This is a genomic window from Burkholderia sp. BCC1999 (assembly GCF_905339975.1).
Taxonomy (GTDB): Bacteria; Pseudomonadota; Gammaproteobacteria; order Burkholderiales; family Burkholderiaceae; genus Burkholderia.
In genome coordinates, this window is record NZ_CAJPHP010000001.1 from 346030 (window position 1) to 576715 (window position 230686).

The following is a 230686-nucleotide window of genomic DNA, read 5'->3' on the forward strand; positions in this document are numbered from 1 at the left end:
GGTTCGTCCTACGGGCCCGGCAACTTCGGCTGGGCGGCGCTCGACGGCTCGACGAACGAACCGACCCTCGCGAGCGAACTGTCGGGTAACACCTGCAATATCACGAGCCCGCCCGATCTCGGCACCACGGGCCTGAAGTCGGCTTCGCTGCGCGCTTGGAATACGCGCTTCGGCATCTATACGAACGGCGCCAACGGGTCCAGCGGTCAACCTGACTTCACCGGCTACGCGTATGTCGGCCCGAACTACGGGCCGCCCGGAACGGCGGGCATCAAGGGCGATGCGTATACGCAGTTCGTGATCGACCGCACAAGCTTCAAGTCCTACCAGGGCGACGGCGCGCCGCCGTCGGGCAGCGGGGTCGCCACCAACGGCACCGCGACGGCGAGCAACTACCAGACCTATGGCGGCGACCGCCGTGTTGCACTCGCCCCGGAAGGCGACTGCTCGTCGCTGAAGGGTAGCAGCGGCAAGGTGCATGTCACGCAATGGGATTGCGTGCTGATGCTCGATCCGTTGCCGTTCAGCCCCGGCAGCGGCAATGTCATAGCCCACCTCGAATACCTCGGCTCGTCCGTCTCCGGCAACAATCCGTGCGCGACGCACGGCTTGCCCGGCAGCGGCAGCGCGTCCGGGGTCCAAGTGCCGATGCTGGTTCAATAGGGAGAGGCGATCATGAAAAGGCCCCCGTTTCGCCGTTCGCGCACCCGTGGTGCCGTCGCCGTCGAGTTCGCGCTCGTGCTGATGCCGATGATCATGCTCGCGACCGGTGTGGCCGAGTTCGGCCGCGCGATCTACCAGTACGAGACGCTGACCAAGGCGACGCGCGACGCGGCGCGCTACCTGTCGGTCTGGCTGCCGACTGACAGCGCGTATCCGGTGTCGGCGGCGCAGTGTCTCGTCGTCTACGGCAGCACGACCTGCGGCAAGGACGGCACCGAGCTGGTGCCGGGGCTCAAGACCTCGATGGTGACCATCTGCGACGCGCAGCATACGACCGGTTGCAGCGACGCGTCCGACCCGGCGCAATTCTCGAACCTGCCGACCTACGACTCGAACAACAACGCTGCAAGCGGCACCGCGGCAGGCGCGATCAACGTCGTCGAAGTGAAGGTCACGGGCTACAAGTATCAGCCAATTCCTGCGTACCCGGCGTTACCGTCGATCACGTTCGACAACATCATTACCGTGATGAGGCAAGTGTCATGAACGCGCGCCCATTCCGCCGTCCGCACCGGCGCTCCGAGCGCGGCTCGGCGATCGTCGAGTTCGCGCTGATCTCGTGGGTGCTGATCATGCTGCTGATCGGCATCTTTGAATTCGGTCGCGTGCTGTTCTACTGGAACACAGCGAGCGAGGCTGTGCGCCTCGGCGCGCGCACGGCGGTGGTCTGCGACGTGAAGGCGGCAGGTGTCGTGAAGCGCGTGAAGTCCCTGCTGCCGCTGCTGTCGGACGCGAACGTGTCGGTCAGCTATACGCCGACGAGCTGCGACGTGAACTCGTGCGCGTTCGTGACCGTCAGCGTCACGAACGTCACCGTCAAGACGATGATCCCGTTCGTGAATGTCACGGTCACGATGCCGCCCTTCACGACGACGCTGCCGCGCGAAAGCCTGACTTCCGCGACCGGCGGCGCCAACTGCAACTGATCGAACAAACGAGGCACACGACATGATCAACATCCTCGTAGCTTCCGACGATACCGCGCGGCTCACGCAGATCGCGCGTCTCGTGGCCGACTGCGGACGCTATCGCGCGACGCGCGCGACCGGCCGCCCGTCGCAGATCGAGCATCGCACCGACGGACTCGACGCGTTCGATGTCCTGCTGGTCGACGGCACGTCGCTCGACCCGTCCGAACTGTCGGCAATCGAGCGCATCTGCCGTGCACACGTGAACCTGACCTGCATTCTCGTGACGGCGGACGCATCGCCGCACGTGCTGCTCGATGCGATGCGCGCAGGCGCGCGCGACGTGCTGCAGTGGCCGCTCGAGCCGCAGGCGCTCGCCAACGCGCTCGAACGGGCCGCCGCGCAAAGCACGCGGCGCGACACCGACGATACACGGATCGTGTCGTTCATGTCGTGCAAGGGTGGGGTCGGCACGAGCTTCGCGGCCAGCAACATCGCATTCGAGATCGCCGAGGGCTGCAAGCGCCGCGTGCTGCTGATCGACCTGAACCAGCAGTTCGCCGATGCGGCGTTCCTCGTCAGCGACGAAACCCCGCCGTCGACGCTGCCGCAGCTTTGTGCGCAGATCGAGCGGCTGGACAGCGCGTTTCTCGATGCGAGCGTCGCGCACGTGACGGAAAACTTCCATGTGCTCGCGGGCGCCGGCGACCCGGTCAAGGCCGCCGAGATGCGCGAGGACGCGCTCGAATGGATCCTGGGCGTCGCCGCGCCGCGCTACGACTTCGTGATCTTCGACGTCGGCGTTGGCATCAATCCGCTGACGATGGTCGCACTGGATCGCAGCGACCAGATCCAGATCGTGCTGCAACCCGCGATGCCGCACGTGCGCGCCGGCCGCCGGCTGCTGGAGATCCTCGTGTCGCTCGGCTACTCGACCGATCAGATGCGGCTGATCGTGAACCGCACGACGCGCACGAGCGAGCGCACCCGCACCGCGCTCGAGGAAGTGCTGGGCCTGCAGGCGGCCTGCGCGATTCCCGACGATGCCGACACCGTGCTAGAGGCGATTAACCAGGGCCATCCGGTGTCGCGGCTCGCGCGCGGCACGGCGGTCGTGCGTGCGTTGCAGGGGTATGCGAAAAAACTCGTCGACGGGGAGGTGCGCGCCGGACATAGCGCGGCGAACAGCGAACCGTTGATGTCCAGGCTCTTCGGCCGCAAGGCCACGCCGAAGCTCAAGTCCATGTAACTCTCTCGGGGAACCATCATGTCATTGCGCGAACAGATGTCGTTGCACCGGGCCCAGCCGCTGGCGACGGGCAGCGAGCCGGCCAGCCCGGCGCATTCGTCGGTACGCGACGCATACCAGAAACTGCGCCGCGAAATCCACCTGGCCGTACTCGAACGTGTCGAACTCGAACGCCTGTCGCGGCTGCCGCAGGATACGGTCCGCATGGAAATCGGCGCGCTGATCGCGCGCATCCTCGACGAGGGGCGGTTACCGGCGAACGACATCGAACGCCGGCAGCTCGCGGTCGACGTGTACGACGAGATGTTCGGCTTCGGCCCGCTCGAAGCGCTGCTGCGCGACCCCGGAATTTCCGACATCCTCGTGAATACGTACCGGCAGGTCTACGTCGAACGGTGCGGCCAGCTCGAACTGACCGACGTGACGTTCTACGACGACGCGCACCTGATGAAGGTGATCGAGAAGATCGTGTCGCGCGTCGGGCGCCGCATCGATGAATCGAGCCCGATGGTCGACGCGCGGCTGCCGGATGGCTCGCGTGTGAATGCGATCATCCCGCCATCCGCGATCGACGGGCCGCTGATGTCGATCCGGCGTTTCGCGGTCAACCCGCTCAAGATGGACGACCTCGTGCGCTACCACAGCCTGACGCCGCCGATGGCCGAGCTGCTCGACGCGCTGTCGCGCGCGAAGGTGAACGTGCTGGTGTCGGGCGGCACCGGCAGCGGCAAGACGACGCTGCTCAATATCCTGTCCGGTTACATTCCGCGCAACGAGCGGATCGTGACGATCGAGGACGCCGCCGAGCTGCAACTCCAGCAGCCGCACGTGCTGCGGCTCGAAACGCGCCCGCCGAACATCGAGGGCAAGGGCGAGATCACGCAGCGCACGCTGGTGCGCAACGCGCTGCGGATGCGGCCCGACCGGATCATCCTCGGCGAAGTGCGTGGCGCCGAAGCGCTCGACATGCTCAACGCGATGAACACCGGCCACGAAGGCTCGCTCGCGACGATTCACGCGAACACGCCGCGCGATGCGCTGACGCGGCTCGAGAACATGATCAGCGTCTCCGGGCTGTCGCTGCCGCCGAAGACGATGCGCCAGCAGATCGCGTCGGCGATCTCGGTGGTCGTTCAGGCGGCGAGGCTGACGGACGGCAAGCGCAAGATCGTCAGCATCCAGGAGCTGACCGGAATGGAAGGCGACATCATCAACATGCAGGAGATCTTCACGTTCAAGCGCACGGGCGTGGACCGCGACGGCTCGGTACGCGGCCACTTCTGCGCGACCGGCGTGCGGCCGAAGTTCGTCGAGCGGTTGCAGGCGTTCGGCATCAACCTGCCGGATTCGCTTTACGACCCGTCCCAGCGGTACGAGACGAACTGACGACAGGGCGCGTTTGCTGCCGGGGAGGCTTCATGAACACGATCTTTTACGGTTTTGTGATTCTCACCTTCGTCGCGGTCGTGCTGACGATCGAAGGGGGGTATCAGTGGTGGAACGCACGGCACGGCTTAGCCGCGCGCCGGATCGAATCGCGCATTCGCTCGATGTCGGCCGGCGGCAACGTGCAGCAGGAGCGGCTGTCGATCCTGAAGAAGCGGATGCTCGACGAATCGAAGCCGTTCGACCGGCTGCTGCTGCGCGTGCCGCGCGTGCACCGGCTCGATCTCGTGATCCAGCAATCGGGCCTCGACTGGACGCTGCCGAAGCTGATCGTACTCAGCGCGGTGTTCGCGGCGTTCGCCTGGATCGTGACGAGCTTCGCCACGCACATGCCGCTCGCCGCGCTGCCGGTCGCGCTGTTTGCCGGCTGCCTGCCGCTGATGTACGTGATGCGCTGCCGCGGGCGCCGGTTGCGCAAGCTCGAGCGGCAGTTGCCGGACATCTGCGACATGATCGCGCGCGCGCTGCGCTCCGGTCATTCGTTCACGAGCACGCTCGGGATGGTCGGCGACGAGTTTCCCGATCCGATGGGCGGCGAATTCCGCGTCACGTTCGACGAGGTCAACTACGGCGTGTCGCTGCATGACGCGCTGATGAACCTCACGACGCGCGTGCCGGTGCAGGACCTGCGCTATTTCGTGATCGCGGTGCTGATCCAGCGCGAGACGGGCGGCAACCTGGCCGAACTGCTCGACAGCATCGCCGCGCTGATCCGCGAGCGTTTCAAGCTGTTCGACAAGGTGCGCGTGCTGTCGGCGGAAGGGCGGTTGTCCGCGTGGATTCTCGGGCTGCTGCCGTTCGGTACCGCAGCGGTGATGGCGGTGCTGAACCGCGAGTTCCTGTCGGTGCTCTGGGAGGATCCGGCCGGGATCCGGATGGTCGGCACGATGCTCGTGTCGATGGCGTTCGGTCTGTTCTGGATCCGCCGCATTGTCCGCATTCGCGTCTGACGCGCGAGTCGAATAACGAACCGTAGCGAGGCTGTCATGCAAAACCTGAGCGTGGTCCAGGCCGTGATGCTGGGCGGCTTGTTCATCTTCGTAGCCGGCGGTGTGCTCGTCGGGATGCTGCTGTTCGCGCCGCGCAGCATCCAGCGCCGGATCCAGCAGGCCGGCGGTGCCGGTGCGGGCGCCGTCGCGGGCACCGGCGGCGACGACGATCTGACGTCGCGCTGGGTCGCGAAGCTGGTCGAGCTGTCCACCCCGATCTCGAAGCTGTCGGTGCCGAAGGACGGCTGGGAGAATTCACCGCTGCGCATCCGGCTCATGAATGCCGGCTGGCGCAACCAGAGTGCGGCCGCGCTGTATTTCACCGCGAAGACGATGCTGGCGCTCGCGTTGCCGTGCGCGGCGCTGCTGGTGCTGATCACGACCTCGCTCGGCGACGAGCGCGCGTTGCTGTCGCTCATCCTCGTGGTGCTCGCCTGTATCGGCTACTACATCCCGAACATCGTGCTGTCGCAGCGGGTCAAGGTGCGCCAGCAAAAGATCTTCGAGGATTTCCCGGATGCGCTCGACCTGCTGACGGTATGCGTCGAAGCGGGGCTCGGGCTCGATGCGGCACTGATGAAGGTGAGCGAGGAACTGCGCTTCAGCAGCGAGGTGGTCGCGAGCGAACTCGACCTGCTGCTGCTCGAGATGCGCTCCGGCTTCACGAAGGAAACCGCGCTTCGCAATCTCGCGCTGCGCACCGGCGTGGAAGACATCGAATCGTTCTGCGCGATGCTGATCCAGGCCGATCGCTTCGGCACGAGCATCAGCGAATCGCTGCGCGTGCTGTCGGACATGTTGCGCACGCGGCGCCGGATGCGCGCGGAGGAGCGCGCGGCGAAGATCGCGCTGAAGCTGCTGTTTCCGCTGATCTTCTGCATCTTTCCCGCGCTGATGATGGTGCTGCTCGGGCCGGCGATGATCCACGTCTATCGCGTGCTGTTGCCGACGTTCGTGGGCATCGCGCAGTGAGCGGCGAGCCGGCGTGACGCCGGGTTCGCCGTAAGGAATGAACGTGCCGGCCCCGACCCATCCGTCGGCCGGCACGGCAACAGGCTTCATGGAGGCTCCCTCCCCAGGCGGCGCCGCGAGACAGGTTGACCATAGCGGCGTCAATGCATCCTGGACCCATGGTCGGCCATGGAACAAGCCGTAGTCCACCGCCTTTCCGGCTGCCCCCTACTGCTAACCCGAAGGCCGATGCCGGCAGGATGCCGGCGCCGCCTGCAGCGATGGAAAGGGATCGAATGCCCGCAGCCGGATCAAACCGGCAGCCATCATGCGCGGGATGATTTATCGCGCTGCCGATTGCGATTGCTTCGCGTTCGTTTCACGCGCGATCCGACGTGCAGCTTGACGCCACAGGCGCAGTCAGGGAAACAAGCCGCCTTCACCGCCTCACGGCCGCCCCTCGCTCGGCACTTCAGCCGCCTTGCTGAGCTCGCCCATGACGATCTGCGCGATCACGTTGGCCGGTGCCTGGCCGTCGGGCGCGGCAGCGGTGGTCGCCCACGTGACGATCGTCGTTTTCGTCGCCGGGTCGTAGCCCATGAAGGTATTGAAGCCCGGTATTTCGCCCGTGTGGCCGTAGAACGTGCCGAACTTCGCCAAACCCATGCAGTAGCTAGCCGACATCGGGTCGGACGCATCGGTCGGCGTACAGCTGGCGAGCCGCTGCGCCTGCAGGTCGGCGCTCAGGTAGCCGCCGCCGACCATCCGCTGCACGTAGGCGGCCAGTTCGGTCACCGTCGAAATGCCGGAGCCGGCCGTCCACGCCCACGACGTGTTGACACCGGTCACGTCGGTCGGCTGCAACGTGCCGTTCTTCGCTTCCGCCTGGCGTTCGGGCGACAGCGCGTCGCTGTCGGTCGTCTCCGCATTGGTGCCCCATTGATAGCCGTGCGGCGCGGGCGCCGGCAGCGCCGTATTCGCCTGCGGCGGGAGAAACGTATTGCTCAGGCCGAGCGGCGCGAACAGGCGCGCGTTCATCGCATCGGCCGCGCTCATGCCGGTGAGTTGCTCGATGATGAGCCCGAGCAGCACCGTGTTGGTGTTCGAGTAGCGGAAATCGGCGCCCGGCGCGAAATAGACCGGCTGGCCTTCGGCGATGTTCAGCAGTTCCGTCGTGGTCCAGACCTTGTCCGGCTGCGCATCGAGCGTCTGGTTGAACGCGAGGCTGGTCGAGTAGTTGTAGAGACCGCTGCGCATCCGCAGCAACTGCTCGATCGTGATCGTATTGCCGTTGGGCACGTTGGCGACGAACTTGTCGACGGTGTCGCCCAGGCTCAGCCTGCCTTCCTGCACGAGTTGCAGGATCACCGTGCCGGTCCACGTCTTCGTGATGCTGCCGACGCGAAAGTGCGCGTCGGTCGGGATCGGCGTGTTCGTGCCGCGCACGGCCGTGCCGAACGATTCTAGCCAGTTGCCCTGCGGCGACTGCACGTAGACGACCGCGCCGGCCGTCATCGTGTCCGACAGCAGTGCATTGATCTGCGGGCGCGCCGCGTTCGCGAACGCGGGCGCACCCGATGTGGGCGAACTGTCGCCGTCGCACGCGGACACCGTGAGCCCGATGACGATGGCCGGTGCGACGGCAACCATGCGCCGCACCAGCCGTTTCGCCGCGCGCGGCACGCACCGGAAGGTTGCTGAAGTAGCCATGGCGCGGTCCCTCCGGGTTTGTGACGAACGTCTTTCCTGCCTTCTCCAGAAACTATAGGACAGCCGCGTCGCGGCCGGCAGCGTGCGTTGCCGCCGGCCCGATTCGTCTTCGGAAAGCGATCCGGCCGCGCGCGTCACTGGAAGTGATGCACGTAGCGCAGCACCATCCGTGTCCCCTGCGGCCGGTTGCGCGCATAGGTCTCGAAGTACGCGTTGAACAGCAGGTGGTCGTGCGGCGAGAAGCTGACCATCGCGCCCGGCCCGATCGCGAACACGGCCTCCCGCGTGCCGGGCACGTCCTGACCGTTTTCCTTCATGTCGGTGGTCTGGCGCAGCCAGTAGCCGTTGAGCCCCAGGCGCAGGCCCGGACGCACTTCGTACTCGGTCGCGAAGTTCACGTGGATCGCCTGGCCGGCCTGAGTCGACGTCACGTCGGGGCCGAGCGACGCGGCCGGCTGATGGTTGGTCGCGTTCCACAGATAGTGCAGCCGCCACGACACGGTCCATTTCGGCGTGAGCCACAGCGTCGCCGCCCAGTACGGGTCGAACGACCAGAAATGACTGCCCGGGTTGATCGCGCGCGACGGATCGTATGCGCCGGTCGGCGCGATGAACTGGAATTCCACCCGCTGCGCGAGCGCGGGCCCTGCGCGCCCAGCACCGGATCGAACTGGATGAACGGGCCGATCAGCAGGTCGCCGAACCCGGCGCGCGCATTCAACGCGACATTGCCGATGCCGTCGTCGGTCCGCGCGGACGCGATCCACGGCAGGATCACGTCCAGGCCCGGATGCATGCCCGCGAACGTCAGCGGCGACTGATAGACGAGCTGGCTCAGCCCCGCGAACAGGTCGATGTCCTGCTTCGGCAGCCCGACCTTGTTGCCCGCGTTGTCGTTGACGCGGCCGGCCGTGTAGCACTGCAAATACTGCGTGCCGTACCAGCCGGAGCCGGCTGGCCGGACTGTCCGGATACTCCGGGTGCTGTCCGGATCGTGCGGCGGATTCCCCGATATCGGGAACGCATGCACGGCGCGGGTGCGATCGAGCATGACGGGAGAACTTCGATGGCGCAATTTTCGGAAACCGGCTGGCTGGCCGACGCCGCCTGTTTCAATCACGACAACCTGATGCTGCAGTCGAACGACGTCGACGAGGTGCGCGCGCGCGTCGCCGACGTATTCAAGGCGCACCGGCTCACGCCGACCGGCGAATCGCGTGCGCTGCACAGCTGCATGCATCACGCGCGCTGGGGCAACCTGTCGCTGAACCTGCTCGATTATGGCGGCGGCGTCAGCATCGAGCCCGGGCCGCTCGAACACTTCTTCCTGTTGCAGATCCCGCTGCGCGGCGACGCCGAGATCGAATGCGGTTCGACGCACTTCGTGTCGTCGCCCGGCACCGCGTCGCTGATCTCGCCGACGCTGCCGCTGAAGATGCAGTGGGGCGATGCCTGCCCGCAAGTGATCCTGCGCATCGAGCGCGAAGTGATGGAGCGCCATGCGCAACGACATTTCGGCGACGACCGGCGTGCGCCGGTCGAATTCGAGCCGGAGTTCAGCCTGTCGTCGCCGCAAGGGACGTGTCTCGCGCAGTTGCTGCCGGTCCTCGCCGGCGCGATCTCGACGGACGCGCATCCGCTGCGTCATCCGCGCGCGTTCGAGCAGCTCGAATCGACGCTGCTCAACCTGCTGCTGCATGGCCACCCGAACAGCGCGCGCAACGGCACGCGGCACTTGCCGGCGGTGCTCGCGCCGTTCTACGTGAGGCGCGTCGAGGAATACATCCGTGCGCATCTCGACGAGCCGCTGACGATCGAGCGGCTCGCCGAACTCGCTGGCGTCAGCCCGAGCACGCTGTTCGCGGGATTCCGCAATCGCCACGGGATCACGCCGATGGGTTTCGTGCGGCAGTTGCGGCCGCAACATGTGCGCGAGGAACTGCTGGCCGACGAGACGCCGGGGCTCGCGTCGGTGACCGACATCGCGCTGAAATGGGGCTTCGCGCACCTCGGGCGGTTCGCGATCGAGTACAAGCGGGCGTTCGGGGAGTCGCCATCGGCGACGCTGAGGATGCGGCGCGGGCGGGGGTGACCGGGCTTACGGCAGCGGCGCACCCCACACCGCCGTCACATCGCCGCCCAGCCGCCATTCGCTGAACGGGCGGCGCGGCGCGATGATCGCCGGCAGGCGGCGATCGTGAAAGCGCGCATAGTACGGTTCGACCCAGCTCAATTCATCGCGAAACGTCCACGGGAACAGGTCCTGCCTGACCGGCGTGATGGCCGTGAAGCTCGCGGGATTCTCCACCGCCGCGATCACGAGATTCGCGAGGCGGCCGATCGCGCCGTCGTTTTCCCGGTAGAGATCGATATGGCGCCGCTGCACGAGCTCCGCCGCGAACACGAGCGGCAGCAGCGCGAACGTGTGATAGTGCAGCGCGCGGTTGCCGCGCTTGACTTCCCGCGCGAGCGAGCCGTCGGGCCCGATGTCGCGAATGCCCTCGCGAACGCGCAGCAGCCCCGAGTCGACGAGGCCAGCGTTGCCGGTCACGGTACCGATGGCGATCAGGTCGAGTCCGGCCCAGTAGACGAGGTTGTTGTGCAGGTGGTTGATCGCTTCCGCATCGCGGGTCGCGATCGCGATGCGCTCGAGCCACGGATCGATCGTGTCGAAGCGCGCACGATTCGCATCGCGCACGTCGCGCGGCATGTGCAGGATCACCATCGCGAAATCGGTGCCGGCCCATGAGCGCTCGTAATGGCCCTGGTAACCCGAGATCCGGCCCATCAGCGCATCGGCCCGCGCCCAGCTTTCCAGCAGGTTCAATGCGCACGACCAGTCGCCGTGATCTGCCGCCGTGTTGAGCCGGGCGATGAAATCGCGCATCGGCTTCACGGCGCGCGCATAGCCGGCGGCGTCGTCATAGTAGCCGGGCGGATCGATCGTCGTGACGGCCGCCGGCAGGTCGCAGGCGTGGGCCGGCGGCGCGGCGCAGAATAACGCGCCCAGGGAGAGCAATACGGCGAACAGCGGTCGAGTCGACAGGCGGCGCATACGGTCCCCGGTGGTGACGGTCGTGACGCCGGGCGCACGTGGTCGACGCATCGCAATGCATCGTGCGGGGCCGTGTGGTCCGCGGCCGTTTCCGGGTCGAACGCAGTCTAGCGTTCCCGTCTTTCATCCGCCTTTCCCGGTGGCAGCCGACTCGATCGATGGCGTGCCTGCGCCGTTTTCGTTGCGCGATCACCGGATTCGACCGCCCACGTACTTTTTTAGAAGACCGCGCCATATTCGCCCGGTATGATCGCTGCGCTCGCGAACGACGCCACTGGCTATCGGATTCCGGCTCGCGCGCAATCGACATCACCAGCATGACAAAACAGGGCGGACGCCGTTCGATGCGTCGCGCCGCGAGCGGGCCGAATCGGCCACCAGCACGACGGAGCAGGGAACGATGGTAACGGGGACGAGTGCGGCGCGACGCGCGAGGGCGATCGCGGCCGGCGGAGCATTGTGCGTGGCGGCGGCAGGCAGCGCGCCCGCGCAGGCTTCGGGTGCAGAGGACGCGCCGCAGGCCGGCGCGGCAGCGGCCGTGCTGCCTGCCATCGACGTGAACGGAGCGGCCGACGGCGCGTCCGCCGGGCTCGTCGGGCGGCGCACCACGGCCGGCACGAAAACCGACACGCCACTGGCGGAGATCCCGCAAACGATCAATATCGTGACCGCGCAACAGATCGAGATGACCGGCGCGGCCGACCTGAACCAGGCGCTGCGCTACGTGCCGGGCTTCTCGACGTTCGGCGCCGACAGCCGGACCGACTGGTATGCGGCGCTGCGCGGCTTCACGCCGACGCTGTACGTCGACGGCGTGGCGGCGCCGAATACGGCCGTGATCGCGAACTGGCGCGTCGATCCGTACACGATCGATTCGATCGCGGTACTGCGCGGGCCGACGTCGGTGCTGTACGGCGCGGGCGAGCCCGGCGCGATCGTCGACGCCCATACGAAGCTCGCCGACGGCGAACGCGTGCGCGAGGCCGGCGTGCAGATCGGCAACGATGCGCGCAAGCAGGTCATGCTCGATGTCGGTGACAAGCTCGACCCGGACGGCAGGGTTGCGTACCGCTTGGTCGGCGTCGCGCGCGACGGTAACGCGGTGACGGGCCCGAACGGCGACCGGCGCGTCGCGCTGGCGCCGTCGTTCCGCTGGCGGCCGAACGCCGACACGTCGCTGACGGTCTCCGCGACGCTCCTGCAGGACAGCGGCGACATTTCGTCGAACTTCCTGCCCGCGTCGGGCACCGTATTGCCGAACCCGAACGGTCGCCTGTCGCAGGACATCTACATGGGCGACCCGTCGTTCAACGACTACCGCAAGAAGCAATGGTCGCTCGGCTACACGCTGGAACATCGCGTGAATGCGATCTGGACGCTGCACCAGGACGTGCGCTGGTCGCACCTGTCGCTCGACGATGCGACGGTGTTCGGCAACGGCTTCGCGCCGCGCAGCACGACCGACATGATGCGATTCGCGGGGCTGTTCCACCTCAACTACAGCCGGCTCGACATCGACAATCACGCGCAGGCGCGCTTCGGCACGGGGCCGCTCGAGCACACGCTGCTGTTCGGCCTGCAATTCGACCGGCAGACGACGACCAACAGCGTGTGGCTGGCGCTGGCGCCGTCGCTCAACCTGTACCGCCCGGTTTACCGGCCGGTGACGGCCGCGATCTTCTCCGGTCCGACGTCGCTCGGCCATGTCGACCAGTACACGGCGCTGAACGCGTTCGGCGTGTATGCGCAGGACCAGATCCGCTGGCAGCGCTGGACGATGACGCTGGGTGGCCGCGAGGATCTCGTGAACGCGTGCTTCGACGACCGGACGGCCGGCACGCAGGCGCAGCAGGACGTCAGTGCGTTCTCCGGGCGCGTCGGGCTCACCTATCAGGGTGACGCCGGGTTGTCGCCGTACGTGAGCTATTCGACGTCGTTCGATCCGGTCATCGGCGTGCGGATGTTCGGCGGCGGCTTGCCGAAACCAACGCGCGGCGCGCAGACCGAGGCCGGGCTGCGCTGGCAGCCGCCCGGCAGGAACCTCATGCTGAGCGCGGCCGTCTACCGGATCGACCAGACCAACGTCGTGACACCGACGCCGGTGAACCTCGACCCGACCGGTACGACATCCGTGCAGACCGGCAAGGTGCGCTCGCGCGGCATCGAGCTGAGCGCGGTCGGCAAGGTGACGCGCGAGTTGTCGATCGTCGCGTCGTATGCGTACCAGGACGTCAAGAACGTCCAGGCGAACGATGCGTCGCTGAACAACTGGCCGGTGTCCGTGCCGCTGCCGCGGCAGATGGCGTCGATGTGGGCCGACTGGACCTGGCGTACGGGCGCGCTGTCGGGGCTCGGAATCGGCGGCGGCATGCGCTACCAGAGCGCGTCGGCCGGCGCGCCCGACAATTCGCTGACGGTGCCGAGCGCGACGTTGTATGACCTGGCGCTGCATTACGACATGCCGCACTGGCGTTTCGCGCTGAACGTCGCGAACCTGTTCGACCGGCGCTACGTCAGCGGCTGCCAGTCGTACGCCGTATGCGTGTTCGGCAACGAGCGGACCGTGCTGGCCAGCGCGAAATACAACTGGTGATCGCGAGTTCGGCCAATGTGCCGAGCGTGCCTATGCGCCGCGTTGCGGCCCGCGGGTTGCGGCGCGCGAGCGCGCCTGGCGCTGGCGCCGCCATTCGGTCGGTGTGGTGCCGAAGCGTTCGCGAAAGGCCGTCGCGAAATTGGCCGGCGTCGAAAAGCCGATTTCCTTCGCGATGCTCGCAATGCTGAGTGTCGTCGAATCCAGCAGATCCTGCGCGATCCGCAGCCGCTCGTGCCGCAGGTACTCGAACACCGTCTGCCCGAGATTGTCGCGAAACGCGCGCGACAGCCGCTTTTCATGCGTGCCGACCGCGCGTGCCAGTTGCTCGACCGTCGGCGGGTCGTTCAGCGTGCGCGACAGGTGGCGGATCGCCGCGCGCACGATGATGTCGTCGTCCTTGCCGGCCACGAACGGGCCGTCAGCCTGCTCCGTATCGGCGGGCCGTTCGCGTGTCGTCCGCGCGAGTTGCACGCGAATCCGCGCGACCACTTCCGCCGGCTCGAACGGCTTCACGACATAGTCGACGCCGCCGATTTCCAGCCCTTCGAGGCGCTCATGCAACTCGCCGGCCACGGTCAGGAAAATCACCGGGATCGCGCGCGTGGCCGGATCGGCCGCGAGCAGCCGGCACGCGGTGAAACCGTCCATCCGTGGCATGCGGACATCCATCAGGATCAGGTCGGGCAACAGCGCCTGCGCGCGCTGACATGCCTGCATGCCGTCCGACGCGATGCTGATCCGGCAGCCCGTGTCGCGCAGGATGTCGATCAGCAAACGCAGCTGGTCGGGTTGATCGTCGACGACCAGGATATGGGCGTCGCTCAATGCGGAGATCGATGAAGGCATCGTGCACCTGTTCTGGAATGGCGGTTGGCTGCGTTTCCGCGGGTGGCCTGCCCGGTTCTGGGGAAACGTCGTGAGCCGCTCTTTGACGACGCAGACACGCATCGCACGCTCGCATCGATTCCGGAGATTGCCGGCATTGCGCGGCAGGCAACCGTTCGTCGCAAGCCACGGTGTTCGTTTTTTGATCACTGAGCCGGCAAAGACTCGGACGATTGCCGTGCTCGCGTGGTGAAGTTCGCGACTGCGGGAATCAATGCGACCGGAATTGTAGGAGCTTATTTCGAATCCCGCCACACGAGGCCGCTCTATTCGCATCATTCAGCTTTAGTGATATTAAAAATGGCGGTTTACGACAGGAATGCCGTGCGTTGATATAGGCCGGTACTCATGGTTTACGAGAACATCCGGCGCACAACCGATGCTGTCGGCCAGCTTCGAGATTATCGTTTCGAGATCGATTTGAATTTAAATCCGCTTTGGCAAAGTATTTATCCGACTCGCAAAACATTTCTATTAATTTCTGCGGCGCGGAATCGTTTGCGAGGCGCTGATATTTAATGCAAGCCATTGAATTTATTGAATTTCACAATCTATAAAGAATGTCGGCTTTAATAATTTAAGATCGTGTCCCATAATTCGTCCGAACTTTGAATGCCGGGTGGTACAGCGCAACGGAAGGCGCCGCAAGCGGTGACGGACGTTGTGCGATTCGAGTCCGGCGCATCAATTGATGCGCGTCCGAGCGAGTGCTCGTGGCACGGAAGCGAAACACCGGTTGCCGAAGATGAAATAAAAGAAGCGGGGTTGGTCGCGGTCGGCGCGACATCACATCAGAGGTGTTTATAACGGCAGGTCGAATCTCCGGATTCAGCCGGGGAAAGGCTCGCCCATAAACAGTATTACGTATTCCTGATGCAGTTTCCAGATTAACGGAACGGGCCGTAGAAAACGGCGTGCCCGGAGGCTTCGATCGTCCTGTCGAAACGAACGGTCGATGCAAGTCACCACCGATGTGGTCGGGCCGGATGCCGGCATCGGGTTCCGCACTGAAGTCGCAATCGCAATCGAAGTCGAAGCTGTCAATAAATGTAAGTAGTCCAAATTTAAACAAGACGCTATAAAACGGAGCAGAAGGCCATGAAGAGGAAGCAGATTTCGGCGCTCGCCGCCGCGATGTTCACGGGCGCAGGCGTGCTGATCGCAGGCGTCGCGCACGCCGACAATTTCGTCGACCGCGGCAACCCGGACAACGCGCTGACCGGGCAGTGCATCGACGGAACCAACCCGCTGTGCGTTGCAACGAAAAGCGGGAGCTACGTGGCGGTGAGTACCGCGAACGTGACGCAGGGCACGAATGCGAAGGCCGGCACCAGCGGCATCGCGATCGGCGACCAGTCGAACGCGAGCAGCAACGGCGGCAGCAGCAGCGGCGGCGCGATTGCGATCGGTGTCGGCTCGCAGGCGCTGGCGAACTCGTCCACCGCGATCGGCACGGTAGCCGTCGCGCAAGGCAACACGGCGCTGGCGATCGGCCGTCAGTCAGCCGCGATCGGCGATTTCTCGATGGCGTTCGGCAACGTCGCGGATGCGCACGGCACGAGCTCGATCGCACTCGGCCACTCGGCGCTGGCCAGTGGCGATCGCTCGATTGCGATCGGCGGCGCCAACCCGACGTCGAGCGATGGCGTATCGGCCGGCGCGTCGTATGACGCGGCGACGCAGACGCGCGCCGGCGGCACGCAATCGGTGGCGATCGGTGCGGGCGCGCAGACGAACGGCAACAACCAGGTCGCGATCGGGTCGGGTAGCATCGGCGCGAACAACGGCGGCACGCCGGTGTTCGGCGGCACGGCCGCACCGGTCGGCGGCGCGGTATCGTTCGGCGCGATCGGTAGCGAACGCCAGCTCAAGAATGTCGCGGCAGGCGCGGCCGATACGGACGCCGTCAACGTCCAGCAGCTGAAGAACGTGAACAACACACTCAGCACGGGCATCGGTAACGTCGATGCGCGCGTGACGTCGGTCGGCAATTCGCTGTCGACCACGATCTCGAACGTCGATCAGCGTGTGACCAACGTCGGCAACAGCCTCAGTACCAGCATCGTCACGGCAACGCAGAACGTCGTGAAGTACACCGACAACACGCATGCGGCGATTGCGCTCGACGGCGCCGGCGGCACCACGATCGGCGGCGTCGCGGCCGGCGTGGCCGATACCGACGCGGTCAACGTCGGCCAGCTGAAGGGCAGCGTCGCGCCGCTGCAGACGTCCATTTCGACGGCGGCCTCGAACATCACGAACCTGCAGACCAGCGTGAACGGCATCAACACGTCGCTGAGCACGGCCGCCTCGAACATCGGCAACCTGCAGGCGGCCGATACGCGCAACGTGAAGTACGACGGCGCAAGCGGCTTCGACTCGGTAACGTTCGCGGGCACGAACGGCACGACGCTGCACAACGTCGCCGATGGCAAGGACGCGCACGACGCGGTCAACGTCGGGCAACTGGGCGGCGGTCTCGCGTCGCTCAGCACGAGCGTGACGAACAACCTCAGCACGACGCTCGGCAACCTGAGCACGTCGATTACCAGCCAGATCGACAACGCAACGAAGAACGCCGTGCAGTACGACAGCGACGCGCACACCGGCGTCACGCTCGGCGGGACGGGCGCAGCGGCGCCGGTCGGCCTGCACAATGTCGCGGACGGGGTTGCCGCGAACGACGCCGTGAACGTGGGCCAGCTCGGCAAGGCGACCGACACGCTCAACCAGTCGATCACGACGGTCGGCAACCAGGTGACGACGAATACGGGCAACATCGCGGCGCTCCAGCAGGATGCGCTCCAGTGGAACCCGGGCCTCGGCGCCTACGATGCCAGCCACGGCGGCCATGGCCCGCAACGGATCAGCAACGTCGCGGCCGGCACGAACGGTACGGATGCGGTCAACGTCGACCAGCTGAGCGCGGCGATTCATGACGGCACGAGCCAGCTCGATGCGCTGGCCGTGAAGTACGACGATGCGAGCAAGCGGCAGGTGTCGCTCGGCGCCGGCAACGGCGGAAGCCCGGTGCACTTGACCAACGTTGCGGAAGGCAATGTGGCGGCCGGCAGCACGGACGCGGTGAACGGCGCGCAGCTGCGCCGCGCGACCGACGGGGCTGCGGCCGCGCTCGGCGGCGGCGCAACCGCACACCCGGACGGCTCGATCAGCGCGCCGTCCTACAAGGTCGGCGGCGGCTCGTTCAACAACGTCGGCGATGCGCTGACGAACCTCGACGGCCGCGTCGGCAGCAACACGACGACGCTCGAGAATCACGAAACGCGCCTCGGCAATGCCGAAACGAACATCGCGGGCAATACGGCCGCGATCGCCGGGCTGCAGCAGGACGCGCTGCAGTTCGACCCGACGCTCGGCGCGTACAGCGCGGCGCGCGGCGGTGCGCCGACGAAGCTGACGAACGTGGCCGACGGCAACGTCGCCGCGGGCAGCACGGACGCGGTGAACGGCGGCCAGCTGTCGGGCGTAAAGACCGCGCTCGAACAGCAGATCACGAACGTATCGAATCAGGCCGGCGAGGCCGTGAAGAACGTCGTCAAGTACGACGTCGACACGAACGGCAACCGGCTGAATTCGGTGTCGCTCGTCGGGGGTGATGTCAATTCGGCTGTCGTGCTCAAGAACGTCGCCGCGGGCACCAGCGATACCGATGCGGTGAACGTGAAGCAACTGAAGGACGTGCAGTCGAACCTCAACCAGCTCGGCGCGCTCGCGGTGCAGTACGACGACAGCTCGAAGAGTACGATCACGCTCGGCGGCGCAGGCGGCACGCGCATCACCAACGTGCAGGCCGGCACGCTCAGCGCCACCAGCACGGATGCGGTGAACGGCTCGCAGCTGTACGCGACCAACCAGCAGGTGTCGAAGAACACGACCGACATCTCGAACCTGCAGGGGAGCGTGACCAACATCGCGAACGGCAAGGCCGGCCTCGTGCAGCAGCAGGATCCGAACGGCGCGATCACGGTCGGGAAGGACACGGGCGGCACCAGCGTGAACTTCTCCGGCACGGCCGGCGACCGCGTGCTGACCGGCGTCGCGGCGGGCGTGCACGACAACGACGCGGTGAACATGGGCCAGTTCAACACGGCACTGCAGAACGCCGCGGCCACCGACAAGATCCGTGCGGCGGCCACCGATGCGAACACGACCTGGATCGCGCGCGCCGATGCGGGTTCGATCGGGTCGACGGCAACGGCAACCGGCAAGAACGCCGTGGCGGTCGGCCAGGGCTCCGTCGCCGATCGCGACAACTCGTTCTCGGTCGGCGCGAAGGGCAGCGAGCGCCAGGTCACGAACGTCGCGGCCGGGACGGCGCCGACCGACGCGGTGAACGTGCAGCAGCTGAACGACAACCTGTCGGCAGCATCGACGCAGGCGAAGGGTTACACCGACCAGCGCATCGGGCAGGTGTACAACTCGTTCAACGACCTGAAGAAGGACATGTACGGCGGCGTGGCATCGGCGATGGCGGTGGCCGGCTTGCCGCAACCGACGGGCGCGGGGCGCTCGATGGTGTCGGCGGCAACGTCGAACTATCACGGCCAGCAGGGCTTCGCGGCCGGGTACTCGTACGTGACGGAGAGCAACCGCTGGGTCGTCAAGGCATCGGTGACCGGCAACACGCGGTCGGACTTCGGCGCGGTGGTCGGCGCGGGTTATCAGTTCTAACCGGCGCGTTTCAAGTGATGTAACGAACAGCCTGTCTCTCATGCGAGTGACAGGCTGTTTTTCTGTGTGGACCGGTCGGCGTGTCATGGACACTCACGACACCGATCCCGCCCAATATCGGCCCGCAGCTTTCCGGATGAATGCCGGACTTTCCCGCTATCGCCGGTCGCGCAGCGTTGAGCACGAGCCACCGGCAATGCAGGTGACGCCGGGCGCCGGCCGGAAATCGAAGGCCCGAGGTCCGTACGCGGATCTCGGGCCTTCGACGTTTGACGCGGGCGCAGATCAGGCACCCCGCATCAGGCGGGCCCGTCCCGAATGCGAGTAGCGCAATCCACCGCGATCGTCTCCATGCTCCAACCGGCGGCCCCGCACGGGTTTCACGTGCGGTCCGGGCTGCCCTCCAATGCGAGTTGTTGAATGTGAGTCTTCGCTCGTATTCTGAAGTCGTCGGGCGGGAAGGCATGGGGCCTCCGCCCATCACCGCATGTGAGAACACGACAATGACCGGAACGACACACACGATGAAGCTCAACCACCTGAGCTTCCCCTCGGCCGATACGCGGGCGACGGCCCGATTCTTCGAGCGCTACCTCGGCTTCACGATCGCGGGAAGCTGGGACCGATCCTGGATCCTGAAGCGCCCGGGCTTCGACGTCGTGATCGATCACGTCGGCGACGGCGTACCCGCATGGCCGAAGAATTTTCACATCGGGTTCGAACTGCCGAGCCTCGAAGCCGTTCGCGCACTGTTCGAGCGCTTCAGGGAAGAAGGCGTCGCGATGGAAACGGACATCTTCAACAACGGGCGCGGTTCGCGATTCTTTTGCCGGGAGCCCGGTGGTGTGATGTTCGAACTGAATACGCGCGCGGATGCCTCGCCGGAATATCAAGGTACGTTCGACGACTGACGCAGGCGTCCCGCACGTCTGGCTCAACTGCCGGCGCGGGCGTGCGTGTCGATGAACGCGCGAGTGTGCGAGGGCTCGGTGATTTCCGTCCATCGCAGGTGCGCGTATTTCGGATCCTCACGCAGCTTCGCGAACTTGACGCGGTTGCTGGTGAACGTGCTGTACGACCACAGCAGTACCGAGTCGCGCGAGCAGAACGCCATCCGCAGCGATTCCCGGTTGCCGTGGGAAAGCTCGGTACGCATCAGCCCGCGGCTGATCGTCCGCCAGAGCACACGGGAGAACACGGTCCAGCGTCCGAAGTTGAGCCAGACGACGTGCGTGGCGCGCGACCACAGCACGTCGCGCACGGCGCTGTAGTTCCCGTCGGCGACCCAGCGCTCGCCGGTCGTCGCAGCACGTACGGCCTGCTCGAACTGTTCGGGCGGCACGGCTTTCCAGTCGGGGCCCCAGTAGAGCCGGTCGAGTTCGATGTACGGGCAGCCTGCTGCAGTAGCCAGTGCGCTGGAGAAGGTGGATTTTCCCGCTCCGCTAGTTCCGACGACGATGAAGCGCATGGGTAGACCGTGGTCGAATGTTCAGGCCGCGTATTGTGCACTTATCCCGTGCCGTCCACACGATCGTGAAAGCGCTGGAACGCACCGAGCAGCCGCGCGCGCAGCGCGGCCAGCGACGGGTCGCGCCGATCGCGCGGCCGCGCGATATCGACGCGGATCTCGTCGTCGATACGGCCCGGGTTCGGCGCGAGCATCAGCACGCGATCGCCGAGATACAGCGCCTCGTCGAGATCGTGCGTGACGACGATCGCGGCCATCCGGTGCCGGTGGACGACGTCGAGCAGCAGCGTCTGCAAGCGCATCCGCGTGATCGCGTCGACCGCGCTGAACGGCTCGTCGAGCAGCAGCAGATCCGGCTCGCCGAACAGCCCGCGCGCGATCGCGGCGCGCTGGGCCATCCCGCCCGACAACGTGGCCGGCAGTTGCCGCGCGACGCCGGCCAGGCCGACTTCGTCGAGCAGGCGCGTGACACTCGGTTCGCGACCGCCGCGCGGGCCGGCCGCGAAACCGACGTTGTCCGCGATCGACAGCCACGGCAGCAGCCGCGGCTCCTGAAAAATCACGCCGACGCGCGCGGACGGCCCGTCGAGCGCGATGCCGTCGAGCTTCACGTTGCCGCGGAAGTGCGCGTCGAGACCGGCAACGATCCGCAGCAGCGTGCTTTTCCCGCAGCCGCTCGGACCGACTATGCTGACGATCTCGCCGCGCGCCACTTGCAACGCGATGCCGGCGAGGACCGTGCGATCCCCGTATTGCTTGCGGGCGATCCGCAGGTCGAGCAGCGGCGTATCGGTATCCGCCGTCGTGCGCGCAGAAGCCACCGTACTCATTTCGATACCTCGCGCGACGCGCCGTCGAATGCATCGCGCCAGCCGAGCCAGCGCGACTCGATGCGCCGCATCGCGCCGTCGGTCAGCTTGCCGAGCAACGCGAGCAGCAGGATCGCGCCGAACACGAGATCGGGGCGCCCGGTTTCCCGGCCGTCGCTCAACAGGAAGCCGAGGCCGCGCGTCGCCGCGATCAATTCCGCAGCCACCATGAACATCCACGCGAGACTGAGGCCGGTACGCAGGCCGGTGACGATCTGCGGCAGCGCGGCCGGCAGCAGGATGCGGCGGAACAGCGCGAGCGGGCCGAGCCGGTACACCGCGCCGAGCTCGACGAGCTTGCGGTCGACGTCGCGGATGCCGGCGACCACCGCGAGGTGAACCGGGAAGAATGCGCCGATCGCGATCAGCGTGATCTTCGGCGCTTCGTCGATGCCGAGCCACAGCAACAGCACCGGCACCCACGCGAGCGACGGAATCGCGCGCAGTGCCTGGAACGTCGGCTCGAGCAGTACGTCGATCCGGCGGCTCAGGCCCATCGCCGCGCCGACGACGAGTGCGAGCCCGGCGCCGGCCGCAAAGCCGGCCGCGACCCGCAGCGTACTCGCGCCGACATGGCGTGCGACACGCGTGACGCCCATTCGCGCGAGCGTATCGAGGATCTCGCTCGGCGCCGGGACGAGATGATCGGGCAGCCAGCCGCGCCGCACGACGCATTCCAGCAGCACGAGCGCGGCGAACGGCAGCGCGAGGCCCGCGATACGCCACGCGCGAAGCGGGTCGCGGCGGCTCGCACGGGGCGGCTCGGTGCGATTCGTTGCGAGCGCGTCGCCGCGTGCGGCGGTATCCGTCATGTCGGCAACCTCAGTGCGACGCCGCGACGATCGGGCGCGCGAACGACGGATCGATCAACGTATCGACGATCTTCGCGGGATCGACACCCGGTTTGGTCAGTTGCTCGGCCGTCAGCACCGGGGCGGCCGCCTTCAGCGCCGCGCGCTGGGTGTCGCCCGGCACCGGGTCGCTGAAGTCGTTGCGCTGCAACTGCAGTTTCGCGACCGGCAGCGACACCTTCGATTCATCGGCGACGATCTGCGCGGTTTCGGCCGGATGCGCCACGATCCACTGGCGCGCACGGTCGTAGACCTTCAGCACGCGCGTGACCGCCTGCGGATACTGGCCGGCGAATGCGTCGCGCACGTTCAGCAATCCATACGTATTGAACGCGACGTTGCGGTACAGGAGACGCGCACCGTCGTCGAGCTGCGCCGCGGCCATATGCGGATCGAGGCCGGCCCATGCATCCACCTGACCGTTTGCGAGGGCCGTGCGGCCGTCCGGATGCTGCAGGTTGACGATCTCGACGTCGTCACGCGTCAGGCCGGCCGTGTGCAGCGCACGCAGCGTGAACAGGAACGGATCGGTGCCGCGCGTCGCGGCGATTTTCTTGCCCTTCAGGTCGGCGAGCGTGCGGATCGGCGAATCCTTGCGGACGACGAGCGCCGTCCACTCGGGGCGGGAGAACACGTAGACCGCGTGGATCGGGTTGCCGTTCGCGCGTGCGAGCACCGACGCGAGCCCGGCCGCCGAGCCGAAATCGACCGCGCCGCTGTTCAGGTACTCGAGCGCGCGATTGCTGCCGAGGCTCAGCACCCAGCGAATCGACGTACGGTCGGCCTTGAACTCGTCGTCGAGCCAGCCGAAGTGGCGGATCACGAGGCTCTCGGGCGAGTAGTACGCATAGTCGACGCGGATTTCCGCGGGTGTCGCCGCGTGCGCCTGCATCGATACGAGGCCAGTAAGTGCGGCAACGACGAGGGCCGCGGATTGCCACGCGCGGGACCAGAACAGCTTCATCGGGGATTCTCCGGAAGAGCGGCAACGCGCCGCGAACAAGCAGGTGATCGATCAATGTAACGAAGTGCGCGCGATCCGTTAACGAAGAAATCCGCGATTGAACATGCATGCGGCTGCTAAGCGAGCCGGCCGGGCAACTTTATGACGCAGGCCGATTAATTTATCGCTTTATATCGCTTGGGATACCCGGATCGGGGGAACAGAATGCCCGCTGCCGGAACGCAATGACGGGCGCCTGCGGACGAGCCCGCGTTCCGTTGAAGCCCCGCCGATCGCGAATGCACGAGCCCGGTTCCAGGCTTCATGCCGACATCGCCGTGCATTCCGACAAACACTAAGGAATGCGATGAGTTCGATCGATCTAAGCCCCGCCACACCCGTTTCTTCCCCCATCCGCTCGGCAAGCGACGTCGCACGCCTGATCAATACGGTCGACAGTTCGGTCAGCCATGCGCGGATGATCGTGCTGCTGGCGCTCGGCGGCGTGTTTCTCGACGCGTACGACCTGACGACGCTGTCCTACGGCATCGACGACGTCGCGCGCGAGTTCGGCCTGACGCCCGCGCTGACCGGACTGGTCGGTTCGGCGATCATGATCGGCACGATCTTCGGCAGCCTGATCGGCGGCTGGCTGACCGACCGGATCGGCCGCTACCAGGTGTTCATGGCCGACATGCTGTTCTTCGTGGTCGCGGCGATCGCGGCCGGGCTGGCGCCGAACGTCTGGGTGCTGATCGGCGCACGCTTCGTGATGGGGCTCGGCGTCGGCATCGACCTGCCCGTCGCGATGGCGTTTCTCGCGGAATTCTCGAAGTTCAACGGGCGCGGCAACAAGGCGTCGCGGCTCGCTGCGTGGTGCCCGATGTGGTACGTCGCGTCGTCGGTCTGCTTCCTGCTGATCTTCGGCCTGTATTTCCTGCTGCCGGCCGAGCATGCGGGATGGCTGTGGCGCACGTCGCTGATCTTCGGCGCCGTGCCCGCGCTCGTCATCATCCTGTTCCGGAACCGGTTCATGAACGAATCGCCGCTGTGGGCCGCGAACCAGGGCGACCTGGCCAATGCCGCGCGCATCCTGCGCGAGTCGTACGGCATTCACGCCCACGAAGCCGAGGATGCGCGACCCGAGCCGAGCCCGCCACCCGTGCGGATTCGCGTGCTGTTCCAGCGCCCGTATCTCGGGCGCACGATCGTCGCCAGCGTAATGAACCTGTGCATCCCGTTCGAGTACACGGCGATTGCGTTCTTCCTGCCGTCGATCCTGTCGCAGTTTCTCGGCGCGGGCGTGTTCGAGACGATCGCGGCCTCGCTCGCGTTGAACGTACTGTTCGCGTTCACCGGCGGCTTGCTGGGCATGCGCCTCGCGTATCGCTATCCGTCGCGCCATGTCGCGATCGCCGGTTTCGCGCTGCAAACGGTCGCGCTGGTCGCGCTTGCGCTCGCGGGGCATCCGCACGGCGCGCTCGCGGTAGGCGTCGTGTTGCTGATGCTCGGCACCTGGCTGTTCGCAGAAGGCTTCGGGCCCGGTGCGCAGATGATGATCTATCCGACGCTGTCCTATCCCGCCGCGATCCGCGGTACCGGCGTGGGCTTCGGGCGTTCGCTGTGCGGCATCGGCCAGGCGCTTGCGCTGTTCGTGCTGCCAATCCTGCAGGCCGGTCTCGGCACGGACATGTTCTGGGTCGTCGCGATCAGTGCGGTCACGCCGATCGTGTTTCTGCTGATCGTGCGTTACGAGCCGACAGCGCGCGACATCGACGACGAAAGCGTCGCGTAAAAGCGAGCAGGCGGGTTAGCGCGCCCCCTGGAAAGCGCAAACGGCTTCGTCGAACCGCACGAAGCCGTTTGTGCTGAAGCCGGTCGCCGCCGAATGCGGGCAAACCGGCCTCGACGTCTCGCTACGCGCCGACAGCCTCCCGCTCGGCTTCGCGCTTGACCTGCTCGATATCGCGAAACTGCGCGGCAGGGTGCTCGTCCGGCAGCCGCGCCGTGCCGCCGAACAGCTTCTCGCGCAGCGTGCCCGGCGCATACGCGCTTGGGTACACGCCGCGGCGCTGCAACTCCGGAACGAGGTGCTGCACGACGTCCTCGAAGGTTTCATGTGCAACCGCGTACGCGAGATTGAAGCCGTCGACGTCGGTCGCCGCCACCCATTCCTGCAGGATGTCCGCGACAGTTTGGGCCGACCCGACGAACACCGGACCGAGTCCGCCGATGCCGCCCCAGGTGGCCAGCGCCTCGATCGTCCACGCGGTATCGCCGCCCGACAGGTGCTCGACGGCCGACACGATCGCATTCGTTTCGACGCGCCGGACAGGATCGGCCGGCGCATACTGGCCGAAGTCGATACCGGTCCAGCCGGACATGAACACCAGCGAGCCGTCGTACGACACGTAGCGGCGGTACTCGTCGAACTTGGCCTGCGCCTTCTCGTCGGTTTCGTCGACGATCACCGTGACGAGGTTGTAGATCAGCACCTTGGCCGGATCGCGTCCCGCGGCGGCGGCCTGCGCGCGCACGTCGGCCACGTAGCGCGCGAGCTGTTCGCGGGTCGGCGCGGCGACGAACACGCATTCGGCGTGCTGCGCGGCGAACGCCTTGCCGGGGCCGGACGCGCCGGCCTGGAACAGCACCGGCGTGCGCTGCGGCGACGGTTCGCACAGGTGGTAGCCGGGCACGTCGAAGAAGCGGCCCTTGTGGCCGATCTCGTGCACCTTTTCCGGATGCGTGAACACGCGGCCGTCGCGATCGCGCACCACGGCACCATCTTCCCAGCTGCCCTCGAACAGCTTGTACAGCACCTCGACGTATTCGGCCGCGACCGCATAACGGTCGTCGTGCGTGCGCAGGCCGTGATCGCCGACGTTCTTCGCGCCGCTCTCCAGGTACGACGTGACGATGTTCCACGCGAGCCGGCCCTTCGTGTGATGATCGGCTGTCGACAGCCGGCGCGCGAACGTGTACGGGTGCTCGAACGTCGTCGACGCGGTAATGCCGATGCCGAGATGCTCGGTCGCCATCGCGATCGGCGCGGCGAGCTGCAGCGGGTCGTTGACCGGGATCTGCGCGGCCTGATGCAGCGCGTGATAGTTGCTGCCCTTGTAGACGTCGTAATAGCCGATCACGTCCGCGATGAAGATCGCGTCGAAGATCCCGCGTTCGAGTACGCGAGCGAGGTCGGTCCAGTAGTCGAGATCCTTGTATTGCCACGAACGGTCACGCGGATGCGCCCACAGGCCGGGCGACTGGTGGCCGACGCAGTTCATCTCGAACGCATTGAAGCGGATCGTCTTGCTCATCGTGCGGCTCCCGTGTCCGCGCTGGCGCCCGTACCGTTGCCGACACGCCAGACGAACGGCGGCGTACGGCCATTGATGACCCAGTCGCCGACGATCCGCGCCTTGTAGACAAGCGGATTGTGCGACGACACCGTGCGCGCGTTGCGCCAGTGCCGGTCGAGTGCGGTCGTGGTGCGCGTCGCGGACGCGCCGAGCGCGTCGAACAGGCGCGTCGCCGCGCGCAGCACGAGTTCGGACACGACGAGCTGGCTCTGCGCGGATTCGATCTCCGCCGCGACGTTCGCCGCGTGCTCGGCCGCCTCGTCGCCGCCGAAGCGGGCTTCATAGGCCTGCTGAAGCGGCTGCGCGGCGCGCAGCGCGAGTGCGTCGGCCGCGTACGCCCATGAAGCGATCTCGCCGATCACCTGCTGCAGCTGCGCGTCGTCGCCCGCCCGCGACGCATTGCCGTGGCTGTACACGCGCGTGCGGTTACGCACGAGCTCGCCGGCGTCGCGCACGATCGCGTGACCGATGCCGGCCAGCGTCGCGACGTGGAACAGTTGATAGAACGCGGTCTGGTACTTGAAGCGGCGCGCGAAGTCGATCACGTTGTCGGCGTCGACGCTCGCATCCTCGAAGCGCGTCGTGCCGCTGCCGGTCGTCGTCTGGCCGAAGCCGTCCCAGTCGTCCTCGCGAATCACGCCGGGCTGTGCGGTCGCGACGGCGACGATCACGTCGCTGCCGTCGTGCGCGCGCTGCGCGAACACGTCGATCCAGTCGGCGAACAGGCTGCCCGTGCTGTAGAACTTCCGGCCGTTCAGCACGAGCCGGCCGTTCTGCTCCGATACCTTCGTGACGGTCTGGCCGAGCGGCACGTCACCTGCCTCCGACCACGCATTGCCGACGAGCTGGCCGCTCGCGAAGCGGTCGAACCAGGTCGTGCGCTGCGGGCCGGGCGGGGCGTTCAGCCAGTCCTCGACGAAGGCGAAATGTCCGCGTAACGCCTGCGGCAGATTGGAATCGGCGGCGGCCAGCTCGGTCAGCAGCCGGAACAACTGCGGCAGCGATGCACCGGCGCCGCCGGCGCCGGCCGGCAGCCGCACCGCGCCGAAGCCCGCCGACTTCAGCCAGCCGATTGCCTCGTGCGGCAGTTCGCGGCGGCGTTCGCGTTCGGCGGTGCCGGCGGCGATGCGCTCGAAGATCGGCCGGAACCGGCTCGCGAGCGTGTCGTAGTCGGTACCGGTGGAAAGGTCGGGGGCTGCGTGCGACGAAGTCATGCGGTGTTCCTCGAAGAGCGGGGTCGATTGCGCCGGGAGGCCAGTATAGGAAGCGCGCGGCGAGCGTTCCAATAACGGATTCGCAGATCGTTATCGTCGATGCGTATTACCGCGACAGTCGTGAACTGCGCCGACGTTGCGACGTCGATTGCGACGCGCAAGCACGGTGTCGCGCGCGAGAATCGCCAGGTCGTTTGTTATCCAAAGGAATATCGTTCCGAGAATCGCTCGTTTTTACAGCTTGCGCTGCGCTGCTAGATTGAACGCTTTCGTCATTCGACAGGAGGGTCCGATGTCAGACACGAGCGCCACGATTCAGGAGCGGCCGGTTGAAGCACAACCGCACGTAGCCCGCGTGATTGCCGACGACGCGCAGGCGATCGAGGCCGCGCACGCGCTTGCGCAGCGGCTCGCGGAAGGGGCAGCCGAGCGCGATCGCACCCGCCGCCTGCCGCGCGACGAAATCGAATGGTTCTCGCAGTCGGGGCTGTGGGCGATCACGGTGCCGAAGGCATACGGTGGCGCAGGCGTGTCGCATGTCACGCTGACCGAAGTCATCAAGATCGTCGCGGCGGCCGATCCGTCGCTCGGGCAATTGCCACAGAATCATTTCGGGCTGGTCGACGTGATTACGCTGACCGGCACCGACGCGCAGAAGCGTTATTTCTTCTCGGAAATTCTGAGTGGCAAGCGCTTCGGCAACGGGTTCTCGGAGAAAGGCACGAAGCACGTGCTCGACCTGAAGACGCGCGTGCGCAGCGACGGCGAAGACTACGTCGTCGACGGCACGAAGTTCTACTCGACCGGCGCGCTGTTCGCCCATTACGTCCCGGTGCTCGGCCTCGACGACGCGCACCAGGCGTGGCTCGCGTACGTGCCGCGATCGACGCCGGGGCTGGCCGTGATCGACGACTGGTCGGGATTCGGGCAACGCACGACCGCGAGCGGCACGGTCGTGCTGGACGCGGTGCGCGTCCCCGCGTCGCACGTGCTGCCCGCGCAGCGCGTGTCGGACGTGCCGACGCTCAACGGCCCGCTGTCGCAAATCATTCAGGCCGCGATCGACGCGGGCATCGCGAAGGCGGCCATCGACGATACGCTGGCGTTCGTGCGGACCCGCACGCGGCCGTGGGTCGACAGCGGCGTCGAGCGGGCTGTCGACGATCCGCTGACGATTCGCGAGATCGGCCACCTGCACATCCAGCTGCATGCGGCCGAGGCATTGCTCGAACGTGCGGCGCGCACGCTCGACGAAATCACGGCGCGCGGTGAAGTGACCGAAGACGACGTTGCGCGCGCATCGGTTGCGGTCGGCGAAGCGAAGGTATTGACGACCGAGGTCGCGCTGCTCGCGGGCGAGAAACTGTTCGAGCTGGCCGGCACGCAGTCGACGCTCGCCGAGCACAACCTCGACCGGCATTGGCGCAACGCGCGCACGCATACGCTGCACGATCCGGTGCGCTGGAAATATCACCTGGTCGGCAACTACTACCTGAACGGCGTGCGTCCGGCACGCCATGCGTGGAACTGAAGCGCCCCGCGGTTCGACCGGCCGCCGCGCATCGCGCTAGCGGTCGGCCGCCAGCACCGCGCGCGCCAATAGCCGCGCGATACCGTCGAGCGCAAAACCCAGTGCGCCGATGACGAGAATCACCGCCGTCAGCTCGGAATACGCGAGCCGGTCGCGCGTGTCGAGGATCAGGTAACCGAGCCCCGCGCTGACGCCCAGCATCTCGGCCGGCACCAGCACGATCCACAGGATGCCGATCGCGAGCCGGATCCCGTTGAGCAGCGGCCCCGCGATAGCGGGCAGCATGATGTGGAGCAGCAGCTCGCGGCGGGTGGCCGACAGGCTCTCGCCGAGTTGCAGCCAGCGCCGGTCGATCTGGGCGACCCCGGCCGCCGTGCTCATCAGCACGGGCCACAGCGCGGCAAAACCGAGCAGGAAGTAGATCGCGCGGTCGCCGATGCCGAACGACATCACGGCGAGCGGCATCCACGACAACGGCGACACCATTCGCAGGAACTGGAAGGTCGGCGACAGCACGCGCTCGACCCATTGCACGCGGCCGATCAGCAACCCGAGCGGGACGCCGGCCAGCAGCGCCGCGCCGAGCCCGACGCCGATGCGCCGCAGGCTGACGAGCGCATGCTCGACCAGATGATCGTCCGCACACAGCGCCCGCAGGCTGGCGAACGCGCTGTCCGGCGCGAACTGCCGGCCGAGCGAGCCGGGTTCGGTCAACGCATGGATTGCGGCCCACCAGACGACGACCGTCGCGACGAGGCCGGCCACGCCGAGCCATCCGGCGGTAGCGCGCACCAGGTAACGGGAGCCGGAAGGCCGGCGCGTTTCGCGCGCGGATGACGGGCGGGGGGCAAGCGCGTCAGACAACGATGATCTCCTCTCGCTTGAAGGCGCCGGGCTGACCGAACGCAGCCATCCCGCCGACCGCGTCGATACTCTTGCGCACGAACCGGTCGTCGACGAGATCGCGGGCCGCGAACGCCGGGTCGAGCGACGCCAGAAATGCACTGTCGCCGTCGACCACCGTACGTTTCAGGCGCTGAACCAGCGCCTCGGTATAGCTCGGGAACGGATACGGCTGGAAGTCGATCCGCTTTCCGTTCCAGTCGGCATGGCGGATCGCGCCGCTTGCACGATACGTATCGGCAAGCGACGCCGACGGAACCAGCACGCGATCCAGCGCCGCGAGCGTATGCGGCGAATAGCGGTGGGCGCCGTCCTTCGACATCAACTGCGCGGTTTCCTGCGGATGCGAGCGCGCCCACACCTGGGCCTTCACGATCGCGTTGACGACTTTCTGCGACCACGCGGGGCGCTGCGCCAGATCGTGCTCGTGCATGAACACGACGCAGCACGCATGGTTCTTCCAGACATCGCCGGTGAAGCGCAGGATCTTGCCGATCTTCATCAATTCCGCCGTCGCGTTGAACGGCTCGGCGACGATATACCCGGCGATCTGGCGTGCGGCGAGCGCGGGCAGCATGTCCGACGGCGCCATGACGACCAGGTTGACCTCGTTCGCCGCCGGCGTGCCGCGCCGCTTGAGCACGGGTACGAGCCCTTGCTGGCGCAGCATGTCCTGCAGCACGACGTTGTGGATCGAATACCAGAACGGAATCGCGACGGTCTTGCCGCCGAGGTCGCGCAGCGAATCGACGTCGGGCGCGACCGTCAGCCCGGAACCGTTCACGTGATTCCATGCGACCACCTTCGCCGGTGCGCGGCTGCCGTAGCGCGCCCAGAGCGTCATCGGCGACAGCAGGTGCACGACGTTGACCTGGCCGGACAGGAACGCTTCGACGAGTTGCGCCCAGCTGCGCAGCAGCTTCGGCTGCTCGACGTCCAGCCCTTCGGCCGCGAAATAGCCGTTGTTGTGGGCCACCAGCAGCGGCGCTGCATCGGTGATCGGCAGATAGCCGATGCGAACGGGCGCATCGGGTTCCGTCGCGGCATGCGCGTTCGCCGCGGACAGCAGCGGGGCGGCACCCGCCGCGGTGAACAGGGCCGCAAGCTTCAGCCATTCGCGGCGCGACATCGGAATCTGGCACATGGGTAGGCAGGTCAGGTCAGGGAGGGGAGTTCGGTGGCGTGCGGGCGCTTCATGCCGGCCTGCAACGCCTTCAGGATGTCGATGCGCATCGTGCCGAGTTCGCTGACGAACGCGTCGCGCGGATGCGGAAAATCGACATGCCATGCATCGATCAAGCGGCCTTGCGTGCCGAGCAGCACGATGCGGTCGGCCACGAGCAGCGCTTCGTCGATGTCATGGGTTACGAGCACCGTCGCGCAGCGTGTCGACGAGACGATGCTCACCAGCAGCCGTTGCATCGCGGCGCGCGTGATTTCGTCGAGCGCCGAGAACGGCTCGTCGAGCAGCAGGGCCTGCGGTTGACGCGCCAACGCGCGTGCGAGCGCCGCGCGCTGCGCCATGCCGCCGGAGAGTTGGGCAGGGCGCAGCGCCGCGGCGGCTTCGAGCCCGACCGCTCGCAGCGCGGACCGGACCCGCTCGCGTTGCCGGTCGCGCGTGAGGCGCTCCTGATGCTTGAATGCGAGCCCGAACGCGACGTTGCTTTCGGTCGACAGCCACGGTAGCAGGCAGGGATCCTGAAACGCGATCGCGATCCGCGGATGCGGGCCCTGCAGCGTCGCACCGTTGATCGACACGGTGCCCGATTGCGCTTGCTCCAGGCCGGCCAGTGCGCGCAGCAGGCTCGACTTGCCGGTGCCGCTCGGGCCGATCAACGCGACGATTTCGCCCGCGTCGACCGACAGCGAGACATCGGCAAGCACGATATTGCGCGGTGGCTCGCCGTAGCCGAGCGTCAGGTGGCGGGCATCCAGCAGCGCGGGCGTCATGCGGCGATACTCCGCGTCTGCGCCGCGAGTTGCGCCTTCAACTGCACCACGCTCGGCGTGACGATCGGAATGAACGCCGCTTCGCGCCAGCGCCGATCGAAGCCGAGCCCGGCATCGCGCAGATAGCCGCGGCCGCCGCTGGCCTCGAGCTCGAGGTTCACCGCGCTCGCCACCAGCGTCGCGAGCGTGATGCGCAGCTCGAACAGGCGGTTGGGGTGCATGCGCAGGCTGCCGTCGGCAATACCGGATGACAACAGTGCACACGCGGCGCTCAATTCGGCCGCGCAGGTATCGACTTCGGGGCCGAGAATGCCGCGCGTCGTCTCCGCCGCGTGGCGCGCTTCGGCCAACGCACGACGCGCGAGCCCGATGGACAGCCCGCACTGCAAGCCGAGGAACGCCGGCCGCACCGCGGGCAGGAACGCCTGCGCGTCCGCGTGGATCAGCCATGCGCTATCGGTCGGTACGTCTTCAAGCTGCAATGCGGCGGTGTTGCTGCCGCGCAGCGCGATCAGGTCGAGATCGGCGCTGCGTGTCAGGCCGGGCGCGTCATGCGGGATCGCGACGATCGCGGACGGACGGCCGTCGCGAAACGACACGGCCGCCGCGACGACGAACTGCTCCGCGCGCAGGTTCGTCACCCAGGCCATCCGGCCCGTCAATCGGCAGTCTTCGGCCGCGTCCGCGCGCCGCGCGGCCTCGATCTGAAGCGACTCGATCCCGCACAGATATTTCATCGCGTTCGACAGGCCGCTTGCGCCGGCACAGGTCCCGTCGAGCAGTGCCGGCAGCAGGCGCTCGCGCAGCGCGGTATTGGGGCTTTGCAGCAGATATTCGATGAAGCTGCGCTGGCCCCAGAGCACGAATGCTGCCGCGAGCGAATGCTCGGCCACCGCGGCGATGCTCGCGATCGCATCGGTTGTCGTGCCGCCCGCGCCGCCGAGGCTCGCCGGTACGCCGATCCGGAACAGCCCGGCGGCCGCCAGGCGCGGCACGACCTCGGCTTTCGAGTCGGCGCTCGTGTCGAGCTGCGTCGCGTTCGAGTCGAGCCAGTCGACGAGCGACGCGTCGAGGGCGGGCGCCGTCAGGCGGCCTGTGTCCGGGGTTCCCATCGGTATGCCGCCAGTTCGGGGTTGAGTTCGTTGCGCGCCAGGTTGTTCGCGAAGTTGCACAGCGTCGCGAGGCTCACGCCCAGCACCACCTCGAGCGCGTTCGCTTCGGTAAAACCGGCCGCGAGGAACGCGTCGAGCGCATCGTCGGGCACGGCGCCGCGTGTCGCGATCACGGCGCGCGTGAATTCAGCGACGGCGTTCAGTCGCGCATCGGCCACCGGCTCGCCGTCGCGTAACGCGTCGACGTCGGCGCGATCGACGTTCGCCTTTTTCAATGCGGCCGCGGTGTGTCCGGCCACGCAGAACGCACAGCCGTGAACGGCGGCCGCGGTGATCTGAACCGCTTCGCGTTCGGCGAACGTGAGGCCCGCGCGGCCGTTGATCTCGGCGACGGTCAGATAGGTTTCGAGGGCGACCGGTGCATTCGCGAGCGAGCGCACGAGGTTCGGCAGAAAGCCGTTCGCGCGTTGCGATTTTTCGAGGAATGGCTGGCTGGGCGCAGGGGCCGTTTCGACGGTGGGCAAGGGCAGACGGCTCACAGGATTCTCCGGAAGGGCAGTGAGATCATTGTCGAGCCCGCACCGCCCACGGACAATGCGCGAACATCCGCGATTCCTGTGCGTTCGTCCCGCGAAGCGGCGTCGCGCCGTCCGGCTAGTGCAGGCGAGCGGCCGATTGCGACGCGCCGTCGCGGTCGCGACGCCATGCGCCGGGTTGCATGCCCATCGTGCGCTTGAATGCGTGGGCAAATGCCGATTCCGACTGATAGCCGACGCGTTCGCCCGCACGCGAAATCGGCAAGCCCTGCTGCAACAGGTCCGCCGCGAGCCGCATGCGCACCAGCGTGACGAACTGCATCGGCGGATGGCCCGACGCTTCGCTGAAGTGCTTGCAGAACGCGGTGCGCGACATGTTGGCGAACGCGGCCATCGACTCGGTGGTCCACGCGTCGCCGGGCGCATCGATGATCGCGGCCACGAGCGTGCCGAAGCCGGTCCGCTGCATCAGCGACGCGAGCCCGCTGGCCACGGTATCGTGCCCCGCGGCGTCACGGACCGCGTAGAACAGCAGCAGTTCGACCAGTTTGTCGATCAGCGGCGAAGGCTCGTCGACGCCATGGCGGCCCTCGGCGCGAATGAGGTCGAACAGCCCGTGGATGCCGCGATGGGCGCCGTCGCCGCGCCGCACGATCAGGCACGCGGGAAACAGCGACACGATCGCGCGCGAGATGGCGGACCGGAATTCGATGAAGCCGCACGCGAGACCGACGCTGCCGTCGACCGACGGGTCGAGCGGTTGCATCGACCCGCGTCGCTCGACGGGCTGGCCGTCGGCGATCGCGCAGGCCTTCGGGTTGACCGCGCTCGGCGACAACCCGTGCGGCACGTCGCGCAGCAGGAACACCGCATCCCCTTCGGAGACGGGGATGCTGTCGCGCCCGTCGGCAAAGTGAAGCCACGCGGCACCGTGCAGGATGATGTGGAAGCTCGCCTTGGCCCGACCGGCGGTCGACGCCTGCCAGTCCCCGCAATACTGGCCGACGTGAAAGAGCTGGCTTCTGGGCTCCAGGCTGGAGAGCAGCCAATGGACGACCTTGTCTGTTTGCGCGGACATTCCGATGCTGGAAGGAGGGTGACGCGCCCATGCTACGGGCAGCGCCGCGCGGCTCAAACCAACGATTCGTAGAATGCATTTTCCTGTCGCGGCGAAGGCGGGCCCGCCGTCCGCCTAGGGCTCCCGTCGAACCCGTTCGAGCCCTTCCCGGTAAGTCGTCACCTCGAACTCGGGAAACCGGCGCTTGAACTTCGTGGAATCGAAGCGGTTGATTTATATAAAGTATCATTCGCAATACGAATTGAATGACTCGCCGAAAGGGGGGTCCGACTCGAACCCACATTGTTCACCGGGTCCCCGCCACGGTCGCCGTGCACTCCACTGACGCGGTCGCTTTTCCCAATCGCGGGAATATAATGTGTCGATCGTGGACAGCAGACTTGCACCTGCGCGCCATGCCGTCTCGACCATTGGCCAATCTGCCAAATCGGAGTCCCTTCACGTATATGGCGGCCTATCTCGAACTGAAAGCTCAAGCAGATGCGCTGGCGCAACAAGCGGAAGAAGCGTGGATTGCCGAGCTGGACAGCAGCATCACGACGATCGGTGAATAGCTCGCCGAGTATGGCATCACGGCTGAGCAACTTTTCGGGCGATGACGCGCGCCTGCGGCGGGCGCGCGCGCGCCGGTTGCGTCGAAGTATCGCGACCGGTTTATATCCGGTGATGAGTGGGGTTGTCGGTTGAGCGCGACGCCGTCAACGCTGCATGATGGAATTTATCAGGCGCTGTGCCGTGAACGGACGATCCTGGCTGCCAAGGCGATGGGACACGGCGAGGTATTTCCGTACGCCGAGATGACCGTCAAGGACGGATGGGCTACCTTCACCCGTGACGGCGTCGAAGTGTGGAACTGCAGTGCGCGGTATGCCGCCGCGCACTTTGATGTTCAGCCTGCCCAGGAAATCCGTAGATGAGCGAACTTGTGCAGATTGCGCCTGGCGTTGTGTTCTCGTCCGAGGTGCTTGGTGTCGAGTGGGCGCGTAAGTATCGACCGGACGACGGGAGCACTCCGTCCACGGCCCAGCAGAGCTCGGCGGTAAAGGAAAGCGATCACGCAGGTCGCACAAGCATACCGGCTCAGTTGTCGTTGCTTTAGGGAACCGCGGCTGACAGACACCTTGCAACTGTCGGCCTTCGCGTTACTGCCGACGTTCCCGCCGGCTTCCGATCCGAGCACCGGTTACGCGTCTTTCAGCCAGGGCATTTCCACAGGTGACACGACCAGTTGCCGGAATTCGCGTTTCAGATCGAAGATGAACCCGACCAGGATCATCGAGTCGGCGTAAGGAATCGGAAAGACCTGCGGATTCTCCGGCGTTCTCAGGGGGTGCTCGGGCGTGTCCGCCGTTGCCGCGGCGTTTTCGCGAACGCTTTCCAGGTCGTCGGCCATGGCCGGACCACCGGCTTTCAGCACGCGGCTACGCAGGTCGCTGAAAGGTTCGATGCGCGCAGCGTCTTCGTGGTATTCGGGCACTTCATACACGAACCAGGACATTGTCGTCTCCCATGCAAAGGGCGCTATTCTAACGCTGTGCGAGGATCCGCCGAAATCGGCCATGTTGCGTGATGGCCGAAGTTGCCGTGGCGCAGGCTGACAGGGCGATTTCCGACCCAGCGGGCCACCGCCGCGGCACCGGAAACGTTACCTCGCACACGATCGCGAGCCCGTTTTCGCGTCATCCAACCTGACCTTGTGGTGCCATGCCGCAACTACCGGGTTTGGCCTGCACGGCGTTCCATGCCGCTCATTCGGATGAGTGGCATGGTGCCTTCGACACATCCCGCTGACTTTGACGCAGTTTGCCAGTCCAGGCAGGCGCGGGGTTCGGCGTTTTCCGGGGACAACCGGATTCTGCGCCCCATCGACACCGATCAGGCAACGCTCGATGCTGCCCATCCGCATCGAAAATCCTGTCACGGCGGCGCGTGCCGTCGGCCGCAGCGCTCAATGATCTCGCCTGAACCCCACAAGTCACCCCACCTGCGTGCCACGCTCCTCCGCAAGCAGTCGACGATAGTGAGGCAGCGCGCCAAACAGCAACCATACGGCGAGCGCGGCCGCGATCGTGCAAACGATCCCGATCGAATCGCCGACCATCTTCGGATTGCCGAACACACGATCGGTGAAGAGCGCGATCAGCGTCGGCCCGAGCCCGAAACCGATCAGTTGCGCGAAGAACGAGTAGAGCGCGCCGACGGTACCGCGCATGCGGCTGGGCGCGACGAGTTGCAGCGCCGCGGCCATGCACCCGGTCGGCAGCGTGAAGAAGAACACCGTGCCGCCGGCCGCGATCAGCGTACCCGTCGCGCCGGGCGCAAACGGGATGCTCGCGCAGCACAACAACATCGGGATCATCGCGAACGCGGCCGTGCGCAACGGTGCGTCCTCGTAGCCGCGCTTTTCGAACCGGCGCACGGCCCAGGGGCCCACCAGTGCGCCTGCAATCCCGCAGCAGACCACCAGCGCGCCGAAACGAAACCCGACCAGCGCCGCGGGCATCCCGTGTGAACGGATCAGGTAGGTCGGCATCCACGCAGGCATCCCGAGCACGACGATGGCGAGCATGCCGACGCCGAGCAGGATGCGCGCGTAGAACCCGCGGCGCGCCCACAGAAATGCAGCGGATTCGCGGGTCGAAAACTGCCGATCGTCCGCGCTTCCGCTGACGACCTTGCTGCGCATCGGTTCGCGCACCGTCAGCCATACCAGCAACGCAAACAGCATGCCGGGCAGCCCGATCAGCACGAAAGCAAGTTGCCAGGTCTCGAATCCGGCGAGCATCGGAAACTGCTGATGAACGTCGCGGGCGAACGAGATGACCAGGCCGCCGGCGACGAGCGAGAGCCCGCCGCCGAGCATCGGGCCGAGAATGAACACGCTCATCGCACGCGGCATCTGCTTCGCCGAAAAGCAGTCGGCGATCATCGACAGCGCGATCGGAAACACGCAGGCTTCGCTGGCCCCGACGCCGAAGCGCGCGAGGAACAACCCCTGGAACGTCGTGGCCTTGCCGCACAGCGCCGTGAAGATGCACCACAGGCAAATGCCGACCAGCAGGATGTTGCGCCGGTTGGTGACGTCGACGAGCCGGCCGAACAGCGGTGATGCGATCAGGTACGCGGAAATGAACGCGATGCCCTGAACGAGACTGAGCTGCGTGTCGGAAATGGCGAGCGAATGCCGAATCGGATCGACGAGCAGGTTGAGAAGCTGGCGGTCGATGTACGCGAGCGAATACGCGAACGTGATGATGCCCAGGATGTACCACGACCGGAGGCTGTCATGGACGACCCTCGACGAGGTTCGTCCCGATAGCGCGTCGTCCAGGCCGCCGACGGGCGGCACTTCATTCATGGCATTCCTCATCTTGTCTCCGATACGATCGTCTGATGCTTGTGAAAGGGGATGTCGGGACGGCATGCCGCTTGTGCGTCAGGCCGGTCATGGACATCCGGTCAGCCTGGGTGGTCGTTCGACGCATCGACGATTTCGCCGGCACGCACTCGATTACCAAACTATCGTTAGGTAGTTTGGCGTGACTAGCCACTACAAACAAGAAAATTGATCATACGCATTATGTAAAATCATTGGTGCCATATTCAAAACCAACACGCCTTGAAACGCTTCGCTTCTCGCCGTCCGCGGCGTCGCCGTGCTGTTCCGGGTGCTCCGCGCGGCGCTCTTCGAGGAACGTCTCCATCCAGTATTCGTGCAGGCCGGCGGCAACATGCCCGTGCCACAATCCTTGAACAGTCCGAGCAATTCGTCATCCTGGATGCGAGCAAGAAATCACACGAAGTTTCGGATCGGCTCCATGTCGACGGACTCGAACATGGCCGGCGGCCTGCAAAAAGCGAGACGACGATTTTCACTGGAAGGACTGTGGGCCACCCTGTCTGGCTGAGGCCACCACGGGAAGATTGAACGCTCAATGCGGCGGCAGGCTGCAAGCGATATACGCGATGCACAACCTGCCAGCGCCCGGCTCACGGGTGCGGCGACGGGTCCGCGTCTTCCGCCAGCGTGCCGAGCGGCACGAAAATATAGCCCTTCCCGCGCACGGTGCGGATGTAGCGATACTCGCCGACCGCGTGCTCAACCAGGTTGCGCAACCGGAAGATCAGCACGTCGAGCCCGCGCTCGGAGCGCCCGGCCAGGGTCCGCCCCAGGAGTGTGAGCATCTCCGCGCGCGAAAGAACGCGCATCGGCTGCGAGATGAACAGTTCGAGCAGCGCGAATTCGCTGGCACGCAGCCCGAGGTCGTATCCCGCGCGGGTGGCGCGCCGCGTGACGAAATTCACCTCGATGTCGCCGAATGCGTAGGATTCGGGGTTCGCCGGCCCGCGCACCGCCCCGGGACGGTTCGACGCGTAGCGGCGCATCGCGCTGCGCACGCGTGCGACCAGTTCCATCGGGTCGAACGGCTCCACCACATAATCGTCCGCGCCCATCTCGAGCGCGACAACCTTGTCGACCACCTGCGCGTCGAGGCTGATCACGATCACCGGCATGTCGTGACCGGCGCGCCGTAGCGCACCGAGTGCCATGTAGAACGTCGTGGTCGGCCGTTCGACCCGCAGCACGATCAGGCTGGGCGGCATGGCCGTCACGTGCGCCAGCAACCGCGACGCGTCGTCGAGCGTCGAGGTGGCGATCTGGCAGCCGCGCAGGAGCGCATGGATCCTGTCGCGCATGCGCGGATTGGGCTCTACGACGAGAACTTGGGTGGCCATGAAAGATCGTCCAGCACGAAGGCCGGCACGGCATGTCGCAACGTCACGCCGACCCGCCGTCCGACCGGAACGGCCGGGCGCGGCCGGCACGAACCCGCGAGCGAGCGGCGCAGACGACTACACATGCATGCAGCAATCGAGACTCGTCAGGAAATAGCTCAGGCTCTTGCGGATCGACGCCTCGACGTCCCGCACGTCGCGGGCCGCGGGCGTCTGGCCGAGCAGCGTCGCAACGATGTCGAGCGCTTCCCATGGATGCCGGTCGTCGTAGTCGGCATGCAGCTTGAGCCAGCGCATCGCGCGATGCCGCACGGCCGGATCGAACTGCCGCTCATACGGCGATGCGCACAGCAACGCACTCCACTCACCGGTCACACCTTCGATCGCGTAGTTGGTCGCGGCGATGCTCGGCGCGAGCGCGTCGGTGCTAGCGCTTTTCCAGCACCAGTGGCTCAGCGCGAACCCGGCCAGCGGCGCATCGCCGTGCAGCAGCATGTCGATCGTCACGCCCGATTCCGCAGCCCAGTTGGCCCAGTGATCGACGTGGTTCTGCTCGATGCGGATATTGCGGATCAGGTAGCGCCGCGCTTTTTCGTCGCCGCGTGACCGATAAGCGGCGGTCTTCACCAGGTTCATCGCCATGTATTCCGGAAACTGGCTGACCACCGCCCAACCGGTCACGAAGAACGCGCGCAGTTGCGACACGTGCAGCGTCCCGCCGCTCATCGCCGCGAACACCGGATGCGCGCGGACACGGGCCTTCAGCTCGTCGGTCGAGCCGACCACGTCGCGCAACCAGGCCGGATAGCTCGCCAGGTCCATCAGGTCGCCGGTCATTTCAAATGGAGCACTCATGCGTTCGTACCTCGCTTGGTTCAATGGAATCCCCCTTCCTGCCAGGGCGTGGGGCGGCTGAAGTAATAGCCCTGGCAATAGTCGACGCCCAACGCGCGAAGCATCTCGGCCGTCGACGCGTCCTCGACATGCTCGGCGACGGTGCGGTACTGCATTACGTGCGCGATGTCGTTGATTGCGGACGCGATGCCGCGCTTGATGCTGTCGGACGTCATGGTCGCCACGAGTCCGCCGTCGATCTTCAGGTAGTCGATCGGCAACTGGCGCAGATACGAGAACGACGACATGCCGGCGCCGAAGTCGTCGAGCGCGAAGCGGCAGCCGAGGTCGCGCAGCTCGTGCATGAAACGCGACGCGACCTCCAGGTTGCGGACCGCGCTCGTCTCCGTGATTTCGAAGCACAGCAGTGCAGGGTCTAGCCCCGACGACACCAGCTCGGCGATCGTGAACTCCACGAAGCGCTCGTCGGTGATCGACATCGCCGACAGATTCACGTTGTATTCGACGTACTGTCGCTGTTCGAGCCGCGCGAGACGCCGGATCACGGTACGTACGACCCAGCGGTCGATCATCGTCATGTGGCCGTAGCGCTCGGCGGCCGGCAGAAAAACCGGTGAGACCAGCTTGCCGTCGGCGTCCGGGATGCGCAGCAGGATCTCCGCGCGCTCCTGCGCGCCGTGCGCCGGCTGAATCGGCACAATGCGTTGCGCATACAACTGGAACGAGTTCGTTTCGAGCGCCGTCTTCACGCGGCGACTCCACTGCATGTGATACGCCTGGCGTCCCGAGTTCATGTCGCGCGAATCCGCGACGTGCACGCGGTTGCGGCCGCGATCCTTCGCGACGTAGCACGCGATGTCGGCCATCTGCATCGCCTTCTCGACGCTCTCGGGCCGACATGCGAGATTCAGCACACCGATGCTCACGCTGATCTTGAACGGCTCGCCTTCCCACAGGAACGTGAAATCCTCGAGACACGCCCGGATGCGCTCCGCCTTGCCGTCCTCGGGCTCGCCGTCGCGGTCGGCCGGCAACAGGATGCCGAATTCGTCGCCGCCCAGCCGGCCGAACACGTCGTCGTCGTCGAGACAGCGCGCGAACACCGCGGTCACGTCGCGCAGCAGCGCATCGCCGGCCGCGTGCCCACATACGTCGTTGACTTCCTTGAAACCGTCCAGGTCGAGAACCAGCAACATCCCGCCACCGCGGTACGCCAGTGCGTCGCCCAAGTGCTGCTCGAACGCCGTGCGATTGATGAGACCGGTCAGCGCATCGTGCGACGCCTGCCAGGTCAGCTTCTCGATCAACTGGTATTCGCGCGTCATGTCGCGCAGGATCAGCACGTAACCGACGCAGCGGCCCGCGGCATTACCCATCCTCGACAGCGACGCGCGTACCGACACCGCCGAGCCGCATCCGCGGATCAGGTCGAGATCGCGGGTGAACGTGTGATCACCACTGTTGCTGAGCGACGCGAGCAGCTTGATGGACATGCCGGTCGACGTGTCGATCAAGTCAAGCACGTCGTTGATCGGCTTGCCGACGCACTGCCGCGACGGCGCTCCGAGCAGCTGCTCGGCAGCCGGATTGACTGTCTCGATGCTGCGCGCGAGGCCGATCGTGACGATCGCGTCGGCGACCGAGCGCAGCGCGGCTTCCGCGAACGCCTGGCTACGGTCCAGCTCGATCTGCATCGACGCCTGCTGGCGCTGTGCGCGGCTCGCCCATCGCACCGACAGCAGGATGATCAGCATCGAGGCCACGACGTACGACAGGAGCAGCTGGATGACGGCCGAGCGGAATTCGGCGCTCAGCTCGTCGGAGAAGCGCTTCGGCAACGGTTCGATGTGCGAGTTGAAGTCCCAGATCGCGCGGTTCAGTCGGCTCGTGCGCCGGACGTCGTCCGCATGTACGGACTCGCGCAACGCGTTGGCGATCGCGCGCAGTTGGACCAGTTGCCGGTCCGCGTCCTCCCAGTATTGCAACGCGGCGTTCAGGCGCGCGAAGCTGCTGAGGACCGGATAGAACCACACAACCGCCACCGCATCGACGGGATTGATGCCCGCCTCGATCAGCGCCTGGCGCGCCACGCCGTGGTCCGGCGGCACACTGATCATCGCGCGCCGGGCGACGCCGAGAAACGTGAGGGTCCGGTCAACCGCCAGGTAATCGTCGAACAATTTTTCGTCGCCGGTCTGTCCGTAGCGGGTCAGCAGGATGACCTCGTCCTTCTGCGCCTTCGACCAGCTGCTTTCGCCGCCGACGTACACGCGCAACGACATGATCACGATCAGGCTGACGGCGACGAACCCGGCCAGCGCCGCGATCACGACGATGATCGGCAGGATGCCGAGCGCCGGACTCCATGGCCACACCTGAAACGAGCTGCGCTGACTCTGGAGCTTCGAAATGTTTTCCATACCCGATTGACTGCTTTTCTGATTCTTCTCGATGCCGCCGGCCAGCCGCGTCGCTACGCGTCCTGCGTTCGGGCCTCTCCCCTTCCATGCTCGCGATGCACCGGCGCTCATGCAGTCGCGGCGGCACGCCGGTGCCGGCCGCGCGGCAGGATACTCCGGCAACTACGTCGTCTGGACGCGTCGCGACAACCCGACACCGGCCTCGGTATCGGCGCCGATCGCGAGAATGCGGCGCGTTTCCTCGCGGATGACCCGATGGCAGTCGCAGCCCTGCCCTTCGAGACCGGCGAGATCCGTCAACACGAGGGCACCGCGATGCTGATAGATCAGGTCGAGCTCGTGGAGCTGTCGCATGGTATCGGTGACGGTCTCGCGGCGCACGCCCAGCATCTGGCCCAGCATGCCGTGCGTGACCGGGATTTCGATACTGCGCGAGCGCTCGTAGGCGATCAGCAGCCAGCGGCTCACTTGATGCCGCATCACGTGATGGCGGCTGCAGAACATGACCTGCGACGCCTGGGACAGCACCAGTTGCATCCGCACGAAGACCTGCCGCCTGACCACCGCCGATGCGTCGCACGCGTCGGCGAAACGGTGCGCACACAGCCGATACGCGAACCCGCCGTGATAGACGACGACGCGGCGTTGCATCGCGCTGCCGATGACGTCGTCGCACACGATGCCTTCGCGGCCGATTTCCGTCACACCGAGCGTCGTCTTGCCGCCTGTCGTGTATTGCAGCGAAATACCCGCCGTCACCGGAAAATAGACGGCCTCCAGATTCTCGCCGGCATCGCATAGCACCTGGCCGGTCTTGAGACTCGACAGCGTCAAATGAGGCGCCAATTCCGAACGGCTAATTCCGTCAAGCGCAGACAGAAAATGATTGGCGCCAAGCGCATGCGGCAACTCGATGACGTTGTTGGCCTGATGTATCACGGTGCACCTCGTACGTTGTATTCCTGCTCCTCGGCCACCGAAACTTCATGCCACTTTAAAGCGAACGCTCTTTCCGGATTCGTCGTTTTCCTTCCGGTCGAATTATGCAAAAAGGTATCACGCAGTCCTGTCGACCGCGACATTCCTGTTTTATTACATGAAGTAATTTTACATTCCCATGCGTCACCCGAAGATCCTTGCATTGTCAATCAATGATTGACGATTTAAATACCGTCTTTATAAAGACATCTCCCAATGAAATAATCAAAAATTCCGAATAACATCAATGCAATGGAACGCAATTAGCCACGCAAATAAAAATCATTCCCTCCATCGAAATAATGCGGACTGAGTGACTTATCCCACACTTCTCGAATGACGGATGTGGAATGTTCTCCGTAACGACGCCTGCCGGGGATACCGGCGCCACGGGCTATCTCACGCGGCGAGCGGTAACGGACGCACTGTCTGCGTCCAGCGACGCGGCACGCGATGCGTCCGCCGGATCGGGAAAGTCGCGCTGCAGCAATTGCGCGAGCTGCGCATCGCGCGCATCGGGCGCAAGCTGTTGCGCAGCAAGCCGCTCACGTTCGGCGGCATGGTCGCGATAGCGTGCCTGCCATGCGTCGTCGTCCTGCCACAGCCGCACAACGCGCGCGGCGATGTCGGCGCCAAGCTGCGCACGCAGCGCATCGGGCGCCACGCGCTGCGCGTCGAGCCGTGCAACCGTCGCGAGCGTCTCGCGCTGCTGCGTGAGGCGCTCGTGTGCGTCGCGCATGTCGGGCGGCAGCGACTGGTCGAGCGCCGCAAGGCGTTCGCGCTTCTGCGCGTCGCTCAATGCGGGATCGCGCGCAATCCGGATCCGGTCGAGGTCGTCACGCTGCTGCCGGAAATCGTCGCCGAAGAACGGCTTGCTCCAGTCGCCGAGCCAGCGGCTTGCGAGTGCCGCGCGTCGTTCGAGCTCGCCCGCAATCGCGTCCGGATCGATACGCGTGCCTGGCTGCGTCGCACCCGGCTGCGCATCGAGCGCGGCAAGGCACGCGCGATAGCGCGGCCACAGGCCGAGCGCTTCACGCTGCGCCGGTATGCCGATCGGCTGCGCCGCGACCTCCCGCGCGACCAGCGCGTCGAGCGCGGCCGGCGTCAGGTCGTGCTGCGCGAGCAGGAAGTAATCGAAGAAATCCCGCACCGTACGCACTTTCGCGAGACGTCCGTCCGGCCCGAGCGGCAGGCGCGGTGCGCGCGAACCCGCCAGCGCCCCGGGCGGCGCGGCATCGGGCGCGGCGGGCCCGGACTGCGGCCCCGCCGCATCGGGCACCACGGCGCGCGCGGCAGGCAGCGCCACGGTATGCGTCGACGACGCCGGCCCGTCGAGCGCGTACCAAACCGTCGAGGCCGCGAGCGTGCCGACGGCGCCGTGAAGCACGACGCCAGACAGTATCGTCCGCACCTTCATCGCTCAAACACCCTGCAGCTTCAGCCGGTTCGCATGCACGCGCAACGCGGCGACCGGATCTTCCGCATACGCGCCGCGGATGCCGAGCAGCTGATTGATCGCGTCGAAGTGATTCCAGTGATACCGCGTCGAGATCACCGTGCCGAACAACGAACTGCAGATCGACGTGAAGCCGTCGTTCGGCCCCGCGCCGGCCAGCGCCATCACGTTGCCGGCCGTCAGGAACACGAGCGTCGACGGATCCAGCAGGTTCGCCGGATCGATGACCGGAATCACGCTGGTATCGACGGCGCCCGTCACGATGCCGAGCAGCGACACCGGCTGGTACGCGGCGCCGCTCCACGAATACAGCAGATGCACGTTGCCGCCGATCGTCTCGGCCGGCGCGCCGGTGCGACAGGCGCTGGCGCCGAGGCCCGGGCTCGGGAACAGTTGGTTGAACTGCGTGGTCCGGGCCGTGCCGAGCGCATCGAGCGCGGCGATCGCATCCTGGTTCGTGTTGTGCGTGTCGCTGGTCAAGACTCCGAACAGGTTCAGCAGCGCACCGAACACCGGCGTCGAGATGCCCGTCGGATCGAGCTTCAGTGCGCCGAGCACGAAGTCGGCGAACTGCGAGCCGCGGTGCGGCGTCGCGATCGTCGTGACCGACGCCACGAGCGCGGGCGCGACCGACGCCACGTAGCGCGACGTCAACCCGCCCTGGCTGTGCCCGATCAGGTTCACCTTGGCCGCGCCCGTCACCGCCAGCACCTGCTTCACATAGGCGAGCAACTGCTCGCCGCGCCCGTTCGGGCCCAGGTCGCTCTGGAACCCCGACAGGTCCGCGACGTAGACCGTCGCGCCATGCCGCTGAAGGTCGGCCTGCATCCCGTACCAGTACGGCACCACGCCGAAATAGTCGTCGGTGCCGGTCAGGCCGTGCACGAGGACGATCGGATAGCGGGTCGCCGCGTAGTCGTCGAGCGCTGCGCCGGCCGCCGTCTGCGCAATGGCCGCAGGCGCAGCCAGGCCGACGCAGGCGAGCAGCACGGCACTGACCAGGAACCGCGCGCACGCGCGCGAAAAGCGTCGCACCGGCGCGACGCGCCGTTCGATGTCGATGTCATGCATGCGCGTTCTCCAGGGTTGCGTGAGCGGCCACGCGCCGCTGCCACGCGATGAACAACGGCGCGCCGATGACTTCGAGCACCGTGAAGCCGACGAACGGCGGCCACGGCAGCCCGAGCGCCGCGAGCGAAATCAGCCGTCCGATGCCGCCGAGAAAGATCATCGTCCACAGCGTCGCGAACAGCCGCCCCTGGCGCTCGATCCCCGGGATCACCGAGAACGCCGCGAGGCCGAGCCCGAGCCAGACGCCCGCGTAGAAGCGCAGGTTGCCGTCCAGCGTCGCGTCGGCCGGCAGCCCGATGCCGAGCGACGCGTACAGCGGATCGTGGATGCCCATCATGCCGAGCACCCCGGTGATCGACGGGACCAGCGCAAGCACGGCGGTCGCCGCCTGAAGCGCGCGTTTGCTCATTCGAACTCTCCTTGCATCATCGATAGAAAATACCCAGCACCTGTACGCTGCTCGACTCAGGCATCGCACCGAAGCGGCTCCACGACGGCCCGCCCTGATGCAGCCACTGCAGTGCGATGTCAAACCGGTCGAAGCGCCGCCGCAGCTCGACCCAGTATTGCCGGCCGCCGCCGAGATCGGCCTGCACGAAGCCCGACAGATCCAGACGGCGCACGCCGATATTGCGCCATGCCGCCATCAGGAACACGCCGTGACGGGTTTGCAGCTCCTGCGCGGCAATCGAGGTTTGCACCGCACTGCCCCATGCGGCCGGGTTCGCGTGCTGCAGCGAACGCCATTGCGCGGCGTCCGCGCCGCCGCCGTTGCTCTGGAATTCAGCGCTCAGCGACAGGTCGATCGGCAGCGTCCAGGTCGCGCCCACCGACGAGCTCGTGCGGAACGCGCTGTCGCCGGCCGCGCCGGTCGCGCGCGCGATCAGCGAGCGCCGGTAGCCGCCCGCCCATTCGACGTATGCGACCACCGAGTTGCCGAGCAGCACGCTCAGATTCTGACCGAACTGCGGCGCCTGCCCGCTTGCGCCGTAGACGATCCATTGCGGCTGGATCGTCGCCCCCAGCCGCTGGCTCGCGACGAGCATCCAGCGATCGACGCCGTTGGTGCGCTGCAGGTCGGACGACGCGGCCGGATCGCCCGGCAGGCTGCGGCGCTCGAGCCGCGGCGACAGCAGCGCGGCGAGCGAGCCCGTGTCCCACACCTGCTGCGCGCGCAGCGCGACCGTGCCGAGCCGGTTCGTGTGGCGGCTGTCCGGATCCGGCGGCACGTCGAGGCTCACCGCGCCCGCGCGGAAGAAGTCGGTCGGGTTGTAGCCGATCGCCGCACCGAGCCGCTCGTTGACGCGCCCCGCGTCGACGACGAACGTTGGCGCCGCGCGCCAGCTCGCGTACGCCTCCTTCACGAGCGTCACGTCGCGCGACGACGTACGCGACGTCCCGAGCGGATCGAAGCGGTCGAAGCGCATCGAGAAGTGGGCGGCGAACGTCGGCGTCAGCCACTGCCCGTACTCGAATTCGACCGACAGCTGGTTGCGCCCGGCGTGCGCGCCGTCGCGATAGCGGCTCGCGCGCAACGCGTCCTGCACGTCGAGCTTCCACGGCTTCGCGGTATCGGCCGGCGCCGTGGCGGACCGGTCGGCGAGATCGAGCGCCGCGGCATCGGCCGCATCCACGCCGCCCGCACCGCTCATCGCATCCGCGCCGGGTGCCGCCGCACGCGCGAGCGCCGGCAGCAGCGCCAACGCGAGCGCGGCAACCCGGCATCGACGCCGCACCGTCATTGCGCCTGGAAGCGGGACAGGTAGTCGCGCTGCAGCCAGGCATCGGGAATGTCGCGCCATGCGTAGTCGGAGAAACGCATGACCGTGACCCAGCTGCTGTCGAGCCCGTCGATGATGACCGTTTCCGTCGGCCGCTCGACGCCGAGCTGCATCGTGTAGCGCCGGTAGAACGCGGTCTTCAGCAGCCGGTCGCTTTCCGAATAGAACCGCGCCTTCAGCGGCCGGTTGTTCGCCGCGTCGATCCAGATCTCGATGCGGCGGTATGTCAGTCCTTCCCCGTGGCCGGTGAGCGCGAGCCGGTACGCGCGGCGGGTCTGCCGGTCGCCGTCGGCGATGTCCTCGACGCCCTTCAGCTCGGCCGTGTAGTCGTGCGCGAGATTGACCGTCACGACGTCGCCGTTCGCGGCCTGCCCGAGCAGCCGCTGGTCGGGCGAGATTCGCACGCTCGCCTGGTTCGCGGGATCGTAGAACCACAGGTCGTTGCCGTTCTTCAGCATCAGCTTGCCCGTGTCGCGCGCCGGCGCGACGAAGCGCACCAGCGTAAGGAATGCGCCGCCCGGCGCGTCGGGCTTCGAATAGATCGACAGCGTATTGCCGTCCACCTGCTTGCCCGACCGATACTCGATCAGCGTCGCGGTCAGCACGAACGATTTCGCCGGCGCGCGGATCGCGTCGCTTGCCGCGAGCACCTTCTGCGGATCGGGCGCCGGCTGCGCATGCGCGGCGCCGGTCAGGAACGAAAGACTCAGACAGCATGAAACGAACAGGCGACGCACGTGCGCTCTCCCGAAAGTGAAATGAACGAAACAGACCGCATCCGCACGGCGTCACACATGCCGCAGCGCGTCGACGATCGACAGCCGCGCCGCATGCCGCGATGGCAGCCACGCGGACAGCCCGGCCACGCACGCGAGCCCCGCGAACGTGACGGCGATGGTTCGCCACTCGCCCCACACGCGCACCGTGAGCGCGACCGCGTCGATGCGCGCGGGCGGCGTCCAGGACAGCCCGCTGTGATTGACGGCCGCGGCAATCGCGACCGCCACCAGCACGCCGAGCGATGCGCCGGCCACGCCGAGCAGCGCGCCCTCGCAGACGAACAGCGCCTGAATGCCGCCGCGCCGCATGCCCATCGCGCGCAGCGTGCCGATTTCGACCGTGCGCTCGATGATCGCGGTGCTCATCGTGTTACTGATCACGAACAGCACGATCGCGCTGATCAGCACGAACACGAAACCGAAGATCACCGAGAACATCCGGTTGGTCTGGTCGTAGAACGGGTTCAGCGTCGCGAAATCGACGACGTCGAGCGGTTGACCGTCGAAGCCGCCGTGCAGCAGCTGTTCGATGCGCGCACGCGCCGCGGGCAGATCGGCCGTGCGCGCGAGTTGGATCTCGAGCGCGGTCGCGCGCGGCGCGTCGCCGCCGTACACGAGCCGCTGTGCCTGCGGCAGGCGCACCGCGAGATACACGTCGTCGAGCTCCTTCACGCCCTGCTGCTCGGCCTTCACGACCGAGAAGCGGCCGACGTTCGGTGCGCCGCCCGCGCTCGCGGTCAGCACCTCGATGTGGGTGGCGCCGTCGCCGGCCGGCTGCCCCCCGCCCTCGCCCCGCGCGAGCGCGAGCACGTCGGCCGGCGCATTCGCGTCAGGGCCGGCGGCGGCCGGCGCGGCCGGGCCCGGAGGCGCATCGTGACAATCCGGCACGTGCAGCGGTCCGCACAGATGCAGCACGCGCGCGACGCCTAGACCGACCATCGCCGCATCGTCAGCGCTGCCGCGCAACGCGAACGTGCGCGGGCGCAGTGGAAAGCCGTATGCATTCCACTGCTGCATCCGGTACTGGTCGTCCGGAATCGCGCCGAATCCCATCACGGTGCGCGACACGCCGGCCGCGAAATTGCCGGCGATGCCGCCGAATTGCAGCGTCGGCGTGACGACCTGCAGCAGCGGCGCGAGCTGCGGGTCGCGCCGCAGGGTGTCGATCAGCACCGGATAGTTGCGGATCCCGTACGCGGCCGGATCGCCCGTGCCGTACAGGTAGTAGCCCTGCCGCTGGATCTGCAGGTGGCCGCTGCGCTGCACGAAGTCGGTTTGCAGGCCGAGCGTGATGTCGCGGCTGAAGCCGCCAAACAGCAGGATCGCGCTGACGCCGACGATCATCGCGAGCAGCGTGGTCAGCGAGCGCCGGCGGTTGCGCTGCAGATTGCGCAGCGCGAGCATCAGCGTATGGATCATCGGCACACCTCCTGCCGCGCCGCGCCGTCGCCAGCCCGTTCCCGACCGACGATGCGGCCGTCGAGAATCCGGATCATCTCGTCGGCGACGCTCACCACCTGCGGATCGTGCGACGACACGATGAACGACACGTCGCGCTCGCGCTGGATCGTGCGCATCAGCGCGATGATCGCGTGGCCGGTCGCGCTGTCGAGGTTCGCCGTGGGTTCGTCCGCCAGCACCATCGCGGGCTCGGCGGCCAGCGCCCGCGCGATCGCGACCCGCTGGCGCTGGCCGCCCGACAGCTGGCTCGGCCGGTGCCGGGCCTTGTCGGTCAGCCCGACCGCGTCGAGCAGGTCGCGCACCCGAGCCGCACGCCGCGCCGGCGCCCAGCCCGCCATCAGCAGCGGATACTCGACGTTCTCGTACGCGGACAGCACCGGCAGCAGGTTGAAGGTCTGGAACACGTGGCCGACATGGCGCGCGCGAAAATCGGACAACGCATCGTCGGACAGCGACGCGGTATCGTGGCCCGCGATCGTCACGCGCCCGCTGTCGGGGCGGTCGATGCAGCCGATCATGTTCAGCAGCGTCGTCTTGCCGCTGCCCGACGGGCCGCTCAACACGGTGAAGCGCCCGGCATCGAGCGTCGCCGACACGTCGGCGAGCCCGGTCACGCGCACGCTGTCAAGCAGGTAGGTCTTCGACAGGCGTTCGACACTCACGAGGCTCATGACGCACCTCCCGCACGCACGGCGGCCGCCGGCGCCCCCGACGCGGCGCGCGCATCCGTTCCGGCCGTGCCCGGCACGGCTGGCAGGCCGCGTATCAGCCGCCGCAACTGCAGCCGGTATGCGAAATGCTCGACCTCGATCACGTGCCTCGGCGTGCGATGAAACGCGATGCCGCCGCTCCAGTCCGAACCGCCGCGCCGGATCAGCCGGTCGATGTGCGCGGCCTTGCGCGGCGCCGCGTCACGGGCGTGCAGATAGCGCGCGAGCAACTGCGCCTGATAGTCCATCAGCGGCCAGTTGCCGGTCGACGTCTGGAACAGCCCGATGAAAAACAGGTCGCGATGCTGCGCGTCGAACATGTTGAGGTACAGCGACGGCTGCTGCTTGCGCCATTGCAGATGCGCCTGGTCGATGAACGGAAAGCTCGGCTGATAGCCGGTCGCGTACACGATCACGTCGATCGGCTCCTCGCTGCCGTCGGCGAACCCGACGCGATCTCCCTTCAGTTCGCGCACGTCGGGCCGCGCGTCGAGATCGCCGTGGCCGAGGTGGTAGAACAGCGTCGAATTGATGATGAAATGCGATTCGAACAGCTTGTGGTCCGGCTTGCGCAGCCCGTAGTCCTCCGGTTGCCCGGCCGTCGTCAGCCGCAGCAGCCGTTCGCCGAAGAAGCGGCGCACCCATAGCGGCATGCGCAGCCGAAGCGGCCATTCGGCCCATTGGTCAGCCGGAATCCCGAACAGGAATTTCGGCCAGTAGTAGTAGCCGCGCCGCGTGCTGTGGAACACCGCGCGCGCATGGTGGGACGCCTCGACCGCGATGTCGCAGCCCGAATTGCCTGCGCCGACCACGAGCACGCGCCGGTCGCGAAAGATCTCCGGCGTGCGGTATTGCGACGAATGCAGCTGCAGCCCGCCGAAGCTGCCCGGATAGTCGGGCAGTTGCGGATGCGACAGGTGCCCGTTGCAGACGATCACGCCGCGATAGGTGCGCACTTCGCCGCGGTCCAGCTCGACGCGCCACCGCGAGCCGCCGGCGACCGGCGCGATCTCGAGCACCGAGCGGCCGAACTCGATCCGGTCATACACGCCGAAGCGCCGTGCGTAGGCACGCAGGTACGCGAGCGCCTGGTCGCCGCGCGCATACGTCGGGTAGTCGTCGGGAATCGGAAAGTCGGTGTACTCCGAAAACCGCTTCGAGCTGATCATGTGGATCGAGCGATACACCGCGCCGCTCGGCCGGCCGTAGTACCAGTTGCCGCCGGCGTCGTCCTCGCGTTCGATCACGTCGAAGCCGATCCCGGCCGCGAGCAGGTTCTTCGCGGCGGTGATCCCCGCCGCGCCCGCGCCGATGATGCAGTACCGCGCGCCGTCGTTGCGGTCCGTCATGGTGGATCTCCCCTTTTTCGTTCAAAGAACCGGTGCGGCCGCGGCCTGCGTGCCGTTCGCGCCGGCCAGCCGCGTATCGTGCAGATCGGCGATCGATGCGCCACCGCGATCAGCGATCGCGAAGCGGCCATCCGGATAGCGCAACAGCAATTCGGCGTCGGCGGCCCGCGCGGCACCGAACGCGATGCCGCCGATGCGCCACGTACGCGGCGGCTCGCCGTCTTCGGGCCATGCGCCGAGCAGCACGCGCAACACGTTCTCCAGATGATTGACCGGCAACCACAGCTGTGGGCACGGCGCCGCGCCGCGCGCATCGCCGTCGCCCGGCGCATGCCACAACGCATCGGCGTCGGCGGCCCTGACCTGCGCAATGCCGCCGCGCCAGCCCGCATCGGGCAGCAGGTCGGCGCGCCAGCTGGCGTGCATGGTCGGCAGAATCGCATCGTCCTGCCCGTCGTGCGGCAGCGACACGGCCATGCCCGCGGGCTGATGGCTGCGGTACACGAACGTCGCATCGAGCAGCACGCGGCCGGCAAGCGATGCACAACGCACCGTCACGCGCCAGGCGTCGCCGGCCGTGCGGCCCGTCACGTCGGAGTCGAGCGCGAGATCGCCGTGGGCATCGAGCGCGTCGGCGAGCGCATCGAGCGCGATCGTCACGTCGACGGCTTCGTGCAGGTAGGCGCGCTCGCCATCGGGCGGCGCAACCCAGTCGGCCACGACGCGCGCATGCTCGAGCAGCAGCGACGCGGGCGCCGCCGCGCGACCGCCGAAGCGGAATGCGCGCGTGTAGGGCGCACCGGCCGCGCGATAACGCGTCGAGAAAAACGCGAACGGACGGAATCGCCGCGGCTCGCCCGCGTGGTGCCGGCGCGTCGCAAGTTCGCCGAGATTCGGCAAGCCGTCGACCGCTTCGAAGCCACGAAGCTGGATCGGCGTCAACGCACGGCCGACCGCGCCCATGTACATCGGTTCGCCGCCGCCGGGCACTGCGGGCATCGCGGGCGTCGCGAGTTCCGCAAGCCAGTGCCGCACGCCGTCGGCAACGCGCATCGGCGTCACATAGCGCCGTGTGACGGCAAGGTTCGTGATCATGCCGACACCGTCCCACGTCGGCCACACAAGCGTCTTCACGTCCCGCGCAGGTGCGTCGCGGCGCGCCCACCAGCCGAGCCGGGCAAGCGCCTCGTTCGCGGCCGCATAATCGGTCTCGCCCGTCATGCCGCCCCAGCGGCCGGTCAGCGAGCCGACGTTGACGAAGCAGTCGACACGCGGCAGCTCGCGCACCGCCGCGTACAGATTCATGAAACCGAGTACCTTCACGCGCGCGGTACCGACGAATTCGTCCGCGGACTTGCGCGGCAACCGCACCGGCTGGTCGATGCCCGCGTTGTGGATCACGCCGCGCAGCCGTGCGCCGAATTCGTCACACAGCGCACGCACGGCGTTCGCATCGGTCACGTCGCATACCCGGTAGCGCACCGGCAGGCCGAGCGCGGCTGCGGCATCGAGCGACGCCTTCAGTTCGCGGCGCCGTTCGAGTTGCTGCAGCGTGTGCCGGATCGCCTTGGGCGGCCGTTCCGGCGTCGCCAGACGCAGCAGGTCGAGCCCGTAGCGCCTGAAGCCCGCATCGTCGAGTGCGAGCCACGGCTCGTCGCCGGCCGGCGGCGCGTCGCGGCCGGTGACGATCACCGTGCAGCGATGCCGCTTCGCGATCTCGCAGGCGGCCAGGAACCCGATACCGCGTGCGCCGCCCGAAAACAGCACGACGTCGTCAGGCCCCCAGTCGGGCGCTGCTTGCGCCGGCAGGTCGTCGCGGGTCGCGACGAGCGTGTGGCGGCGCCCGCCGCGATGGCCGACCTCGAAGCGCCCCCAGCGATACAGCTCGCGTGCGATCAACCCGTCGACGCGGCCGGTTTCGTCCGGCGCGATGTCGAGCACACGCACGTTGCAGTTCGGCAATTCCTGCGGCAGCGTCTTCGCGAGCCCCGCCCACAATCCGCCGAGCGGCTGCACGAGTGCATCGTCGCCGTATCCCATCAGCCCGTCCTGCCAGGTGAGCGCGAGATAGAACAGTCGAGACGTCGCTTCCTCCTGCACCCAGTCGCCGTAGCACGCCTGCAGCAATGCGACCGTGCGGCGCAGCGGCGCCTCCCATTGATCGCGCACCTCGAGCGAAAACGGTGCTTCGACGCCGAGATCGACGATCCCGTCGAACGGCCCCGACTGTGCGACGAACGCCTTCGCGGCCGCCGCCGGATCGACGCCGTCGGTCGGCGCGAACACCGCCGGCTTCGCGCAGGCGCGCGTGAGCGTCGCCACCACGCGCTCGACCGTACGGCCGAGGCCGTTGACGATCGCGATCCGCTTGCCGCCCAGTTCGGCCGCCGGCAGTTCGGGCAGTGGTTCGATCTCGACCGGTCGCCACGTGAAGCGGTGGGTCGGTGCGTCGTCTGCATCGCCGTCGGCATCGCGCTGCGCTTCGGATGCCGTCGTATCGCGTTGCAGAAATGCCAGCACGCCGGGCGCCAGCGTCGGCCCGGCAGCGCGCGCCGGCGCGGCCGGCGTCGCCACGCTTGCCACCCGCTCGCCGGTGGCCGGCGCTGCCGGCGCGCCCGTGAACGGGCAAGCCGCGCCGCTTGACACCGGCACGTGCGCGTCGCGCCCTGCACGCGCGGCACTCACGCGCTCGCGCGATCTCGGCCGTGCGACCAGCTGAATGCCATCACGCGGGCGCAACGAAATCGTCGCGCCCGTGTCGAGCGAACGACCGGGCACCGCGCTCAAATCGACGTGCTGCGCGACCACCGCGATCAGCACGCGGATCTGCAGCAGCGCGGTCTGATAGCCGATGCACTTGCGCATCCCGCCACCGAACGGGAAATACGCGTACTTGTGGCGCATCGGCGCGTGCGATCCGAAATTCTCAGGATCGAATGCGTCCGGGTTGGCCCACAGCGCCGGATGACGATGCGTGACGTACGGCGACATGAATACCGACGAGCCGGCCGGCACGTGATAGCCGCCGATCTCGTCGTCGTCGACCAGGTCGCGCGTGAAGCCCCAAATCGGCGGATAGAGACGCAGGATCTCGTCGACGGTCTGTACCAGATACGGCAGGCGCGCGATGTCGTCGACTGCGGGTGCACGACCGCCGAGCACCGCATCGAGCTCCTCGCGCAGCCGGCGCAGCACGTCCGGATGCTGCGCGAGCGCATAGAGCCCCCACGCCATCCCGCTGCCGGTCGTTTCGTGGCCGGCGAGGAACACCGTCATCACCTCGTCGTGCACTTCGCGCTCGGTCAGCGGCGCGCCCGTGTCGGGGTCCCGTGCGGCGAGCAGCAGCGCGATCACGTCGCTCGTTTCGCAGCGTCCCGCGCGATGCTCGGCGACGATCGCATCGACGATCGTGTCGATCCCGCGGCGCGCGCGTGCGATCCGGCGATTGAACGGCGTCGGCATCCAGCGCGGCACGAAGTCGTTCATGTTGCCCTGCGGCATCATCGCTTCGATGCCGAAGCGCACCGCCGGCCCGACCTCGGCCGCGTGCCGCGAGATGTCCGCGTTGAACAGCATCAGCCCGAGCATGCGCAGGCTCACGCGCATCATCGCCTCGACGGCGTCGAACGGTGCAAGCGCGGGCTGCTTCAGCCAGCGCTCGACCAGCGCGAGCGCCGCGTCGCCGACCGCGGCCGTATGCGACTCCACCTGCCTGCGATGAAAGAGCGGCTGCACGACGCGCCGGTGACGCCGCCAGAACTCGCCGTCCGTCGTCAGCAGGCCGTCGCCGAAGAACATCTTGAAGTTGTCGTAGAAGCGGCCGCGCACGTAGTTGCGGTGATTGTCCTGCAGCACGTGCTGGACGCCGTCCGGATGCGCAAGGGCATGCGTGAGGAACGGGCCCAGCCTGTTGCGGGCGATGTCGCCGTACTGCTGCTGCAGCTTCAGCAGCATCGTGACGGGATTGCGCTTGTATTCCGCGAGGTTGCCCATCACGACGCTGCCGCGCGGGCCGGGTGCGAGACGCTTCGTGCTCATGCCGACACCTGTTCGGAAGCCGCGTGCGCGGCGAGTCGAGCGTCGATCTCGCCACGTGTGGCGAACGCACCGGTCACGCGGTGCACGTAGCCGGTCACGATGCCCGTCACGTCGCGCATCTGCATCAGGATCCGGCCGTCCGGGCGTACCGCGACGAACCGGTTGCCGCTGCTTGCCGGCCCTTCGAGCGCGAAGGCGCGCGGCGTCACGCGCAGCGCAATCGACGCATGGCGGCCCGACAGCTCGCAGTCGTTGCCGGCTTCGTACAGGTCGATGCGCCCGATCGACATCGGCGCCGCGAGCGGTATGTAATCTCCGGCGACATGATCGAGCGCCGCCACGCGCGCGAGCCCGTCGAGCAGGATGCTCGGCACCACGAAACGCGAGAACACCGGATCGCCGTCCGGCACGTTCAGCCGGAAACGCGCCTGCTTGCCCGTTTCGCTCATGCCGGTATCGGTCGTCGATACGAACATGCCGGTCAGCCGCACGGGCGCCGCGTCGAAGTGATACGGATCGGCGACGGGCGTGAACGCCCCGCCCAGCGGGTCGTTCCAGACGGGTGCCGGCGCGTAGGCCGCGGCCAGGCGCACGGTGATCTCGAAGTGCGGCTTGTCGCGCACGAGCACCTGGCCGCCCGGCGCCAGCACGTCGCCGGAGATCCGCACGTGCACAAGCACGGCGTCGCCGTCGCGCGCCGCGATCCGAGCGTGGATGCGCTTCACGCTCGGCCGCTTCGTGTCGTAGACGCGCAGAAAGTGCAGGAATGCCGCGTCCGCGAACCCGACGACCTTGAGCCCCGGCACGAGCCGCAGCGCGGCCTCGGCGGCCACTTCCGGCACGAACGTGCCCGGCAGTGTCGGAAAGCCGTTGACGACGTGATGCTGCAGGTACGCATCGCGCGCGAGATCGAACACGCGCTCGAAGGTCACGCTGTCGTCGGTGCGCGCCCGCTCGTGGCCTAGATAGAAATCCGGATCCTGCGGCGCGGCCACGTCCGGCGCCGCTTCAGCTTCATCGAGATCGAAGTAGCCGGGCAGGTGCGTTTCGATCGCCCGCCGCTCGGCCTCGCCCAGATGCACGGACATCGCCGCGCGCTCGCCGAGACCAAGCTCACGCATGAAGTGATGCTGCCCTTCCGCGGTGCGCATGCTCGTGAACAGGCCGCTCTTCTCGAGAAACGCGCGCGTGACCGGATTCGAGCCGAGCCCCACCGAGCGCCACAGTGTCCAGCCGATCGTGAACTCGTCGTGGCCGAGCGCCGCGCGGTGATACGACGCCTGCGTGTTCAGGAAGTCGTTGCCCGACGCGTAGTCGGTTTCGCCGGCCTGGCCCGTCAGGCCGATGAACGACCCGAAGTTGCACCACAGGCGCGGCTGCCGGGCGCCGAACGCGTCGCGCAGGTTCCAGTAGCCGCGCACTTTGATGTCGCGCACCGCGACGAAATCGTCCAGCGACTTCACGAGCACCGACGCGGAGCGGTTCAATCCGGCCGCGTTGACCAGCAGGTCGACGCGCGGCTCGCGCGCGAGAATCGTGTCGATGGTCGTGCGCACGCTGCCGGGGTCCAGCACGTCGGCACGCAGGTACGTCACGCGATGCGCGCCGCAGAATGCGCGCATCGCCTCGATGTTCATGCACGCCGTGCGCGCGTCGGCGCGCCGCTCGAACGCGCGGATGATCGCCGGCAGCGGCCGCTCCGGATGCCGTGCCTTCTGCTGGCGGATGTAATCGGGGCGGCTCTTCGCGAACGCTTCGTCGTCCATCGCGAGCAGGTCCGCATCGACCTCGTCGAGCGCGCTGCTGCCGATCAGGTACAGAGTCGGACGCACGTGCGCGGCCAGCGTCTTCATCAGCTCGCCGGTGATCCCGCGTGCGCCGCCGATAGCGACGACGACCGCGTCCGGTCCGAGCGCCAAGCGCTCGTCCGCGCGCAGCTCACCCGCGTCCTCGATCACGCGCGGCGTGCGGCGACGCCCGCCGCCCAGCGCGACAACCGGCAGCCAGTGGCGTGCGCCGCTTTCGCGCTCGGCATCGCGCAGCGCATCGGGCAACGAGCGGGTATCGGTCAGCACCGCGACCGGGCGCGCTTCCGGCATCTCGATCGCCAGTGCCTTCACGAGACCGGTGAACAGCCCTGCATCCGGATGCGGCACTTCGCCCGCCAGCGCATCGAGCAGCAGCGCGACGAAAGTGCCGTCGCGCTTGAGCGCCGCATGGCAACGCTTGATCGCGAGGAACGCGAGATCGTGCAGCGCGAGCCGCGCGGGCGCAGCCGGCGCCGCGGCGCCAGAAGCGAGCGCGCCGGCATCGAGCGACGTCAGCACGCGCACGTGGCCGATGTCGTCGGGCAGCCCGTCGAGCACCGTTTCGTCGATTCGCTCGATCCAGTGCCAGCCCGACCGGCGCGCGGCGAACGGCCGGGTCGACAGCACCACGCAGCCGGGGCCCGGATCGGCCTGCGCGGCGAGCGCTTCCGGCATGTCGGTGACGATCACGCAACGCGGCGCGATGAACGGCGTCGACCGACCCGCGGGCCGCCACCGCGCATCGCGCCATTCGATCCGGTAGCGTGCGACGCCGAGCGGTTCGCCATCGGCCGCGACGCCGGTCCGGCGCAGCGCACCGTGCAGCAGCGTACCGGGGCCGACAGGTGCGGCCACCGGCGCCGGCTGCACCGGCACGGTCCCGGCGTGCGGTTCGCGCGGTGCGGCCGTCTGCGCGGCGGCCGGCTCACAGGCGATGTGCAGCGCATAGCGCAACCGGTCTCCGCCGCTGTCGCGCGCCAGCGTCAGGTCGGGGGTACGCGCAACGATCGCGCGCAGCACGTCGATCGCCGCATCGGCGCCCGCATACGTGACCGCGCGGCCCGTCGCATCGCACGGCGCGGCCGGCTCGACCGTGGCCCGCGCGTCGTCGCCGCCGACCACCGCGAGCACCGGCAGCCCTTCGGCCTGCGCGCGCCGCACGGTCGTCACCGCGAACAGCACGATACCCTCCGCGAGCGGCAGCCCGAATGCCGGACGCACCTCCTCCGCCGCGTTGCCGTTGATCCCGCCGACGATCGCCATGTCGAGCTCGCCGCTGCACAGGAAGCGCTCGGCCGCCTCGAATGCGGCAAGCGTCGATGCGTGGCCCGCGTCCACCGTCATGTTCATCCCGTGTAGATCGTGGTAGTTGGCGACGCGCGCCGGGATCACGTTCGGCATCATCCCGGGAAACGAGTTTTCGGTGGTCGGCGCGACGAGCCGCCGCGTCGCCTCGCGCAAGCCGTTCAGCAGGCGTTCGGTCGTCGCGCGCTCGTCCGGCCCTGTCGCGTCGAGCACCGCCGCCGCGATGTCGTCGAGATAGCAGCGGCTCGCATACAGCGCCGCGTTGCGCGTGGGCCCCATATGCCCCATCACGAGCCCGATCATGTCCGCATGCTCGCGCCAGAACGTGCCGAGGCTTTCGCGCAGGTCGTGCGCGGCGTCGAGCGCCATCAGCTGGCAGCGATCGAGCGCGCGCAACACGGCCGGCGGCATCTTCACGCGCGCGAAGCTCGGCAGCGGATAGCCGATCCCGAAGCTCGCATCCGGCGCGCGGCCTTCGCCGCGCAGCCACGCCGCGACCTGTGCATCGTCGTCAAGACCGGGAAACTTCGCAGACCACCCGACGATCGCCAGCGGCTCGCGCTTGAAGCGGCCGCTTGCGCCGCCGGCAGGCAGATCGGCGCGATACTCCGATACGATCAGGTGCCCGTTCGTACCGCCGAAGCCGAACCCGGATACCGCCGCGACGCGCGCCGAATCGTGCCGGACCGGCCACGACACCGGCGCTACCGGGATCCGCAGGTTCGTGCCGCCGAGGTTGAATTCCGGCGGCGGTTCGCTGAAGCGATGCTGTGGCGGAATCACCTGATGGCGCAAACCGAGCAGCACCTGGATCACCGATACGACGCCGGCGGCCCAGCCCGTATGCCCGACCAGCGACTTGTTCGAGGTCACCTGCACCGGACGATCGCGCCGGATCGCGTCGCGCAGACTCTGGAATTCGGCGAGATCGCCGGCCGGCGTGCCGGTTGCATGCGCCACGACCCAGTCGACGTCGGCGGGCACCGTCGCGGTGCGTGCATACGCGCGGTCGATCGCGATGCGCTGGCCGGCCGAATTCGGCGCGTAGATCGCCTTGCCCTTCCCGTCCGACGACGAGCCGAACGATTTCAGCACGCCGAGAATGCGGTCGCCGTCGGCGCGCGCGCGCGTCAAGCGCTTCAGGATCACGACGCCCGCGCCGTCCGCGAACAGCACGCCGTCGCAGTTGCGATCGAGCGGCCGTACCTCGCCACTGCGCGACAGCCCGTGCAGCTTCGAAAACAGGATCGAGCCGCGCGGCGCGAGCGCGAACGCGCCGCCGCACGCGACCACGTCCTGCTTGCCGAGCAACAGTGCCTTGATCCCGAGATCGATCGAATACAGCGACGACGAACACGCGGTGTCGACCATCATGTACTGTGCGTCGTCCGGCAGCACGCCCTTCATCGCGTTCAGGCCGACGCGGTGCGGGAAGAACGACGCGAGATCGCCCGCGCCGCGTGCATAACGCGCGCTCAGCACCGCATCGATCGCGGTCACGCGGCGCGCGCGCTCGGCCGCGTCGACGCCCGCGTCGGCCAGCACCGCGTTCAGGCGCTCGCGCGCGGCGGCCAGCACCATCCCTTCCTCGAGATGCTGGCTGCCGTCCGCCGTGTAGCCGACCAGGAACGCGACGCGGTCGGCGTCGCGCAGCGTCACGCCATCGAGCGCCTGGCACAGCGCGTGGCGCAGCCACAGCGTCGTGAGTTCACGCGGCGCGGTGCCGGCGTCGAGCTCGGCGCGCACCCTCGGGCACGGTTCAAACCGTTCGATGAAGACCGAGCGCGACTGATAACTCTTGTCTTCCGCCGACGTATCGGGCGAGTAGAACGAGCGGTAGTCCCAGCGGTCCGGCGGCACGTTGCCGAACAGCTCGGGGCCGTCCAGCAGCGCGCGCCAGAATGCGTCCGGATCGCTCGCGCCGGGCAATGCGAGCCCCATGCCGACCACGGCGATGTCGTCGCTGTCCGGAGTGTCGTCGGCCGGCGCGTCCATGGGTCCGACCGGTTGCGACACGGCGGCGGCCGTCGCGCCCTCATTCTGCCCGGCGGCCGCCCATTCCGCGCGCGGCGACAATCCCTCGCTGCACAATGACAACCCGCCATCCGCGACGACCACCTGCCCGGTAATCCAGCGCGCGGCATCCGACGCAAGAAACACGACGAGATCGGCAAGATCCTCCGCGCGCGCGAGCCGCTTCAGCGGCGTCGCCGCGATGCTCGAGCGCTTCGTGTTCTCCGGGTCGGGAAACTGCGCGGCGACATCGCCGTCGATCAGCGTCGACGATGCGCCGTTTACGCGGATATCGCGGCCCGCGTACTCGACCGCGAGATAGCGCGTCAGCGATTCGAGCGCCGCCTTCGCGGTGCCCACAACGAGATAGTTCGCGGGCACGAGCGTCGCGCCCACCGACGACACGTTGACGATCGCGCCGCCGCCCGAGCGCGCCATCAGCGCCGCGGCACGGCGTGCACACCAGAACGCGCCTTTCAGGTTGGTGTCGAGCGCGCGATCGAAATGCTCGGCGCCGATCTCGTCGACGCCGAGCAGCGCGCCAGACGCCGCATTGTTGACGAGCACGTCGAGACGGCCGTAGCGCCGTTCGATTTCGTCAAACATCCGGTCAACCTGCGCCTGCTGCGCGACCGACGCTCGGATCACGTCGACGGTCGCGCCGAGCGCGCGCAGTTCCTCGGCCGTCTCCTTCGACGCGTCGAGCGAATGGAAGAAATTCAGGATCACGTGCGCGCCCTGCTCGGCGAAACGCCTGCAGATCGCCTTGCCCACGTTTTTCGCACCGCCCGTCACGAGAACGAGCTTGCCGCGCATGCTGGTATTCGACATGGATCGCCTGCCTATCGAGAGCTTGTCATTACGGGCAGGGCCCCCCCTGCCTACCGACGTTTCGGCCTACGGCCGTCAGGCGAGCGCCTTTCCCTGGTTCTCGTAGACGAAATCGACGATCTGCCCCATCGCCTTGAAGTCACCGCTGCGGAAATTCGTGGGCAGCGGCGGCAGCGCATAGCGCGCGGTGATGCGCTGGATGATCTCGGTCTGTTTGACCGAGTCGATGCCGAGTTCGGCTTCGAGCTCGATCGATTCGGAAAACACCTCGGCCGGATATTCCATCGCCTGGGCGTAGATATCGACGAGCTCCGAGAACAGCCGCTCGCGCGGCACGTGCGCGGGCTTCGGCGCGGCAGCAGCAGCGGGCGCCGCCGATCCCCGCTCATGCTGCGCCGTCGGCGCCGGAACCGGTGTCAACGCCGGCCCGCCTACTGCCGCGAGGCGCGGCCCGGGCGCAACGATCGATTCCGGCTGCGGCGCGAACGGTGTCGCTGTCGGTGCAGCGCCTGCCGGCGCCGCGCCCGCGGCGTCGAACGCATGACGCAGTTCGCCCTTGAGCCAGTCCACGATGTGCGGTCCGCGCGCATGCCAGAACGCGTCGAAGCCGGAGCCGGCATTGCCGATGCGAATATCGTCCTTCATGATGCTGTCCTCCTGGAAATAACGGGTGATCGTCGTGACGACGCTCGATTCCTCTGTCGCGTTCGACGGGCCGCCGAACGTCCTGACCGCGCCCGGCCCCGCGATGCGCACGACGATGCGCGCCAGCGCATTGAGCGCGCCGCACTCGACAAAGCGTGCGATACCGTCCGCGCGAGCGGCACAAATCGCGTCCGCGAAACGCACCGGCAGCACGAAATGCGACGCGAGCCGCGCGCCGGGATCGTCGGCGCCGTCGTAGCGGCGGCCGAGGATCGGCGAGTACACCGGAATCGCGAGCGGACGCGGCCGATACGCGGCAAGCCGCGCGGCGAACTGCGCGCGCGCGCCGGCCAGATCGGGGTGATGAAAGCCATACGGCGACCTGAGCGTCTGCGCGGTCAGGCCGTGCATCGAGCAGGCCGCGACGAAATCTTCCAGCGCGGCGCGCGGGCCGGACACGACGGTCTGCGACGCATGGTTCTCGACCGCGACGCAGACATTGCGCACCGCGTGCGTGATCGCGCTCGCGTCGATCAGCGCGCGCGTCGCGTCGGCGCCGGCGGGAATCGCGGCCATCATGCCGTCTGCAGGTGCTGCCTCCTGCAACGATGCAATCCGGTCGCACACGATCCGCGCGCCCTGCTCGATCGAATACATGCCGCCACACACCAGCGCCGCGATCTCGCCGAAGCTGTGTCCGATCAGCAGGTCCGGGACGACACCGCGTTCATGCAACACGCCAAACATCCCGACCGACGCACCGAAGATCCCGAGCTGCAACAAGTCTGGCGCCTCGCGCAGCCACGTATCGAGCCCCGCATCGTCGCGCCACAGCGCGCCGGTCAGCGGATGGCCGAGCCGCTCGCTCGCGACCGCGTCGATCGTGTCGAGCGTCTGCCGCACGCTGCGGTGCTCGCGCACGAGTTGCCGCAACGCGCCCGCATAGAACGCCCCTTGTCCCGGGAACAGGAACGCGCAGCCGCGCGCTTGCGCGTCGCCCGCGTTCGACCCGGTGTCATTCAACCCGCGTCGTTCCATAACCCCAACCTCCCTAGGCTCTCGGCCAGCTTCAGTCTCGCGGTCCGCCACTTCGACACCGCGAGCACGCGCTGCCGGCGCGCGTCCGCGAGCGCCGACTGCGCGTTCAGCAGTTCCGTGAACGTGCCGACCCCGGCCTTGTAGCGGCCGCGGGCGATGTCGAGCGAATGCAGCGCGGTATCGAGCAGATGCTGCGAGTTGTCGAGGTTCGTCGTGTCGGCCTGCAGGCTCTGATAGCTCTTCCACACGTCGAGCGACACCTTGAGTTCGGTAGTGCGCACGTCAGCTTCCTGCGCATCGGCCTGCGCCTTCGCCTGCGCGATGCGATAACCGGACGCGAATCCCTCGAACAACGGAATCGAAACCTGGATGCCGATCGAATTGCTGTGACTGCTCTGCAACTGGAACAGCGACGGCTGCTGTTGGTATGACGGGTTGTTGCGCGCGAGGCTGCCCATCAACGAAATCGTCGGCAGCGACTGAGCGCGCACCGCGCGGATCTGGTCGCGTGCCGCTTCGAGCCTCTCGCGTGCGGCGATCAGCTTCGGGTGATCGCGCTTCGCTTCGGCGATCAGGTTCGCGACGCCGCGCGTGAAGTCGTCGCGATCGGGCGACGGTTCCGCATCGGCGATGCGCAGTGGCGTATCGGCGTCGGCACCGAGCGTCGTCGCGAGCGTCCCGATCGCGTTCTGCAGGTCGCCCTCCGCGCTCACGCGATCGAGCAACGCCTTGCGATAGGTCGTCTGCGCCTGCAACGCGTCGCCGAGCGTACCCGCGCCGCCGTCGTGTCGCGCGCTCGCTTCAGCCAGGCTCTCCTGTGCGGCATGTTCGACCGCCTGTGCCGCGTCGAGCGCCGCCTGCGCGTCGCGCAGCGCGTAGAACGCCTGCGCCGCGTCGTAGAAAACGCCCTGCAACGCGTCGTCGTGCGCCGCGTTGGCCGCGCGAAGCAGCGCACGTGCACGGTCGAGGTTCGCGCCGCGCTTGCCGAAATCGAACAACACCCAGCTCAGGTTGAGCATGCCGTAACGGCTGGTGCTGCGCTGGTCGCCGGAAAAACCGCCCGTGTAAGTCGTGTTCACGTTGTCGCGCTCGATGCCGGCCGTCGCGTTCAGCGTCGGCAGGTACGCGGCCTTCGACACGCCGACCTCGGCCGTCGCCGCGCGCGCGTCCGCCCACGTGCGGGTCAGTTGCGGATGGGAGCAGATCGCCAGCAGGATCGCGTCCTCGAGCGCGATCGGCCGGTCGTCGAGGCGCCGTGCGCCGCATGCGGTGGCCGACGCCATCGAACCGGCCTGCGTCGCCGCGACATCGTCGCGCGTGCGATAGACGTCGAGCATCTGCGCGCGCGCGGGCGGAACAGAGGCGAGCGCAACGGTGGCCAGTACGAGGGTAAGGGGTCGCTTCATCATCTAGCGCCCCGCGACCGGCTGTACCGGATCGGCATCGTGCACCGCCGGCCGCGATGCGGCCGGCACACCGGCGTGCGACTTCGCCGCGGCCGCCGCGCGCATCGCCGCGGTCGACTGATCGAGCACGACCTTCCCGCCCTGCAGCATGATGACGCGCTGCGCGGACGCGATCGTCTCAGGCCGGTGCGCGACGATGAGCCGCGTCATCGCGAGCTGCGTGACGGCCGCATTGACCTGCATCTCGCGCTGAATGTCGAGATGGCTCGTCGCTTCGTCGAGCACCAGGATGCGCGGCCGCTTGTACAGCGCGCGCGCCAGCAGTACGCGCTGCTTCTGTCCACCGGACAGCACGGTGCCCATGTCGCCGACGAGCGTGTTGTAGCCCATCGGCATCGCGGCGATGTCGTCGTGCACGGCCGCGATGCGCGCGCATTCGGCGACCCAGTCCGGGTCCGCTTCCGGATCGAAGAAGCTGATGTTCTCGGCGATCGAACCGGCGAACAGCACGTCGTCCTGCAGCACTGTGCCGACCAGCCCGCGCAACCGCTCGATGCCGAGCCGCGCCACGTCCAGTCCGCCGATTCGCACGGCGCCGTTCGTCGGCTCGTGGATCCCGAGCAGCACGCTGATCAGCGTCGTCTTGCCGCACCCGGACTGCCCGACGATCGCAACCGATTCGCCGGCCGCGATCGTCGCACTGACACCGTCCAGCACCAGCGGCTCGCCGTCCGCATAGCGGAACGACAGCCCGTCGATCTCGATGCTCGCGTCGAGCGTGTCCGCCTCGCCCGGCACGCTACGCAGGCTCGCGTCCGGTTCCGCTTCCGCGAACACGATGTCGGCGAGCCGCTCGCCCTGCAGCTGCAGCATCCTGACCTCGAAATACTTGTCGATCAGGCTGCCGACCCGGCTGTCGAACTGATTCTTGTACGCGTTGAACGCCATCAGCACGCCGACCGTGAACTGGCCGTCCATCACCATCCGCGCGCCGAGCCAGATGACCAGCACGTTCTCGATACCGAACAGGAGCCCGTTGAGCTGCTGGTAGAAGATCTGAAGCTTCTGCACGTGCAGGCTCGCGTTGACCTGCTCGACCAGCAGCGTGATCCAGCTCGCGCGACGCTCCGTCTGGCGGTTGAACAGCTTGATCGTCTTCACGCCGCGCACCGTCTCCAGGAAATGGCTCTGCTGCTTGGCCGCGTGCACGATCTGGTCCTCCGTCGCACGCCGCAACGGGCTGTACCACATCCATCGGGCGAGCGCATACAGCGCCATCGTCACCAGCGCGACGAGGCCGAGCGTGCGGCTGTAGACGAACATCATCGCCAGCGTGACGAGCGTCATCAGCCCGTCGATCACCGCGCCGAGAAACGACGTGGTCAGCGTCTGCTGGATCGTGTCGATCGAGCCGAAGCGCGACACGATGTCGCCGAGATGGCGCCGTTCGTAATAGCGCACCGGCAGGCTCAGCAGATGCGTGAACACGTTCGCGCGCCATTGGATGTTGAGCGTGACACCGACATACATCAGCGCCCACGCGCGAATCGCGCCGGTCGCCTGCTGCATCAGCAGCAGCAGGCCGAAGCCGAGCGCAAGCACCGTCAGCAGGTCGCGATCGGCGCTGACAATCACTTCGTCGATCACCCATTGCAGGAAGAACGGCTGCACGAGCGTGAAGATTTCGAGCGCGATCGCCAGCACCAGGATCTGCGCGAGCGAGCGCGACAACCCCGACACCGGGCCCAGCAATTCGCGCAGTCTGACCGCCGGCCGCGCCGCGCGCGGCGCGAAGCCGGCGCTCGGCCACAGCTCCAGCGCGACACCGGTGAACCCGCGCGAGACGTCGGCGAGCGACACCTTGCAGATACCGTGCGACGGATCGTGGATCGTCGCGGCCTTGCCGTTCACTTCCTTCAACACGACGAAGTGGTTGAAATTCCAGTGCAGCAGGCACGGCAGGCGCAACTGGCCGAGCTGCGCCATGTCGAGCTTCACCGCGCGCGTACCCAGCGACAGGCGCTGCGCGATCTCGATCACGCGCCCGAGGCCCGCGCCCTTCAGCGAGACGGGAAACTGTCCGCGCAGCGTCGCGAGATCCACGTGATGGCCGTGATAACCGGCCACCATCGCGAGACACGCGAGGCCGCATTCGGCCGCTTCGGTCTGCAGGACCATCGGCAGCTTGCGGCCGAGGCCGAACGAGAGTCGATCGAGTAATGACATGCGTGCGCCCGTCAGAGTTTGCCGGTCAGGCTGTAAAGCGGCTCGAGCACCCATTCGTACAGACGCCTGCGTTCCTGCAGGATGTCCGCCTGCAGCGTCATGCCGGCCTGCAACGGTTGCTGCGCGCCGTACGCGGTGACGTGCTGCGTATCGAGTGCGACGATCACACGGTAGTAGGTCGCGTCGCGCCCCTCGCCCGACGTCGCCGCCGGGCCGCCGTCGTTCACGAGTTCGGCCGCCGACAGCGCGGTGCGCGCGATCGACACGACCGTGGCCCGGTACTGGCCGAATTTCTGATAGGGGAATGCCTGGTAGCGGACCAGCACCGGCTCGCCGACCCGCACGAAACCGATCGCCGTGCTCGGCACGAACAGGTGTGCCTGCCAGCGCGCGCCGCCCGGCACGACGCTCGCGAGCGGCCGCGACGTATCGACCGACTGGCCGACGTCCGCGATCGCGGCCGTGACGATGCCCGCCTCCGGCGCGGTGACGACGATCCGGCGCTTCGCCTCGCTTTCGATCAGGTTCTGGTCGACGTCGATCACGTTGCGGTCGATCTGCGCCAGCTGGTTCTGCTGCTTGAAGCCGAGCCCCGACAATTCGTTGCTCGCCTCGGTGAGCGACTGGAGCGTCGATGCGCGGTCTCGCAGCAGCCCGTTCAGCTTCGACTGCTGGTCGAGCAGGTCGGCCTCGCGCTGCTGCGCCTGGTCCTTCGAGATGTAATCCTGCGCGAGCAGGCCGCGATAGCGCGTTGCGCCGTCGGCCGCGATCGACGTGCGCAGCCGCTGGGCCGCGAGCTGGTCGTCGATTTGCGCGAGCGCGCCTTTCAGGTTCACGATCTTCGCGCGCAGCGTGTCGCGCTCGTCCTGCTGCAGGCTGCGGGTCTTGTCCATTTCCGCGAGCAGCGACGCCTTGCGCTGCCGCGCCTGCGCGATCACCCCGGCCTGCGTCGCGCCCTGCGCCGCGCTTTGCAAGTCGGTCGACACCGTATAGAGCGTCTGTCCACGCGCCACGCGCTGCCCTTCCTTCACGTCGCGCTCGACGACGATGCCCGACTGCAATGCATAGACCTTGACCAGCCCCGCATCCGGCATCACCACGCCGGAAACCGTCGAGCGCCGCGTATACGTACCGAACGTGAAGAACAACACCACGCAGGTGGCCATGACCATCGCGACGACCGTCAGCAGCGTCATGGACATGGGGTACACCAGCACGATGTCGCCCAGCACCCGCATACGCCGGGCCTGTGCCGCTTCAGAACGAAAGAGACCGAACTCCATTTTCACCAACGTGTCGCCCAATATCGGTATCTGCGTCCATTCCGCGTTCGCGCGTCGGAACAGGCAAAAGCGATCCGGTATACAAAGAAGACCCGTGCATACCGGATCGTCAGTTCCATCATCGGGAAACGCGGCGGCTACCGCGTCGCCTCAACGCGGACCACTCAGTACTGCGGGCCGCCGAAAAGGCCGTCCAGCAGGTTCACGGCGGCGGTCGTGATCGTCTCGCCGATGTTGTATGCCTGCTTGACCGGTGCGGCGAAGATGCCGAACGTCAGCGCATTGCCGATGCTCTCCGCGGTGCTGCCGCCCCATTCGATGATGTTGCCCAACGCGGACGGGATGCCCGGGCCGCTGTAGTAGCCGCCGGAAACTTGTGCGATTTCCTGTTGATTCAGTTCTTGCATTGAATTTCTCCAGTTTGAAAATGCTAGATAATCCACCTAGCGGGGCATCGAACAACGCCGCAATTGCGACGCGGATCAATACGTTAAATAAATTTAAACTTTCGAACGGCGCGATCAAATCGTTCACGCCGATTTAAACCAATGCATCCATTCCGCTCATATGGCGCATAAAATCCCGTCGACCCTAATGAATAGATCGATCTTTAACCATAATCGGTAACCGGACAGTGATTCAATGACGGCATTCGATCATTTCTCGCCCCACCCGGCGCCTGGCTGAAAGATGTCGAGCAACGGACGCGCAGATCTCACCGCACATGAATGCCGCGGCGCCCGCACGTGATGAAATACGAAATTCAAATGAGAACGATTACTTTCCCGAGAATAATTGATCGCCCAATACCGCGCACCGATTCAACCAAGCATCATCGAATGATCGGTCAACATTAGATTTCACCCCTGAATTTTTTACAGCACTGAATTCGACGGACCAATGATCCGACACTTTCCAGGCTCTCTTTGTACGATACCGCACCATCGGGCAAACCCGGTATTTTGAGGATATTTACTCTATTTCATTGATAATTTTGGGCTTGCATACTTCGATTGAATGCCCTCAGTTGATTCTGAGAAGCTCGCGTCCTCACGGTCGATCCGTGTCACCCCCGTTCCCCTTCGGCGCGGCGCCGCCCGTGCCCTCAACGCCTGCGCCAGCATTGCCCGCGCAACCGGCTTTGAAAACAACGCTCGAGCGCGTGCCTCCTCGAACACCATCAATGAACCCGATAGGGCAACCATTTCATCGCAACATGGACCTCGCTCGGGGCCACTGTGCGTGTATAGATTGCGCGCTGAAGCGGGTGGACCGACTCGCCGCGATTCAGCATCGTCTGCAGTTCCCGGCGGGACGCCACGTTGCTGAAGTAATCGCGCGGGAAAAGCATGTACGGCAATGCGATAGACGGTGTCGGCAAGCCGAGTCGCTCGCCGATATAGCGCAGCAGTTGTCGTGGCAGGGTTCCGACATGATCCAGCGTATGGCCACTGGCCCGCGGAGAGACCAGTAGGACTGGCGGCGCCTGAGCGTCGGAAACGTTCATTGATCGCGGCCACGTCGCTGTCGCCCAGCTCAAAATAACGCCCAACATTGAAATCCGACAATCGCACCGGGACTGCCGACGATAGTCAGAATCGACACCAATGCCTCGCCACATTCGCGAAAGAACGGTTACGCCTATCAAGAAGAGACAATATCGTCAGCATTGTCAAATTTCATGGAAATGCACCGAACGAAAACAATCGAGATCAATATTTAAAAAAGCAATTTCCCACGCTCTTCTCAACGCCACCTCGCCTCGCCGATCCCGTCTTCCCGCCTTTCTGCGCGCACTACAAAACATTCCCCCCTCCGTATCGACGCGATGCCGCTGACAAGCCCGACGATATAATTTCAAATTCCTCACCAAATCATGACTTGATTAACATTATCGACATGAAAGTTTAATCTCATTGGAAATATCTTGTAATTATAAAAACGACCCTCTAGCATGCCTCTGCTGTTCGCGACATGTCTTATATAGAAGTCTTCACTTGATTCATTCCTCGCACAAACCCATTCATAATCTGGGGAATTACATGAAGAAACTGTCTCGACTGCTGCCCATCACCGCGATTACCGTCGCGAGTCTCAGCGCTTTTGCCCAGGCCGGCGACCAGTCGGCCGCGGTCGACAAGGCGCTGCAACTGATCCAGCAGAACCCGTCCGCCTTCAGCCTGGCTACCGGCGGCGCAGCACGCACGTTGAAGTTCGCGGGGCCACAGGCGAACGCGCCGACGGACGGCGATCAGTTCCAGGTACGCGACGTGATCGTCGATCCCGACGGCACCGAGCACGTGCGCTTCGATCGCTTCTACGCGGGCCTGCCCGTGATAGGCGGCGACGTTGTCGTCCATTCGAGCAAGGGGCAGTTGAAGCAAGCGAGCCTGACCCAGCTCACGCCGATCAATCTCGCCGCCACGATCGGCAAGGTCGGAAACCGCTCGGTGGTACGCAACGCGCCCGACGTCGGCACGGTCAAGGCCAGGCACATCGCGGCCGCGCGTTTCAACTCGGACGTCCGCCGCGTCGATGACGCGGAGCTCGTCGTGTTCGCACGCGATGCCGCACCCGTTCTGGCCTACGCGGTGCGCGTATACGGCAAGGCGACCGATGCGCACGGCGATGCGGTGCTGTACTACGTCGACGCGCGCACCGGCACCGTACTCGACGCGCAGGACCTGATCAAGACCGCCGCCGCGACCGGCACCGGCCGCTCGCTGTACTACGGCAACCTGACGCTCACCACGGACCAGACCGGCACGAACGCGTACCGGATGCTCGATCCGAGTCGCGGCAGCGGCTCGGTCTACGACGGTCGCGGCCTGAGCTCGGACGATGTCGAGCAAGCGACCGACCTGCCGATCTTCACGAGCAGCACGAATGTGTGGGGCAACAACACGACGACCGACCGACAGACTGTCGCCGCGGACATCGACTACGGTCTTGCATTGACTTGGGACTACTACAAGACCACGCACAACCGCAACGGCATCTTCAACGACGGCCGCGGCGTGAAGAGCTACGCTCACGTGGTATTCAACACCGGCAGCGGCACGACCGGCGCGAACGCGGCCTGGCTGTCGTCGCACGTGATGGTGTATGGCGACGGCGATCCGGGCACCCGCCTGCCGAAACCGGTCGTTTCAGTCGATGTCGCCGGGCACGAGATGAGTCACGGCGTGACCGAGGCCACGGCCAACCTGAACTATTCGGGGGACGCGGGCGGCCTGAACGAATCGACGTCCGACATTTTCGGCACGCTCGTGAAGTACTACGCGAACAACCCGAACGATCCCGGCAACTACGTGATCGGCGCGCGCGTGGTGAGCGGCGGCCTGCGCAAGATGTACAAGCAGGATCTCGACGGCCGGTCGTTCAGCTGCTACCCGTCCGGCGGCTTCTCGTGGTCGAATCCGCGTCACGATCCGCACTTCACGTCGGGCGTCGGCAACCGCTTCTTCTACCTGCTGTCGGAAGGCCCGGCGGTGCCGTCGACCGACACCGGCCTGTCGAGGACGCAACTGGTCTGCAACGGCGACACGACCTTCGGCGGCCTCGGCCGCGAGAAGGCCGGCAAGATCTGGTACCGCACGCTGACCGTGTACCTGAACGCCAACTCGAGCTACCCGAACGCACGACGGGCGTCGATCCAGGCGGCAAACGACCTGTACGGCGCGAACTCGGCCGAAAGCGCAACGGTCGCACGCGCCTGGAGTGCGGTCGGGGTAAATTGACGGCGCGTGTGTGAGCCCGTCGAATGCCCGGAGATCGCGTAGCAGCGCTTCGGTACTTCGCTTCGGAGGAAACCGAACCGGACCGAATAAGGTCACGCGACGCTCAGGCGAATGACGGGCCGCGGTCGATCAACCGTCTGCGATTGCGGGCGGTCGATCGACGGGCAATGTTTTCTTGCTACCCGACTTCGAACTCGCGAAAGCGACACCGACTGGCGGGCAGCCGCCTCCGATCATCCAAGCGCCCTCGCCGCCTGCTCCACCGCATCGTAGCGGTCCAGCCTCATGCGCCCCAGTTGCGCGGTCACCGCCTCCAGAATATCGGGCGCGGCGCGCTCTGGCCGGCCGCTGTCGAACGGCGGCGCAGGCGCGTACTCGATGCACAGCTGCACCGACTGCGCATGCACGGCCCCCGCAATTTCCGCCATCACCGTCAGCGCCATGTCGATGCCCGCCGTCACGCCGCCACCGGTGATCAGATTCCCGTCGCGCACCACGCGTGCCTCGTCGACGGTCGCGCCGAACGCCGGCACCAGATCGCGCCATGACCAATGACAAGCGGCCCGCTTGCCGCGCAGCAACCCTGCCGCGCCCAACAACAGCGAGCCGGTGCACACCGACGTGACATAGCGCGCGCCCTCTGCCAGCCGGCGCAGCTCGCGCACGTATTCCGCATCGCCCATCGCCTCGATCACGCCGAGGCCACCCGGCACGCACACCAGGTCCGCATGCGGGATGTCGGCCAGGCGCCGGACGTTCGCGATCGTGAGGCCGCCGTCGGCCTCGATCGTCCCGCCCGTCGACGACGCCATCACGCATTGCGCGCCGGGCAGGCGCAGGAACACCTCGTAGGGGCCGGCGAAATCCAGTTGCGTGACGTTCTCGAACAGCGCGAAGACAACCACGTACGGTGCAGCAGTCATTGCATGAATCTCCTGGTGGTGGATTGACACCCACAGGGTCGCGCTCTATCGTGCTGGCTGCAATGTCGCCTTTCCCCCTTTTCCTGCCATGCCTCACCGCGTCGCCGTACTCGTCTATCCCGACTTCCAGTTGCTCGACGCAGCCGGCCCCATTGCCGCGTTCGAAATCGCCGGCCGCTATCGCCAAGGTCACTACACGCTGCGCACCATCGCCGCGCAGGCCGGCCTCGTGCGCAGCTCGTCCGGTGTCAGCTGGGCAGCCGAGGCATTGCCTCCGGCCAGCACGATCGACACGCTGCTCGTCGCCGGCGGCGACAACATGGACGACCGCATGTCCGATCCGCGCCTGCTGCGCTTCGTGCAGCGCTGCGCGCGACGCGGCACGCGCGTGACGAGCGTGTGCTCGGGCAGCCTGCTGCTGGCCGCGGCGGGCGTGCTCGACAATCGGCGCGCAACCACGCACTGGTCCTGCAGCGAACAATTTGCCCGCCAGTTTCCCCAGGTGCACCTGGAGCCCGATCGCATCTTCGTGGAGGATGGTCCGTTCTGGACCAGTGCCGGCATCAGCGCCGGCATCGATCTCGCGCTCGCGCTGGTCGGCAACGACCTCGGCGAGCAGGTCGCGCGCCTCGTGGCGCGCCAGCTGGTGGTCTACTACCGGCGTCCCGGCGGCCAGTCGCAGTTTTCCGCGCTGATGGAGATGAACTGCGCGAGCGGCCGCTTCAAGCCACTGCTCGATCACGTCCGCCGCAACCTCGCGGCGCGTCACCGCGTCGGCGATCTGGCCGAACGCGCGTGCATGAGCCCGCGCCACTTCGCCCGCGCGTTTCAGGCCGAAACAGGTCTCACGCCGGCAAAGGCCGTGGAAAAACTGCGTGTGGAAGCCGCGCGCGCTGCGCTCGAAAGCGGCGCGGCGTCACTACAGCGCGTGGCGCACGAATGCGGCTTCGGCGACACCGAGAACCTGCGCCGCAGCTTCCAGCGCCTGCTGGGCGTGCCGCCATCGGCGCTGCGGACGCGCTGAAGCGCGATTCGCTTCACTTTTTCAGCGCCTTCTCCTCCCACCAGTCCCAGGATTTCAGCGCCTGACGCGCGACCCTGCCACCGAGATACGAGAGCGTGTCGCTCGTCATCGACAGCGACTTCCGGTTCACGATCCAGAAATCCGTCAGCTCGGTTTGTTTCCCGCCAAGCAGATCGGCGATGGTCCTGCCGTTCAGATGCGTCAACGCGACACCATGACCGAAGCATCCGCCCGAATAGATGATGCGTTCGTCGTCGATGAAGCTGATTTCGGGCGCCATGTCCAACGTGACCGAGACCGGGCCGCCCCATCGATAGTCGATGCGCGTGTGCTTCAGTTGCGGGTAGATCCATTTCAGATGAGCTTCGCAATGCTGCCAGGCCAGCGGCGCGGAAACCTCTTCCGAAGCTGCTGTCCGGTGCACGATCACGTCGCCGCCGCCCATGATGATCCGGCCGTCTGCCGTCGGCCTGAAGTAGTGCAGCATCTGCCGGTTGTCGCCGAACGATTGCCGGTCGTTCCAGCCGATGCTGTCCCATTGCGCAGCGCTCAACGGCTCGGTGACGACCTGATAGGTCCAGAGGGGATACTGGCGCGCGCACAGCCGCTCCGGGCCGGGCGCTTCACGAGAGTAGGCGTTGGTCGCGACGACCAGCTTGTCCGCCGTGATCTTTCCGTGCGGTGTCGTAACCAGGACCGCGGATGACGTCCTTTCCATGTTCGTGACCTGGGTCGTCTCGTACACGGAAACACCGGCGGATTCCGCCAGGGACTTGAGCGCCCGCACCTGCTTGCAGGGATTGAGGTATCCCGTCCCGGACTCGTAGATGCCGCCCGCAAAGCGTTCCGAATGGAAGTCCTGCTGAAACTGCTCCGCGCTGCGCCACACCATGTCCTCGTCGATGCCCAGCTTCTGAAACAACGCGTAGGTCTTCTGCATTCGGCCGAGTTGCTGCTTCGTATAAGTGGCGCGCACCAGCCCACTGTGGCGGTACTCCGACTGAAAGTCGTTTTCCTCGATCAGTTGCCTGGTATGGGCTACCGCGAGCTTCAGATAGCGATGGGCATCGATCGTTTTCTGCTTGCCCCAGCGCAGCAGGACCATTTCGGGTTCGAGACCGAACATCTTCGTGCTGAACCCTGCGTTGCGGCCGCTGGCGCCAAAGCCGACGATAGCGGCTTCAAGCACGACCACGCGTGCATTGGGGTGGTCTTTTTTGAACTGCCATGCGGTGTTCAGCCCCGTGAAGCCTCCGCCGACGATCGCGACGTCAACCTTGAGATCTTCCGTCAAGGGCGGATTCGGTGCGTACTCGCCATACGCGTGCTGCCAGAACGATCTGCTTTGAAGCAGCGATGCTTGATCAAATGCCATGGTGGTGTTTTCGCTTGACGGGATCAGACTCCGGAACAGCCCGGGCCGCTCTAATTGCACCTGCTTTCATCCACGCTTTTCGAGCATGAATTTTCCATCGTACTTTTTGACGAAAGAATCAACCTTTCGAGCCAGAACGGCATCCTGCCCGTCAAGCGACAGACGCATCATCTCGATCTGCAGATCTTCCTGTTCGACCATGTAATCCAGAAAATCCCTGCAATCCGATGGGCCGATATTTCTGAGTCGGCGCAATTCCTCGCAATAGACGACCGTTTTCGAGTACACGAGCTTCAGGAACGGCCTTAGCAGCAATTTCGGAACCGAGCTGATCACCCACGCCTTGAGCAGCGTGCCGGTATTGGGTGCCACGTCGAGCCCCCATCGGGCTGCTGCTTGACGATAGATGGGGGCATTGAATTCTTCCAGCCTCAGGTAAGCCGCCCAAAGCGATTGACGCGGATCACCATCGAGACGATTTGCAAGGCGTGCAATGGCACGAATTGCAAATGCCCGATTCTGGATTTCGCCTTTGAATCCCCTGGCAAAATGACTGGTAATCATGGAAATAGTTACCTCACACAACGCGTGCCTCGGCCGAATCCATTTCGCCAGGCAGCGCTTTCATTGAAAATCTGCAATGTGACATCGCGGCAGTGACGGCTTATTTAGCCTCGGGCAGTCGCGCCTCGAACGCGTTGATGACGGCGGCAATCGAACCGTCGAGATAACCCCGCATCTGCTCCGACACCAGCGCGTCACCCACCAGCGGATTCGCGACACCGTCAGGGCGCATGATCGTGGCCACCGGGCGGCGATGCGTGAACGTATCGAATCCCGTCTTGCCGTGATAAGCGCCCGAGCCGGAGTTTCCGATTCCACCGAACGGCGCGCCAGGCAGCAGTGCATGCAACAGCCCGTCGTTGCGCGTGACCCCGCCACTCGTCGTGCGATCCAGGAAGCGCCGGAAATCTGCACCGTCGTCGCCGTACCAGTAGGCGGCAAGCGGCGCGGGGCGAGCCGCGATGTAATCGATCGCCTCCTGCAGATCGTCGTATCCATACACGACGAGCACCGGGCCGAATACTTCTTCGTCGGTTATCTCTGCCGACGCTGGAACATCAACCAGGATGGTCGGCGGAATCTTGCGCGACGCCCGATCGGGCAGCCGCCCAGCCTCGCCTTCCGGCGCTGCCACGTATTTTTTTGCGCCCTTCGCCGTCGCGTCGGTCACGAGGCCAACGATTCGGTCGAAATTCCGGTCGTTGACGATGGAAACGACTGCAGGATTATCCAGATAAGAAGCAAATAAACAGTTGTACTGAGCAATCAGCTTATCAACAAACCCGGTCACGATGCCTCTGGGTACCCAGACATAGTCCGGACACAGGCAAACCTGCCCTCCGTTCACGACGCGTGTGGCCGCAATTCTGCTTGCCGCCAGATCCAGATCGGCATCGGGCGCGACGACAACCGGATTCTTGCCGCCCAGCTCGGTCGTCACGGGAACGAGATTGCTGGCTGCCACCTGCGCGACGATCGAACCGATCTTGGGCGAACCGGTGAAAAAGAGATGGTCGAACCGCAACGCGGAGAAGGATTGCGACGTCGACAGGTCACCGTGGATGAACGCCACCTCCGCCTCATCAAACGTGTCCGACAGGATCGTCGCCAGCAAGCGCCCGGTTCTGACCTGATACTCCGGGAAATTCATCATGACGCGGTTCCCGGCGGCGAGCGCGCTCAGGGCCGGCTCGAATGTGAGCGTGATCGGAAAATTCCACGCGCCCATTACGCCGACCACGCCCTTGGGTTTTTGCTGAATGAAGCCCCCGGGAATGGCTTCGGGTTCCATCCATTTCTCGATGTTGTCGAGCGTGTAGAGAATGTCCTCGGACCACGGCAGCGCTTCGAGCGCCTTGGTCAGTTCGGGCGGACGGTTACCGTAGTCGGCACTGAGCGCTTCCGCAATCGCATCGATGTTGGAAAGAACGGCAATCGCGAGCCGCCCCACCCGCGACTTTCGCACCTCCGCAGACGCCCCGCCCTCGGCAAGGAATGCCGCACGCTGAACGTCGAGAATACGTTCCAGTTCTGCCTTTTCATACGCCATCGTCGTTCCCTTTCAAAATGAGGTGCGAATGCATGCGCCATGGTCATCCGCTGCCCGATCGCGTTCCGGGGCCATTCGCCAACCCCGTGGATCGCACGTCCCGCTCCCTGCCGAATCGGAGTACCTCTTCAGCAGGTCAATGATAATTGTGTCGTTTGACCTAATTTGCGTTATACAACACAATCATGGGTGGTGCAACTCCGATCGCTGTTGCACTGCGAGAAACGCCACGGCGACTGAAGGCTGAGAAAGTCGATGCCCAATTGCTGCGGCACGCACAAATATCGCGGATATCACCGATAAATCGTCGTAAATAGAAATATTCAGACAATACCAATCGCCGGGCACAAGGAATCCGCACACCACGCGAGGCGACTGCCCGGGAAGCCGGTAACAAGCACTTCTTGCCTGTCACACACCAGGTTCCGATCCCTCAAAGAGCTTGCTAATTTCGGTCACGTGACCTATAACAACTAATTCTTGCATCTCGCGTCGTCGCCCGACCCATCGCGCCAACTGACAGCTTCATGCGCCGGCACGGGGCAATAGAACGCCATGGGCACCATCGGCGTCAGCGTCGTGTCGACAGGGAGATGGCGGGTTTATTGAAGTGCAGTCGGCTACACCGGAACACGAGCACGTCGTGACCGGGCGCAGCAGACACGTGACCAGGAGAGGTAAACATGGCAACCGTCGATCAGTCGGCCAATCACGAATCAGATGTACTAATCATTGGTGCCGGCCTCTCGGGCATGAAGGCTGCGCTCGAGCTCAGGAACGCCGGAAAGCGCGTTCTGATTCTCGAGGCACGCGACCGAGTCGGCGGACGGTCCATGCCGGGAGAAGTCGGCGGCCAGACGGTCGACTTCGGGGGGCAATGGGTCGGCGCGTCGCAAAAGCTGCTGAGGGAGCAAGCGACGGAGCTCGGCGTGCCGATGTACAGCCAATATACGAACGGAAACAGCCTCGTCAATATCGATGGCAAAGTGCACGCGTACACCAGCACGCCGAAGCTTCCTTTCTTGTCGACACTGGAACTTGGCCTGACCTTGCATCGGTGGAAGCGCGACATGCAGACGCTCCCCGCCGGCGCGCCGTGGCTGGCGGAAAACGCACTCCAGTGGGACGCCATGTCGATCGAGGTATGGATCGACAAGCACGTGGACACCACCGCTGCGCGCGACTTCGCCCGCCTCGTCACGAGCGCGATCACCTGTACCGAGACGTCGCACGTGTCGTATCTGTTCTTCCTGGAATGCCTGCGACAGGGCGGCGGCCTGGAGACGATGATGGGCGTCGAAGGGGGCGCTCAGCAGGACAAGTTCCTCGGAGGCGCGTGGCAGATCCCGAAAAGAATGGCCGACCGATTGGACGGGTGCATCGTACTTGACGCCCCGGTGAGCGCGATCGAACAGGATGCGAACGGCGTTCGTGCGATCTGCCCGCAAGGCACGTATGACGCGAAGTATGCAATCGTCACCGCCCCGCCTGTGCTCGCCTCCCGCATCCGTTTCACGCCGCCGCTACCCGTCAAGCGCGCGGGACTGCTGCAAAGAATGCAGATGGGCGCCGTCATCAAGATGCACGTTGCCTACCCAACCCCGTTCTGGCGGCGTCGCGGGCTCAATGGATCGGTTGCCAGCGTGGGCCGCCATCTGGGTTTCGTATTCGACCAGTCGCCGGCGGATGAAAGCGTCGGCGTGCTGGTGGGCCTGATCGAAGGAAACCACGCGCTTGAACTGAGCGGGCTCGACAAGGCAGCGCGCCGTGAGCATGTCGTTGCCGATCTCGTGCACTACTTCGGCGATGACGCGGCGGCCCCGCTCGACTATGCGGACCATGACTGGACGACGGATGAATGGGCGCTCGGCGGGTACGCATCCCATATGCCGCCCGGTGTTCTGACCTCGTACGGCGACAGTATCCGCGAACCGTTCGGCCGCATTCATTGGGCCGGTACCGAGACGGCGACGGAATGCATCGGCTATTTCGAGGGTGCGCTGGAGTCCGGGATCAGGGCGGCGGGCGAAGTGATCAGACAATTGCGGTAACAGGGTTGGCGCATGCCCCTGACCGATTGGCCTTCGTTACCAAAGGTCAATCGGCGTGGTACGGCCACCAGTCCTGGCGCGCCGATGTTGCTTGTGAAACGCTTCATGAAAGAGTGTTCACGCGTTTCCGACTTTGCCTGAAACAAGCGCCCCTTCATTTCTCTTCTACGCCGCGCACGACAACGATAGCCCCACCTCGGAACTGCATACCCTTCCATATTCCTTTCCAAAACCCGCTCGAACGCTGAATCAGTTTGCTACACTGCCTGACATTTACCGCACGCCATACGGATTACCTCTCGACAATCCTTAATTGATCGGCTCCCGATGAATTGATTCCGGACGCGCGAGATTTCGAAGGCAACCACACGTTATTCGCCCATACAAAGGGATCGCACTTGTCCGGGGGGAAAGTGACAAGCGACCAACCCGCGCTCGACAGCGCATACAAGACCTACCTCCGCGACAGATCCGCGAGCGCCGGGCTCGCGTTGTGTCGGGCGCTCAGACTTTCCGGTCACGCAGAAGAAGCCATACGGGTACTGAAAGAACTCGCAGAGCGGGTTGAAGATCCGTTTTTTCGTGCGCAGATCGGTATTGACTTGAACCTCCTCGGCCTTTTTTCGCAGGCCGAGACACTATTGATTCAATCGCTCTCGGCGCTCCACCACGAACCTGATCGGCGAGCCTTGAAAGCTGAACTCGTGATCGCGCAATACGCTCAAGGTCGGTTTCACGAGGCCCACGCCCTCAATCGCAGGTCGCGCGATGCGTGGGGGCAAGCCGGTGTGGTTTCAAATATTTATCCGGCCCATACCAGCGAGTTCCGGCGAATTGTCAACAAACTACTTCGATCTGACGAATCTGCCGCCGGGAAACGGGTACTCATTATTCAGGAAGGTGGCCTGGGCGATCTGATCATGTTTTCCCGGTACTTGCATTTGTTACGGGATGAAGGTGCGGCGACTATCGTATTGCAGGCACCTGCCATCCTGGCGCCGATATTCGCCTCCTATGACTGGATCACAATCGTCGAGAATGCCGGCGATGCAATTGACCAAAGTGATTGCATCCTCAGTACCTTCGATCTCTTTATCCGGTATCAAAAAACGCAATACTTCCCAAGCTGGGCGGAAGCCTATGTGCATGCGCCAGCTGGACGAGAAATGGCAACGCTTGCAGCTGACGCTTTCCGCAATCGACGCAACGGGGTTCGCGAGATAGGCTTGATCTGGCGCAGCAATACTGCGGTGCGTCATGAACCGTATCGGTCAATCTCGCTGCAGCAACTCGCCCCATTGTTCAGTTCGTCGGCATGCCGCTTTCATGCGCTACAGTTCGGCAAGATCACCGACGAAGAGCATGCGCTGCTGGATGAACACGGCATTGGCGTCATCGGCGACGAACTGCGCGATCTCGGAGATACGGCCGTCATTCTCAATGAGCTGGACTTGCTGATCACGGTGGATACGGGGCCGGCCCACCTCGCTGGAGCGCTTGGACGGCCAGTATGGGTGCTGCTGTCGGCGGCATGTGACGAACGCTGGTACAACAGCCATCGCGATACGCCGTGGTACAGGTCCATGCAGCTATATCGGCAAACAACACTAGGTGACTGGAGCAGGCCCGTATCGGAAATGGCCGATGCTTTGGCTGGCAATGACGCGATAGGGTGATCACTGCGCGGGGATCGCGTTGATGTCCTGCCTCGGCGATGATTTGCCGGCCGTCATTCCATTCGTTATCGGCTGGGCTTAAACGCAAGCAATAGACAGCAGCGACGGCGCCGCGTGCCACGGCAGCAGCGCTTCCATGCGGTTGACCGGATGGTCGGCCATGCGGTCAGGCATCATGTATCCTCTGGCGCGCGCGTGCCATACAAGCGGCTTCCGGGATGGTGCCGTAGTATTTGTCTGTCTGCGCTCGGCACCTGATGCCACGAGCGGACGCAACGTTTCCTGAAGCGCGACGATCGAATTCACTCAAAAAGCCCGAGAAGCAACTTGTCATACGCTTCGATCTGCTTCGGATTGGTGGACAAAAACCGTCCGATCCTTTCTCGTTGCCGATTTCGATAATCCTGCCAACTCTCGTCGTGAAATTCGATCGCTCGCTCGAGTTGCCGACAGCCTTCATCCACATCGTTTTTACTATAAAAGTAGCCCAATTCTCGACAGAGGTCCGCGTTATGAACCAGCGCGTAACCTTTCCAGCAAACGTCGAAATAAAAATAATTCAACGCAAGCCCTGATTGATGGGAGATGACGATGTCGGTGAATTCCGAAAGAAACTGAGGCGTATTGTGGTACCCGACGAAGCTTATTTTCGAATCTCGCACAAGATCCAGATGATGCGCAACGCCGATGAATTCCGGGCTGCCTTTTGCAAGATGCTCCGTGTTCGTCGCATGCACATAGGATATTTTTTCGCCGAGCTTCCGGTAACCCAATTCCGCGATCAAGATCGGGTAGAGGCAAAACTTGGTGACGTCGATATTCGGCTCCATGACGGACAACCGCTTCGGTTGTCCGGTCGGGCGATACTCCCCGCGATGCGGGAGCGCGGCCGATCGTTCTTCCACGCAGATCGGATCCCAGACGAACGGTACCTCGCGAACAGGCTGGCGCCGCAATACGCTGAAGAAGCCGGCGCTGGTATCGACGACTTGCGGGATGATCCACACCTGGTCGTAACGCTCGTTGATGAATACCGTTTCAGCATGCCGCCTGCCGAAAATCATGGCTTGCATCATGTGCACGTATTCGGGACCGCAACAGTAGCTCACGACTTTCGTGCCACGCGCCTGCAGATACGAGGTTTGCTGCTGATCGATTTGCCCGCCGAGTTCGATAAGAACGTCGAGCGAATCTTTCGCGTCGTCGAAGGAACACACCGGAAACTGCTCGAGATCCCACGGAAGATCGGACGAGACCTTGATGCTCGTTGTGTTGACGAGCGTGACCTGATGACCAAGCGGCGAGTGTTGAAAGAGCTTCATCAGGTACAGGGTGTTCTGCTTGATGCCGTTGACCCAAAGGCTCTCGGTGGCGTGGTGAAGGCCGATTGTGATGCCGATGTGGAGTGATCGTGCGGAACTCATTGGGTCTCCGGAGTGCTCATCAAGTCGCGACTGAGATCATACCGCCTTCGCCTTTTTCCGAGCGGTTAAAAACTGTCAAAATCTGACCCCCGATACTTTCCCATGGACCATGAACCTGGGCGAGAATCTGCGCTAGTTTTAATCGCCTCTGCCCGCGCGGGCCTTGCGCAGTTCCGTGCGTTATTCCTCAGTGAATCGCACGACCGATTGATGTGATAACGCCCTTCCGCAGCATCACCTGCGCCGCAACGCTACAGTGAGAAATCAACGTCACACTGTAACAAATAGAACGTTTTCCTCATTCACCCAGAAGCGTTTGAGTAGCTCGCTGTCATCGGCTGGCACCGCAAGCATGTTGAGGCCCGCGTCGAAAAAGCGGTAGTCGTACTCCCCGAGCAGATCCTTAATGCGCTGCGCGTCGGACTTGAGAATCTCCACCCAGATCAACGGCCGAAATGTCTTGATGATTGAGCGCGCACCCATCAATACATCGATCTCCATCGATTCAACATCAATCTTCAGCAGGTCGACCCTTTTCAGGTTCAAACCATCAAGAGTGATCTGACGAACTTGTCGCCCGATCTCCGGTGAGTAATCGACGGATTGCCCGATCGACAGCATTGGCGTCGCGGGCTCCTTGATCTCGAGACTGCCGTACGAACCAGGCCGGGTGTAGTCCACACTTGGGATCGTGATGATTTCATCTGTCGCGCCGAGCGCAACGCAATGCGCCTGAACATTAAAAAGATTGTTTAGGGCAATGTTGCCGGCTAGAGCATAAAAAATGAAGTCCTGCGGCTCGAAGGCATGCACTGTCCCCCATCGCGTCATCATGCGACCGGCCTCTATTGAAAATACGCCGATATTAGCGCCGCAATCGAGGAACACAACGCCGTCGCCTAACCGCTGTCGCTGAACGCGCAGCAGCGACAGTAAGAATTCAACCTCCGATCCGTCGAACGAGCCCGTTTCGAGCAGGTTAAAACCGACACCATAGCAAGGTCGTCCGTCGACCATCGCGTAATCGTTGCGGTTGACGATCAGCGGACCGTGGTTGGTCGCGGCAAGAATGAACGATGTAGGGCGCTGCTCCGAAAACATAGTGGCCTCCTGACGATTGCGGTAATTTGAACACAACTGGGGCGAGAGGTGTCGAAGTCAAAGTGTGAACAAGCAAGCAAGGCCGCCCTTTTCGTCCAAGCCGCCGCGCCGATTCGCACCTCTCGCCATGCGTCGGGGGAATATCCATCCCGCAAATACTACCCCGTCGGCGCGACGTTTTCGCTGACGAGCTACCGGTTCTTGCCCGAGCGGGGAGAGACAAGTAACCGGGCGTTGTCCTCGAATGATGCGAAACCGTTTTATTGCCCGCCGCGCTTGCCGGCGCCTTTTGCACGCAGGTTGGGACGTACATCATGTCTGTGCGATTTCAAGGGGAGGCGCGCAATATGAACCAACACGATGTTTACGCTGCAAACGGGATCGACGACAGCGCGACGGCCAGCGCCAGAATTCAGCAATTGCCGGCCTCGCCGGCCGCCGCCGCGAACGACGCGCATCGCACTATTGCAGACGACTGGCTGCGTCACGCGGTCGACGGAATTAGCGTTATGCACCTCGATGACGACGAGCGACGACGTGTCGCCAAACAGCTCTTCAGAGACTCGAGCGCAGATGCAACAACGCCCGCAGAAGCGGGCGTTGTCGTCCAAATGTGTTACGCCATCCCCTTTTATCCGCGCTCCACACGAACTAAGTCATCGTACTCGCCGAACTCAGGTACAGCGGAATAATCAGGCCTCACGTCGGCCGACGAAGTGGCAGTCTCAATCCGGTGCGGATCGAAAAATTCTCGACGTATCGTGACGCCACCATCACGAGCAAAGATATATGATTTCCGACTTATCACCCTATCCGTACCGCCGTCAAATTCTCGATAAGTGGCCATCGATAGAAATAGCTTACCGGGCTCAACTTCCTGGAAGTCGTATGAAAGTGATTCCCTCAACAAATCGTCAAGAAAACCAAGTCCGATCGCCTTGGCTGTTACTTCAATAAAACAATATGGTTGCTCAACGGAGTCCACAAGAACCGTGTAAAGTTGGCCATTGACGTGAGCCGACCTGGCTTGCTCCTCAGACCAAATCTCCGTCGGCCGCTTCTTGGCACGGAACCATGACTTACAAAAATAGATAGGCCGCTTCATCAATTCCCGTTCGGCACGAAGGTGCTCGAGGGCCCCTGCCACACGCTCGACAACATCACTCCACTGCCCCGGCTCCGATTGCCGGAACAGCCGCGCCTGCGGATACCACGGCGAATCGTCGCGATCGGCCAACCAGCGCCAACAGCCGTCGAAGCGTGACAGGATCCAGACCGGCTTGCCCAACGCGCCCGCCACGTGCGCCACCGACGTATCGACGGTAATCACGAGATCCAGATGCGCGATGATCGCCGCCGTGTCCGCGAAGTCGCGCACGTGCTCCATCGGATCGACGGGACGCAGCGACGACGGAATCGTGTCGATCTGCCGGCGGGTCGTTTCGCCCTTCTGCAAGCTCACGAAGCTCACCCCCGGCATCTGCAGCAGCGGCAAATACGCGCTCGCCGGAAGCGAGCGGCGGCGGTCCGTCGCGTGCGCCTGCGCCTGATCGGGGCGCGGATCGCCCGCCCAGACCAACCCGACCTTCAATCCACCTTCGGGGATGCTGCTCCGCCAGTGCTCGACGAGCGGCGCAGGCACATGCAGATAGGGGACCACCGCGGGTATCGTGTCGAGCGTCGTTCCGCACCGCAACGGAAGACTCATGATCGCGATCGCCATCGACTCGCGTGACGCGGTGCGCCGCCCGGAACGGGTTCTGCCCCCGTGACAAACCGACGACGATCATATTTTCGTGCCGGAACAGTATTGCCATCGCGAAGTCGATCGCACCGGCGCTGCCCACGGCAACACGAGGTCCGATTATTACCACGACGCGCTATCCCGATGTGGCACAAAAGCACGTCATTGCTCCGTACTTTTGTTAAATAGCTTGAATGACCGACAACCGGCCGGCAATTTGCCTTACCATCCGGCCGTCATCCTCGCTGATGCCGAACACGGTCGACCGGCCGCAGGCAACGGCCACGGTTTTTTCTATCGGCAGCCCGAACCAGGCGCCGGTTTCATTCGAACGCCAGGACCGATCATGTTCCAGTCTCCGGGAGATTCATTCGTTAGCGGCTCGTTGCTCGGCCTGTGCGTCGAGGTGCCGCTTGCCGCGCTGGTTTCGCTGGCCATGCACGGCGTCGACTGGAACGGGCAGCGCATCGCGATGCTCGTCGCCACGCCGGTGCTGATCGCGTGCATCGCGCTGCTCACCCGCCCGGTGGCATTCAGCACGATCTTGAAGCACAAGCGCTCGCCTTTCGAGCTCGACGACAATGTTCGCGCGTCGATTTACGGCCGGCTCAGCGGGATCGCGCTCGGGCTGGTATTCGGCATCATGGTCGCGACGACGTTCTCCTGATTCCGCACGCCCGATCGCTCGACGCAGCCCGCATCGGGTCCGAAGCATCGCCCGTTCACACGGGCATCGTCTCGCGGCGCTGCATCACCCCGCCGCAACCACCGGATTGAACGACGTATCCCACAACGGCGCGACGTTGGCCGGCCCGTCGAGCACGCCGATCCGGGCGAACACATCCGCCACCTGTTGATGCTGCGCGACCACGTCGGCCGTCACCGGTAGCAACGCAAAGTCTTCGCTGCGCTGGTCGAACATCGTGACGAGATCGGCAACCGGCACGCGCGTCTCGCGGTTCTGCGCGAGCGCGCAGTCGCGAAAATGCCCGTTCGCCCACGCATACGCGTGCCGGAACCGCAGCAGCAGATCGCCGGTGGCCGATCGACGGCGCGCATCGTCGAGTGTGCGCGGGTTCGCGTACACAGGGAAATTACCCGACAGATAGCCCTTCCCCGTCTTCAGCACGCGCGCACCGTAGCGATTGCGTGCGAGCTGACCGTTGTAGCCGTAGATCGCCCACGCGTCGATGTCGCCGCGATCGTACGCGGATAGCCCGTCGGTCGGCGACAGGTTGATCGGCTGGATATCGTCGAAACCGAGGCCGGCCTCCGTCAGCTGGCGATACAGGAAATAGTGCGACGTCGTCGCGCGCACGTATCCGACGCGCTTGCCCTTCAGGTCGGCGATGCCACGGATCGGCGTGTCCTTGCGCGCGAGCGTGACCTGGTTGTTCAGGTCTTCGCGCACCCGCGAAATGAACCGCACATTGGCCTTCTGGCGCGCGGCGAACACCGCGGGTATTTCGCTACCCGAACCGATATCGAGTGCATCCGCATTGAGCGCCTCGATATGCAGCACGCCGTTGTTCAGCTCGCGCCAGTCGATCCGGTACGGCGTGTCGCCGAGCCCGGCCGCCTGCAGCAGCGCACGCCAGCCGCCCTTGTAGGTCGCGACGCGCAACGTCGTGCCGGCGAGATCGGCGTTGACGGCCTGCGCCGCGAACACGGACCTCCCGGCCAGGGGCGCCGCCGCGACCGCGGCGCCGGCGAACAGCAGGCGGCGGCGTGCCGCCGAGATAGACGACATCGGGTGCTCCTGTCGATCGAATGAGTCGTTGGGGCCGTCGCGTCAATGCAGCGCCGGAAATCCGTGGCGTTCGGCCAGCAGCGCGAGGATGCGGCGTGCGTCGGTGACGAAGCGCACGTCGCCGAGCGTCTGCGCGTCGTCCGGCGCCGGCTGGTCGCGACCGAGTACAAGGACCGGCAGGCCCTGGTGCGCATCGTCGAGCGCCTCGATCAACGCGGGCCGCGGCCGCTCGAAGCCGACGCGCCTCACGTCGAGGCGGCCGGCACGATCAGGGGCGCTGGCCAGCAACCCTTCGATCGACAGTCCGTGCGGGCAGACGAAGCGTTGGCCCGGATGCTTCGGATCGACAAAACCCGGTTCCAGCAGAAACAGCACATCGCGACTCATGTCAAACGGCTCCTGTGTTCGTTGATCCACCCGACCGGGATGAACGCGTGCCTGCGTGCACTGCCGTTCCCGGAGCATGCCGGCCCGCGACCGGATGCCCGACTCTACCGTCACGTTTCGCGTGGCCCTACCAACGTTTTGCGGAATCGATATGCGGGCACGCTTAGCGCAACGGTGGCTCGTCGCACAGCGCGCGTTGCGTAAAAACATCGCGATCGCGGCCGCATGTGCTGCGGACATCGAACGATTTCATCGATCGATATGACGGCGTGCACGGGTTTCCGGCGCCCGGCGTCCGCCGTCGGTACGATGCATTCGCCGCGGCGTGCGCGCCGGACGCGATCGCGACGAACCTGCCGGGCCGACGACAACACACATTACAAATCGGCCGCGCCGCGATTTACAAACCACGGATCGACCGTTCGTCGGCGCCCCCGTCGTCAATAGCATCGTGATCCTCACAGACGTACCCATAAAAACAGAGGATAGTCATGATCAAAAAATCGGTAGTCCTGGGTTTGGTTTCGATCGGTTCCGTCAGTGCGTACGCACAGAGTTCGGTCACGTTGTACGGCGTCGTCGACGCCGGTATCGCGTATACGAACAACCAGGGCGGCGCAAGCAACATCCAGCAGACGAGCGGCAAGCTGAGCGGCAGCCGCTGGGGCCTGAAAGGCGCGGAAGATCTCGGTGGCGGCCTGCAGGCGGTCTTCACGCTCGAAAGCGGATTCCGCCCGAGCGACGGCGGGCTCGGCCAGGGCGGCCGCCTGTTCGGCCGCTCGGCGTACGTGGGCCTCGGCAAGAAGGGCCTCGGTACGCTGACGTTCGGCCGCCAGTACGAGCCGATCACCGACCTCGTCGCACAGTACTCGGGCGCCGGCTTCTGGTCGCCGGCCACGCACGTGGGCGACAACGACAACCTGAACCAGAGCTTCCGGCTGAACAACGCGGTGAAGTTCCGCAGCGACACGATCGCCGGCTTCACGGCCGACCTGCTCTATGCATTCAGCAACCAGGCAAACGGCGGTGCGGGCACGGGCTTCTCGAACAACAACGCATGGGGCGCGTCGGCGAACTACGTGAACGGTCCGCTGTCGGTCGGCGGCGGCTATGTGCGGTTCAACCACCCGAACTCGACGTCGAACACGAGCGGCGCGGTGGGCGGCGCGACCTCGACCACCGGCAACGACTACAGCGGTGCATTCTTCTACGGGCTGAACGGCGGCGTGCTCAAGCAGCAGATCGGTGCACTCGGCGCGAACTACGCGCTCGGCCGCGCGACGCTCGGCTTCGCATGGAGCCATACGCAGCTCGACTATGTCGATGGCTCGTCGCGCAAGTTCAACAACTACGACGTGAACGCGCGCTACCAGATCACACCGGCCGCCACGCTGATCGGCGTCTATACGTTCACCGACGGGCGCGCGAGCGGCCTGCCGGGCACTGGCGGCCAGACGCTGAAGCCGCGTTGGCACCAGTTCACGCTCGGGTTCGACTATGCGCTATCGAAGCGCACCGATATCTACGTGTCGGGCATCTACCAGCTCGCGGCCGGCGATGCGAGCACGGCCACGTCGGGCGGCTATCGCAAGATCGCGGCGATCTCGAACATCGGCAGCGCGTCGTCGACGAACCGGCAGCTCGCATTTGTCAGCGGGCTGCGCGTGAAGTTCTGACGGCACGCACATCGGGTGCGGCACGATAAGCAAAGCGGGATTCGTTGTTTGCCGCGCCGCGCCCGGTTGCCGAGAATGTCCGTTTCCCCGCGCACGGCCGCCTGCGTAGATGCCAACCCGCACCGGCTTCGTGCCCGTCGTCGTGGGCCGGCCCGGCGTGCGCAATCCTCGCCAGGAGCCCGCCATGAGCGACACCGCCCTCGCCGCCCCGCTCGCGCCGTCGCCGTTCGTCGACGTCCATTCGCCGGCGGATTTCCCCGACAGCCCCGTATCGCGAGCGCTCGCGCAGCCGCTGATGCTCGGGCTGTTCCTGCCGATCCAGGCCGGCGGATGGAGTGCGTCGACCTTGCCGCGTTCGACCGACTGGACGTTCGAATACAACGCCGACCTGGTCGCGCGCGCCGAGGCGCTCGGCTTCGATCTCGTGTTCGCGCTGTCGCAGTGGCTGCCGAAAGGCGGCTACGGCGGCGTGTTCGACGGCCACGCGCTCGACTCGTTCATGACGCTGGCCGCGCTGACCGCGCGCACCGAACGGATCATCCTCGTCGCGACGAGCCACGTACTCTACGGGCCGTGGCATCCGCTGCATTTCGCGAAATTCACCGCGACGCTCGATCACATCTCGCGCGGGCGCTGGGGCATCAACGTCGTGACGGGCCACCGCGCGGTCGAACACGAGATGTTCGGCTGGAGCCGAATCGAACACGACCGCCGCTACGCGCTGGCTGCCGAATTCCTCGATGCGGTCCAGCAGTTGTGGGCGCAACCGGACAACTTCAGCTATACGCCGGCGCTGTCCAGCTGGCGCCTGGGCGGCGCATTCGTGACGCCAAAGCCGCGCTATGGGCGCCCGTTGCTGATCAACGCAACGGGCTCCGACGCCGGCATCGAATTCGCCGCGCGCTATTCCGACATTGTGTTCGTCACGAGCCCGGCCGGCCCCGACGCCGAACGCGCGATCGACGCGCTGCCCGCGCATACCGCTCGCGTCAAGGCGGCGGCTGCCGCGCACGGCCGAACCATCCGCACACTGCTCAATCCGCTCGTGATCTGCCGCGAAACGGCGGCGGAGGCGCGCGCGTACCGCGACGCGATCGTCGCGCATGCGGACGAAGGCAGCTTCCACCGCTTCGACAGCGATGCGCATGCGTGGCGCGGCGGCTTCGACCAGCGTTCGCAGGCCGCGGCGCGCGCGATCGGCGGCAACATCTCGATCACCGGTTCGCCCGATGAAGTCGCCGACACCATCGTGCGGCTGCACCGCGCCGGCATCGACGGCATCCAGTTGAGTTTCTACGACTTCAAGCCCGATCTCGACTTCTTCGGCGAACGCGTGCTGCCGCTGCTGCATGACGCCGGCTTGCGGCGCTGAGGTCCGGCCGCGGCAGCCTGCCGCGGCGCGGTCAGAACACGCGCCCTTCGGTCAGGTGCGTCGTCACGCCGTTCAGCGCGTAGTCGCCGATCACGCGCGCCTTGTGCAGTAGCGGGTTGTGACTGAAGATCGTGCGCAGGTTGCGCCAGTGTCGGTCGAAGTTGTGTGCGCGCGCGGTCGCCGACGCGCCGCCGACTTCGAACAGCCGCTCGGCCGCATGCAGCGCGAGCTTGCTGACGATAAGTTGCGTTCGCGCGGTCGCGAGCGCGCTGTCGAGCACATGCGCATGCGCGTCGGCGTCGCCTGCTTCGATCGCGTCGGCGGAGCGATCGAGCGCCCGCGCGTTTTCGCGGACGAGCGCATCGATTGCGTGGCTGTGCGCCGACAGCTCGCCGACGACTTGCTGGACGAAATGATCGTCGCGCGCGGTCGGTGCCGGGCTGTGCAGCGCCGGACGTCCGTGCGCGAGCACGTAGCGGCGGGCATCGGCCACCACGTTGCGCACGATGCCCGCGCCCGTCGCGACGAGATGCAGCTGCCGCAGCGCGCCGCAATGACGGCCGACGAGCGTAGAGCCGTCGCGTGCGGCCACTTCGTCCGCGAACACCTGCACGTTCTGGAGCAGCAGGCTGCCGCTCGCCGTCATGCGCTGCCCCATCCCGTCCCAGTCGTCGAGCACCTGCAAGCCGTCGCGCGCGACGGGAATGATCACGGCCAACGCGCTGCCCTGCTCGTCCTCCACGTTGATGCGCGCGAAATCGGCAAACGCGGTGCCCGTCGAATAGTATTTGCGGCCCGTCAACCGATGGTGATCGCCGTCCCGGCGCAGCACGGTCGTGTTCTCGCCCGGCCGCGACGTGCCGAGTTCGGTCGACGCGCCACCGAAGATCGCGCCGGCCAGCACGCGTTCGAGCTGCACGTCGTTGAACGGCGTGCGCGGCGACAGCCGTAGCGTCTCGGTCTGGTCATAGTGAATGCGCAGCGCGTGCGCGAGATTCGAATCGGCGGCGGCCAGCGTCGCGATCGTGTCGAACAGATCGACCAGCGTGCCGCCGAGGCCGCCACGTTCCGCCGGAATCCGCAGCGCGCCCAGCGCCGAGCGCCGAAAGATCGTGAAACCGTCGAACGGCAGTTCGCGGCGCGCCTCGCGTTGCGCGGCATCCTGCCCGATCGCGTTCGCGAGATCGGGCAGCGTGGCAAGCGCGTCGCGCAACGCGTCGCGCGGATCGACGGCATCACGGGCAGTCATCGGGCAAATCCTTGTGCGAGAAGAGCGGGAGCGTCGCGGCGTGGCGCGATCGCGGCTTCGCAAAGTATAGGGACGCATCCGGCACACGTGAAAAGCCGATTTCAGCTTTTGTTATGCGTGCGCCGGGATTGGTCGCGCACCGCCGTCGCGTCAGTGCTGGATGCCCCAGCGACGCACGGTCACGCGCTCGAGCGTGTCGAACAACAGGTCGCGGCCAATGCGCGTCGGCGCCGCGAGCGACGTCAGCACGAATGCGCAGAACTCGCCGAGCGCATACATACGGCCCAGCCACTCGCGATTGCCCGACGCACGAAACCCGCCGTTCACGCCCCTCAGGATTCCGCCGACGGCGCCGGGACTCGTGCGATGCCGTCCGGATAGCGGAGCTCGATCGCTCCGTGCCTGTCGCGGATCCCCGACGGCGGCACGGCCTCCACGCTTGCGCGATCGACGCCTTCGCACACGGCCAGGTTCGCATTCGTGCGGTAGTAGACGCGCTGGTCGTCGACCGCGAACGACCAGTTCAGGAAACGCAGGCTTGGCACGTCGATCCCCGGCAACGGCTTGCGGTAGTTCTTCCCCCATAGCAGGTGGCCATTCGCATCGATCAGTACGTCGTGAAAAACGGCGCGTGCCGTTTCGACGTCGATACGCCCCGGCTTGTCCACGATCTTGCCGTCGTAAAGAATCTGCCCGCCGAGCCGCGCATAGCGATAGCCGAGGCCGGCCACACCGGCCGGATCGTCGATGCCGCGCTTGCGCACGCCGGCACAGAACAGGTGCTTCGCATCCCGTGCGTACGCGCCGCCGATATGCGTGAAGCTGGCCACATCGGCCTTGACCACGGTCAGATGGCACTGGCCGCGATCGGGATTGTGAATGTCGCGATCGAAGTAGTACGCCTGCCGTGCATCGCAATACCAGTCGCCACCGAGCGATTCCAGCGTGGCCGCATCGCCGTCGGCGATGAGCCCTTCGCCCGCGTCGTCGTAGCGGGACGCGGCGCCGGCCGCGTAATAGCGCAGCCCCGATGCATCGACCGCAAAGTTGTCGACCAGATGCCGGAAGCTGCCGAGATCGAAATGGTTGAGCGCGTGATAGCGATGCCCGCTGCCGACGCGCGCCCATACGCGTTCGCCATCGGTATGGAACGGCCCGCCGAGCGGCGCCAGCGGCGCTGTCCGCGTGTCGCGACGCTGCCGCGCTTCGGCCTCCTGCCGGCGCTGCGCTTCCTCTGCGTCGTAGATCGCCTGCTGCTCCGGCGTGACGGCCGATGCGTCCAGGTGTTTCTGCATGTGCTGCGCATGCAACGACTGTACGGTCGCGATGCAGAACACCGCATGCGGAACCGCGCGCAGATACAGCGCCCAGTCGTCGGCATCGTTCCGGTAGAACCAGTGCACCGATTCGCCGCTCCATCCGGCCGGGTCCATGCGGGTCAGCAACGCAGCCTTGACGTCCTTGACCTTGCCGGGCACGACGAACGTGAGGCTGTAGTCGCTTGTTCCGAAATCATCGAGGCTCTCATCCTCGAACAGGCTTCGCATCAGTGTTTCGAGTTCTTGTAAGGTCATCGGTTCGTGTCGATCGGGTGACGTGCAACGGGAAGGACAGGGATGCCGTGGCCATTCTAACCATGTCGGCGCACGCGCCAAGCTGATACGCGCGGCGCGGCGCCAGCATGGGCTCACGCGCGGCCAGCTCGCGAACATCCGCGCGTTCCCCGGCGATCGCCCAGGCGTCAGCGACGCGCCGCGAAGGCATCGACGCCCGTCAATGCCGCGGACCACGCCCACAGACGCTTGGCGTCCTCCGGATCAATTGCATGTGGCCGCACGCCCGACTCCTCGTTGCCACGCGTCACCACCGCGACGTCGCAATCCTCGCAGTAAACGCCGCCGGTTTCGGCGAGGCGCGGCGACGTTGCGGCCCACACCTGCGTCGCCGCCCCCTGCGCCGGCGTCTTGAAAGTCGGATCGATCGGCACGCCGTGCTCGTCCACCCAGCCCTGCGCCATCATCTCCTCGCGTGTGAGATGGCGCTGAAGCGGCGTCGCGATCTTGCCCGGATGCAGTGAATACGCGCGAACGCCGTAACCGGCGCCAAGCGCATCCAGTTGCACCGCGAACAATGCGTTGGCGGTCTTCGACTGTCCGTATGCCAGCCATTTGTCGTAACCGTGCGCAAACTGAACGTCATCCCAGCGGATCGGCGACAGCCGGTGCCCGAGCGACGACACGGCGACCACGCGGGCGCCGTGCCCATGCGCGAGCGCGGGCCACAGTCGGTTCACGAGCGCATGGTGGCCGAGATGATTGACGGCCATCTGCGCCTCCCAACCATCACCGACTCGTGTCTCTGGGCACGCCATGACGCCCGCGCTGTTGATGACGACATGCACGTCGCGCCGCGCGTCGACGAACCGCGCGGCGAATGCGGCCACGCTCGCGAGATCGGCGAGGTCGAGCGCCACGCTCTCGACGCCGGCCATCCCGCGCGTCGCGTCGCGCGCGGCTTCGACGCTCCGCGCGCCGACGATGACGTTTGCGCCGGCCCGGGCCAGTGCGCGCGTCGTTTCGAGGCCGAGACCCGAATGGCCGCCCGTGACGATGGCCGTTTTGCCGTGAAGGTCGAGACCGGCCAGGACGTCGCTCGCCGTCGACACAGCGTCGAATCCGGAATGAAGGGGGTGTTGCCTGCTCGTCATTGAAGGCTCCAGGAACGATGCGCACAGCGCGCGGCCGCCCGTCGGTCACGTCACTGCACGAGGTCATTCTCCGGTCACGCTTCCGGACTGTGAATGCAATAGAATCCGGTTTTTCGTCGAGATCGTCCGGGAGTTGCGCATGGATCCACTGTCGGAAGTGCTGTCGCTGCTCGAAACGCGTGACTCGTTTTTCACCGGCCTGCGCGCCGGCGGCGAGTGGGCAGTCGCGATTCCGCCGCCCGACGGGATCAAGTTCAACGCGGTGGTCGAAGGAAGCTGCTGGCTGACCGTCGACGGCGCGGGGCCGCCTGTCCGGCTACGCACGGGCGACTGTTTCCTGCTCGCGTCACCGCGCGCATTTTCGCTGGCGAGCGATCCGGCGGTCGTGCCGATACCGGCCGCCGACGTGTACCGGAATGTCGAACGCGGTATCGCGCACTTCGGCGAACCGGAGGATTGCTTTCTGATCGGCGGCCGCTTCGCGTACGAAGAAGGCATGCCGCTGCTGCTCGGCAGCCTGCCGCCGGTGGTGGTCGTGAGCGGCGAATCCGAACAGGCGGCGGTGCTGCGCTGGGCGCTGCAGCAGCTCGCGCAGGAATTCGGCGCGTCGTCGCCAGGCGGGTCGCTGATGGTCCGGCATCTCGGACACATGATGCTCGTGCAGATCCTGCGGCGCTACGTCGACGACGGTGCGAACGGCGATGCCGGGTGGCTTGCCGGGTTCGCGGATTCACGGGTGAGCGCGGCGCTGGCCGCCATCCACGCGGAACCTGCACGACGCTGGACCGTCGACGCACTCGCGGCCTGCTGCCACGTGTCGCGTTCGACGTTCGCGCTGCATTTCAAGCGGCGGCTGGGATTCGGGCCGCTCGAATACGTGCTGCGCTGGCGGATTCAGCTTGCGATGCGGGAGCTGCGGCGCTCGAACGCATCAATATCGACGGTCGCGCAACGCCTCGGCTACGACTCGGATAGCGCGTTCGGGCACGCGTTCAAGCGCATCGTGGGCTGTTCGCCGCGTGCCTACCGCAATGACCTGGCCGACGAGTCGGGCCGTTAGCGCCGGTCGCTTCCGCGTCTGTTGACGCCCGCAAACGGCGTCGGCGGCACAACCGACGCTGCAGTTTCATCGACTGGATTCATTCGCATCAACGACATCGGGATAAGTATTCTTATCACAACGCATCTATTTCAACATGAAACTCACCTGCGCACGAATCGTCGCACCGCGCGCGACGCCGTTCCAACACACGGCAACTCGGCGGGCAAACGCGGCGCAACGTGCGAACGACATGCCGCACCGGCGCGTTATCCCTGCGTATGTCGCAATTCGCCGTCGATCTGCTGCGGCAGCCTCAGCAGGTTGAAGATCGGGCAAACGGCTTCGACCGCCTGATGCAACGCACGGATGGCCTCCGGCGGCTCGGGCGACGCGATGTCCAGCGTATAGCGGATGTTGTGCGGGAAGACCGGGACATGCTCGAACCCCGGCTGCTGCGCGAGCGGATGCTGGTCGCCGGTCACCTCGACCGCGATCGAGTCGATCTTCAGGCCGCGCTCCGCAGCCTGGATCAACGTGATGTGCGTGAGGCAACTGCCGAGCACGCCGAGTTGCAGTTCGGGCGACGCAGGCCCGAGGTTATAGCCCGCGAAATCGGGCGGGCTGTCGCTGAGCACCTGGAAATCGCGAATCCGGATCTCGCGCACGCCGCTGCGGCCGAGCGCGCGTACGGTCGCCTTCAGCGGCGTCGCCTTGAAATCGGGATCGTTGCGTGCCGCTTGCTGCTTCGCGTGCCATGCAGCGCGTTTTTGGGCGAGATAGTCGTTCAGGGTCGTCATGTTAGGGTCACGGGCCAGCGGCACGCGAAAGGAGAAACGAGTCGTTGCGGTTAAAGGCGATCAATCGATCGCCGGAATCCATGCGGCCGTCGCCGCGTCGCTCGCGCGGAACGCCGGAAACTTCGCGCCGAGTTCGGCCACGGTGCGAATGTCGTTTTTCACGATATCGTCGCGCGTGATCAGCGTCGGCCTGACCGCGATGCGTGCGCCCGGATTCTGGCCGGCGACGAGCAGTGCCGCGGCCCGCACGGACACGGCCCCGACGACCGCGGGATTGGTCGCGGCCGTCGCGACCCATGCGCTGTCCGGCGCGCGGATGGCCTCGATGTCGGCCGTCGAGATGTCCGCGCTATAGATACGGACCTTCGACGACAGCCTGGCCTCGTCCGCCGCAAGCTTCGCGCCGCGCGCGAACTCGTCGTAAGGCGCGAATACGACGCGGATGTCCGGGTTCGCGCGATAGGCGGCGGCCGCCTGATTCGCGACCGATTGCGCGATCGGCGTGTCGACGGTGCCCCACCGCGCCTTTTCCCGAACCTTCGGGTGCGCGCGCTTGAAATCCCGCCAGGCCGCATCGCGCCGGTCGAGCGGCGCGAATCCGGCCACATAGACGTATCCTGCCGCGAACGCGTCGCCGTTGTCCTTGACGGCCTGATCCAGCAGCAGGTTCGCGAGGTCCCGATCGTTCTGTTCGATCTGCGGCACCTTCGGATTGGCAAGATCGACGTCGAACGCGACAACCTTGATGCCCTTGTCGAGTGCACGCTGCACGACATCCTTCAGCGACTCGGGCAAGCCGTGGTTGACGATGATCGCGGACACGCCGATGCTGATCGCCTGCTGGATCTGTTCGCGTTGCTCGGCCGCATCCTGGCGGCCCTCGTAGATGCGCAGATCCACGCCGAGCGCACGTGCCTGCTTCTGCGCGCCGGCCTCGTACGCCTGGAAGAAGTCGCCGGTCGACAGGTAGTTGACGAGCGCGATCTTCACGCCGCCCTTGTCGAACGGCGCCGGCGCGCCCTTGAGCGGTCCCGCGTGTGCCGCAGGCGTACCCAGCACGATCGCGGCACCCACGACGAGCGCGCCGATCTTCAGGTCGATACGCAACTTTCGGCGAAGCAACGATTGCATGGCGTGTCTGCCTCCACATCGAACGATATCGGCCCAATCTATCAGTGCGACACACGAACGCAAACCGATCGATTCGGCAATGGATATTACTTTGGATAACAAACTGTCCGAACCCGGCGAAGCGGTGAATCGACGAACCTGTCCGCACCCGCGCCGGGGGTCGCGCCACCGCGCATCATGCGCGGGCATCCGCACGGCGACCGATACCGAACGTAAACGCAAGCGCCAGCACGAGCAACACGCCCTTGATGAAATCCTGCATGTAGTAAGGCGCGTTCAGCATCGTCAGCCCGTTGAGCAGCACGCCGACGAACACCGCCCCGACGACCGTACCGAAGACGTTGGGCCGCTTTGCGCCCCACACCGCGTATCCGATCAGCGCGGCGGCCACCGCGTCGAGCAGCAGCGAGTGTCCCGCGCTCACGTCGCCGCGACCGACCCGCGCGGCGATCAGCACGCCGCCCAGCGACGCGATCGCGCCCGACACGACATACGCGGCGACACGATAGCGCGCAGCCGGCGCACCGGCCAGCCGTGCCGCCGTTTCGTTGCCGCCGATCGCGTAGATCACGCGGCCCCAGCGCGTCGCCTCCATCGTGACGCAGGCCAGCACCGTCACTGCCGCGAGGATCAGCACGGGCAACGGTACGACGTCGAACGCGCGCAGCCGGCCGAGCGCAAGAAAGGCGACGGGGAACACGCCCGTCGCGTCCGTGCCGTCGGGCAACACCGAGCCGGTCGCGAGCGAACGGCCGCCGGTCGGGATCAGTTGCAATCCGGCCAGCAGGAACAGCGTGCCGAGCGTCGCGAGCTGATCGGGCACGCGCAACCGCGTAATCAGCAAGCCGTTGAACCACCCGGCGGCGACGCCAAGCGCGAGGCACGCGATCACGGCGGCCAGCGCGCTGCCGTGCCAGACGACCAGCACGTAGCTCGCAGCCATCTGTGCGGTCGCGGCCACGCTGCCGACCGACAGGTCGAAGCCGCCGGCCGCGAGCGTGACGGTCACGCCGATGCCGAGCAACGCGACGATCGACACGGCCTGCAGGATGCTGAACAGATTGTCGAGGTTCAGGAACGCGGGCTCCCTGAGCGCGAACACGATCACGAGGGCGGCCAGCACGAGCAGGATGCCCGTGCGTTCCAGTGCATCGCGGATGCGGGCCGGCGCGGGACGCGACCGCTCGCCGGGCGAGGCGGGCTGCATGACGGAAGGGGGAACGGATTTCATGAGGTAGCTTGCACGACGGTAGAAATCGGATGCAGGCGATCGAGCGTGGCGCGATCGAATCGCACGACACGATCGGCGATCTCGGCCGCTTCCTCGAGATCGCTGACGAACACGATCGTCGCGCGCTCAGGCGCATGGCGCCTCAGCAAATCGACGATATCGGCACGCGCACCCGCATCGACGCCCTGAAACGGCTCGTCGAGCAGCAACAGCCGTGCAGGCTCGGCGTGCCAGCGAGCGAGCACGACCTTCTGCTGATTGCCGCCTGACAGGCGGGCCACGCGATCGTCCGGGCCCGTGCAGCGAATGCCGAACCGGGCGATCGTCGCCGCCGCGACCGCGCGTTCGCACGAGCGACGCACCGCGCCGCTCGCGAACCAGCGCGACAGGAACGGAAAGCCAATCGTGCCCGCGATCGATGCGAACGGCACGCTGTCGGGAAACAACGACGCCCGCCAGCGATCTTCGCCGGCCAGGAATACGCCCGCGCGAATCGCGTCGGCCGGCGAACGCGGCCGCCATGGCCGGCCGTCGAGCGTCATCTCGCCGGCCGCCGCACGCGCCGCACCGAAGATCGTATTGGCGAAGCGCGACTTGCCGCCGCCGACCGGGCCTGCGATCGCGACGATCTCGCCACGCCGGACCTCGAGGTCGAACGGGATACTGGTCGGCGTCAGCCGGATCTGCCGCGCACTGAAGCCCGCGCCGGATCCGGACTGCCCGTCGCGAACCGGCGCCGATGCACGCGCGCGCGGCAATGCGCGTCCGATCATCGTTTCCACGGCGGCATCGAAATCCACCGGCGTGGCCAGATCGGCAACGATCCGGCCATCGCGGACGATCGCCACGCGATCGGCGATGCGACGCAAATCGCCGAGCCGATGCGACACCAGCAGGATCGCGACGCCGTCTCGGCGCAACGCGTCCACCAGCACGAACAGCCGCTCGGCCTCCGGCGCGGACAGGCTGGCGGTCGGCTCGTCGAGAATCAGCAGCGACGGCTGACTGGCCAGCGCGCGCGCCAGCGTCACACGCTGCTGGTCCGCCAGTGACAGCGAGGCCAGCGGCGCCGCCAGGTCGACGTCGAGTCCGACGCGCTCGGCGAGCGGTCGCGCCGCGGCTCGCCGCGCGGCCGGCGGCACGCGCCAGGCCGACGCCGGATCGCACAGCCGGTCCAGCAACAGGTTGTCGGCAATCGACAGCGTCGGCACGACCGCATCGGCAACCGACTGGTGCACGGTCGCAACGCCGAGCCGCTTCGCGGCATGCGGCGACGCCGGTCGATAGGGTTCGCCGCGCAGCGCCAGCGTGCCGCCGTCCGGCCGCAGCGCGCCGCTCAGGATCTTGACGAAGGTCGACTTGCCGGCACCGTTCGCGCCCATCAACGCGACGACTTCGCCGGCCTCGATCGACAGATGCAGCGCCGACAGCGCGACGGTCGCGTCGAAGCGCTTCGCGACGCCCGCGGCGCTCAGGACGGGCGGCGGCATGAAGCGATCCGGCCGGTTGTCACGGATGGCTGCCGCATCCCGTTCGCATCTTCCCGTTTCGCCGGTATCGGCACGTCACGGTTCATGTCTCGCGACTCCCCTGTCGTTCGTTTCGCCGTGGCCGGCACACCATTCACTCGGCGCCCGTTCATGCCGTTGCAGTCTCGCGCCGCAACGCCGGCAGTTCCAGGTTCGCGCGGAAATCGCCGCCCACGTAATCGGTGTCGAGCAGATCGCGGCGTCGCAATTCGGGCAGCAAACCGTTGAGCAGCAAATCCTCCTGGTCGGGCTGGCCGAGCCCGTGCAACGACAGTACGTCGACGAGTCCCGCGCGATAGCGCGTTTCGATCGCATCGGCGAGCTGCTCCGGCGTGCCGGCCACGAACCAGTGGCCGGTCTCCTGCGCGCGGACGATCAGCTCGCGCAGCGTCAGCCGCTGGCGCGCGTAGCCGACGAAGATCGCAACGCGCCCGCGCCGGCGATGCACGCTGTCGATCGCCGGCAACAGCGATTCCGGCAACGGCTGATCGAGCGGCAGGCCGCGCAGGTCGACACGACCGCCGAGCATGTCGGCGAGCTTCAGCCTGCCTTGTTCGTAGTCGATGCGTTCATGCTTGTCGCGCAACCGCCGCGCGACATCGGCATCGGATTCGCCGATCACCGAATGAAACGAATTCATCACGAGCGGCAGCCGGTCGCCGCGACCGAACGCGGCGGCCTGCCGGTGCAGCTCGGCGACGAACACGCGGGCATCGTCGAGCGTCGGCTGCGACGTATAGACGACTTCCGCATACCGCGCACCGAGCGCCACGCCGCTCGCCGACTGCCCTGCCTGAAACAGGACCGGCCGCCGTTGCGGCGAGGGCGGCACGTTCAGCGGCCCCTGGACCTGAAAGTGCGCGCCGCGGTAGTCGATCGGGCCGAGCCTGAGCGGATCGACCGAAATGCCGCCACCCCGCCCGCGCCGCGTCGCGTCCGGATCGTTCGCGTCGAACAGCGCGTTGACGACTTCGACGAATTCGGCCGCGCGTGCGTAACGGCGCTCCGGGTCGGGCAACGCCGCGTCACCGAAGTTTTCCTCGCCGACCGACGACGTGACCGCATTCCATGCGGCGCGGCCGCCGCTCACGTGATCGAGCGTGCCGATCAGGCGCGCGAGGTTGTAGGGATGGTGATACGTCGTCGACACGGTCGCGACGAGCCCGATCGCCGAGGTCGCCTGGCTCAGCGCCGCCAGCGCGACGATGGGCTCCTGGCTGCCCGTGCTACCGGCAAGGCCGGCTGTATCGGCCTGCAGCAGATCGGCGGTAAAGAGGCCCGTGATCTTCTCGGCTTCCGCCTTGCGTGCGAGCGACGCCGCGCGCCGCACGCCCTGCGCAACCTCCGCATCGCCGGGTGCATAGAGCACACTGGCCGCGCCCACGAGCGTCTTCAGCCGTCTGCGGGCGCGGCTCATGACGCGGCCCCGATCATCGCGCCCGTGCGTGCGGTGCGCGCCATGCGTCGTTCGCCATCGTCGTTCATCTGCATTCCTCGTGATTCCGTTGGTTCGGGCGATGCATGCCGGCATCACGATGGCGAGCACACTCGCGTCGGATCGTCCGGCAGGCGCCATGCACGCGCCACAAGGCGCGCAGCCAACGACCATAACGCAAGCCCCCCGGTGGGCCGGAACGAATATTTTCGGCTTTCGATATTCTTCTTGATTGTTTGACCGCGCGAGCGCCGGCGAAAAATAATTCTGCATGCCTAACCCGTTGATCAGGCCGCTTCAACCCGCGCCGATCGCCTCATCATGACGTTCGACGCCATCCGCTCCGACTCCCCTTTGTCCGCGTTGCCGTTCCGCCTGAGCGTGCTCGACAAGAGCCCCGTTGCGCCGGGGGAAAGCGCCGCCGACGCACTGGCGCGCAGCATCTCGCTCGCGCGCTTCGCCGATGCCGCCGGCTACCACCGCTACTGGCTCGCCGAGCATCACAACACGGCCGCGCTCGCGTGCCCGTCGCCCGAGATCCTGATCGCGCACGTGCTCGCGCACACGCAGCGCATCCGTGTCGGGTCGGGCGGCGTGATGCTGCAGCACTACAGTCCGTACAAGATCGCGGAAAACTTCAACCTGCTCGCGTCGCTCGCGCCCGGCCGCGTCGATCTCGGCATCGGCAAAGCGCCGGGCGGGCTGCCGCTGTCGACGCGCGCACTGCAGGACGGCTACGATCCCGCGCGGCGCGCATCGTTCGCCGATCTGGCCGACGCGCTGCATCGCCATCTTCAGGGGACCGCAGCGACCGCCGATGCAACCGGGCAGGACGCCGGCGCACTGCACGCGACGCCGCACCCGCCGGTCCCCGCGCAACCGTTCCTGCTCGGCGCCAGCGCGGCAAGCGCCGCGCTCGCCACGCGGCTCGGCTGGGCGTACGTTCATGCGTCGCACCTCAACGCATCCGTCGCGGATCTGGAACTTACGTTCGACGCATACCGCCGCGCGTCGGGCAACCGCGCGCCGCTGCTTGCGGTCTCCGTGATCGTCGCGGCCACCCGCGACGCGGCGGCTCGACTGGCAAGCGGCCATCAGGGCTTTCGCGGACAGGTGGGCGACACGCCCGCCGTCAACGTCGGCAGCCTCGAACAGGCGCATGCCTACATCCGCCAGGCCGGTGGCGGCCCGTACCGGATCGACCCGCGCGAAACGCGAATCCTGCACGGCACGCGCGACGACGTGCTGCACGAACTCGACGCGTTGCACCGCCGTCACGGGATTGCCGAATTCGTCGTCGACACGCCGGTCGCCGATGCCGCGCCGCGGATTGCGTCGCTGCGCTTGCTGGCCGGCGCGCTCGCCGATGATCGCGACACGGCGGCGCCACGCGACCGGCAGGATGCGCGAGACGCGAGCAGGCACGCGGTCGCCCGCCAACCGGACCTCGAGAGCGCGGCGCGATGACCGATACGATCCGCACCGCCGGCGCCGACGACGTGCCGGCTGTCTATGCATTGCTGCAGGACGCGTACGCACCACTGATCGCACAAGGCGTGCACTTCAACATCACCCGCTCGCCGATCGGTCTCGTCGCGCAAACGATCGCTCGCGAAACGACCTTCGTGCTCGAACGGGCAGCCGACGACGGTCGCACCGCGCTCGCGGCGACACTGACCGTACGGTTCCCGTGGGTATCCGGCGAACCCGGTCGCACGCCGTATCCGTTCCTGCACTGGTTCGCGGTGGCCCCCGCATTCAAACGCCAAGGCCTCGGCCAGGCATTGATCGAGCACGTCGAATCGCGGTTCCTGGCCGAGCAGGTCAAGGCCCCCGCGACCTATCTCGCGACCGCGACCAACCATCCATGGCTACAGCCGTATTACGAGCGCCACGGCTACATTGCATTCGACCGCTCGACGAATACGCTCGGCACACCGCTGGTGTGGTTGAGAAAGATCCTGATCCCGGATCTCTATCGGGATCCGCCGGCGGCCGATTCCGCCAGGGACGGTGCACGCGTCCACGCGAACGCGTAACGCACGGTCCGCCGCACCGTGCTCTCCTGCAATCCCCTTCGTGAAAGGCTTCCCAGCATGACATTCGCATTTCCGGATTCCACCCGCTTCATGTCGCGCCGCGCCGCGTCGGCCGCGCTCGTGCTCGCACTCGCGTTGCCGCACGTCGCGTTCGCACAGGCCACGCCCGTCTCGGGCGGCACGCTGACCTGGGGCGTCGAAACGGAGCCGCGCACGCTGAACCCGCAACTGAACGGCCAGGACAAGGTCGAATTGCTGCTGCGCAACGCGTACGAGAGCCTGCTCGTGCAGAAACCCGACGGCAGCTACGTCCCATGGCTCGCGACCGGCTACAAGGTGTCCGCCGACGGCAAGACCTATACGTTCACGCTGCGCGACGGCGTGAAGTTCACCGACGGCGCGCCGTTCGACGCGAAGGCCGTTGCGCGCAATTTCCTGAACGCGCGCGAACTGTCGTATGCCGCCGGCAGCCAGCTCGCGCGGCTGATCTCGCACGTCTCGGACGTCAAGACACCGGACGAACGCACGGTCGTCATCACGCTCGACGCACCGTATGCGCCATTCCTGACGTTCGCCGGCCGGCTGCCGCTGCTGTCGCCCAACGCATTCGACCGGCCCGGCCTGAAATCGGGCGGCACCGACATCGCGGGCACGGGCCCGTTCATCCTGCGCCGCTACGTGAAGGGGCAGGAAATCGAGTTCACGAAGAACCCCGGCTATCGCTGGGCGCCGCCGACGGCCGGCCACCAGGGTCCCGCCTACCTGGACCGGATCGTCTACCGGTTCCTGCCCGAATCGTCGGTCCGCACCGGCGCGCTGCTGTCCGGTCAGGTCGACGTGATCGAGGGCGTGTCGGGCAACGACGCCGCGCTGATCCGCAAGAACGCCGAATTCACCTACCGCCGTGCGCTCAACACCGGTACACCCTACTCGCTGTTCCTGAACGTCGCCCATGGCCCGACGCAGGACGTGAAGGTGCGCCGCGCCCTGCTCGAGGGTCTCGACACGACCGGCATCGTGCAGTCGATCTACCGCGGCGAGCGCACGCGCGCGTGGGGGATCACGTCGCCGATCGATCCGCTCTACGACGCCACGATCGAACGGACCTACGGCAACAATCCGACACTCGCGAACCGGTTGCTGGACGAAGCCGGCTGGAGCACGCGCGACAGCGGCGGCTACCGCACGAAGAACGGCGAGCGGCTGACGATCGCGGTAATTCAGGCACAGGCGACGGTACGCGACCAGCGCGACGTGCTGCTGCAGGCACTGCAAGCGCAGGCGCGACAACGGCTCGGCATCGACCTGAAGATCCAGTACGTCGACGACGGGACGTACGTCGAGGCACGCAAGAGCGGCAAGTTCGGCTCGATCGCGAACTCGAACACGCCACCGGACGGGATCGACATCGAAGGCCACTACCTGCCGGTCGATCGCGGCGGCGCGCTGAACTACAGCCGTGCGTCGGCGCTCGAGCTGACGCGCTGGCTGCAGGCGGCCGCGCGCACGCAGAACGTGGCGGAGCGCAAGAAGCTGTACGGCGAACTGCAGCGCTTCGCGATCAACGAGCAGGCGTATGCGGTGCCGCTGTACGAGCCCGAAGACCAGATCGCCGCCGCGAAGACGGTCCAGGGGTTGCGCTTCCGCCCGTTCGCGCAGATGCCCGAGAACCCGTACGACGTGTGGGTGAAGCAGTAGGCCGACGCGCGTCGATCCGACAGGAGAATTCGATCATGAACCGTTCGCCGTCCACGCCCCTCGCCGTCCCGGAGGCGCTGCCGGCCGCGGCGTCGCCGGCTGCATGGCGCCGTTGGCTGCGTTCGCCGATCGCGACGCGGCTCGCAACCGGCGCACTCGTACTGTGGGCCGCGGTGACACTGTCGTTCGCGGCCGTGCATCTCGCCCCGGGCGATATCGTCGGCATCCTGATCGGCGAGCAGTTGAGTACGCCGGAAATCGAAGCGGCAATCCGCCAGGAATGGGGACTCGACGAGCCGCTTGCGCTGCAGTACCTGCATTACCTGTGGCGCGTGCTGCACGGCGAATTCGGCCGCTCGTACATCCTGAACACCGACGTTGCACCGCTCGTGCTCGGACAGCTGTGGCCGACACTGAAGCTGACGGGCGCGGCGCTCGTCGTGACGATGGTGTTCGCCGTCGGCCTCGCGGTGCTGACGGCCGGCCGCCGCTGGGCGGGGCGCGCCGCGTCCGGCGTCGAGCTGCTGCTCGCGTCGACGCCGTCGTTCTGGCTCGGAATCATGCTGCTGTTCGTGTTCAGCTTCACGCTGAAGCTGTTCCCAGTGGCCGGCGATCGCGGCTTCGCGTCGCTCGTGCTGCCCGCGCTGTCGCTCGGGCTCGCACAGGGCGCGGTGATCGGCCGCGTGCTGCGGCAAGGCATCGAGCGCGCGCTCGACGAACCGTACGCGCTGACGGTGCGTTCGTGGGGCATCGGCGGGCTCGCGCTACGCGTGCGTCATGCGTTGCGCCACGCGGCGCTGCCGGCCGTCACGCTCGCCGGCTGGCTCGTTGGCGGCCTGCTGAGCGGCGCGGTGATTACCGAGCAGGTGTTCGGCCGGCCGGGGCTCGGCAAGGTGACGGTCGACGCGGTGCTGTCAAGGGACATGCCGGTGATCCTCGCGATCGCGATCCTGTCGGCCGCCATCTATGTCGCGCTCAGTACCGCGGTCGACCTGCTGTACCTGCTGATCGATCCCCGCCTGCGCGACCGCCGCGCAGCGCATTGAACCGGAGGCACCGATGTCCGTTCCCGTCGATCTCGCGCCGCACGCACCGGCGACGTCCCGCGCGGCCGGCTGGCTGCGTCGCCATCCCGGCCTCGCGCTCGCGGCCGTCTATCTGCTGCTGAACGCGGTCGCCGTCCTCGCACCCGATTGGCTCGCACACGACGATCCGCTGGCAGCCGATCCGCTGTCCGCGCAGCTCGGCAGCAGCGCCGAGCACTGGCTCGGCACCGATCAACTCGGCCGCGACATCTTTTCGCGCGTCGTGCATGGCGCCCGCTACTCGCTGTCGATCAGCGCGGCGGCAATCGGCGTCGCGACGCTGTTCGGCACCGCACTCGGCCTGTTCGCCGGCCTCGCGCGCGGCTGGCTCGACGAGCTGATCACACGCTCGCTCGATGTCGTCTCCGCATTCCCCGACCTGCTGCTCGCGCTGATGCTGATCTCGTTCACCGGCCCGGGCGCGACGAACCTCGTGTTCGCGCTCGGCGTCGCGTCGGTGCCGCGCTTCGCACGCGTGGTGCGTGCGCAGACCTTCGTCGTCGCGGCTTCAGGCCATGTCGAGCACGCGCGCACGCTCGGCCTCGCGCCGGCGGTACTGGTATGGCGGCACGTGCTGCCGCATGCGATTGCCCAGGTACCGGTACTCGCGACGATCGGGCTCGGCACCGCGATCATCGGCACGTCGGGACTGAGCTTCCTCGGCATGGGGCCGCAGCCGCCCGCCGCGGAATGGGGGTTGATGCTCGCCGAAGGCCGCAACTATCTGTACAACGCGTGGTGGATCGCGGTATGGCCCGGGCTCGCGATCACCGCGGCCGTCATCGCCGTGAATGCGCTCGGGGGCTACTGGCAGACGCGCTTCGAGCGCCGGGAGGCAGCATGAACGCGCGCGGCACCCGCGGCACCGTTTCGCACGCGACGGCCGCCGGCACACCGCTGGTCCGCATCGAGCGCCTGACGATCGGGTTTCGCGGCCTGCGCGGTACGCGGACCGTCGTCGGCCCGCTCGATCTTGCCGTGCATGCCGGCGAATGCGTCGCGCTCGTCGGCGAATCGGGTTCCGGCAAGTCGGTCACCGCGCGCAGCCTCGTCGGGCTGAACGGCCCGCACGCCGTGATCGATGCCGCGTGCTTCGAGATCGGCGGCACCGACGCGCGCGGCCACCGGGAGCGCGACTGGCGAGCCATACGCGGCCGCCGGATCGGCTACGTGCTGCAGGACGCGCTGGTGTCGCTCGACCCGCTGTGGCGCGTACGTGACCTCGTGGCGGAGGCGTTGCACGACACGCGCCGGCGCGACGTCGCCGCGCGCAGCGCCGACCTGTTGCGCTCGGTCGGCATCGACGACCCCGAGCGGCGGCTGCCGCAGTATCCGCATCAACTGTCGGGCGGCTTGCGGCAGCGCGTGCTGATCGGCACCGCAATCGCGGGCGGCGCGTCGCTGCTGATTGCCGACGAGCCGACCACCGCGCTAGACATGACCGTGCAACGCCAGATCCTGGCGCTGCTGCGTGCGCGGCGCGACGCCGGCGACGCGATACTGCTGATCAGTCACGATCTCGCGGTCGTCGCGGACCTGGCCGACCGCGTGCTCGTGATGCGCGCCGGCCAGGTCGTCGAGCAAGGGCCGGCACGCAGCGTGCTGACCTCGCCGGCGCATCCGTACACGCGCGAGCTGCTCGCGGCGATTCCCACCCCCGCGTCACGCGGGTTTCGGCTCGCGACCGCCGCACGCGTTCCGCTGCCGCCGAAGCGCATCGATGCGCACGCACCGGTGCTGGCCGTCGACGCGCTGACGAAGCGCTATGGCGGACGCGATGCGCCGGCCGCGGTCGACGGCATCTCGTTCTCCCTCGCGCGAGGCGAGACGCTCGGCATCGTCGGGGAATCCGGCTCCGGCAAATCCACGGTCGCGCGAATCGTGCTCGGGCTCGTCGAGCCCGACAGCGGCACCGTCATGCTTGACGGCCAGCCGTGGAACGGCGTACCGGAAGCCGCGCGGCGCACCCGTCGTGCGCGGCTGCAGTTGATTGCACAAGACCCTTACAGCTCGTTCGACCCGCGCTACTCGGTCGGACAGATCATTGGCGAAAGCCTCGATGCGCCCGGTATCCACGGTGACGCACGGCGCCGCCGCGTGCTGCAACTGCTCGACGAAGTACAGCTCGGCGCCGCGTGCCTCGACCGCTACCCGCGCGAATTGTCCGGGGGCCAGCGCCAGCGCGTCGCGATCGCGCGCGCGTTCGCATCGAACCCGGCACTGCTCGTCGCGGACGAACCGGTCAGCGCGCTCGACGTATCGATCCAGGCGCAGGTACTCGATCTGCTCGCCGATCTGCAAGCCGAACACGGCACCGCGATGCTGTTCATCTCGCACGACCTGGGCGTGGTCCATCACGTGGCCGACCGGATTCTCGTGATGCGGCGCGGCCGCGTGGTGGAGAGCGGCCCGGTCGGGCAGGTGTTCGATGCGCCGTCGCACCCGTACACCGCATCGCTCCTCGATGCGCTGCCAACGCTGCCCGGTGCGTACGCCGCACCGACGCTTGACGCGTTCGCATGAGCGTTGCCCGGGCCACCCCGATCGTCAGCGGCCGATCGGCAACCCGGTCGGTTCGATCCAGCCGAGCTTGTACGCGATCAGCAGCGACAGAAACAGCGTGACCGACAACCCGACGCGGGCCGCAAGCGACCACGCCATCCGCTTGGACTTGCCGCGATCGTGATTCATGAAATACAGCGCGAAGATGAGGCTCGCGATGATCATCGCGAATGCCACGGAAACCAGCAGGGTTTTCATTGCTGTTGCCTTTGAAGATCCGAATCGGCCTGAATCAGTTCGGCCAGTTTATTCCGTTCGTCGTCGATGCCGCCGACGCCCGACGCGGGCCAGTCCAGCGCGACGCCGTTGCCCAGCGAGTCGCGCACGAGCGTCTGGTAGCGCCGGTCGTTGATCCGGCCGTGGTCCATTGCTTCCGAGATCTCGTGCCGGAACGGCAGCGGGAAACTCGCGTACGCGCGCGACAGCGCCGCATATTGTCTCGCATCGATCTCTTTCGACGATGGTATGACAGTCCAGAGCACCACGGCCACGATGGCCGTGAACGGGATCGCCGTGTAGCGAAGGATGAACTTGATCGGAGTCATGAAGCGGTAGGTCGAAGGGAGCGCGAACACGGGCCACTCGGCCGCGAAGCCGCAGGCCGGTCGTACCGTTCGCATTGTACTGTCAGCCCCATGAGGCTAACAGAGTATGATAATGGCATTATCATGTTCATCACATGATTCGACAGACCCGGGCTTCGGTGCAGGCAGCGTGCCCGCCCTGCCGCCAGGCGCCGGTTTTCATGTCCGTGCCCGCGATCCGCGGCGATTGAGCCGAGCCCTTATGCCAGCGCAGTACTTTCGAAACCTGACGGGAAAACACCGCAGCGCGACCGCGAACCGTCAGCTCGGGTTTTCGCTGGCGTTCGTCGCCGGCGCAGCCAATGCCGGCGGCTTTCTCGCGGTCAAGCAATACACGTCGCACATGAGCGGCATCGTGTCCGCGATCGCCGACCAGACGGCACTCGGCGACGTACGGCTGGCACTGGCCGGCATCAGCTCGCTGGGATCGTTCCTGATCGGCGCCAGCTGCTCGGCGATCCTCGTCAACTGGGGGCGCCGCCGCGGCCTGCAGAGCCAGTTCATGCTGCCGCTGCTGGTCGAGGCCGCGCTGCTGCTCCTGTTCGGGCTGCTCGGCAGCCATCTGGCGCTGTGGGAAACCTTCTTCGTGCCGGTGACCGTGACGCTGCTGTGCTTCATCATGGGGCTGCAGAACGCGACGATTACGAAGCTGTCGGGTGCGGAGATCCGCACGACGCACATGACGGGCATCGTGACCGATCTCGGCATCGAGCTCGGGAAGCTGTTCTACTGGAACCGGTCGGCCGTCGACGTCGACGCGCATGCGGTGATCGCCAACCGCTCGAAGCTGAGGATTCACGCGACGATGCTCGCGTCGTTCTTCGTCGGCGGGCTGGCCGGCGCGATCGGCTTCAAGCATGTCGGCTACGTGTCGACGGTACCGCTCGCCGCGGTGCTCGTGCTGCTCGCGATCGTGCCCGTCATCGACGACCTGCTCGCGTTGCTCCGCAGCAGCCGCTGATCGGCCCCGGGAACCGTCATTCCGGCGGTGGCACCGAAGGCGGATCGATTATAATTTGATTAACATATCGACCACGCTTGCTCCGTCATGGAAACGAAAACCGCCCGCCTGACCGTCCTGATCGACCCCGCGAAGAAGGAAGCCTTCGAAATGCTCTGCGCGGAGCAGGATCTCACGCCGTCGCAGGTCGTGCGGCAATTGATCCGCGAATATCTCGACCGGCACGGCGTCACGTACAAGACCAAGAGCGCACTCGGCAAACGCGTGAAGTAAGCGCGGCCGCACCGGCCACGCCCTCGGCACCGATCACGCACCGGTTACGCGCCGATCTCCCATCGCCCGTGCGATTGCGCTCGCCGCGCCAGCCGCCGCGGATCGACGTTCTCCCCTGCCTTCATGCGCCTTGCCGTGGCCGCCAGCTTGAGCGGGCCGGCCTGTGCACACGCGAGCGCGCGTTCGAGCAGGATCCGCAATGACGGCAGCCGGTCGTCGTTCTTCCATGCGAACGCGACGAAGTTGTTGTCGTCGCCGCACGGCACCAGCGTATACGACGCACCGAACACCGCCCGCAACTGCTCGAGATGCTCCGGCAGCGCCGGATCGTCGTCCATCAGGTTGATCGCCAGCACGCCGGTTTCGCCCAGACGCGCGCGGCACGCGTCGAGGAAGGCCGCGCCCGTACACCGGCCCGGCGTACCGTCGGCGACGAACGCGTCGTGCAGGATCACGTCCGTCCGGACGTCCGCCCGGTTCACATGATCCGCGCCGTCGGCGCATATCACCGCGAACCGCGCGTCATCGGCAGGAATCCTGAAGACATCGCGCAGTGCGATCACGTCCGGATTGATCTCGACCGCGTCGATCGCCGTAGCGGGCAGGTGCCGGTAGCAGTACTTGGCGAGCGAACCGCCGCCGAGCCCGAGCATGCACACGTGCGCGGGCTCGGGCTGCAGCAGCAGAAAGCCCATCATCACGCGCGTATAGCCAAGCTCGAGCCGGACCGGGTCGCGCAGCGACATGAAGCTCTGCGTGCCGAAATGATCGAAGTGCAGCGACAGCGCGTGCCGCGTCTCCAGCACGAATGGCCGGCCGTCGTTCAGCGGCATCGCCAGGAAGTTGACGAACGCGTCATAGGAAGCTCGATCGTCGATCATGGTCGGGCAATCAGAAGGAAACGGCCGGGCGCGCGGGCGCTCAGACCTTCTTCAGGTAGCAGGCCTTCAGCATGAAGCCACCCATGTCGGTCTTGCAGTCGACTTCGTGATCGCCGCCGACGAGCCGGATGCTCTTCACCTTGGTGCCCATCTTCAGCGTGATCGACGAGCCCTTCACGCGCAAGTCCTTGATCAGCACGACCGAATCGCCGTCCGACAGCACGTTGCCGTTCGCGTCCTTGACGACGTCGCCCGCCGGTTCGTCACCCGCTTCGGCGCCGGCACCGGCCGACCATTCATGGCCGCAGTCGGCGCAGACGGTCAGCGTGCCGTCCGGGTAAGTGTTTTCCATCGCGCATTGCGGGCAGGCGGGGGCGGCGTTCATTGCAGCTTCCATTAGGGAGGAGTCGGGTCGATCAAAAAAATGCCGGGCGAGCAGGTTGCGCACCCGGCGGTCATGCGGCCGGGGCACGCCTGCCGACGATAGCGGCAGGCCGGCATCGGCGCACACGACATTATAATGCAATACACATGTTCTGACCGATGCATTATAATCCTCGACTTCGCGACATTCAGCGAACTTGAAGGCAGCTTTACCGAGGTTGCCGGCATGTTCACACCGGATCGTGCGCCGCGCCGCCGCGGGAAACCGCGAAAGCCCGGCCCGCCGGCGTGCGTGGCACGCGTCCCGGCACCGCCTTTCGCGCGGTGCGCGGCCGGCCCCGCGCCGCACTCCGATCCCGCCCCCGTCCGGAGGATTTCCAGCATCGTGGCAACCGTTGTGTACGTTCAGATCGGCCCCGCATGGAACCGCAACCGCGGCGCCGCCGCCCGCGACGCAACCGCCGACGCAGCGCGCCGCTTCGACAGCGACATCCAGCTGATCGCGAACGGGCTCAGCGGGAACGCGAAGGACAGCGCGGCCATCGCGACGCTGCAGGTACACGGCGGCACGTCGGCCCAGGTGCTGGCCACCGGGCCCGACGAAGAAGCTGCGCTTCACGCGCTGCTGCCGTTGCTTCAGGCGCGCTGATGCGTGCGCCGACCGTCTCGCGGCATTGCGCCGCCCACCCCGAATCTCCACTCCCCGAGGAAGCGATGAGCGATACCGACATGTCCAACACCCCCAACCTGTCCGCCTCCGCCATCTGGGCGCTCGAACGCCTCGCCGACGTCCGCTACGGACGCGATGCGCCGGCACTCGGCTGGTCGATCGCGCGGGAGCTCGTCAGTGCCGGCTTCGTCAGCCACCCCGTGCACGGCCGCTCCGGCGCGTCGATCACGGCCGAAGGGCGGACGTTTCTGAAAAGCCGGAAGTAGGTCGCCCGCGGGCGGACGGTCGTGGCAGCGGAGGCGATCGATTTTCGATTGATACTTTCGAGCATCTTTTTGGCGACTTCAAGCCTTATAAGGATCAGCCTGCGCTTCTAAAGTGGAGTCACCCCGAACCAACGGGCCTCAACTTTCCGATCAAGGAGCCAGTCATGAGCCGCATCGCCATCCCCGCCATCGAATCCGCCACCGGCGCCACTGCCGACGTGTACGCCCAGGTCCGCAAGGTCGCCGGCGGCACCGTCCCGAACCTGTTCGCCGCCGTCGGCCATCTCGCGCCTGGCGTGCTCGCCGCCGTGCTCAACGGCGAAGGCGTGCTCGCCGGCGGCACGCTGAGCAAGCAGGACCTCGAGACGATCAAGCTGCTGGTCAGCGCCGACACCGGGTGTGACTACTGCGTCGCCGCGCACAGCCTGCTCGGCAAGATGACCGGGCTCTCGCCCGACGCACTGCGCACGATCCGCTCGGCCGAGCCGAACACCGGCGATGCGAAGCGCGACGCACTGATCCGCTTCGTGCTGACGCTGCAACGGACCAGCGGCACGATCACCGGCGACGAATTCGCGGCGATCCGCGAAGCCGGCTACACCGACGCGCAACTCGCGGAAATCTCGCTCGCGATCGCGCTGACGATCTTCACCAACACGTTCAACCGCATCAACGATACGGTCGTCGATTTTCCGCCCGTGAAGTAAGCGCCGCTGCCGCGATCGCGCCCGTCGCCGGCCTTGCCGCCGTGACGGGCGCGTCGCATTGATGACAGCCGCGGCACGGGATGCGCCGTTGTCATTCCCGCCGGGAATGGAAGTTATGAGTCCGCGCCCGCTACCGGCGCGGCCGCGCTTCTCCGAAGATGGGTTCCACGACGAGCCGCTCGCTCGCCGCCCAGCTAACGGACTTCCATCCACGCACCGGAGATTCGCCATGTCGCTCCAGGACAAACTCGACGCATTCAAGGCCGACTTCAAGGCCGGCAAGCCGCCGTATTACGCGCCGCCGGAAATCCACCCGATCATGGAACGCGCGACGGCCGAGCTGATCGCGAGCGGCCAGGCCGCCCGTGCGATCAAGGCCGGCGACCGCGCGCCGACGTTCCGCCTGAGGGACCAGGACGGCAACGAGGTGTCGTCGACCGAGTTGCTCGCGAAGGGGCCGCTGGTCGTCACGTTCTATCGCGGCGTCTGGTGCCCGTATTGCAACCTCGAACTGCAGGCGCTGAACGAAGCGCTGCCGCAGCTCAACGCGCTTGGCGCGAACGTGGTTGCGATCTCGCCGCAAACGGCCGTGAACAGCCGCAAATCGGTGCGTACGAATCATCTCGACTTCCCGGTGCTCGGCGACGTGAACGGCGAGACGGGCGCCGCGTTCGGTTTGCGCTTCAACCTGCCCGACTATCTGGTCGACCTGTACAAGGCGCTGAAGAACGACCTGCCCGCGTTCAACAACGATCCGGGCTGGACGCTGCCGATGCCAGCACGCTACGTGATCGGACAGGACGGCATCGTGCTGTATTCGGAAGTCAATCCCGACTACACGCATCGCCCCGATCCGTCGGACATGTTCCCGGTCATCGACAAGGCCATGCACGCGTGACGCGATGCGCCGTGCCGCCGTGCGCGGCACGGCGCTCGTTCCGATGCTTTTCGTTTGGAATCCTTCATGACTTCACGTACCTTTCTCGTCACCGGCGCAACCAGGGGAATCGGGCGCGCGTTGTCCGAACGGCTCGTGCGCACCGGCCATCGCGTCATCGGCCTCGCGCGTGACGACGCGCCATTCCCGGGTGAACTCGTGCGCGTCGATCTCGCCAACCGCCACGCGACCGACGCCGCGCTGCACGCGCTCGTGCAGCGGCACGCGATCGACGGCGTCGTGAACAACGTCGGTCTCGTGCGTGCGCAGTCCGTCGACGACGTGACGCTCGGCGACCTCGACGACGTGCTCGCGCTGAACCTGCATCCGGCCATCCAGACCGTGCAGGCGCTGCTGCCCGGCATGCGCGAGCGCGGCTGGGGGCGGATCGTCAACCTGTCGAGCCTGACCGTGCTCGGCATCGTGCAGCGCACCGCGTATGCTGCCGCGAAAGCCGCGCTCATGAGTTTCTCGCGATCGTGGGCGCTGGAACTCGCGGGCACCGGCATCACCGTGAACGCGGTGGCGCCCGGGCCGACCGAAACGGAACTGTTCCGCGCGAACAACGCGCCTGGCAGCGAAGGCGAACGGCGCTATCTCGCCGCCGTGCCGATGGGCCGCTTCGGCCAGCCCGACGAGATCGCGGCGACGATCGCGTTCCTGCTGTCGGACGACGCCGGCTTCATGACGGGGCAAACGCTCTACGTCGACGGCGGTGCGTCGATCGGCAAGGCGCCGTTCTGAGCAGCAGCGGCGCGCTCGTGCCGGCCGTAGCAGCGGCCTTCACGGCGCAGGCGCCGGTGCGGGCTCGCCTTCCGCCAGCGCCTGCTCGACGAATTCGACGAATGCGCGGGCGCGCGCGGTGACCAGGCGGCCGGCCGGAAACACCGCCCACAGGTCGACCGGCGGCAGCGCCCAGTCGGTCAGCACCGCCTGAACGGCACCGGACGCGAGCTCGGGCGAGAACATCCAGCGCGACGCGACCGCCAGCCCCATGCCGCCGATCACGGCGGTCCGCATCCCTTCGGCCGCGCTCACGCGCAGGCGCCCGGACACGGCCACCGCGACCTCGGCACCGTTGCGGCTGAACGACCACGCTTCGCCGCCGCCGCGTTGCGCATACACGATCGCCTGGTGACCGGCGAGATCAGCCGGCGATTGCGGGATACCGGCCCGTTCGAAATACGCCGGCGTGCCGACGACGAGCCGCGGGCTGCGCGCAATGCGGCGCGCGATCATCGACGAATCGATCAGCGTGCCCATTCGCAGCGCGACGTCGGTGCCCTCTTCGAGCAGGTCGATGTTGCGATCGTCGAGCCCGAGGTCGATCTCCAGATCGGGATGACGGCTCAGGAACGTGTCGAGTTTCGGCAGCACGTGCAGGCACGTGAAGCTGACGGCCGCGCTCACGCGCAGCTTGCCGGACAGGCTCGCGGACGCATCGCGCACGACGTGCTCGGCCCGGTCGGCCTCGCGGATCGCCACCTTCGCGTGTTCATAGAAACGCTGGCCGGCGTCGGTCGTCGTCAGCCCGCGCGTCGAACGCAGCAGCAGACGCACACCGAGCCGCTCCTCGAGCTGCGCGATCGACTTCGAGATCGCCGGCTGACCGAGATTCATCCGCTTCGCGGCCGCCGAGAACGAACCCGCCTCCACGACGCTGACGTAGGTTTCCATTGCCGTGAGTCGATCCATGTCCTGCTTCTCCTTGTCCTTGTTTCATGCGGCATGCCGCACGCGCAACGGGTCATCCGATGCTCGCGGCAGGCGCTGCCCGCAGCGGGCCTACTCCGCGTCGGCCTCGTCGTCGTCGACCGGCGTCGCCGCATCGCGCCGCTCACCCATCGACTGGCGCCGCCAGTCGCCTGGCGTCATGCCCGCCCAGCGCGTAAACACGCGCCGAAACGCAGCCACCGACTGATAGCCGACCTCGGACGCCACGGCCTCGGCGCTGGTCGACGGCTGGCGTAGTGCGTTCGCGGCAAGACTCATCCGGATGTCGGTCAACAGGTCGGCTGCCGAATGCCCGAGCTTCGACTGGAAATGACGCATGAAGGTCGCGCGCGACATGCTGCACAACCCGGCCAGCTCGGGCAGCGTCCACGGCCGCGCGGGATCGTCGAGCATCGCGACGATCGCGGGCGCGAGGCGCGGATGGCCGGCCAGTGCAAGCAGGCCGGTCGGCGCCTGCCCCGTTTCGCTGATCGCGCGCAGCGCGAGCGCGAACAGCGCCGCCGACAACGCATTCAGGATCGCGAGGCCGCCGAGCTGCTGTTCGAGCGACTCGGCACGCATCAACTCCACGAGTGCCGTCAGCCGGGCGGTGACAGCCAGCGCATCGGGCATTCGGCTGTCCGCCGCCGCACGCACGACGAGATCCGGCGGCAAGTGGCGCCGGATCAGCCGGTCGTGCGGCGGCGCCACCACGAAACGGCCGCACAGCATGTCGAGCCGCTCGCCGGTGCCCGCGTTCTCGCCGATGAGGACGTGCCCGCCCGGCCGCTTGAAGGCCGGCACCGGCGGCAGCCCGCTGCCGTCGTGCAGCACGTGCGGCGAGCCGTGCGGAAACAGCACGATGTCGCCGCTGCCGAGTTCGTGCACGGCGCCGTCATCGGGATTCTCAAGGATCGCGCGGCCGCGCAGCACGACGTGATACGGAATCTCGCACGCGGGCGAGCGCTCGTACGCGATCGCCCACGGCGCGCCGAACGCGCAGCGGATCTCGAGCTTCCCCGTGACCGTGACGAGCGCCATGAAGCGGCTGAGCCAGTCGGATTCGAGCGTCATGTTGAGTGGTGAAGGCGAGCCGGTCGTGCGGCACATGCCGCACGAGATTACGATTATCGCGCGGGAAGCGGGATCCGATCGTCATGCCGCCACCGTCGTTCAGGGGTTTTGATATGATTTCGGCGCTTTGACGGTCTGGCTGTTCTGTTCAACTCTGTTCCGGAAACCTCGATGCCGCCTGTCTCTTCCCCGCCCGTTCTCGACACGCCCCGTCTCGTCCTCGAAGGCCATCCGCTCGGCGACTTCGACGCGCTCGCCACGATGTGGGCGGAACCGGCTGTTGTCGCGCACATCTTCAACGGCGAACCGTCCGCGCCGCGCGATTCGTGGATGCGCATGCTCGCGTATCGCGGCCTGTGGCCGCTGCTCGGCTACGGCTACTGGGCGATTCGCGAGAAGGCATCGGGTCGTTATGTCGGCGATCTCGGCTTCGCGGATTTCCACCGGAACATCGAGCCGTCGGTGCGCGGCGTGCCGGAAGCCGGCTGGGCGCTCGCGACCTGGGCGCACGGCAAGGGCTACGCAACCGAGGCGCTTGCGGCCGCGCTGGCGTGGCTCGACGGGCAGCAGCGGTTCGAGCGCAGCGTGTGCCTGATCGCACCGACGAATGTCGCGTCGATCCGCGTGGCGGAGAAGGCCGGTTATGGCGAGCCGGAACGCATCCGCTTCAACGACGCCGATTCGTTGCTGTTCTCGCGTAAAAGCCGATAGGCGCGGGCACCGCGTCGACCCGGCGGCCGGGTCACTCCGCTGCCGGTTCGTAGAAATGCTTGAAGAGGCTGTTGTCCATCGGCCAGCAGTTTCCGCATTCATCGAGCAGGATCCAGTCGCCCGGCTTCACCGAGCGCCAGCCTTCGGGCGTCGCGACGGCCCAGTTGCCGTGACGGCTCTCCACCCGGTCATGATCGCCCTCGGCGAACCACCGTGTTGCATTGACATAGCTGGTGCGTTTTCTGAATCTCATGCCACTCCCGAAGGAAGCGAATATCAGCTTCGTGTTGCAGGGCGGGAATTGGATCGGATGCCCGTGCGGGCAGCACGGCGCGATGCTGCAGCGCCCACCCCGAGCGGCTGCTGTTTTGCCTTCAGCGCGTTCATCGCCGCGCGGGCTTCGTGCAATGCAACCCGGCTGTCGGCAATGCGCACCTGCAACGTGTCGCGTGCGACCGCGGAGATCCGGACGTCGATCTCCTGCATGCGCCTGAGCGCCGCCAGCACCTCGTCGGGTGGTTCGGGCGCAAGCGCAATCACGAACTTCAAACGCGCGTCGGCGGCCTGAACGGCCCCGCTCCAGTCGGCCCGCGCCACCGCGATTTCGATCGCGTTCGTGAGCGCATCGAGACGCTGGACGACTTGCAACGGCGTCATTTCATTCCCCGTCAATGACACGCAGCCCGCTTGCCTGCCCGGCGAGCGCCAGCGCGTAATACGGCCGGGACACCAACGAATCGCGGTCCATCATGCGCACGTGGCAGGTGCTGCAATTGTAGGGACGGATACTCGGCGATGCTGGTAATATTTTGTAATGATATGTCGAGTAACCTTGCCTGGCCTCGGTTCCGCCCATGCCGGCGACGTTCGGTGCAACGGATTTCCGCAAACGTTTTCGTCTGAAGGATGCCTGATCGCGCATCCGCGCCGGCCCCGCGCCGGATATCGCGCCGAACCGTTTCGACCGGACGCACGCCGGCGCGTCGCCAGCCATTCACTACTCCGCCAGCCAGCTGCGATTTCCACATCGATACGCTCACCGAACGAATCAGATTTCGTCACATTCCGCCGGAATGTTGCGCAGTACCATGCACGTCGCGTCGGCTACCGCGCGTTCGGACTGGGCCTGACCGCTCGCCACTTTCCCGTTTTACCCCCTCGTTCAGCGATGCCCATCCGAATCCTCCTCGTCGAAGACGACGTCCCTCTGTCCGCGCTGATTGCCGACTATCTGCGCAAGCATCATTACCAGGTGGACACGCTGTTCGACGGCGCCAGCGCCGCCGCGACGATCGTCGCGACCCGCCCCGACGTGGTGCTGCTCGACATCAACCTGCCGGGCAAGGACGGCTTCGAGATTTGCCGCGCGGCACGCACGCAATACGACGGCGTCGTCATCATGGTCACGGCCCGCGACGAGCCGTTCGACGAGCTGCTCGGCCTGGAACTCGGCGCCGACGACTTTCTTCGCAAGCCGGTCGAGCCGCGCATCCTGCTCGCGCGGATCAAGGCACAGTTGCGGCGGATACGCCCGCAGCCGGCCGACTGCGTGCCGGATTCGCCACAGCGGTTCACGTTCGGCAAGTTCTCGATCGACCGCGCGGATCGCCGCGTCCACCTTCCCGACGGCAGCGTACCGCGCCTGACGTCGACCGAATTCGACCTGCTTTGGGCCCTTGCGTGCCGCGCCGGCGAAGTGGTAAGCCGCGCGGACCTGACGTTGCTGCTGCGCGGCATCGCGTTCGATGGCCTCGATCGCTCGATCGACGGCCGCATCTCGAAGCTGCGTCGCAAGCTGTGTGACGACGCGACCGAGCCAAAACGGATCAAGACGATCCGCTCCAAGGGTTATCAGTTCAGCAAGCACGCGTGGGAATGACGTCGCGCGCGTGCCGACGTGCGGTGCTTCGGATTACGTACCCTTCGTCTTTTCGTCCGGCGCGGCAACAGGCGACTGCGGATCGCGCGCGAGGCCTTGCGCGAACACCTTCAAACCCTCGAGCAACGGCGTCAGCGCATCCCACAGTGCTTCGTCGTGTAGCAACCGGTACGCCCCGCGCACACCGGGCGCGACATGTTCGTGCTGCGACGGCTGCCACGCGCCGACATGATGCAGCGCGTCGGCGGCCGCGAACACGGCCTTGCCGAACTGCTCGGGCGGAATGCGCGACAGCGCTGTGAGCAGAACGGCAAGATTCTGCATCCCGCTTTGCATGCCCGGCTTGTCGAGCGCATCGACGAACGTGTCGGCCAGCCGCGCGTTCGCGCTGACGACCTCGTTGGCGAAATGCAGGAAGCCGTGCCGGTGCAGGCTGCCGAGCAGGTGTTCGAGCGCGTCGTGCGCGCTGGGCTCCGCGTGCGGAGCGGTCGTATCAGGGGGCTGGCGTTCGGTCATCGGATGTGCTCCGGATGAGGCGCCAGGCGGCCGGTGCTCCGGCCGCCCTGCATGCGCCGAATTCGTGTCTCGTGTCGTTCACCGCGCTGCCGGCAGGATCGAGGAAGTCCATGGCGGCCGCGCCTCAGGCAAAGGTCAATGCAGCGACCGCAAGATTCAACAACGGATTCGAAGGCGTTCCGGAATTCATGACGACACCGTAGGCCCCCGGAACGGCCGGGTTTCGTCGCAACGCGCGGCACGTGTCATGCCCCGAGCGATCGCGGCAGCGGCAAGCGGGTACGTCAACGCGCGCTGGGCACACGGACAGCTTTCACTCTGCGACGCCTGGACAGAAATGACAAGCAGTTGAAAAATCGTCGGCCGTCCCCGTGCCTGGCGCCACCGACTTTCTCCCATCCACCCTTCAGGATTCGGGCGGATGATCCGCCTGCCCGCGATCACGGGCCGCGTCCGGTTCGTCTTCGCGGGCGGCCGCCCGCTTCGCCATGTCGAGGTAGGTCCGTGCCATCGCGCGCAACTCCTCTTCCGATGCGTCCTCGATCCCGATCAGCCGGTCGCTCGCCGCGTGCGTGACGGCCACGAGTTCGTCGAGCTTCAGGTGAAGCGCGACGCTGTCGCGATTCTGATTGCGCTGCAGCAGGAACACCATCAGAAACGTGATGATCGTCGTCCCAGTATTGATGACGAGTTGCCATGCGTCCGAATAGCGGAAGATCGGCCCCGTGAGAAGCCACAGCACCGTGACGGCGACCGCGCTACCGAATGCGACCGGCGAACCGGCCCATACGGTCACATGCGTCGCGAAACGTTCGAACGCACGCGTGACGGGATGTCGTACCGTCACCGCTCGCGGGTCGGCGGTGGCCCGGGCCTCCTTGCCCGTCCTGACACGGGATGGATCGTTCGAATCACGCATGGCGCCTCCCGGATACGAATGTCAATGTCGGCGCACACGCGGGCCCGTCATGCGCGATGGCATGGGGTTCGGTCCCGTCATCGAGCGCCGTCCACGAACGAGCAGCTTGTGTGCCCGGTAGCGTGGCCGGCCATGCTCGGCGGCTCACGACGTCTTGCCGTGCTCCTTCTACCGGCATGCCGTCAGCGCGATCTCGTCGCGTTGCGCGGTAACTATCCGGCTGGCGAGTTGCCGCAGTGCAGGATCCTTGCGGTACTTCAGCTCGACCTGCGCCATGTCGATCGCGCCCTCCATCGCTTCCATTCGGTGCCGGTGTCGGAACGGGAGGGCTGGCAACCGCGCGGTGCAATTCACAAGTAAGCGGGCGGACGGGGGGCTTCGGACTGCAGATGACGGATGCGCACGGCCTGCTCCGCCGTGCGCATCCGCACGCCCGCGTTACTTGCACGAATAGTTCGCCGCGTCCTTGATCGACCCCGAACCGTTGTACGTCGCCTTCGTCGGATACATGCAGACGGGCTGGCTCGCGCTGCCGTCCGCCGACGTCAGCTTGATGCTGGCAGGCGCGTTGCCGTTCTCGACCCAGTTGACCAGTTGCGCATACAGGTCCTGGCGGTCGGCATGCGGCAACGGCAGCGTACTGGCCGTTTGCGCCGGGCCTGCCGTGCCGTTGACACCGCCATAGCCGCTGCAATGCCCCATGCCCGGAACCAGGAACAGCCGGTCGAACTGCTGCACGGCGGGAATGCCGCCCATCCGGCTCGCCACGCGTTCGTAGTAGTTGATGCTGCCCGACGGCGTGATCAGCGGATCAGCCAGGCCATGGTAATGCAGCACCTTCGCACCGCTCTTCACGAGCCCCGACAGGTCCGGGTTGTCGGTATTGATGTTGCCGAACGACGACTGCAGCGCGATCCCCTGGTCGTAGGCGTTCGCGAGACCGGCATAACCCAGGCTCTTCCACTTGTTCGCGCCGTTCCCGGTCGCGTTCGTGAAGTTGGCGCCCGCGATCGTCGGATCCTGCAGCTCCAGCGCGACCAGGTCGGTCGAGATGCTGAACGGCGACGCGCCGGCCAGCGCACCGGTCAGCGTGCCGCGCATCAGGCCGAACCACAGCTGGTTGCTGGCGAGCGACGTGGCCGTGCCGATGTCGGCCGCGGGGCTCGGCACCGAACCGTCGCGCGTCATCCCGTACCAGGTCTTGTTCATGGCCGTCGCCTGGGCGGCCGTCACGCACGCGGCCGTCGTGTTCGTGCCGGTGACGGCGCCGATCTTCACGCCCGAGCACAGCACGGTCGCGTCCTGGGTCGGATCGAAACGACACTGGGCCGGGTCCATCAGGTAACCGAGATGCTGGCCGCCGACCGAATCGCACGCGCTGACCGCCGCCCCCGACAGCAGCGACTGCTGCGCATCGGTCAGCGTCGCGCCGCCGAGATCGCTTTGCGCGACGACCTGCGGATACAGTTCGCCCGTGATGAACTTCGACCAGTTGAAGGCAGGCGCGCCGTTCAGGTAGCCGTCGTAGTCGGACGGGTTGTTCTGCACCTCGTTGTAGCCCTGCCGGCCGCCCGTCGAACAGCCGTCCCAGTACGCATACTTCTGCGGCGTCGCGTAGTACGCAGCGACCAGCGCCTTCGTCTTGAGCGCCAGTTCGTGCAGGCTGCGCTGCGCGAAGTCGTTCCACAGCGCCGTGTTGATCGTGCCGTCCGGATTCATCGCGAACGAACCGTTCGGGACAGCATGCCCGGTATCCGTCGTGCCGACCACCGCGCCCTCGGCGGCCGCGATCGTCGCCGCGCCCGGCACGCCGCCGGCGCTCGCGACCTGCGTCGGGTCGTCATACGCGCCGCCTTGCCAGCCGCCGCCGCCGAGATTGTGGATCCGGTGATTCCAGTTCGCCGGCGCAGGCAGCCAGATCTCCATGCCGATGCCGGCCGACGTCGACGGCGCGCCTGCCGGCCCCGCGTGACCGGGGCCCACGTTCAGCTTGACGAGACACAGGTCGCTGCCGGCCACCGGTGTCGCGGACGTGGCAGCCGATGCCGTCAGCACCAGCGGATCGCCGGCCTTGAACGACTTCACGGCGATCACCGAGGTGTTCGCGTCCGGCGCGAAGCGCGCCTTCATCGAGTCGTTACATTCCAGCGCGACGGACGTCGTGCCGCTTCCCGACGCCTCTACGTCGTGATCGTTACAGCCGGACAACGCCAGCGTGCCTAGCGCAGACGCGACCGCCAACGCACCCACACGCCATGCACGGCCACCGCCGTTGCCGCTTGTCGTCGAATTCATGTTGCCCCTCCGTCTTCTCTCGAGTTATGTGCGTTTACGAAGGCGATCGGCTCAGAACATGTGCCGGATGCCGGCCATCACGCCGACCTGGTTTTGCCCCGCTGCGGGCGTCGTGCCGCCCCCACCCGCGCTGATCGTGAACGCGGCATGCGCGCTGTTGGCGAGGTACGCACCTTGCAGATAGACGGCCGTCTGCTTCGACAGGAAGTAGGTGCCGCGCAACGCGCCGAGCGTCGCGCGCGCATCCTGGCCCGATACGTTGACGTGATAGACGCCGCCGTCGACGAGGAAGGCCGGCGTCACGTAGTAGTTCGCGGTGAGGTAGAACAGGTTCGAATGCACGTTCGGACCGCCCGACGAATCGGTGTCGACCCAGCGGCCGATCCAGCCGCCGCCGATCTTCACGCCGAACGCGTTGACGTAGCCGTTGACCTGCGCGCGATCGTCCTTGTCCCCGTTCGACGTCAGCGGCATCGGCTTGACGCCGTCGAAGAAGTTCGCGGCCGCCGTCGCGCCGCCGCCGCGTTGCTCTTCATACGAAGCGGCCGCGCCGAACGACGTCGAATCGTATTTGAGCATCGCCGACCACAGCCGGCACACGGTCGTTTCGCCGGGCGTCGGCCCCGCGCATGTGCCTTGCCCCGGCGAGTTGCCGGTCCCGGCCGAATCGCGGCCGAACGAATACATCGCGCCGGCCGTCAGGCCGCCGAACTTGCCGCGCCATGCCACCGCGTTGTCGGCGCGCCCGTTCGGGATATACGCGTCGAGGGATGGCAAGCCATAGATGTTCGGGCCGAGCAGGTCGGAATCGAGCACCGCGTAATACGTCATCGTGTACTGGCGGCCGAACGACAGCGTGCCGTACGGGCTTTCGATCCCCACCCAGCTTTGCCGGCCGAACAGCCGACCGCCCTGCCCCATCGTGCCGCTGCCGACGTTGAAGCCGCTCTCCAGCGCGAACACGGCCTTGTAGCCGCCACCGAGATCCTCCGATCCGCGCAGCCCCCAGCGCGACGGCAACTCGCCGGTGACGGACGGCATCCGGACGATGCCCTTGCCTTCCGCGTTGGCGTGCGACACATACTCGACGCCCGTATCGATGACGCCGTACAGCGTCACGCTGCTTTGCGCAAAACCGGCCGTCGTGAATCCGAGCAAAGCTCCGCCTACGAGATGCTGAAATCTCATTCCGTCTCCAAATGTTGATATGGGTATTTCTTGTTGATTCGGGCTACTGATCAGTAACCTGACATTTCGGTAAAAAAGGACCGATCCGGATCATCGCGTGGTGACAGTCGAGCATCGACGCGCTTTCGCTCGACTCGCCGCGGGCTTCCGGCCAAAGGGGATGTGATCGGGGGGCGTCTCCTTGTTGCATTGTTCCGTTCGGCTTTGCAACCTGTTTGCGGCGATAGTAGCGACCGCAAAATGACCAGTCCAACACCGAATGGGTATCGGTTCATATCTGCGAGGTATGCATCGCCATGCCGCCATCCTTTGGTGCATCGATTGCGGCCATGCATTAAAAAATCGATCTGCAAACCGAACTAATTTTTACGAAATTCCAGTCACGCCGCCCCCGTCCCTGCCTTAGAATCGACATAACCCATTCGCGCCTCGCGCCCTCATCCCCCTCCCCACTCGACGGCAACGAACATGGAGCTACGCCATTTGCGCTATTTCGTCGCTGTCGCGGAAGAGCGCAGCTTCACACGCGCCGCACAAAGGCTTCACATCGCTCAGCCGCCGTTGAGCCGGCAGATCCAGCAACTCGAACAGTTGCTCGGCGCGTTGCTGTTCGAGCGTGAATCACGTCCGCTGAAGCTCACCGAGACCGGCCGCTTCTTTCACCAGCACGCGGTGCAGTTGCTCGCTCAAACAGCCGAACTCGAATCGATGACGCGCCGCGTCGGCAAGATCGAGCGCAGTCTTTCGGTCGGCTTCGTCGGCTCGACGCTGTACGGGATGCTGCCGAAAGTGATTCGCCGCTATCGCCAGCTGCATGCGGAAGTCGAGCTGAGCCTGCACGAGATGTCGACGATGGACCAGATCAAGGCGCTCAAGGAAGGCCGCATCGATATGGGCTTCGGGCGCATTCGCCTCAACGACCCGAGCGTGCGCCGCGTCGTGCTGCGCGAGGAGCCGATGATCGCGGCGCTGCCGCTCGGCCACCGGCTGTGCGCAACGAACGCGCCGCTGTCGCTGCACGATCTGCTCGGCGACACGCTGATCGTGTTTCCGAAGGCGCCGCGCCCGAGTTATGCGGACCAGGTGCTCGCCGCGTTCCATGACCGCGCAATCAAGCCCGCACGCGTGCTGGAGACGCGCGAGCTGCAGGTTGCGCTCGGTCTCGTCGCGGCCGGCGAAGGTGTGTCGATCGTGCCGAAGAGCGTATACGGGCTGAAGCGCGACGACGTGTCCTACCAGGAACTCGACGACGCGCGGCTCGTGTCGCCGATCATCATGAGCATGCGCATGCTCGACGAATCCGACGACATCGAACGCATGCTGCGGCTCATCTACGACCTGTACGACGAACACGGCATGGCGTACCTGCCTCCGGCGTCGCAGGACCGCTCGGAAGCCGGGCCGTGATGCAACGTCGCGGTCAGTCCGGCAGCACGGCCACCGCCTTGATCTCGACGATGTAACCGGGCGAGCCGCCCAGCATGTGCGCGCCGACCGCCGTCCATGCCGGCTTCGGATGCGCGTCGAGGTAGCGGTCGCGTACCTGCATGAACAGCGGCAGGTCGCGCATGTCGGTATGGAACGTCGTCAGGTCGACCACGTCGTTGAACGACGCGCCGGCCGCCTCCAGCACCTGCTTCAGGTTCTCGAACGCCTGCACGATCTGTGCTTCGCGGCCTTCGACCAGTTGCATCGCCGCATCGCGACCGATCTGTCCGGACACGTACAGCGTTTCGCCGACCCGCAGGCCCGGCGCGTAGCCGATTTTCTCGTACACCGCTTCCATTCCGGCCGGAACGATGGCTTTGCGATCATGCATGGATATCTCCGTGACCGGCGTCGTTGCGCCGGCCGTCTGGTTGTCGATGAGGGCTGTCGATGAACGAAGGCAGGCGGCGCGCCGCTCAACCCGTATCGCCGCCCGCGACCGGCAGCACCGTACCGGTGATGTAGCTGGCCTCGTCGGACGCGAGGAACAGGATCGGCGCGATCTGCTCGTCGAGGCTGCCGTAGCGCTTCAAGTACGTCGAGTCGGTGACCTGCCGCACGGCCTCGCCCATCCACGCCTGTTCCTGCGCGCTGTCGCCGGCCGCATTGCGCGGCACGCGACGCGGCGGCGCACTGGTGCCGCCCGGCGCGGTGGCCACGACGCGGATGTTGTGCTCCGCATACTCCATCGCGAGCGCCGACGTCAGCGCGTTGACGCCGCCTTTCGCCGCCGAGTACGGCACGCGGCGAATCCCGCGTGTCGCGTTCGACGAGATGTTGACGATCGTGCCGCCGCCGCGTGCGAGCAGGTGCGGCAGCACCGCGTGGCAGGTATAGAGCGTCGGCATCAGCGAACGGCGGATTTCCGCGTCGATCTGTGCCGGCTCGAATTCGGCGAACGGGCGCATGCGAATCGCGCCGCCGACGCCGTTGATCAGGATGTCGATGCCGCCGAACGTCTGCACCGCGTACGCCATCGCCGCATGCGCACCTTCGTAGGTTTCGAGATCGGCGACGAAGCCTGCCGTCTCGCCGCCGGTCGCCTCGGCTGCCACCTCGGCGACGAAATCCGCGCGATCGACGAACAGCACCTTGCCGCCCTCGGCCGCCGCACGCAACGCGACGCCTCGGCCGATACCCTGCGCCGCGCCGGTGACGACGACGACCTTGCCGGAGAATCGTTGCATGGTCATGCCGCCTTTGCCGTGACGTTGGGGGTGAACTTCTCGTAGTGGAAGCTGTTCGGCTTCACGCCTTCGTCGTCGAAATACTTGCGCACCGCGTCGACCATCGGCGGCGGCCCGCACAGGTACACGTCGACGTCGCCGTCGTTCAGCGCATCGGCCGGGATGTGCTGCGTGACCCAGCCCTTGCGCGGATGGTCCGACGCGGCATCCGCGATGACCGTCGCGAAACTGAAGTTCGGCAGCTTCGCCGCATACGCTTCGATCGCATCGACCAGCACGAGGTCGAGATCGCGCGTCACGCCGTAGATCAGGTGCACCTTCTGCTGCGAGCCGCTGCGCGCCAGCACTTCGAGCATCGACAGGAACGGCGCGAGACCCGTGCCGCCGGCCAGGAACAGCAGCGGCCGCTGCACGTCGCGCAAGTAGAAGCTGCCGAGCGGGCCGTGCAGTTCCAGCGTGTCGCCCGGCTGCGCCGATTCGAGCCAGGTGCTCATCACACCGCCGGGAATCTTCTTGATCAGGAAGCTGACCTTCGCGTCGGCCGGCGCCGACGAGAACGAATAGGAACGATGCTGGCCGCTCGCGGGCACGTCGATGTTCACGTACTGGCCCGGCAGGAACACGGGCGCGGCCGCGCCGACATCGAGCTCGAGCACGACGGCCGCATCGTTGTGCTGCTCCACCTTCGTGACCTTCGCGGCAAAGCCGCTCTGCCCGGTCTTGCATGCGACCGACGAAGTCGGCACCGCGATCACGCAATCGCTTTGCGGCACCATCTGGCACGTCAGCACGAGGCCGCCGTCCTTTTCATCCTCGGTGAGCGCATCGTCGATGTAGTCGTCGCCGAGATCGTAGCTGCCGCTTTCGGCGCGGCACTTGCAGGTGCCGCACACGCCGTCGGAGCAATCCATCGGCAGGTTGATCTTCGCGCGGAAGGCGGCGTCGAGAACCTTCTCGCCGGCCTTGCAATCGATGAAGCGGGTTACCCCGTCCTCGAAATTCAGTGCAATCTTGTAACTGGACATGGTGTCACCTCCACTTCTTTTCATGACAAAACAACAGCGTCAGACGTGATAGACGTCGAGCACCTGCCGGATGTAGTCGTTCTTCAGCACGATCTTCTTGTGCGAAATCAGCAGCGCATCGCCTGCACGGCGCAACGTGACGAACATCGTGCCGAAGAAGTGATCGGTCACGCGGTAACGGTGGTTCAGCGTGTGAAAGTTGTACCGCACGTCCACTTCGTCATCGCGCTCGGCCAGCACCTCGACGTTCGTCACGTTGTGGCTGGTACGCGGCTCGGGCGTCGACGCGCCGCTGCGCTCGGTCTTGATCCGGAACACGCGATCCTCGAGGCCGCCGCGGTCCGGGTAGTACATCAGCGAGATCTGGCTCTGGTGATCGTCGGTCGGCCGGTCGTCGTCGTCCCACGCGGGCATCCAGTAGGTGACGTCTTCCGCATAGCAGGTCAGCCACTCGTCCCACTGGCGATCGTCGAGCAGGCGCGCTTCGCGATACAGCGCCGCGCAAATGGTCTGGTAATCGAAGCTCATGCCGCCACCTCCCCGCGTTCCTTCTTCAGCGCATCGCGCATCACATGCACCCAATGTTCGTGCTGGCACACGAACAGCCCTTCATCCTCGCTGCGCTCGCCCGAGATGCGCGGGTTCAGCCCCATCTTCTTCGCGTTGTCGTCCGGCCCGTCGACCCACAGCGGCGCGCCGCGCGACAGGTCGTTCCACATCGCCGTGATGCCCGCATAACCGGCCTGGCACGCGCGGAACTCCTCGAGATCGTCGGCGGTGCCCATGCCCGTCACGTTGAAGAAATCCTCGTACTGGCGGATGCGGACCGTGCGGTCGGTTTCGCTCTCGCCCTTCGGCGCGAAGCAGAAGATCGTGACTTCGGTCTTGTCGACGCCGAGCGGTCGCACCACTCGAATCTGCGTGCTGAACTGGTCCATCAGGAACACGTTCGGGTACACGCACAGGTTGCGCGTCTGGTTCACGATGAAATCGGCCTGCACGTCGCCGACGCGCGCCTTGATCTCTTCACGGTGCTGATACACCGGCCGCACTTCCGGGTTCATCGTCTGGGTCCACAGCAGGATGTGACCGTTGTCGAACCCGTACACGCCCGCGACCGACTTGCTCCAGCTGTTCGCGTCGACGGCCTTGGTGCCGTCTTCCTTGCGGCGGCCCATCGTCGCCGCGTAGTTCCAGTGCACGGTGCTGACGTGGTAGCCGTCGCAGCCGTTTTCCATCTGCATCTTCCAGTTGCCTTCGTAGATGTAGGACGAGTTGCCGCGCAGCACTTCGAGCCCGTTCGGCGCCTGATCGACGATCTGGTCGATGATCACGCGCGCTTCGCCGAGATAGTCCTCGAGCGGCAGCACGTCCTCGCTGAGGCTGCCGAACAGGAAGCCGCGATAGTTCTCGAAGCGCGCGACCTTCTTCAGGTCGTGCGAGCCGTGCGTGTTGAACTGCACCGGATACTCGGTCGTCTTCTCGTCCTTCACCTTCAGCAGCTTGCCGGTGTTCGAGAAGGTCCAGCCGTGGAACGGGCACGTGAAGCTGCCCTTGTTGCCGTGCTTGCGGCGGCACAGCATCGCGCCCTTGTGCGCGCAGGCATTGATGACCGCGTGCAACTCGCCGGTCTTGTCGCGCGTGATCACGATCGGCTGGCGTCCGATCCACGTCGTGTAGTAGTCGTTGTTGGCCGGGATCTGGCTTTCGTGCGCCAGGTACACCCAGTTGCTCTCGAAGATATGCTTCATCTCGAGCTCGTACAGCTCCGCGTTCGTGAAGATGTCGCGGCGGCAGCGGAATACGCCGGCCTCCTTGTCATCCTGCACGGCGGTGGCGAGCAGGTGATCCAGTTCGTTGGCTTGATCGATCGTGGCGGACATGTTGGCTCCTCCCATGCGCGTGCCGCGTCCTGCAAGCACGCTCGCATCGGTTTCGGTTGAATCTCGCGGAAACCCGGCCGGCGGCGGCGCAATCGCGCCGCGCCGCCAGGCGGTTACGCCGTCGCGGCTGCGCGCGGGCGGTGGACGATCTGGTTGTCCTTGCCCTGCACCAGCGGCGTCAGCACGAAGTTGAACTCGATGTCCTGGTACGCATCGGCCTTCATGCCAAGCGCCGCGCCGCCGGTCTTCTCGACCACGGGCGGGATCAGTTCCTCGCGCGTCGCATACGCGAAGTCATCCCAGATCAGCGGATCGCCGTCGATGTTGAACTGCGTCGTCAGCTTGCGGTGATCTTGGCTGTCGACGAAGAAGTGCACGTGCGCGGGGCGGTTGCCGTGGCGGCCGAGGCCGTTCAGCAGTTGCTGCGTCGCGCCCTGCGGCGGGCAGCCATAGCCGACCGGCATCAGCGTGCGGAATTCGTACTTGCCGTCGGCGCCCGTCTTCACCGCGCCGCGCAGGTTGAAGTCGGTCTGCGCGCCGGTCGGGTCGAAGTGCGAATAGAAGCCCTTCGAGTTCGCGTGCCAGCATTCGACCAGTGCGCCCGCGACCGGCTTGCCGTCGAGGCCCGTGACCGTGCCGTGGATCACGAGCGGGCCGGCACCTTCGTCCGCGTCGAGGTCGATCTTCGACACGCCGTCGCGCACCGGTGCGCCGGCCACGTACAGCGGCCCCTCGATCGTGCGCGGCGTGCCGCCGTCGAGGCCGACGGCCTTGTCGGCGGCGTCCATCCGGATGTCGAGGTACTTCTCGAGACCGAGGCCGGCCGCGAGCAGCGCTGCTTCGCCATCCTGACCGAGTTTGTTCAGGTAGTTGACGCCGGCCCACACTTCGTCTGGCGTGATATCGAGATCGTCGATCGCCTTGAACAGGTCGCCGAGCAGGCGCAGCACGACCTGCTGCGTACGCGCGTTGCCGCCGTTCGTGTTGTCCGCACCCGCGTTCGACGCGGCCTTCAGCAGGTCCTGCACTTCCCGGGTTTCGAAAACTTTGACGCTCATGATGGTGTCTCCACGTGTATTTGGGGGGATGACGGCTGTGCCTGACTCGGGCTACCGCGCGACTCTCGTGAGTCCGTCGCGGGTGAAACGCCTGACCTTGTCTTCGTCGAGCTCGATGCCGAGACCGGGGCCGTCCGGCACGGTCAGTTCGAAGTCGCTGTAGTCCAGCGGCTGCGTCAGGATCTCTTCGGTGATCAGCAGCGGCCCGAACAGTTCGGTGCCCCACTGCAGGTTCGCGAAGCTCGCGAACAGGTGCGCGGATGCGACCGTACTGAACGCGCCTTCGAGCATCGTGCCGCCGTACAGCTCGATGCCCGCGGCATCGGCGATCGCGGCCACGCGCTGTGCGGCAAAGAGGCCGCCGCTCTGTTCGATCTTGATCGCGAACACGTCCGCGCCGTGATGCTTCGCGATCTCGAACGCGCTGTCGGGGCCCTGCAGGATTTCATCGGCCATCAGCGCGACCGGGAAGCGGCGCATCAGGCGCGCCAGCGCCGCGGCCGAGGCCACCGGCTGCTCGACCAGTTCGCAACCGGCATCGGCCAGCGCCGGAATCGCGCGCGCGGCCTGCGTTTCGCTCCACGCCATGTTCACGTCGACGCGCACCGATGCGCGGTCGCCGACGGCCTTCTTGATCTCGGCCACGTGCCGGATATCCGTCTCCGGCGACTTCGCGCCGATCTTCAGCTTGAACACGTTGTGGCGGCGCAGGTCGAGCATCCGCTCGGCTTCGGCGATGTCGGTGGCCGTATCGCCCGACGCGAGCGTCCACGCGACCGGCAGGCGATCGCGCCGGCGACCGCCGAGCAGTTCGCTGACCGGCACGCCGAGCCGCTTGCCGTGCGCGTCGAGCAGCGCGGTTTCGAGCGCGCTCTTCGCGAAATGATTGACCTTCACGAGCTTGCCGAGGAACGCCATCAGCGTCTGGATGCGCGTCGCGTCGCAGCCGACGATCGCCGGTGCGAGGTACGCATCGATCGCGAGCTTCATCGCTTCGGGACTTTCCGGGCCGTAGGCCATGCCGGCGATCGTCGTGCCTTCGCCGAGGCCCGTCACGCCGTCGCTGCAGAACACCTTCACGAGCATCAGCGTCTGGCCGTGCATCGTGGCCACCGACAGCTTGTGCGGGCGGATCGTCGGCAGATCGACGAGGCGGGTTTCAATGCGTTCGATGGTGACGGAGGACATGGGGCACGCTGCTTGGGGGGTGTTCATGGAACGGATTTATACGCCCCGGCCAAAACCACCGTCCAATACTTTTGGGTGGGATTTTTGATACCTGGTAGGTATTGAAATCAGGCTCATCACGCGGAATACTGCGGTGCGCCATACCTGTTTTGGCTAGGTATGCGGGCGGAGAGGCTTGATGGGGCGCGGTCGTGAGGGTTCGGGGGATCGTTTGGGCGGGGGCGCACAGCGGCCGCTTGTGGCAGCGGGAAAACCGGCTGAAACCGGCGGCCTGCGGGGTCGATCAGGGTTTTCCTGATGGGAAAAATGGTTGGGCTGATCGTCCGGACTTCAGCTTCGGCGTCGGTTTCTGCGAACAACCGGAAGGAATCGGGTGAGCGGATATCGACGTTTGTTGTCGATGCCCGTTGTTCATCAGAGGCTGACGGGTGCTATCGGCCAACTCCGGCCATTCGCCTCCACGCGAGGCAGGTCACTCAAATGTCGGTCCCACCCGGACAACGGGCAGTCGTCGCCCCAAGGGCCTCGTCGCGCCGTTGACCGATTGCGGACGGTCGGGCAGACAGCGACCTGTGTTAGCCGCTCGCCCACGTGTTCGCAATGCCTGTCGTATATTGATCTTCGTTTAAATGACGCTCCCCAGGGGGACTTCACGTCGCGAGCTTTTTTTGCCGTCGGCACGATGCGTTATCAACAAGAGCGACGTTGCCCCGAATTCCCCGAACCACGAATACGAAGAGTCGCTTCCCGCAGCCGCGATCCGACTCAGGTAAGTGGGAGATCGCAGTTCAAGAAAAGTTGGTTGAAGAACGCCGCGCTAGTGTACGCGGCGTAAGCTTGCCAATTGTCACCCTTCTGCGCGTCCGCGAAATCGCAAACCGACTTGATAACTAGTGCGCACGGCGCGGGCTGACGCGCGTAGTCCGCTGCTGCCATGACTGCATATGCTTCCATCTCGACGCCAAGTAGTTCACGGTTTTGAGCTGTGATTGGGTCAAGAGCACCGTCCGTCGCCAAGACAGCCGCACCTGAGGCCATCGGGCCAACCCGAACGGAAAGCTTTCCAGCAGGAGCTGAATGAGTCCATCCGGAACGGATCGCCGCCACGACTTCCGGGCGACTGCTAAGCTCCATCGCGAGTTGAGACACATGCGAGTTAAGCGGGCGCTGATAGGGGGCGGCCTGGAACACCACTGAGCCGTCAGTTTTTTCGGCTAATTTACCGCTGCCCCAGTCCCAAGAGGGATCAGCCACGATCACATCACCGAGCTCTGTCTTACCCTTCACGCCGGCGCAAATCCCCAGCATCACGATGTACCTTGGGCGAAAGCGCTCGACCATTTTTGCGGCGAGCGCCGCAGAGGATGGCATGCCCTTTCGGCGCGCCGACGCCGCTACAACCGTCAATGGCCCCTCAGTTCGCGGAATTTGCCCAAAGTGGTAACCAGTAGGATCATCCGGGAAGCGCTTGTTCGTCCATTGATAATTTAGATTCAGTACTGCGTCGAGCTCAGGGGTACCCAATGCTGTGACTATGGCCACATCCGCACGAGGGGAAAGCCGAGCTACGCGCTTAACGCGTGCGCTTGCTAGCTGAAGCTTACCAACCAGCATAGCCTTCCATGAGCTATCTGCGGTTTCATTAAAGAGGCAGAATGAGGCCCCGCGGTCCCGCACGTTTGCCTGCGCCGCGTCAACTAGCTCCTCGCGGGCAGTCAGAAACAAGATGTCAGGTGGCAGCCACGCGTTCTCGTCCATCATCAGCATGTCAAAAAGTGCCAACCCGCCCTGATGTGTGGGCGTCGCCCCCAATACATCTGGCAGGTTCAAATCGACAATAAGCAAGTCGAACTTTTTGGCGATCAGAAAACGCCTTGCCGCCGCGGACGTTGTCGCATGCTCGATCTCAATGCTCGCGTCATACTCCAAGACAACCTTAGAAATGGCGCGGGCCTTGTCGTATTCATCATCTACAATCAGGATTCGAGTCATCGCGTAGCAATAATACCTTCAATCAGGTTTTTCAACGAGGATCTCCAGCCGTCTTCCGCAACGTTATAGTAAGTAAGCCCGCGGAAGATCGGTCGGTACTGAGTATCCAGCTTTTCAATCAATTGTCTGAGTGACAACCGATTTGGTTCGTCGCCGAACTTGTCAAACATCGTAACTACGATGGTTGGCGTGTGAATGCCTCGTAGTTGCATCTGGGCCAGCAGATCGATCCCGGCAAAACTCTCTGGTGTCCCACCACCTGGCTCATCGGGTGATACGTCGTAGTTGGGCATACTCATATCCAGTAGAATCGCCGCGTATGAGTCCGTCCCTTTGATCACCGCCCGTAACCCACTGCTGAATGACCTGGCCGTCTCGATTTCGACGCCAAGAAACTCGTCACACACAAAATCGGCAAGGATCCGACTCTTTTCTTCATCGTCTTCAATAAGCAGTATCTTCATCGTCTGCAATCTCGATTCCAAACCCGATGATCACCTCGAAAGCTCCATCGTCGGTAAAACCGAACAGCAGCGATGGATCCCGGTACTGCGGTGCATTTATGGTCGCCCATAGCTTATGAAAGCCGCTGCGACCTTCCATCTGAGCCTTCCGCCGAGTATCACTCTTGCGAATCTCATTGCGAATTCTCTCCAGCCGATTTTCGTCACGCCGCTCGAAGGTTAGCGCTTCGACCGGATTACGTACCCGCGCACTGAACTTCCCATCCAACAAACTCAACGCGACATCAATATTGAGCCTATCGACGCTCAGACCAGAATGGGCGATCGCATTCTCGAATAGCCCACAGAATACGTCAACCATACCGTCGAGTGTCCTTCCGGGCATGGCAGTCGCTCCACCTTCGCCTTTTATGCTTACACCATCCCACCCTGTCGCACCCGAGATTGAGTTCTCAATCATCGAGCGTGCGATGAGAACAGGAAAATCGACTCCGTAATCCTGTCGGTCGTAAACCTCGCTGCGCTTGAACCACGACGACACCGTAGAGATTCTCGTCTGGATATTCGTTCGCGCACGTCCAATGTGGTTATGTAGCTCGCCGAGTCGGTCCGCATAATGCAATGCCACAAGAGATTCCGTAAGGTGATCAAAAGCATCCAGAAACTGGGAGCGGATATCGGTATTTAGAACCAGCTGCACCTTTGCCAAGTTAGTATCGGTTTTTTCCCACAGGGTCTCGACGCAAAGGTTAATGAAGTCATCGATGTGCTTAATGCGTCGATCGCTGGCTTGAACAAACATTCGTTCCAAATTCGAAGTTTGGTAGACGAAGAGCGCATGCGGATTATCGCCACTAGTAACGAGCTCATGAACTACGACGACCTGGATCAAACTGTCACGCACGTATGCAATGATTGAGTCGATGTTCGCCGCAAACTGCTCGAGCACATGCAAAACGTTGGCCCGCTCTCCATTAGTAAGAGCCGTAAGGGCCGAGTCCCAGTAATCGTTCGGAACGTAGTCGGAAGTTCCCACTTTTCGTTCGGTCACAAGGAACTCGTCGGCCACTGGCTTGCGTAGCGCATTGCTGAGCTTGCCGTGCCGAACGCGTGTGCTGAGATAGGCATTCAGCCCATGATCGCCACGTAGGAACTCATTTGTCACTTCGGCGAACATCGCAGCAAACTGAACATCAAGCTCCGAATTCGACGTCTCGCTGTTGATAACGTGTAAGGTGGACAGCATTTTGGTCAGCGATTGGCCAGTAGCTTCCACCTCAGACAGAACGTCGGTGAGTCGCTCAATGAGCGAGTTCTCCACCACTGGCACGGTCTGCATTGCGGATTTGTAACGAGCATAGGCGTCCCCTAAGCGGGTGCGCAACGCCTTTTTGATAGCACTGATGTCAACGTATACGCGGCTTTGCTCAACGAGGTTCGTCGCTTTTGCAAGTTCCTGTGCTTTAACGCGCTCCCGAATTTCCGCCAAATACTCGGCAGCGTTGCCGGGGTCGATCTCGGCAAGGATGCGGCAGACGCGAATACGCTCCTCTTCAATTTCCCGCGTTCCCTCGTAGAGAATCGTCTGCCGCATGACTTCGGGTCGCCAGACCCGACTCAGGTACAGGATCACATTCTGCAGGCCAAACTCATCGACGCGCTCCCGAAGTGCTCCTGGTGAGGCAATACCCTGCTGGGTCTGAAACCGCTCGAACGCATAGCGTAAGTGCGTTAGTCGGTCGTTGTTGAAGAAGCTGAAATAGAGCTCGAATATGAGAGGCAGCGAGATCGATGTGGGCCATTCGCCCGGAGACTCCAACGCGGCAACAAGTTCGGGCAATGGTAGAACCGTTGGCACCGATGGCCAACTCAGATAAGCCGCAACCGTTGCCGACACGGCCGACGCCAAGTCTCCGCTCCTAATATAAGCGACCACAGCGGCTGTACTGCAGCGTAGTGCGTCAGAACCATCAAGATGGTCCCGGCACCACGTGAAATTTTCGATTGCTTCCGCATACATGCCGTTCGCAAGCTGAAAGCGACCCACATAGCGCTTTTGACGCTCCAGACTTATGGCAGAAGTGTCGCCGAGTAAAGTGCCGGTCGTTGCTAACTCGTAGACCTGCAGAGTGGTGCCGAAAACAGCCGCATGGCGGAAAGTCTCGGTGAGTTTAGAGCGTCCTGAAGGTTGCTCTAACAATGCAGAGAACGGGGTCAAATTCGGATCTAAGGCGAGCACTCGACGGAGCGAGCCGGATGGATATTCAAACTGATCCTGCGAAAGCTCCTGCATGACGATCGCACGCAAGTAGGTCGCCCACGCATGTCCGTAAAATCGGTCGTAAATCGTGTACAGCGACAACGCCGATGCATAAGTGTCGCCGGTGAACGCGAGGACCGCCCGCAGGTGCTGGGCTATTTCCCCCAACGGGCCTGCATATTGAACTGTTTGCGCTCTCTGCTTGAGTTCGGCACGTATACGCAGTACGAATGCCGAAATATCAGAGGGATTTTCGTCCAAATGGCCGTCGGCTATTGAAATGGCATCCGCATATCGGCCTTCACTGTAGGCCTCAATGAAAGCGACGCGACGCAGCTGTTTTGTGGCATCCCACCGAACCTCGCCACCAAGCGCTACCAAGACAGGCACCAAGCGGCGGTCACTCGTGCGTCCTAGGAGTGATGCTACGGGCTTGACTAGCAAATCCGAAAAGTGCGCGCACGCGCCCTCGTCAGCTACAACGGCCTGCAGCATGGCGACGAGGGTCTCGTAGTAGTCGACCACGCCAGACTGGGCTTCGATCGAAAGGGTCACCCCCACGAATTGTATTGCTGGGCTAGCGAGGTCGAAAAGCTTCGTTTTCAGATACGCTTGGATCTGCGTCAGCGGGGCTTCAGGGAACATTCGCGCAAGTTCGGCCTGCAGATAGCCGGGAACCGCAGTGCCCTCAGTGCGTTTGCCGATGAAGCTGACAATCATACTCAACAGATCGTTCGCTCCTATGAGGTCCTCGTACGTCCGCGCAAGTTTGCGCTTCTCGTCCAAGCCATCCCACAACTGCACAGCGGAGAGTCGGTTTTGAATCAGCCAGACGGACCAGCCTAGTTCGTCCTCCACTCCCTGAAGTGTCGCAAACGCTGCATCTCGATCATTGCGCAGTACCGCGCACTCCAGCGCCTCTCGGTGCGACACAAACGCTCGGATTTCTTCGCTGTACTGCAGCGCGTAGGCTATGGCCCAGATCACCTCGCTGGCAATCGGTGCGGGCGGGATCAGTCTACGAGTTACAAGGATCTCGGCCGGCTGCCGCGGAAATGGAGCACCATGAATTCTAGAAAGTACTTCACGCTTCCGAATGATCTGAGGAAAGCGCCGAAATAGCTCGGCGGTAGGAGTTGCGTTTTTGAGGGATCGCAGCGCCTCGGCCTGAAAACCCGTTTTCGAGTAGATTTTCGCTTTAAGGCTGTGCTGATCTGCAGGGGTTCTCCTGCCGTTCCATTTGACCTTCGACCTGCGCCCGCTCATGCTGCCTCGAATATTAGCTTTTCTTGTGTTCGCGTCACGTGCTCAACCCACCAATGGCGGCGCACGACCATTCGCCCCGAAATCATGCAAATCATACCGAAAACCTTTCATTACGTGGTCGACTAGTTTTCCACTAGTGGAGCGACTTTGTGGTCGTGGATAATCAACCGGCAAGGACTCGTTTGAAGCATGATGGTAGATCGATCGGCACGCGACGGCTGGCGGGTTGCGGCCGCTCCGTTGACGAAAATGGCCATTGCAACTCGGAGGCCGCTTTAGACCAAATGGTTTCGAACGGCTCACAAGCGACTCGAGCCCCGAGCCTTGCCGGAAAGCAGTCATTCTTAGGCCGCGGGAGGCAGCGAGTCAATATGACGGCTTCCGCCGACAAGCGACGGGCGACAACGCGTGAGCGAATGACCGTTGCACTTGGTGGCTTCAATCGGTCGATACAACACACTAGACGCTGCGTAAGCAGTGGAGGCGTTGCAAATGAGACAGCGGCGCAGGGTCTAATGCACCAGCAATAACCTGCCGTGTCCCCAAACGGCATGCAGCAACACCCCCCACAGCGACTGTTCAGTTTCCGCACACAAAATCTCAGACGCCCCCCACCCCACACGCCCTCCGCGGGTGGGAAAAAACCCGGATGGCCCCGCTTCGCCGCGCCCGCCTACCCTCGCGCACATGCCGGTCGACGCCCAAGCAAGAACCCCGACCCGGCCGATCCGAATTCCTCAGGAGCGTACATGGTTAGCAGCAACACCGCACTGTTCGACACCGACATCTGGCGCGGCAAAACCTTCAACGGACGCTGGCACGCAAGCGCGCACGCGGCCGACGTAATCGAACCCGCGACCGGCACCACGCTCGGCCGCATCGGCGTCGCCGACAGCGCGGCCATCGCCGAAGCAGCCACCGCCGCACATCGCGCACAGCCCGCATGGTTCGCGCTGCCATACGACGAGCGCGCGGCGGTGCTGCGTCGCGCGGCAGCCGTCGCCGAAGTGCATTTCGACGCGATCGTCGACTGGCTCGTGCGCGAAAGCGGCTCGACGCGCGCAAAAGCGTCGTTCGAAACCTCGATTACGATCAAGGCCCTGCACGAAGCAGCCGGGCTGCCGTCGCGCGCGGCCGGCGAAGTGCTGCCGTCGGCGGCCGGCCGGCTGTCGCTCGCGCGCCGCCGCCCGCGCGGCGTGGTCGGCGTGATCTCGCCGTTCAACTTCCCGCTGTATCTCGCGATACGCGCGGTCGCGCCGGCGCTCGCGCTCGGCAACGCAGTCGTGCTGAAGCCCGATCCGCGCACCGCCGTGTGCGGTGGCGTCGCGATCGCGCGCGTGTTCGAGCTTGCCGGCTTGCCCGAAGGTGTGCTGCACGTGCTGCCCGGCGACGGCGCGGCCGGCGCGGCGCTGGTCGCCGATCCGCACATTGCGATGATCCAGTTCACCGGCTCCACCGCGGCCGGGCGCAAGGTCGGCGCAGCGGCGGGCCACCATCTGAAAAAGGTGTCGCTCGAACTTGGCGGCAAGAATTCGCTGATCGTGCTCGACGATGCCGACCTCGACCGCGCCGTTGCCAACACCGCATGGGGCGCGTATCTGCATCAAGGCCAGATCTGCATGGCGACCGGCCGCGTGCTCGTGCAACGCGCCATTCACGACCGCTTCGTCGCGAAGCTCGTCGAGAAGGCGCAAAGCCTGCGCGTCGGCGACCCGGCCACCGGCGACGTCGGCCTCGGCCCGCTGATCGACGCCGCACAACGCGACCATGCGGCGAGCGTGGTCGACGCGGCCCGACGCGCGGGCGCCCGCGTCGAGACGGGCGGCGGCCATCACGGCCTGTTTTTCGAGCCGACCGTGCTGAGCGGCGTCGCGCCGGGCAATCCGGCGTTCGACGAGGAAATCTTCGGGCCGGTCGCGATCGTCGTGCCGTTCGATACCGACGAAGACGCAATCACGCTCGCGAACCGGACCGAATACGGGCTGTCGATGGCGATCCTGTCCGCTGACGTCGGCCGCGCGCTGAGGATCGGCGAGCGCCTGAACACGGGGCTGCTGCACATCAACGATCAGACGGTTAACGACGAGGTGATCAACCCGTTCGGCGGCGTCGGCGCCTCGGGCAATGGCTCGAGCATCGGCGGTGCGGCAAACTGGGAGGAATTCACACAGTGGCAGTGGCTGACGATCAAGGGCGATGCGCCGCTGTATCCGATTTGACGAGGAGACCGACCATGTACACCAAAAACGATACACGCGCCGTCACCGCGGCCGTCGCGCGCGCCGCCGGCGCGCCCTTCTCGATCGAAACGGCACGCATCCGCGCGCCGCGCGGCGACGAGGTACTGGTGCGCGTCGTCGCGACCGGCTTGTGCCATACCGACCTGATCGTGCGCGACCAGTACTACCCGGTACCGCTACCGGCCGTGCTCGGTCACGAAGGCGCCGGCGTGGTGGAGGCGGTCGGCCCGAATGTGAAGACGCTCGCCGCCGGCGACCACGTCGTGCTGACTTACGGCGCGTGCGGCCACTGCGCATCGTGCGCCGGCGGTCACGGCGCGTATTGCCGGCAGTTCTTCGCGCTGAACTTCGGCGGCGCCGATGTCGACGGGCAGACGGCCATCCGCGACGCGGCCGGACAACCACTGCACGATCATTTCTTCGCGCAGTCGTCGTTCGCGAGCTATGCGCTCGCACGCGAGAACAACGCAATCAAGGTGCCGAAGGAAGCGCCGCTCGAACTGCTCGGCCCGCTCGGCTGCGGGATCCAGACCGGCGCGGGCGCCGTCATCAATTCGCTCGCGGTGCGCACCGGCAGCAGCTTCGCGAGCTTCGGTGCCGGCGCGGTCGGCATGAGCGCCGTGATGGCCGCGCGCATCGCCGGCGCCACCACCATCATCGCCGCCGACATCGTGCCGTCGCGGCTCGCGCTGGCGCTGGAGCTGGGCGCCACGCACGCGATCAACAGCCGGGAAATCGACGTCGTCGACGCGATCCGCGAGATCACCGGCGGCGGCGTCGACTACGCGCTCGAGTCGACCGGGCTGCCGGCCGTGCTGTCGCAAGGGATCGACGCGCTCGGCTCGCGCGGCACGATGGGCGTGGTCGGCGCGCCGAAGCTCGGCACGAAGGCCGAATTCGACGTGAACAGCCTGCTGCTCGGCGGCCATACGATCCGCGGCATCGTCGAAGGCGACAGCGTGCCGCAGACGTTCATTCCGCAACTCGTGCAGTTGCACCTGCAAGGCCGGTTTCCGTTCGACCGGCTCGTGAAGTTCTATCCGCTCGAACAGATCAACCAGGCCGCCGAGGACAGCAGCAAAGGCATCACGCTCAAGCCGATCCTGCGGTTGCCGCACTAGACGCAGGCGCCGCCGGCCGCCGGCCGATACCAAGCGGCGCCACACGACGGGCACCCTTGCCGGGCACGAAAATACCCGGCTTCGGGCACCGGGCTATATTACGCATTCGCGCGACACGCCGGGCCGGCACGCCCGGCCCGACCATTCGACCTCACATGGAGCGCAGCGTGAACACGGCCCCTGAATCCCCTGCACGGCCGGTCGATCTCGACCGGCTCCGCGCCCGCTTCGCCGCGGGCGAGCCGCTGCCGGAAACGGCGTTGCCGGCCAGCGTCGCGCGCTCGTGGCTGCGCTCGCGCGATGCCGGGCTGCGACCATGGCAAACCGCGCGTTATGAAATGCAGCGCGAGCGCGACGAATCGCGCGCGGACCGGCGGCTCACCCGCTGCGTCGCGCGGGAGATCGAGCCGCTGTGGGCCGCATTCGGCGGTACCGAATGGACGATCATGTGCGTCAATCCGCACGGCACGATCGTCCATGCGCGGCGCAGCCCGCAATGCGACGACGCGCTGCTGACGCCGATCGTCGCCGGGCGCCGGATTGTCGAGCCGAACATCGGCACAACCGCGCCGAGCTGCGTGATTCACGATGGCGCCGAGGCGATCGTCGCGGGCGCGCAGCATTATCTCCACGAGTTGTCCCGGGTGTTCTGTCTCGCGGTGCCGCTGGTGGGTTTCGACGGCGAAGTGATCGGCGCGCTCGACATCACCGGAGTCGGCAAGCGCAACGTCGTGCAGTTGCGCGAACAGTTTCGTCACGCGGCGCTGTCCGCCGAGCAGCGTCTGTATGCGCTGCTGCGCGACTGCCATCTGCTGCAGGTCCAGCATGACGCGCGCTGGCTCGGCACCCCGCTCGCCGGCGTCATTGCGCTCGACGAAGCCGGCCGCGTGCGCGCGGTGAGCCGGCTGGCGCGCCGGATGCTCGACCTCGCGGCTGCCGGGCCGGTGGCCCCGTACGATCTCCGACAACTGTTTCCCGGCGCGACGCCCGTGCAGCAGCGTCGTTTACTGATACCGGCACGCACGCCGCAGCGGATCGCGCGCGACGATGGTAGCCATGTATGGGTGCGCACCCTGCGTGCGCCGCTCGACCGGGCGACGATGGCGCGCCATGCCGATGTGCTGGAAGACGCCGCCGACGTGTGCCACACGGCACCGGCCGCCGGTGCCCAGGCGAGCCTGCACGAACAGTCGCTCGACGCGATCCGGCGCGCGCTCGACGAGCACGACGGCAATGTGTCGGCGGCCGCGCGGCGGCTCGGCATTTCACGCACGACGCTGTACGCGAAACTTCGTCAGCTCGATGCGGCAGGGATCAGGCACGACGGACCGCATTGACGACTCCGGATGAAACGGGCCGTGTGGCGATTGCGCCTGGGCCCGTTCACGCTGACAAGGGGCTTGCGCTGATCCTGAGCCACTGCCGGCCGCTGATGAAGCCGCAACGCAATTTGCACGCTTAACCGTCACGACCCGCCGCCGGCGCCCGCCCAACCGCCCAGCCGGCCCTCCACCCCGAATCCGTCGTCCGGCGCCGGCAGCCGCCCGAGCACCCGTTCGACTTCCAGCGCGACCGCGATGAGTTCGCGATCGGTGCCGGCCGCGCCATCCAGCGCGAGGCCGACCGGCAGACCGGCCGCCGTCAGGCCGGCCGGCACGGTCATGCCCGGCACGCCGGCATTGCTGCCGGGCTCGGTGTTCCTGGTGTACGTCTGGAACACCGAAACGGTCTCGCCGTTGTGGATCATCGTGTCGCCCGACGGGATGGGGCAGGCCGTCGCGATCGTGGCCGGAAAGGCCAGCGCATCGGCGCCACTGTCGGCGAGGCACTGCCGATACGCGGCGCGCGACCGCGTCCGCCGGTCGAGCGCGGTGCGATAAGCCGTTTCGCCGATGCCGTCGGGGCCGGTGATATGCCGGGCGATCCGCGCGACGTCCGGGCTCCCCACGTTCGCGACGATGTCGTCGACCGACAGGTCGTAACCGTTCTCGACCAGATACGCGTGCATCGACGCCCGGAATTCGGCCATCGCGATGACGGCCGGCTCGTCGTCGAAGAACCCCGGGTAGTCATTCAGGTCGATGTCGACGCATTCGAATCCCGCCTGCTCCAGCTTCGCCAGCGCGGCCCGCGCCACCGCGTCGACATCCGGCGCGAGGCCGCGCCAGAACGTCGTACGCGGAATCGCGAGACGCACGGGACGCGCCCCACTGCGCACCGGGGGCGCTAGCGACGCACCGTCGCCGGCCAGAATCGCGTCGAGCAGCGCGATGTCCTCGACCGACCGGGCCATCGGGCCGACGGTGTCGCGCGTGTGGGAAATCGGCGCGACGCCACCCGACGGGTAGCGCCCCACCGTCGGCCGGAGGCCGACCGCGCCACACAGCGCCGCCGGGATCCGGACCGAGCCGCCGGTGTCCGTGCCGAGCGCGGCCGGTACCACACCGGCGCCGACCAGCGCGCCCGAGCCGCTGCTGCTGCCGCCCGGAATCCGGTCGAAATCGTACGGATTGCGCACCGCGCCCGTCACGCGGTTGTTGCCCGACACACCGAACGCAAGCTCGTGCAGGTTCGCCTTGCCCGCGATCAGCGCGCCGTGCGCCAGCAGCCGCGCGACGACCGGCGCGTGCTGCGGCGGCACACGGTTGTGCAGCGCCAGCGTGCCGTTGCCGGTCGGCAGGCAGGCGGTGTCGATGTTGTCCTTGATCGCGATCGGCAGGCCGAGCAGCGCGCGCGGGGCGGTCGACCTCGCGAGGTCGCGGTCGCTGCGGGCGGCTTCGGCGAGCAGCCGTGCGTCGTCGACGCAGGTGAAACCGTTCAGGTAGCGCCAGCGCGCGTGCCGCTCGATCAACGCATACGCGTATTCGACACAGGAAAACTCCCGGCGCAGGAGCGCCTGCCGGACTTCGGTGAGCGTCAGGGAACCCAGGGTGGTCATGGTCGGCATGCCTCGTAACAGGGGGAATCGTTACAAGGTAGGGCGCGCCGATTTTGACGCCCATCATCACAATGGAGGACCCCGCGTGGCCCGCGGCGCGACCGGTCACGCCATCGCGGCCGCCAGGCTCGCCCGGTTGGCGACGCCCTTCTTCGCCATCACGCGCCGCAGATGCGTGCGGACCGTCGACAGCCCGATCCCGAGCGTGCGCGCGACATCCTTGTCGGTGTAGCCGGCGGCGACGAGCCGTGCGACGTCGCTCTCGCGTTCGGTCAGCCCGGTACACGCATGCTGCCGCCTCAGCAGCGCACGCCGAAAAAACGGCTCGATGCCGTTCAGCAGCAGTTTGTCGCGCTCGGTGAAGTCGGGCCGGCCTTGCGCGCGCCAGATGCGCAGGTCGCCGACGTGCGTCGCGCCGTCGAACGCATAGACGTTGATCCCGTGGTGCATGCCGTCTCGGCTCAAAAAATCGCTGTAGAACGCGGTGCGCTCCAGATCGCGGCGGCTCATCACCTCGTCGACGCAGGTCGCCACGCGGCGCGCGCGCAATTGCGGTGTGACCGGGTCGATATGCTGGAACCACGCTTCGTACCGCGCGATCTGCGACGGGTCGAGGTTGTACGAGAATCCGTTGCGCCAGAGCCCCGTTTGCGCGTCGCAATCGAACGATGCGGCGAAATCCGCACGCATCAGTTGCGTGATCTCGGGCAGCACGACGCTCCTCACGTCGACGATCGGCCCGAGCGCTTCCAGGCGGGCGACGATGTCGCCGAACAGCCGGAGTTCGTCCGGCGTGATGTCGGAGACGGCAAGGTTCATGATGCTGCCGCGACCGTCGCCTGCCATTGCGCGGCCACGCCGGCGTAATCGTTGATCTTGAAAGCCGAGCCGTCCTGGACATGAATCCAGCCGAGCGTGCGGCCGGCCAGCGGCTTGTCGTGGTCGTCCGTCGCAACCTTGACGATCGCATGCGCACGGATGTGCACGACACCGTTCGGATAGTCGGACGACGGGCTCGCCAGCGTCACCGTCACGAACGGGCCGAGATCCTGCAGCAGTTGCGCGGCCGGCGGATTGTCGGCCATCAGCAGCGAGCCACCCTTCACGCGGTCGTCCACGCGGATGGCCATGCTGTCCGGCCGCCGGTGCGCGGCGGTCGGCAGCGACATCCACAGCACGTGCGCCGGGTTGAGATAGACCACATCGGGATCGCCCATCGCGTCGCGGGTTTCAATCCGGGGTATCGGCATGCAGCGTCTCCAGTCGAATAGCGGGCACCGCGGGCGGGTGCGTCGGCACCATGATGATGCCGCAATATGTCGGCTTGCAACGTGCCCGTCGACGCATGGCGCGACCACCCGTGACCGGGAAGCCGCGCCACGCGCACGTCATTGCTTGGCCGGCGCGCCGATGCCGTCGATATCGGGCGCCCAGCCCGTCGGGTTGGAGAACTTCAGCGTGTTGGCGCTTCCCTGCTTGAACGCGCCCGTCACCGTCAGCGTCGACACGTTCCCCCATCCGCCCGTCGACGGGAACGACACGGACACGGGTGCCGCGCCGTCGAAACTGAGCTGCGCGCTGCGCGCCGCCGAATCGCCGTTCACGTAGGCGATCACGACGCTATAGGTGCCGTCCGCCGCCACCGAGATGCCGTTGATCGTCAGCGTGCCGTTGCTGGTCCCGTCACCGTTGCCGATATAGCCGACGTCCTGCCCGCCCGAGCACGCGCCGCATGACGACACGCGCGCCGCACCGCCGAGCGTGTTGCCGGCCGCCTCGGCCTCGTAGGCCAGCGGCGGCGGTGGCGGAACCTTCACCGGGCCGACCACCACGGCGATCGACGTGACGTCGGGCGCCGCGGTCGTGCCGCCGAGACCCGACAAAGTCAACGTGTTCGGTCCGGACTGCAGGTTGACGAAGACCGTCACCGTGCCGACGGCGTTGCCCGTGGGCGGAAACGCGAGTGTCGTGCCGTTGCCGCCGTTCGCACCGAGCTGTGCCTCGACGTTCTCCGTCCCGGTGTTCAGGTAGGCGATCTGCACATAACCGCCCGCCGTTTGCGAGCTCACGTTATTGAACGTCACCGCGCCCAGCCCCGTCACCTTCTTGCCGCTTGCACACGCCGCGCAGTCCGCGACCGTCGCGCCGCCCGACAGGGTGCCCGGCAGGTACGTGGTCGACGGCAGGTCCGTGCCGCTCAGCACGAGCATCACGGTGCCGCCGGCCGGCACATTCGCGACCGTGTAGGAACCGGTGGCCGCGCCGAGGTCCTTGTGCGCCCAGACGTCGCGGACGGCGGCCGAGGTGCCTGCGGCGAAACCCAGTTGCTGCCACGTGACCGTCATGTCGCTTGCCGCCGTGCCGTTGTTGAACAGCAGAACCGCGCGTTTGCCTGCGCCGGCCAGCAGCTTCGCCCACACCTGCTGCCCGTTGGCGTCCGCGACCTTCAGCCCCTGCAGGCCCAGCACGTCCTGGTCGATCGCGATCAGCTCGGGATTGGTGAGCAGGCTCACCGTATCGCTCGACAGCGACTTCGACAGGTCGTTACCGAGTATCATCGGCGCGCCGGCGATGGCCCACAGGTTGACGTGCGCAAGATCGTTCGCCGCCGTCATGCCCATGCCGGCCACCATCATGTCCGGATCGTTGTAGTAACCGGTGTGCTGGCCTTCGGGGCGATAGTTGCCGTTGAAGTTGCCGAGCACCGAGCCGAACTTCGGCACACCGCTCCCCGGCCCGTAGATGTCGCCCGTCGTGCGCCACGACGTCGCGATACCGGCGCCCCAGTCCCAGGGCCCCAGGTTGTAGTCGGGATAGCCGCTTTTGCCGAGCGTGCCCCAGTCGCACATGTTCAGTACAAGCCGCTTTCCGGTGACCAGATAGGCTTTCTGAATCGCCTGCGAGATCGCCGTATAGGCTTGCTGCGGATCGTATCCGGCCGCGCTGCCGCCGCACCAGTCGACCTTGACGAAGTCATAGCCCCATTGCGCGAACTGCAGGAAATCGTGATCGTAGTGCGCGTAATCGCTGCCGACGAAATGCGTGCCGTTCGTGTTGCCGCAACCCTGCGGCCCGGAGTCGATATAGATGCCGGCCTTCAAGCCCTTGCCGTGAATGTAGTCGGCCATCGCCTTCATTCCGCCCGGCCACTGGTTGGTGGGATTGCCGTTCATGTCGACGTTGAGGATGAAGTTGCCGTTCGCGTCACGCTTTCTCGACGTCCACCAGCCTTCGTCGATATTCACATACTGGTACTTGTTGCCCGTCGCGAGGTTCGCATTCAGCGCGGCCAGCCCGTCCGCCTGCGCCTTGATCGTATCGAAGCTGACGTTCTCCTCGAGGCTGTTCCATGACGACCAGCCCATCGGTGGCGGATTCACCGCGATCTGCTGCAGTGCAGTCGGCGACGTACCCGTGGTGGTCGTGCTGCCGCCCGTCGTCGAGGTCGTGCCGGTGGTCGAGGTCGTGCCGGTCGCCGACGTGCTCGTTCCCGGCGACGAACCGACATCGTCGCCGCCACATGCGGACAGGCCGATCGCCGCCGACGCGAAACATATCATCAATATTCCTAAATGATTTGTGCGCTTCATCTCCGTCTCCAGATTATTGTGAACGACGCACGTCGGATCAGCATCGTGCGCGTACGCAGATTAATGACGTTCGTTTCCCTGTTTCAATCTTTGCAGCACGCGGTCACATATTGGGAGATGACGGTTTTCCGGTTGCCAATCGCCTTGTCGTTAATGGTTTAAGTAATTGACCTCGAAAACCCAATCTTTGGAAACTTGATCGACTGAACGGAAACAATGCCGATCAGTATTGCCGGTTTATCGCGAATCCGGACAGGTGTATCGCCCTGCCATGACTGGATTGGCTGCCGGACCTTCCGGCCGCCTCGCCTACCCTCGCGACGTTGCGTGCGCGAGCTTCGCCACCAGTTCGTCGTACACCACCCGGATACGCCGCGGCATCGGGCCTCGCCGCGGCCGATACACGTGCAGCTTCCACGGCTCGGGTTCGAGGCCCGGCAACACCCGCACCAGACGCCCCTTCTGCACGTACGGCCTGACCAGGTACTCCGAGCACTGCCCGAACCCCACTCCGGCGCACACGGCCTCGATCTCCACCTCGGTATCGTCCGTCAGATAGGCCGGCGACGACGGGACGAAGTGTTGCTCTCCGCGAAAGATCCATGGCCACGCACGGCCGCTCGCGCGGTCGATCAGGCACGTCGCCGGCATCGCTTCGAGTTCCTTGCGGTTCCTCGGCTCGCCCAGCCGCTCGATCAGCGACGGCGCACCCACGACCCACATCGGCAACGGCCCGACCATGCGCGCGACGAAACGGTTGTCTCCGATCGCCCCGACGCGCACGCCGATGTCGATCTGTTCGTCAACCACCGGCGACGGCACGTCCGACAGCCGCAGGTCGGGCACGAGGCCCGGATACCGCTGCATCAGGTCGGTCAGGACCGGCTGCACGTAATGACGTCCCATGCCCGACGGCGCCGTGATCCTGACGATACCGGCCGGTTCGTCGAACTGGCCGGCCGCGGGGCCGAACAGCCCGTCGACGGTGGCAAGCGCCGCCTGCGCATCGCGTGCGAACGACTGGCCGAACGCGGTGATCCGGATGCTGCGGGTCGTCCGGTGAAACAGCGTTTCGCCGAGCATCTCCTCCAGTTCGCGCACCGCGCGCGTCACGACCTGCGGCGACACGCCGAGACGCGCCGCCGCCTCGCGGAACGTGGGCGCCGCGGCAGTCGCGGCAAAGACCTTGAGGAGATCGAGTCGGTTGAGCATGGCGAACCCTTCTGACGTTCCCGGAGCAACGCGTTTAATTCCGGAATCAGGAATTCTGAATGCGTGATTGTTCCATTTTATTGCGATGGTCGAGCGACCACAATGAGCACCAGACGTCGCATTGACGTGGATGGTCAACCCCTCAGGAGCAACGCATCATGAACGCAAGCACGCAAACCGCTCAACTCTCCGGCCGCGTCGCCGTGGTGACGGGCGCCAGCTCCGGCATCGGCCGTGCGTCGGCGATCGAACTCGCGCGACGCGGCGCGAAGGTCGTCGTCAGCGCCCGGCGCAAGACCGAACTCGATCGACTGGTCGACGAGATCGTGACGGCCGGCGGCGAAGCCCGCGCATTCGCCGCGGACGTCGCGAACGAAGACGATCTGCGCAAGCTCTTCGATTTCACGGTATCGACCTACGGTCGCCTCGACATCGCGTTCAACAATGCCGGCACGGAAGGCGTGTTCGCGCCGCTTCTCGAGCAGAATGCCGAGACTTTCGACAAGGTGTTCGAGCCGAATGTGCGCGGGGTCTTCAATTCGATGAAGTACGCGGCCGAAATCATGCTGCGACAGGGGTCGGGCAGCATCATCAACAACGCGTCGATGGGCGGCCTGATCGGCTTCGAGAATGCGTCGGTCTATATCGCGAGCAAGCACGCGGTGATCGGGATGACGAAGACGGCGTCGATCGAGTGGTTCAAGCGCGGCGTCCGCGTCAACGCGCTGTGCCCGGGGTTGATCGAAACGCCGTTCCATCATCGCGGCATCTGGCCGTCGGATGACGCACAACAGGCGTTTGCCGCGTCGACCCCGGCCGGGCGGTGGGGCTCCGCCGAGGAAATGGCAACGATCGTCGCGTTCCTCGCGTCGGACGATTCCAGCTATGTGTCGGGGCATGCGCTCGTGGCCGACGGCGGCTATTCGGTTGCATGACACGCCTGGCGCGATCCGCGGCGCGGCTTCACGTCGCCGCGGCCGCCGCCTCCCGTTTCGCGTGAAGCCGTAGCGCGAGCCACGCGATCCCGACCGCGCACGCGCCGACTACACCGCCGAACGTGCCGACCCACGGCAGCCCGTAGTCGCCGGCGATATGGTTGCCGATCAGCGCGCCCGCGCCGATGCCGACGTTGTACAGCCCGGAGAAAATCGACACCGCGAGGTCGGTCGCCTCCGGTGCCAGCTTCAGCACCCATGCCTGCATCGCGAGGCCGAAGCAGACGATCGCCCCGCCCCAGACCAGCGTATGAACGGACAGCGTGACGATGTTCAGCGCGCACGGGAACAGGATCAGCAGGCAGCCCGACAGCGCGACGATCGACGCCAGCAGGAATTTGTCGGGCTCGCGCGGGTACACGCGATTGAAGCAGATCGCGGCCGGCAGGCCGGCGACGCCGAACAGGATCAGCACGTACGTGATCCGGCTGCTGCTCGCGTGGTTCACGCTCTGGACGAACGGCTCGATATACGTGTACGACGTGAAGTGCGCCGACACGACCAGTACGGTGATCGCATAGAGCGCCACCAGTGCCGGCTTGCGCAGGAACACGCCTATGCTGCTCAGCGACCCGGCGCCCTGGCTCGGCAAGACCGGCAACGCGGCGCGCAGCAACAGCGCCGCACCGCCCGCGGCGCCCGCGATGATCAGGAACGTGACGCGCCAGCCGAACGCCTCGCCGATCACGCGCCCGAGCGGAATGCCGGCGACCATCGCGATCGCCGAGCCCATCGCGATCAGGCTCAGCGCACGGCTTTTGCGGTCGCTCGGCGCGAGCCGCACCGCGAGCGGGACGGAAATCGACCAGAACACCGCGTGTGCACACGCGATGCCGAGCCGGCCGATCATCAGCACCGAGAAATTCCATGCAACGCCGGTCACGATATGGCTGCCGATGAACACCATCAACGCACCGACCAGCAGCTTGCGCCGCTCGACGTGCCGCGTGACGAACGTCAGCGGCAGCGACACGACCGCAACGGCCCACGCGTAGATCGTCAGCATCAGGCCGACGGCGGTCGGCTGCATCTGCAGGCTGTCGCCGATCGCGCTGAGCAGCGCGACCGGCACGAATTCGGTGGTGTTGAAGATGAAGGCGGTGAGTGCCAGGGCCAGTACGCCCCACCACGAGTGCCTGGAACTGATGGCGTCCGGTGTTGCCATGCGTGGAATCGACGAGACGAGGGTTGGGGGCGCGTACGGTGCGTATGGCGCGGACCCGATGAGGAAGGCCCGGCGCGGCACATCGGCGCGATTGTACCAGCGGCACATGACACGACGCGGCACGGCGCGGCGGCGGGACATGGCGATGACACGGCCATGCGCCGATAATGTGTCGACCAGCCTTCTCGCGGACACTTCGCCCGATTGTCACCGGACCAGGAGATTCACATGCGCATTGAAACGTCATTTCTGTTCGATCTCGACGGCACGCTCGTCGACAGCGTCTATCAGCACGTGCTCGCATGGAAGGAGGCGCTCGATGCCGAGGGCATCGAACTGTCGGTGTGGCGCATCCACCGCAAGATCGGGATGAGCGGCGGCCTGTTCCTGAATCAGCTGCTGCGCGAGACGGCGGGCGACATCGACGCCGAGCGCGTCGAGCGGCTCGCGCGGCTACATGCGGCCGCCTACCAGCGGCTGCGCGCGCAGGTGCGTCCGCTGCCGGGCGCGCGTGAACTGCTGGCCGCGCTGTCGAGCGCGGGCATCCGCTGGGCGATCGCCACCAGCGGGCGGATGGAAACGGCCGCCATCAATCTCGAGGCACTCGGTGTCGATCCGGCGAAGCAGGTGGTCGTCACGCGCGACCAGGTCAAGTATGCGAAGCCGGACCCCGACCTGTTCCTGACCGCGGCCGCGCAACTGAACGTGCCGATCGAACACACGGTCGTGGTCGGCGACAGTATCTGGGACATGCTCGCCGCCGCCCGCTGCCGTGCGCTCGGCGTCGGGCTGCTGTCGGGCGGCTACGGCAGCGACGAACTGGAACGCGCCGGGGCACTGCGCGTGTACGACGACCCGGCCGATCTGCTGTGGCATCTCGACGAGATTGCCGCGCGGCCGTAGGCACTACACCGTTCGCCGCACCAGCGTCGTCCGAATCTCCGAAGTCGCCTTCGTCGGATTCAGCCGCTTCGGACGCACGTCGGTGCAGCTCATGATCGTCCCGCGCCGGAACAGCCGATAAGGGTCTCCGAGCCAGGTACGCGATCACGGTCGTAGCGGTAAAGACGCAGGGTGCGCGGATCGCTCATCGACTCCCCCGGCGCGGGACGGCATGCGGAAACGGAGACTGTCGCCGCATGCGCCATGCCGGTCAGTCGTCGTCCACGCGCTTGTCGATCAGGTAACGGCCACGCTCGACACCCGCTCGCAGCGCCTCGACTTCGGTCAACCATTCGGGGCCGGCCTGCTCCGGCACGACCAGCTCGATGCGTGCACCGTCGACAAACACCTGCACCTCGTCGCGCCAAGCGCCGCTTTCATCACGCCGCGCCCAGACGAGGATCTCGTGGCCGCGATACGGGTCCCGAACCTGCGCATCCTGTTGATGTTGCACGGTGGCCTCCTGTCCTTATCTGCGATTCCGCTGCAAAAAATGCGCACCGCATGATCGCCGCGCGCGCCGGCGGCCATGTGCGCACGCGCCGTGCCCGGCCGACACGCGGTTTTCGTCGCTTTTGTGCATCGAATTTCGTGCATCGAATCGCCGCCGGGCCGCCTCGCGCTGGCCGGAAGGCGTGCACATCGCGATCGGCCGCCTCGAACTGCCTGGCCGCCTGCTGCTCGCCGCGCCACAGCGCGCGGGCGCGGCACGCGTCCGACCACGATCCGCTGGTTGCACGGATACGCGCGACGGGTACATCGCTTGCGCATCGAATCCTTTCACGATTCGACGGAGCGACCCATGCAAACCGGCGCCCTCGACGGAAAGGACCTCGATTACTGGTGCGCCCGCGCACTGTGCGCGGATGACGAAGACACGCTGTGCTTCACGGCCGTCGCGCCGAGCGTCGTCGTGACGGCCGCCTGCGACGCGTTCCGGCACCTCGATGCCCAGTTTGCGCCGTCGACGTCATGGGCCGACGCAGGCGCGGTGCTCGATCGTGTCGGCGACCTGCGGATCACCCGCCACGGCAACGACGTCGAATGCGACGCGACCTTCGTCGACGGCCCGTCGACCTGCGGCGCACACGGCCGCGATGCGCGCGTGGCACTGCTGCGCGCCTTCGTGCGCACGCGCTTCGGCGACGAGGTCGACGCCCCGCCGCCGTTCGCGCATCGGATCGAACACGGCGTCGTGGTGCGCTACGACCCCGGCGCGCCGCTGCCCGAAACGGATGACGAGCGAGCCGCGGACGACAGCACGGATATCCGCTCGATACCGCGGATGTGAGTACGCGCCGCTGCCACGGCCGTGTAAAAACGACAGTCCCCATTCGCAGTACCCGGCCCGGCCGTTGCCGCACGGCACGCCACGCGGCGGGCACACGCGTTGCGGCGCATGAGGGTCACCGATCGCCGCCACCCGCCTGCGCACGCCATGGACTCCACGCCGACCTTCGCTCCGCACCTCTATTTCTGCGACGCCCGCCTCGTCGGGCCGCTCGACGCGTGGCCGCCGACATTCGCGCATATCGCGGGCATGGGCTTCGATCAGGTGCTCGTCGGCGCCTTCTGGGCCGCGAGCGTTGCCGGCTTTCCGCGCCACGTGGCCGATTTCAGGCGGCCGGCCCAACCGTTCGCGACGCGCGCGAGCGCACTCGAAACCTTCTCGCGCCTGGCGCAGCTCGCGCAGGGCCACGGACTGCGCCTGCTGCTCGAAGTCGTGCCCGACCGCATCGCGCGCGACAATCCGCTGCGCGCCGAGCATCCTGACTGGTACGTCGAGCGCACGCACGACGACGCGCTGATCGACCCGCGCGGCACCGCGCACGCGCTGGATATCGCGCACGCGAACGTCGGCGACGAAGCGGCGCGCGACGCGCTGTCGGCATGGTGGTGCGCGCACCTCGCCACGTTCGCCGATGCAGGTGCGGCCGGCTTCCTGATCGACGCGCCGCATCATCTGCCGGCCGACTGGTGGCCGGGCTGGCGCGCGGCGCTGCGCCGCGCCCGCCCGGACGTCGCGGTGCTCGCGCGCGTGCCCGGCCATGCGCGCGACGCCCTCGCGCAGCTCGAGGGCGCGGGGTTCGACGCGGTGTTTTCATCGGTGCGCTGGTGGGATCTGCGCGCGCCGTGGTTCGCGGACGAACACCGGCTGCTGCGGCGCATCGGCTCGCCGATCGCGTTTCCCGATGCACCGGATGGCCCACGTCTCGCCGACGACTGGCCCGATGCGCCGGACGACACCGTCGCCCGCGCGTATCGCCGCGCGCTGTGGACGGCCGCGGCCGTCGGCACCGGCTGGCTCGTGCCGATGGGTTTCGAGCGCGGCGTCGCGGTGCCGCTGATGGCGCGCGATGCCGAACCCGGGCGCTACCGCGCCGCGTTCGACTACGGCCGTTTCGACCTGTCGGGCGCGATCGCCGATGCAAACGCATGGCGTCGCGCGACGCCGGTGGCGGCCACGCGTGGCGAAATCGCGCAACTGAGTGCGCCGGGGGCGGCCGCCACCGTGCTGCTGCGTGGCACCGGCCCGTCGCTCGAACACGACGAAGCGGCGCTGCTGATCGCGCTGAATCCCGACCTCGACGCGCCGGCGACGGTCGACCCCGCGACGATCCTGCCCGGTGTGCCCGGCGGCTTCACGCGTGTCGTCACGCAGGATGGCACGCAAACGCATCCGCCGGCCACGCTCGCACCGTTCACGCTCGAACCCGGCGCCTACGCACTGCTGCACGCGTGGCAGGCGCCGCCCGTCACGATCCGCCCCGATGCCGCGCGCGAGCGCGGTGCGCTGTCTGCCGCGCTTGTGGCCGACCGGATCGCGATCGAGCGCGTCGAGCCGTCGGTCGACGGCGGCCGCTTCGCGGTCAAACGCGTGATCGGCGAGACGCTCGTCGTGCGCGCGTCGATCTTCTCGGACGGGCACGCACATCTGGCAGCCGCGCTGCAGTGGCGCGCGGACGACGACGACACATGGCGCGAAGTGCCGTTCGAAGCCGAACCGAACGACCGCTGGCACGCGCGCGTCGGGCTCGACCGGCTCGGCCGCCACGTTTTTCGCGTGATCGCGTGGCGCGACGACTGGGCCACACTCGTCAACGACGTCACGAAGAAGCACGCAGCCGGCCAGGACGTGACGCTCGAACTGCGCGAGGCGCACCTGCTGCTCGCGGCCGCGCTCAAGCTTGCGGATCCAGCCGACCCGCGCGCGGTCCCGCAGATGGAACGCCTCGTCGCCGAGTTCAAGGATGCGCCAGCCGATGCGCGACTCGCGCTGCTCGGCGCGCCGCTGCTCGCCGACGCGTTCGCCGCGCTGCGCTACCGCCCGTTCGTCACGCATGACGAAACGAACTATCCGGTCGACGTCGAGCGCCGCGCGGCACGCTTTTCGAGCTGGTATGAGATGTTTCCCCGGTCGGCAAGCGACGACCCGCAGCGGCACGGCACGTTCGACGACGTAATTGCGCATTTGCCGCGCATCCGCGACCTGGGTTTCGACGTGCTGTATTTCCCGCCGATCCACCCGATCGGCACGGCCGCGCGCAAGGGGCGCAACAACAGCCTGAAGGCCGGCCCCGACGATGTCGGCAGCCCGTATGCGATCGGCTCGCCCGACGGCGGCCACACGGCCGTGCATCCGCAACTCGGCACGCTCGAATCGTTCCGCACGCTGGTCGATGCGGCACGCGATCACGGGCTCGAAATCGCGCTCGACTTCGCGATCCAGTGCTCGCCCGACCATCCGTGGCTCGCCGCGCATCCGGGCTGGTTCGCATGGCGGCCCGACGGCTCGCTGCGCTTCGCGGAGAATCCGCCGAAGCGCTACCAGGACATCGTGAACCCCGATTTCTACGCACCGGACGCGCTGCCCGACCTGTGGCTCGCGCTGCGCGACGCGGTGCTGTTCTGGGTCGATGCAGGCGTGCGGATCTTCCGCGTCGACAACCCGCACACGAAGCCGCTGCCGTTCTGGGCGTGGATGATCGACGACGTGCGCGGCCGGCATCCGGACGTCGTGTTCCTGTCGGAGGCGTTTACGCGGCCGGGGATGATGTATCGCCTCGCCAAAATCGGCTTCTCGCAGTCGTACACGTACTTCACGTGGCGCGAATCGAAGCGCGAATTCATCGACTACCTGACCGAGCTGACGGCCGGCCCCGCGCGCGAGTTCTTCCGCCCGAACTTCTTCGTCAACACACCCGACATCAACCCGCGCCACCTGCAGAACGCGCCGCGCGCGCAGTTCGTGATCCGCGCGGCGCTCGCCGCGACGCTGGCCGGTTCGTGGGGCATGTACTCGGGCTTCGAACTCGGTGAATCGGCGCCGCTGCCGGACAGCGAGGAATACGCAAACGCAGAGAAGTACGAACTGCGCGCGCGCGACTGGAGCAACGCCGGCCATATCGGCACCGAAATCGCGCGGCTGAACCGCGCGCGCCGCGACCACCCCGCGCTGCAGACGCATCTCGGCCTCACGTTCATCGATGCGGACAACGACACCGTGCTCGTGTTCGTCAAGGCGACGCCGGCGTTCGACAGCGTGGTCGTCGTCGCGATCAGCCTCGATCCGTGGCATCCGCAGGCCGCGAACTTCACGCTCGACGCGGCGCTGTGGCGCGGTCTCGGGCTCGCCGACGGCGAACCGCTCGACGCACTCGAACAGGATGCCGCGCATGCGCAAACGTGGCGCGGGCATCGTCAGTACGTGTCGCTCGATCCGCACGTGCGGCCCTACGCAATCTGGCGGCTCGCGCCGTCGCCGGACGCCGCGCGGGCGGCGGCGCCCGCACCGGACGACGCCCGACACTCCCCGGGAGCCCACGGATGATGAAACGCGAAGATTCCCTCGACGACGTGCGCCGCGCGCAGTTCGCTTCGCTCGCGCCGGCCGGCACGCCGCGCCGGCGCCGCGCGCGCCGCCGCGCCCCCGCGCTCTGTGCGGACGATCCGCTGTGGTACAAGGACGCGATCATCTACCAGGTGCACGTGAAGTCGTTCTACGACTCGAACAACGACGGCATCGGCGATTTTCCCGGCCTGATCGCGAAGCTCGACTACATCGCCGAACTCGGCGTCGACACGATCTGGCTGCTGCCGTTCTACCCGTCGCCGCGCCGCGACGACGGCTACGACATCGCCGACTACCGCGACGTGCATCCCGACTACGGCACGCTGGCCGACGTGCGGCGCTTCATCCGCGAAGCGCATGCGCGCGGCATCCGCGTGATCGCCGAACTGGTGATCAACCATACGTCGGACCAGCATCCGTGGTTCCAGCGCGCGCGCCGCGCGAAACCGGGTTCCAATCACCGCGACTACTACGTGTGGTCCGACACCGACACGAAATACGCGGGCACGCGGATCATCTTCCTCGATACGGAAACGTCGAACTGGACCCACGACCCGCTCGCCGGCCAGTACTACTGGCATCGCTTCTATTCGCACCAGCCCGACCTGAACTTCGACAACCCGGCCGTCGTACGCGAAGTGATGCAGGTGATGCGTTTCTGGCTCGACCTCGGCATCGACGGGCTGCGGCTCGACGCAGTGCCGTATCTCGTCGCGCGTGAAGGCACGAGCAACGAGAACCTCCCCGAGACGCACGCGATCCTGAAGCGGATCCGCGCGACGATCGACGCCGAGTACCCGAACCGGATGCTGCTCGCCGAAGCGAACCAGTGGCCGGAAGACGTGCAGGAATATTTCGGCGACGAGGACGAATGCCACATGGCGTTCCACTTCCCGCTGATGCCGCGCATCTACATGTCGATCGCGAGCGAGGACCGATTCCCGATCGTCGACATCATGCGGCAGACACCGGCGCTCGCGCCGAGCAACCAGTGGGCCGTGTTCCTGCGCAATCACGACGAACTGACGCTCGAGATGGTCACCGACTCCGAGCGCGACCTGCTGTGGCAGACCTACGCGAGCGACCGGCGCGCGCGGATCAATCTCGGGATCCGGCGCCGGCTCGCGCCGCTGATGGAACGCGACCGGCGCCGCATCGAGCTGATCAACTCGCTGCTGCTGTCGATGCCCGGCACGCCGGTGATCTACTACGGCGACGAGCTCGGCATGGGCGACAACATCCACCTCGGCGACCGCGACGGCGTGCGCACGCCGATGCAGTGGTCGTCGGACCGCAACGGCGGCTTCTCGCGCGCCGATCCGGAGCTGCTCGTGCTGCCGCCGGTGATGGGCTCGCTGTACGGCTATGACGCGGTCAATGTCGAAGCGCAGACGCGCGACCCGCATTCGCTGCTGAACTGGACACGCCGCATTCTCGCGACACGCCGCGCATCGCAGGCGTTCGGGCGCGGCACGATCCGCTTCCTGCGTCCGGAGAACCGCAAGGTGCTCGCGTACCTGCGCGAGCTGGACGGCCATGAGCCGCTGCTGTGCGTCGCCAACCTGTCGCGCGCATCGCAGGCCGTCGAGCTCGACCTGTCCGAATTCGCGGGCCGCGTGCCGATCGAAATGACGTCCGATTCGCCGTTTCCGCCGGTCGGCCAGCTCCCGTATCTCCTCACCTTTCCGCCGTACGGATTCCTGTGGTTCGTGCTCGCCGAGCATGGCCGCGAGCCGTCGTGGCGGCAACCGCATGCCGAGCCGCTGCCCGAATACGTGACGCTCGTGATGCGGCGCGGCGACACACGGCCGGACCTCGCTCAGCTGCATGCGCTCGCGCACGACGCGCTCGCTTCGTGGCTCGCGCGGCGGCGCTGGTTCGCGTCGAAGGATCGTGCCATCGGCGACGCGTGGCTGAATGTGGTCACGCCAGTGCCGGGCGAACCCTTCCAGTATGCGGAGGCCTGGGTGTCCGAGAGCGACGGCGGCGTCGAACGCTACGTCGTGCCGCTCGCGGCCGCGTGGGGCGGCGAGACCTCGCAGCCGCTGTTCGCGCAGCTCGCGCTCGCGCGCGTGCGGCGCGGCCACACGGTCGGGTACCTGACCGACGCGTTCGCGCTACCGGCATTCGCACGCGGGATGCTGCGCAAGCTGCGCGACGGCGCGACGGTGCCGACCGCCGACGGCGGCCGGCTCACCTTTCTGCCGGAAGACGCGCTCGCCGCGCTCGATCCCGGCGACGACGCGGAGGTGCGCTGGCTCGCGGCCGAGCAGAGCAACAGCTCGCTCGTGATCGACGACGCGATCGTGCTGAAGCTGGTGCGCAAGGTCGCGCACGGCATTCACCCGGAAGCGGAAATGAGCCGGCACCTGACCCGGATCGGTTATGCAAACACCGCGACACTCGCGGGTGAAGTCGTACACGTCGACCCCGACGGGTCGCCGCACACGGTCGCGATCCTGCAGCGTTATGTCGACAACCAGGGCGACGCATGGACGCGCTCGTTCGACTTCCTGCGGCGTGCAGTCGACGAGCTTGCGCTGCCGGCCGCGGACGACGACGAACCGGCCGACGCAGCCGACGAACCCGATGCGCTGCTCGGTTATGCGGCGTTCGCGGGCATCATCGGCACGCGGCTGGGCCAGTTGCACGTCGCGCTCGCGCAGCCGTCCGGCGATCCCGCGTTCGCACCGGAGCAGGCCACGCCCGACCACGTCGACGGCTGGTGCGCGGACGCGATCGCGTCGTTCGAGCGCGCGCTCGACGTGCTGCATACGCGGCTCGACGCGCTCGACCCCGCGATGCGCGCAGCGGCCGACACGCTGCTCGCGTCGCGCGACGCCGCCGTGCAGGCACTCGGCGAACTCGTGCCGCGCACGCTCGACGCGCAATGCATGCGGATTCACGGCGATTTCCATCTCGGCCAGGTGCTCGACGTGCAGGGCGACGTGCTGCTGATCGACTTCGAGGGCGAACCGGCGCGCCCGCTCGCGCACCGCCGCGCGAAGTCGCATCCGCTGCGCGACGTGGCCGGCCTGCTGCGCTCGCTGTCATACGTAAGTGCGACCGCGCAGTTCGCGATCGAGAAGGCGCCGCCGCAGGCGGCCGGCCGCAAGCGTGCGCTGTTCGACCGTTTCGGACAGGCGGCCGCCGACCGCTTCGTCGACTGCTATCGCGCGGCCGCCGACCTCGCACCCGCGCGCTTCGTCGATCCGCGCTACGCAGACCGCCTGCTCGCGCTGTTCCTGATCGACAAGGCGTCGTACGAGCTGTGCTACGAAGCCGCGAACCGGCCCGACTGGCTGAGCGTGCCGGTCGGCGGGCTCGCGGCGCTCGTCGAACGCCTGCTCGACGGCGGCGGCACATCCGACGACGGAGGCACGCCATGACCGACACGCTGTTCGAACGATCCGACATCGACGCGCTGCTCGCCGGACGTCATCCCGATCCGTTCGCGTGTCTCGGCCCGCACGGACAGACCGGCCGGACCGTCGTGCGCGCACTGCTGCCCGGCGCGACCAGCGTGCACGCGCTGTCGCCGGACGGCGCCGACCTCGGCACGCTCGCATGCGTCGATCGCGCCGGCTGCTTCGCGGGAACGATCGCGCGCAACGGCGGCGCCCCCCACTACCTGCTCGCGGTCGACTGGCCGGACGCGCGGCAGGTGATCGACGATGCGTACGCGTTCGGCGCGCTGCTCGACGACGCGGCGCTTGCGCGCCTCTCGTCCGGCGACCCGGCTGCCGTGCTCGACTGCCTCGGCGCGACGCCTGCTCGCATCGAAGACACCGACGGCGTGCGCTTCGCGGTCTGGGCGCCCAATGCGCAGCGGGTGTCGGTGGTCGGCGACTTCAACGCGTGGGACGGCCGCCGCCATCCGATGCGGCTGCGCCGGCCGTCGGGCGTGTGGGAGCTGTTCGTGCCGGGCATCGGCGCGGGCGAATGCTACAAGTACGAGTTGCTCACTGCGGACGGGCGCGTGCTGCCGCACAAGGCCGATCCGTGCGCACGCGCGACCGAAGCACCGCCGCACACGGCGTCCGTCGTCGCCGACGTCGCGGCGCTCGACGCCTTTGCGTGGCACGACGACGGCTGGATGCACGCGCGGCCGCGCGCCGACCGCTACCGCGTGCCGTGGTCGATCTACGAGGTGCACGCGGAATCGTGGCAGCGTGTGCCCGACGAGATGAACCGCAGCGCGACGTGGGACGAACTCGCCGAGCGGCTGATTCCGTACGTGCAGGGGATGGGCTTCACGCACGTCGAATTCATGCCGATCGCCGAATACCCGTTCGGCGGCTCGTGGGGCTATCAGCCGCTTGCGCAGTTCGCGCCATCCGCGCGCTTCGGCCCGGTCGACGGTTTCGCGCGGTTCGTCGACCGAGCGCATGCGGCCGGCATCGGCGTGATCGTCGACTGGGTGCCCGCGCATTTCCCCGACGATCCGCACGGCCTCGCGCGGTTCGACGGCACCGCGCTGTACGAGCACGCCGACCCGCGCGAAGGGCTGCATCCCGACTGGCACACCTGCGTGTTCAACGTGGGGCGCACGGAAGTCGGCGCGTTCCTCGCCGCGTCGGCGCTCGCGTGGGCACGCCGCTTTCACGTCGACGGCATCCGCGTCGACGCGGTCGCGTCGATGCTGTACCGCGACTATTCGCGCAAGGAAGGCGAATGGGTGCCGAACGTGCACGGCGGCCGCGAGAACCTCGAATCGGTCGCGTTCCTGCGCCTGCTGAACGACACGCTGCACGGTGCGGCCGCGCCGGCCGGCGTCGTCACCGTCGCGGAGGAATCGACCGCGTGGCCCGGCGTCACCGCGCCGACCGGCGATGGCGGGCTCGGCTTCGACTTCAAGTGGAACATGGGGTGGATGCACGACACGCTCGCCTACCTGCACGAAGACCCGATCCACCGTCGGTATCACCACGACCGGATGACGTTCGGGCTCGTCTACGCATTCTCGGAGCGCTTCGTGCTGCCGCTGTCGCACGACGAAGTCGTGCACGGCAAGGGCTCGCTCGTCGCGAAGATGCCGGGCGACGCGTGGCAGCGGCTCGCGACACTGCGCGCGTACTTCGGCTTCATGTGGGCGCACCCGGGCAAGAAGCTGCTGTTCATGGGCAGCGAGTTCGCGCAATGGGCCGAGTTCGCGCACGATGCGACGCCGCACTGGGATCTGCTCGACGCGCCCGCCCATCGCGGCGTGCAGCGGCTCGTGCGCGACCTGAACCGTACCTACGCGGCCGAACCGGCGCTGCATGCGCTCGACTGCCACGCGGCCGGCTTCGCCTGGCTGATCGGCGACGACCGTGCCAACAGCGTGTTCGCGTTCGCGCGCCGCGACGACGCCGGGCACCTGGTCGTGGCCGTCTGCAACTTCACGCCCGTGCCGCGCGCCGGCTACCGCCTCGGGCTGCCCGCGCCCGGCCACTGGCGCGAACTGATGAACACCGATGCCGCGCCGTACGGCGGCACCAACGCCGGCAACGACGGCGCCGTATGGGCCGAAGCCGTGCCCGCGCACGGCGAAGCGTGGTCGGCGCTGCTGCGCCTGCCGCCGCTCGCGACGCTGTGGCTGACCCCTGCCTGATTTCCCGCGCCCTCGACACGGAGATCCGCCCCATGCCGACCGCCCTGCCCGCCCGTCTCGAATCCGGCCGCAGCTATCCGCTCGGTGCGACCTGGGACGGTCTCGGAACCAACTTCGCGGTGTTTTCCGCGCATGCGCAGCGCATCCAGCTGTGCGTGTTCGATCCGACCGGCCGCAAGGAACTCGCGCGCCTCGACCTGCCCGAATGCACCGACGAGGTATGGCACGGCTACCTGCCCAACGCGCATCCGGGCACCGTGTACGGATTTCGCGCGGACGGCCCGTACCAGCCGCAGCATGGTCACCGCTTCAACCCGACCAAGCTGCTGCTCGACCCGTACGCGCGCAAGCTGGTCGGCCAGTTCCGCTGGTCGGACGCGCTGTTCGGCTATCGCGTGCATTCGAATCGCGCGGACCTGTCGCTGGACCGCCGCGATTCGGCGCCCGCGATGCCGAAGTGCGTGGTGGTCGACGAGGCGTTCGACTGGAGCACCGACCGGCGCCCGCGCGTGGCATGGCGCAACACGGTGATCTACGAGACGCATGTGCGCGGCGCGTCGATGCGGCGCGCCGGGTTGCGCGTGCCCGAGCGCGGCACGTTCGCGGCGTTCGCGCATCCGGCGTTCATCGATCATCTGCTGTCGATCGGCGTGACGACGGTCGAGCTGCTGCCGATCCATGCATTCCTGCAGCAGCGCGCGCTCGTGAACCGCGGGCTGCGCAACTACTGGGGCTACGACACGGCCGCGTTCTTCGCGCCGGAGCCCGCGTATCTCGCGACGCGGCGGCTCGACGAAATGCGCATCGCGATCCGCCAGCTGCATGCGGCCGGCATCGAGGTCGTGCTCGACGTCGTCTACAACCACACGTGCGAGGGCAACGAGCTCGGCCCGACGCTGTCCTGGCGCGGCCTCGACAACGCGAGCTACTACCGGCTCGTGCCGGGCGACCACCGGTTTCATGTCGACGAAACGGGCTGCGGCAACACGCTGAACCTGTCGCATCCGCGCGTCGTGCAGATGGTGATGGACTCGCTGCGCTACTGGGCCACCGCGTTCAACATCGACGGCTTCCGCTTCGACCTCGGCGTGACGCTCGGCCGCGAGGAGCACGGCTTCGATCCCGGCGCAGGGTTCTTCGACGCGTTGCGGCAGGATCCGGTGCTCTCGCAGCGCAAGCTGATCACCGAACCGTGGGATCTCGGCCCCGGCGGCTACCAGCTCGGCCGCCATCCGCCCGGCTTCGCCGAATGGAACGACCGCTTTCGCGACACCGTTCGCCGCTTCTGGCGCGGCGATGCGGGGCAGCGACCGGAGCTTGCCGCGCGGCTCGCCGGCTCGGCCGACCTGTTCAATCACCACCGGCGGCATACGTGGGCGTCGGTCAATTTCGTCACCGCGCACGACGGCTTCACGCTCGCCGATCTCGTGTCGTATTCGGCCAAGCACAACGACGCGAACGGCGAGGACAACCGCGACGGCCGCGACGACAACTGCAGCGCGAACTGGGGCGTCGAAGGGCCGACCGACGATGCGGCGATCCGCGCGGTGCGGACCCGCGTCGCGCGGTCGATGCTCGCGACGCTGTTCACCGCGCTCGGCACGCCGATGCTGGTGGCCGGCGACGAATTCGGCCGCACGCAGCACGGCAACAACAATGCCTACTGCCAGGACAACGAACTGTCGTGGCTCGACTGGGACCTGGCGCGCAGCGACGAGGCCGTGACGCTGATGCGCTTCGTATCGCGGCTCGCCGCGCTGCGGCGCATGTATCCGGTGATGTCGGCGCCCGGCTATCCGTCGGGCGACCGTGACGGCGCGCCGGGCATGGCGGAGATCGGCTGGTTCGACGAACGCGGCGAAGCGCTGACCGTGCCTGCGTGGCAGGACCGCGAACGCCGCGCGCTGACGATGCGGCGCGTCGGCACGGGCCGCACCGGCCGCACCGAGGCATTGCTCGTGATGCTGAACGCGTCGTCGGAGACGATCGTGTTCGTGCCGCCCGCACCCATGCTCGAGTACCGCGTGCTGGCCGACACGGCCACACCCGACGCCGGCCCGCGCAACTGGCCAGCCGACGGCCTCGACGTCGCCGCGCACGCGGCCGCGATCGCGGTCGCGGCCGTACCGCCCGATCCGCCTTCGTGAGAACCGCCATGACCTCCCGTTTCGACCCTCCCCCCGGCTCGCAGGCATTCGAATCGTCGTTCGGCGCCACCTGCGTCGATGTCGACCGCACGCGCTTCCGGCTGTGGGCGCCCGCGAGCCGCGCGGCCGCCGTCGAGCTGCACGACGACAGCGAACACGTGATCCCGATGACACCCGTCGGCGACGGCTGGTTCGAGACGGTCGCGGCGTGCGGCCCCGGCGCGCTGTATCGATACCGGCTCGACGGCGGCCTCGTCGTGCCCGATCCCGCGTCGCGCTTCCAGCCCGGCGGCGTGGACGGCCCGAGCCAGGTCGTCGATCCGGCCGCCTATCGCTGGCGCCACGACGCTTGGCGCGGCCGCCCGTGGCACGAGACGGTGCTGTACGAGCTGCACGTCGGCGCCTGCGGCGGCTACGCGAGTGTCGAACGGCGGCTGCCGTCGATCGCCGCGCTCGGCGTGACCGCGGTCGAGCTGATGCCCGTCAACGCGTTTCCCGGCACGCGCAACTGGGGCTACGACGGCGTATTGCCGTTCGCGCCCGACACCTCGTACGGACGGCCCGAGGAACTGAAGGCGCTCGTCGATTCCGCGCATGGCCTCGGCCTGCAGGTGTTCCTCGACGTCGTGTACAACCATTTCGGCCCCGAAGGCAACTTGCTTCCGCGCTATGCGCCCGCATTCTTCCGCGCGGATCGGCAGACCGCCTGGGGGCCGGCAATCGACTTCTCGTGCACGCAGACGAGCGCGTTCTTCATCGACAACGCGCTGTACTGGCTCGACGAATTTCGCTTCGACGGCTTGCGCATCGACGCCGCACACGCCATCGACGACGATGCGTGGCTGCGCGAACTCGCCCGCCGCGTGCGCGCGTACGCAGGCGACGCGCGCCACATTCATCTCGTGCTCGAGAACGAGCGCAATGCGGCGAGCCTGCTCGGCCCCGGCGGCTTCGACGCGCAGTGGAACGACGACTTCCACAACAGCGCGCACGTGCTGCTGACCGGCGAGCATGACGGCTATTACCGCGCGTACGCCGACACACCGCTGCACCATTTCGCCCGCACGCTCGGCGAAGGGTTCGCGTACCAGGGCGAACCGTCGCCGCTGCACGACGGCGCCGCGCGCGGCGAGCCGAGCGCGCACCTGCCGCCCACCGCGTTCGTCACGTTCCTGCAGAACCACGACCAGATCGGCAACCGCGCGTTCGGCGAGCGGCTGCGCGCACTCGCCAACGACGACGCGCTACGCGCCGCCACCGCGCTGATGCTGCTCGCGCCGCCGATCCCGCTGCTGTTCATGGGCGAGGAAGACGGCAGCACGCAGCCGTTCCAGTTCTTCACCGACTATCGCGGCACACTCGCCGATGCCGTGCGCGAAGGCCGGCGCCGCGAATTCGCGGCGTTTCCCGCGTTCGCCGATCCCGCACATCGCGACCAGATTCCCGATCCGAACGACATCGCGACGTTCGTCCGTTCGTCGTCGCACCATCCGCCGGACGACACCTGGCCCGACGCGGCCGCCTGGCAGCGCTTCTACCGCAGCGCACTGGCCGTGCGCGCGGTGCTCGTGATGCCGCATCTGCCGGGCGCGCACGCGCTCGGCGTCGACCTGCTCGCGGGAGACGGCGACCCGCAGGCGCTCGTCGCGCGTTGGCGCCTCGGCGACGGCAACACGCTGACGATCGCGCTGAACCTCGGCTCGCATGATGCGATGTTGTCCGAACTGCCGGTCGGCAAGCTCGTGTTCGAGACACCGCCACGCGCCCGCGACCGGTTGCGCAACCTGCGGTTGCCGCCACGTGCGTGCATCGCGTGGCGTGACGGTGCGGTCAATCACGATGCGCGGCATCACCGCGCGAACGGGCGGGACCAATCATGACGACCGACGTCTCGATCGCGGTACTCGCGCAGGCGGCCGGCCTGGAAACCGACTGGACCGACGCGGGCGGCGTCGCGCGGCGGGTGGATGACGAGGCGCTCGCCGCGCTCGTGGACGCCCTCGGCTGGCCGTGCGGCACCGCGGCTCAGCGCGTCGACAGCGCGGCGGCGCTCGCCGATGAGAACGCAGCGCCGCCGCGCATCGTGACTGGCGACGCCGGCCTGCCGCTACCACTGCCCGCCGCCATCGCGCCGCCGGGCGCGCGCTTCCGGATCACGCTCGAAGCGGGCGGGCACATCGACGGACGCGTGGACGAACACGGCACACTGCCACCGCTCGCGATGCCCGGTTATCACTCGCTCGACGTCGGCGATCGACGCGTCGGGCTGACGATCGCGCCGCCGCGCACCCGCCCGTTCGACACACGTTCGGCCGATGCGGGCAACCGCTGGGGCATCGCGGCGCAGCTCTACAGCCTGCGCCGCACCGGCGACGGCGGCGCCGGCGACTATACGGCGCTCGCGCGGCTGGCCGCACACGCGGCACGGCACGGCGCGCAAGCCGTGGCCATCAGCCCGACGCACGCCGGTTATCCGGCGCTGTCCACGCACGACAGCCCGTATTCGCCGTCATCGCGGCGCTGGCACAACGTCGCGTATCTCGATTGCGACGCAGTGCCGGGCGCCGAGGCCGCCCATTCTGCATCCGGTGCGACCACCGATACACCGCTGATCGACTGGCCGCGCGTGCTGCCGATGAAACTGCGCCGCCTGCGCGCATGCTTCGATGCCTGGCATGCCGGCGATGCGCCGGAGCGCGACGCGTTCCAGCGGTTTCGTGCGACGGGCGGTGCCGCGCTCGACGCGCATGCACGCTTCGACGCGCTGCAGGCGTTCTGCCTCGAACACGGGCTCGGTGCCGACTGGCGGCAATGGCCGGCCCCGTGGCGCACGCCGGAATCGGCCGAAGTCGATGCGTTCGCGCACGCGCATGCCGACACGATCACGTTCTACACGTTCCTGCAGTGGTGTGCATCGCGCGCGCTCGGCGACGCGCAGCACGCGGCGCGCGGCGCCGGCATGGCGACCGGGCTGATCGCCGATCTCGCGGTCGGCTCCGATCGCGCGGGCAGCGACGCGTGGGCGCAGGGTTCGGCGCTGCTGCGCGGTGTGTCGCTCGGCGCGCCCCCTGACCTGTTCAACGCGGCCGGCCAGGCGTGGGGCGTCGCGACCTGGACGCCCGCTGCGCTGCGCGCCGACGGCTTCGTGCCGTTCATCGAACTGTTGCGCGCCGCGTTCGCGCATGCGGGCGGCATCCGCATCGATCATGTGCTCGGTTTCGCGCGGATGTGGATCGTGCCGGACGGCGGCTCGCCTCGCGACGGCGCGTACCTGCGCTATCCGCTCGACGATCTCGTGCGGCTCGTCGCGCTCGAGGCGGCCCGCCATCGTGCGATCCCGATCGGCGAGGATCTCGGCACCGTGCCGGCCGGATTCCGCGAACGGCTCGGCGCACAGGGGGTCGCGGGCATGCGTGTGCTGTGGTTCGAGCGCGAGGTGGGTGGCACATTCCGGCCGCCGTCCACGTGGGACCGTGACGCCATCGCGACGACGTCGACGCATGATCTGCCGACCGTGGCCGGGTGGTGGCGCGGCGTCGATCTGGAATGGCGGCGGCTCGCGGCCGGTGCCGCGCATCGGCACGACGAAACGGATGCTTGCGATGTCGCTGCACCGGCACCGGACGATGCGAGCGCGCACGATTCCGACGAAATCGTGCAACGCGCGGTGCTCAGGCCTGACGCCGACGATGGCGCGCAACCGCCCGCCCGTCATCCCGACCTTGTCGCCGCGCACGCGAAACGCGCGACCGAACGCGCGGCGTTGTGGCGCGCGCTGCAGCAAGCGGGCTGTGCACCGGCCGATGACGACGCCCCGCCGGCCGATGCGCCGCCGGTCGGCGCGATCCTTGCGTACGTCGCGCACAGTCCGTCGCCGCTCGCGATCCTGCCGCTCGAGGATCTGCTCGCGCTGGACGCGCAGCCGAACCTGCCGGGCCCGCCATGCGGCCATCCGAACTGGCGACAACGGCTGCCGCGTGCGATCGACACGCTGTTCGACGCCGATGTGCGCGAACGCATCGCGGCCATCGTGCAGGCACGTCGTTCAAGGGAACGCGGCACATGACACCGTGCGCGACGCTGCGGCTGCAGCTCCATGCGGGCTTCACGTTCGACGACGCGGCCGCGCACGCCGGTTACTTCGCGCGGCTCGGCGCGAGCCACCTGTACCTGTCGCCGGTCGCGACGGCCGAACCGGGCTCGCGGCACGGCTACGACACCGTGGATTACGGCACGCTCAATCCCGAACTCGGCGGCGAAGCCGGTTTCGTCAGGCTCGTCGACGCGTTGCGCGCGCACGGCCTCGGTGTGATCGTCGACATCGTGCCGAACCACATGGGCGTCGGCGGATCGTCGAACGGCTGGTGGAACGACGTGCTCGAATGGGGCCCCGCGAGCCCGTACGCGCACTACTTCGATATCGACTGGCATCCGCCCGATCCGGCACTCGACGGCAAGGTGCTGCTGCCATGTCTCGGCGTGCCCTATGCCGACGCGCTCACGGCCGGCGACATCACGCTCGGCGCCGACCCGGCCAGCGGGCGCTTCTTCTTCGCGTGCCCCGGACGGCGGCTGCCGGTCGCGGCCGCCACCTACGCGGACATCCTGCGCATCGCGAACCGCGCGGACCTGAACGCGCTCGCCGAGCGCTTCGATGCCGCGCCGGCCCGCGACAGCGCACGGCTGGCCGCCGCGCATGCGGCGCTGAGCGATTACGCGGCCGCGCACGGCCCGCACGCGCTCGACGCGGTGCTGCGCGGCGCCGACCCGCGCGTTGCGCGCTCGCGCACCTGCCTGCACCGGCTGCTCGAACGCCAGCACTACCGGCTCGCGTGGTGGCGCACGGCCGCCGACGAGCTGAACTGGCGGCGCTTCTTCGACATTGCGACGCTTGCCGCCGTACGCGTCGACGACGACGCGGTGTTCGACGCCGTTCATGCGCTGCCGTTGCGCCTGCACGCGGCCGGGCTCGTCGACGGCCTGCGCATCGATCACGTCGACGGCCTCGCCGACCCACGCGCGTACTGCCGGCGGCTGCATGAACGACTCGCCGCGCAGCGTCAGGCACGACCGTATGTCGTCGTCGAGAAGATTCTCGCGCCGGGCGAATCGCTTCCCGCCGACTGGGCCGTCGAAGGCACGACCGGCTACGACTTCATGAACGATGTCGGCGCGCTGCTGCACGACCCCACCGGTGCCGAACCGCTCGCCGCGCACTGGGCAGCCGTGTCGGGCTCGTCGCACACGTTCGCGCAGGACGCGCTCGACGGCAAGCGGCGCGTGTTGATGCGCCAGCTCGCCGTCGAGCATGCGCGCGTCGCGCGGCTGCTGCACGGGATCGCGCGCGCGTCGCCCGCCACGCGGGACGTCAGTCTGATCGCGATTCGGCGCGTGCTGGGAGAACTGGCGGTGCGGCTGCCCGTGTACCGGATGTATCCGGCGCCGCGCGACGAACCGGCCGATGCCGACCGCTGCGTACTTGCGCAGGCGTACGAAAGCGCGTGCGCGGCCGTCGATCCGGCCGACCGGTTCGCGCTCGATCGTGTCACCGCGTGGCTGGGCTTGCCGGTCGCGCGCGTGCCGCGCGCGGACGCCGACGCGCTGGTCGCGGCGCGCATCGCGTTCGCGCAGCTCACCGCACCGCTCGCCGCGAAAGGCGTCGAGGATACGGCCCACTATCGCTACGGCCGGCTGCTGTCGCGCAACGAAGTCGGCGCCGATGCCGGCGACTTCGGCCTGTCGCGCGGCGCATTCCATGCGCGCAACCGCCGCCGCGCGCGCACCGTGCCGCACGGGCTCGTCGCGACGGCCACGCACGACCACAAGCGCGGCGAGGACGCACGTGCGCGGCTCGCGGTGCTCAGCGAGATCCCCGATGCCTGGCGCGCGGTATCGCTCGACTGGAGTGTGCTGAACCTGCCGCACCGCGGCCGCGCGCATCGCGACCTAGCATGGGCGCCGGGGCCGGCCGCGGAGGCAATGCTGTACCAGACGCTCGTCGGCTGCTGGCCGCCGGCACTGGCGCCCGACGATGCGGCCGGACTCGTCGACCTCGCCGCGCGCGTGGCGCAGTGGCAGACGAAAGCATTGCGCGAAGCGAAGCAGTACAGCGACTGGCTGGCGCCCGAACTGGACTACGAGCATGCGTGCGAAGCGTTCGTCCGCGCGATCCTGACCCCGCGCGGCAACGGCGATTTCGCGCACCGGCTGCATGCGTTCGTCGCGCGGATCGCGCCGGCCGGTGTCGTCAACAGCCTGGCGCAGACGGCGCTGCGGATCGCATCGCCCGGCGTGCCGGACCTGTATCAGGGAACCGAATGCTGGGACCACTCGCTCGTCGATCCGGACAACCGGCGCGACGTGCCGTTTGCAGCTCTGGCGGCCGAACGGGTCGACGAGCCTGTCGCGTCGTACCTGGCGGCATGGCCCGATGCGCGCGTGAAGCGGGCGCTGGTCGAGCGGATGCTTGCGCTGCGCGCGCGGTGGCCGGCGACGTTTACGGACGGCGCGTACGTGCCGCTGCGTGTGCGCGGCCGGCTCGGGCGTCACGCGGTAGCGTTCGCGCGGTGCCACGAAGCCGCCACCGTGGTGATCGTCGCAACGCGGCTCGCGAGCCGGTTGCTTGGAGAAGCGCCCGGGATGCCGCGCGTGGCGCCCGCGCGGTGGGGCGATACGGCGGTCGTGCTGCCGCGCGGAATCGACGGACCCTGGATCGACTGGCTGAATGGTCGGGATTCGATCGATGGGGCTGACGGGGCGCTGCCGCTCGGTCGCTGTCTGGCCGGGTTGCCAGTTGCGGTGCTCGTGGCGGTGCGTGCCGGCGGTTGAAAGCGACCGCCCCGGCCAGCACGAGCCGTGCGTGGCGTGCCAGCGATCGTCGGCGACGGTGCGAAGCGCTCTGACGCGATTGCTACCTCACGACCACTCTTCCGGCGGCATTGCACCGCCATCGTCCTCCCAGAGCGGCCGCCCCTTCCCGTCGCCATCGTGCGCGGCCACCGGCCCGCTCGTCCCGCGTCCCGCCGGCCGACGCGTGCCACGCGACGCCGACTTGGCCGCTCGCACCCGTGTGCGCGTCGGCGTCACCGTGTGCGGTTCGCCGCTGCGACGCGCGCCGGTCGCGCTTGTCTTGTTCGTCTGCCGTGCATTCGAAGCCGCACCCATCTTCCTCTCCCGTTTCATGAAAAACGAACGATCGCCGCAATTTCGGTGCCGCCACCGGGCAAGCATCTTGCTGCTCACTTTCGTGCTGAATCGACGTCTGGAGAGAGCGATGCCGACCGACCGCAACACACCGCCCGCCACGCGCCATCGGCTCGGCGACTGGATGGCGCACGAAGAAGCCCACATGGCCGCGTTCCGCGACAAGATCACGGCAGAGGCCCGCGCGCATGCCGGCGACTCATTGCGCACGCCGGCCGTGCAGGAACTCGCGCGGCTGTTCGACGACCATGCCGTCCTACGGATGGGCCTGACCCGCGCGATAGACGAAGCGCTCGACGCGGGCATGCGGCTCGGCTACGCATCGATCGGCGAACTGATGACGGTGCTCGATCACCTGATGACCTATACGCCTCCTTTCAGCGAAACGAGCCTGATCGTCTGCCCGATCAATGCATTCCTCGACTGGCCGATGTGCATGCCGTCGGGTCATGCAGTGTTTCGCGACGAGACCGTCAACGCGCACCTGAAGCGCGTGCTGAACGCGTGGTGCGATTTTCTCGGCGGCCCGCATTCGCGCGAGCATCTCGACGCGTCGGCGCCCGACGGCTGGTTCTGCGACGAAGCACGCAAACGTCTCGGGCTGTCGCAGTTCCGGTATCGCGACGACCAGCCGTATCTGGGCTTCGATTCGTGGAACGACTTCTTCACGCGGCGCTTTCGCGACGGCGCGCGGCCGGTCGCGGCGCCCGACGATCCGCACGTGATCGTCAGCGCGTGCGAGGCGTCGCCGTATCACACCGAAGCGAACGTGAAGCTGCGCGACACGTTCTGGATCAAGACGCAGCCGTATTCGCTGCGCGACCTCTTCACGCCGGCATGGCTTCCGCTCGCCGAGCGCTTCGTCGGCGGCGATGTCTACCAGGCCTATCTCAGCGCATACAACTACCATCGCTGGCACGCGCCGGTACGAGGCGTCGTCACGCATGCGTACCGCATCGACGGTACCTACTACTCGGTCGCGGAAGCGGAAGGCCCGGACCCAGCCGGGCTGAACGACTCGCAGGGTTACATGACAGCCGTCGCCACGCGCGCGGTGGTCGCGCTCTCCTGCGACGATCCCGGGATCGGCACCGTGGCGGCCGTGTTCGTCGGGATGGGCGACGTGTCGTCGTGCGTGATCGACGTCGTGCCGGGGCAGCGCGTCGACAAAGGCGACGAGATCGGTTATTTCCAGTTCGGCGGGTCGACGTACTGCCTGCTGTTCGAGGCCGGCGTGATCGACCGCTTCCTGCCGGTGCCACCGTTCGACGGCCGGACACCCGTCGTACCCGTCAACGCGTGCGTCGCGATCGCGCGGTGAACACCGCGCGCAGCCATGCATCACGTATCACGCGTCGGTCACGTCGTTCAAGTCGGTCGCGTCGGTCTCGACCCCGTCATGCCGCTGCACGCACTTCAGGACCGACAGCCCGCCAGCCGTCAACACGGGCCGGTGCTTGCCCGACGCGTCGTCGCGCCGCATCACGATCAGGTGTTGCTCGACGAGGGCGACGACATCGTCGCGGTCGATCTGGATCTGTTCCGGCGCGTGATGCACCAGGAACAGCGCGGCGAATTCATGGGCGGTCAGCATGTTCGTTTCCCCGTCTGCGGCTACGTACGATGCGACGAATGCGTTGCATCGGCATGCGGCGCGAATCGTGCGCCGGCAACAGGTCATACATGCAGGGACCGTGCCAGTCGATACCCACGCGAACTGCACCGCGCGGTCGGCGCGTGGCGCGATGCGGCACCGAGCGACGCCTGCGACGTGCGGCAAAGTTTTCAACGGCGTGTAATGGTGGATGGCCGGATAGCTGGATGGGGTACGGAATGACGCTTCGGGAAGCGCGACGGATGTCAGGACTTCCCCGGACGAAACAGCCCGGCCCGCGCCCGACCGCCCGGAGCACGGAAATAGCCGCTATGCAGCACCACGTCCGCCCCGCCGCCGTCGGCCAGCACGTCCGCACACGCGGCCTCGATGCGCGCACGGCCGCGCTCGAACGCATCGCGCAGATCGGCCTCCAGCACGGACTGCGCGCCGAAGTGATCTTCCAGCGCTTCGACCGTGATCGCACAGGCCTGCTGCGCGCCGTCGACCTCGACGACGAAACGCAACTGCAGCGCCGCGCCGTCGAACACGGGCGGCGCGTCGGTCAGCGTCACGCGGCGGGCAGAATCGGCCGGCATCGGCTTACGCCCCCCGCGACGCGAGGCGTTCGACCAGTGCGCCACTGAACGCCGGCAGGTCGGCCGGCTTGCGGCTCGTGATCAGGTTGCCGTCGCGCACGACTTCCTCGTCGACCCACTTGCCGCCCGCGTGACGAATATCGTCCTGCAAACTCGGCCAGCTCGTCATCGTGCGGCCTTCCACGAGCCCGGCCGACACGAGCAGCCAGCCACCATGGCAGATCGCCGCGATCGGCTTGCCGGCGCCGACGGCCGCCGTCACGAATTCACGCGCCGCCGGCAGCATCCGGATCGCGTCGCTGTTCACGACGCCGCCAGGCAGCACCACCGCGTCGTAATCGCCTTCGCGCGCATCGTCGAACGTGCGGTCGACCTTCACGCGTTCGCCCTTGTCGACGTGCCGGAAACCCTGGATCTCGCCACGTTTCTGCGAAATCACGTCGACCTGCGCGCCTTCGGCCGAGAGCGCGCGCTGCGGCTCGACGAGTTCGGCTTCCTCGAAGCCGTCGACCGCGAGGATGGCCACCTTGCAATGCTCCAGCCTGCCGCTCATGAATGCCTCCTTGGGATGGACGGCACACGTCGTGCCGTATCGGTCGCGCAGCAATCGGCGTGCCGGCCGCCCGGGCTGCTGCACGTGCACGCGCAGGGTCGCACCCGCTCGTATCGCGACACCGGCCGGGGAACGACCCGCGATTGCGCGAAGGCCGGCACGCGGCGCCTGGCCGGCCGGTTCGACATCGCCACCTGCCCGGCTGCAAAGATTTCAACGGGATGTAATCCGATGCGACGCATCGTCCCTCTGCAGTTACTGCAGGTGCCGCGCCGCGTCGAGCATCGCATCGGTCAGTTCGATCGTCAGCGTCAGGTACTCGTCGGTGTCGGGCAACTGGTCGAGCATCTGCTGCACGGCCTCGTGCAGCATCGCATGCACGCGTGTGCGTGCGCCGTCGTCGAGATCCGCGTAATGCTCCATCGTGTCGCAATCGAGCGCGAGCACGACGGAATACCGTGCCGCCTCGGGCGGCGCCTCGAGCGCGTTTGCCCACGCCGCATGGAACATGACCCTGCCCGTCGCGACGTCGACATGGACGGTGGTGTCGAGATCGTCCACGTCGAGCGCATCGCCGTCGATCTCGTCGTTCTCCAGCCAAATCCGGGAATTCGATTGCATGATGTCCTCCTGCGTGGTGGTCGCGCGCCCGTCCCGGGAAACGGCGCCGCCATCGCGTCGTGCCGGCCGCGCCGGCACGACACCGTCAATAACCGCTGGAACCCGCGCTGCCGGCCCCACCGCCGCCCGTTCCCGTCGATCCGGGCGAACTGCCGTTGCCGGCACCCGTGCCACCGCCTGCATCGCCGCTGCCGCCCGCGCCAGTGGGCCCCGGCTTCACATGGCCGGCCGATCCGCTGTGCGAACGCGTGACGCGCGGCGCGGTGTGCCGCTGCGTGTCGGCCGGCGGCGGCGCAGCCATGGTGCCGGTGGTACCCGGCGTCGACATGTCCGTCGACTGACTCGGCGCGCCGTTGCCTGCGTCCTGGCGCTGCACGTTCTGCGCCCAAGCGGCCGGCGCGACCGCCACGATCCCGACCGTCGTGCACGCCAGCACGCGTCGCGCGGCTTGCTTCAATTCGGATGCGGATTTCATGACGTTTTCTCCCTGATCGAGACCGCATGACGGAAATGCCTGCTCGTTCCCTTCAGCAAGACTCATACCGTCGGCCGCGCGGCACGCCGCTTGCGCCACCCGCCTCCGTACGTCGTCCCCGTGACCCCATATGGAGCCCATCACATGCCTTCCGCTTCCCACGCGCACGGCAAACGCCTCACGCGCCGCCCCGGCCGTGCCCGCAGCGCCGATCCGGTACACCGCAAACGCTGGTCCGGCGAAGTCACGCAACGCAGCGATGCACTCGACATCGAGCCCGACATCTTCAAGTCCGACGATCCGGCGGCGATCGCCGCGTCGCTGAAGCGCTCGGCCGAACACAGCCGCCGCCGCAAGGCGTCGCCGTTCCAGTCGGCGATGTCGATGCTGAACTTCTACGTGAACCGCGCGGGCCGCCATCTGCCGAAAACACGCCGCACGACGCTCGAACGCACGAAGCGCAAACTGCGCGAGGCATTCGGCCGCAAGCCCTGACAGGTTGCGCGTCCTCCTGATCCACCTGCTGCGACCACGCACATGCACGAGACGCTCTGGTACCTGATCGTCGGCGCAGTGCTGCTGGGCATGGGCGTCGCGACGTCCGCGCTGCGCCACCTGCCGTGCAGCACCGCGATGATCTATCTCGCGCTCGGCGTCGCGCTCGGCCCGGCCGGCGCCGGCCTGCTGCAGCTCGACCTCGAGCGCGACGCGCCGTTGCTGCGTGAAATCGTCGAAATCGCGCTGCTCGTGTCGCTGTTCGCGATCGGGCTGCGGTTGCGCGTGCCGCTGACCGACCGGCTGTGGCTCGTGCCATGCCGCCTCGGCTTGCTCGCGATGGTCGTCACCGTGCCGCTGCTCGCCGCGTGCGCGGTGCTCGCGCTCGGGCTCGGCTGGGGTCAGGCGTTGCTGCTCGCGGCGATCCTCGCGCCGACCGACCCCGTGCTTGCCCACGACGTGCAGGTGCACGACCCGGGCGATCGCGATCTCGTGCGTTTCGCGCTGTCCGGCGAAGGCGGGTTGAACGACGGCATCGCGCTGCCGTTCGCGCTCGCGGGGCTCGCGCTGTGCGGCACGCGCGACGCAACCTACGGGCTGCCGCCGCTGTCCGGCCCGTTCGCGCTCGTCGCGCTGTGGGGCATCGCTGGCGCGGCCGCGATCGGCGGCGGCCTGGGCTGGGCGACGACGAAGACGATCGGCTGGCTGCGCACGCAGCACGCGCAAGCGCTCGGCCTCGAAGGCTTTTTCGCGCTCGCGCTGATCGTGCTGTCGTTCGGCGCCGCACAGCTCGCGCACACGTTCGGTTTCATCTCGACGTTCGCGGCCGGCGTCGCGATGCGTCGCGTCGAGCATCGCGCGAGCGGCGACCGCATGCCGCGCGAAGTGATCGGCCAGATCGATTCGGAAGACGTCGTCGCCACCGAAAAGCATCCCGAGAAGGCGCATGCATTCATGGCCGAATCGGTGCTCGGTTTCACGATCGAACTCGAACGGATCGCGGAAGCCGTCGTGATGACGATGGTCGGCAGCGTGCTCGCGACGCTGCCGAGCCCGCTGCTCACATGGGGCGCGGCTGCGCTGGCTGCCGTGCTGTTCGTCGCCGTACGGCCGCTCGCCGTGCTGCTCACGCTCGCGGGCTCCCGTGCGACCCATGCACAGCGGCGGCTGATGGCATGGTTCGGCATTCGCGGAATCGGCTCGTTTTACTACCTGTTGTTCGCGATCGAACATGGGCCGTCCAACGCGGTGCGTTCGCTCGCGGCGCCCGTGCTGGCCGTCGTGTCGGCGTCGGTGATCGCTCACGGGATCTCCGCGACGCCGCTGATGCGCTGGTATCACCGGTTGCAGCATCGGCACTGACGCGTTCACGTCTCAGCCCCGAGCCGCGCACGCATCGATGCCGTGATGCGCTGGCGCGTGTGCGCGTAGTCTTCCCACGGATCGCGCTTCAGCGCGTCGAGCCGTGCACGGAGCGTGTCGATCGTCCATTGCGCGCCGCCCGTCGTAGCCGGCACCTCGTCCCAGTCGAGCGGCACCGATACGCCCATGCCGGGCCGCGCGCGCACCGAGTACGCGGCGATCGTGCTCGCACCGCGGCCGTTGCGCAGATAGTCGACGAAGATCTTGCCGCGCCGGTGGCGCGGCCCCATCGTCGCGGTGAAGCGTTCGGGCAGCGTGCCGGCAACCTGCTGCGCGACCGCGCGGGAGAAATCCTTCACGTCGTCCCACCCGGCATGCCGCGTGAGCGGCACGACCACATGCAGCCCCTTTCCGCCGCTCGTCTTGCAGAACGACACGAGCCCCAGTTCGTCGAGCAGTCCGCGCACGATCTGCGCGGCGTCGATCATCGCGCGCCACGGCAGCGCCGGGTCGGGATCGAGGTCGAACACGATCCGGTCCGGCCGCTCGATGTTCGACGCATGCGCGTTCCACGTATGCAGCTCGATCGTGCCCATCTGCGCTGCGCCGAGCAGCGCGTCGACGCGGTCGATCGACAGCAGCGGCCCGTGGCCGGGATCGAGTCCCTCGTGCTGCTTGACGAACGGGATTTCCCGGCGTTCCGCATGCTTCTGGAAGAACAGTTCGCCGCCGATGTCGCCCGGCGCGCGCACGAGCGACACGGGCCGGCCTTTCAGGTCCGGCAGCAGCCACGGCGCGACCCATTCCCAGTAATGCGCGAGGTCGATCTTGTGCGTGCCGCTCCGCGGGTCGAGCACGCGATCTGGGTGCGTGATGCGCACGCGGCCGACACGGTCGGCGCCAGGTTCGCCGCGCGCGTGGCCGGTGGCCGCATGCGACGACCGCGCGCGCGTTCGGCCGTCGTGACCGGTATCCTTATGCGGGGCATGCGGGTGTCGGTCATGCACTGCGTGGGGTTCGTCCATCGTCGCCTCCGTTTCGGCATGCCGCGGTACCTCGCGGACGATCTGCCGCGCGGGCTTGTCTTCACGCAGCGCGATGAACGCCGCCTGCCGCACGATCCCGTCGCCCGTCCATTCCGCGAATTCGCACTCGGCGACGAGCACCGGCTCGACCCAGTGCACGCGCGTGCGCGACCGTTCGCGCGGCGGCGGGTCGAACGGCGTCGTGTCGCGCTCGTGCTTGCGCAGCGTTGCCGCGAGCCGGTCGAGCAGGCGCGTGTCGAACCCGGTGCCGACGCGGCCGACATAGCGCAGCGGCGCCCTGCCGCGCGACCGCTTGCCGTTCGCGGCCGGCGCGTGGACGCCGAGCAGCAGCGCACCGAAGCCGTGCCGGCTGCCCGCAGGCTCGGTATAGCCGCCGATCACGAACTCCTGCCGTCGCCTGCATTTCAGCTTGATCCAGGCCGACGAGCGGCCGCCGCGATAACGCGACGCCGCGCGCTTGCCGATCAACCCTTCGAGCCCTGTGTCGCACGCGCTCGCGATCAGCGACACGACATCGTCGCCGAGATCGGGCGAATAACGCAGTCGGGCCGGATCGCTGCCGGCGAGCAGCGGTTCGAGCAATGCGCGACGCGTGGCGAGCGGCGCGTCGCGCAGATCGTATCCGTCGAGAAACGGCAAGTCGAACACGAACATCGTCATCGCGTCCGAGCGGCCCGCGCCGAGCGCGTTCTGCAGCGCCTGGAAATCGGGCAGGCCGTTCTCGCCGAGCACGACGGCCTCGCCGTCGAGCCATGTGTTGTCGACCTCGAGCGCGGCGAGCGCATCGCGCTGCGTGCGCAGTTTCGCAGTCCAGTCGCGACCTTCGCGCGTCATCAGCGTAACGTGCCGCCGCGCGCCGCGACCCGCGATCCGCGCGAGGATCCGGTAGCCGTCGAATTTCACTTCATAGCGCCAGTCGCCGTGCGCAGGCGGCGCATCGACCAGCGTCGCGAGTTGCGGCGCGACGCGTTCGGGCAACGCCGTGCGCACGGCGCCGTCCACCTGCGACGGGTCGGCCGACGGCCCTCCCGCGTTGCCGTCGTGCGGCGCGCCGCGCGTGCGGGGTGCATTGCCGTGGCCGCGCCGCGACGCACATGCGGGGGCCGGCGCGGCGCCGCTCCCCTTCTTGCGCGCGGCCTGCGTGTGTCCGTCAAGGTCGCTGCCCGGCCGCTGCGCGACGACATCGAACACCTCCGCGTCGCGCGCGTCGTCGTCGCGTTCCTTGATCAGCAGCCATTGCTCCTGGCGGCCCTGCTGCCGCCCGCTGCGCACGAGCGCCCAGCCGCCGTGCAGCTTCGCGCCGTCGAGCCGGAACGTCAGCTTGCCGGCACGATAACCGGCGCGTGCCTGCGCGACGCCGCCGTCGGGTGTCCACGTTCCTTCGTCCCAGACGACGACCGAGCCCGCGCCGTAGTGTCCGGCCGGAATCTCGCCTTCGAACGACGCATATTCGAGCGGATGATCCTCGACGTGCACGGCCAGCCGTTTCACCGACGGGTCGACGCTCGGCCCCTTCGGCACGGCCCACGATTTCAGCGTGCCGTCGAGTTCGAGACGGAAGTCGTAGTGCAGCCGTCGCGCGTGGTGTTCCTGGATCACGAAACGCAACGGCCCGACCGTGCGCGCGGACGTGCCGGCCTTCCGCGACTTCCGGGCATTCGCTTCGTCGGGCGCGCGCTGCCGTCGGTGCGCGCCGTCGGGTTCCGGCGTCGCGTCGAAGCGGCGTTTGCGGCGATAAGATTCGAGTTTGCCGGCCATCGCGTCACCCTCCGTCGCGCGCGGTCAGGCGGCGTGCTTGCGGCGCGCGGCGGTCTTCTTCGCCGTGTGCGCCCCTGCGGCGCCGTGCTTCGCCGCCGCGCGTTTTGCCGGCGACTTCGCGGCCGCTTTCGCCGGCGCTTTTGCAGCCGGTTTGCGCCGCGTGCCGGTGGCACGCGAGGATGCCGGCGCCCCGGCTTCCTCCGCGTCGGCCGCACGCGCACTGCCGCCCTTCAGGCTGCGCTTCAGCAATTCGGTCAGATCGACCACGTTGGACGCCGTGCGCCCCGTCTGCGCCGGCCGGTCCTCGATCTCCTCGATGCGGCCCGCGCGCACCTTGCGTTCGACCAGGCCGAGGATGTCGTCGCGAAACGTGTCGTGATACTCGTCGGGCGTCCACGTACCCGACATGTCGTCGATCAGCTTCTTCGCCATCGCGAGTTCGCGCGCGCTGACGCCCGCGCGCTTCGCATCGCCGGCCGGCACCGACAGCTCGTCGAGCGGGCGCAGCTCCTCCTGCCAGCGCAGCGTATCGAGCGCGAGCAGCGGCCCGACCGGAATCAGCGCGCCGAGATGCTGACGATCGCGCATCACGACGTGCGCGATGCCGATCTTGCCGCTGTCCTTCAGTGCATCGCGCAGCAGCGCATAGACCTTTTCGCCCTTGCGGTCCGGCATGAGGTAGTACGGCGTGTCAAGATAGAGGAACGACACGGCGTCCTCGTCGACGAATGTGACGATGTCGACCGTCTGCGTCGACTCGGGGTTCGCCGCGCGGATCTCGTCGTCGCTCAGCACGACATAGCGCTCCTTCTCGTACTCGTAGCCGCGCACGATGTCCTCGCGCGTGACTTCCTTGCCGGTGCGCTTGTTGATCTGCCGATAGCCGACCGGGTCCATCGAGCGCTTGTCGAGCAGCCGGAACGACGGCTTCACCGTACGCGTGGCCGGGAACAGCTGCACGGGCACGTGAACGAGCCCGAAGCTGATCGCGCCTTTCCAGATCATCCGTGCCATCGATGTCCTCCTTGCGGCGTGCGAGCTCCTTCGCATGCCGCGAAAGTCAGGGCCTGCGGCAGCGGCTGCGCCGCACGATGCTGACGTGGCCATTGCGCTCCAGGATGGCCGCGTCGACGTCGGACAGATCGGTCGCGCCGAGCGCCTGCCGCACGCTTTCGCGTATGTCGGTCGGCGTGATCAGCGCGGCGCGCATCTGCGCGTCGTCGAAGCGGCCGTTGCGATACACCTCGCGCTCGACGCCCACCAGCAGCCGCTCGAGCCGGCGCGAGCGCACGCAGGCCCAACCGATCGCGCGATGCAGCAGCGCGATCGCGAACGACGCCGCGACGGTCGCCACGAACGGCGACGCACCGACCACCGCGCGGCTCAGGATCGCGCCGAGCAGGATCCCGACCACGTAGTCGAACGGCGAGCGCTGGCCGAACGCACGCCGCCCGGCGATGCGGATCAGCACGAGCGCGACCAGGGACACGACGATCGCGCGCAGCGCCATCTGCCCGGGGCCGAGCATCCGGCCCTGTCCGAACAGCGCGACGACGACGTCCACGATCGCGCGGCGCTAGGCCGGCAACTCGGCGGCCAGCAGCACGTCGCGCACCTGTTCGACGACTACCGGGCTCGCATCGGGTGTCGCGATCCGCACATTCCGGTTGGTGCGCAACACCGCGTGGTGGAGCCGCGAACGCATTTCGTCGAGCTGGCGCGACTTCACGCTGTCGGTCGACTGTGCGGGCGCGGTCTTGCCGGCTGATCTGGAACGGGTCATCGATAGGTCCTCGTGGCATTCGGGTGGGCGGCCGCCACGCATGCCGGCGCGTCGCGGCGCGCGCATGCGAACGGCAGGGAAAGCCGGTGCGACGGGCTGCGACCGCGACCGCGAGGCCGGCTGTGGCGTCAGGGCGCGCGCAGCGCGTCGTCGAACTCGGCGCGCGTCACGCCGAGCGTCACGCTGCATTCGATCGCAGCATCCTCGACGCGCGGCTTGCGCTCGTCCACCGCGCGCCGCGCGCGGTCGCACAACTGCGTGCGCACGCGCAGCCGGTCGGCCGCGTCGAGCAATACGTAGCGATCGACCACATCGGGATCGAACCGCAAGTCGACCGCGCAACGCCATTCGCGCGCGTCCTCGTCGGACGGCACGCGCACCCACGACACCTGGATCGTCAGGCCACCGGATGCGTCGTCCGCATGCACGACGACGGTCGACTGCGACGGAAAGCCGATCGCGAGCGCATGTTCGAGTTCGGTCACGCGCTGCGACCGGTCGGGCGCGGCACTCATCGTCGGACGACACCCAGCAGCAGCGTGACCAGGAAGATCACGACGAAGATGTAGAACAGGATCTTCGCGATCTCGGCCGCGCCGGCCGCGATGCCGCCGAAGCCGAACACGGCTGCGACGATCGCGATGATGAAGAAGATGATGGCGTATCGAAGCATGGAACCCTCCTGGATGACAGCGGTCGTCACTAAACGTCGTCGTCGGTCACGCATCGTGCTTGTGTTTCGGTTTGCCGCGTACGGGCGTGGAAGCCATTTTCTCGAGCTCTTTCTCGCTCATCGATTCTGCCATCGACTTCGCCGGCGGCTTGAGGTCCTTCATCTTCGTTTCACCGCGCTTGGCCGACAGCGCCGCGCCTGCGGCGCGTTGCTGGGCCTGGGATTTTGCCGGCATGGTTGCACTCCTGTCGTGGGTGGGTGGGCGGGTGCGCGGGCCGATCCGACGGGCGACTCGCGCGCGGTTGATTCGCCGGGCGAACCGTCGTCACGCGGCATCGCGGCGCCGCAGGTCGGCCGCCGGAATCTTCATCGCCTGGCGATACTTCGTCACCGTGCGACGCGCAAGAAGAATGCCGCGGCCCGCGAGGTTCTCCGTGAGCGCGACGTCGGACAGCGGAGCGGTATGCCGCTCGGCCGCGATCATGTCGCGGATCAGCACCTTCGCGGCCGATGCCGAGCACACGCCCTTGCCGGCCGCCTCGAGCTTGCGCGGGAAGAAATGCTTGAACTCGAACGTGCCGTGCGGCGTGGCCATGTATTTGTTGCCCGTCGCGCGCGACACGGTCGATTCATGCAGGTCGAGTTCCTCCGCGATGTCGCGCAGCACGAGCGGCTTCATCGCGATCTCGCCGTAGCGGAAGAAATCGCGTTGCCGCGCGACGATGCACTCGCCCACGCGCTGGATCGTGTCGAAGCGCTTCTGCACGTTGCGTATCAGCCAGCGCGCTTCCTGCAACTGCTGGCCGAGCGGCGAATCGCGCTCGCCGCTCGACTGCGCGAACAATGTCGCGTAGCGCTCATGCAGGCGCGCGCGCGGCAGCACGGCCGGGTTGATCGTCACGATCCATTCGTCACGTACCTGCCGCACGATCACGTCGGGCACCACGTAGTCGCCGCGCGTGCTGCCGTAGTGATTGCCGGGGCGCGGGTCGAGCCCGCGCACCAGCGCGCAGGCCGCGTGCATCGTCTGCTGGCTGCAGCCGAGACGCCGCTGGATCTCCGCCGTCTCGCGGCGCGCGAGCCGTTCGAGATGCTCGCGTGCGATCGCCTTCGCTTCCGCGAGCGCCGGCGTGCCGGCCGGGATCGCGTCGAGCTGCAGTGCGAGGCATTCGGACAGCGAACGCGCCGCGATCCCCGGGCGGTCGAGCATCTGCACGAGCCGCAGCGCGATCGCGAGATCCTGCTCCGACAGCAGCAGCGCCGGATCGGCCGCAGCCCGCAGCTCGACGAGTTCCTGACGCAGATAACCGTCGTCGTCGAGCGCGTCGATCACGATGCGCGCGGCTTCGCGGTCGCGTTTGTTCAACGGATACAGCCTGAGCGCATCATGCATCTGCTGATACAGCGACGGTTCGGGCGCGATCCATTCGCCCGGCGACAGGCCGCCCGCATCGTCGCCCTGGCGGCTCGTGCCGCGTGGCGCGGGCGCAGCCGTAAAGGGCACCTCGCCGTCCGGCGGCCGGACTTCCTCGGGCTCGGGCGCCGCTTCGGGCGCAGCCGTTTCCGCCGGCTGCGCCGGCGTGCCGTCGGCGGGTTCCTCGTCGCCCTGACCGTCTTCGAGAAACGGATTCATGTCGAGCGCCTGCCGCAATTCCTGTTGAAATTCGAGCGAGGACAACTGCAGCAGCCGCAGCGACTGCTGAAGCCTCGGCGTAAGTGCCAGATGCTGTCGCATCTGCAACGCTAGCGAGACGGGCATCGAAAGCCTCCTGATTGTTCGGTTCGCGGTAGGTCGTCTACACGACTTACGCAGCTTTCATGCCAGTCCGCCGAAGCGCGTCGCAGCGTAGCTCGCGCGGGTTCGCACCCCGTTTCGCCACGAGCCGGAGCCGCTTTTTTACAAGCCCGCGGCAAGTTTGGGGCACGCAATTCGCTCGTCCGCAAGGGCATCCGGAAACGCCCCCCGAACGCCGGACCGATCGCCGGCCGTCACGGTGTTGCCGTCATCGCCGTACATCGATGCGATTGACGGCCGAGCGGTCGAGGAAGGCCGTCGTCAGATCCGGCAGATACCGCAACAGCCACTCGGCAATGTCGCGCGCCTGCTGCTGGATCCGTTCGCAGCAGCACGCGCGGATCTCCGCTTCGCCGGCTGCCTGCGCAGCCGCGACGAGCGTCGTGCCGCGCGTCGGGACACACGACGCACGCGGCGCGGGCTGCACGATCCCGCCACGCGCATGTCGCACGTGATGTGGCGAAACCGCTCGATCAGTACTGCATCGGCGGCGGCGTGCCCGGCAGCGGTCGGTCGCCCTGCGCGCCATTCGGGCCCGGCGGCGGCACGTCGGCCGGTTCGCCGCCCGCCGCACCCTGCGGCATCGTGTTGCCCGGCGACGGGCGCGCGTCGTAGCGCGTATTCGCGTCCGGCATCGTCGTGGTCGACTGTGCACCGCGACCATCCGGCGGTGCGGGGGGCGCGCCGCGCGCACCGTAGGTGCCGTTCATCGGTTGCGTGCAGGCGGCCAGCGCGCACGCGGCGGCGAGCGCACAGGCGCCCGCGCGTATCGTCTGGATCGTGTTCATCGAATACCTCCGTCGGATCGATGGCTCAGAGCCGGTTGAAATGGAAATCGCCCGCGTAGGCGGTCGGCGCGCGGCGGGCCATCATCGCGTCGAATTCGGCCGCGACACGCGCGAGCGTGCCGCGCTGCCGTTCGATGCCGGCCCGTTCGAGCGCGGCGAATGCAACGGCGTCGAACGTCACGGACAGCGACGCCGGATGGCCGTCGACGCGAAAGCCGATATGCAACGCGCCGGCCGGCTGCTCCTCGACGTGGAACGGCATCGCGCGCGCTTCGAAATGACGGCCGAACGTTTCGGCGATCTCGCGCAGCACGCCGGGTTTCACACGGATGCTCATCGCCACGCCTCCGTATGCGCTCGCCATACCCCGCCGACTGGCGGTGCATGCACGGGCGGCTCGCGCGACGGCGGTTCGCGCTCGGGCGGCGCGGTCCCGGGCGGGTCGCCAGCCGGTTGCCGGTACGGTTCCGGCATGCCGGGCGGCAAATCGTCGGGGTCGGGGCTGGCGGGATCCGGCTCGATGTCGGGAAACGGCGGTATGGGTCGCTGCAACCACTGCGCGGGCTCGTGTTTCATCATCGGCATTCCATCGTTGCGGGTTCGGATCGGCATCGTGCGGGACGGTCGTTGACTCGGTTGCGGAAGTCCCGCAATGCGCATGCCGTCCATTCGGGCCGTCCGCATACGGGTATCGATGCAAACACGCGCGGCCCCATGCAATGCGCCGTGCCTTCGCTACACCGTTCGCTGCAAATCTTTCAAGGTAGCGCTACGCGTCGTACGCGGCCATCACGAGCCACAGCTCGCGGCCGTTGTCCTTCACGCGGGCCGCGAGCGCATATGGATCCGACGGCTCGCACGCGCGCTGCAGCGCGAAGCGCGCCGGCTCGGTCGAACCGAACGTCTCGTCGCCCAACGGCCGCACGTCGGCCTTGCCTTCGAACATCCGGCGCTCGGGCCGGTAGATCAGCGGTTCGTGTTTCCAGTCGATGAAATGGTGCTTCACCGAATCGAATCCGCCACCGCATACGTTGACCTCATAACGCACGCCTGGTCGTCGTTTCGGAATCATCTTCGTGCCTCCGTTTGGAATGCGCACGGCAGGCACCGGTCGGGCTGCGCGTCGTCATCGCAGTCGATACGGCAAGTCGTGTGCCGCGCGCACGAGCCGGGCACGGCCGTTGCGGCAATCCCGGCTCATCGTCACCGACACGGAGCCTCGCGATGGAGGATTCGACCCGGTCCGGCCGCGACGCGCCGGAACATGAGCGCCGCAACGATCCGTCGCCGCCGCTGAAGCACCAGGACCGCGCGCGCACGCGCCATTCGGAACGCCATATCGACAAGCAGCTCGAGGACACGTTTCCGGCGAGCGACCCGCCGGCGACCGGCGGCGTCACGCGTATCGAACCGGATACGCCGCCCGGCACGCATGACGAAGGGCCGTGGCAGGACAAGCGCGAACATGACGGTGCGTGACCCGACGCGCGTACCGGACGGCATGCTGCTTGCTGAATCGGCTGACGAATCGCCGAACCCAACCCGCCAGGAGGAAGTCATGCATCGCGTCAACGAAATCATGTCGCAGGACGTCGTGCGTATCGCGCCGACCGACTCGATCCGTCACGCCGCACAACTGATGGAGCGCTACGACATCGGCGCGCTGCCCGTGTGCGACAACAACCGGCTGATCGGCATGGTGACGGACCGCGATCTCGCGGTGCGCGCGATCTCGGCCGGCAAGCCGCCGGAGACGCGCATCCACGAAGTCGCGTCGGGCCCGATCGAATGGTGCTTCGACGACGATTCGCTCGACGAGATCCAGCACTACATGGCCGACGCGCAGCTGCGCCGCCTGCCCGTCGTCGATCACGACAAGCGGCTGGTCGGCATGCTGTCGCTCGCGGATATCGCGACGCGCACGGCCAGCCCCGAACGCGACGACGTCGCGAACACGCTCGAGGGCGTGTCGCAACCGAAGCGCACGTGACGGAGCGCTTCTCCGCCCCGTCCCGACACCCCGCGCGACCCGCAGGGCCCATCCCGGGCACGGTCGCGCCCCACGAAACCTGGAGGCAACCATGCAGACTCCCGATCAAGGTCAGACCCGCATCATCGGCAAGGGCGCCGCAACCGCGGCGGGCCCCGGCCCCGACGTGATGGCGGCCGATACGCTGGAAGGCGACAAGGTCTATACGACCGACGGCGACGATGTCGGCAAGATCAAGGACATCATGCTCGACGTGCGCTCCGGCCGCGTCGCCTATGCGGTGCTGTCGAGCGGCGGCATCCTCGGCATCGGCGACAAGCTGCACGCCATTCCGTGGAGCGCGCTCACGCTCGACACCGAGCGCAAATGCTTCCTGCTGTCGGTGTCGTCCGAGCGCATCCGCAACGCACCGGGATTCGACAAGGACCATTGGCCGGCAATGGCCGATCCGCAATGGGCCGAGCCGCTGCACGAGTTCTACGGCAGCGCGCCGTACTGGAGCGCCGGCGACGAACTCGGGCTGACCGACCCCACCGAGGAACTGAACGATCCGCGCGCTCGCGACCGTCACTGATCGTACGATGATGCGGCGCCGGTTCGCCGGCGCATCCATTTTCTACACGCCCCGCTCGCGCGGGGCGTTTTTTTCAAGCCGGAACGGTGGCGGGTGCGGTGCGCTACGTGCGGTGCCACGACGCGCCGATCGCGACGTGCGGCGTCAGTCGGACCGTCGCCGGGGTCGGGTGCATCACGCGTCTCCTGCCGTTGGAGCGGATCGCCGCGCAAGCCGCACACCCTCCCGACTGCATGCGGCATGCCGGTTGCTGCGTCGTTCGCATCGTCGACACGGAGTGCTCCATGCGCGCGATGCAGTTTCTTCCATCCGGTTTGCTTCCCTCTGCGCGTGCGACAGTCCGCTTGCCTGGCTGTTCCGCACGACGATGTCATGCCACCGCGCCAGCCTGTCCGTGGAGATCCGCATGACGCACAAACCGCCGGCCGCTCCGGCCTTGCCGCCAGCGGATGACGACATTCCGCCGACGCTCGACGCGTGCCGCCGCTGCGCGCTGTGGGAACACGCGACGCAGCCGGTACCCGGCACCGGGCCCGTCGACGCGCCGATCATGCTGGTGGGCGAGCAGCCCGGCGACCAGGAAGACCGCACCGGCATGCCGTTCGTCGGTGCGGCCGGCCGCCTGCTGGACCGCGCGCTCGACGAAGCCGGGATCGAACGCGCGCACGTCTACCTCACCAATGCGGTCAAGCACTTCAATTGGGAACCGCGCGGCAAGCGGCGGCTGCACAAGACGCCCGCGCAACGCGAAGTGGCCGCATGCCGCTACTGGCTCGAACGCGAACTCGATGCGGTGCGGCCGCGCGTGGTCGTCGCGCTCGGCGCCACCGCGCTGCGCGCGGTGCTGCAGGACAACGACGCGACACTCGAGCGCACGCAAGAGCCCGTGCGTACCGGCAATGGCTGGCTCGTCGTCGCGACCTGTCACCCGTCGTACGTGCTGCGCACACGCGGCGCCGATTCGCGCGAGCACGCATACCGGACGCTCGTCGGCGCGCTGCGTACCGCGTCGGACCTCGCAGGCGACGCACGCGTCGCGCGCCACGGCGGCAGGCGCGGCGCGGGCGGCGACGCCGGATGAGCACGCCGGACCAGGACGCGCGGCACGCGCCGCATGCCGCATCGCCCGCTTCACGCCCGTGGTACCGGCGGCTGGGCCCCGGCCTGCTCGCGGGCGCATCCGATGCCGATCCGAGCAATATCGCCGTCTACGCGCAGGGCGGCAGCCAGTTCGGTTTCAACATGCTGTGGATGATCGTCGTCACGCTGCCGATGATGGTCGCCGTCCAGCTCGCGTCCGCCTTCGTCGGACATCGCAATCGGGAGGGCCTCGTCGCCGGCATTCGCGAGCACTTCTCCGACCGTCTCGCCAAGGTGCTGATCGTGATGGTCGCGATCGTCAATATCGCGAATGTGGGCGCCGACCTCGCGGCGATGGGCGACGCGACGGCGCTCATCGCCGGCGGCCGCGGCTACTGGTATGCACCGCTCTACGGAATCGCGTCGCTCGCGCTGCAGGTCACGCTGTCGTACGACCGCTACGCGCGCTGGCTGAAGTGGATGACGCTCGGCCTCATCGCGTACGTGCTCGAACTCGGCTTCGTGCAAATCGACTGGCGCGGCGTGGTGCATGCGCTCGTGCTGCCGCAGATCGCGTTCACACATGCGTACGCAACGACCGCCGTCGCCGTGCTCGGCACGACGCTGAGCCCCTACCTGTTCGTGTGGCAAGCCGCGCTCGAAGTCGAGGAAACCGCGTCCGAGCAGCGCAAAGGCGCAGCCGACACGCGCACCGCAACCGAACGACGCGTCACGTTCGACACGTGGACCGGCATGATCGTCACCAATCTCGTGTCGTTCAGCATCATGGTGATCGGCGCGGCCGTGTTCTTCGCACACGGCAAGCACGATATCGGTACCACCGCGCAGGCTGCCGAGGCGCTGCGGCCGATCGCCGGCGAAGCCGCGTTCGTCGTGTTCGCGTTCGGCATCGTCGGCTGCGGGCTGCTCGCGATTCCGGCCTTCGCGGGCAGCGCCGCGTACGGCTGCGCGGAAGCGTGGCGGTTCCGCGAAGGGCTGAACGAACCCGTGCGGCGCGCGCCCGCGTTCTACGCGGTGCTGGCGCTGTGCGTGATCGTCGGCATCGCGATCTGCATCGGCCCGATCGATCCGATCAAGGCGTTGTACTGGAGCGCCGTGCTCAACGGCGCTGCGGCGGTACCGATGCTCGTGCTCGTGATGTTGCTGGCGCGGCGGCGCGAAGCTGCCGGGCAGCCCGGCAGCGGAACGGTGTCGATGGTATTCGGCTGGCTCGCGGTCGCTTTGATGGCGGCATCGGTGGTCACGATGGTCGTCGACCTGCTGACGTGACCTGGATAAAACGTTGCGTTGGCAGCCGGTTCAGCCGAAAGCGCGAAGCGGACAATCGGGCGGCCGCGCCAGCGGCGGCGCCCGGCTGCCGGCCCGCCGCCGTCACATCATCTTGCCGCGCGAACGCTCGGCACGTGCCGCCTCCGCCGCCGATTCGACCTTCTTCACTTCCTCCGGCGGCGGCAGCACGGCCTTGAAGCCCATCGACTCGATCCACATCTCGCGCGCCCAGCCGCGCGTGTGATACAGGTGATGATCCTCGTCGGCTTCGACCTCGTCGTGCGCGCTCTTCAGCGTCTTCGCCACATCGCCCGACAACTGGTCGGCCGCATAGCCGATCAGTTCCCAGTTCAGGTGATCCTTGGTTTCGGCGAGCACCACGCATTCCGCCGCGACGACCTGCGCGACGGCCGGATCGGCCTGCTTCCGCGCCTGCTCGATCACATGGACGAGCGCCTTGCCGGTGGCCGCGACCGCGCTGCGCCCGGGCGACTGCGTGTCGGGGTCCATGCCGAACGTCTCGAACACCTTGCGCAGCACCTCCTGGTGATGCAGCGTCTCGCGGTGGTACTTCTCCCATTCCTTGTGCAGATCCTCGTCGGTCGCGCACTGCAGCGCGGCCTCGTAGAGCTTCGCGCCGCCAAGCTCGGTTTCGTATGCCTGGCAAAGCAGTTCGCGGATGCCTTCGTGCTTCGGTTGCCGATGGGCCATGACTCACTCTCCGAAAAAAACGGGCCGCGCGCGCGGCCCGGGGTTGAACGGGCACGCGTTACTGCGCGCCCACCTTGCGTTCGAGCGCCTGCGCCATGCTCAGGTGATGCCGGAGCGTCGGCAGCGTGGTGCTCGCGAACTCGCGCAACTGCGGATCCCTGCCGTCGCTCGCCTCGCCTTCGAACAGCGCGACGGCCTTGCGATGCGCGTCGGGGCCGACCGCGGCGACATACGCGACGTCGAAGTCGCGACCCTGCTTGCCGCGCAGCGCCTCGACGTCGGGGTCCGTGATCTGTTCGACCTGCGGCTTCATGCCCTTGCGCGCAGCGATCTCGGTGAGCCGCGCGTTCGCCTTGCCGTGGTCGCTCACCATCCGCTTCGCGAAGGCCCGCACGTCCGGCGATTGCGCCTGCTTCAGCGCGAGCTGGCTGGCCTGCACCTCGGCCTTGCCGGCGATCGCGGCCTTGTCGACGAATTCCGCGTCGCCGCCTTGCGGCGCCTTCGCGATTCGCGCGTCGCCCGTGCCCGACGACGGATCGATCACGCCGCCCGGCGCGTGCGAATTCGATGCGGACGGCTCGCTCGGCATTTGCGCGCCGGCGAGCCCCGATACGGCGAGCACGCCTGCGGCAAGCGCCGCGACCGGCCAGTTCGGATGTTTCATCTGCCTTCTCCTTGCATTTGCGTGGAAGGGGCCCCCGACGACCATCGACGGCCGTTAGCCGCCGGTCGCGGGGTCCGTGCGGTAGGCATCGTTTCCTCCTTGAACACGCGGCGCGTGCATGGCGCAAGCGGCATGCCGTGCGCGACGTGCACCACGCACGCGCTGCGCAGGTTCTTGCACGCCAGCCGGATAGTCGGCCCGGCGCGACACACGCCTGCACGAAGGGTGCGTTCAGCGCGAACCGTCCGACGCTGCTTCAGCCGGCCGGCGCACCGGATCGAAATCGCGCCACACCCCGTCCTGCCAGTCGCCTTCGACGCGCTCGATCGACATCGCGCCGGTCGCGCGCAACACGTCTTCCACCATGGATGCCGTTTCCGGCGTCACGTGCGCGGCGAGGATCACGCCCGTCTCGCTTCGTGCGAGCATGCCCTTGCCTTCGTCCTGCTCGCCTCGCATCCGGCCGAGCGCACCGCCCAGCGCGCCGAGATACGCGCCGGCCAGTGCGCCGGCCGCGGGCACGAACCAGTAGTGCACGCCCAACGCATAGACGATCAGCCCGGCGACGACGCCAATCAGCAACCCGCGCATCGCGCCGACCATCGCGCCGCGCCCGCCGGGTTTCGCCGCCGTGTCGGCGTAGACGTCGCCGCCGATCGGGAAGCGCGCGTGCTGGCCGCCAGGGTTCAGGAAGAAGATCGACACGTCGTCCGTGTCGAACGCGCGCTCGTAAAGGCTGCGCGCCCCGCCTTCCGCTTCATCGAACGTCGTGAAACGGCCTGCGACGATCATCGCCATGCTCGTGCTCCTTCTCGCTGTACGCCGCGCGCGACCTCACACGGCATGTGGCGGCACGGCTCACATCAGCCGGCCGAGCTCCTTCGACACCGATGCCGGCGTGTCGTATTCGCGCTCGGGAATGCGCATGAGCCTGTCGAGCACGTCGGAGGCGGCATGCGAGCGTTGCGCGCATTCCACGATGGTCGCCTTGCTGGCCGGATAGTCCATCCCCTTCAGCGCCTTCTGCACGTCGACCGGGCTCGGCGGCTTGCCGTGGCCGGTCTGGTGCCCGCCCTTGTCGTGATCCTGCTGCGCGCGCTCGCCTTCGTGCGCGCGGGCGCGGCAGAGTTCGTGGCCCGTGTGTTGTCGGGATGTCATCGAAACCTCCTTGATCGAATGAATGGAATCGGCATCACGCGGACCCGCGACGCGCCCGCGCGAGCGCGGCAAACACGAGCGCCGCCGCACCGAGCGCGACCGCACCGGCCATCTTCGGCCGCTGTACCACCGTGTTGTACGCGCAGCTGCGCAGCACGGGGCCGTCCATCCCCTCACGTTCGTGCAGCGCATGACGCGAGTCGTACAGCGCGTTGTCGTCGCGCGGGCGCGCGGGCCGCACCGTACGCTGGCCGCGCGAGAACAGCGTGGCCGCGACGCGGTCGAACAGGCGCGGCGCGTGATACGCGCTGGCCGACGTCAGCTTCGCGGCACCGCCGACGAACAGCGTGCGGCGCGGATGAGCGGCCGCGAACAGGATCGCGTCGGCAACGAGGTCGGGGTCGTAGATCGGCGGCGGCAGCCTCGCCTCGACGTTCATGTAGTTCTTCGCGTGCATCACGAGCATCGTGTCGATCGCGGCCGGCTTGATCAGCGTGACCGACACCGGCAGGTGGTCCGATTCCATCTCGAGCCGCAGCGAATCGGTGAAGCCCTTCACCGCGTGCTTCGACGCGACGTACGCGCTTTGCAGCGGCACCGGCGCATCGGAGGCTTCGCTGCCCATGTTGACGATCGCGCCGCCGTGGAAATCGCTCTTGCGCCGGAAGTGATCGGCCGCGACGAGCGAGCCGTGCACGACGCCCCAGTAGTTGGTCTCGAACAGACGACGCTGATCCTCCAGCGGCACCGCGGCCGCCGTGCCGAAGATCGACACGCCCGCGTTGTTGACCCAGGTGTCGAAGCCGCCGTAGGTGTCCACCGCCTTCGCGGCCGCGCGCTGCAGATCCTCGAGGTTCGCGACGTCGCCGGCGACGGCCACCGCGAGGCCGCCGTGCTGGCCGATTTCCTCGCACAACGTGTTCAGCGCGGCCTCGTTGCGCGCGAACAGCACGAGCTTCGCCCCGCGCCGTGCCGCCTTGCGCGCGGTGACGAGGCCGATGCCGCTCGTCGCGCCGGTGATCACGATCGTCTGCTCGCCGACCGGTTTGAGCATGCGGTTCATGACTGAACTCCAGTTGTGGAAACGCCGTTATTTGGCCCGGATGGTCAACTGGTCGTGCACGTCCTGCACGCCGTCCACCTGCTTCACGACGCCGACGGCCTGCGTGCGCTGCTGCTCGTCGGGCACGCTGCCGGTCAGCATCACGATGCCGTGCCGCGTCTTCACGTGGATATCGCCGGAAGACAGGCCGCTCGTGCCGACGAGTTCGGCCTTCGCCTTGGTCGTGATCGTCGCGTCGCGGATCTTCCTGCCGGTCGTCGAATGCGACAACGTGGACGACGACGCTGCGCTGTCGTCGCCGGCGGCGAACGCGTTCGGTGCGATCGTGGCGCAGGCGGCAGCCGCCACGATCGCGATCGCCATGCCGACACGTTTCGCGCGATGGTGGCGAATTTTCAGGGAGCGGGCCTGGAGCGGGAATACCTTCATCGTGACCTCCTTTCGTCGAGCCGGCACGGCCGGCGGGCAGGGAACACGGGCGCAAATCGCGTGCCGCGGTCGCGCTGCCGGCTGCTGGCGACAATCACCGGCCGGACGTGCTTTCATCCAATGCGTTGTAATTCTTTCGGCATGCCGGCTGGCGGTTCCCACCGCGACAGTGCGGGTATGTCACTTGCCGACAGGCAGCCAAGGCAGCCCGTTTGCGCGGCTCCGACCGCGGGAGCAACACCATGCAAGGAATCGCGTTGATCGGTGAACACGTATCGCAGCGCAGGGGGATTGACGGGTGTGGTTGCACGCGGCCAGATGATCCAGGTCGCAAACGTCGCGAAACAGCTTTCGCAGCGCGACATCGGCCACGATGCCGTGGCGTACTCGACCACCGACAGGGGAATGTGCAATAGAGGACTACGATATAAAACGTGGACTCATCGAGCGCAGCGCCATCTTTCCCCGTTCACGTCCATACGAACGGCTCGTGACTAACGGGCACGACATACCATGCGTCGACAATTTCTACACGGATACCCAGGCCACCGTCGCACGTCCGTTCAACGCGCCGAATATCGAACCGATGCGTGCAGCCGCTCGACAAACGCCATTGCGGCCGAGTCAATCCGGCCGGCACCCGCAACGTCAAGTACCCGCGGCCAGCGCGTCAACCGTCGCGCTTCGTGACATGCGCGATCTTGTGTGCCAGTTCGCGCACATCGACCGGCTTGCACAGATAGCCGTCGAACCCGGCCTCCAGTGCACGACGCTCGTCGGCGAGGCCGGCATGCGCGGTGACAGCGAGTACGCATAAGTCGGGCGGACCGCTGTCGCCGTTCGTCGACCCGCGCCGCAACGCATCGAGCAGCCAGAAGCCGTCGCCGTCGGGCATCGCGAGATCGGACAGCACGACAGTCGGCCGCAAGTCGGCAGCCACCGCGAGCGCTTCGCGGCCCGATGACGCGATCGCGACCGATGCGCCGAAGGTGGTCAGCGCGGCCGTGAGGCTCGCCCGCGTCGTTGCATCGTCGTCGACGATCAGAATCCGCTGCGCATCGAGCACGAGCGGCTCGCGCGAACCGCCCGTCTGCGCGAGCCCCCACGCCATCGCGCCGACCGGCTGCCAGCCGACGGGCAACGTCACCGTGAACGTCGTGCCGCGATTGCGGCCCGCGCTCACGACGGTCACGCGGCCGCCGTGCAATTCGGCGATATGCCGCACGATCGACAGGCCGAGACCGAGGCCGCGCCGAGACGACGCCGGCGAATCGTCCGCGCGGCGGAACATGTCGAATACGTACGGCAGGAACTCCGGTACGACACCCTGTCCCGTATCGGTTACGGTCAGGACCGCATGCGCGTTGTCGCGCGTGAGTGCGACCGTCACGTTGCCGCCGCCAGGCGTGAATTTCAGCGCGTTCGAAATGAGGTTCGACAACATCTGCCGCAACCGCTCGGCATCGCCCGACACGATGCATGACGTGGTATCGCAATCGAATTCGAGCACGATGCCGGCCGACGACGCGGCCGTCTGGAACGCGCCGACCGAATCGGAGAACAGCCGCACGACGTCGACCGGCGTCGTGTCGAGGCGCAGCTTGCCGGTGGCGAGCGACGACGCGTCGAGAATGTCGCCCACCATCCTCGTGAGCGATCGAGCGCTGCGGTCGATGGCATCGATCGCCTGGTTCTGCAGCGCATGGTCGCCGGAATTGCGCAGCACCTCGACCCAGCCATAGATCACGTTCAGCGGTGTGCGCAACTCGTGCGATACCGTCGCCAGCAGCTCGTCCTTCAGCCGGTTCGACGTATCGGCCTGGTCGCGCGCATCGCGCGCGCCCTGCAGCGAGCGCTGCGCGCGGAGATCGCGCCGTCGCTGCGCACCGGTTTCGCGCAGCATCAACGACAGCGCGACGCATTTGCGCGCCTCGCCGCGGACGGGGCACGCCGACACGGTCGCGCGAAAACGCCGGCCGTCTCGCCGCACGCACAACAGTTCGAGCGGCCCGACCGGCTCGCGCATCGCGTCGAAGGATTCGGCCAGCGGATTGCGCCGCAACCAGCGCATGGCGATCAGCGAGTCGAACATGCGGCCGCGCGCGTCGGCCTCGTCATAACCGAAGATCCGCTGCGCAGCCGGATTCCAGCTGGCAATGCGGCCGTTCGCGTCGATGCCGATGATTGCGTCCGGCGATGCGTCGACGACCGCATGCTGCAAGCGCGATGCGTCGACGCGCACGCGGTCCGCGCCGGCATCGCGCAGCAACAGCACCGCGCCGTCGAGGTTGCCGTCCGCGTCGCCGAGCGGCGCGGCAACCTCGACGATCGGCACCGGATCGCCGGCGCCGCCGGGCTGTAGCCAGTGCCGGTCGGACACGGCGTCCGCACCGTCGAGCGCGCGATCGAGCGGCGTGGTCTGCACGCGGCGGCCTTCGCGATCGACGATCCGCAGCACGTCGCGCACCGGCCGCCCCGTCGCGTCGTCCGGCCTGCAGCCGACGAGTTCGGCCGCCGCCGCATTGATATAGGTCAGTCGCCCTTTCGTATCGATCGCGATCACGCCATGCGGCAGCGCGCGCAGCACGGCTTCGAGCTGCCGGCGTACGGTCGCCTCGCGCCGACGCGCGCGATCGTTCGTGATCCGTGTATGTCGCAACATCGACGCGATCGCACAGACGAGCGCACCGACCAGCATGAAGGTGCCGAGCTGCACGAGCCGCTCGGGCAGCGGCGCCGGATAGGCAGTCGGATCGGACAGGAACAGCGTCCACACGAGCAGCCCGCTGACGACGGTCGACACGATGCCGAACAGGAACGACGTCGCCCATGCGGCGCCTGCGAGCAGCGGGTAGTACAACACGAACGGCAGGTTCACGCCGCCGAAGCGGATCGCGAGCGCCTGCAGCACGGTCGCGATTGCGACCAGCATCGCAGCCGTTGCGTAGTTTCCGGCCGGTGGCCGCGCAAGGTCGATCATCGGACACACTCCTGCGGGGCCGGCCGACGGCGGCGGGCCCGGACACCGCCGCCGGCACGCAGGACGCGTGCCGGGCGGCTGGACCCGGCGGCGCAGCCGCCCGCCACGGGATGATTCACGTTGTGGCCGCGCCGACACGCCGGCCCGTCGCGCCGCATGCCGGCGATACCGTCTTCAGGTGCGCACGCGTGACGCGGAAACGGGAGCATGAGCGTGATCGCGGCGGCATCAGGAATCCGGCTTTTCCGTTTCGCCTTCCAGTTGTGCGAGCCGGTTGTAGATCGTTTTCAGGCTGACGTCGAGCACTTCGGCCGCCTGCGCCTTCACGCCGCCGCACTGCGCGATCGTGCCGAGGATCAGCTTGCGGTCGACTTCCTCGAGCGGCGTGCCGAACGGCACCGTGACGCGATCCTCGTGCGAATCGACCATGTTCGACAACTCGTCCATGATCGGCGGCGGCAGCGTGTCGATCACATCGGCATCGGTGAAGATGCTCGCGCGCTGCACGAAGTTGCGCAGCTCGCGCACGTTACCTGGCCATTCGTAGGTCTTCAGCGCCTCGCGCGCGGCCGGCGCAAAGCGAAGGTTGCGGCCGCTTTCAGCGTTGTAGTGCTGCAGGAACGCATCCGCGAGCATCGGGATGTCGTCACCGCGCTCGCGCAGCGACGGCAGCGGAATCGGGAACACGTTGATCCGGTGGAACAGGTCTGGCCGCAGCTTGCCATCGGCCATCGCGGCTTCCGGATCGCGGTTCGTCGCGGCGACGATGCGCACGTCGACATCGATTTCTCGCGTCGAGCCGAGCCGCGTGAGGCGGCCCGTTTCGAGCACGCGCAGCAGCTTCACCTGCGATTCGAGCGGCATCTCGGTGATCTCGTCGAGAAACAGCGTGCCGCCGTCCGCGCGTTCGAAGAAGCCCTTGTGCTGGCGCTCCGCACCCGTGAAGCTGCCGCGGTCGTGGCCGAACATCTCGCTCTCGACGAGGTTCGCGGCGATCGCGCCGCAGTTCACCGCGAGGAACGGGCCGCGGCGGCGCAAGCTCAGGTCGTGCACGGTCTGCGCGGCAAGCTCCTTGCCGGTGCCCGATTCGCCGGTGAGCAGCACCGACGCCTCCGTGCGCGCGACGCGCCCGATGGCATCGTAGACGGCCTGCATCGCGGGCGAGCTGCCGAGCATGCGGCCGAACCGCCCGAGGCGCTGCAACTCCGAGCGCAGCTCCGCGATTTCCTCGTGCAGCGCGGTCGTGCGCGGCACTCGCGCGAAGATGCTGTTCAGCCGTTGCATGTTCAGCGGCTTCACCAGATAGTCGGTCGCGCCGCGCCGCAACGCGTCGATCGCGGTTTCGAGGCTCGCGTGGCCGGTGGTCAGCACCATCTCGCAATGCGCGCGCTTGGGCAACGCGTCGAACAGCTCCATCCCGTTGCCGTCGGGCAGCACGAGATCGCACAACACGAGATCGGGTGTATGCATCGACACGAGCGTGCGCGCTTCCTCGAGCGTCGCGGCCGTGTCGCAGGCGAGCTGCTGGGTGCGTGCGAGCGTCGCCAGCATCGTGCGCGTATCGGCATCGTCTTCGACGATCAGGACGTAGGGCATCGAAGCTCCTTGTGAGGCGAACCGGTGCAAGCGTCGACCGGACACCGCGACAGATGTGCAGCGCATCGTGCGCCGCCAGGCACAAGGCAATGCATTCCACGCTGCAGCGAATGAACTGGCAGGCCGTGCTGCCATGAAGAAGGAATCGCTTAGCAGTATAGAAGAGCGGCGGCGTGCATCGGTCCGTCATCGAATAAATCTATCTGCTCACGCGGCATGCATTGCGAGATTCAATGCGGCCTGGGTGACATAACACGTATGCTTGGCGCATGAATTGCGTGCGTATAACGCGTCGTTTTTTCATGTATCCGGATCGCAGTCGGTCAAATCTTCCCCATCCGATATCACGTCATGTCGAAATCCGTCGATGATGGCAAGCGGCTGTCCGGACGCTCGCGTTCGATCCAGACCTTGTTGCTGAAGGTATCGCGCGTTGCCGCGACCCGCATCAGCGTATTGATCGTCGGGGAGAGCGGTGCGGGCAAGGACATCGTCGCACGGCTGTTGCACGACATGAGCCCGCGCCGGCGCGGGCCGTTCGTCCCCGTGAATTGCGGTGCGATCCCGCCCGATATCGCGGAGTCGCAGTTGTTCGGGCACGAGAAAGGCAGCTTCACCGGCGCGATCGCCCAGCATGTGGGCATGTTCGAAGCTGCTCGCGGCGGTACGCTGTTTCTCGACGAAATCGCCGAGATGCCGGTCGAACTGCAGGTCAAGCTGCTGCGCACGCTCGAATCGAACACGATCATGCGCGTCGGCGGCCACGAGCCGATTCCGCTCGACGTGCGCATCGTCGCTGCCACCCATCACGATCCCGTCGAGGCCGTGCGCAGCGGACGGCTGCGCGAAGACCTGTTCTACCGGATCGCGCCGGTTGCGCTGCACGTGCCCGCGCTCAGGCAGCGCGAGGACGACGTCGACGACATCGCGCTGCAGATCGTGGAGCGGTTGAACGTGCGGCACCGCACGCGCAAGCGGCTGTCGATGCAGGCGATGAAGGCACTGCGCGCGTATCCGTGGCCCGGCAACGTGCGCGAGCTGCGCAACGCGCTGGAGCGCGCCTTCATCCTCGCCGACGAGCAGATCGACCTGCAGTTGCCGCGCCGGCTGCTGCCGCGCGATGAAGTGCGCCACAACGCGATGACGCTGCATTTCGGCACGACGCTCGCGCATACGCAGCAGCGTTTCATCGCCGCGTCGCTGCGCCATTTCAACGGCGACAAGCCGCGCACCGCGAAGGCGCTCGGCATCAGCCTGAAGACGCTGTACAACCGTCTCGCGCTGCTGCCCGAGCATGAACGCAATGCGGCGACCGGCGCCGTCGCGACGAACGGGTCCGGCGCAAGGGATTCGGCCGACGCAACCGGCACGTCGAACGCAACGACTCCGTGAACGCGGCCCGTCACGCCGCGACGTTTTCATGTCTCCACGTCGCACCGTGCGCGATTCCGGTCGCGCATGAAGCGCTCGCACGCGCCGAGCCGCGCGTGCCGTCGTCATGCGCACGCTGCCCGCGATCGCGGCCGCGCCGTTTCGTGCGCGGCCGCTCAATGAGGCGGCTTGCGCTCGCGGTCGCGACCGACGGTGCCGGGTTCGGGATCGCGCGCAGCCGGCAGCGTCGGCGTGACGGTCCGCTGATCGGGATGCAGCACCATGCCCGTATCGTGTTCGCCGTCGCGGTGCACGCGCACGCGATTCTCGACGTCACGCACGCACATGCAGCTGTCGGCCAGATCCTCGATGTCGTGCTTCATCCAGCGCGCCGGCACCGTGCCGTCCAGCACGACGCAGCCGTCCTGTACCTGCACGGCGACGTCGCTCACGTCGATGTCGAGCGCGTGCGCCAGCCGCTCGCACACGTCCTCGCGGATCCGTTCGTCCGAGCGCGTATAACCTTTCGGCCCGCGGCGCTGGCGCAGCGCGTCGCGTTCGGCGTCGCCGCCGTACCGCGACAGGTCGGGCGCGTAGCCGCCGTCGCGCGGGTTGTCGCGCGGGTCGCCATAGTCGCGCTCGCCGCCGTACCGGCCGATCCGGAAATGACCACGGAATTCCGGGCGCTCGCCGCCGTACGGGCCTTCACGGCCCTCCGCGCGCCGGCCCGGTTCGCGGTAGCCGCGTTCGGCCTCCCACGCTGGCTGGCGCGCGCTGCCCGGCCAGTCCGGGTCGATCGCGCCGCGCCGCTGGTCCGCCGGCCGCGCGGCTCGCTCGGTCCATTCACTGCCCCAGTCTTGCGGGCCAACGTCCTCGCTCGTCGAGCGGCGGTCATGGTCTTCCTCCGGCCATCGTGCGGGCTCGTCCGGGATACCGCGCTCGCCGTGCCGTCCGGGATATCGTCGTTGCATCGTGTTTCTCCTTGATCTCGCCTGCGCCGCGCACGGCCCCATGCCGAGTCGCGACACGGCGCATGTCTGCCGGCTCGGACGCAAGCCGCGTGCCGAGATCGTTGCCGACGCACGACAGATGCGCATCGCGCCGTCGGTCCGCTGCAGGGCGCCCCAATCTGCAATGCGATTGCAGTTTTTGCGTGCCGCGCGTCACGGCGTGCCGCCGGCTTCAGGATCGTCCGGATCCGCGGACTCGTCGTCGCGCGGCGACCCGCTCAACCGCTCGGTGCGGTCCGGCTCGATATCGGCACCCTCTTCGAGCGTCGAATCACCGTCCGCCGATGCGCGCTCGCCGGTGCCCGAACGATCCGTATCGCTGTCGAGCGATGCATCGCCGCGCTCGAGCGCGTGTTCGTCGAGCGGCGAATCGATGTCGAACGGATGGCGCCGCGCACCGGCCGTATCGCTGCCGCTGTCGGATGAGTCGCTCGGCCCCAGTGCGCGGCCGTCGCGGCCGCGACCGGCGTTGTCGTCGTCCGGGCCGGCCGGTTCGTTGTCGGGGTTCAGCGTGCTGTTCATGTGGACCTCCTTGCTGGCGTGCCGCCGCTTGCCGCCGCGTGTTGCCGGGCGGCCGCGGCATGGCACGCGGGCAGGAGAGGCGTGCAATCGGCATGCCGCATCGCGCGCCCTGAACGCGTGCCCTTGCCCGGGTCGCGGACGGCACGGCCGATGCGCGCCCATTGATCAGGCGAATTGAGTTCCCTTATGCTTTCCGGGGTGCCAATCCGATTGATATCAGTGCCGCCGGCCCGCCCAGCGGCCGCCGGGCAGCGTCTGCCTGCCCGTCTTCGACCTGCCGCACGATGAAGAAAGACGACGCCGATCCTCGCTCCCCTCCGCCGCCCGGCCTGCCCGACGCGCGCGACCTGCTGCATCGCTTCGCCGAATTCCGTTTCCAGACGGTCGTCGGCTCGATTACCGACTACGCGGTGTTCATGCTCGATCCGCACGGCAACGTCGCGACATGGAACGCGGGTGCCGAGCGCATCAAGGGCTATCGCGCGGCCGAGATCGTCGGCCACCACTTCTCGCGCTTCTATCCACCCGATGCGATCGCGGCCGGCAGGCCGTCGCACGGGCTCGACGAGGCGGCCGTACGGGGTCATTTCGTGGACGAAGGCTGGCGCGTGCGCAAGGACGGCTCGCAGTTCTGGGCGAGCGTGACGATCGCCCCCGTGCACGATCACGAGAATCAGTTGTGCGGCTTCATCAAGATCACGCGCGACATGACCGAGCGCAAGCGGCTCGAGGAACTCGAAGCGTCGACGCACCGGCTCAGCGTGTTCATCGCGATGCTCGCGCACGAGCTGCGCAACCATCTTTCGCCGCTGCGCCATTCGGTCGGCGTGCTGCAAAGCCTGCCCGATCCGGCGCCCGTGCTCGCGCAATGCCGCGACGCCGTGCATCGCCAGGTCGGACAACTGACACGGCTCGTCGACGATCTGCTCGACGTCGGGCGCATCACGGCCGGCAAGGTCGAGCTGAACAATCGCCCGGTCACCGCGCGCGATATCGTGTGCCGAGGCGTCGAAAGCATCCAGCCGAAGCTGGCCGAGCGTGGACAGCATATCCACGTCGACCTGCCGGCCGATCCCGTGCTGCTGCACGGCGACGATGCACGGCTCGTTCAGGTGCTGCACAACCTGCTCGACAATGCGTCGAAGTTCTCGCCTCACGGCGGACGGATCGACGTGGGCGCACGGGTGGAAGGGCCGGTGGTCGCCATCCGCGTCACCGATCACGGCGTCGGCATCGCACCTGGCGCGCTTGAAACGATCTTCGACCTGTTCGAGCAGGAAGGCACGTCGGGCGGCCCGCCGACCGGCGGGTTCGGGCTCGGACTCTCGATCTCCCGGACGTTCGTCGAACTGCACGGCGGGCGGATTTCCGCCGAAAGCGGCGGGTCCGGTCACGGTGCAACGTTGACCGTACGGCTGCCGATCGCACGGATGGAACGTGCGGAGCAGGCGGGCGAACGCGAGCCGGCAGCGCACGCGCCATCGGACACGGCGCCGCTGCGCATCGTGATCGTCGACGACAACCGCGACTCGGCCGACACGCTCGCCGTGCTGCTCACGGTGAAGGGGCATGCGCCGCGCGTCGCGTACAACGCCGGCGATGCGCTGGCGCTCGCCCGCGATTACGCGCCGCACCTGATGATTCTCGACCTGACGATGCCCGACGTCGACGGCTTCACGTTGCTGCATGAACTGCACAAGATCGACGCGCTGCGCGACACGACCTGCGTCGCGCTGTCCGGCCACGCGCGCGCGTCCGACCTCGCACGCAGCGAACGCGCGGGTTTCGACGCTCATCTCGTGAAGCCCGTCGAGATCGACGTGCTCGACGCACTGCTGCAGCGTGTGGCAAGCCAGGTTCGGAGTACGTCGTAACCGCTCGTGCTCTGGTCGTCGCGACGCACGTCTGCGCGCACGCCGGGGCGCACCATCGCACCCGCCACGAAGCGGCACAGCCGCGCAGTCGATGTCGAGCGCGATGCGCTCGGCTGACTGGGCGCATCCGCATGCTGAACGCGCGACCGCGGCTTTCGCTCGGCGTCCGTCAGTCGGTCGCTGGACGATTGCCGCCGTCGCGCGCGTTCGAGATCGCTTCGACGAGTTTCAGTTCGTCGTCGATCGACAGCGTCGTATCGGTCACTTCGCCGCCGAACGGCGCGAGCGCCGCACTCAGCGCGTAGATGTCGAGTTGCGTCGCCGCGAGCCCGAGCGATACCGTGCCGGGGCGCGCCTTGCGTGCGACGCGGTCGGTCAGCGCATCGTCCACCGGCCGCTCGCGCCACGCGTCGAGCGACGATTCGATGTGCTCGACCACACTGTCGAGCAGCGATCCGGACGGCACGCGGCCAGGATCGACCGAATGCGTGCGCAACTGTCCGTCGGTCGCGCACTCGACGATCACGACGCCCGACAGCGCGACGACGTGCCGGTCGCGCAATGTGCCGAGTTCGGCCAGCACGCGATGTGCGGCGTCGAGACCGGGATAGGACAACACGATCAGCGTGTTCATCAGCGACTCCATGCAATCGAATGGCCGCGTTCCGGCACACCGCGCTCAATGCGGCAGCCCGAACGCGGCCTTCAGGCTCGCGACGATCATCTGCATCGCGATCGCCGCGAGAATCATCCCCATCAGCCGCTGCGTGACGGCCGTCACGCGCGGCGACAGGTAGTGGCCGATCAGCGGCGCCGACAGCAGCGAGACGGCCAGCAGCACGAGAAACGCGGCGAGCCCGAGCGCGAACGCGAGTTCCTGCCCGGTCGAGAACGCACTGTGCCCGAGCACGATCATCGTCGCGATCGTGCCGGGGCCGACCAGCAACGGGATCGTCAGCGGATAGATCGCGACGCTCTCGGCCGCCGCCGGATCGGCGCCCTCGTCGTCGCCCGGTGAATGCTGGCGGCTCGGCGAACCATGCAGCATCGACAGTGCGATCAGCAGTACCAGCAGCCCGCCCGCGAGGCGGAAGTCGTCGATCGTCAGGCCGAACACGTGCAGGATCGCGCCGCCCGCGACGGCCGATACGATGCAGCCGACCGACACGCCGATCGCGGCCGTCAGCGCGACCTTGCGGCGCACGCCGTCCGCCGCGCCTTCGGTCAGCGACAGGAACACCGGAATGTTCGCGATCGGGTTCATGATCGCGAACAGCGCCGCGAACACCTTGATGGAGAAGGTCAGGTCGAAGGCCACCAGGTCGCTCCCGTGTCGTGCGGCATGTCGAGGACGGATTCGGGCCGGTTTCCGGTGCGCGGCGCGCGCCGTGCTGATACGATCGACGCACCGCGTTCACGCACGACGGAGGGCCCCGACCGATGCAAGCCACCGACACTTTCATGGATCACGAGATTCGCGTCGAAGCGACGCGCAACGCGAACGGCGCGTGGATCGCGCAGGTGCGGATCCTCCGCGACGGCGCACCGGTCGACCTGCCCGCGCCCGAACTCGTCACGCCCGAATGGCTCACCTGCGACGAAGCGCTGCGCGGCGGCATCGACCAGGGCCGCGTGATCATCAAGACACGCGACCGGTAACGTCGCGCGGTTCATCGGCGCATCGCCGGCCGGCATCGCAGCGCGCGTCTCATGCATCGAAATCGAGGTCGCCGATCACGATCTCGCGATCGCGCTGGGTCCGTGAGCTGAAATCGACCGGCAATTCCATCTGCCAGCGCTCGATCGTGACCGGTAGCGCCGCGAGATAGCGATCGAAGCGGCTGCGATCGGGCTCGGCCAGCAGATCGGCGATCGCATCGTCGCGCCACACGAGCCGTGCATTCAGCCGGTTCGGCAGCCCGACAGTCGACGTGAGGCCGATGACGTCGACGGTCGGGCTGCCCTGTCCATCGGGCGGCATGACGTCGACCCTCACGTCGCCGGGCTGGTACAGGCCGCGCAGGCGCGCCGCGATGCGCGGCGCGAACTCGGTTTCGAATCGGGCACGGACGTCGGGATTCATCGCTTCTCCACTCCAGGTTCGGATCGTGTCGTCACGCCGCTGTCACGCGGTTGCAATCTGCTGCTCGAAGGCCGCTTCCGCCTTCAGGCTGTCGAGATCGCGGCCAACCGTCACGACCGCGAGCCGCGTGTTGCCGCGCCAGTACGCGATCGAGCAGTCGTGCGCGCCGAGGTCGCCGTCGATCTCGACGCGATCCCATTGCTCCGCATGCCCGACATAGTTGATCGTCAGGTCGTAATGCTGGCTCCAGAAAAACGGCACCGCATCGAACGGCCGCTGCTGGCCGAGCATGTTGCGCGCCGCGACGATGCCCTGCCGCTCGGCGACGACCCAGTGCTCGACGCGAATCCGCTCGCCCGTCAGCGGATCGGGCCAGCGCGCGATGTCGCCGGCCGCGTAGATGCCGGGCACGCTCGTCTGCAGGAAACGGTCGACCGTCACGCCGCGCTCGACGGCGAGCCCGGCGTCCTGTGCCAGCGCCACGTTCGGTTGCACGCCGATGCCGACCACCACGACATCGGCCGGCAGCACGTCGCCGGTCGACAGCGTCACGCTGTCCGGTGTGATTTGCGCGGGTGTCGCGCCGAGATGGAACACGACGCCGTGCGATTCGTGCAGCGCCTTGATCGTATCGCCGAGCGCATCGCCGAGCACGCGCGCCATCGGACGTGCGTCGGGCGCGACGACCTGCACGTCGAGCCCGCGCGTGCGCAACGCGGCGGCCGCCTCCAGGCCGATGAAGCTCGCGCCGACCACGACGCAGCGGCGCGCCGTTTTCAGCTTGCCGATCAGCGCGTCGCAATCGGCACGCGAGCGCAGCACGCACACATGCGGCAGGTCGGCGCCAGGCACGGTCAGCCGGTTCGGCTCGGCGCCCGTCGCGAGCAGCAACGCGCCGTATCCGACGCGGCCGCCGTCGGCCAGCTCGACGGCATGCTGAGCGGGATCGATCCGCACGACTCGAACGCCGCACCTGACGTCGATGTGCCGGTCGGTATAGAACGACGGCGCGCGCAGCGGCAGCCAGTCGGCGTCGGCCGTACCCGCAAGGTAATCCTTCGACAGATTCGGCCGGTCGTACGGCGGATCGGCATCGGCGCTCAGCAGCGTGACGGGATGCGGATAGCCTTCCTGCCGCAGCGTCACTGCCGCCGCGATCGCAGCGGCACCGCCGCCGACGATCACGACCGACGCCGGCAGCCCGGCTGCTGTCAGCGCCGGCGGCGCCGAGGCCGGCCGCGCGTCGAGTACGACGGCGCGGCCATCGCGGCGTTCGACGCGCCAGCACGTCAGCCCGTCGAGCGCCGGTGCGCGCTGCAGCTCGCCCGTGCGCAGGCAGAACGCCGCGTGATGCCACGGACAGCGGATCGTGTCGCCGACCAGCAGACCGTCGGCCAAGGGGGCGCCGTAGTGCGGGCAATTCGCGCCCACGGCGAACAGTTCGTCGGCACGGCGCACGAGCAGCACCGCCGCCTCGCCGACATGGCCCTCGATCATCGCGCCGTCGGCGATATCGTCGAGCGCGATGCCGGCCGCGAGATCGGGGCGCGAAGACGAATCGTCGCTTGCAGTCATGACGTGGCTCCCGGAAAGTCAGGTAACGATCCCATTATCGACGTCCCTCCTGAAAAGAACAGGTACAGACGCCCCGCAGCGCACGCAAACACGGACTGTAGCTTGCATGCGATCCATGACGGGCGTAGAACGTCAGCAACGTTGCGACGCAACACGCGAGCCGCCTGCGAGGCACGTCGCGTGTCCTGCGCAATCCGCGTGCCGCCTTCATTCCCTCACCAGGAGCGCTCCCGATGGCCACCGTCCTGTGCGTGCTCTACCCCGATCCCGTCGACGGTTATCCGCCACGCTACGTGCGCGACGCGATTCCGGTCATCGCCCGGTACGCGGACGGCCAGACCGCGCCGACGCCGGCCGGCCCGCTCGGCTTCCGGCCCGGCGAACTCGTCGGCTCGGTATCCGGCGCGCTCGGGTTGCGCGGCTACATGGAAACGCACGGCCACACGCTGATCGTGACGAGCGACAAGGACGGCCCCGATTCCGAATTCGAGCGCCGGCTGCCCGAAGCCGACGTGGTGATTTCGCAGCCGTTCTGGCCCGCGTACCTGACGGCCGAACGGATCGCCCGCGCGCCGAAGCTGAAGCTCGCGCTGACGGCCGGGATCGGCTCCGATCACGTCGACCTGGACGCCGCGGCGCGCGCGCACATCACCGTCGCCGAGGTCACCGGCTCGAACAGCATCAGCGTCGCCGAACACGTGGTGATGACGACGCTCGCGCTGGTGCGCAACTACCTGCCGTCGCATGCGGTCGCGCAGCAAGGCGGCTGGAACATCGCCGATTGCGTCGCGCGCAGCTATGACGTCGAAGGGATGCATTTCGGCACGGTCGGCGCCGGGCGCATCGGGCTCGCGGTACTGCGCCGGTTGAAGCCGTTCGGCCTGCAACTGCACTACACGCAGCGCCACCGGCTCGACGCCGCCGTCGAGCAGGAGCTCGCGCTCACGTATCACGCCGACGCCGCGTCGCTGGCGAGCGCCGTCGACATCGTCAATCTGCAGCTTCCGCTGTACCCGTCGACCGAGCACCTGTTCGACGCGGCGATGATCGCGCGGATGAAGCGCGGCGCGTACCTGATCAACACCGCCCGTGCCAAGCTGGTCGACCGCGACGCGGTCGTGAATGCCGTCACGTCCGGCCATCTCGCGGGCTACGGCGGCGACGTATGGTTTCCGCAGCCGGCGCCGGCCGATCACCCGTGGCGCTCGATGCCGTTCAACGGAATGACGCCGCATATCTCGGGCACGTCGCTGTCCGCGCAGGCACGCTATGCGGCCGGCACGCTGGAGATCCTGCAATGCTGGTTCGACGGCACGCCGATCCGCAATGAATACCTGATCGTCGACGGCGGCACGCTCGCGGGAACGGGCGCGCAATCGTACCGGCTGACTTGACGCGACGCGCAACGCGCGGCGCACGACGGTACGTTCAGTCGAGACAGTGTGCGGCGAGCTTGCCGACGGTCACGACCGCCTGCTCGATCTCCGGCGACCACGGGCTGCTGTAGTTCAGCCGGATGAAGTTCCGGTAGCTGTCCGCGATCGAGAACATGTAACCTGGGCCGATCGTGATGCCCCGCTCCAGCGCGAGCTGGTACAGCCGCATCGCATCGACCTGCGCGGGCAGCTCGATCCACAACACGTAGCCGCCCGCCGGACTCGAAATGCGCGTGCCTTCCGGAAAGAACCGCGACACCATCGTCCGCATCAGGTTCGCCTGCTGCGCGTATGCCTTGCGAATCCGCCGCAGGTGATGCTCATAGCCGTCGCGTTCGAGAAACTCCGCGATCGCCAGTTGCGGCAGCGACGGCGTCGCCAGCGTATTCAGGAACTTCAGCTTCTCGACCTGCTCCCGATAGCGGCCCGGCAAGGCCCAGCCGATCCGGTACGCAGCCGTCAGGCTCTTCGAGAACGACGAGCAGTGCAGCACGATGTCGTGGCGGTCGAACGACTTCAGCGTGCTCGGATGCATGTTGCCGAAGTACAGTTCGTTGTACACGCCGTTCTCGATGATCGGCAGGTCGGCTTTCGTTGCGAACGCTACCAGTTCGCGCTTACGTTCGTCGGGCATCTGGAAGCCGAGCGGGTTCTGGAAGTTCGGCATCACCATGCACGCGGCAATCGGCTGCGACTTCGCGATCGCGGCCAGCGCCGCGATGTCGATCCCGTATTCCGGATGCGTCGCGACTTCGATCGCCTTCATCCCCATCCGCTCGATCGCATGCAGCATCGCGTAGAACGTCGGCGACTCCACCGCGATCGTGTCGCCCGGCTTCGCAACGGCTTGCAGGCACAGGTTGATCGCCTCCGTCGCGCCGACCGTCACGATGATCTCGTTCGGGTCCACCGACATCCCGTTTTCCAGGTAGCGGCGCGCAATTTGACGAATCAGCCGCGGATGGCCGGGCGGCAAGCCGTCCGTCACGCCCCACAGCGACTTGTCGCGGCCGGCGGCGTACGCATAGCGGTTCAGCTTCTCGAACGGAAACAGGCTCGGGTCCGGATACGGCGAGCCGAGCGGCACCGCGTCGTCGGTGCCGATCGAGCGCAGCGTCGACAGCACGAGCCGGCTCACGTCGACCGACGACGAGATCGCGATCGGCTTCGACGGCCGCAGCTCGCGCACCGGTGCGTGGCTGTCGTCGCGCCGCAGGTTCACGAAATAGCCCGACTGCGGCCGGCTTTCGAGCAGCCCGCGACTTTCCAGCAGCAGGTAGGCATGCAACACGGTCGTGATGCTGATCCGGTGCTGCTGGCTCGCCTGCCGCACCGAGGGCACACGATCGCCGTGTCGATATACGCCTTGCCGGATGAGTCTCTCTATGTCGTTTGCAAATTTCTCGTAGAGCTTCATCCGCCTCGCCCCGCCAGCGGTGAACCGGCCTGCGATGCATGGGCGGCACGGCCGCGACGACACACGAAGCCGGGTAGCCGTGCCCGGGCGCGGACGTCCCGGTTCGAACCTCGTCCGTTACCGAAATTGAAGGCGGGTAGCAATGCGAATCTCATCAAGACAAGGTTCGGCATCCTACTGCGTCATTTCGACGAATGTAAGTGACAGTTTGGCGAGGAAACCTCAAATCCGGCGCGCGTGGTGAACAGATTCGCACGCGACGGCGCGGGCCTGCACAGGCCCGCATGCACTCACGCGTCGTCGACGTTGTCCGCGTAGTGGTCGATCGCGACCTTGCACTCGTCGAACACCACCGTCAGCAGCGCGACATCGTTCGACTCGACCCACTTGCGAATCTGCAGGAACTGGCCGGTGCCGAGATCGGCGAGGCGGCCCGGATCGTCGGTCGTCACGTCGACGGTCGCGATCGCGCGGTTGCCGGTGCCGGGCAGCGGCGCCAGCGTCGCCGCGATGTCGAAGCGGCGGTACGATTGATCGATGCGCATGCGGTCCTCCCGAAGTGGCTCGAAAAAATGTGTGCTCAACCGAGCGCCTGGCGGAACACCTTGCCGCCGAATCCCCTCACGACGTTGTCGACCGAGAACGGCGTGTCCTCCTTCGCCTCGACGATGACCGCGACGCTGCCGGGTGCGAGCCGCGCGGCCACTGCCTCGACGAAGCTGCCGTCGAGCAGCGCATTGCCGGCCGCATCCGCGAGGATGCCCGCGCCCGCGCCTGCCGCCATGCCGGTGACCACGCCGAGCGGCCCCGCCAGCAGGCCGAGCAGGCCGCCCGCGATCGCACCGATCACGCCGCCCTTGAACGGTCGCGATTCGGCCGCGAGCACCGCGAGCTTGCCGGCCGCGTCCTTCTCGACGACGACGCCGTTCTCGATGTGGAATCCTTCATTCTTCTCCGACAGCGCCTCGAAATCGTTCACAGCCCGATGGGCCGTGTCGACGCTGCCGAACACGGCGACGATCAGTTGCTTGGTCATTCGACACCTCGCTCGGTTGGATGATCAGGTATCGCGGCCGCAACGCGTGCGGCACGCCGCGGTGCGCCTTCAGATGCCCGTTGCCGCGACGCGTGCGCGGGCCGCGTCGGCATACGCATGCGCGGCCGCCTGCTGCAGCCCGGCGACCGATGGCGCACGTGTGCGCGCGGCATCGGCGTCGTACGCGTCGCGTGCCTGCCGGTAGGCGTCCGACGATGCGCGCTGCAATTCGATGGCCTGCGTCGTTGCGACGGATTGCGGTTTCATGCAACACCTCCTGCGGAAACATGGCGAACGCAAGCGTCATGCCGCTTGCCGGTTACTTGCGCGCGTGCACGTCGTCCTCGACATCGTCGACGTCCGCCGGAAAGCGATGCTGCCCGAAACTGAGAATCAGCACGCCGACCGCGAGCAGCACGATCCCGAAGGTCGTCATCAGCATCCGCTCGGGGCTGTCGGTCGCGCCGCGCAGGATCAGGTCGCGTGCAAGCGACGTCATCGCAATGAACAGAGGAAACCGCACCGGCAGCCGGCCGAGCCGCAGGTAGCGCACGTCCATCGCGAGCACTTCCAGATACAGGAACATCAGCAGCAAGTCGGTCAGCGACACCTCGCCCGCGAGCACGACCTTCCACGCTTCCTGCGTCATCGCGAACGCCGTCGCGAGCCCGATCACGATCAACCCGGCCAGCTCGGCCGCGTGAAGGAAATGACCGAAACGGCGACGGATGCGCTCGGCCGGCGAACAGGAAATGGTAGACGTATTCAAGGCGACAGTCGGTGTGAGGGGGCGTAAGCGGCGCCGGGCGGCGGGAAATCGGGGCAACGTGCGGCATCGCATGCATTCGCCGCAGGCACATGAGCCGCGCCGGTCGCCTGCTCGACCGCGGAGAGCGTGCGGCGGCAGCACACGTGGAACGCGTCGCCCGCGTCGGTACAGGCCACATCGTCGTGCTCGCGGCACAGCAGCAGGCGGCAGCCGAGATAGCGTTCGAGCGAATCGATCCGCTCGCTCACCTGCGCCTCGCCGAGCTTCAGCTCCGCCGCGGCGCCGGACAGGCCGCCGTGCTCGACCACCGCGACAAACACTCGCATCGCTTCCAGCAGGTTCATGGTGACGCTCCTCGTCGGCGGCGTAGCGGGACCTAATCTACTGCACGCGGCACGCACGCTCAAGAGCACAGCGCCGTGGGCGCCAGGAGTACAGCTGCGCGGGCCCCGCGCAAAATCCGGCCCTGTTTGACACAATCGAATGACAGATTGACGATACGTGTTCCAAAGACCTGCCGAAGCTGCTAGATTGCATGCTCGACGACGTTACGCGGTGCGGGCAGGTCACGCGCCGGGCGGCCGGCCGCCGCCGCTGCGGCCCGTTGCGCGATGCCCGCGCAACGTCCTTCATCCGCATGTCACAAAGAGAACAGTCGCATGACACAGTTCAACCGAACGCCCTCGCGCGCCGCGTCAGCCGCGGCCCGTCCGTCCCGACATGACTGACCGGCAGGCCGCGATGCAGACTCCTCCCCCGCTCTCCCAGGCCGTTCACAGCACGATCACGCGCAGCGCGATCTTCCTCGTGGCGACGATCAATCCCGGTGCCGATCACGCTGACACGATTCGTTCATGGTGCGGCGACATCGCCGCGCTCGTGCGCTCGGTCGGCAAGCGCGTGCCGGGCGGCAACCTCACGTGCGTGTGCGGCTTCGGCGCCGACGCGTGGGATGCGCTGTTCGGCGATCCGCGCCCCGCGTCGCTGCATCCGTTCCGAGAATTCGGCGCCGGCCACCGCGTCGCGGTCGCGACGCCCGGCGACATCCTGCTGCACATCCGCGCCGAGGCGATGGACCTGTGCTTCGAACTCGCGACGCAACTGCTCGGCGCGCTCGGCGATGCGGTGACCGTCGTCGACGAGGTGCACGGCTTCCGCAATTTCGACCAGCGCGCGATGATCGGCTTCGTCGACGGCACCGAGAACCCGGAAGGCCGCGAGGCGGTCGACTTCACGGTGATCGGCGACGAGGACGCGGAATTCACGGGCGGCAGCTACGTGATCGTGCAGAAGTACCTGCACGACATGGCCGGCTGGAACGCGCTCGCGGTCGAGACGCAGGAACGCATCATCGGCCGCACCAAGCTGTCCGACATCGAACTCGCGCCGGACGTGAAGCCGTCGTGCTCGCACAGCTCGCTGACCACGCTCGACGAAGGCGGCCAGGAAGTGAAGATCCTGCGCGACAACATGCCGTTCGGGCGCCCGGGCGCCGGCGAGTTCGGCACCTTTTTCATCGGCTATGCGCGCTCGCCGGCGCCGATCGAGCAAATGCTCGAGAACATGTTCGTCGGCCGCCCGCCGGGCAACTACGACCGCCTGCTCGACTACAGCCGCGCGGTCACCGGCTCGCTGTTCTTCGTGCCGTCGGCCGACCTGCTCGAAGCGCTCGCCGACCGCGCGGCGCCGGCTGCCGACGCCGCACAACCGGAATCCTCGTCGTCCGCGCCGCATCGCGACGGCTCGCTGAAAATCGGCTCGCTGAAAGGACCCAAAACCCATGAATAACCTGCACCGCGAACTCGCCCCGATCTCGTCGTCCGCCTGGGAACAAATCGAGGAGGAGGTGGCGCGCACCTTCAAGCGTTCGGTGGCCGGCCGCCGCGTCGTCGACGTCGATGGCCCCGAGGGCCCCGAACTGTCGGCCGTCGGCACGGGGCATCTGCTGGAGGTCGCCGCGCCGCGCGAGCACGTGAACGCGCGGCTGCGCGAAGTGCGCACGATCGTCGAGCTGACGGTGCCGTTCGAACTGAGCCGCGAGGCGATCGACAGCGTCGAGCGCGGCGCGCGCGACGCCGACTGGCAACCGGCGAAGGAAGCCGCGCAGCGGCTCGCGTTCGCCGAGGACAACGCGATTTTCGACGGCTACCAGGCCGCCGGCATCGTCGGCATCCGCGAAGGCACGTCGAACCGCAAACTCACGCTGCCGGCGGACGTCAGCGCCTATCCGGACGCGATCAGCGACGCGCTCGAGGCACTGCGCCTCGCCGGTGTCGACGGTCCATACTCGGTCGTACTCGGCTCGGACGCCTACACCGCGCTCAGCGAAGCGCGCGATCAGGGCTATCCGGTCCTTGGCCATATCAAACGCATCGTCAGCGGCGAGATCATCTGGGCGCCGGCGATCAGCGGCGGCTGCGTGCTGTCCATGCGCGGCGGCGACTACGAGCTGCACCTCGGGGAAGACGTATCGATCGGCTACACGAGCCACACCGACAAGGGCGTCCGCCTGTACCTGCGCGAGACGTTCACGTTCCTGATGCTGACGAGCGAAGCATCGGTGGCCGTGGCGCCGCAGGGCAATCCGGCGGCCTGACCCTGGCTGCCCGCGCGCGATGCCCGAGCCCGGGCGTCGCGCGCGACCGGCCGCGCTGCCGGCCGCATGTTCGTCGCCGATCGAGCCCATCCTGTATGGAGAGATTGTCATGAGCGATACGAATGATGCACTGCAGGCGCTGCAAGCGTCGGTCGACACGTTGAAGCGGACCGTCGACGCGAACGCGGGCAGCCAGGCCGGCGACACCGCCGTGCTGTTTACCGTCGTGTCGCTGATGCTGGCCGAGCTGCCGCCCGACACGCGCAACCTGATCGAGGATTCGTTCTCCGTCTGGGCCAATGGTCTGCCGAATGCGGCATTGTCGACCGACGTGAAGCAGATCGCCCGGCAACGGCTCGCGATGAAACTCTCCGACTGATCGCGGTTCCCCACGATTGCGCCATGTCCGGCCCGATCCGTGCAACCCGCCCTCTCCTTCGCCGGCCTCACGGCACGCATCGGCTGCGGTGCGTGTGCGGCCGGACGTAACCGGTTCGCCCACGCCACCGGTGCGCGCGTCATGCCGCGCGCGACCCTCCGCTTCCCCTTCCGAGCGCCGGCGGCCGGCCGCCTGCGCGCCGATGTCGCACCGCGCGCCGTTCGCGTTCCGCTTGACCCCGCTTCCGGGCACCATATCCCCCACCCGCCGCGCACGCCCGCGCCGCCGCGTGCGCGCCCGTCTGTACTCCTTGGCGCCCGCGCGCGCATCGATGTGAGGGTGCAATTCACGGCCGGTCCGGCGTGGAACTGTGTCTTGGATGGCCTCCGCCGATTCGCTATTTTGAACGCAGTCGAAGCGATGCCGTGGGCTCCTTGCAGCACTCGCGCTTCCTGCCCCGACCGCGACCGTGCGCCACGCCGGTGCGCGCTGCGCGACCGCACCGGCGCGGCACGCGCACCGCCGCGCCGCGCGTCGTATGTGCGCGGTCGGGACGCGCGAGCGCCGCACCGCATCGGGACTTCACCCTTCGACCCACCTTCACAGACAGGAGCCAGACCACCATGCCCGCACTTTGCGATATCTGCCACGCCCGGCCGGCCGTCGCGCGCGCAACCGTGATGCAGGACGGCGAGCGCAAGACGATCTCGATCTGCGATTACCACTTCCGTCAGCTGATGCGGCATCAGAGCATGCTGAATCCGTTCGATTCGCTGCTGGGCGGCGGCGGCTCGTCGTCGCTGTTCGGCGAGCTCGGCGACGAATCGCCGCTTGCCGCCGAGATTCCGCGCGAATCGGTCGACCCGACCGACGCGTTCAGCGAACAGACGCTCGAACTGCTGCAGCGCGCGGCCGAGAAGGCGCACGAGCTGCGCCGCAGCGAGCTCGACTCCGAGCACCTGCTGTACGCGCTCGCGGACACCGACGTGTGCGCTGCGCTGTTGAAGGAACTGAAGCTGTCGCCGCAGGACATCAAGTCGTACATCGACGAGCATGCGCACACCGGCACGGCCGACCCCGATGCGCCGCTCGACAAGCTGTCGATCTCGCCGCGCGTGAAGAAGGCCGTGCAGTACGCGTTCCAGGCGTCGCGCGATCTCGGCCACTCGTACATCGGCCCCGAGCACCTGCTGATCGGGCTCGCGTCGGTGCCGGACAGCATCGCCGGCACGCTGCTGAAGAAATACGGCGTGACGCCCGAGGCGCTGCGCCAGAAAGTCGTGAAGGTGGTCGGCAAGGGCGCGGAGGATGGCCGCGTCGATGCGCCGACCGGCACGCCGAACCTCGATAAGTTCGGCCGCGACCTCACCGCGATCGCGCGCCAGGGCAAGCTCGACCCGGTGCTCGGCCGCGCGCAGGAAATCGAGAGCACGATCGAGGTGCTCGCACGCCGCAAGAAGAACAACCCGGTGCTGATCGGCGAGCCGGGCGTCGGCAAGACGGCGATCGTCGAAGGGCTCGCCCAGCGGATCGTCAACGGCGACGTGCCCGAGGTGCTGCGCGACAAGCGGCTCGTCGAGGTCAACATCAACTCGATGGTGGCAGGCGCGAAGTATCGCGGCGAATTCGAGGAGCGCGCGAAGCAGCTGATCGACGAAGTGACTGCGAAGCAGGACGAACTGATCCTGTTCATCGACGAGCTGCACACGATCGTCGGCGCGGGCCAGGGCGGCGGCGAAGGCGGTCTCGACATCGCGAACGTGCTGAAGCCCGCGCTCGCGCGCGGCGAGCTGAGCCTGATCGGCGCGACGACGCTCAACGAATACCAGAAGTACATCGAGAAGGATGCCGCGCTCGAGCGGCGCTTCCAGCCGGTGTTCGTGCCGGAGCCGAGCGTCGAGCAGACGATCGTGATCCTGCGCGGGCTGCGCGACAGCCTCGAGGCGCACCACCAGGTGACGTTCTCCGACGACGCGTTCGTCGCGGCCGCCGAGTTCGCCGACCGCTACATCACGTCGCGCTTCCTGCCCGACAAGGCGATCGACCTGATCGACCAGGCCGCCGCGCGCGTGCGGATCGGCGCGACGTCGCGCCCGGTCGACATTCAGGAAGGCGAAGCGCAGATCGCGCAACTGAAGCGCGAGCAGGATTATGCAACCTCGCGCAAGCGCTTCGACCAGGCGAAGCAGTTCGAGGACCAGATCAACGAGAAGCAGAAATCCGTCGACGAGATGATGGAGGCGTGGCAGCGCAAGACCGGCTCCGAGACGCTCGAAGTGACCGTCGAATCGGTGGCCGAGGTCGTGTCGCGGCTGACCGGCATCCCGGTCTCCGAACTCACGCAGGAAGAGCGCCAGAAGCTGCTGCAGATGGAAGAACAACTCCGCGAGCGCGTGGTCGGCCAGAGCGACGCCGTGGTCGCGGTCAGCGATGCCGTGCGGCTGTCGCGCGCGGGGCTCGGCCAGACGCACCGGCCGATCGCGACGTTCCTGTTCCTCGGGCCGACGGGCGTCGGCAAGACCGAGCTCGCGAAGGCGCTGGCCGAGACCGTGTTCGGCGACGAGCAGGCGATCATCCGCATCGACATGTCCGAGTACATGGAGCGGCACGCGGTTGCACGGTTGATCGGCGCGCCGCCCGGCTACGTCGGCTACGACGAAGGCGGCCAGCTCACCGAGCGCGTGCGGCGCCGCCCGTACAGCGTGATCCTGCTCGACGAGATCGAGAAAGCGCATCCGGACGTCTACAACGTGCTGCTGCAGGTGTTCGACGATGGCCGGCTGACCGACGGCAAGGGCCGCGTGGTCGACTTCAGCAACACGATCATCATCGCGACCAGCAACCTCGGCGCGGCGATCATCATGGACAACCTCACGCAGCCGGAAGCCGCGCGCAAGACCGACAAGGCCGTACGCGAGGAGCTGATGCAGGTGCTGAAGGGCCATTTCCGTCCCGAGTTCCTGAACCGGATCGACGAGGTGATCGTCTTCCACGCGCTGTCGAAGGACAACATCCGCTCGATCGTACAGATCCAGCTCGACCGCGTGGTGCGTACGGCCGCCGCACAGGACATCACGCTCGTGATGGGTAGCTCGCTCGTCGATCACCTGACCGAAGTCGGCTACCAGCCGGAATTCGGCGCGCGCGAACTGAAGCGCCAGATCCGCCAGACCATCGAGACGCGGCTTGCGAAGGAGATTCTTGCCGACCGGCTGAAATCGGGCGACCGGTGCGAAGTCGACTTCGACAAGGACAGCGACGAAGTGAAGTTCAACAAGCTCGCCGCGCCGGAAGCGAAGGAGCCGAAGGACGCGAAAAAGGACGCCGACGGCAAGGCCAAGCCGAACGGCAAGGCCGCCAAGGCATCGGCCGACGCGAAGGCGGACGACGCGCCGGCCGACGCACCGCCGCCCGCGGCGAAGTCCGGCAAGAAGTCGTCCGGCGCGAAGAAGGACGCTAACTAAAAAACGCGTGCCCTGCAATCCGGGGCACGCATGACCGGCTCCGTCCGCCGGACGGAGCCGCCCCACGCCGCGACATGGCGCAACCGAGCCACCCGAATCGGGCCCGGCTCATGGAGATTCACATGACAAATCGACGCGAAGTGCCAGGCATCAGGAAGTACGATGGGCCCGCCGGCGGTTGGGGCGCGCTTCGCGCGACAGCCGATGCGGTGCGTACGCAGATGGAAACCATCGAGGCGCCGATCGTGCTGATGCGGACCAACCAGCCCGACGGCTTCGACTGCCCCGGCTGTGCGTGGCCCGACAAGGAACACAAGTCGACGTTCCAGTTCTGCGAGAACGGCGCGAAGGCCGTCACGTGGGAAGCGACGACCAAGCGCGTGACGCCCGAGTTCTTCGCGGCGAACACCGTGTCGTCGCTGCTGCGCATGTCGGACTACGAACTGGAGAACATGGGCCGGCTCACGCATCCGCTCGTCTATGACCGCGCGAGCGACACGTTCCGCCCGATCGAATGGGACGACGCATTCGCGCGCATCGGCGAAGTGCTGCGCGCGCTGCCGCCCGAGCAGGTCGAGTTCTACACGTCGGGCCGCGCGTCGAACGAAGCCGCGTACCTGTACCAGCTGTTCGCGCGCGAGCTCGGCACCAACAACTTCCCCGACTGCTCGAACATGTGCCACGAGCCGACCAGCGTCGGCCTGCCGCAGTCGATCGGCATCGGCAAGGGCACCGTCTCGCTGGAGGATTTCGACCACTGCGAGCTGATCATCTCGATCGGCCACAACCCCGGCACGAACCACCCGCGGATGATGGGCACACTGCACGAGTGCTCGCGCCGCAATGTGCCGATCATCGTGTTCAACCCGCTGCGCGAACGCGCGCTCGAACGCTTCGCCGATCCGCAGGACATGATCGAGATGGCGTCGTTCGGCTCGACGCGCATTGCGTCGACGTATTACCAGGTCGACGCCGGCGGCGACGCGGCCGCGCTGAAGGGCATCATGAAGGCGCTGCTGCAGCTCGAAGCCGAGCGCGGCGACGTGCTCGACCGCGACTTCATCGCGCAGCACACCAACGGCTTCGACGCGTTCTCGGCCGACCTCGAAGCCACGTCGTGGGACGACATCGAACGCGCGAGCGGTCTCAGCCAGGCGCAGCTCGAACAGGTCGCGCTCGCCTACGCAAAGTCGAACGCGACCATCATCACGTACGGGATGGGCGTCACGCAGCACAACAAGGGCACCGCAACCGTGCGCCTGATCGCCGACCTGCTGCTGATGCGCGGCAACATCGGCAAACCCGGCGCCGGCGTGTGCCCGCTGCGCGGCCATTCGAACGTGCAGGGCAACCGCACGGTCGGCATCACCGAGAAACCGTCGGCCGAGTTCCTGAAGAAGATCGAGGACGTGTGCGGCTTCACGCCGCCCGCGCATCACGGGCACGACGCCGTGCAGGCGATGCAGGCCATGATCGACGGCACCGCGAAGGCGCTGCTGTGCCTCGGCGGCAACTTCGCGGTCGCGCTGCCCGATCCCGAGCTGTCGTTCCCGGCGATGGCGAAGCTCGACCTGAGCGTGCATCTCGGCACGAAGCTGAACCGTTCGCACCTGCTGGTCGGCAAGGAAACCTTCATCCTGCCGGTACTCGGCCGCACCGAGCTCGACATGCAGGCCACCGGTCGGCAGTCGATCACCGTCGAGGATTCGATGTCGATGGTCCATGCGTCGGCCGGCAAGCTCAAGCCGGCGTCCGACCAGTTGCGCTCGGAGCCCGCGATCGTCGCGGGAATCGCGCATGCGACGCTGCCGACCAGCAAGGTCGCATGGCTCGACCTGATCGCCGACTACGACCGCATCCGCGACCTGATCGACCGTACGGTATCCGGCTTCGAGGCGTTCAACGAGCGCATCCGCACGCCGGGCGGCTTCCGGCTGCCGCTGCCGCCCACCGAGCGCGTGTGGCCCACGCCGACCGGCAAGGCGATGTTCTCGGTCTACAAGGGCGTGAAGGAAGACGCGGACGTACTCGGCGCCGAGCAGGTATTGCGGCTGATCACGCTGCGTAGCCACGACCAGTACAACACGACGATCTATGGGCTCGACGACCGCTATCGCGGCGTGTTCGGCCGGCGTGACGTGCTGTTCATGAACACGGCCGATCTCGCGAAGTACGGACTCGAGCACGGCGACCTCGTCGACATCGAGACGATCACCGCGTCGGGCCGCACGCTGCGCCTCGAGAAGATCACCGCGATCGAGTACGACATCGCGCCGGGGTCGGTCGGCGCGTACTACCCGGAAGCGAACGTGCTCGTGCCGCTCGACTACATCGACAAGGAAAGCGGCACGCCGTCGTACAAGTCGGTGCCGGTACGCGTCGCGCGCTCGGCGGTCGTCTGACCGACGGACAGGCGCGCGGTGCGTAGCTCACCGCGCGCCTGCCCGACTCCTTCCCCCGGCCGCCGCCGCGCCACAACCAAAGCGGCGGCCCCCCTTCGTTTAACGCGCCGCCGTCGGCGGCAGATGCGCACCGCCCTGCCGGCGCCGGTACGCGCTGTCGCGCGTCGCGAGCCAGTAGTACAGCGGCGACGTCAGCAACAATCCCACGAGCCACGACAGATCCGCGCCGCCCAGATGCGCGGGAATCGGGCCGGCGTACATCGGCGTGTTCATGAACGGAATCTGCACGAGAATACCGATCGCATACGCGAGCAGCGCCTGCGGATTGAAGCGGCCGTAGATCCCGCCGTCGACCATGAAGATCGACTTGATGTCGTACTTGCCCTTGTGGATCACGTAGAAGTCGATCAGGTTGATCGCCGTCCACGGCACAAGCACGACCAGCAGCGCGAGCACGAGATCGACGAGGTTGCCGACGAAGTTCGTCGACGCGCCGATCGCCGCGTAGCAGCAACCGACGAAGATCACGACCGACACCACCGCGCGCGCCTTCGCGGTCGGAATCCACTTGTACGCGAACGTCTGCACCGACGTGATCACCGCGAGCACCGCGCCGTACAGGTTCAGCGCGTTGTGGCTGATCACGCTCAGCAGGAACAGCACGAGCATCAACGGGCCGAGCGGGCCCGTCGCCTGCTTGACGGCATCCATCGTGTCCATGCCGGCCGGCACCGCGAGCACCGCGACCGCGCCGAAGATGAACGCGAGCGTCGAGCCGATCGTGCAGCCGAGATAGGTCGCCCAGAACGTCGATGCAACACCGACGTTTTCCGGCAGATAGCGTGAATAGTCCGACACGTACGGCGCGAACGCGATCTGCCACAACGCCGACAGCGACACCGTCGCGAGCCAGCCTGCGAAGTCGAAACCGCCGCGCGTCAGGAAGTCGTCGGTCGTCACGTGCGTGAGGATCATCCAGAAGCCGACGAAGATGCCGATGCCGAGCACCCATGTACCGATGCGGTTCAGGATGTGGATGAACCGGTAGCCGACGATTCCGATCAGCCCCGAGCCCACCGCGCCGATCACGATGCCGACGGGCACCGGCACCGACGATGCGATGCCGTGTACCGACTTGCCGGCGAGCACGATGTTCGATGCGAAGAAGCCGACGTACATCACGGCCGCGATCACCGTGACGAGCAGCGCGCCCCACGAGCCGAACTGCGCACGGCTCTGGATCATCTGCGGGATGCCCATCTGCGGGCCCTGCGCGGAATGCAGCGCCATCAGCACGCCGCCGACGGCCTGGCCGACGACGATCGCGACGATGCCCCACATCAGGTTCAGGTGAAACATCTGCACGCCCAACGCACCGGTCACGATCGGCAGCGGCGCGATGTTGCCGCCGAACCAGAGCGTGAACAGGTCGCGCACCTTGCCGTGGCGCTCCGCGGGCGGCACATAGCCGATCGTGTGCTTCTCTATCATCGGGGACGCATTGCGTTCCGCGTTCGTCATGGTGATGTCTCCTGTCCTGCGCGGCGATGCGCGCTTGCCGTTTCCGCCGGCGCGCGTCGAGGTGCGCGCCTGCAACCGGGTCCGGATACGCGAGCGACGACGCGCCGCGTGCACGCGCGGCGGTGTCGAACGAAGCTGACGACGTGCAGGCGGGGACGGATGAGATGCCCCGCCGGCGCGGCCGTTTCGCGATTCTTCGTGATCCAGGTTGGAGACGATGGTGCGCCACGACTATCGCGGCCGGAAAATACTAAAAATATTTCCGCGACATACGAAAAAGCTCTGCAGCGGAAATTCCGGCGCCGATCGACTTCAGGTAAGGTGCCAGGGTCTGTTTCGATATGGAACGCGCATGCGCCCGCGGCGGCACGCCGGGGCCGGGCATCAGAGGTGCTTGTGGCTCACTACACTTTGCGGCAACTGAAATACTTCATCACGACGGTCGAATCCGGCAGCGTTGCCGAGGCCTCACGCCAGCTCTTCATCGCACAGCCGTCGATCTCCAGCGCGATCAAGGGGCTGGAGGAGAGCTTCGGCGTGAAGCTGTTCATCCGTCATCACGCACAGGGCGTGTCGCTGACGCCGAGCGGCACGCGCTTTTACCGGAAAGCGCAGGAGCTGCTGCGCATCGCGCACGAGTTCGAACAGAACGCGCTCGCCGACAACGACGTGATCACCGGGCAGATCGACATCGGCTGCTTCGAGACGGTCGCGCCGCTCTACCTGCCGCAACTGATCGCGGGCTTTCGCGAGCGCTACCCCGGCGTGAACATCCGGCTGCGCGACGGCGACCAGCAGGAACTCGTGCAGGGCCTGACGTCGGGCACGTTCGATCTCGCGCTCATGTACGACCACGATCTCGACGGCACGATCGAGACCGAGCCGCTGATGCCGCCGCAGCAGCCATACGTGCTGCTGCCGGAGAACCACCGGTTCGCGGGCCAGTCGCACGTATCGCTGCGCGACCTGTGCGTCGAGCCGATGATCCTGCTCGACGTGCAGCCGAGCCGCACCTATTTCGTCAGCCTGTTTCACGAACTCGGGCTCACGCCGAACATCGTGTTCGGCTCGCCGTCGATCGAGATGGTGCGCGGGATGGTCGGCCAGGGGTTCGGTTTCTCGCTGCTCGTCACGCGCCCGCATTCCGAATACACGTACGACGGCCAGCGCGTCGTGACGATAGGTCTCAGTGAAACGGTGAGCCCGTCGGGGCTCGTGAGCGCACGGTTGAGGCGCGGCCAGCTCACGAAGCAGGCGCAGTCGTTTGTCGATTTCTGCCGCGAACGGCTTGCGCAGATCGTTGCGGAATCGGCCCGATAGAGAAAAATGGAAAACGCACGCGCCGCAGGGTGCGGTGCGTGCGGTTCGCTTGCAAGTTCAGACCGCCGATGAAAGATGCGCGGCCAGGCGACCCAGCATCGCGTCGCATCCATGCAGCTGTTCGAGCGTGACGAACTCGTCGGGCTTGTGCCCCTGGTCCATGCTGCCGGGCCCGCACACCACGGTCGGAATCCCGGCCTGACCGAACAGCCCGCCCTCGGTGCCGAACGCGACCGTCCCGAACGCATCGGAGCCGCTCAGCATCGCGAGCAGGCGCGCAGCTTCGCTGTCCGGCGCAGTGGCCAGCCCCGGATACGCGCCCAGCGGCTGCAATTGAATGTCGGTCCCGGGCTGCACCGCACGCATCTTCGGCAATAGTTCGGATTCCGCATAGTCCTGCAGCTTCCTCGGCACGTCGTGCGCGTCGAAATCCGGCAGCGCGCGCACCTCGAAATCGAACTCGCATTCGGCCGGCACGATGTTCAGCGCACGGCCGCCCTTGATCAATCCCGTCTGCACGGTCGAGAACGGCGGATCGAAACGGCTGTCGTGCCGTTCGGGCCGCGCAAGAGCCGCGCCGATCTCGCCGAGCCGGCCGATCAGCTTCGCCGCATAGTCGATCGCATTGACACCCGACGGCGCGTACGCCGAGTGACACGCGGCGCCCTTCACATGGCAGCGCATCGCGAGCTTGCCCTTGTGACCGAGTACCGGCTTCAGTTCGGTCGGCTCGCCGATCAGGCACAGACGTGGACGATGTTCGCGCGCGGCCAGTGCTTCGAGCATCGGCCGCACGCCGAGGCAGCCGACTTCCTCGTCGTACGAGAACGCGAGATGCACGGGCAGGCTCAGCGGCCGTGCGACGAACGCCGGAACGGCCGCGAGCGCCGACGCGATGAAGCCCTTCATGTCGGCCGTGCCGCGGCCGTACAGGCGGCCGTCGCGCTCGGTCAGCCGGAACGCCTCGACCGTCCACGCCTGCCCGTCCACTGGCACCACGTCGGTATGGCCCGACAGCGCGATGCCGCCGCGATCGCACGGCCCGATCGTCGCGTACAGGCTCGCCTTCGTGCGTTCCGCGTTGTAGAACAGTTCGCTCTCCACGCCGAAGCCCGCGAGATAGTCGCGGATGAAGCCGATCATCTCGAGGTTCGAATCGCGGCTGACCGTCGCGAATCCGATCAGCCGTTCGAGCAGCGCTCGGCTCGACGTATCACTCATCGCCCGGCACTCCGTAGCTTGGCGCGGCGGTCGGGTTCAGCGCACGCGTCTGGTAGTCCTGCATCTGCGGCCGGTACGCACGCCAGAGCGTCTCGAGCTGCCCCACCGGATCGGTATCGGCCCAGTCGACGCGCAGGTCGACGATCGGCCAGGTCACGTCGCCGGCCACCTTCAGCGCGGCCGAATGCACCGGCCCGGCTTCACCGCCGGCCGCCATCGCCGCATGCATCGCGGCCAGCAGGCGATCGGCGAGCAGGCCGGGCGCCTGTTCGAAGGCCCGCACCATCGTGTCGATCACGGCAGGCGCGGCCAGCAAGTTGCCGGCCGCCACGCACTGCTCGCCCTGCACCGCGTGATGCGTGCCGAGCGCCTCCTTGCCGGTGAAGCACGCCGTGTGCCCCTGCCCGTCGATCACCGTGACCTGCCGGTACTGGCTCCAGCCGTTCGCGCTGAGCGCGCGATCGAGCGCGGCGGCGGGCGCGAGCTGGTCGTGCTCGATCAAGTCGAGAATCTGCGGGCCGAGCGCCGGCAGCGTGATGTTCTGCGTCGCGACCGCGCCGACGCCCGCGCGCACCCACGGGCAGCGCGCGCCGACCGCAATGCTCGACGAGCTGATCGCGATCCCGAGCTGGCCCGTCTCCGGGCAGCGCCCGACGATGGAGAAAGTCATGTCGCCTCCTATGCGCGGTTCGGCTGCCAGTTGTCCGGGATCACGGCGATCACGTCGATCTCCATCAGCCACTGCGGCTGACCGAGCGCCGACACGACGAGCCCCGTCGAGATCGGATACACACCCTTCAGCCACTTGCCGACTTCCTGGTAGACCGGCTCGCGATAACGCGGATCGATCAGGTAGGTCGTCGTCTTCACGATGTGCGTGATGTCGCTGCCGGCTTCCTCGAGCAACTGCTTGACGTTCTTCATTGCCTGCTCGGCCTGTGCGCGCGCGTCGCCGAGGCCGATCAGGTTGCCATCGAAATCGGTGCCGACCTGGCCGCGCACGTAGACGGTGTTGCCGGCCCGCACGGCCTGGCACAGGTCGTTGTCGAGCGTCTGGTTCGGGTAGGTATCCTTGGTGTTGAACATGCGGATACGCGTATGGGTAGGCTGGCTCATCGAGGTCCTTCGAGTGTCGGTGTGTTCGCCCGCCGCGCCGGAAGCATTCGCGGCGCAGCGGGTTCGTGTCTGTTCGTCAGGTGGTCAGCTCGTCGCTTCGGCGAGCGGGCGCGCGTCGGCCAGTGCCTGCGATGCGGCGGCGCGGTGCTGCGACGCGTCGTGGTACGCGAGGTACTTGCGCTGCGTGACGATGTGATCGGCGATGTGCTTCGCGTCGTGCCACACGCCCCAGATGAAGCTGGAGCCGCGCCGCGACAGCCATGGCAGCCCGACGAAATAGATGCCAGGCTCCTTCGACACGCCGCGCTGGTGCTGCGGCTTGCCGTTCGGCGCGAACGCATCGACGTTGAGCCAGCCGTAGTCGACCGCGTAGCCGGTCGCCCAGACGATCGACGTGACGCCGGCACCGGCGAGGTCGAGCGCGAGGATCGGATGCGCGACGCATTCGGGGTTCGGCAGGATACGGCGTGCTTCCGGCTCTTCCGGCAGGTCGAGGCCGTTGCGTGCCGCGTAGGCGTCGGCCGCGTCGAGCAGCGACAGGTAGTTTTCGTCGCCGCGGGCGAGATTGATCGCGAGATCGCGTTCGAACACCGCCACGCCGCCGTCGAACGACTTCGTCAGCCCGACGAGCGTCACGCCCTGGTTCGCGAGCGCGCGAAAATCGACCGTGTGGCCGCCGCGCGCGCCGCTCACCGCGATCGTCACGTGTTCACGGCCGGGCGTCGCGATTTCCTTGTCCCATTCGCCGAGAACGCCGAGCCACCAGCAGAAGTCGCGGCCGCGATACGCACGCGGCGGGCGATCGTGCGGCCCGACCGACAGGTACACCTGCCGGCCCGCGCGCTGCAGTTCGTCGGCGATCTGCACGCCCGACGAACCGGCGCCAACCACCAGCACCGCGCCTTCCGGAAGCTGGTCCGGGTTGCGATAGTCGGCGGAATGGATCTGGACGAGGCGTGCGTCGTCCGGCGCGATCGGCGGAATGACCGGGCGCTGGAACGGCCCCGTCGCGACGACCACGCGATTCGCCTCGATCGTGCCGTCGGAGGTCTCGACGACGAAGCCCGGCTTGCCCGTGTTGCGCACGACGCTCTTCACTTCGACGCCGGTTCGGATGGGCGCGTTGAACTTGCGCGCATACGCTTCGAAGTAGTCCGCGACCTGGTCTTTCGACGCGAACGCGTCGGGATCGAGACCGTCGAATTCAAGCCCCGGGAAGCGGTCGTGCCACGCCGGGCCGTTCGCGACCAGCGAATCCCAGCGCCCCGTGCGCCAGCGTTCGGCGATGCGGCTGCGCTCCAGTACCAGATGGGGCACGCCCAGCTTGCCCAGGTGCTCGCTCATGGCCACGCCGGCCTGCCCGGCGCCGACGACGAGCGTATCGATTGAAGTTGTTTCGACTGCCACGGCTGTCTCCTTCTGAAGTGCGGCTCAGTGCGACGCTCGTGCTGTCGCGTGAGTTGGAATGGAGACATTCTGCGGACAGGCCGCTTGGCGCGAAATGATGTTTTTTGTTGGTGTTGACGAGAAAAAAGCTGGGGCGCAAGCCAGTGGTATCGGCGACGGCGGTATCGCAGCACCGCTTATCGCGCGCCCCCGCCGATCGACGATCACGCCCGGCAACGGTACGACATCGGCTTGATTCGGCCCATGCTCGGTTGATTGTCAATCGGAGAGGGAGTGCCGCGATTCGGCGTCTCGGTCAGGTCGAGCAACGAGGCACCGCCCAGCGCCTTCCTGGCAAAGCATTCGGGCCCATGGTTCGTGACCGGCGTGCCGGTAGATTGTAATCGGAGCGTGTACTGTCGCCGGATCGGCAAAACGACACTCGTGACACGCTTGCACCCGGGCTCTCATCCGCCATTCGACTGTCGCCATGGTTTCGACGAGCCAGACGCACGAACAACCGCCACCGGCCCAAGGCCCGCACATCATTCGACGACTGTGCGCGCGGCGCTCCCTCGGACGGGGCTTCGTTTCGATGCAGCGATCCCGCCCCGGCAATGCGCCGGTTATCCGGCGTAGCCTCATGCAGCCGCCCGCAGCCCCACAATTCTTGACTGTGCCCGTTGCGCCGAACTGGTAGGATGCCGGTCACCTCGACATGGAAAGCGGACGCGGACTATCCAATCGTCCCTTTTTATCGCCCGCGACCGGCGCTCTCCTCCGTCGCCCCGGTCGACACGGTGCCCCAAAACGGCACGCCCACCCCTGTAAAACCCGCAACACCCCGGCATCGCCCCCGTGCGACCCGTTGCAGTAACCGTTGGAGTGGCGCATCCCGCGCCAGCAAGCATGAAGAAATCGAAGCAGCCCACCCATCCCCCGCGCGACAAGGACCGTACGCCTTTGGTGCGCGCCGGCGCGCTGCTGCTGATGGCCGGCCTGCTGTACCTGCTGTGGCCGTCCGCCGAAACCGCGTATCTCGCGATGGAGTCGGTGATCCGCTGACGCGCACGGCCGGCCGCGCACTACGCTATACTTGCGCGATGGAAACCCAACCCGCCTCGCCGAACGTGCATTGCTGGTGGCGCGCCTGACCCAGGCGGCCCGTTTCCTTGTGCATGTCCCAAACGTGATGCCGCCAGCCATGGCGGCATTTGCGTTTCTGCGCCGACATCATGGCTGGCGGCTTCGATAACCCGGAGCCAACGTCCACCATGA

The 230686-nt window shown here is 66.8% G+C and carries 200 protein-coding genes and 2 pseudogenes (2 of these 202 running past the window's edge); 72 read left to right on the forward strand and 130 right to left on the reverse strand.

Annotation, left to right across the window (positions count from 1 at the left end; genetic code table 11):
* The 7 genes in view from U5809_RS01540 to U5809_RS01570 are tightly spaced (at most 36 nt apart) and all read left to right on the forward strand, a layout consistent with a single transcriptional unit that may run on beyond the window.
* Positions 1-663 carry the 3' portion of a pilus assembly protein TadG-related protein gene (locus tag U5809_RS01540; protein ID WP_322085191.1) on the forward strand. Its footprint begins 603 nt before the window's first position, so 663 of the gene's 1266 nt are visible here — the last part of the coding sequence; its start codon lies off the left edge, out of view; the stop codon is at positions 661-663.
* Between the two features lie 12 nt (positions 664-675).
* A complete protein-coding gene (locus tag U5809_RS01545) occupies positions 676-1209 on the forward strand; it encodes a TadE/TadG family type IV pilus assembly protein (RefSeq protein ID WP_322085192.1) in 534 nt (177 codons plus the stop codon).
* Complete coding sequence (locus U5809_RS01550) at positions 1206-1649, forward strand: TadE family protein (protein WP_322085193.1); 444 nt, start codon at positions 1206-1208, stop codon at positions 1647-1649. Before U5809_RS01545 ends, U5809_RS01550 begins: the two co-directional genes overlap by 4 nt.
* Positions 1650-1671: 22 nt before the next feature.
* Complete coding sequence (locus U5809_RS01555) at positions 1672-2880, forward strand: AAA family ATPase (RefSeq protein ID WP_322085194.1); 1209 nt, start codon at positions 1672-1674, stop codon at positions 2878-2880.
* 18 nt (positions 2881-2898) lie between these two features.
* Positions 2899-4266 (forward strand): CpaF family protein, encoded by a 1368-nt coding sequence (locus U5809_RS01560; protein ID WP_322085195.1) that lies wholly within the window; start codon positions 2899-2901, stop codon positions 4264-4266.
* A gap of 32 nt (positions 4267-4298) precedes the next feature.
* Positions 4299-5276 carry a type II secretion system F family protein gene (locus tag U5809_RS01565; protein WP_322085196.1) on the forward strand — a complete coding sequence of 326 codons (978 nt, stop codon included), beginning with the start codon at positions 4299-4301 and terminating at the stop codon, positions 5274-5276.
* 36 nt (positions 5277-5312) lie between these two features.
* Positions 5313-6287 (forward strand): type II secretion system F family protein, encoded by a 975-nt coding sequence (locus U5809_RS01570; protein ID WP_322085197.1) that lies wholly within the window; start codon positions 5313-5315, stop codon positions 6285-6287.
* Positions 6288-6713: 426 nt separating this feature from the next.
* Here U5809_RS01570 and U5809_RS01575 read toward each other — a convergent pair whose 3' ends face one another.
* Both U5809_RS01575 and U5809_RS01580 read right to left on the reverse strand, forming a co-directional pair.
* Complete coding sequence (locus tag U5809_RS01575; protein WP_322085198.1) at positions 6714-7976, reverse strand: serine hydrolase domain-containing protein; 1263 nt, start codon at positions 7974-7976, stop codon at positions 6714-6716.
* Between the two features lie 134 nt (positions 7977-8110).
* Positions 8111-8934 (reverse strand): annotated as a pseudogene (locus U5809_RS01580) (transporter); the annotation flags it as partial.
* A 108-nt stretch (positions 8935-9042) separates the two neighbouring features.
* On the opposite strand from U5809_RS01580, the gene U5809_RS01585 reads away from it, so the two are divergent.
* On the forward strand, positions 9043-10068 hold the full coding sequence (locus U5809_RS01585) for an AraC family transcriptional regulator (RefSeq protein ID WP_322085199.1): 1026 nt from the start codon (positions 9043-9045) through the stop codon (positions 10066-10068).
* 6 nt (positions 10069-10074) lie between these two features.
* Here U5809_RS01585 and U5809_RS01590 read toward each other — a convergent pair whose 3' ends face one another.
* Positions 10075-11082: a mannuronate-specific alginate lyase gene (locus U5809_RS01590; protein WP_322085200.1), complete on the reverse strand. Its 1008-nt coding sequence runs from the start codon at positions 11080-11082 to the stop codon at positions 10075-10077.
* Positions 11083-11431: 349 nt separating this feature from the next.
* Here U5809_RS01590 and U5809_RS01595 point away from each other — a divergent pair, with 349 nt between their 5' ends.
* Entirely contained in the window at positions 11432-13624 is a 2193-nt protein-coding gene (locus tag U5809_RS01595; protein WP_322085201.1) for a TonB-dependent siderophore receptor, read from the forward strand.
* 30 nt (positions 13625-13654) lie between these two features.
* Here U5809_RS01595 and U5809_RS01600 read toward each other — a convergent pair whose 3' ends face one another.
* Positions 13655-14470, reverse strand: a complete 816-nt coding sequence (locus U5809_RS01600; RefSeq protein ID WP_322085439.1) for a response regulator — start codon at positions 14468-14470, stop codon at positions 13655-13657.
* A gap of 1137 nt (positions 14471-15607) precedes the next feature.
* Between U5809_RS01600 and U5809_RS01605 the strand changes: the two genes are divergently transcribed.
* Both U5809_RS01605 and U5809_RS01610 read left to right on the forward strand, forming a co-directional pair.
* A complete protein-coding gene (locus U5809_RS01605) occupies positions 15608-19201 on the forward strand; it encodes a YadA family autotransporter adhesin (RefSeq protein WP_322085202.1) in 3594 nt (1197 codons plus the stop codon).
* Positions 19202-19704: 503 nt separating this feature from the next.
* A complete protein-coding gene (locus U5809_RS01610) occupies positions 19705-20112 on the forward strand; it encodes a VOC family protein (protein ID WP_322085203.1) in 408 nt (135 codons plus the stop codon).
* A gap of 23 nt (positions 20113-20135) precedes the next feature.
* Here U5809_RS01610 and U5809_RS01615 read toward each other — a convergent pair whose 3' ends face one another.
* From U5809_RS01615 to U5809_RS01630, 4 genes are read right to left on the reverse strand one after another with little or no spacing between them, the layout of a single operon-like run.
* Positions 20136-20669 carry a toxin gene (locus U5809_RS01615; protein ID WP_322085204.1) on the reverse strand — a complete coding sequence of 178 codons (534 nt, stop codon included), beginning with the start codon at positions 20667-20669 and terminating at the stop codon, positions 20136-20138.
* A gap of 41 nt (positions 20670-20710) precedes the next feature.
* The gene (locus tag U5809_RS01620) at positions 20711-21499 is read right to left on the reverse strand and encodes an ABC transporter ATP-binding protein (protein WP_322085205.1); all 789 of its coding nucleotides are present in this window, start codon (positions 21497-21499) and stop codon (positions 20711-20713) included.
* Positions 21496-22350, reverse strand: a complete 855-nt coding sequence (locus U5809_RS01625; protein WP_322085206.1) for an ABC transporter permease — start codon at positions 22348-22350, stop codon at positions 21496-21498. Before U5809_RS01625 ends, U5809_RS01620 begins: the two co-directional genes overlap by 4 nt.
* Before the next feature lie 10 nt (positions 22351-22360).
* On the reverse strand, positions 22361-23353 hold the full coding sequence (locus tag U5809_RS01630) for an aliphatic sulfonate ABC transporter substrate-binding protein (RefSeq protein WP_322085207.1): 993 nt from the start codon (positions 23351-23353) through the stop codon (positions 22361-22363).
* A gap of 346 nt (positions 23354-23699) precedes the next feature.
* On the opposite strand from U5809_RS01630, the gene U5809_RS01635 reads away from it, so the two are divergent.
* Positions 23700-25127: an MFS transporter gene (locus tag U5809_RS01635; RefSeq protein WP_322085208.1), complete on the forward strand. Its 1428-nt coding sequence runs from the start codon at positions 23700-23702 to the stop codon at positions 25125-25127.
* A 121-nt stretch (positions 25128-25248) separates the two neighbouring features.
* Here the strand turns inward: U5809_RS01635 and U5809_RS01640 are convergent, their stop codons facing one another.
* Together U5809_RS01640 and U5809_RS01645 are read right to left on the reverse strand one after the other, a co-directional pair.
* On the reverse strand, positions 25249-26649 hold the full coding sequence (locus U5809_RS01640; protein WP_282511597.1) for an LLM class flavin-dependent oxidoreductase: 1401 nt from the start codon (positions 26647-26649) through the stop codon (positions 25249-25251).
* On the reverse strand, positions 26646-27905 hold the full coding sequence (locus tag U5809_RS01645) for an acyl-CoA dehydrogenase family protein (protein WP_322085209.1): 1260 nt from the start codon (positions 27903-27905) through the stop codon (positions 26646-26648). Before U5809_RS01645 ends, U5809_RS01640 begins: the two co-directional genes overlap by 4 nt.
* A 292-nt stretch (positions 27906-28197) precedes the next feature.
* On the opposite strand from U5809_RS01645, the gene U5809_RS01650 reads away from it, so the two are divergent.
* Complete coding sequence (locus tag U5809_RS01650) at positions 28198-29436, forward strand: SfnB family sulfur acquisition oxidoreductase (RefSeq protein ID WP_322085210.1); 1239 nt, start codon at positions 28198-28200, stop codon at positions 29434-29436.
* A 36-nt stretch (positions 29437-29472) separates the two neighbouring features.
* Here the strand turns inward: U5809_RS01650 and U5809_RS01655 are convergent, their stop codons facing one another.
* From U5809_RS01655 to U5809_RS01680, 6 genes are all read right to left on the reverse strand, one after another.
* Positions 29473-30300 (reverse strand): ABC transporter permease, encoded by an 828-nt coding sequence (locus U5809_RS01655; RefSeq protein ID WP_322085211.1) that lies wholly within the window; start codon positions 30298-30300, stop codon positions 29473-29475.
* On the reverse strand, positions 30293-31483 hold the full coding sequence (locus U5809_RS01660; RefSeq protein WP_322085212.1) for an ABC transporter substrate-binding protein: 1191 nt from the start codon (positions 31481-31483) through the stop codon (positions 30293-30295). Before U5809_RS01660 ends, U5809_RS01655 begins: the two co-directional genes overlap by 8 nt.
* A gap of 11 nt (positions 31484-31494) precedes the next feature.
* Positions 31495-32289, reverse strand: a complete 795-nt coding sequence (locus U5809_RS01665; RefSeq protein WP_322085213.1) for an ABC transporter ATP-binding protein — start codon at positions 32287-32289, stop codon at positions 31495-31497.
* Positions 32286-33401 (reverse strand): acyl-CoA dehydrogenase family protein, encoded by a 1116-nt coding sequence (locus U5809_RS01670; RefSeq protein WP_322085214.1) that lies wholly within the window; start codon positions 33399-33401, stop codon positions 32286-32288. Before U5809_RS01670 ends, U5809_RS01665 begins: the two co-directional genes overlap by 4 nt.
* On the reverse strand, positions 33374-33940 hold the full coding sequence (locus U5809_RS01675; RefSeq protein ID WP_322085215.1) for a carboxymuconolactone decarboxylase family protein: 567 nt from the start codon (positions 33938-33940) through the stop codon (positions 33374-33376). Before U5809_RS01675 ends, U5809_RS01670 begins: the two co-directional genes overlap by 28 nt.
* 115 nt (positions 33941-34055) lie before the next feature.
* Positions 34056-35015, reverse strand: a complete 960-nt coding sequence (locus U5809_RS01680; protein ID WP_322085216.1) for an AraC family transcriptional regulator — start codon at positions 35013-35015, stop codon at positions 34056-34058.
* Positions 35016-35698: 683 nt separating this feature from the next.
* Here U5809_RS01680 and U5809_RS01685 point away from each other — a divergent pair.
* Positions 35699-35932 carry a hypothetical protein gene (locus tag U5809_RS01685; RefSeq protein WP_322085217.1) on the forward strand — a complete coding sequence of 78 codons (234 nt, stop codon included), beginning with the start codon at positions 35699-35701 and terminating at the stop codon, positions 35930-35932.
* A gap of 266 nt (positions 35933-36198) precedes the next feature.
* Here the strand turns inward: U5809_RS01685 and U5809_RS01690 are convergent, their stop codons facing one another.
* The 23 genes from U5809_RS01690 to U5809_RS01800 all read right to left on the reverse strand — a co-directional run bounded on the left by U5809_RS01690 (position 36199) and on the right by U5809_RS01800 (position 70712).
* Positions 36199-36513 carry a helicase gene (locus tag U5809_RS01690; protein WP_176046399.1) on the reverse strand — a complete coding sequence of 105 codons (315 nt, stop codon included), beginning with the start codon at positions 36511-36513 and terminating at the stop codon, positions 36199-36201.
* Positions 36514-36990: 477 nt separating this feature from the next.
* A complete protein-coding gene (locus U5809_RS01695) occupies positions 36991-38373 on the reverse strand; it encodes an MFS transporter (protein ID WP_322085218.1) in 1383 nt (460 codons plus the stop codon).
* A gap of 220 nt (positions 38374-38593) precedes the next feature.
* Positions 38594-38719 carry a hypothetical protein gene (locus U5809_RS01700; RefSeq protein ID WP_322085219.1) on the reverse strand — a complete coding sequence of 42 codons (126 nt, stop codon included), beginning with the start codon at positions 38717-38719 and terminating at the stop codon, positions 38594-38596.
* Positions 38720-39005: 286 nt separating this feature from the next.
* Positions 39006-39752, reverse strand: coding sequence for a response regulator transcription factor (locus U5809_RS01705; RefSeq protein WP_322085220.1), 747 nt, complete (start codon positions 39750-39752; stop codon positions 39006-39008).
* A gap of 117 nt (positions 39753-39869) precedes the next feature.
* Entirely contained in the window at positions 39870-40607 is a 738-nt protein-coding gene (locus U5809_RS01710; RefSeq protein ID WP_322085221.1) for a TenA family transcriptional regulator, read from the reverse strand.
* A 20-nt stretch (positions 40608-40627) separates the two neighbouring features.
* Positions 40628-43027 carry a putative bifunctional diguanylate cyclase/phosphodiesterase gene (locus U5809_RS01715; protein WP_322085222.1) on the reverse strand — a complete coding sequence of 800 codons (2400 nt, stop codon included), beginning with the start codon at positions 43025-43027 and terminating at the stop codon, positions 40628-40630.
* A 162-nt stretch (positions 43028-43189) separates the two neighbouring features.
* Positions 43190-43966 (reverse strand): Crp/Fnr family transcriptional regulator, encoded by a 777-nt coding sequence (locus tag U5809_RS01720; RefSeq protein ID WP_322085223.1) that lies wholly within the window; start codon positions 43964-43966, stop codon positions 43190-43192.
* A gap of 433 nt (positions 43967-44399) precedes the next feature.
* Positions 44400-45422: a lipase secretion chaperone gene (locus U5809_RS01725; RefSeq protein WP_322085224.1), complete on the reverse strand. Its 1023-nt coding sequence runs from the start codon at positions 45420-45422 to the stop codon at positions 44400-44402.
* 3 nt (positions 45423-45425) lie between these two features.
* Positions 45426-46532 (reverse strand): triacylglycerol lipase, encoded by a 1107-nt coding sequence (locus U5809_RS01730; protein WP_322085225.1) that lies wholly within the window; start codon positions 46530-46532, stop codon positions 45426-45428.
* Entirely contained in the window at positions 46525-46941 is a 417-nt protein-coding gene (locus U5809_RS01735) for a DUF4345 domain-containing protein (RefSeq protein ID WP_322085226.1), read from the reverse strand. Before U5809_RS01735 ends, U5809_RS01730 begins: the two co-directional genes overlap by 8 nt.
* A 16-nt stretch (positions 46942-46957) precedes the next feature.
* Entirely contained in the window at positions 46958-48274 is a 1317-nt protein-coding gene (locus tag U5809_RS01740) for a hypothetical protein (RefSeq protein ID WP_415877921.1), read from the reverse strand.
* Positions 48271-49050, reverse strand: coding sequence for an outer membrane lipoprotein-sorting protein (locus U5809_RS01745; RefSeq protein WP_322085227.1), 780 nt, complete (start codon positions 49048-49050; stop codon positions 48271-48273). Before U5809_RS01745 ends, U5809_RS01740 begins: the two co-directional genes overlap by 4 nt.
* Before the next feature lie 51 nt (positions 49051-49101).
* Entirely contained in the window at positions 49102-50508 is a 1407-nt protein-coding gene (locus U5809_RS01750; protein WP_322085441.1) for an ABC transporter permease, read from the reverse strand.
* Complete coding sequence (locus U5809_RS01755) at positions 50508-51224, reverse strand: ABC transporter ATP-binding protein (RefSeq protein WP_322085228.1); 717 nt, start codon at positions 51222-51224, stop codon at positions 50508-50510. Before U5809_RS01755 ends, U5809_RS01750 begins: the two co-directional genes overlap by 1 nt.
* A complete protein-coding gene (locus U5809_RS01760; protein ID WP_322085229.1) occupies positions 51221-52612 on the reverse strand; it encodes a flavin-containing monooxygenase in 1392 nt (463 codons plus the stop codon). The genes U5809_RS01755 and U5809_RS01760 overlap by 4 nt, the downstream gene beginning before the upstream one ends.
* A 21-nt stretch (positions 52613-52633) precedes the next feature.
* Entirely contained in the window at positions 52634-56650 is a 4017-nt protein-coding gene (locus tag U5809_RS01765; protein WP_322085230.1) for a cytochrome P450, read from the reverse strand.
* Positions 56647-62607: an SDR family oxidoreductase gene (locus U5809_RS01770; protein ID WP_322085231.1), complete on the reverse strand. Its 5961-nt coding sequence runs from the start codon at positions 62605-62607 to the stop codon at positions 56647-56649. The genes U5809_RS01765 and U5809_RS01770 overlap by 4 nt, the downstream gene beginning before the upstream one ends.
* A gap of 75 nt (positions 62608-62682) precedes the next feature.
* Entirely contained in the window at positions 62683-64290 is a 1608-nt protein-coding gene (locus U5809_RS01775) for an acyltransferase domain-containing protein (RefSeq protein ID WP_322085442.1), read from the reverse strand.
* Entirely contained in the window at positions 64272-65696 is a 1425-nt protein-coding gene (locus U5809_RS01780) for a TolC family protein (protein ID WP_415877922.1), read from the reverse strand. The genes U5809_RS01775 and U5809_RS01780 overlap by 19 nt, the downstream gene beginning before the upstream one ends.
* A 3-nt stretch (positions 65697-65699) precedes the next feature.
* Positions 65700-67922 carry a peptidase domain-containing ABC transporter gene (locus tag U5809_RS01785; protein WP_322085233.1) on the reverse strand — a complete coding sequence of 741 codons (2223 nt, stop codon included), beginning with the start codon at positions 67920-67922 and terminating at the stop codon, positions 65700-65702.
* An 11-nt stretch (positions 67923-67933) separates the two neighbouring features.
* A complete protein-coding gene (locus U5809_RS01790; RefSeq protein ID WP_322085234.1) occupies positions 67934-69205 on the reverse strand; it encodes an HlyD family secretion protein in 1272 nt (423 codons plus the stop codon).
* 164 nt (positions 69206-69369) lie between these two features.
* Complete coding sequence (locus tag U5809_RS01795; protein ID WP_034190058.1) at positions 69370-69612, reverse strand: hypothetical protein; 243 nt, start codon at positions 69610-69612, stop codon at positions 69370-69372.
* A gap of 773 nt (positions 69613-70385) precedes the next feature.
* Positions 70386-70712, reverse strand: coding sequence for a Tn3 family transposase (locus tag U5809_RS01800; protein ID WP_322085235.1), 327 nt, complete (start codon positions 70710-70712; stop codon positions 70386-70388).
* Between the two features lie 535 nt (positions 70713-71247).
* On the opposite strand from U5809_RS01800, the gene U5809_RS01805 reads away from it, so the two are divergent.
* The gene (locus tag U5809_RS01805) at positions 71248-72945 is read left to right on the forward strand and encodes a M4 family metallopeptidase (RefSeq protein ID WP_322085236.1); all 1698 of its coding nucleotides are present in this window, start codon (positions 71248-71250) and stop codon (positions 72943-72945) included.
* 233 nt (positions 72946-73178) lie between these two features.
* On the opposite strand, the gene U5809_RS01810 is transcribed toward U5809_RS01805, so the two are convergent.
* Positions 73179-73868: a DJ-1/PfpI family protein gene (locus U5809_RS01810; RefSeq protein ID WP_322085237.1), complete on the reverse strand. Its 690-nt coding sequence runs from the start codon at positions 73866-73868 to the stop codon at positions 73179-73181.
* 88 nt (positions 73869-73956) lie between these two features.
* Between U5809_RS01810 and U5809_RS01815 the strand changes: the two genes are divergently transcribed.
* Complete coding sequence (locus tag U5809_RS01815) at positions 73957-74892, forward strand: GlxA family transcriptional regulator (RefSeq protein WP_282512938.1); 936 nt, start codon at positions 73957-73959, stop codon at positions 74890-74892.
* A gap of 13 nt (positions 74893-74905) precedes the next feature.
* Here the strand turns inward: U5809_RS01815 and U5809_RS01820 are convergent, their stop codons facing one another.
* The 3 genes from U5809_RS01820 to U5809_RS01830 all read right to left on the reverse strand — a co-directional run bounded on the left by U5809_RS01820 (position 74906) and on the right by U5809_RS01830 (position 78380).
* Positions 74906-76267: an FAD-binding oxidoreductase gene (locus U5809_RS01820; protein WP_322085238.1), complete on the reverse strand. Its 1362-nt coding sequence runs from the start codon at positions 76265-76267 to the stop codon at positions 74906-74908.
* 66 nt (positions 76268-76333) lie between these two features.
* Positions 76334-76831 carry a hypothetical protein gene (locus U5809_RS01825; protein WP_322085239.1) on the reverse strand — a complete coding sequence of 166 codons (498 nt, stop codon included), beginning with the start codon at positions 76829-76831 and terminating at the stop codon, positions 76334-76336.
* A 100-nt stretch (positions 76832-76931) separates the two neighbouring features.
* Entirely contained in the window at positions 76932-78380 is a 1449-nt protein-coding gene (locus U5809_RS01830) for an aldehyde dehydrogenase family protein (protein ID WP_322085240.1), read from the reverse strand.
* 683 nt (positions 78381-79063) lie between these two features.
* On the opposite strand from U5809_RS01830, the gene U5809_RS01835 reads away from it, so the two are divergent.
* Positions 79064-80431 carry a flavin monoamine oxidase family protein gene (locus U5809_RS01835; protein WP_322085241.1) on the forward strand — a complete coding sequence of 456 codons (1368 nt, stop codon included), beginning with the start codon at positions 79064-79066 and terminating at the stop codon, positions 80429-80431.
* Positions 80432-80844: 413 nt separating this feature from the next.
* A complete protein-coding gene (locus U5809_RS01840; protein WP_322085242.1) occupies positions 80845-82107 on the forward strand; it encodes a glycosyltransferase family 9 protein in 1263 nt (420 codons plus the stop codon).
* A 302-nt stretch (positions 82108-82409) separates the two neighbouring features.
* On the opposite strand, the gene U5809_RS01845 is transcribed toward U5809_RS01840, so the two are convergent.
* From U5809_RS01845 to U5809_RS01860, 4 genes are all read right to left on the reverse strand, one after another.
* Positions 82410-83531 (reverse strand): DUF2827 domain-containing protein, encoded by a 1122-nt coding sequence (locus tag U5809_RS01845; protein WP_322085243.1) that lies wholly within the window; start codon positions 83529-83531, stop codon positions 82410-82412.
* Between the two features lie 270 nt (positions 83532-83801).
* The gene (locus tag U5809_RS01850; RefSeq protein ID WP_322085244.1) at positions 83802-84632 is read right to left on the reverse strand and encodes an FkbM family methyltransferase; all 831 of its coding nucleotides are present in this window, start codon (positions 84630-84632) and stop codon (positions 83802-83804) included.
* Between the two features lie 260 nt (positions 84633-84892).
* Entirely contained in the window at positions 84893-85243 is a 351-nt protein-coding gene (locus U5809_RS01855) for a hypothetical protein (RefSeq protein ID WP_322085245.1), read from the reverse strand.
* Between the two features lie 20 nt (positions 85244-85263).
* Positions 85264-86355, reverse strand: a complete 1092-nt coding sequence (locus tag U5809_RS01860; RefSeq protein ID WP_322085246.1) for a glycosyltransferase family 9 protein — start codon at positions 86353-86355, stop codon at positions 85264-85266.
* Positions 86356-86428: 73 nt separating this feature from the next.
* Between U5809_RS01860 and U5809_RS01865 the strand changes: the two genes are divergently transcribed.
* Complete coding sequence (locus tag U5809_RS01865) at positions 86429-87043, forward strand: hypothetical protein (RefSeq protein WP_322085247.1); 615 nt, start codon at positions 86429-86431, stop codon at positions 87041-87043.
* Positions 87044-87127: 84 nt separating this feature from the next.
* Here the strand turns inward: U5809_RS01865 and U5809_RS01870 are convergent, their stop codons facing one another.
* Together U5809_RS01870 and U5809_RS01875 are read right to left on the reverse strand one after the other, a co-directional pair.
* Positions 87128-88126 carry an ABC transporter substrate-binding protein gene (locus U5809_RS01870; protein ID WP_322085248.1) on the reverse strand — a complete coding sequence of 333 codons (999 nt, stop codon included), beginning with the start codon at positions 88124-88126 and terminating at the stop codon, positions 87128-87130.
* A 42-nt stretch (positions 88127-88168) separates the two neighbouring features.
* Positions 88169-88513, reverse strand: a complete 345-nt coding sequence (locus tag U5809_RS01875) for a DUF3088 domain-containing protein (RefSeq protein WP_322085249.1) — start codon at positions 88511-88513, stop codon at positions 88169-88171.
* A gap of 491 nt (positions 88514-89004) precedes the next feature.
* Here U5809_RS01875 and U5809_RS01880 point away from each other — a divergent pair, with 491 nt between their 5' ends.
* Positions 89005-90189 carry a porin gene (locus U5809_RS01880; protein ID WP_282512916.1) on the forward strand — a complete coding sequence of 395 codons (1185 nt, stop codon included), beginning with the start codon at positions 89005-89007 and terminating at the stop codon, positions 90187-90189.
* 184 nt (positions 90190-90373) lie between these two features.
* Entirely contained in the window at positions 90374-91561 is a 1188-nt protein-coding gene (locus U5809_RS01885; protein WP_322085250.1) for an LLM class flavin-dependent oxidoreductase, read from the forward strand.
* Between the two features lie 31 nt (positions 91562-91592).
* On the opposite strand, the gene U5809_RS01890 is transcribed toward U5809_RS01885, so the two are convergent.
* From U5809_RS01890 to U5809_RS01905, 4 genes are all read right to left on the reverse strand, one after another.
* Entirely contained in the window at positions 91593-92810 is a 1218-nt protein-coding gene (locus tag U5809_RS01890; protein ID WP_322085251.1) for an acyl-CoA dehydrogenase family protein, read from the reverse strand.
* A gap of 150 nt (positions 92811-92960) precedes the next feature.
* Complete coding sequence (locus U5809_RS01895) at positions 92961-93137, reverse strand: hypothetical protein (protein ID WP_322085252.1); 177 nt, start codon at positions 93135-93137, stop codon at positions 92961-92963.
* A 5-nt stretch (positions 93138-93142) separates the two neighbouring features.
* Positions 93143-94384: a DKNYY domain-containing protein gene (locus tag U5809_RS01900; protein ID WP_322085253.1), complete on the reverse strand. Its 1242-nt coding sequence runs from the start codon at positions 94382-94384 to the stop codon at positions 93143-93145.
* A gap of 167 nt (positions 94385-94551) precedes the next feature.
* Positions 94552-95517, reverse strand: coding sequence for an SDR family NAD(P)-dependent oxidoreductase (locus U5809_RS01905; RefSeq protein WP_322085254.1), 966 nt, complete (start codon positions 95515-95517; stop codon positions 94552-94554).
* 139 nt (positions 95518-95656) lie between these two features.
* Here U5809_RS01905 and U5809_RS01910 point away from each other — a divergent pair, with 139 nt between their 5' ends.
* The gene (locus U5809_RS01910; protein ID WP_322085255.1) at positions 95657-96577 is read left to right on the forward strand and encodes an AraC family transcriptional regulator; all 921 of its coding nucleotides are present in this window, start codon (positions 95657-95659) and stop codon (positions 96575-96577) included.
* Positions 96578-96825: 248 nt separating this feature from the next.
* Here the strand turns inward: U5809_RS01910 and U5809_RS01915 are convergent, their stop codons facing one another.
* From U5809_RS01915 to U5809_RS01935, 5 genes are all read right to left on the reverse strand, one after another.
* Positions 96826-97356: an OsmC family protein gene (locus U5809_RS01915; RefSeq protein ID WP_322085256.1), complete on the reverse strand. Its 531-nt coding sequence runs from the start codon at positions 97354-97356 to the stop codon at positions 96826-96828.
* 60 nt (positions 97357-97416) lie between these two features.
* Entirely contained in the window at positions 97417-98487 is a 1071-nt protein-coding gene (locus U5809_RS01920; RefSeq protein WP_322085443.1) for a substrate-binding domain-containing protein, read from the reverse strand.
* A gap of 175 nt (positions 98488-98662) precedes the next feature.
* Positions 98663-99718: an ABC transporter permease gene (locus tag U5809_RS01925; protein ID WP_322085257.1), complete on the reverse strand. Its 1056-nt coding sequence runs from the start codon at positions 99716-99718 to the stop codon at positions 98663-98665.
* Entirely contained in the window at positions 99715-101208 is a 1494-nt protein-coding gene (locus tag U5809_RS01930; RefSeq protein WP_322085258.1) for a sugar ABC transporter ATP-binding protein, read from the reverse strand. Before U5809_RS01930 ends, U5809_RS01925 begins: the two co-directional genes overlap by 4 nt.
* 148 nt (positions 101209-101356) lie before the next feature.
* Positions 101357-102664, reverse strand: coding sequence for an NtaA/DmoA family FMN-dependent monooxygenase (locus tag U5809_RS01935; RefSeq protein WP_322085259.1), 1308 nt, complete (start codon positions 102662-102664; stop codon positions 101357-101359).
* Positions 102665-103003: 339 nt separating this feature from the next.
* Here U5809_RS01935 and U5809_RS01940 point away from each other — a divergent pair, with 339 nt between their 5' ends.
* Genes U5809_RS01940 through U5809_RS01965 form a run of 6 tightly spaced genes read left to right on the forward strand, consistent with a single transcriptional unit; the run spans position 103004 to position 110027 of the window.
* A complete protein-coding gene (locus U5809_RS01940; protein ID WP_322085260.1) occupies positions 103004-104149 on the forward strand; it encodes an MsnO8 family LLM class oxidoreductase in 1146 nt (381 codons plus the stop codon).
* Complete coding sequence (locus U5809_RS01945; protein ID WP_322085261.1) at positions 104146-104721, forward strand: GNAT family N-acetyltransferase; 576 nt, start codon at positions 104146-104148, stop codon at positions 104719-104721. The genes U5809_RS01940 and U5809_RS01945 overlap by 4 nt, the downstream gene beginning before the upstream one ends.
* A 57-nt stretch (positions 104722-104778) precedes the next feature.
* Positions 104779-106419 carry an ABC transporter substrate-binding protein gene (locus U5809_RS01950; protein ID WP_322085262.1) on the forward strand — a complete coding sequence of 547 codons (1641 nt, stop codon included), beginning with the start codon at positions 104779-104781 and terminating at the stop codon, positions 106417-106419.
* Positions 106420-106454: 35 nt separating this feature from the next.
* Positions 106455-107465 carry an ABC transporter permease gene (locus tag U5809_RS01955; RefSeq protein ID WP_322085263.1) on the forward strand — a complete coding sequence of 337 codons (1011 nt, stop codon included), beginning with the start codon at positions 106455-106457 and terminating at the stop codon, positions 107463-107465.
* A 13-nt stretch (positions 107466-107478) separates the two neighbouring features.
* On the forward strand, positions 107479-108348 hold the full coding sequence (locus U5809_RS01960) for an ABC transporter permease (RefSeq protein ID WP_322085264.1): 870 nt from the start codon (positions 107479-107481) through the stop codon (positions 108346-108348).
* Complete coding sequence (locus tag U5809_RS01965; protein WP_322085265.1) at positions 108345-110027, forward strand: ABC transporter ATP-binding protein; 1683 nt, start codon at positions 108345-108347, stop codon at positions 110025-110027. The genes U5809_RS01960 and U5809_RS01965 overlap by 4 nt, the downstream gene beginning before the upstream one ends.
* Before the next feature lie 24 nt (positions 110028-110051).
* Here U5809_RS01965 and U5809_RS01970 read toward each other — a convergent pair whose 3' ends face one another.
* Both U5809_RS01970 and U5809_RS01975 read right to left on the reverse strand, forming a co-directional pair.
* Entirely contained in the window at positions 110052-110264 is a 213-nt protein-coding gene (locus U5809_RS01970; RefSeq protein ID WP_006489184.1) for a twin transmembrane helix small protein, read from the reverse strand.
* Positions 110261-110611, reverse strand: a complete 351-nt coding sequence (locus U5809_RS01975; protein ID WP_309288096.1) for a hypothetical protein — start codon at positions 110609-110611, stop codon at positions 110261-110263. Before U5809_RS01975 ends, U5809_RS01970 begins: the two co-directional genes overlap by 4 nt.
* A gap of 241 nt (positions 110612-110852) precedes the next feature.
* Between U5809_RS01975 and U5809_RS01980 the strand changes: the two genes are divergently transcribed.
* Both U5809_RS01980 and U5809_RS01985 read left to right on the forward strand, forming a co-directional pair.
* The gene (locus tag U5809_RS01980; protein WP_176049823.1) at positions 110853-111611 is read left to right on the forward strand and encodes a YoaK family protein; all 759 of its coding nucleotides are present in this window, start codon (positions 110853-110855) and stop codon (positions 111609-111611) included.
* An 87-nt stretch (positions 111612-111698) separates the two neighbouring features.
* Positions 111699-111884 (forward strand): ribbon-helix-helix protein, CopG family, encoded by a 186-nt coding sequence (locus U5809_RS01985; RefSeq protein ID WP_021158209.1) that lies wholly within the window; start codon positions 111699-111701, stop codon positions 111882-111884.
* Positions 111885-111928: 44 nt separating this feature from the next.
* Here the strand turns inward: U5809_RS01985 and U5809_RS01990 are convergent, their stop codons facing one another.
* Together U5809_RS01990 and U5809_RS01995 are read right to left on the reverse strand one after the other, a co-directional pair.
* Positions 111929-112765 (reverse strand): spermidine synthase, encoded by an 837-nt coding sequence (locus U5809_RS01990; protein ID WP_322085266.1) that lies wholly within the window; start codon positions 112763-112765, stop codon positions 111929-111931.
* Between the two features lie 40 nt (positions 112766-112805).
* Positions 112806-113150 carry a zinc ribbon domain-containing protein YjdM gene (locus U5809_RS01995; RefSeq protein ID WP_031401187.1) on the reverse strand — a complete coding sequence of 115 codons (345 nt, stop codon included), beginning with the start codon at positions 113148-113150 and terminating at the stop codon, positions 112806-112808.
* Positions 113151-113534: 384 nt separating this feature from the next.
* Here U5809_RS01995 and U5809_RS02000 point away from each other — a divergent pair, with 384 nt between their 5' ends.
* The 5 genes from U5809_RS02000 to U5809_RS02020 all read left to right on the forward strand — a co-directional run bounded on the left by U5809_RS02000 (position 113535) and on the right by U5809_RS02020 (position 116473).
* Positions 113535-113798 carry an HPr family phosphocarrier protein gene (locus tag U5809_RS02000; RefSeq protein WP_322085267.1) on the forward strand — a complete coding sequence of 88 codons (264 nt, stop codon included), beginning with the start codon at positions 113535-113537 and terminating at the stop codon, positions 113796-113798.
* 65 nt (positions 113799-113863) lie between these two features.
* Positions 113864-114085 (forward strand): hypothetical protein, encoded by a 222-nt coding sequence (locus tag U5809_RS02005; RefSeq protein WP_034190041.1) that lies wholly within the window; start codon positions 113864-113866, stop codon positions 114083-114085.
* Positions 114086-114249: 164 nt separating this feature from the next.
* Positions 114250-114792, forward strand: a complete 543-nt coding sequence (locus U5809_RS02010) for a carboxymuconolactone decarboxylase family protein (RefSeq protein WP_322085268.1) — start codon at positions 114250-114252, stop codon at positions 114790-114792.
* 229 nt (positions 114793-115021) lie between these two features.
* Positions 115022-115690 (forward strand): peroxiredoxin-like family protein, encoded by a 669-nt coding sequence (locus tag U5809_RS02015; protein WP_282512891.1) that lies wholly within the window; start codon positions 115022-115024, stop codon positions 115688-115690.
* Between the two features lie 66 nt (positions 115691-115756).
* Positions 115757-116473: an SDR family oxidoreductase gene (locus U5809_RS02020; protein ID WP_282512889.1), complete on the forward strand. Its 717-nt coding sequence runs from the start codon at positions 115757-115759 to the stop codon at positions 116471-116473.
* 39 nt (positions 116474-116512) lie between these two features.
* Here the strand turns inward: U5809_RS02020 and U5809_RS02025 are convergent, their stop codons facing one another.
* Positions 116513-117424 carry a LysR family transcriptional regulator gene (locus tag U5809_RS02025; protein ID WP_322085269.1) on the reverse strand — a complete coding sequence of 304 codons (912 nt, stop codon included), beginning with the start codon at positions 117422-117424 and terminating at the stop codon, positions 116513-116515.
* Between the two features lie 90 nt (positions 117425-117514).
* Positions 117515-118516, reverse strand: coding sequence for an AraC family transcriptional regulator (locus tag U5809_RS02030; RefSeq protein WP_322085270.1), 1002 nt, complete (start codon positions 118514-118516; stop codon positions 117515-117517).
* A 171-nt stretch (positions 118517-118687) separates the two neighbouring features.
* Between U5809_RS02030 and U5809_RS02035 the strand changes: the two genes are divergently transcribed.
* Complete coding sequence (locus U5809_RS02035; RefSeq protein ID WP_282512883.1) at positions 118688-119227, forward strand: GNAT family N-acetyltransferase; 540 nt, start codon at positions 118688-118690, stop codon at positions 119225-119227.
* Positions 119228-119258: 31 nt separating this feature from the next.
* Here U5809_RS02035 and U5809_RS02040 read toward each other — a convergent pair whose 3' ends face one another.
* Together U5809_RS02040 and U5809_RS02045 are read right to left on the reverse strand one after the other, a co-directional pair.
* Complete coding sequence (locus tag U5809_RS02040; protein WP_282512881.1) at positions 119259-119480, reverse strand: hypothetical protein; 222 nt, start codon at positions 119478-119480, stop codon at positions 119259-119261.
* A gap of 23 nt (positions 119481-119503) precedes the next feature.
* The gene (locus U5809_RS02045) at positions 119504-119884 is read right to left on the reverse strand and encodes a hypothetical protein (protein WP_322085271.1); all 381 of its coding nucleotides are present in this window, start codon (positions 119882-119884) and stop codon (positions 119504-119506) included.
* Positions 119885-120395: 511 nt separating this feature from the next.
* On the opposite strand from U5809_RS02045, the gene U5809_RS02050 reads away from it, so the two are divergent.
* Positions 120396-121106, forward strand: a complete 711-nt coding sequence (locus U5809_RS02050) for a response regulator (RefSeq protein ID WP_322085444.1) — start codon at positions 120396-120398, stop codon at positions 121104-121106.
* Between the two features lie 33 nt (positions 121107-121139).
* On the opposite strand, the gene U5809_RS02055 is transcribed toward U5809_RS02050, so the two are convergent.
* The 5 genes and pseudogenes from U5809_RS02055 to U5809_RS02075 form a co-directional block, all read right to left on the reverse strand.
* The gene (locus U5809_RS02055) at positions 121140-121622 is read right to left on the reverse strand and encodes a DUF1641 domain-containing protein (protein ID WP_322085272.1); all 483 of its coding nucleotides are present in this window, start codon (positions 121620-121622) and stop codon (positions 121140-121142) included.
* 406 nt (positions 121623-122028) lie between these two features.
* On the reverse strand, positions 122029-122541 hold the full coding sequence (locus U5809_RS02060; protein ID WP_322085273.1) for a low affinity iron permease family protein: 513 nt from the start codon (positions 122539-122541) through the stop codon (positions 122029-122031).
* A 168-nt stretch (positions 122542-122709) separates the two neighbouring features.
* A pseudogene (locus tag U5809_RS02065) lies at positions 122710-122832 on the reverse strand (DUF305 domain-containing protein); the annotation flags it as partial.
* Between the two features lie 147 nt (positions 122833-122979).
* Positions 122980-124836 carry a tannase/feruloyl esterase family alpha/beta hydrolase gene (locus U5809_RS02070; RefSeq protein ID WP_322085274.1) on the reverse strand — a complete coding sequence of 619 codons (1857 nt, stop codon included), beginning with the start codon at positions 124834-124836 and terminating at the stop codon, positions 122980-122982.
* A gap of 51 nt (positions 124837-124887) precedes the next feature.
* A complete protein-coding gene (locus U5809_RS02075; RefSeq protein WP_322085275.1) occupies positions 124888-126024 on the reverse strand; it encodes a porin in 1137 nt (378 codons plus the stop codon).
* Between the two features lie 468 nt (positions 126025-126492).
* Here U5809_RS02075 and U5809_RS02080 point away from each other — a divergent pair, with 468 nt between their 5' ends.
* On the forward strand, positions 126493-127431 hold the full coding sequence (locus tag U5809_RS02080; protein WP_322085276.1) for a LysR family transcriptional regulator: 939 nt from the start codon (positions 126493-126495) through the stop codon (positions 127429-127431).
* A 13-nt stretch (positions 127432-127444) separates the two neighbouring features.
* Here U5809_RS02080 and U5809_RS02085 read toward each other — a convergent pair whose 3' ends face one another.
* From U5809_RS02085 to U5809_RS02130, 10 genes are all read right to left on the reverse strand, one after another.
* Positions 127445-127843, reverse strand: coding sequence for a RidA family protein (locus U5809_RS02085; RefSeq protein ID WP_322085277.1), 399 nt, complete (start codon positions 127841-127843; stop codon positions 127445-127447).
* Positions 127844-127928: 85 nt separating this feature from the next.
* Complete coding sequence (gene benD, locus U5809_RS02090) at positions 127929-128705, reverse strand: benzoate diol dehydrogenase BenD (RefSeq protein WP_322085278.1); 777 nt, start codon at positions 128703-128705, stop codon at positions 127929-127931.
* Positions 128702-129724 (reverse strand): benzoate 1,2-dioxygenase electron transfer component BenC, encoded by a 1023-nt coding sequence (gene benC / locus U5809_RS02095; RefSeq protein WP_322085279.1) that lies wholly within the window; start codon positions 129722-129724, stop codon positions 128702-128704. The genes benD and benC overlap by 4 nt, the downstream gene beginning before the upstream one ends.
* Positions 129725-129763: 39 nt before the next feature.
* Positions 129764-130252 carry a benzoate 1,2-dioxygenase small subunit gene (gene benB / locus U5809_RS02100; RefSeq protein WP_322085280.1) on the reverse strand — a complete coding sequence of 163 codons (489 nt, stop codon included), beginning with the start codon at positions 130250-130252 and terminating at the stop codon, positions 129764-129766.
* Positions 130249-131607, reverse strand: a complete 1359-nt coding sequence (locus tag U5809_RS02105; protein ID WP_322085281.1) for a Rieske 2Fe-2S domain-containing protein — start codon at positions 131605-131607, stop codon at positions 130249-130251. Before U5809_RS02105 ends, benB begins: the two co-directional genes overlap by 4 nt.
* Before the next feature lie 113 nt (positions 131608-131720).
* On the reverse strand, positions 131721-132665 hold the full coding sequence (gene catA, locus U5809_RS02110) for a catechol 1,2-dioxygenase (protein ID WP_322085282.1): 945 nt from the start codon (positions 132663-132665) through the stop codon (positions 131721-131723).
* Positions 132666-132716: 51 nt separating this feature from the next.
* Positions 132717-133853: a muconate/chloromuconate family cycloisomerase gene (locus tag U5809_RS02115; protein ID WP_322085283.1), complete on the reverse strand. Its 1137-nt coding sequence runs from the start codon at positions 133851-133853 to the stop codon at positions 132717-132719.
* Between the two features lie 765 nt (positions 133854-134618).
* Entirely contained in the window at positions 134619-135845 is a 1227-nt protein-coding gene (locus U5809_RS02120) for a response regulator (RefSeq protein WP_322085284.1), read from the reverse strand.
* Positions 135842-136309 (reverse strand): hypothetical protein, encoded by a 468-nt coding sequence (locus U5809_RS02125; protein WP_322085285.1) that lies wholly within the window; start codon positions 136307-136309, stop codon positions 135842-135844. Before U5809_RS02125 ends, U5809_RS02120 begins: the two co-directional genes overlap by 4 nt.
* Positions 136290-139835, reverse strand: a complete 3546-nt coding sequence (locus U5809_RS02130) for a hypothetical protein (RefSeq protein WP_322085286.1) — start codon at positions 139833-139835, stop codon at positions 136290-136292. The genes U5809_RS02125 and U5809_RS02130 overlap by 20 nt, the downstream gene beginning before the upstream one ends.
* A gap of 749 nt (positions 139836-140584) precedes the next feature.
* On the opposite strand from U5809_RS02130, the gene U5809_RS02135 reads away from it, so the two are divergent.
* From U5809_RS02135 to U5809_RS02145, 3 genes are read left to right on the forward strand one after another with little or no spacing between them, the layout of a single operon-like run.
* Entirely contained in the window at positions 140585-142054 is a 1470-nt protein-coding gene (locus U5809_RS02135) for a benzaldehyde dehydrogenase (protein ID WP_322085287.1), read from the forward strand.
* A 14-nt stretch (positions 142055-142068) separates the two neighbouring features.
* Positions 142069-143196 carry an NAD(P)-dependent alcohol dehydrogenase gene (locus U5809_RS02140; protein WP_322085288.1) on the forward strand — a complete coding sequence of 376 codons (1128 nt, stop codon included), beginning with the start codon at positions 142069-142071 and terminating at the stop codon, positions 143194-143196.
* A gap of 56 nt (positions 143197-143252) precedes the next feature.
* Positions 143253-144533 (forward strand): helix-turn-helix domain-containing protein, encoded by a 1281-nt coding sequence (locus tag U5809_RS02145; RefSeq protein ID WP_322085289.1) that lies wholly within the window; start codon positions 143253-143255, stop codon positions 144531-144533.
* A gap of 128 nt (positions 144534-144661) precedes the next feature.
* Here the strand turns inward: U5809_RS02145 and iaaH are convergent, their stop codons facing one another.
* From iaaH to U5809_RS02170, 5 genes are all read right to left on the reverse strand, one after another.
* A complete protein-coding gene (iaaH, locus tag U5809_RS02150) occupies positions 144662-146134 on the reverse strand; it encodes an indoleacetamide hydrolase (protein ID WP_322085290.1) in 1473 nt (490 codons plus the stop codon).
* Between the two features lie 105 nt (positions 146135-146239).
* Positions 146240-146953 carry a helix-turn-helix transcriptional regulator gene (locus U5809_RS02155; RefSeq protein ID WP_322085291.1) on the reverse strand — a complete coding sequence of 238 codons (714 nt, stop codon included), beginning with the start codon at positions 146951-146953 and terminating at the stop codon, positions 146240-146242.
* Complete coding sequence (locus tag U5809_RS02160) at positions 146950-147384, reverse strand: hypothetical protein (RefSeq protein ID WP_322085292.1); 435 nt, start codon at positions 147382-147384, stop codon at positions 146950-146952. Before U5809_RS02160 ends, U5809_RS02155 begins: the two co-directional genes overlap by 4 nt.
* A 138-nt stretch (positions 147385-147522) precedes the next feature.
* Positions 147523-149694: an alpha-galactosidase gene (locus U5809_RS02165; RefSeq protein WP_322085293.1), complete on the reverse strand. Its 2172-nt coding sequence runs from the start codon at positions 149692-149694 to the stop codon at positions 147523-147525.
* Between the two features lie 339 nt (positions 149695-150033).
* The gene (locus tag U5809_RS02170) at positions 150034-150936 is read right to left on the reverse strand and encodes a LysR family transcriptional regulator (protein ID WP_322085294.1); all 903 of its coding nucleotides are present in this window, start codon (positions 150934-150936) and stop codon (positions 150034-150036) included.
* Between the two features lie 158 nt (positions 150937-151094).
* Here U5809_RS02170 and U5809_RS02175 point away from each other — a divergent pair, with 158 nt between their 5' ends.
* On the forward strand, positions 151095-151871 hold the full coding sequence (locus tag U5809_RS02175) for a glucose 1-dehydrogenase (protein ID WP_322085295.1): 777 nt from the start codon (positions 151095-151097) through the stop codon (positions 151869-151871).
* A gap of 28 nt (positions 151872-151899) precedes the next feature.
* Here the strand turns inward: U5809_RS02175 and U5809_RS02180 are convergent, their stop codons facing one another.
* Positions 151900-153096, reverse strand: coding sequence for a sugar transporter (locus U5809_RS02180; protein ID WP_322085296.1), 1197 nt, complete (start codon positions 153094-153096; stop codon positions 151900-151902).
* A 228-nt stretch (positions 153097-153324) separates the two neighbouring features.
* On the opposite strand from U5809_RS02180, the gene U5809_RS02185 reads away from it, so the two are divergent.
* Positions 153325-153999: an HAD family hydrolase gene (locus U5809_RS02185; RefSeq protein ID WP_176051047.1), complete on the forward strand. Its 675-nt coding sequence runs from the start codon at positions 153325-153327 to the stop codon at positions 153997-153999.
* 250 nt (positions 154000-154249) lie between these two features.
* Here U5809_RS02185 and U5809_RS02195 read toward each other — a convergent pair whose 3' ends face one another.
* A complete protein-coding gene (locus U5809_RS02195; RefSeq protein ID WP_322085297.1) occupies positions 154250-154492 on the reverse strand; it encodes a DUF6566 family protein in 243 nt (80 codons plus the stop codon).
* 348 nt (positions 154493-154840) lie between these two features.
* Here U5809_RS02195 and U5809_RS02200 point away from each other — a divergent pair, with 348 nt between their 5' ends.
* From U5809_RS02200 to U5809_RS02240, 9 genes are all read left to right on the forward strand, one after another.
* On the forward strand, positions 154841-155329 hold the full coding sequence (locus U5809_RS02200) for a phage protein NinX family protein (RefSeq protein WP_322085298.1): 489 nt from the start codon (positions 154841-154843) through the stop codon (positions 155327-155329).
* A gap of 147 nt (positions 155330-155476) precedes the next feature.
* Complete coding sequence (locus tag U5809_RS02205) at positions 155477-158869, forward strand: maltotransferase domain-containing protein (protein WP_322085299.1); 3393 nt, start codon at positions 155477-155479, stop codon at positions 158867-158869.
* Positions 158869-162279, forward strand: a complete 3411-nt coding sequence (treS, locus tag U5809_RS02210) for a maltose alpha-D-glucosyltransferase (protein WP_322085445.1) — start codon at positions 158869-158871, stop codon at positions 162277-162279. Before U5809_RS02205 ends, treS begins: the two co-directional genes overlap by 1 nt.
* Entirely contained in the window at positions 162276-164483 is a 2208-nt protein-coding gene (gene glgB / locus U5809_RS02215) for a 1,4-alpha-glucan branching protein GlgB (protein ID WP_322085300.1), read from the forward strand. The genes treS and glgB overlap by 4 nt, the downstream gene beginning before the upstream one ends.
* 32 nt (positions 164484-164515) lie before the next feature.
* Positions 164516-166630, forward strand: coding sequence for a glycogen debranching protein GlgX (glgX, locus tag U5809_RS02220; RefSeq protein WP_322085301.1), 2115 nt, complete (start codon positions 164516-164518; stop codon positions 166628-166630).
* An 8-nt stretch (positions 166631-166638) separates the two neighbouring features.
* Complete coding sequence (gene treZ / locus U5809_RS02225; protein ID WP_322085302.1) at positions 166639-168510, forward strand: malto-oligosyltrehalose trehalohydrolase; 1872 nt, start codon at positions 166639-166641, stop codon at positions 168508-168510.
* A complete protein-coding gene (malQ, locus tag U5809_RS02230) occupies positions 168507-170696 on the forward strand; it encodes a 4-alpha-glucanotransferase (protein WP_322085303.1) in 2190 nt (729 codons plus the stop codon). The genes treZ and malQ overlap by 4 nt, the downstream gene beginning before the upstream one ends.
* Complete coding sequence (gene treY / locus U5809_RS02235; RefSeq protein ID WP_322085304.1) at positions 170693-173458, forward strand: malto-oligosyltrehalose synthase; 2766 nt, start codon at positions 170693-170695, stop codon at positions 173456-173458. Before malQ ends, treY begins: the two co-directional genes overlap by 4 nt.
* A 445-nt stretch (positions 173459-173903) precedes the next feature.
* The gene (locus tag U5809_RS02240; protein WP_322085305.1) at positions 173904-175154 is read left to right on the forward strand and encodes a phosphatidylserine decarboxylase family protein; all 1251 of its coding nucleotides are present in this window, start codon (positions 173904-173906) and stop codon (positions 175152-175154) included.
* 27 nt (positions 175155-175181) lie between these two features.
* Here U5809_RS02240 and U5809_RS02245 read toward each other — a convergent pair whose 3' ends face one another.
* From U5809_RS02245 to U5809_RS02265, 5 genes are all read right to left on the reverse strand, one after another.
* Positions 175182-175427 carry a hypothetical protein gene (locus tag U5809_RS02245; protein ID WP_322085306.1) on the reverse strand — a complete coding sequence of 82 codons (246 nt, stop codon included), beginning with the start codon at positions 175425-175427 and terminating at the stop codon, positions 175182-175184.
* A 266-nt stretch (positions 175428-175693) separates the two neighbouring features.
* Positions 175694-176026 carry a DUF1488 domain-containing protein gene (locus tag U5809_RS02250; RefSeq protein WP_322085307.1) on the reverse strand — a complete coding sequence of 111 codons (333 nt, stop codon included), beginning with the start codon at positions 176024-176026 and terminating at the stop codon, positions 175694-175696.
* A gap of 4 nt (positions 176027-176030) precedes the next feature.
* Positions 176031-176579 (reverse strand): type 1 glutamine amidotransferase domain-containing protein, encoded by a 549-nt coding sequence (locus U5809_RS02255; protein ID WP_322085308.1) that lies wholly within the window; start codon positions 176577-176579, stop codon positions 176031-176033.
* Positions 176580-176834: 255 nt separating this feature from the next.
* Positions 176835-177200 (reverse strand): hypothetical protein, encoded by a 366-nt coding sequence (locus U5809_RS02260; protein WP_322085309.1) that lies wholly within the window; start codon positions 177198-177200, stop codon positions 176835-176837.
* Between the two features lie 85 nt (positions 177201-177285).
* Positions 177286-177675, reverse strand: a complete 390-nt coding sequence (locus U5809_RS02265; protein WP_322085310.1) for a hypothetical protein — start codon at positions 177673-177675, stop codon at positions 177286-177288.
* Between the two features lie 144 nt (positions 177676-177819).
* On the opposite strand from U5809_RS02265, the gene U5809_RS02270 reads away from it, so the two are divergent.
* Both U5809_RS02270 and U5809_RS02275 read left to right on the forward strand, forming a co-directional pair.
* The gene (locus tag U5809_RS02270; protein ID WP_322085311.1) at positions 177820-178170 is read left to right on the forward strand and encodes a DUF3175 domain-containing protein; all 351 of its coding nucleotides are present in this window, start codon (positions 177820-177822) and stop codon (positions 178168-178170) included.
* Positions 178171-178212: 42 nt separating this feature from the next.
* Positions 178213-179532, forward strand: a complete 1320-nt coding sequence (locus U5809_RS02275) for a cation:proton antiporter (RefSeq protein ID WP_322085312.1) — start codon at positions 178213-178215, stop codon at positions 179530-179532.
* Positions 179533-179537: 5 nt separating this feature from the next.
* Here the strand turns inward: U5809_RS02275 and ligD are convergent, their stop codons facing one another.
* The 12 genes from ligD to U5809_RS02340 form a co-directional block, all read right to left on the reverse strand.
* Positions 179538-182336, reverse strand: coding sequence for a DNA ligase D (ligD, locus tag U5809_RS02280; protein WP_322085313.1), 2799 nt, complete (start codon positions 182334-182336; stop codon positions 179538-179540).
* Positions 182337-182360: 24 nt separating this feature from the next.
* Positions 182361-183350, reverse strand: coding sequence for a Ku protein (locus tag U5809_RS02285; RefSeq protein ID WP_322085314.1), 990 nt, complete (start codon positions 183348-183350; stop codon positions 182361-182363).
* A 46-nt stretch (positions 183351-183396) separates the two neighbouring features.
* Positions 183397-183864, reverse strand: a complete 468-nt coding sequence (locus U5809_RS02290) for a DUF421 domain-containing protein (protein ID WP_415877925.1) — start codon at positions 183862-183864, stop codon at positions 183397-183399.
* 48 nt (positions 183865-183912) lie between these two features.
* The gene (locus U5809_RS02295) at positions 183913-184119 is read right to left on the reverse strand and encodes a hypothetical protein (RefSeq protein WP_322085316.1); all 207 of its coding nucleotides are present in this window, start codon (positions 184117-184119) and stop codon (positions 183913-183915) included.
* A 128-nt stretch (positions 184120-184247) separates the two neighbouring features.
* Positions 184248-184634 carry a DUF3022 domain-containing protein gene (locus tag U5809_RS02300; protein WP_322085317.1) on the reverse strand — a complete coding sequence of 129 codons (387 nt, stop codon included), beginning with the start codon at positions 184632-184634 and terminating at the stop codon, positions 184248-184250.
* Positions 184631-184792: a DUF1328 family protein gene (locus tag U5809_RS02305; RefSeq protein WP_027792525.1), complete on the reverse strand. Its 162-nt coding sequence runs from the start codon at positions 184790-184792 to the stop codon at positions 184631-184633. The genes U5809_RS02300 and U5809_RS02305 overlap by 4 nt, the downstream gene beginning before the upstream one ends.
* Before the next feature lie 46 nt (positions 184793-184838).
* Positions 184839-185027 carry a DUF3008 family protein gene (locus U5809_RS02310; RefSeq protein WP_027792524.1) on the reverse strand — a complete coding sequence of 63 codons (189 nt, stop codon included), beginning with the start codon at positions 185025-185027 and terminating at the stop codon, positions 184839-184841.
* A 90-nt stretch (positions 185028-185117) separates the two neighbouring features.
* On the reverse strand, positions 185118-186551 hold the full coding sequence (rpoN, locus tag U5809_RS02315) for an RNA polymerase factor sigma-54 (protein ID WP_322085318.1): 1434 nt from the start codon (positions 186549-186551) through the stop codon (positions 185118-185120).
* Between the two features lie 244 nt (positions 186552-186795).
* Positions 186796-187038, reverse strand: a complete 243-nt coding sequence (locus tag U5809_RS02320) for a hypothetical protein (protein ID WP_322085449.1) — start codon at positions 187036-187038, stop codon at positions 186796-186798.
* A gap of 22 nt (positions 187039-187060) precedes the next feature.
* On the reverse strand, positions 187061-187375 hold the full coding sequence (locus U5809_RS02325) for a hypothetical protein (protein ID WP_322085319.1): 315 nt from the start codon (positions 187373-187375) through the stop codon (positions 187061-187063).
* Between the two features lie 25 nt (positions 187376-187400).
* Positions 187401-187712, reverse strand: coding sequence for a hypothetical protein (locus U5809_RS02330; protein ID WP_322085320.1), 312 nt, complete (start codon positions 187710-187712; stop codon positions 187401-187403).
* 432 nt (positions 187713-188144) lie between these two features.
* Positions 188145-188447, reverse strand: a complete 303-nt coding sequence (locus tag U5809_RS02340) for a hypothetical protein (RefSeq protein WP_322085321.1) — start codon at positions 188445-188447, stop codon at positions 188145-188147.
* Positions 188448-188599: 152 nt separating this feature from the next.
* Here U5809_RS02340 and U5809_RS02345 point away from each other — a divergent pair, with 152 nt between their 5' ends.
* From U5809_RS02345 to U5809_RS02365, 5 genes are all read left to right on the forward strand, one after another.
* On the forward strand, positions 188600-188854 hold the full coding sequence (locus tag U5809_RS02345; protein WP_322085322.1) for a hypothetical protein: 255 nt from the start codon (positions 188600-188602) through the stop codon (positions 188852-188854).
* Between the two features lie 79 nt (positions 188855-188933).
* Positions 188934-189365: a CBS domain-containing protein gene (locus U5809_RS02350; RefSeq protein ID WP_322085323.1), complete on the forward strand. Its 432-nt coding sequence runs from the start codon at positions 188934-188936 to the stop codon at positions 189363-189365.
* 91 nt (positions 189366-189456) lie between these two features.
* Positions 189457-189939, forward strand: coding sequence for a PRC-barrel domain-containing protein (locus U5809_RS02355; protein ID WP_322085324.1), 483 nt, complete (start codon positions 189457-189459; stop codon positions 189937-189939).
* Positions 189940-190345: 406 nt separating this feature from the next.
* On the forward strand, positions 190346-191020 hold the full coding sequence (locus U5809_RS02360; protein WP_322085325.1) for a UdgX family uracil-DNA binding protein: 675 nt from the start codon (positions 190346-190348) through the stop codon (positions 191018-191020).
* A complete protein-coding gene (locus U5809_RS02365; protein ID WP_322085326.1) occupies positions 191017-192309 on the forward strand; it encodes a divalent metal cation transporter in 1293 nt (430 codons plus the stop codon). Before U5809_RS02360 ends, U5809_RS02365 begins: the two co-directional genes overlap by 4 nt.
* Positions 192310-192411: 102 nt before the next feature.
* On the opposite strand, the gene U5809_RS02370 is transcribed toward U5809_RS02365, so the two are convergent.
* From U5809_RS02370 to U5809_RS02405, 8 genes are all read right to left on the reverse strand, one after another.
* Positions 192412-193020, reverse strand: a complete 609-nt coding sequence (locus U5809_RS02370) for a DUF892 family protein (protein WP_322085327.1) — start codon at positions 193018-193020, stop codon at positions 192412-192414.
* Positions 193021-193078: 58 nt separating this feature from the next.
* Positions 193079-193684: a DUF4142 domain-containing protein gene (locus tag U5809_RS02375; protein ID WP_322085328.1), complete on the reverse strand. Its 606-nt coding sequence runs from the start codon at positions 193682-193684 to the stop codon at positions 193079-193081.
* Between the two features lie 231 nt (positions 193685-193915).
* A complete protein-coding gene (locus U5809_RS02380; protein WP_322085329.1) occupies positions 193916-194482 on the reverse strand; it encodes a hypothetical protein in 567 nt (188 codons plus the stop codon).
* A gap of 60 nt (positions 194483-194542) precedes the next feature.
* On the reverse strand, positions 194543-194842 hold the full coding sequence (locus tag U5809_RS02385; RefSeq protein ID WP_322085330.1) for a DUF2795 domain-containing protein: 300 nt from the start codon (positions 194840-194842) through the stop codon (positions 194543-194545).
* A 34-nt stretch (positions 194843-194876) separates the two neighbouring features.
* Positions 194877-195905 carry an SDR family oxidoreductase gene (locus tag U5809_RS02390; protein WP_322085331.1) on the reverse strand — a complete coding sequence of 343 codons (1029 nt, stop codon included), beginning with the start codon at positions 195903-195905 and terminating at the stop codon, positions 194877-194879.
* A 27-nt stretch (positions 195906-195932) separates the two neighbouring features.
* Positions 195933-196334 (reverse strand): BON domain-containing protein, encoded by a 402-nt coding sequence (locus U5809_RS02395; RefSeq protein WP_322085332.1) that lies wholly within the window; start codon positions 196332-196334, stop codon positions 195933-195935.
* 670 nt (positions 196335-197004) lie between these two features.
* Positions 197005-199314: an ATP-binding protein gene (locus tag U5809_RS02400; protein ID WP_322085333.1), complete on the reverse strand. Its 2310-nt coding sequence runs from the start codon at positions 199312-199314 to the stop codon at positions 197005-197007.
* A 228-nt stretch (positions 199315-199542) separates the two neighbouring features.
* Positions 199543-200910, reverse strand: a complete 1368-nt coding sequence (locus U5809_RS02405) for a sigma-54 dependent transcriptional regulator (protein WP_322085334.1) — start codon at positions 200908-200910, stop codon at positions 199543-199545.
* A gap of 351 nt (positions 200911-201261) precedes the next feature.
* Here U5809_RS02405 and U5809_RS02410 point away from each other — a divergent pair, with 351 nt between their 5' ends.
* Positions 201262-202302, forward strand: coding sequence for a sigma-54 dependent transcriptional regulator (locus U5809_RS02410; protein WP_322085335.1), 1041 nt, complete (start codon positions 201262-201264; stop codon positions 202300-202302).
* 155 nt (positions 202303-202457) lie between these two features.
* Here the strand turns inward: U5809_RS02410 and U5809_RS02415 are convergent, their stop codons facing one another.
* Positions 202458-203252: a BON domain-containing protein gene (locus tag U5809_RS02415; RefSeq protein ID WP_322085336.1), complete on the reverse strand. Its 795-nt coding sequence runs from the start codon at positions 203250-203252 to the stop codon at positions 202458-202460.
* A 192-nt stretch (positions 203253-203444) separates the two neighbouring features.
* Positions 203445-203813: a chemotaxis protein gene (locus tag U5809_RS02420; RefSeq protein WP_322085337.1), complete on the reverse strand. Its 369-nt coding sequence runs from the start codon at positions 203811-203813 to the stop codon at positions 203445-203447.
* Between the two features lie 284 nt (positions 203814-204097).
* On the opposite strand from U5809_RS02420, the gene U5809_RS02425 reads away from it, so the two are divergent.
* The gene (locus U5809_RS02425) at positions 204098-205687 is read left to right on the forward strand and encodes an ATP-binding protein (RefSeq protein WP_322085338.1); all 1590 of its coding nucleotides are present in this window, start codon (positions 204098-204100) and stop codon (positions 205685-205687) included.
* Between the two features lie 169 nt (positions 205688-205856).
* On the opposite strand, the gene U5809_RS02430 is transcribed toward U5809_RS02425, so the two are convergent.
* Complete coding sequence (locus U5809_RS02430) at positions 205857-206321, reverse strand: hypothetical protein (RefSeq protein ID WP_322085339.1); 465 nt, start codon at positions 206319-206321, stop codon at positions 205857-205859.
* Between the two features lie 45 nt (positions 206322-206366).
* A complete protein-coding gene (locus U5809_RS02435; protein ID WP_322085340.1) occupies positions 206367-207005 on the reverse strand; it encodes an NAAT family transporter in 639 nt (212 codons plus the stop codon).
* A 122-nt stretch (positions 207006-207127) separates the two neighbouring features.
* On the opposite strand from U5809_RS02435, the gene U5809_RS02440 reads away from it, so the two are divergent.
* On the forward strand, positions 207128-207346 hold the full coding sequence (locus U5809_RS02440) for a DUF6566 family protein (protein WP_322085341.1): 219 nt from the start codon (positions 207128-207130) through the stop codon (positions 207344-207346).
* Positions 207347-207395: 49 nt separating this feature from the next.
* Here U5809_RS02440 and U5809_RS02445 read toward each other — a convergent pair whose 3' ends face one another.
* Positions 207396-207770: a DUF5594 family protein gene (locus U5809_RS02445; RefSeq protein ID WP_322085342.1), complete on the reverse strand. Its 375-nt coding sequence runs from the start codon at positions 207768-207770 to the stop codon at positions 207396-207398.
* Between the two features lie 42 nt (positions 207771-207812).
* Entirely contained in the window at positions 207813-209345 is a 1533-nt protein-coding gene (locus U5809_RS02450; protein ID WP_322085343.1) for an FAD-dependent oxidoreductase, read from the reverse strand.
* A gap of 233 nt (positions 209346-209578) precedes the next feature.
* On the opposite strand from U5809_RS02450, the gene U5809_RS02455 reads away from it, so the two are divergent.
* Positions 209579-210739, forward strand: a complete 1161-nt coding sequence (locus U5809_RS02455) for an NAD-dependent formate dehydrogenase (protein ID WP_322085344.1) — start codon at positions 209579-209581, stop codon at positions 210737-210739.
* A 34-nt stretch (positions 210740-210773) separates the two neighbouring features.
* Here U5809_RS02455 and U5809_RS02460 read toward each other — a convergent pair whose 3' ends face one another.
* The 6 genes from U5809_RS02460 to U5809_RS02485 form a co-directional block, all read right to left on the reverse strand.
* Complete coding sequence (locus tag U5809_RS02460; protein ID WP_322085345.1) at positions 210774-212198, reverse strand: PLP-dependent aminotransferase family protein; 1425 nt, start codon at positions 212196-212198, stop codon at positions 210774-210776.
* Positions 212199-212488: 290 nt separating this feature from the next.
* On the reverse strand, positions 212489-212743 hold the full coding sequence (locus U5809_RS02465; protein ID WP_322085346.1) for a hypothetical protein: 255 nt from the start codon (positions 212741-212743) through the stop codon (positions 212489-212491).
* A 35-nt stretch (positions 212744-212778) separates the two neighbouring features.
* On the reverse strand, positions 212779-213234 hold the full coding sequence (locus tag U5809_RS02470) for a DUF1269 domain-containing protein (protein WP_322085347.1): 456 nt from the start codon (positions 213232-213234) through the stop codon (positions 212779-212781).
* A 69-nt stretch (positions 213235-213303) separates the two neighbouring features.
* Positions 213304-213501, reverse strand: coding sequence for a hypothetical protein (locus U5809_RS02475; protein ID WP_322085348.1), 198 nt, complete (start codon positions 213499-213501; stop codon positions 213304-213306).
* A gap of 52 nt (positions 213502-213553) precedes the next feature.
* Positions 213554-214003 (reverse strand): phosphate-starvation-inducible PsiE family protein, encoded by a 450-nt coding sequence (locus U5809_RS02480; protein WP_322085349.1) that lies wholly within the window; start codon positions 214001-214003, stop codon positions 213554-213556.
* The gene (locus U5809_RS02485; protein WP_322085350.1) at positions 214000-214347 is read right to left on the reverse strand and encodes a LysR family transcriptional regulator; all 348 of its coding nucleotides are present in this window, start codon (positions 214345-214347) and stop codon (positions 214000-214002) included. Before U5809_RS02485 ends, U5809_RS02480 begins: the two co-directional genes overlap by 4 nt.
* Positions 214348-214723: 376 nt before the next feature.
* Between U5809_RS02485 and U5809_RS02490 the strand changes: the two genes are divergently transcribed.
* The 5 genes from U5809_RS02490 (at position 214724) to U5809_RS02510 (ending at position 222844) form a co-directional block, all read left to right on the forward strand.
* A complete protein-coding gene (locus U5809_RS02490; RefSeq protein WP_322085351.1) occupies positions 214724-215791 on the forward strand; it encodes a Dyp-type peroxidase in 1068 nt (355 codons plus the stop codon).
* The gene (locus U5809_RS02495) at positions 215784-216599 is read left to right on the forward strand and encodes a family 1 encapsulin nanocompartment shell protein (RefSeq protein WP_322085352.1); all 816 of its coding nucleotides are present in this window, start codon (positions 215784-215786) and stop codon (positions 216597-216599) included. Before U5809_RS02490 ends, U5809_RS02495 begins: the two co-directional genes overlap by 8 nt.
* A 109-nt stretch (positions 216600-216708) precedes the next feature.
* The gene (locus U5809_RS02500; protein WP_322085353.1) at positions 216709-216978 is read left to right on the forward strand and encodes a hypothetical protein; all 270 of its coding nucleotides are present in this window, start codon (positions 216709-216711) and stop codon (positions 216976-216978) included.
* 623 nt (positions 216979-217601) lie between these two features.
* A complete protein-coding gene (locus tag U5809_RS02505) occupies positions 217602-220442 on the forward strand; it encodes an ATP-dependent Clp protease ATP-binding subunit (RefSeq protein WP_322085354.1) in 2841 nt (946 codons plus the stop codon).
* Between the two features lie 122 nt (positions 220443-220564).
* A complete protein-coding gene (locus U5809_RS02510; RefSeq protein WP_322085355.1) occupies positions 220565-222844 on the forward strand; it encodes an FdhF/YdeP family oxidoreductase in 2280 nt (759 codons plus the stop codon).
* Between the two features lie 99 nt (positions 222845-222943).
* On the opposite strand, the gene U5809_RS02515 is transcribed toward U5809_RS02510, so the two are convergent.
* Entirely contained in the window at positions 222944-224365 is a 1422-nt protein-coding gene (locus tag U5809_RS02515) for a cytosine permease (protein ID WP_322085356.1), read from the reverse strand.
* A 396-nt stretch (positions 224366-224761) separates the two neighbouring features.
* Here U5809_RS02515 and U5809_RS02520 point away from each other — a divergent pair, with 396 nt between their 5' ends.
* A complete protein-coding gene (locus U5809_RS02520) occupies positions 224762-225685 on the forward strand; it encodes a LysR substrate-binding domain-containing protein (RefSeq protein WP_309290238.1) in 924 nt (307 codons plus the stop codon).
* A 57-nt stretch (positions 225686-225742) separates the two neighbouring features.
* Here the strand turns inward: U5809_RS02520 and argE are convergent, their stop codons facing one another.
* From argE to U5809_RS02540, 4 genes are all read right to left on the reverse strand, one after another.
* The gene (argE, locus tag U5809_RS02525; protein WP_322085357.1) at positions 225743-226906 is read right to left on the reverse strand and encodes an acetylornithine deacetylase; all 1164 of its coding nucleotides are present in this window, start codon (positions 226904-226906) and stop codon (positions 225743-225745) included.
* Entirely contained in the window at positions 226899-227576 is a 678-nt protein-coding gene (locus U5809_RS02530) for a DUF1028 domain-containing protein (protein ID WP_322085358.1), read from the reverse strand. The genes argE and U5809_RS02530 overlap by 8 nt, the downstream gene beginning before the upstream one ends.
* A gap of 8 nt (positions 227577-227584) precedes the next feature.
* Positions 227585-228022, reverse strand: a complete 438-nt coding sequence (locus U5809_RS02535; protein ID WP_059545953.1) for a RidA family protein — start codon at positions 228020-228022, stop codon at positions 227585-227587.
* An 84-nt stretch (positions 228023-228106) separates the two neighbouring features.
* Positions 228107-229429 carry an NAD(P)/FAD-dependent oxidoreductase gene (locus U5809_RS02540; RefSeq protein WP_322085359.1) on the reverse strand — a complete coding sequence of 441 codons (1323 nt, stop codon included), beginning with the start codon at positions 229427-229429 and terminating at the stop codon, positions 228107-228109.
* A 58-nt stretch (positions 229430-229487) separates the two neighbouring features.
* On the opposite strand from U5809_RS02540, the gene U5809_RS02545 reads away from it, so the two are divergent.
* From U5809_RS02545 to trpS, 3 genes are all read left to right on the forward strand, one after another.
* Positions 229488-229664, forward strand: a complete 177-nt coding sequence (locus U5809_RS02545; protein WP_322085360.1) for a hypothetical protein — start codon at positions 229488-229490, stop codon at positions 229662-229664.
* 653 nt (positions 229665-230317) lie between these two features.
* A complete protein-coding gene (locus U5809_RS02550; RefSeq protein WP_162838121.1) occupies positions 230318-230473 on the forward strand; it encodes a hypothetical protein in 156 nt (51 codons plus the stop codon).
* Between the two features lie 209 nt (positions 230474-230682).
* A protein-coding gene (gene trpS, locus U5809_RS02555; protein WP_322085361.1) for a tryptophan--tRNA ligase crosses the window boundary here: on the forward strand, positions 230683-230686 show its 5' end (the start). Its footprint extends 1010 nt past the window's final position; only the first 4 of its 1014 coding nucleotides appear in the window; it begins with the start codon at positions 230683-230685; its stop codon lies beyond the right edge, outside the window.

Coding starts and splice junctions, on each gene's coding strand:
- U5809_RS01820 (WP_322085238.1), bottom strand. CDS start 76,267: ATGGCATTTGATCAAGCATCGCTGCTTCAAAGCAGATCGTTCTGGCAG.
- U5809_RS02350 (WP_322085323.1), top strand. CDS start 188,934: ATGCATCGCGTCAACGAAATCATGTCGCAGGACGTCGTGCGTATCGCG.
- U5809_RS02005 (WP_034190041.1), top strand. CDS start 113,864: ATGAGCGATACCGACATGTCCAACACCCCCAACCTGTCCGCCTCCGCC.
- U5809_RS02070 (WP_322085274.1), bottom strand. CDS start 124,836: ATGAATTCGACGACAAGCGGCAACGGCGGTGGCCGTGCATGGCGTGTG.
- U5809_RS02410 (WP_322085335.1), top strand. CDS start 201,262: ATGTCGAAATCCGTCGATGATGGCAAGCGGCTGTCCGGACGCTCGCGT.
- U5809_RS01565 (WP_322085196.1), top strand. CDS start 4,299: ATGAACACGATCTTTTACGGTTTTGTGATTCTCACCTTCGTCGCGGTC.
- catA (WP_322085282.1), bottom strand. CDS start 132,665: ATGAGCGTCAAAGTTTTCGAAACCCGGGAAGTGCAGGACCTGCTGAAG.
- U5809_RS02180 (WP_322085296.1), bottom strand. CDS start 153,096: ATGGCAACACCGGACGCCATCAGTTCCAGGCACTCGTGGTGGGGCGTA.
- U5809_RS01905 (WP_322085254.1), bottom strand. CDS start 95,517: ATGACGAGCAGGCAACACCCCCTTCATTCCGGATTCGACGCTGTGTCG.
- U5809_RS01600 (WP_322085439.1), bottom strand. CDS start 14,470: ATGCCTTCATCGATCTCCGCATTGAGCGACGCCCATATCCTGGTCGTC.
- benD (WP_322085278.1), bottom strand. CDS start 128,705: ATGACCATGCAACGATTCTCCGGCAAGGTCGTCGTCGTCACCGGCGCG.
- U5809_RS02120 (WP_322085284.1), bottom strand. CDS start 135,845: ATGACTCGAATCCTGATTGTAGATGATGAATACGACAAGGCCCGCGCC.
- U5809_RS02250 (WP_322085307.1), bottom strand. CDS start 176,026: ATGCCGGCCGATTCTGCCCGCCGCGTGACGCTGACCGACGCGCCGCCC.
- U5809_RS02420 (WP_322085337.1), bottom strand. CDS start 203,813: ATGAACAGCACGCTGAACCCCGACAACGAACCGGCCGGCCCGGACGAC.
- U5809_RS02155 (WP_322085291.1), bottom strand. CDS start 146,953: ATGAACCTTGCCGTCTCCGACATCACGCCGGACGAACTCCGGCTGTTC.
- U5809_RS01950 (WP_322085262.1), top strand. CDS start 104,779: ATGACATTCGCATTTCCGGATTCCACCCGCTTCATGTCGCGCCGCGCC.
- glgX (WP_322085301.1), top strand. CDS start 164,516: ATGCCGACCGCCCTGCCCGCCCGTCTCGAATCCGGCCGCAGCTATCCG.
- U5809_RS01570 (WP_322085197.1), top strand. CDS start 5,313: ATGCAAAACCTGAGCGTGGTCCAGGCCGTGATGCTGGGCGGCTTGTTC.
- U5809_RS01935 (WP_322085259.1), bottom strand. CDS start 102,664: ATGAGCCGCGCCCGCAGACGGCTGAAGACGCTCGTGGGCGCGGCCAGT.
- U5809_RS01705 (WP_322085220.1), bottom strand. CDS start 39,752: ATGGCCACCCAAGTTCTCGTCGTAGAGCCCAATCCGCGCATGCGCGAC.
- U5809_RS02040 (WP_282512881.1), bottom strand. CDS start 119,480: ATGAGATTCAGAAAACGCACCAGCTATGTCAATGCAACACGGTGGTTC.
- U5809_RS02425 (WP_322085338.1), top strand. CDS start 204,098: ATGAAGAAAGACGACGCCGATCCTCGCTCCCCTCCGCCGCCCGGCCTG.
- treS (WP_322085445.1), top strand. CDS start 158,869: ATGAAACGCGAAGATTCCCTCGACGACGTGCGCCGCGCGCAGTTCGCT.
- U5809_RS01860 (WP_322085246.1), bottom strand. CDS start 86,355: ATGGCGATCGCGATCATGAGTCTTCCGTTGCGGTGCGGAACGACGCTC.
- U5809_RS01995 (WP_031401187.1), bottom strand. CDS start 113,150: ATGAACGCCGCCCCCGCCTGCCCGCAATGCGCGATGGAAAACACTTAC.
- U5809_RS01985 (WP_021158209.1), top strand. CDS start 111,699: ATGGAAACGAAAACCGCCCGCCTGACCGTCCTGATCGACCCCGCGAAG.
- U5809_RS01800 (WP_322085235.1), bottom strand. CDS start 70,712: ATGAACGTTTCCGACGCTCAGGCGCCGCCAGTCCTACTGGTCTCTCCG.
- U5809_RS01725 (WP_322085224.1), bottom strand. CDS start 45,422: ATGAAGGTGCGGACGATACTGTCTGGCGTCGTGCTTCACGGCGCCGTC.
- treY (WP_322085304.1), top strand. CDS start 170,693: ATGACACCGTGCGCGACGCTGCGGCTGCAGCTCCATGCGGGCTTCACG.
- U5809_RS02290 (WP_415877925.1), bottom strand. CDS start 183,864: ATGCTCGGCCCCGGGCAGATGGCGCTGCGCGCGATCGTCGTGTCCCTG.
- U5809_RS02395 (WP_322085332.1), bottom strand. CDS start 196,334: ATGAAGGTATTCCCGCTCCAGGCCCGCTCCCTGAAAATTCGCCACCAT.
- U5809_RS02130 (WP_322085286.1), bottom strand. CDS start 139,835: ATGAGCGGGCGCAGGTCGAAGGTCAAATGGAACGGCAGGAGAACCCCT.
- U5809_RS01735 (WP_322085226.1), bottom strand. CDS start 46,941: ATGAGCAAACGCGCGCTTCAGGCGGCGACCGCCGTGCTTGCGCTGGTC.
- U5809_RS01980 (WP_176049823.1), top strand. CDS start 110,853: ATGCCAGCGCAGTACTTTCGAAACCTGACGGGAAAACACCGCAGCGCG.
- U5809_RS02330 (WP_322085320.1), bottom strand. CDS start 187,712: ATGAGCATCCGTGTGAAACCCGGCGTGCTGCGCGAGATCGCCGAAACG.
- benC (WP_322085279.1), bottom strand. CDS start 129,724: ATGTCCAGTTACAAGATTGCACTGAATTTCGAGGACGGGGTAACCCGC.
- glgB (WP_322085300.1), top strand. CDS start 162,276: ATGACCGACACGCTGTTCGAACGATCCGACATCGACGCGCTGCTCGCC.
- U5809_RS01700 (WP_322085219.1), bottom strand. CDS start 38,719: ATGGAGACGTTCCTCGAAGAGCGCCGCGCGGAGCACCCGGAACAGCAC.
- U5809_RS02475 (WP_322085348.1), bottom strand. CDS start 213,501: ATGAAACCGCAATCCGTCGCAACGACGCAGGCCATCGAATTGCAGCGC.
- U5809_RS02535 (WP_059545953.1), bottom strand. CDS start 228,022: ATGAGCCAGCCTACCCATACGCGTATCCGCATGTTCAACACCAAGGAT.
- U5809_RS02140 (WP_322085288.1), top strand. CDS start 142,069: ATGTACACCAAAAACGATACACGCGCCGTCACCGCGGCCGTCGCGCGC.
- U5809_RS01815 (WP_282512938.1), top strand. CDS start 73,957: ATGCCTCACCGCGTCGCCGTACTCGTCTATCCCGACTTCCAGTTGCTC.
- U5809_RS02460 (WP_322085345.1), bottom strand. CDS start 212,198: ATGAAGCTCTACGAGAAATTTGCAAACGACATAGAGAGACTCATCCGG.
- U5809_RS02305 (WP_027792525.1), bottom strand. CDS start 184,792: ATGCTTCGATACGCCATCATCTTCTTCATCATCGCGATCGTCGCAGCC.
- U5809_RS01890 (WP_322085251.1), bottom strand. CDS start 92,810: ATGACTGCCCGTGATGCCGTCGATCCGCGCGACGCGTTGCGCGACGCG.
- U5809_RS01835 (WP_322085241.1), top strand. CDS start 79,064: ATGGCAACCGTCGATCAGTCGGCCAATCACGAATCAGATGTACTAATC.
- U5809_RS01880 (WP_282512916.1), top strand. CDS start 89,005: ATGATCAAAAAATCGGTAGTCCTGGGTTTGGTTTCGATCGGTTCCGTC.
- U5809_RS01755 (WP_322085228.1), bottom strand. CDS start 51,224: ATGAGCCTCGTGAGTGTCGAACGCCTGTCGAAGACCTACCTGCTTGAC.
- benB (WP_322085280.1), bottom strand. CDS start 130,252: ATGAGCTTCGATTACCAGACCATTTGCGCGGCGCTGTATCGCGAAGCG.
- U5809_RS01620 (WP_322085205.1), bottom strand. CDS start 21,499: ATGAGTACGGTGGCTTCTGCGCGCACGACGGCGGATACCGATACGCCG.
- U5809_RS02295 (WP_322085316.1), bottom strand. CDS start 184,119: ATGACCCGTTCCAGATCAGCCGGCAAGACCGCGCCCGCACAGTCGACC.
- U5809_RS01810 (WP_322085237.1), bottom strand. CDS start 73,868: ATGACTGCTGCACCGTACGTGGTTGTCTTCGCGCTGTTCGAGAACGTC.
- U5809_RS01615 (WP_322085204.1), bottom strand. CDS start 20,669: ATGCGCTTCATCGTCGTCGGAACTAGCGGAGCGGGAAAATCCACCTTC.
- U5809_RS02025 (WP_322085269.1), bottom strand. CDS start 117,424: ATGGATCGACTCACGGCAATGGAAACCTACGTCAGCGTCGTGGAGGCG.
- treZ (WP_322085302.1), top strand. CDS start 166,639: ATGACCTCCCGTTTCGACCCTCCCCCCGGCTCGCAGGCATTCGAATCG.
- U5809_RS02270 (WP_322085311.1), top strand. CDS start 177,820: ATGCCTTCCGCTTCCCACGCGCACGGCAAACGCCTCACGCGCCGCCCC.
- U5809_RS01900 (WP_322085253.1), bottom strand. CDS start 94,384: ATGACCTTACAAGAACTCGAAACACTGATGCGAAGCCTGTTCGAGGAT.
- U5809_RS01785 (WP_322085233.1), bottom strand. CDS start 67,922: ATGTCATTACTCGATCGACTCTCGTTCGGCCTCGGCCGCAAGCTGCCG.
- U5809_RS01595 (WP_322085201.1), top strand. CDS start 11,432: ATGGTAACGGGGACGAGTGCGGCGCGACGCGCGAGGGCGATCGCGGCC.
- U5809_RS02375 (WP_322085328.1), bottom strand. CDS start 193,684: ATGAAACATCCGAACTGGCCGGTCGCGGCGCTTGCCGCAGGCGTGCTC.
- U5809_RS02415 (WP_322085336.1), bottom strand. CDS start 203,252: ATGCAACGACGATATCCCGGACGGCACGGCGAGCGCGGTATCCCGGAC.
- U5809_RS01545 (WP_322085192.1), top strand. CDS start 676: ATGAAAAGGCCCCCGTTTCGCCGTTCGCGCACCCGTGGTGCCGTCGCC.
- U5809_RS01915 (WP_322085256.1), bottom strand. CDS start 97,356: ATGACGACCCTGAACGACTATCTCGCCCAAAAACGCGCTGCATGGCAC.
- U5809_RS02440 (WP_322085341.1), top strand. CDS start 207,128: ATGCAAGCCACCGACACTTTCATGGATCACGAGATTCGCGTCGAAGCG.
- U5809_RS02430 (WP_322085339.1), bottom strand. CDS start 206,321: ATGAACACGCTGATCGTGTTGTCCTATCCCGGTCTCGACGCCGCACAT.
- U5809_RS02310 (WP_027792524.1), bottom strand. CDS start 185,027: ATGCCGGCAAAATCCCAGGCCCAGCAACGCGCCGCAGGCGCGGCGCTG.
- U5809_RS02340 (WP_322085321.1), bottom strand. CDS start 188,447: ATGATTCCGAAACGACGACCAGGCGTGCGTTATGAGGTCAACGTATGC.
- U5809_RS01960 (WP_322085264.1), top strand. CDS start 107,479: ATGTCCGTTCCCGTCGATCTCGCGCCGCACGCACCGGCGACGTCCCGC.
- U5809_RS02115 (WP_322085283.1), bottom strand. CDS start 133,853: ATGTCCTCCGTCACCATCGAACGCATTGAAACCCGCCTCGTCGATCTG.
- U5809_RS02500 (WP_322085353.1), top strand. CDS start 216,709: ATGAGCGATACGAATGATGCACTGCAGGCGCTGCAAGCGTCGGTCGAC.
- U5809_RS01760 (WP_322085229.1), bottom strand. CDS start 52,612: ATGACGGACCGCAACGACGGCGCGCGGTACTGCATCATCGGCGCGGGC.
- U5809_RS01965 (WP_322085265.1), top strand. CDS start 108,345: ATGAACGCGCGCGGCACCCGCGGCACCGTTTCGCACGCGACGGCCGCC.
- U5809_RS01575 (WP_322085198.1), bottom strand. CDS start 7,976: ATGGCTACTTCAGCAACCTTCCGGTGCGTGCCGCGCGCGGCGAAACGG.
- U5809_RS02300 (WP_322085317.1), bottom strand. CDS start 184,634: ATGAGTGCCGCGCCCGACCGGTCGCAGCGCGTGACCGAACTCGAACAT.
- U5809_RS02550 (WP_162838121.1), top strand. CDS start 230,318: ATGAAGAAATCGAAGCAGCCCACCCATCCCCCGCGCGACAAGGACCGT.
- U5809_RS01930 (WP_322085258.1), bottom strand. CDS start 101,208: ATGCCGCCGCCCGTCCTGAGCGCCGCGGGCGTCGCGAAGCGCTTCGAC.
- U5809_RS02545 (WP_322085360.1), top strand. CDS start 229,488: ATGGAGACATTCTGCGGACAGGCCGCTTGGCGCGAAATGATGTTTTTT.
- U5809_RS02185 (WP_176051047.1), top strand. CDS start 153,325: ATGCGCATTGAAACGTCATTTCTGTTCGATCTCGACGGCACGCTCGTC.
- U5809_RS01920 (WP_322085443.1), bottom strand. CDS start 98,487: ATGCAATCGTTGCTTCGCCGAAAGTTGCGTATCGACCTGAAGATCGGC.
- U5809_RS02490 (WP_322085351.1), top strand. CDS start 214,724: ATGACTGACCGGCAGGCCGCGATGCAGACTCCTCCCCCGCTCTCCCAG.
- U5809_RS02345 (WP_322085322.1), top strand. CDS start 188,600: ATGGAGGATTCGACCCGGTCCGGCCGCGACGCGCCGGAACATGAGCGC.
- U5809_RS01780 (WP_415877922.1), bottom strand. CDS start 65,696: ATGAAGCGACCCCTTACCCTCGTACTGGCCACCGTTGCGCTCGCCTCT.
- U5809_RS01710 (WP_322085221.1), bottom strand. CDS start 40,607: ATGAGTGCTCCATTTGAAATGACCGGCGACCTGATGGACCTGGCGAGC.
- U5809_RS02015 (WP_282512891.1), top strand. CDS start 115,022: ATGTCGCTCCAGGACAAACTCGACGCATTCAAGGCCGACTTCAAGGCC.
- U5809_RS01925 (WP_322085257.1), bottom strand. CDS start 99,718: ATGAAATCCGTTCCCCCTTCCGTCATGCAGCCCGCCTCGCCCGGCGAG.
- U5809_RS02505 (WP_322085354.1), top strand. CDS start 217,602: ATGCCCGCACTTTGCGATATCTGCCACGCCCGGCCGGCCGTCGCGCGC.
- U5809_RS02010 (WP_322085268.1), top strand. CDS start 114,250: ATGAGCCGCATCGCCATCCCCGCCATCGAATCCGCCACCGGCGCCACT.
- rpoN (WP_322085318.1), bottom strand. CDS start 186,551: ATGCCCGTCTCGCTAGCGTTGCAGATGCGACAGCATCTGGCACTTACG.
- U5809_RS01955 (WP_322085263.1), top strand. CDS start 106,455: ATGAACCGTTCGCCGTCCACGCCCCTCGCCGTCCCGGAGGCGCTGCCG.
- U5809_RS01635 (WP_322085208.1), top strand. CDS start 23,700: ATGAGTTCGATCGATCTAAGCCCCGCCACACCCGTTTCTTCCCCCATC.
- U5809_RS02380 (WP_322085329.1), bottom strand. CDS start 194,482: ATGGCGATGATCGTCGCAGGCCGTTTCACGACGTTCGATGAAGCGGAA.
- U5809_RS02530 (WP_322085358.1), bottom strand. CDS start 227,576: ATGACTTTCTCCATCGTCGGGCGCTGCCCGGAGACGGGCCAGCTCGGG.
- U5809_RS01695 (WP_322085218.1), bottom strand. CDS start 38,373: ATGAATGAAGTGCCGCCCGTCGGCGGCCTGGACGACGCGCTATCGGGA.
- U5809_RS02060 (WP_322085273.1), bottom strand. CDS start 122,541: ATGCGTGATTCGAACGATCCATCCCGTGTCAGGACGGGCAAGGAGGCC.
- U5809_RS01830 (WP_322085240.1), bottom strand. CDS start 78,380: ATGGCGTATGAAAAGGCAGAACTGGAACGTATTCTCGACGTTCAGCGT.
- U5809_RS02385 (WP_322085330.1), bottom strand. CDS start 194,842: ATGACATCCCGACAACACACGGGCCACGAACTCTGCCGCGCCCGCGCG.
- U5809_RS01680 (WP_322085216.1), bottom strand. CDS start 35,015: ATGTCCGCGCAAACAGACAAGGTCGTCCATTGGCTGCTCTCCAGCCTG.
- U5809_RS02035 (WP_282512883.1), top strand. CDS start 118,688: ATGCCGCCTGTCTCTTCCCCGCCCGTTCTCGACACGCCCCGTCTCGTC.
- U5809_RS01945 (WP_322085261.1), top strand. CDS start 104,146: ATGACCGATACGATCCGCACCGCCGGCGCCGACGACGTGCCGGCTGTC.
- U5809_RS01650 (WP_322085210.1), top strand. CDS start 28,198: ATGTCAGACACGAGCGCCACGATTCAGGAGCGGCCGGTTGAAGCACAA.
- U5809_RS01670 (WP_322085214.1), bottom strand. CDS start 33,401: ATGGGAACCCCGGACACAGGCCGCCTGACGGCGCCCGCCCTCGACGCG.
- U5809_RS01715 (WP_322085222.1), bottom strand. CDS start 43,027: ATGGAAAACATTTCGAAGCTCCAGAGTCAGCGCAGCTCGTTTCAGGTG.
- U5809_RS02200 (WP_322085298.1), top strand. CDS start 154,841: ATGCAAACCGGCGCCCTCGACGGAAAGGACCTCGATTACTGGTGCGCC.
- U5809_RS01555 (WP_322085194.1), top strand. CDS start 1,672: ATGATCAACATCCTCGTAGCTTCCGACGATACCGCGCGGCTCACGCAG.
- U5809_RS01630 (WP_322085207.1), bottom strand. CDS start 23,353: ATGAAGCTGTTCTGGTCCCGCGCGTGGCAATCCGCGGCCCTCGTCGTT.
- U5809_RS01640 (WP_282511597.1), bottom strand. CDS start 26,649: ATGAGCAAGACGATCCGCTTCAATGCGTTCGAGATGAACTGCGTCGGC.
- U5809_RS02265 (WP_322085310.1), bottom strand. CDS start 177,675: ATGAAATCCGCATCCGAATTGAAGCAAGCCGCGCGACGCGTGCTGGCG.
- U5809_RS01690 (WP_176046399.1), bottom strand. CDS start 36,513: ATGTCCTGGTTCGTGTATGAAGTGCCCGAATACCACGAAGACGCTGCG.
- U5809_RS02205 (WP_322085299.1), top strand. CDS start 155,477: ATGGACTCCACGCCGACCTTCGCTCCGCACCTCTATTTCTGCGACGCC.
- U5809_RS01970 (WP_006489184.1), bottom strand. CDS start 110,264: ATGAAAACCCTGCTGGTTTCCGTGGCATTCGCGATGATCATCGCGAGC.
- U5809_RS02325 (WP_322085319.1), bottom strand. CDS start 187,375: ATGAACACGATCCAGACGATACGCGCGGGCGCCTGTGCGCTCGCCGCC.
- U5809_RS01770 (WP_322085231.1), bottom strand. CDS start 62,607: ATGTCGAATACCAGCATGCGCGGCAAGCTCGTTCTCGTGACGGGCGGT.
- U5809_RS01665 (WP_322085213.1), bottom strand. CDS start 32,289: ATGACGCCCGCGCTGCTGGATGCCCGCCACCTGACGCTCGGCTACGGC.
- U5809_RS02260 (WP_322085309.1), bottom strand. CDS start 177,200: ATGCAATCGAATTCCCGGATTTGGCTGGAGAACGACGAGATCGACGGC.
- U5809_RS02405 (WP_322085334.1), bottom strand. CDS start 200,910: ATGCCCTACGTCCTGATCGTCGAAGACGATGCCGATACGCGCACGATG.
- U5809_RS01610 (WP_322085203.1), top strand. CDS start 19,705: ATGACCGGAACGACACACACGATGAAGCTCAACCACCTGAGCTTCCCC.
- U5809_RS01825 (WP_322085239.1), bottom strand. CDS start 76,831: ATGATTACCAGTCATTTTGCCAGGGGATTCAAAGGCGAAATCCAGAAT.
- U5809_RS02240 (WP_322085305.1), top strand. CDS start 173,904: ATGCCGACCGACCGCAACACACCGCCCGCCACGCGCCATCGGCTCGGC.
- U5809_RS02245 (WP_322085306.1), bottom strand. CDS start 175,427: ATGCTGACCGCCCATGAATTCGCCGCGCTGTTCCTGGTGCATCACGCG.
- U5809_RS01975 (WP_309288096.1), bottom strand. CDS start 110,611: ATGACTCCGATCAAGTTCATCCTTCGCTACACGGCGATCCCGTTCACG.
- iaaH (WP_322085290.1), bottom strand. CDS start 146,134: ATGACCACCCTGGGTTCCCTGACGCTCACCGAAGTCCGGCAGGCGCTC.
- U5809_RS02085 (WP_322085277.1), bottom strand. CDS start 127,843: ATGCATGATCGCAAAGCCATCGTTCCGGCCGGAATGGAAGCGGTGTAC.
- U5809_RS01870 (WP_322085248.1), bottom strand. CDS start 88,126: ATGTCGTCTATCTCGGCGGCACGCCGCCGCCTGCTGTTCGCCGGCGCC.
- U5809_RS02170 (WP_322085294.1), bottom strand. CDS start 150,936: ATGCTCAACCGACTCGATCTCCTCAAGGTCTTTGCCGCGACTGCCGCG.
- U5809_RS01795 (WP_034190058.1), bottom strand. CDS start 69,612: ATGCAAGAACTGAATCAACAGGAAATCGCACAAGTTTCCGGCGGCTAC.
- U5809_RS01875 (WP_322085249.1), bottom strand. CDS start 88,513: ATGAGTCGCGATGTGCTGTTTCTGCTGGAACCGGGTTTTGTCGATCCG.
- U5809_RS02175 (WP_322085295.1), top strand. CDS start 151,095: ATGAACGCAAGCACGCAAACCGCTCAACTCTCCGGCCGCGTCGCCGTG.
- U5809_RS01845 (WP_322085243.1), bottom strand. CDS start 83,531: ATGAGTTCCGCACGATCACTCCACATCGGCATCACAATCGGCCTTCAC.
- U5809_RS01910 (WP_322085255.1), top strand. CDS start 95,657: ATGGATCCACTGTCGGAAGTGCTGTCGCTGCTCGAAACGCGTGACTCG.
- U5809_RS01590 (WP_322085200.1), bottom strand. CDS start 11,082: ATGCGTCGACCACGTGCGCCCGGCGTCACGACCGTCACCACCGGGGAC.
- U5809_RS02055 (WP_322085272.1), bottom strand. CDS start 121,622: ATGACCGAACGCCAGCCCCCTGATACGACCGCTCCGCACGCGGAGCCC.
- U5809_RS01775 (WP_322085442.1), bottom strand. CDS start 64,290: ATGGAACGACGCGGGTTGAATGACACCGGGTCGAACGCGGGCGACGCG.
- U5809_RS02470 (WP_322085347.1), bottom strand. CDS start 213,234: ATGACCAAGCAACTGATCGTCGCCGTGTTCGGCAGCGTCGACACGGCC.
- U5809_RS02510 (WP_322085355.1), top strand. CDS start 220,565: ATGACAAATCGACGCGAAGTGCCAGGCATCAGGAAGTACGATGGGCCC.
- U5809_RS01645 (WP_322085209.1), bottom strand. CDS start 27,905: ATGACTTCGTCGCACGCAGCCCCCGACCTTTCCACCGGTACCGACTAC.
- U5809_RS01740 (WP_415877921.1), bottom strand. CDS start 48,274: ATGACGGTGCGGCGTCGATGCCGGGTTGCCGCGCTCGCGTTGGCGCTG.
- U5809_RS02515 (WP_322085356.1), bottom strand. CDS start 224,365: ATGACGAACGCGGAACGCAATGCGTCCCCGATGATAGAGAAGCACACG.
- ligD (WP_322085313.1), bottom strand. CDS start 182,336: ATGGCCGGCAAACTCGAATCTTATCGCCGCAAACGCCGCTTCGACGCG.
- U5809_RS02450 (WP_322085343.1), bottom strand. CDS start 209,345: ATGACTGCAAGCGACGATTCGTCTTCGCGCCCCGATCTCGCGGCCGGC.
- U5809_RS02355 (WP_322085324.1), top strand. CDS start 189,457: ATGCAGACTCCCGATCAAGGTCAGACCCGCATCATCGGCAAGGGCGCC.
- U5809_RS01765 (WP_322085230.1), bottom strand. CDS start 56,650: ATGAGCACGAAGCGTCTCGCACCCGGCCCGCGCGGCAGCGTCGTGATG.
- U5809_RS02075 (WP_322085275.1), bottom strand. CDS start 126,024: ATGAGATTTCAGCATCTCGTAGGCGGAGCTTTGCTCGGATTCACGACG.
- U5809_RS01805 (WP_322085236.1), top strand. CDS start 71,248: ATGAAGAAACTGTCTCGACTGCTGCCCATCACCGCGATTACCGTCGCG.
- U5809_RS01940 (WP_322085260.1), top strand. CDS start 103,004: ATGACGTTCGACGCCATCCGCTCCGACTCCCCTTTGTCCGCGTTGCCG.
- U5809_RS02360 (WP_322085325.1), top strand. CDS start 190,346: ATGACGCACAAACCGCCGGCCGCTCCGGCCTTGCCGCCAGCGGATGAC.
- malQ (WP_322085303.1), top strand. CDS start 168,507: ATGACGACCGACGTCTCGATCGCGGTACTCGCGCAGGCGGCCGGCCTG.
- U5809_RS01850 (WP_322085244.1), bottom strand. CDS start 84,632: ATGTTTTCGGAGCAGCGCCCTACATCGTTCATTCTTGCCGCGACCAAC.
- U5809_RS02485 (WP_322085350.1), bottom strand. CDS start 214,347: ATGAACCTGCTGGAAGCGATGCGAGTGTTTGTCGCGGTGGTCGAGCAC.
- U5809_RS02445 (WP_322085342.1), bottom strand. CDS start 207,770: ATGAATCCCGACGTCCGTGCCCGATTCGAAACCGAGTTCGCGCCGCGC.
- U5809_RS02020 (WP_282512889.1), top strand. CDS start 115,757: ATGACTTCACGTACCTTTCTCGTCACCGGCGCAACCAGGGGAATCGGG.
- U5809_RS02135 (WP_322085287.1), top strand. CDS start 140,585: ATGGTTAGCAGCAACACCGCACTGTTCGACACCGACATCTGGCGCGGC.
- U5809_RS02275 (WP_322085312.1), top strand. CDS start 178,213: ATGCACGAGACGCTCTGGTACCTGATCGTCGGCGCAGTGCTGCTGGGC.
- U5809_RS02390 (WP_322085331.1), bottom strand. CDS start 195,905: ATGAACCGCATGCTCAAACCGGTCGGCGAGCAGACGATCGTGATCACC.
- U5809_RS01990 (WP_322085266.1), bottom strand. CDS start 112,765: ATGATCGACGATCGAGCTTCCTATGACGCGTTCGTCAACTTCCTGGCG.
- U5809_RS01730 (WP_322085225.1), bottom strand. CDS start 46,532: ATGCATGACATCGACATCGAACGGCGCGTCGCGCCGGTGCGACGCTTT.
- U5809_RS02165 (WP_322085293.1), bottom strand. CDS start 149,694: ATGATATGTTTCGCGTCGGCGGCGATCGGCCTGTCCGCATGTGGCGGC.
- U5809_RS02465 (WP_322085346.1), bottom strand. CDS start 212,743: ATGCGCATCGATCAATCGTACCGCCGCTTCGACATCGCGGCGACGCTG.
- U5809_RS01560 (WP_322085195.1), top strand. CDS start 2,899: ATGTCATTGCGCGAACAGATGTCGTTGCACCGGGCCCAGCCGCTGGCG.
- U5809_RS02160 (WP_322085292.1), bottom strand. CDS start 147,384: ATGCCGATACCCCGGATTGAAACCCGCGACGCGATGGGCGATCCCGAT.
- U5809_RS02080 (WP_322085276.1), top strand. CDS start 126,493: ATGGAGCTACGCCATTTGCGCTATTTCGTCGCTGTCGCGGAAGAGCGC.
- U5809_RS02125 (WP_322085285.1), bottom strand. CDS start 136,309: ATGAAGATACTGCTTATTGAAGACGATGAAGAAAAGAGTCGGATCCTT.
- U5809_RS01625 (WP_322085206.1), bottom strand. CDS start 22,350: ATGACGGATACCGCCGCACGCGGCGACGCGCTCGCAACGAATCGCACC.
- U5809_RS02050 (WP_322085444.1), top strand. CDS start 120,396: ATGCCCATCCGAATCCTCCTCGTCGAAGACGACGTCCCTCTGTCCGCG.
- U5809_RS01885 (WP_322085250.1), top strand. CDS start 90,374: ATGAGCGACACCGCCCTCGCCGCCCCGCTCGCGCCGTCGCCGTTCGTC.
- U5809_RS02365 (WP_322085326.1), top strand. CDS start 191,017: ATGAGCACGCCGGACCAGGACGCGCGGCACGCGCCGCATGCCGCATCG.
- U5809_RS02455 (WP_322085344.1), top strand. CDS start 209,579: ATGGCCACCGTCCTGTGCGTGCTCTACCCCGATCCCGTCGACGGTTAT.
- U5809_RS02285 (WP_322085314.1), bottom strand. CDS start 183,350: ATGGCACGGATGATCTGGAAAGGCGCGATCAGCTTCGGGCTCGTTCAC.
- U5809_RS02045 (WP_322085271.1), bottom strand. CDS start 119,884: ATGACGCCGTTGCAAGTCGTCCAGCGTCTCGATGCGCTCACGAACGCG.
- U5809_RS01585 (WP_322085199.1), top strand. CDS start 9,043: ATGGCGCAATTTTCGGAAACCGGCTGGCTGGCCGACGCCGCCTGTTTC.
- U5809_RS02495 (WP_322085352.1), top strand. CDS start 215,784: ATGAATAACCTGCACCGCGAACTCGCCCCGATCTCGTCGTCCGCCTGG.
- U5809_RS02255 (WP_322085308.1), bottom strand. CDS start 176,579: ATGAGCGGCAGGCTGGAGCATTGCAAGGTGGCCATCCTCGCGGTCGAC.
- U5809_RS01660 (WP_322085212.1), bottom strand. CDS start 31,483: ATGTGCCAGATTCCGATGTCGCGCCGCGAATGGCTGAAGCTTGCGGCC.
- U5809_RS02105 (WP_322085281.1), bottom strand. CDS start 131,607: ATGTCCGCCACGATCGATCAAGCCAACGAACTGGATCACCTGCTCGCC.
- U5809_RS02030 (WP_322085270.1), bottom strand. CDS start 118,516: ATGACGCTCGAATCCGACTGGCTCAGCCGCTTCATGGCGCTCGTCACG.
- U5809_RS01790 (WP_322085234.1), bottom strand. CDS start 69,205: ATGGAGTTCGGTCTCTTTCGTTCTGAAGCGGCACAGGCCCGGCGTATG.
- U5809_RS02370 (WP_322085327.1), bottom strand. CDS start 193,020: ATGGCCCATCGGCAACCGAAGCACGAAGGCATCCGCGAACTGCTTTGC.
- U5809_RS01605 (WP_322085202.1), top strand. CDS start 15,608: ATGAAGAGGAAGCAGATTTCGGCGCTCGCCGCCGCGATGTTCACGGGC.
- U5809_RS02400 (WP_322085333.1), bottom strand. CDS start 199,314: ATGATCGACCTTGCGCGGCCACCGGCCGGAAACTACGCAACGGCTGCG.
- U5809_RS01550 (WP_322085193.1), top strand. CDS start 1,206: ATGAACGCGCGCCCATTCCGCCGTCCGCACCGGCGCTCCGAGCGCGGC.
- argE (WP_322085357.1), bottom strand. CDS start 226,906: ATGAGTGATACGTCGAGCCGAGCGCTGCTCGAACGGCTGATCGGATTC.